General features: G+C 72.3%; 203 protein-coding genes, 8 tRNA genes and 1 pseudogene (1 of these 212 running past the window's edge). 71 read left to right on the top strand and 141 right to left on the bottom strand.

The genetic code is table 11. The features are described from left to right. The 4 genes in view from ruvX to ACZ68P_RS19670 are tightly spaced (at most 6 nt apart) and all read right to left on the bottom strand, a layout consistent with a single transcriptional unit that may run on beyond the window. Window positions 1–350, bottom strand: partial view of a Holliday junction resolvase RuvX gene (gene ruvX, locus ACZ68P_RS19685; RefSeq protein ID WP_365721206.1) — the 5' portion only. Its footprint begins 115 nt before the window's first position; 350 of the gene's 465 nt are visible here — the first part of the coding sequence; its start codon is at window positions 348–350; its stop codon lies beyond the left edge, outside the window. Continuing rightward, complete coding sequence (gene alaS, locus ACZ68P_RS19680; RefSeq protein ID WP_471007711.1) at window positions 350–3019, bottom strand: alanine--tRNA ligase; 2670 nt, start codon at window positions 3017–3019, stop codon at window positions 350–352. The genes ruvX and alaS overlap by 1 nt, the downstream gene beginning before the upstream one ends. After that, window positions 3019–3372 (bottom strand): DUF6167 family protein, encoded by a 354-nt coding sequence (locus ACZ68P_RS19675; protein ID WP_471007709.1) that lies wholly within the window; start codon window positions 3370–3372, stop codon window positions 3019–3021. Before ACZ68P_RS19675 ends, alaS begins: the two co-directional genes overlap by 1 nt. A 6-nt stretch (window positions 3373–3378) precedes the next feature. After that, a complete protein-coding gene (locus tag ACZ68P_RS19670) occupies window positions 3379–3819 on the bottom strand; it encodes a DUF948 domain-containing protein (RefSeq protein ID WP_365721212.1) in 441 nt (146 codons plus the stop codon). A gap of 159 nt (window positions 3820–3978) precedes the next feature. Between ACZ68P_RS19670 and ACZ68P_RS19665 the strand changes: the two genes are divergently transcribed. Next, window positions 3979–6150: an ATP-binding protein gene (locus ACZ68P_RS19665; protein ID WP_471007707.1), complete on the top strand. Its 2172-nt coding sequence runs from the start codon at window positions 3979–3981 to the stop codon at window positions 6148–6150. A 34-nt stretch (window positions 6151–6184) separates the two neighbouring features. On the opposite strand, the gene rpsD is transcribed toward ACZ68P_RS19665, so the two are convergent. The 5 genes from rpsD to ACZ68P_RS19640 all read right to left on the bottom strand — a co-directional run bounded on the left by rpsD (window position 6185) and on the right by ACZ68P_RS19640 (window position 11327). After that, window positions 6185–6799 (bottom strand): 30S ribosomal protein S4, encoded by a 615-nt coding sequence (gene rpsD / locus ACZ68P_RS19660; protein WP_365721216.1) that lies wholly within the window; start codon window positions 6797–6799, stop codon window positions 6185–6187. A gap of 353 nt (window positions 6800–7152) precedes the next feature. Then, window positions 7153–8505, bottom strand: a complete 1353-nt coding sequence (locus ACZ68P_RS19655; protein ID WP_471007706.1) for a replication-associated recombination protein A — start codon at window positions 8503–8505, stop codon at window positions 7153–7155. 60 nt (window positions 8506–8565) lie between these two features. Beyond that, the gene (locus ACZ68P_RS19650; protein ID WP_365721220.1) at window positions 8566–9174 is read right to left on the bottom strand and encodes a vitamin K epoxide reductase family protein; all 609 of its coding nucleotides are present in this window, start codon (window positions 9172–9174) and stop codon (window positions 8566–8568) included. 163 nt (window positions 9175–9337) lie between these two features. Next, a complete protein-coding gene (gene hisS, locus ACZ68P_RS19645; protein ID WP_471007704.1) occupies window positions 9338–10600 on the bottom strand; it encodes a histidine--tRNA ligase in 1263 nt (420 codons plus the stop codon). A 10-nt stretch (window positions 10601–10610) separates the two neighbouring features. Beyond that, a complete protein-coding gene (locus ACZ68P_RS19640) occupies window positions 10611–11327 on the bottom strand; it encodes an MBL fold metallo-hydrolase (RefSeq protein ID WP_471007703.1) in 717 nt (238 codons plus the stop codon). A 152-nt stretch (window positions 11328–11479) separates the two neighbouring features. On the opposite strand from ACZ68P_RS19640, the gene ACZ68P_RS19635 reads away from it, so the two are divergent. Beyond that, window positions 11480–12268, top strand: a complete 789-nt coding sequence (locus ACZ68P_RS19635; protein ID WP_471007701.1) for a peptidylprolyl isomerase — start codon at window positions 11480–11482, stop codon at window positions 12266–12268. A gap of 186 nt (window positions 12269–12454) precedes the next feature. Beyond that, a complete protein-coding gene (locus tag ACZ68P_RS19630) occupies window positions 12455–13684 on the top strand; it encodes a DUF349 domain-containing protein (RefSeq protein WP_471007698.1) in 1230 nt (409 codons plus the stop codon). A gap of 88 nt (window positions 13685–13772) precedes the next feature. Here ACZ68P_RS19630 and ACZ68P_RS19625 read toward each other — a convergent pair whose 3' ends face one another. The 15 genes from ACZ68P_RS19625 to pgsA all read right to left on the bottom strand — a co-directional run bounded on the left by ACZ68P_RS19625 (window position 13773) and on the right by pgsA (window position 29236). Next, a complete protein-coding gene (locus ACZ68P_RS19625; RefSeq protein ID WP_471007696.1) occupies window positions 13773–16244 on the bottom strand; it encodes a RelA/SpoT family protein in 2472 nt (823 codons plus the stop codon). 203 nt (window positions 16245–16447) lie between these two features. Next, the gene (locus ACZ68P_RS19620; protein WP_471007694.1) at window positions 16448–16999 is read right to left on the bottom strand and encodes an adenine phosphoribosyltransferase; all 552 of its coding nucleotides are present in this window, start codon (window positions 16997–16999) and stop codon (window positions 16448–16450) included. Next, window positions 16996–18099, bottom strand: coding sequence for a protein translocase subunit SecF (gene secF, locus ACZ68P_RS19615; RefSeq protein WP_471007692.1), 1104 nt, complete (start codon window positions 18097–18099; stop codon window positions 16996–16998). Before secF ends, ACZ68P_RS19620 begins: the two co-directional genes overlap by 4 nt. 1 nt (window position 18100) lies before the next feature. Next, on the bottom strand, window positions 18101–19873 hold the full coding sequence (gene secD, locus ACZ68P_RS19610) for a protein translocase subunit SecD (RefSeq protein WP_471007691.1): 1773 nt from the start codon (window positions 19871–19873) through the stop codon (window positions 18101–18103). 144 nt (window positions 19874–20017) lie between these two features. After that, entirely contained in the window at window positions 20018–20494 is a 477-nt protein-coding gene (gene yajC / locus ACZ68P_RS19605) for a preprotein translocase subunit YajC (RefSeq protein WP_471007689.1), read from the bottom strand. Window positions 20495–20659: 165 nt separating this feature from the next. Next, entirely contained in the window at window positions 20660–21739 is a 1080-nt protein-coding gene (gene ruvB / locus ACZ68P_RS19600; RefSeq protein ID WP_471007686.1) for a Holliday junction branch migration DNA helicase RuvB, read from the bottom strand. 74 nt (window positions 21740–21813) lie between these two features. Beyond that, window positions 21814–22446, bottom strand: a complete 633-nt coding sequence (ruvA, locus tag ACZ68P_RS19595) for a Holliday junction branch migration protein RuvA (RefSeq protein ID WP_471007683.1) — start codon at window positions 22444–22446, stop codon at window positions 21814–21816. Then, window positions 22443–23012 (bottom strand): crossover junction endodeoxyribonuclease RuvC, encoded by a 570-nt coding sequence (ruvC, locus tag ACZ68P_RS19590; protein ID WP_365721244.1) that lies wholly within the window; start codon window positions 23010–23012, stop codon window positions 22443–22445. Before ruvC ends, ruvA begins: the two co-directional genes overlap by 4 nt. A gap of 152 nt (window positions 23013–23164) precedes the next feature. Next, a complete protein-coding gene (locus ACZ68P_RS19585; protein WP_365721246.1) occupies window positions 23165–23917 on the bottom strand; it encodes a YebC/PmpR family DNA-binding transcriptional regulator in 753 nt (250 codons plus the stop codon). Between the two features lie 62 nt (window positions 23918–23979). Further along, entirely contained in the window at window positions 23980–24570 is a 591-nt protein-coding gene (pdxT, locus tag ACZ68P_RS19580) for a pyridoxal 5'-phosphate synthase glutaminase subunit PdxT (RefSeq protein WP_471007679.1), read from the bottom strand. Window positions 24571–24576: 6 nt separating this feature from the next. Then, complete coding sequence (gene pdxS, locus ACZ68P_RS19575) at window positions 24577–25500, bottom strand: pyridoxal 5'-phosphate synthase lyase subunit PdxS (RefSeq protein WP_365721250.1); 924 nt, start codon at window positions 25498–25500, stop codon at window positions 24577–24579. Window positions 25501–25621: 121 nt separating this feature from the next. Then, window positions 25622–26164 (bottom strand): hypothetical protein, encoded by a 543-nt coding sequence (locus ACZ68P_RS19570; RefSeq protein WP_471007677.1) that lies wholly within the window; start codon window positions 26162–26164, stop codon window positions 25622–25624. Between the two features lie 233 nt (window positions 26165–26397). Beyond that, complete coding sequence (locus tag ACZ68P_RS19565) at window positions 26398–27561, bottom strand: glycosyltransferase family 4 protein (RefSeq protein WP_471007675.1); 1164 nt, start codon at window positions 27559–27561, stop codon at window positions 26398–26400. Then, entirely contained in the window at window positions 27558–28565 is a 1008-nt protein-coding gene (locus tag ACZ68P_RS19560; RefSeq protein ID WP_471007674.1) for a phosphatidylinositol mannoside acyltransferase, read from the bottom strand. Before ACZ68P_RS19560 ends, ACZ68P_RS19565 begins: the two co-directional genes overlap by 4 nt. Then, on the bottom strand, window positions 28562–29236 hold the full coding sequence (gene pgsA, locus ACZ68P_RS19555; protein ID WP_471007673.1) for a phosphatidylinositol phosphate synthase: 675 nt from the start codon (window positions 29234–29236) through the stop codon (window positions 28562–28564). The genes ACZ68P_RS19560 and pgsA overlap by 4 nt, the downstream gene beginning before the upstream one ends. Window positions 29237–29489: 253 nt before the next feature. Here pgsA and ACZ68P_RS19550 point away from each other — a divergent pair, with 253 nt between their 5' ends. Next, the gene (locus tag ACZ68P_RS19550; RefSeq protein WP_471007670.1) at window positions 29490–31697 is read left to right on the top strand and encodes an elongation factor G-like protein EF-G2; all 2208 of its coding nucleotides are present in this window, start codon (window positions 29490–29492) and stop codon (window positions 31695–31697) included. Window positions 31698–31923: 226 nt separating this feature from the next. Next, window positions 31924–33582 carry a hypothetical protein gene (locus ACZ68P_RS19545; protein WP_471007668.1) on the top strand — a complete coding sequence of 553 codons (1659 nt, stop codon included), beginning with the start codon at window positions 31924–31926 and terminating at the stop codon, window positions 33580–33582. A 21-nt stretch (window positions 33583–33603) separates the two neighbouring features. On the opposite strand, the gene ACZ68P_RS19540 is transcribed toward ACZ68P_RS19545, so the two are convergent. The 4 genes from ACZ68P_RS19540 to ACZ68P_RS19525 all read right to left on the bottom strand — a co-directional run bounded on the left by ACZ68P_RS19540 (window position 33604) and on the right by ACZ68P_RS19525 (window position 38325). Continuing rightward, window positions 33604–34173, bottom strand: a complete 570-nt coding sequence (locus ACZ68P_RS19540) for an HIT family protein (protein ID WP_471007666.1) — start codon at window positions 34171–34173, stop codon at window positions 33604–33606. Between the two features lie 164 nt (window positions 34174–34337). Next, window positions 34338–36314, bottom strand: a complete 1977-nt coding sequence (gene thrS / locus ACZ68P_RS19535; RefSeq protein WP_471007664.1) for a threonine--tRNA ligase — start codon at window positions 36312–36314, stop codon at window positions 34338–34340. Window positions 36315–36466: 152 nt separating this feature from the next. Then, entirely contained in the window at window positions 36467–37738 is a 1272-nt protein-coding gene (locus tag ACZ68P_RS19530; protein WP_471007662.1) for a hypothetical protein, read from the bottom strand. Next, entirely contained in the window at window positions 37738–38325 is a 588-nt protein-coding gene (locus tag ACZ68P_RS19525) for a DUF4365 domain-containing protein (protein ID WP_471007660.1), read from the bottom strand. Before ACZ68P_RS19525 ends, ACZ68P_RS19530 begins: the two co-directional genes overlap by 1 nt. A 99-nt stretch (window positions 38326–38424) precedes the next feature. Here ACZ68P_RS19525 and ACZ68P_RS19520 point away from each other — a divergent pair, with 99 nt between their 5' ends. Further along, window positions 38425–39150 carry an exonuclease domain-containing protein gene (locus tag ACZ68P_RS19520; RefSeq protein WP_471007659.1) on the top strand — a complete coding sequence of 242 codons (726 nt, stop codon included), beginning with the start codon at window positions 38425–38427 and terminating at the stop codon, window positions 39148–39150. A 59-nt stretch (window positions 39151–39209) separates the two neighbouring features. On the opposite strand, the gene ACZ68P_RS19515 is transcribed toward ACZ68P_RS19520, so the two are convergent. Next, window positions 39210–39281: transfer RNA gene (locus ACZ68P_RS19515), tRNA-Val, on the bottom strand. A gap of 39 nt (window positions 39282–39320) precedes the next feature. Continuing rightward, window positions 39321–39767, bottom strand: a complete 447-nt coding sequence (locus ACZ68P_RS19510; protein ID WP_471007657.1) for an SRPBCC family protein — start codon at window positions 39765–39767, stop codon at window positions 39321–39323. 83 nt (window positions 39768–39850) lie between these two features. Here ACZ68P_RS19510 and ACZ68P_RS19505 point away from each other — a divergent pair, with 83 nt between their 5' ends. Next, a complete protein-coding gene (locus tag ACZ68P_RS19505) occupies window positions 39851–42418 on the top strand; it encodes an SCO7613 C-terminal domain-containing membrane protein (RefSeq protein WP_471007656.1) in 2568 nt (855 codons plus the stop codon). 58 nt (window positions 42419–42476) lie between these two features. On the opposite strand, the gene ACZ68P_RS19500 is transcribed toward ACZ68P_RS19505, so the two are convergent. Both ACZ68P_RS19500 and ACZ68P_RS19495 read right to left on the bottom strand, forming a co-directional pair. Beyond that, window positions 42477–42551, bottom strand: a tRNA-Val gene (locus ACZ68P_RS19500). 66 nt (window positions 42552–42617) lie between these two features. Continuing rightward, entirely contained in the window at window positions 42618–43040 is a 423-nt protein-coding gene (locus ACZ68P_RS19495) for a TIGR02611 family protein (RefSeq protein ID WP_471007655.1), read from the bottom strand. Between the two features lie 190 nt (window positions 43041–43230). On the opposite strand from ACZ68P_RS19495, the gene ACZ68P_RS19490 reads away from it, so the two are divergent. Continuing rightward, complete coding sequence (locus tag ACZ68P_RS19490; protein ID WP_015032345.1) at window positions 43231–43644, top strand: SsgA family sporulation/cell division regulator; 414 nt, start codon at window positions 43231–43233, stop codon at window positions 43642–43644. 378 nt (window positions 43645–44022) lie between these two features. After that, complete coding sequence (locus ACZ68P_RS19485; protein WP_471007652.1) at window positions 44023–44580, top strand: CGNR zinc finger domain-containing protein; 558 nt, start codon at window positions 44023–44025, stop codon at window positions 44578–44580. A 46-nt stretch (window positions 44581–44626) separates the two neighbouring features. On the opposite strand, the gene ACZ68P_RS19480 is transcribed toward ACZ68P_RS19485, so the two are convergent. Both ACZ68P_RS19480 and ACZ68P_RS19475 read right to left on the bottom strand, forming a co-directional pair. Beyond that, window positions 44627–44794, bottom strand: coding sequence for a hypothetical protein (locus ACZ68P_RS19480; protein ID WP_471007753.1), 168 nt, complete (start codon window positions 44792–44794; stop codon window positions 44627–44629). An 81-nt stretch (window positions 44795–44875) separates the two neighbouring features. Next, window positions 44876–45304 (bottom strand): hypothetical protein, encoded by a 429-nt coding sequence (locus tag ACZ68P_RS19475; protein ID WP_471007649.1) that lies wholly within the window; start codon window positions 45302–45304, stop codon window positions 44876–44878. Window positions 45305–45471: 167 nt separating this feature from the next. Here ACZ68P_RS19475 and ACZ68P_RS19470 point away from each other — a divergent pair, with 167 nt between their 5' ends. Continuing rightward, on the top strand, window positions 45472–45996 hold the full coding sequence (locus ACZ68P_RS19470; protein WP_471007646.1) for a DsbA family protein: 525 nt from the start codon (window positions 45472–45474) through the stop codon (window positions 45994–45996). Between the two features lie 21 nt (window positions 45997–46017). Here ACZ68P_RS19470 and ACZ68P_RS19465 read toward each other — a convergent pair whose 3' ends face one another. The 3 genes from ACZ68P_RS19465 to ACZ68P_RS19455 are packed head-to-tail and all read right to left on the bottom strand — an operon-like array spanning window position 46018 to window position 48793. Next, window positions 46018–46857 (bottom strand): GNAT family N-acetyltransferase, encoded by an 840-nt coding sequence (locus ACZ68P_RS19465; RefSeq protein ID WP_471007644.1) that lies wholly within the window; start codon window positions 46855–46857, stop codon window positions 46018–46020. A gap of 56 nt (window positions 46858–46913) precedes the next feature. Further along, a complete protein-coding gene (locus ACZ68P_RS19460; RefSeq protein ID WP_471007642.1) occupies window positions 46914–47744 on the bottom strand; it encodes an aminotransferase class IV in 831 nt (276 codons plus the stop codon). After that, the gene (locus tag ACZ68P_RS19455; RefSeq protein WP_471007641.1) at window positions 47741–48793 is read right to left on the bottom strand and encodes a chorismate-binding protein; all 1053 of its coding nucleotides are present in this window, start codon (window positions 48791–48793) and stop codon (window positions 47741–47743) included. Before ACZ68P_RS19455 ends, ACZ68P_RS19460 begins: the two co-directional genes overlap by 4 nt. A 255-nt stretch (window positions 48794–49048) precedes the next feature. Here ACZ68P_RS19455 and ACZ68P_RS19450 point away from each other — a divergent pair. The 5 genes from ACZ68P_RS19450 to ACZ68P_RS19430 all read left to right on the top strand — a co-directional run bounded on the left by ACZ68P_RS19450 (window position 49049) and on the right by ACZ68P_RS19430 (window position 49530). Further along, a tRNA-Gly gene (locus ACZ68P_RS19450) sits at window positions 49049–49121 on the top strand. A gap of 39 nt (window positions 49122–49160) precedes the next feature. Continuing rightward, window positions 49161–49234, top strand: a tRNA-Cys gene (locus ACZ68P_RS19445). 1 nt (window position 49235) lies between these two features. Further along, window positions 49236–49307, top strand: a tRNA-Val gene (locus ACZ68P_RS19440). A 35-nt stretch (window positions 49308–49342) separates the two neighbouring features. Beyond that, window positions 49343–49414: transfer RNA gene (locus ACZ68P_RS19435), tRNA-Val, on the top strand. A gap of 41 nt (window positions 49415–49455) precedes the next feature. Continuing rightward, a tRNA-Val gene (locus ACZ68P_RS19430) sits at window positions 49456–49530 on the top strand. A 58-nt stretch (window positions 49531–49588) separates the two neighbouring features. On the opposite strand, the gene ACZ68P_RS19425 is transcribed toward ACZ68P_RS19430, so the two are convergent. From ACZ68P_RS19425 to ACZ68P_RS19410, 4 genes are all read right to left on the bottom strand, one after another. Beyond that, window positions 49589–49876, bottom strand: coding sequence for a TFIIB-type zinc ribbon-containing protein (locus ACZ68P_RS19425; protein ID WP_356895117.1), 288 nt, complete (start codon window positions 49874–49876; stop codon window positions 49589–49591). Between the two features lie 40 nt (window positions 49877–49916). Then, the gene (locus tag ACZ68P_RS19420; protein ID WP_471007638.1) at window positions 49917–50870 is read right to left on the bottom strand and encodes a phosphotransferase family protein; all 954 of its coding nucleotides are present in this window, start codon (window positions 50868–50870) and stop codon (window positions 49917–49919) included. A gap of 206 nt (window positions 50871–51076) precedes the next feature. Next, entirely contained in the window at window positions 51077–51244 is a 168-nt protein-coding gene (locus tag ACZ68P_RS19415; RefSeq protein WP_365719474.1) for a hypothetical protein, read from the bottom strand. A gap of 188 nt (window positions 51245–51432) precedes the next feature. Continuing rightward, a complete protein-coding gene (locus ACZ68P_RS19410; protein WP_137990476.1) occupies window positions 51433–51666 on the bottom strand; it encodes a hypothetical protein in 234 nt (77 codons plus the stop codon). A 195-nt stretch (window positions 51667–51861) separates the two neighbouring features. Between ACZ68P_RS19410 and ACZ68P_RS19405 the strand changes: the two genes are divergently transcribed. Further along, a complete protein-coding gene (locus ACZ68P_RS19405) occupies window positions 51862–53022 on the top strand; it encodes a serine/threonine-protein kinase (protein WP_365719476.1) in 1161 nt (386 codons plus the stop codon). Window positions 53023–53113: 91 nt separating this feature from the next. On the opposite strand, the gene ACZ68P_RS19400 is transcribed toward ACZ68P_RS19405, so the two are convergent. From ACZ68P_RS19400 to ACZ68P_RS19365, 8 genes are all read right to left on the bottom strand, one after another. Continuing rightward, on the bottom strand, window positions 53114–53932 hold the full coding sequence (locus ACZ68P_RS19400; RefSeq protein ID WP_471007634.1) for a TrmH family RNA methyltransferase: 819 nt from the start codon (window positions 53930–53932) through the stop codon (window positions 53114–53116). An 87-nt stretch (window positions 53933–54019) separates the two neighbouring features. Next, window positions 54020–55252, bottom strand: a complete 1233-nt coding sequence (cobA, locus tag ACZ68P_RS19395; protein ID WP_471007631.1) for a uroporphyrinogen-III C-methyltransferase — start codon at window positions 55250–55252, stop codon at window positions 54020–54022. A 256-nt stretch (window positions 55253–55508) separates the two neighbouring features. Continuing rightward, complete coding sequence (gene cobT / locus ACZ68P_RS19390) at window positions 55509–59186, bottom strand: nicotinate-nucleotide--dimethylbenzimidazole phosphoribosyltransferase (RefSeq protein ID WP_471007628.1); 3678 nt, start codon at window positions 59184–59186, stop codon at window positions 55509–55511. 304 nt (window positions 59187–59490) lie between these two features. Further along, window positions 59491–60780 carry a precorrin-6y C5,15-methyltransferase (decarboxylating) subunit CbiE gene (cbiE, locus tag ACZ68P_RS19385; protein WP_471007626.1) on the bottom strand — a complete coding sequence of 430 codons (1290 nt, stop codon included), beginning with the start codon at window positions 60778–60780 and terminating at the stop codon, window positions 59491–59493. An 85-nt stretch (window positions 60781–60865) separates the two neighbouring features. Beyond that, window positions 60866–61501: a GNAT family N-acetyltransferase gene (locus tag ACZ68P_RS19380; protein WP_471007625.1), complete on the bottom strand. Its 636-nt coding sequence runs from the start codon at window positions 61499–61501 to the stop codon at window positions 60866–60868. Between the two features lie 165 nt (window positions 61502–61666). Beyond that, on the bottom strand, window positions 61667–62527 hold the full coding sequence (locus ACZ68P_RS19375; protein ID WP_471007623.1) for a MetQ/NlpA family ABC transporter substrate-binding protein: 861 nt from the start codon (window positions 62525–62527) through the stop codon (window positions 61667–61669). An 82-nt stretch (window positions 62528–62609) separates the two neighbouring features. Next, the gene (locus ACZ68P_RS19370) at window positions 62610–63278 is read right to left on the bottom strand and encodes a methionine ABC transporter permease (protein ID WP_471007621.1); all 669 of its coding nucleotides are present in this window, start codon (window positions 63276–63278) and stop codon (window positions 62610–62612) included. Then, the gene (locus ACZ68P_RS19365) at window positions 63275–64327 is read right to left on the bottom strand and encodes a methionine ABC transporter ATP-binding protein (protein WP_471007620.1); all 1053 of its coding nucleotides are present in this window, start codon (window positions 64325–64327) and stop codon (window positions 63275–63277) included. Before ACZ68P_RS19365 ends, ACZ68P_RS19370 begins: the two co-directional genes overlap by 4 nt. Window positions 64328–65018: 691 nt before the next feature. Between ACZ68P_RS19365 and ACZ68P_RS19360 the strand changes: the two genes are divergently transcribed. Further along, the gene (locus tag ACZ68P_RS19360; protein ID WP_365719494.1) at window positions 65019–65381 is read left to right on the top strand and encodes a hypothetical protein; all 363 of its coding nucleotides are present in this window, start codon (window positions 65019–65021) and stop codon (window positions 65379–65381) included. Between the two features lie 2 nt (window positions 65382–65383). Next, the gene (locus ACZ68P_RS19355) at window positions 65384–65806 is read left to right on the top strand and encodes a hypothetical protein (protein ID WP_471007619.1); all 423 of its coding nucleotides are present in this window, start codon (window positions 65384–65386) and stop codon (window positions 65804–65806) included. A gap of 39 nt (window positions 65807–65845) precedes the next feature. Here the strand turns inward: ACZ68P_RS19355 and ACZ68P_RS19350 are convergent, their stop codons facing one another. The 3 genes from ACZ68P_RS19350 to ACZ68P_RS19340 form a co-directional block, all read right to left on the bottom strand. Continuing rightward, complete coding sequence (locus tag ACZ68P_RS19350) at window positions 65846–66328, bottom strand: GNAT family N-acetyltransferase (RefSeq protein ID WP_365719498.1); 483 nt, start codon at window positions 66326–66328, stop codon at window positions 65846–65848. A gap of 17 nt (window positions 66329–66345) precedes the next feature. Continuing rightward, window positions 66346–66951, bottom strand: a complete 606-nt coding sequence (locus tag ACZ68P_RS19345; RefSeq protein WP_471007618.1) for a sigma-70 family RNA polymerase sigma factor — start codon at window positions 66949–66951, stop codon at window positions 66346–66348. A 255-nt stretch (window positions 66952–67206) separates the two neighbouring features. Then, window positions 67207–68388: a glycerophosphodiester phosphodiesterase gene (locus tag ACZ68P_RS19340; protein WP_471007616.1), complete on the bottom strand. Its 1182-nt coding sequence runs from the start codon at window positions 68386–68388 to the stop codon at window positions 67207–67209. Window positions 68389–68599: 211 nt separating this feature from the next. Between ACZ68P_RS19340 and ACZ68P_RS19335 the strand changes: the two genes are divergently transcribed. Beyond that, window positions 68600–69271 carry a lysophospholipid acyltransferase family protein gene (locus ACZ68P_RS19335; RefSeq protein WP_365719504.1) on the top strand — a complete coding sequence of 224 codons (672 nt, stop codon included), beginning with the start codon at window positions 68600–68602 and terminating at the stop codon, window positions 69269–69271. 158 nt (window positions 69272–69429) lie between these two features. On the opposite strand, the gene ACZ68P_RS19330 is transcribed toward ACZ68P_RS19335, so the two are convergent. Next, entirely contained in the window at window positions 69430–70974 is a 1545-nt protein-coding gene (locus ACZ68P_RS19330) for an MFS transporter (RefSeq protein ID WP_471007614.1), read from the bottom strand. After that, on the bottom strand, window positions 70971–71522 hold the full coding sequence (locus tag ACZ68P_RS19325) for a TetR/AcrR family transcriptional regulator (RefSeq protein ID WP_471007612.1): 552 nt from the start codon (window positions 71520–71522) through the stop codon (window positions 70971–70973). The genes ACZ68P_RS19330 and ACZ68P_RS19325 overlap by 4 nt, the downstream gene beginning before the upstream one ends. Before the next feature lie 85 nt (window positions 71523–71607). On the opposite strand from ACZ68P_RS19325, the gene ACZ68P_RS19320 reads away from it, so the two are divergent. After that, a complete protein-coding gene (locus tag ACZ68P_RS19320) occupies window positions 71608–72117 on the top strand; it encodes an HAD domain-containing protein (protein ID WP_471007610.1) in 510 nt (169 codons plus the stop codon). 15 nt (window positions 72118–72132) lie between these two features. Here the strand turns inward: ACZ68P_RS19320 and argH are convergent, their stop codons facing one another. Further along, window positions 72133–73560: an argininosuccinate lyase gene (gene argH / locus ACZ68P_RS19315; RefSeq protein ID WP_471007609.1), complete on the bottom strand. Its 1428-nt coding sequence runs from the start codon at window positions 73558–73560 to the stop codon at window positions 72133–72135. Between the two features lie 237 nt (window positions 73561–73797). Between argH and ACZ68P_RS19310 the strand changes: the two genes are divergently transcribed. From ACZ68P_RS19310 to ACZ68P_RS19300, 3 genes are read left to right on the top strand one after another with little or no spacing between them, the layout of a single operon-like run. After that, window positions 73798–75162, top strand: a complete 1365-nt coding sequence (locus ACZ68P_RS19310) for a hypothetical protein (protein ID WP_471007607.1) — start codon at window positions 73798–73800, stop codon at window positions 75160–75162. A 43-nt stretch (window positions 75163–75205) separates the two neighbouring features. Further along, entirely contained in the window at window positions 75206–75802 is a 597-nt protein-coding gene (locus tag ACZ68P_RS19305; RefSeq protein WP_471007605.1) for a pyridoxamine 5'-phosphate oxidase family protein, read from the top strand. A 37-nt stretch (window positions 75803–75839) separates the two neighbouring features. After that, the gene (locus ACZ68P_RS19300; protein WP_471007602.1) at window positions 75840–76589 is read left to right on the top strand and encodes a L,D-transpeptidase family protein; all 750 of its coding nucleotides are present in this window, start codon (window positions 75840–75842) and stop codon (window positions 76587–76589) included. 7 nt (window positions 76590–76596) lie between these two features. Here ACZ68P_RS19300 and ACZ68P_RS19295 read toward each other — a convergent pair whose 3' ends face one another. The 6 genes from ACZ68P_RS19295 to ACZ68P_RS19270 all read right to left on the bottom strand — a co-directional run bounded on the left by ACZ68P_RS19295 (window position 76597) and on the right by ACZ68P_RS19270 (window position 82780). After that, the gene (locus tag ACZ68P_RS19295) at window positions 76597–77133 is read right to left on the bottom strand and encodes an arginine repressor (RefSeq protein WP_365719520.1); all 537 of its coding nucleotides are present in this window, start codon (window positions 77131–77133) and stop codon (window positions 76597–76599) included. Between the two features lie 7 nt (window positions 77134–77140). Continuing rightward, complete coding sequence (locus ACZ68P_RS19290) at window positions 77141–78340, bottom strand: acetylornithine transaminase (protein WP_471007601.1); 1200 nt, start codon at window positions 78338–78340, stop codon at window positions 77141–77143. Continuing rightward, a complete protein-coding gene (gene argB, locus ACZ68P_RS19285; RefSeq protein ID WP_471007599.1) occupies window positions 78337–79239 on the bottom strand; it encodes an acetylglutamate kinase in 903 nt (300 codons plus the stop codon). The genes ACZ68P_RS19290 and argB overlap by 4 nt, the downstream gene beginning before the upstream one ends. Next, entirely contained in the window at window positions 79236–80402 is a 1167-nt protein-coding gene (argJ, locus tag ACZ68P_RS19280; RefSeq protein WP_471007597.1) for a bifunctional glutamate N-acetyltransferase/amino-acid acetyltransferase ArgJ, read from the bottom strand. The genes argB and argJ overlap by 4 nt, the downstream gene beginning before the upstream one ends. Window positions 80403–80490: 88 nt before the next feature. After that, on the bottom strand, window positions 80491–81519 hold the full coding sequence (gene argC, locus ACZ68P_RS19275) for an N-acetyl-gamma-glutamyl-phosphate reductase (RefSeq protein WP_471007596.1): 1029 nt from the start codon (window positions 81517–81519) through the stop codon (window positions 80491–80493). Window positions 81520–81595: 76 nt separating this feature from the next. Continuing rightward, on the bottom strand, window positions 81596–82780 hold the full coding sequence (locus ACZ68P_RS19270; protein WP_471007595.1) for an MFS transporter: 1185 nt from the start codon (window positions 82778–82780) through the stop codon (window positions 81596–81598). A 150-nt stretch (window positions 82781–82930) separates the two neighbouring features. Here ACZ68P_RS19270 and ACZ68P_RS19265 point away from each other — a divergent pair, with 150 nt between their 5' ends. Both ACZ68P_RS19265 and ACZ68P_RS19260 read left to right on the top strand, forming a co-directional pair. Further along, window positions 82931–83290 carry a metalloregulator ArsR/SmtB family transcription factor gene (locus ACZ68P_RS19265; RefSeq protein WP_471007750.1) on the top strand — a complete coding sequence of 120 codons (360 nt, stop codon included), beginning with the start codon at window positions 82931–82933 and terminating at the stop codon, window positions 83288–83290. Next, window positions 83287–84039, top strand: coding sequence for a DUF2071 domain-containing protein (locus ACZ68P_RS19260; protein ID WP_471007593.1), 753 nt, complete (start codon window positions 83287–83289; stop codon window positions 84037–84039). The genes ACZ68P_RS19265 and ACZ68P_RS19260 overlap by 4 nt, the downstream gene beginning before the upstream one ends. 26 nt (window positions 84040–84065) lie before the next feature. Here ACZ68P_RS19260 and ACZ68P_RS19255 read toward each other — a convergent pair whose 3' ends face one another. From ACZ68P_RS19255 to ACZ68P_RS19240, 4 genes are all read right to left on the bottom strand, one after another. After that, window positions 84066–85241: a methyltransferase gene (locus ACZ68P_RS19255; RefSeq protein WP_471007592.1), complete on the bottom strand. Its 1176-nt coding sequence runs from the start codon at window positions 85239–85241 to the stop codon at window positions 84066–84068. A 149-nt stretch (window positions 85242–85390) separates the two neighbouring features. After that, a complete protein-coding gene (locus tag ACZ68P_RS19250; RefSeq protein ID WP_471007590.1) occupies window positions 85391–85966 on the bottom strand; it encodes a histidine phosphatase family protein in 576 nt (191 codons plus the stop codon). 83 nt (window positions 85967–86049) lie between these two features. Continuing rightward, a complete protein-coding gene (locus tag ACZ68P_RS19245) occupies window positions 86050–86499 on the bottom strand; it encodes a GNAT family N-acetyltransferase (protein ID WP_471007587.1) in 450 nt (149 codons plus the stop codon). A gap of 250 nt (window positions 86500–86749) precedes the next feature. Beyond that, complete coding sequence (locus tag ACZ68P_RS19240; protein ID WP_471007584.1) at window positions 86750–88186, bottom strand: aminotransferase-like domain-containing protein; 1437 nt, start codon at window positions 88184–88186, stop codon at window positions 86750–86752. On the opposite strand from ACZ68P_RS19240, the gene ACZ68P_RS19235 reads away from it, so the two are divergent. Both ACZ68P_RS19235 and ACZ68P_RS19230 read left to right on the top strand, forming a co-directional pair. Beyond that, a complete protein-coding gene (locus tag ACZ68P_RS19235) occupies window positions 88185–89180 on the top strand; it encodes a DMT family transporter (RefSeq protein WP_471007582.1) in 996 nt (331 codons plus the stop codon). The genes ACZ68P_RS19240 and ACZ68P_RS19235 overlap by 2 nt on opposite strands. 139 nt (window positions 89181–89319) lie before the next feature. After that, window positions 89320–89514 (top strand): DUF1918 domain-containing protein, encoded by a 195-nt coding sequence (locus ACZ68P_RS19230; RefSeq protein WP_365719545.1) that lies wholly within the window; start codon window positions 89320–89322, stop codon window positions 89512–89514. A 44-nt stretch (window positions 89515–89558) separates the two neighbouring features. On the opposite strand, the gene ACZ68P_RS19225 is transcribed toward ACZ68P_RS19230, so the two are convergent. Then, complete coding sequence (locus tag ACZ68P_RS19225; protein WP_471007580.1) at window positions 89559–90716, bottom strand: glycoside hydrolase family 10-like protein; 1158 nt, start codon at window positions 90714–90716, stop codon at window positions 89559–89561. Window positions 90717–90888: 172 nt separating this feature from the next. On the opposite strand from ACZ68P_RS19225, the gene ACZ68P_RS19220 reads away from it, so the two are divergent. Then, window positions 90889–91749, top strand: coding sequence for a 3-hydroxybutyryl-CoA dehydrogenase (locus ACZ68P_RS19220; RefSeq protein WP_365719547.1), 861 nt, complete (start codon window positions 90889–90891; stop codon window positions 91747–91749). A gap of 105 nt (window positions 91750–91854) precedes the next feature. On the opposite strand, the gene ACZ68P_RS19215 is transcribed toward ACZ68P_RS19220, so the two are convergent. The 10 genes from ACZ68P_RS19215 to infC all read right to left on the bottom strand — a co-directional run bounded on the left by ACZ68P_RS19215 (window position 91855) and on the right by infC (window position 102963). Continuing rightward, entirely contained in the window at window positions 91855–92385 is a 531-nt protein-coding gene (locus tag ACZ68P_RS19215) for an NUDIX hydrolase (protein WP_471007578.1), read from the bottom strand. A gap of 51 nt (window positions 92386–92436) precedes the next feature. After that, complete coding sequence (locus ACZ68P_RS19210) at window positions 92437–93777, bottom strand: transcriptional regulator (protein WP_471007575.1); 1341 nt, start codon at window positions 93775–93777, stop codon at window positions 92437–92439. A 269-nt stretch (window positions 93778–94046) separates the two neighbouring features. Continuing rightward, a complete protein-coding gene (locus tag ACZ68P_RS19205) occupies window positions 94047–95123 on the bottom strand; it encodes a PP2C family protein-serine/threonine phosphatase (RefSeq protein ID WP_471007572.1) in 1077 nt (358 codons plus the stop codon). A gap of 305 nt (window positions 95124–95428) precedes the next feature. Beyond that, entirely contained in the window at window positions 95429–97942 is a 2514-nt protein-coding gene (gene pheT / locus ACZ68P_RS19200) for a phenylalanine--tRNA ligase subunit beta (protein ID WP_471007569.1), read from the bottom strand. Beyond that, the gene (gene pheS, locus ACZ68P_RS19195) at window positions 97942–99069 is read right to left on the bottom strand and encodes a phenylalanine--tRNA ligase subunit alpha (RefSeq protein WP_471007566.1); all 1128 of its coding nucleotides are present in this window, start codon (window positions 99067–99069) and stop codon (window positions 97942–97944) included. The genes pheT and pheS overlap by 1 nt, the downstream gene beginning before the upstream one ends. Before the next feature lie 135 nt (window positions 99070–99204). Further along, entirely contained in the window at window positions 99205–100329 is a 1125-nt protein-coding gene (locus tag ACZ68P_RS19190) for a sensor histidine kinase (RefSeq protein WP_471007564.1), read from the bottom strand. A gap of 82 nt (window positions 100330–100411) precedes the next feature. After that, complete coding sequence (locus ACZ68P_RS19185) at window positions 100412–101251, bottom strand: TrmH family RNA methyltransferase (RefSeq protein ID WP_471007561.1); 840 nt, start codon at window positions 101249–101251, stop codon at window positions 100412–100414. A 179-nt stretch (window positions 101252–101430) separates the two neighbouring features. Further along, window positions 101431–101817: a 50S ribosomal protein L20 gene (rplT, locus tag ACZ68P_RS19180; protein WP_125652405.1), complete on the bottom strand. Its 387-nt coding sequence runs from the start codon at window positions 101815–101817 to the stop codon at window positions 101431–101433. Window positions 101818–101922: 105 nt separating this feature from the next. After that, window positions 101923–102117, bottom strand: coding sequence for a 50S ribosomal protein L35 (gene rpmI, locus ACZ68P_RS19175; protein ID WP_019884943.1), 195 nt, complete (start codon window positions 102115–102117; stop codon window positions 101923–101925). A gap of 123 nt (window positions 102118–102240) precedes the next feature. Beyond that, window positions 102241–102963 (bottom strand): translation initiation factor IF-3, encoded by a 723-nt coding sequence (gene infC / locus ACZ68P_RS19170; RefSeq protein ID WP_471007747.1) that lies wholly within the window; start codon window positions 102961–102963, stop codon window positions 102241–102243. A 319-nt stretch (window positions 102964–103282) separates the two neighbouring features. On the opposite strand from infC, the gene ACZ68P_RS19165 reads away from it, so the two are divergent. Next, on the top strand, window positions 103283–103651 hold the full coding sequence (locus tag ACZ68P_RS19165; RefSeq protein WP_365719564.1) for a DUF1844 domain-containing protein: 369 nt from the start codon (window positions 103283–103285) through the stop codon (window positions 103649–103651). 168 nt (window positions 103652–103819) lie between these two features. On the opposite strand, the gene ACZ68P_RS19160 is transcribed toward ACZ68P_RS19165, so the two are convergent. From ACZ68P_RS19160 to ACZ68P_RS19150, 3 genes are all read right to left on the bottom strand, one after another. Beyond that, window positions 103820–104560 (bottom strand): SseB family protein, encoded by a 741-nt coding sequence (locus ACZ68P_RS19160; protein WP_471007558.1) that lies wholly within the window; start codon window positions 104558–104560, stop codon window positions 103820–103822. A gap of 131 nt (window positions 104561–104691) precedes the next feature. Further along, complete coding sequence (gene mycP / locus ACZ68P_RS19155; protein WP_471007556.1) at window positions 104692–105876, bottom strand: type VII secretion-associated serine protease mycosin; 1185 nt, start codon at window positions 105874–105876, stop codon at window positions 104692–104694. After that, window positions 105873–107108: a hypothetical protein gene (locus ACZ68P_RS19150; RefSeq protein ID WP_471007554.1), complete on the bottom strand. Its 1236-nt coding sequence runs from the start codon at window positions 107106–107108 to the stop codon at window positions 105873–105875. Before ACZ68P_RS19150 ends, mycP begins: the two co-directional genes overlap by 4 nt. Window positions 107109–107508: 400 nt before the next feature. Between ACZ68P_RS19150 and ACZ68P_RS19145 the strand changes: the two genes are divergently transcribed. Next, on the top strand, window positions 107509–108711 hold the full coding sequence (locus ACZ68P_RS19145; RefSeq protein ID WP_471007551.1) for an amino acid deaminase/aldolase: 1203 nt from the start codon (window positions 107509–107511) through the stop codon (window positions 108709–108711). Between the two features lie 21 nt (window positions 108712–108732). On the opposite strand, the gene ACZ68P_RS19140 is transcribed toward ACZ68P_RS19145, so the two are convergent. From ACZ68P_RS19140 to ACZ68P_RS19125, 4 genes are all read right to left on the bottom strand, one after another. Beyond that, entirely contained in the window at window positions 108733–109653 is a 921-nt protein-coding gene (locus ACZ68P_RS19140) for a DUF2510 domain-containing protein (protein WP_471007549.1), read from the bottom strand. A 142-nt stretch (window positions 109654–109795) separates the two neighbouring features. Then, the gene (locus ACZ68P_RS19135) at window positions 109796–110578 is read right to left on the bottom strand and encodes a 3-oxoacyl-ACP reductase (protein ID WP_471007546.1); all 783 of its coding nucleotides are present in this window, start codon (window positions 110576–110578) and stop codon (window positions 109796–109798) included. Between the two features lie 5 nt (window positions 110579–110583). Next, window positions 110584–111957: an aldehyde dehydrogenase family protein gene (locus ACZ68P_RS19130; protein WP_471007543.1), complete on the bottom strand. Its 1374-nt coding sequence runs from the start codon at window positions 111955–111957 to the stop codon at window positions 110584–110586. An 8-nt stretch (window positions 111958–111965) separates the two neighbouring features. Continuing rightward, on the bottom strand, window positions 111966–113330 hold the full coding sequence (locus ACZ68P_RS19125; protein WP_471007539.1) for a glutamine synthetase family protein: 1365 nt from the start codon (window positions 113328–113330) through the stop codon (window positions 111966–111968). 246 nt (window positions 113331–113576) lie between these two features. Between ACZ68P_RS19125 and ACZ68P_RS19120 the strand changes: the two genes are divergently transcribed. From ACZ68P_RS19120 to ACZ68P_RS19110, 3 genes are all read left to right on the top strand, one after another. Beyond that, a complete protein-coding gene (locus ACZ68P_RS19120) occupies window positions 113577–114266 on the top strand; it encodes a FadR/GntR family transcriptional regulator (protein ID WP_471007746.1) in 690 nt (229 codons plus the stop codon). 142 nt (window positions 114267–114408) lie between these two features. Then, window positions 114409–115863: an ethanolamine permease gene (eat, locus tag ACZ68P_RS19115; RefSeq protein WP_471007537.1), complete on the top strand. Its 1455-nt coding sequence runs from the start codon at window positions 114409–114411 to the stop codon at window positions 115861–115863. A 32-nt stretch (window positions 115864–115895) separates the two neighbouring features. Beyond that, the gene (locus ACZ68P_RS19110) at window positions 115896–116630 is read left to right on the top strand and encodes a gamma-glutamyl-gamma-aminobutyrate hydrolase family protein (RefSeq protein ID WP_471007536.1); all 735 of its coding nucleotides are present in this window, start codon (window positions 115896–115898) and stop codon (window positions 116628–116630) included. Window positions 116631–116930: 300 nt separating this feature from the next. Here the strand turns inward: ACZ68P_RS19110 and ACZ68P_RS19105 are convergent, their stop codons facing one another. Continuing rightward, complete coding sequence (locus tag ACZ68P_RS19105) at window positions 116931–117881, bottom strand: LysR family transcriptional regulator (protein ID WP_471007534.1); 951 nt, start codon at window positions 117879–117881, stop codon at window positions 116931–116933. Window positions 117882–117951: 70 nt separating this feature from the next. Between ACZ68P_RS19105 and ACZ68P_RS19100 the strand changes: the two genes are divergently transcribed. After that, window positions 117952–119109 carry a TDT family transporter gene (locus tag ACZ68P_RS19100; RefSeq protein ID WP_471007533.1) on the top strand — a complete coding sequence of 386 codons (1158 nt, stop codon included), beginning with the start codon at window positions 117952–117954 and terminating at the stop codon, window positions 119107–119109. On the opposite strand, the gene ACZ68P_RS19095 is transcribed toward ACZ68P_RS19100, so the two are convergent. The 4 genes from ACZ68P_RS19095 to ACZ68P_RS19080 form a co-directional block, all read right to left on the bottom strand. Then, entirely contained in the window at window positions 119036–119920 is an 885-nt protein-coding gene (locus tag ACZ68P_RS19095; RefSeq protein WP_471007531.1) for a helical backbone metal receptor, read from the bottom strand. The genes ACZ68P_RS19100 and ACZ68P_RS19095 overlap by 74 nt on opposite strands. Then, entirely contained in the window at window positions 119917–120468 is a 552-nt protein-coding gene (locus tag ACZ68P_RS19090; protein ID WP_471007529.1) for a helix-turn-helix domain-containing protein, read from the bottom strand. The genes ACZ68P_RS19095 and ACZ68P_RS19090 overlap by 4 nt, the downstream gene beginning before the upstream one ends. Before the next feature lie 170 nt (window positions 120469–120638). Beyond that, complete coding sequence (locus tag ACZ68P_RS19085; protein ID WP_471007527.1) at window positions 120639–122450, bottom strand: ABC transporter permease/substrate binding protein; 1812 nt, start codon at window positions 122448–122450, stop codon at window positions 120639–120641. Beyond that, window positions 122443–123555 carry a quaternary amine ABC transporter ATP-binding protein gene (locus tag ACZ68P_RS19080; protein ID WP_471007525.1) on the bottom strand — a complete coding sequence of 371 codons (1113 nt, stop codon included), beginning with the start codon at window positions 123553–123555 and terminating at the stop codon, window positions 122443–122445. The genes ACZ68P_RS19085 and ACZ68P_RS19080 overlap by 8 nt, the downstream gene beginning before the upstream one ends. Window positions 123556–124024: 469 nt before the next feature. On the opposite strand from ACZ68P_RS19080, the gene ACZ68P_RS19075 reads away from it, so the two are divergent. Both ACZ68P_RS19075 and ACZ68P_RS19070 read left to right on the top strand, forming a co-directional pair. Next, window positions 124025–124930 carry a 5'-3' exonuclease gene (locus ACZ68P_RS19075; RefSeq protein WP_471007744.1) on the top strand — a complete coding sequence of 302 codons (906 nt, stop codon included), beginning with the start codon at window positions 124025–124027 and terminating at the stop codon, window positions 124928–124930. 85 nt (window positions 124931–125015) lie between these two features. Further along, on the top strand, window positions 125016–125852 hold the full coding sequence (locus ACZ68P_RS19070) for a siderophore-interacting protein (RefSeq protein ID WP_471007523.1): 837 nt from the start codon (window positions 125016–125018) through the stop codon (window positions 125850–125852). A 376-nt stretch (window positions 125853–126228) separates the two neighbouring features. Here the strand turns inward: ACZ68P_RS19070 and ACZ68P_RS19065 are convergent, their stop codons facing one another. Beyond that, on the bottom strand, window positions 126229–126867 hold the full coding sequence (locus tag ACZ68P_RS19065) for a MerR family transcriptional regulator (protein WP_471007520.1): 639 nt from the start codon (window positions 126865–126867) through the stop codon (window positions 126229–126231). 178 nt (window positions 126868–127045) lie between these two features. Between ACZ68P_RS19065 and ACZ68P_RS19060 the strand changes: the two genes are divergently transcribed. Beyond that, window positions 127046–127954 (top strand): hypothetical protein, encoded by a 909-nt coding sequence (locus ACZ68P_RS19060; protein WP_471007742.1) that lies wholly within the window; start codon window positions 127046–127048, stop codon window positions 127952–127954. A gap of 48 nt (window positions 127955–128002) precedes the next feature. Continuing rightward, window positions 128003–128941 (top strand): ADP-ribosylglycohydrolase family protein, encoded by a 939-nt coding sequence (locus tag ACZ68P_RS19055; RefSeq protein WP_471007519.1) that lies wholly within the window; start codon window positions 128003–128005, stop codon window positions 128939–128941. Window positions 128942–128998: 57 nt separating this feature from the next. Here the strand turns inward: ACZ68P_RS19055 and ACZ68P_RS19050 are convergent, their stop codons facing one another. The 12 genes from ACZ68P_RS19050 to ACZ68P_RS18995 form a co-directional block, all read right to left on the bottom strand. After that, complete coding sequence (locus ACZ68P_RS19050) at window positions 128999–130423, bottom strand: cytochrome P450 (protein WP_471007517.1); 1425 nt, start codon at window positions 130421–130423, stop codon at window positions 128999–129001. A gap of 218 nt (window positions 130424–130641) precedes the next feature. Then, on the bottom strand, window positions 130642–133473 hold the full coding sequence (locus ACZ68P_RS19045) for a DEAD/DEAH box helicase (protein WP_471007515.1): 2832 nt from the start codon (window positions 133471–133473) through the stop codon (window positions 130642–130644). Between the two features lie 192 nt (window positions 133474–133665). Next, window positions 133666–134568 (bottom strand): twin-arginine translocase subunit TatC, encoded by a 903-nt coding sequence (gene tatC, locus ACZ68P_RS19040; protein ID WP_471007740.1) that lies wholly within the window; start codon window positions 134566–134568, stop codon window positions 133666–133668. 101 nt (window positions 134569–134669) lie between these two features. After that, window positions 134670–134954: a Sec-independent protein translocase subunit TatA gene (gene tatA, locus ACZ68P_RS19035; RefSeq protein WP_471007512.1), complete on the bottom strand. Its 285-nt coding sequence runs from the start codon at window positions 134952–134954 to the stop codon at window positions 134670–134672. A gap of 184 nt (window positions 134955–135138) precedes the next feature. Next, window positions 135139–135336, bottom strand: coding sequence for a hypothetical protein (locus ACZ68P_RS19030; RefSeq protein ID WP_471007510.1), 198 nt, complete (start codon window positions 135334–135336; stop codon window positions 135139–135141). A gap of 89 nt (window positions 135337–135425) precedes the next feature. Continuing rightward, the gene (locus tag ACZ68P_RS19025; RefSeq protein ID WP_365719614.1) at window positions 135426–135689 is read right to left on the bottom strand and encodes a hypothetical protein; all 264 of its coding nucleotides are present in this window, start codon (window positions 135687–135689) and stop codon (window positions 135426–135428) included. A gap of 123 nt (window positions 135690–135812) precedes the next feature. Beyond that, window positions 135813–136769 (bottom strand): helix-turn-helix transcriptional regulator, encoded by a 957-nt coding sequence (locus ACZ68P_RS19020; protein WP_471007508.1) that lies wholly within the window; start codon window positions 136767–136769, stop codon window positions 135813–135815. Window positions 136770–136785: 16 nt separating this feature from the next. Next, window positions 136786–137742 carry a helix-turn-helix transcriptional regulator gene (locus ACZ68P_RS19015; RefSeq protein WP_365719618.1) on the bottom strand — a complete coding sequence of 319 codons (957 nt, stop codon included), beginning with the start codon at window positions 137740–137742 and terminating at the stop codon, window positions 136786–136788. A gap of 152 nt (window positions 137743–137894) precedes the next feature. Further along, window positions 137895–138266 (bottom strand): FKBP-type peptidyl-prolyl cis-trans isomerase, encoded by a 372-nt coding sequence (locus tag ACZ68P_RS19010; protein WP_471007505.1) that lies wholly within the window; start codon window positions 138264–138266, stop codon window positions 137895–137897. 61 nt (window positions 138267–138327) lie between these two features. After that, complete coding sequence (locus ACZ68P_RS19005; protein ID WP_471007504.1) at window positions 138328–139260, bottom strand: FKBP-type peptidyl-prolyl cis-trans isomerase; 933 nt, start codon at window positions 139258–139260, stop codon at window positions 138328–138330. A 142-nt stretch (window positions 139261–139402) separates the two neighbouring features. Next, on the bottom strand, window positions 139403–140764 hold the full coding sequence (pafA, locus tag ACZ68P_RS19000; protein WP_365719624.1) for a Pup--protein ligase: 1362 nt from the start codon (window positions 140762–140764) through the stop codon (window positions 139403–139405). 9 nt (window positions 140765–140773) lie between these two features. Continuing rightward, entirely contained in the window at window positions 140774–142096 is a 1323-nt protein-coding gene (locus ACZ68P_RS18995; RefSeq protein WP_471007501.1) for an MFS transporter, read from the bottom strand. Window positions 142097–142218: 122 nt separating this feature from the next. On the opposite strand from ACZ68P_RS18995, the gene ACZ68P_RS18990 reads away from it, so the two are divergent. Then, window positions 142219–143238 carry a LacI family DNA-binding transcriptional regulator gene (locus tag ACZ68P_RS18990; protein WP_471007500.1) on the top strand — a complete coding sequence of 340 codons (1020 nt, stop codon included), beginning with the start codon at window positions 142219–142221 and terminating at the stop codon, window positions 143236–143238. Window positions 143239–143309: 71 nt separating this feature from the next. Here the strand turns inward: ACZ68P_RS18990 and prcA are convergent, their stop codons facing one another. From prcA to arc, 6 genes and pseudogenes are all read right to left on the bottom strand, one after another. Continuing rightward, complete coding sequence (gene prcA / locus ACZ68P_RS18985; protein WP_471007499.1) at window positions 143310–144071, bottom strand: proteasome subunit alpha; 762 nt, start codon at window positions 144069–144071, stop codon at window positions 143310–143312. Between the two features lie 74 nt (window positions 144072–144145). Then, window positions 144146–144985: a proteasome subunit beta gene (prcB, locus tag ACZ68P_RS18980; RefSeq protein ID WP_365719632.1), complete on the bottom strand. Its 840-nt coding sequence runs from the start codon at window positions 144983–144985 to the stop codon at window positions 144146–144148. Then, window positions 144937–145119 (bottom strand): annotated as a pseudogene (locus ACZ68P_RS18975) (endonuclease domain-containing protein); the annotation flags it as partial. The gene prcB and the pseudogene ACZ68P_RS18975, both read right to left, overlap by 49 nt. 377 nt (window positions 145120–145496) lie before the next feature. Beyond that, a complete protein-coding gene (locus ACZ68P_RS18970) occupies window positions 145497–145709 on the bottom strand; it encodes a ubiquitin-like protein Pup (protein WP_365719636.1) in 213 nt (70 codons plus the stop codon). A gap of 148 nt (window positions 145710–145857) precedes the next feature. After that, window positions 145858–147369, bottom strand: coding sequence for a depupylase/deamidase Dop (gene dop, locus ACZ68P_RS18965; protein WP_471007497.1), 1512 nt, complete (start codon window positions 147367–147369; stop codon window positions 145858–145860). Between the two features lie 229 nt (window positions 147370–147598). Next, window positions 147599–149365, bottom strand: a complete 1767-nt coding sequence (gene arc, locus ACZ68P_RS18960; RefSeq protein WP_365719640.1) for a proteasome ATPase — start codon at window positions 149363–149365, stop codon at window positions 147599–147601. 256 nt (window positions 149366–149621) lie between these two features. Here arc and ACZ68P_RS18955 point away from each other — a divergent pair, with 256 nt between their 5' ends. Next, window positions 149622–149933 (top strand): ferredoxin, encoded by a 312-nt coding sequence (locus ACZ68P_RS18955; RefSeq protein WP_471007494.1) that lies wholly within the window; start codon window positions 149622–149624, stop codon window positions 149931–149933. A gap of 21 nt (window positions 149934–149954) precedes the next feature. On the opposite strand, the gene ACZ68P_RS18950 is transcribed toward ACZ68P_RS18955, so the two are convergent. The 3 genes from ACZ68P_RS18950 to ACZ68P_RS18940 all read right to left on the bottom strand — a co-directional run bounded on the left by ACZ68P_RS18950 (window position 149955) and on the right by ACZ68P_RS18940 (window position 152922). Then, window positions 149955–150524: a hypothetical protein gene (locus ACZ68P_RS18950; protein ID WP_471007491.1), complete on the bottom strand. Its 570-nt coding sequence runs from the start codon at window positions 150522–150524 to the stop codon at window positions 149955–149957. 199 nt (window positions 150525–150723) lie between these two features. Next, entirely contained in the window at window positions 150724–151611 is an 888-nt protein-coding gene (locus ACZ68P_RS18945) for a tRNA (adenine-N1)-methyltransferase (protein ID WP_019884997.1), read from the bottom strand. An 18-nt stretch (window positions 151612–151629) separates the two neighbouring features. After that, window positions 151630–152922, bottom strand: coding sequence for a site-2 protease family protein (locus tag ACZ68P_RS18940; RefSeq protein WP_471007488.1), 1293 nt, complete (start codon window positions 152920–152922; stop codon window positions 151630–151632). A gap of 126 nt (window positions 152923–153048) precedes the next feature. Between ACZ68P_RS18940 and ACZ68P_RS18935 the strand changes: the two genes are divergently transcribed. After that, window positions 153049–153951, top strand: a complete 903-nt coding sequence (locus ACZ68P_RS18935; RefSeq protein WP_471007485.1) for a RecB family exonuclease — start codon at window positions 153049–153051, stop codon at window positions 153949–153951. A gap of 10 nt (window positions 153952–153961) precedes the next feature. After that, window positions 153962–154633, top strand: coding sequence for a response regulator (locus tag ACZ68P_RS18930; protein ID WP_471007483.1), 672 nt, complete (start codon window positions 153962–153964; stop codon window positions 154631–154633). A 75-nt stretch (window positions 154634–154708) separates the two neighbouring features. Here the strand turns inward: ACZ68P_RS18930 and ACZ68P_RS18925 are convergent, their stop codons facing one another. From ACZ68P_RS18925 to metH, 4 genes are all read right to left on the bottom strand, one after another. Beyond that, window positions 154709–156289, bottom strand: a complete 1581-nt coding sequence (locus tag ACZ68P_RS18925) for an ABC transporter substrate-binding protein (RefSeq protein WP_471007481.1) — start codon at window positions 156287–156289, stop codon at window positions 154709–154711. Between the two features lie 74 nt (window positions 156290–156363). After that, a complete protein-coding gene (locus ACZ68P_RS18920; protein ID WP_471007479.1) occupies window positions 156364–157956 on the bottom strand; it encodes an ABC transporter substrate-binding protein in 1593 nt (530 codons plus the stop codon). Window positions 157957–158638: 682 nt separating this feature from the next. Beyond that, a complete protein-coding gene (locus ACZ68P_RS18915; RefSeq protein WP_471007476.1) occupies window positions 158639–159337 on the bottom strand; it encodes an HAD family hydrolase in 699 nt (232 codons plus the stop codon). 223 nt (window positions 159338–159560) lie between these two features. After that, window positions 159561–163070, bottom strand: a complete 3510-nt coding sequence (metH, locus tag ACZ68P_RS18910; protein ID WP_471007474.1) for a methionine synthase — start codon at window positions 163068–163070, stop codon at window positions 159561–159563. 291 nt (window positions 163071–163361) lie between these two features. On the opposite strand from metH, the gene ACZ68P_RS18905 reads away from it, so the two are divergent. From ACZ68P_RS18905 to ACZ68P_RS18885, 5 genes are all read left to right on the top strand, one after another. Next, window positions 163362–164126, top strand: coding sequence for an IclR family transcriptional regulator (locus ACZ68P_RS18905; RefSeq protein WP_471007738.1), 765 nt, complete (start codon window positions 163362–163364; stop codon window positions 164124–164126). Window positions 164127–164382: 256 nt separating this feature from the next. Next, window positions 164383–165141, top strand: a complete 759-nt coding sequence (locus ACZ68P_RS18900) for an MIP/aquaporin family protein (RefSeq protein WP_471007470.1) — start codon at window positions 164383–164385, stop codon at window positions 165139–165141. Window positions 165142–165175: 34 nt separating this feature from the next. Then, window positions 165176–166723, top strand: coding sequence for a glycerol kinase GlpK (glpK, locus tag ACZ68P_RS18895; protein WP_471007468.1), 1548 nt, complete (start codon window positions 165176–165178; stop codon window positions 166721–166723). 14 nt (window positions 166724–166737) lie between these two features. After that, on the top strand, window positions 166738–168342 hold the full coding sequence (locus ACZ68P_RS18890; protein ID WP_471007466.1) for a glycerol-3-phosphate dehydrogenase/oxidase: 1605 nt from the start codon (window positions 166738–166740) through the stop codon (window positions 168340–168342). 209 nt (window positions 168343–168551) lie between these two features. Beyond that, window positions 168552–169625, top strand: a complete 1074-nt coding sequence (locus ACZ68P_RS18885; RefSeq protein WP_471007465.1) for a PAC2 family protein — start codon at window positions 168552–168554, stop codon at window positions 169623–169625. A 204-nt stretch (window positions 169626–169829) separates the two neighbouring features. Here ACZ68P_RS18885 and mshC read toward each other — a convergent pair whose 3' ends face one another. The 4 genes from mshC to ACZ68P_RS18865 all read right to left on the bottom strand — a co-directional run bounded on the left by mshC (window position 169830) and on the right by ACZ68P_RS18865 (window position 173396). Beyond that, window positions 169830–171059 carry a cysteine--1-D-myo-inosityl 2-amino-2-deoxy-alpha-D-glucopyranoside ligase gene (gene mshC / locus ACZ68P_RS18880; protein WP_471007463.1) on the bottom strand — a complete coding sequence of 410 codons (1230 nt, stop codon included), beginning with the start codon at window positions 171057–171059 and terminating at the stop codon, window positions 169830–169832. Between the two features lie 144 nt (window positions 171060–171203). Continuing rightward, on the bottom strand, window positions 171204–172058 hold the full coding sequence (locus ACZ68P_RS18875; protein ID WP_471007460.1) for an SCO1664 family protein: 855 nt from the start codon (window positions 172056–172058) through the stop codon (window positions 171204–171206). Continuing rightward, window positions 172022–172612, bottom strand: a complete 591-nt coding sequence (locus tag ACZ68P_RS18870) for a DUF3090 domain-containing protein (RefSeq protein ID WP_365719125.1) — start codon at window positions 172610–172612, stop codon at window positions 172022–172024. Before ACZ68P_RS18870 ends, ACZ68P_RS18875 begins: the two co-directional genes overlap by 37 nt. Before the next feature lie 85 nt (window positions 172613–172697). Then, the gene (locus ACZ68P_RS18865; protein WP_471007459.1) at window positions 172698–173396 is read right to left on the bottom strand and encodes a histidine phosphatase family protein; all 699 of its coding nucleotides are present in this window, start codon (window positions 173394–173396) and stop codon (window positions 172698–172700) included. 246 nt (window positions 173397–173642) lie between these two features. Here ACZ68P_RS18865 and ACZ68P_RS18860 point away from each other — a divergent pair, with 246 nt between their 5' ends. Continuing rightward, entirely contained in the window at window positions 173643–174635 is a 993-nt protein-coding gene (locus ACZ68P_RS18860) for a magnesium and cobalt transport protein CorA (protein ID WP_471007736.1), read from the top strand. A 55-nt stretch (window positions 174636–174690) separates the two neighbouring features. On the opposite strand, the gene ACZ68P_RS18855 is transcribed toward ACZ68P_RS18860, so the two are convergent. Both ACZ68P_RS18855 and ACZ68P_RS18850 read right to left on the bottom strand, forming a co-directional pair. Then, window positions 174691–175476, bottom strand: a complete 786-nt coding sequence (locus tag ACZ68P_RS18855; protein ID WP_471007456.1) for a ferritin-like domain-containing protein — start codon at window positions 175474–175476, stop codon at window positions 174691–174693. A gap of 247 nt (window positions 175477–175723) precedes the next feature. Next, on the bottom strand, window positions 175724–176773 hold the full coding sequence (locus tag ACZ68P_RS18850; protein ID WP_471007453.1) for an LLM class F420-dependent oxidoreductase: 1050 nt from the start codon (window positions 176771–176773) through the stop codon (window positions 175724–175726). A gap of 129 nt (window positions 176774–176902) precedes the next feature. On the opposite strand from ACZ68P_RS18850, the gene ACZ68P_RS18845 reads away from it, so the two are divergent. Together ACZ68P_RS18845 and ACZ68P_RS18840 are read left to right on the top strand one after the other, a co-directional pair. Beyond that, window positions 176903–177889 carry an aldo/keto reductase gene (locus ACZ68P_RS18845; RefSeq protein WP_471007450.1) on the top strand — a complete coding sequence of 329 codons (987 nt, stop codon included), beginning with the start codon at window positions 176903–176905 and terminating at the stop codon, window positions 177887–177889. Beyond that, window positions 177886–180189, top strand: coding sequence for a helix-hairpin-helix domain-containing protein (locus tag ACZ68P_RS18840; protein ID WP_471007447.1), 2304 nt, complete (start codon window positions 177886–177888; stop codon window positions 180187–180189). The genes ACZ68P_RS18845 and ACZ68P_RS18840 overlap by 4 nt, the downstream gene beginning before the upstream one ends. Window positions 180190–180325: 136 nt before the next feature. Here ACZ68P_RS18840 and ACZ68P_RS18835 read toward each other — a convergent pair whose 3' ends face one another. Continuing rightward, a complete protein-coding gene (locus ACZ68P_RS18835; protein ID WP_471007446.1) occupies window positions 180326–180973 on the bottom strand; it encodes a hypothetical protein in 648 nt (215 codons plus the stop codon). A 47-nt stretch (window positions 180974–181020) separates the two neighbouring features. Here ACZ68P_RS18835 and ACZ68P_RS18830 point away from each other — a divergent pair, with 47 nt between their 5' ends. Beyond that, entirely contained in the window at window positions 181021–181209 is a 189-nt protein-coding gene (locus ACZ68P_RS18830) for a DUF5703 family protein (RefSeq protein WP_005319466.1), read from the top strand. A gap of 89 nt (window positions 181210–181298) precedes the next feature. Here ACZ68P_RS18830 and ACZ68P_RS18825 read toward each other — a convergent pair whose 3' ends face one another. The 3 genes from ACZ68P_RS18825 to ACZ68P_RS18815 form a co-directional block, all read right to left on the bottom strand. Beyond that, a complete protein-coding gene (locus tag ACZ68P_RS18825) occupies window positions 181299–182081 on the bottom strand; it encodes a chaplin (protein ID WP_471007444.1) in 783 nt (260 codons plus the stop codon). A gap of 158 nt (window positions 182082–182239) precedes the next feature. Continuing rightward, entirely contained in the window at window positions 182240–182473 is a 234-nt protein-coding gene (gene chpH, locus ACZ68P_RS18820) for a chaplin ChpH (RefSeq protein WP_365719140.1), read from the bottom strand. Window positions 182474–182633: 160 nt separating this feature from the next. Beyond that, entirely contained in the window at window positions 182634–183968 is a 1335-nt protein-coding gene (locus tag ACZ68P_RS18815; RefSeq protein ID WP_471007441.1) for a M20/M25/M40 family metallo-hydrolase, read from the bottom strand. Between the two features lie 219 nt (window positions 183969–184187). Here ACZ68P_RS18815 and ACZ68P_RS18810 point away from each other — a divergent pair. Together ACZ68P_RS18810 and ACZ68P_RS18805 are read left to right on the top strand one after the other, a co-directional pair. Beyond that, window positions 184188–184275, top strand: a tRNA-Leu gene (locus ACZ68P_RS18810). 51 nt (window positions 184276–184326) lie between these two features. Continuing rightward, window positions 184327–185271, top strand: a complete 945-nt coding sequence (locus tag ACZ68P_RS18805; protein ID WP_471007438.1) for a pseudouridine synthase — start codon at window positions 184327–184329, stop codon at window positions 185269–185271. Here the strand turns inward: ACZ68P_RS18805 and ACZ68P_RS18800 are convergent. The 4 genes from ACZ68P_RS18800 to ACZ68P_RS18785 form a co-directional block, all read right to left on the bottom strand. After that, window positions 185255–185884, bottom strand: a complete 630-nt coding sequence (locus tag ACZ68P_RS18800) for an MBL fold metallo-hydrolase (RefSeq protein ID WP_471007435.1) — start codon at window positions 185882–185884, stop codon at window positions 185255–185257. The genes ACZ68P_RS18805 and ACZ68P_RS18800 overlap by 17 nt on opposite strands. Continuing rightward, window positions 185884–186969, bottom strand: a complete 1086-nt coding sequence (locus tag ACZ68P_RS18795; protein WP_471007433.1) for an S-(hydroxymethyl)mycothiol dehydrogenase — start codon at window positions 186967–186969, stop codon at window positions 185884–185886. Before ACZ68P_RS18795 ends, ACZ68P_RS18800 begins: the two co-directional genes overlap by 1 nt. Window positions 186970–187087: 118 nt before the next feature. Further along, the gene (locus tag ACZ68P_RS18790) at window positions 187088–188566 is read right to left on the bottom strand and encodes an amino acid permease (protein WP_471007430.1); all 1479 of its coding nucleotides are present in this window, start codon (window positions 188564–188566) and stop codon (window positions 187088–187090) included. 224 nt (window positions 188567–188790) lie between these two features. Then, complete coding sequence (locus ACZ68P_RS18785) at window positions 188791–189492, bottom strand: FadR/GntR family transcriptional regulator (protein ID WP_471007428.1); 702 nt, start codon at window positions 189490–189492, stop codon at window positions 188791–188793. 137 nt (window positions 189493–189629) lie between these two features. On the opposite strand from ACZ68P_RS18785, the gene ACZ68P_RS18780 reads away from it, so the two are divergent. The 3 genes from ACZ68P_RS18780 to ACZ68P_RS18770 all read left to right on the top strand — a co-directional run bounded on the left by ACZ68P_RS18780 (window position 189630) and on the right by ACZ68P_RS18770 (window position 192172). Next, window positions 189630–190154, top strand: a complete 525-nt coding sequence (locus tag ACZ68P_RS18780; RefSeq protein WP_471007426.1) for a gluconokinase — start codon at window positions 189630–189632, stop codon at window positions 190152–190154. A gap of 126 nt (window positions 190155–190280) precedes the next feature. Continuing rightward, complete coding sequence (locus tag ACZ68P_RS18775; protein WP_471007423.1) at window positions 190281–191678, top strand: GntP family permease; 1398 nt, start codon at window positions 190281–190283, stop codon at window positions 191676–191678. A 62-nt stretch (window positions 191679–191740) separates the two neighbouring features. Then, entirely contained in the window at window positions 191741–192172 is a 432-nt protein-coding gene (locus tag ACZ68P_RS18770) for an ASCH domain-containing protein (RefSeq protein ID WP_471007421.1), read from the top strand. A 139-nt stretch (window positions 192173–192311) separates the two neighbouring features. Here ACZ68P_RS18770 and ACZ68P_RS18765 read toward each other — a convergent pair whose 3' ends face one another. Beyond that, complete coding sequence (locus ACZ68P_RS18765; protein WP_471007419.1) at window positions 192312–193967, bottom strand: FAD-binding dehydrogenase; 1656 nt, start codon at window positions 193965–193967, stop codon at window positions 192312–192314. Between the two features lie 185 nt (window positions 193968–194152). On the opposite strand from ACZ68P_RS18765, the gene ACZ68P_RS18760 reads away from it, so the two are divergent. From ACZ68P_RS18760 to ACZ68P_RS18750, 3 genes are read left to right on the top strand one after another with little or no spacing between them, the layout of a single operon-like run. After that, entirely contained in the window at window positions 194153–194680 is a 528-nt protein-coding gene (locus ACZ68P_RS18760; RefSeq protein ID WP_471007417.1) for an NUDIX domain-containing protein, read from the top strand. A gap of 9 nt (window positions 194681–194689) precedes the next feature. Continuing rightward, window positions 194690–195085 (top strand): YidH family protein, encoded by a 396-nt coding sequence (locus tag ACZ68P_RS18755; RefSeq protein ID WP_365719163.1) that lies wholly within the window; start codon window positions 194690–194692, stop codon window positions 195083–195085. Next, window positions 195070–195408: a DUF202 domain-containing protein gene (locus tag ACZ68P_RS18750; RefSeq protein WP_365719165.1), complete on the top strand. Its 339-nt coding sequence runs from the start codon at window positions 195070–195072 to the stop codon at window positions 195406–195408. Before ACZ68P_RS18755 ends, ACZ68P_RS18750 begins: the two co-directional genes overlap by 16 nt. Before the next feature lie 160 nt (window positions 195409–195568). Here ACZ68P_RS18750 and ACZ68P_RS18745 read toward each other — a convergent pair whose 3' ends face one another. Continuing rightward, a complete protein-coding gene (locus ACZ68P_RS18745; RefSeq protein ID WP_471007415.1) occupies window positions 195569–196507 on the bottom strand; it encodes an NADP-dependent oxidoreductase in 939 nt (312 codons plus the stop codon). Between the two features lie 145 nt (window positions 196508–196652). Between ACZ68P_RS18745 and ACZ68P_RS18740 the strand changes: the two genes are divergently transcribed. Further along, complete coding sequence (locus ACZ68P_RS18740) at window positions 196653–196949, top strand: hypothetical protein (RefSeq protein WP_471007413.1); 297 nt, start codon at window positions 196653–196655, stop codon at window positions 196947–196949. Between the two features lie 281 nt (window positions 196950–197230). Beyond that, window positions 197231–199252 (top strand): calcium-binding protein, encoded by a 2022-nt coding sequence (locus ACZ68P_RS18735; protein ID WP_471007411.1) that lies wholly within the window; start codon window positions 197231–197233, stop codon window positions 199250–199252. Between the two features lie 88 nt (window positions 199253–199340). Here the strand turns inward: ACZ68P_RS18735 and ACZ68P_RS18730 are convergent, their stop codons facing one another. Next, window positions 199341–201056 carry an RICIN domain-containing protein gene (locus ACZ68P_RS18730; RefSeq protein ID WP_471007409.1) on the bottom strand — a complete coding sequence of 572 codons (1716 nt, stop codon included), beginning with the start codon at window positions 201054–201056 and terminating at the stop codon, window positions 199341–199343. A 90-nt stretch (window positions 201057–201146) separates the two neighbouring features. Continuing rightward, the gene (locus tag ACZ68P_RS18725) at window positions 201147–202436 is read right to left on the bottom strand and encodes a glucarate dehydratase family protein (RefSeq protein WP_471007406.1); all 1290 of its coding nucleotides are present in this window, start codon (window positions 202434–202436) and stop codon (window positions 201147–201149) included. 133 nt (window positions 202437–202569) lie between these two features. Here ACZ68P_RS18725 and ACZ68P_RS18720 point away from each other — a divergent pair, with 133 nt between their 5' ends. Further along, the gene (locus ACZ68P_RS18720; RefSeq protein ID WP_471007404.1) at window positions 202570–203619 is read left to right on the top strand and encodes a phosphotransferase family protein; all 1050 of its coding nucleotides are present in this window, start codon (window positions 202570–202572) and stop codon (window positions 203617–203619) included. 6 nt (window positions 203620–203625) lie between these two features. After that, a complete protein-coding gene (locus ACZ68P_RS18715; protein ID WP_471007402.1) occupies window positions 203626–204840 on the top strand; it encodes an acyl-CoA dehydrogenase family protein in 1215 nt (404 codons plus the stop codon). A gap of 12 nt (window positions 204841–204852) precedes the next feature. Here ACZ68P_RS18715 and ACZ68P_RS18710 read toward each other — a convergent pair whose 3' ends face one another. The 5 genes from ACZ68P_RS18710 to ACZ68P_RS18690 form a co-directional block, all read right to left on the bottom strand. Beyond that, window positions 204853–209322: an AAA family ATPase gene (locus ACZ68P_RS18710; RefSeq protein ID WP_471007400.1), complete on the bottom strand. Its 4470-nt coding sequence runs from the start codon at window positions 209320–209322 to the stop codon at window positions 204853–204855. Between the two features lie 66 nt (window positions 209323–209388). Beyond that, window positions 209389–209535 (bottom strand): hypothetical protein, encoded by a 147-nt coding sequence (locus ACZ68P_RS18705; RefSeq protein ID WP_365719183.1) that lies wholly within the window; start codon window positions 209533–209535, stop codon window positions 209389–209391. A 61-nt stretch (window positions 209536–209596) separates the two neighbouring features. Then, window positions 209597–210190, bottom strand: coding sequence for a TetR/AcrR family transcriptional regulator (locus ACZ68P_RS18700; RefSeq protein WP_365719185.1), 594 nt, complete (start codon window positions 210188–210190; stop codon window positions 209597–209599). A gap of 29 nt (window positions 210191–210219) precedes the next feature. Further along, window positions 210220–211845 carry an AMP-binding protein gene (locus ACZ68P_RS18695; RefSeq protein WP_471007735.1) on the bottom strand — a complete coding sequence of 542 codons (1626 nt, stop codon included), beginning with the start codon at window positions 211843–211845 and terminating at the stop codon, window positions 210220–210222. Window positions 211846–211913: 68 nt separating this feature from the next. Then, entirely contained in the window at window positions 211914–212678 is a 765-nt protein-coding gene (locus ACZ68P_RS18690) for an SDR family oxidoreductase (protein WP_471007398.1), read from the bottom strand. 177 nt (window positions 212679–212855) lie between these two features. Between ACZ68P_RS18690 and ACZ68P_RS18685 the strand changes: the two genes are divergently transcribed. The 4 genes from ACZ68P_RS18685 to ACZ68P_RS18670 all read left to right on the top strand — a co-directional run bounded on the left by ACZ68P_RS18685 (window position 212856) and on the right by ACZ68P_RS18670 (window position 217931). Continuing rightward, complete coding sequence (locus ACZ68P_RS18685; RefSeq protein WP_471007395.1) at window positions 212856–214112, top strand: exo-beta-N-acetylmuramidase NamZ family protein; 1257 nt, start codon at window positions 212856–212858, stop codon at window positions 214110–214112. A 160-nt stretch (window positions 214113–214272) separates the two neighbouring features. Then, entirely contained in the window at window positions 214273–215493 is a 1221-nt protein-coding gene (locus tag ACZ68P_RS18680; RefSeq protein WP_471007392.1) for a serine-threonine protein kinase, read from the top strand. Between the two features lie 478 nt (window positions 215494–215971). Then, on the top strand, window positions 215972–216583 hold the full coding sequence (locus ACZ68P_RS18675) for a hypothetical protein (RefSeq protein WP_471007390.1): 612 nt from the start codon (window positions 215972–215974) through the stop codon (window positions 216581–216583). A 277-nt stretch (window positions 216584–216860) separates the two neighbouring features. After that, window positions 216861–217931, top strand: coding sequence for an RNA ligase (ATP) (locus tag ACZ68P_RS18670; RefSeq protein WP_471007388.1), 1071 nt, complete (start codon window positions 216861–216863; stop codon window positions 217929–217931). 142 nt (window positions 217932–218073) lie between these two features. On the opposite strand, the gene soxR is transcribed toward ACZ68P_RS18670, so the two are convergent. Continuing rightward, window positions 218074–218547: a redox-sensitive transcriptional activator SoxR gene (gene soxR, locus ACZ68P_RS18665; RefSeq protein ID WP_471007386.1), complete on the bottom strand. Its 474-nt coding sequence runs from the start codon at window positions 218545–218547 to the stop codon at window positions 218074–218076. Between the two features lie 106 nt (window positions 218548–218653). Here soxR and ACZ68P_RS18660 point away from each other — a divergent pair, with 106 nt between their 5' ends. After that, complete coding sequence (locus ACZ68P_RS18660; protein ID WP_471007382.1) at window positions 218654–219115, top strand: MaoC family dehydratase; 462 nt, start codon at window positions 218654–218656, stop codon at window positions 219113–219115. Here ACZ68P_RS18660 and ACZ68P_RS18655 read toward each other — a convergent pair. From ACZ68P_RS18655 to ACZ68P_RS18645, 3 genes are all read right to left on the bottom strand, one after another. After that, a complete protein-coding gene (locus ACZ68P_RS18655) occupies window positions 219106–219741 on the bottom strand; it encodes a TetR/AcrR family transcriptional regulator (protein ID WP_471007381.1) in 636 nt (211 codons plus the stop codon). The two genes, ACZ68P_RS18660 and ACZ68P_RS18655, sit on opposite strands and share 10 nt — an antisense overlap. A gap of 73 nt (window positions 219742–219814) precedes the next feature. Next, entirely contained in the window at window positions 219815–220102 is a 288-nt protein-coding gene (locus ACZ68P_RS18650; RefSeq protein WP_471007379.1) for a YiaA/YiaB family inner membrane protein, read from the bottom strand. 61 nt (window positions 220103–220163) lie between these two features. Further along, complete coding sequence (locus tag ACZ68P_RS18645; RefSeq protein WP_471007376.1) at window positions 220164–221315, bottom strand: acyl-CoA dehydrogenase family protein; 1152 nt, start codon at window positions 221313–221315, stop codon at window positions 220164–220166. 64 nt (window positions 221316–221379) lie between these two features. On the opposite strand from ACZ68P_RS18645, the gene ACZ68P_RS18640 reads away from it, so the two are divergent. The 3 genes from ACZ68P_RS18640 to ACZ68P_RS18630 all read left to right on the top strand — a co-directional run bounded on the left by ACZ68P_RS18640 (window position 221380) and on the right by ACZ68P_RS18630 (window position 223957). Next, complete coding sequence (locus ACZ68P_RS18640; RefSeq protein WP_471007373.1) at window positions 221380–222057, top strand: TetR/AcrR family transcriptional regulator; 678 nt, start codon at window positions 221380–221382, stop codon at window positions 222055–222057. Between the two features lie 227 nt (window positions 222058–222284). Beyond that, window positions 222285–222980, top strand: coding sequence for an ArsR/SmtB family transcription factor (locus ACZ68P_RS18635; protein WP_471007370.1), 696 nt, complete (start codon window positions 222285–222287; stop codon window positions 222978–222980). A gap of 32 nt (window positions 222981–223012) precedes the next feature. Further along, complete coding sequence (locus ACZ68P_RS18630; protein ID WP_471007366.1) at window positions 223013–223957, top strand: DMT family transporter; 945 nt, start codon at window positions 223013–223015, stop codon at window positions 223955–223957. Window positions 223958–224075: the final 118 nt, after the last annotated feature.

Below are 224075 nucleotides of genomic sequence, written 5' to 3'. Positions count from 1 at the left end.
TTCGCGTTCACGCCGGAGGCCCGCAGTCCCTGCGTCGCGCTCACGGTGGTCATCCGCTCGTCGACCAGGCGCACCGGCACGGGGGCGATCCCCCGCGCGAGCTCCTGGGCGAAGCGGCGGACCTTGGCCGCGGCCGGCCCCTCGCCCCCGGAGAGGGAGCGAGGCAGGCCGACCACGATCTCGATGGGTTCGTACTCCTCGACGATCAGACGCAGCCGGCGGTGGGCGGCCGGGACGTCACGTCCCGGCACGGTCTCCACCGGCGTGGCGAGGACCCCGTCGGGGTCGCACGAGGCGACCCCGATCCGGGCGTCCCCGACATCGATCGCGAGACGACGGCCGCGTCGCATCAGGCGGTTTCCCCGACCATGCGCTCGACGGCGTCGATGGCGTCACCGATGGCCTGCGGGTTCTGGCCGCCGCCCTGGGCGACGTCCGGCTTGCCGCCGCCGCCGCCACCGAGGGTCTTGGCGGCCGTACGGACCAGCTCGCCGGCCTTGAGGCCGCGCTCACGGGCCGCCTCGTTGGTGGCGATGACCGTCAGCGGGCGTCCGTTGGCCGTGGTGAACAGGGCCACGACCGCCGGGCGGTCGCCGGGGATGCGGCCGCGGACGTCGAGCACCAGCCGGCGCAGGTCGTCGGCGGAGGTGCCGTCGGGGACCTGGCCGGTGACCAGGGCGACGCCCCGGACGTCCTTGGCACCGGCGACGAGACCGGCGGCGGCCTGCAGGACCTTCTCCGCGCGGAACTTCTCGATCTCCTTCTCGGCGTCCTTCAGCTTGCCGAGCATGGCGGAGATCTTCTCCGGCAGCTCGTCGGAGCGGCCCTTGACCAGCTCCTGCAGCTGGGCGACGACCGTGTGCTCCTTGGCCAGGAAGTTGTACGCGTCGACGCCGACGAGGGCCTCGACACGACGCACGCCGCTGCCGATCGAGGACTCGCCGAGCAGCTTCACCAGACCCAGCTGGGCGGTGTTGTGGACGTGCGTACCGCCGCAGAGCTCCTTGGAGAAGTCGCCGATGGTCACCACGCGGACCCGCTCGCCGTACTTCTCCCCGAACTCGGCGATGGCGCCCTGCCGCTTGGCCTCGTCGATGGACATGACCTCGGCGTGGACGTCGAGTTCCCGGGCGAGGACCTCGTTGATCTTCTGCTCGACGTCCGTCAGGACGGTCCCGGGCACGGCGTTCGGCGAGCCGAAGTCGAAGCGGAAGCGGCCCGGGGAGTTCTCCGAACCGGCCTGGGCGGCCGTCGGGCCCAGGGCGTCGCGCAGCGCCTGGTGGGTGAGGTGGGTGGCGCTGTGGGCGCGGGCGATGGCCCGGCGGCGCCGGATGTCGATGGTGGCGTAGGCCGTGGATCCGACCGTCACCTCGCCGACCTGCACCGAGCCCTTGTGCACGGAGACACCCGGGACCGGCTGCTGTACGTCGCGGACCTCGATGACGGCACCGCTGTGCAGCCGGATGCGGCCCTGGTCGGCGAGCTGGCCGCCGCCTTCGGCGTAGAACGGCGTGCGGTCGAGGACGACCTCGACGTCGTCGCCCTCGGTGGCGGCGGGCGACGGCACTCCGTTGACCAGCAGACCGACGACCGTGGTCTCGCCCTCGGTGTTGGTGTAGCCGGTGAACTCGGTGGTGCCGTTGGTGTCGGCGATCTCGCGGTAGGCGGTGACGTCGGCGTGGCCGGTCTTCTTGGCCTTGGCGTCGGCCTTGGCGCGCTCGCGCTGCTCCTGCATCAGGCGGCGGAACCCGGCCTCGTCCACGGAGAGGCCCTGTTCGGCGGCCATCTCCAGGGTGAGGTCGATCGGGAAGCCCCAGGTGTCGTGGAGCAGGAACGCCTTGTCGCCGGCGAGGACGGTGCCGCCGACGGCCTTGGTCTCCGTGACGGCGGTGTCGAGGATGTTGGTGCCGCCCTTGAGGGCCTTGAGGAACGCGGCCTCCTCGGCGAGGGCGACGGTCTCGACGCGCTTGCGGTCGGTGACCAGCTCCGGGTACTGCTCGCCCATCGTGTCGATCACGACGTCGACGAGGTCCCGCACGACCGGCCCGGTGGCGCCCAGCAGACGCATGTTGCGGACGGCACGGCGCATGATGCGGCGCAGGACGTAGCCGCGACCCTCGTTGCCCGGGGTGACGCCGTCACCGATCAGCATCACGGACGTCCGCATGTGGTCGGCCACCACGCGCAGCGAGACGTCGCTGTCGTGGCTCTTGCCGTAGGCGACGCCGGTGAGCTGCGTGGCCTTGTCGATGACGACCTTGAGGGTGTCGGTCTCGTACATGTTCTGCACGCCCTGGAGGATCATCGCCAGGCGCTCGAGACCGAGGCCGGTGTCGATGTTCTTCGAGGGGAGGTCACCGAGGATCTCGAAGTCCTCCTTGGAGGTGCCCTCGCCGCGCTCGTACTGCATGAAGACCAGGTTCCAGATCTCCACGTAGCGCTCGTCGTTGACGGCCGGGCCGCCTTCGACGCCGAAGTCCGGACCGCGGTCGTAGTTGATCTCGGAACAGGGGCCGCAGGGGCCGGGGACGCCCATCGACCAGTAGTTGTCCTTCTTGCCGAGGCGCTGGATGCGCTCGGCCGGGACGCCGACGACGTCGCGCCAGATCTGCTCGGCCTCGTCGTCCTCCTGGTAGACGGTGATCCAGAGCTTCTCCGGGTCGAGGCCGTAGCCGCCGTGCTCCACCGAGGTGGTCAGCAGCTCCCAGGCCAGCTTGATGGCGCCTTCCTTGAAGTAGTCGCCGAAGGAGAAGTTGCCGCACATCTGGAAGAACGTGCCGTGGCGGGTGGTCTTGCCGACCTCTTCGATGTCCGGCGTCCGCACGCACTTCTGCACGCTGGAGGCGCGCGCGAACGGCGGCTTCACCTCACCCAGGAAGTAGGGCTTGAAGGGCACCATGCCGGCGGGGACGAGCAGCAGAGTCGGGTCGTCCGCGATGAGCGACGCCGAAGGGACGACGGTGTGACCGCGCTCCTCGAAGAAGCTCAGCCAGCGGCGGCGGATTTCAGCCGACTCCATCAGTGGTCCTCATTCCGGTTGTACGGGATCGTGGGGTGGGGATACGTGTTCGTGCTCGGGCGCGCCGTCGGCGCGGTGGGATCGAGCGCGGCCCTGCGGCGCGGCCCGGGGAGTTCGTGGTCCGCCGGTGCCTCGATGCCGAGCGCCTCGCCCAGTTCGGCCTCCCGCTGGACCATGCCCGCCCTGACGTCGAGGGCGAAGTCCTTGAGGCGGTGCCCGGTCTCGATCGCCTTGTTCGCGGCCTGCGCGGCGAGGCTCTCGGGGGTGAGCTGCTTGAGCTTCCGGTTGACCTTGGTGGTGGCCCACACGCCGGCTGCGGCGCCGGCGGTGAACCAGAACGTACGGCGGAACATCGGGGCTCAGCCTTTCTGCTTCCGGCGCCTCGCGGACGGCACGGTGCGGCCGACGATCACGGTACGGCGCGAGCGGCCCTCCGGCGCCGGGGGCGCGTCGTCACGGCCGCGGCCGAGCGCCCTGCGCACGCCGTAGCCGAAGGCCGCGACCTTGACCAGCGGGCCACCGAAGGTGGAGGCGACGGTCGTGGAGAGTGCCGAGGCGTTGGAGGTGACCTCCTGGACGTCCGAGGCGATCGCGTCGACCCGGTCGAGCTGGGTCTGCGCCGACCGGACGGTCGCCGAGGCGTCGGCGAGCAACGGGACGGCCTGCTCGGTCACGTCCGCCACGAGCTTGGTGGTGGCCTTGAGCGTCTGCGCCAGTCTCACCAGCACCACGGCGAGGAAGGAGACGAGGATCGCCCAGAACACGGCCACCAGAATCCCGGCAACCTCTCCACCGGTCACTCCGCACCGCTCTCTGCTGTCGTTGGGCCCTTGCGAAAAGTCGTTCTCCGACCCTATCGCGCCCGCGGTCTTTCCCCGTACCGGATTCCCTGCCCCCGGGCGCGGACTCGCGCGATCCGATTGTACGGAGTGCGCCCGGATGGGTACGCTCCGTGTCCCATGCGAAGGAGCAATCTCCCGGCGGAGTTGAACCGGTTCGTCGGACGGACCGGCGAGCGGGACGAACTGGCCCGGCTCCTGCAGGAGTTCCGACTGGTCTGCGTCGTCGGGGTGGGGGGCGTCGGCAAGACCCGGCTGGCGCTGCGGACCGCGTCGACCGAGCAGAAACGCTACGCCGACGGGGTGTGGCTCGCCGAGCTGGCGGCGCTGCGCGACCCGGACCTGGTGGCCCACTCCCTCGTCGAGGCGCTGGGCCTGACCGACCACACCCTCCGCGCGCCGCGCGAGGTCCTGATCGAGCATCTGGCGGAGCGCCGGCTGCTGCTGGTCCTCGACGGTTTCGAGCACCTCGTCGAGGAATGCGCCCTGCTGGTACGGGAGTTGCTGCTGCGCTGTCCCGGCCTGAGCGTCCTCGCGGCGGGCCGCCGTCCGCTGCGGCTCGACGGGGAGGCGGTCCTCGCCCTGGCGCCGATGGACGACGCCGACGCGGTGGCGCTCTTCGAGGAGCGGGCCGCGGCCTCGGCCGGCGCGGTGCCGGCCCGGGGCGGGCCGGACGACGCCTCCGCCGTGCGGCGGCTGTGCCGGCGGCTCGACGGGATTCCGCTGGCCCTGGAGCTGGCGGCCGCCAGGATCCCGCTGCTCACGGTGGAGCAGGTGCTGCACCGGCTCGACGACCGTTTCCGGCTGCTCACGGACGGGACGCGCGGCTCGCTGCCGCGCCACCGGACGCTGCGCACGGCGATCGGCTGGAGCCACGAGCTGTGCACCCCCGAGGAGCGGCTGCTCTGGGCACGGCTCTCGGTCTTCGCCGGGCCCTTCGACCTGGAGGCGGTGGAGTACGTCTGCGGCGGCCCCGAACTCGCCCCGGAGCGGGTCATGGACGCCCTGGGCGGTCTGCTCGCCCAGTCGCTGCTCACCCGCGAGGACGGACCGGCGGGCCCGCGCTACCGGATGCTGGACACGGTCGCCGCGTACGGGGCGGAGTGGCTGGCGGCCCTCGACGACACCGAGCGCATGCGGCGGCGGCATCGCGACTGGTACATGGGGCTCGCCACCTGGTGCGAGCTGGAGTGGTTCAGTCCGCGGCAGGCCGAGGTGGCGGCGAGCACGGAGGCGGCGCTGCCCAATCTGCGGGCGGCCCTCGAACTGTGCCTGGAACTGCCGGGCGAGGCGCATCTGGCCCGGCACCTGGCGGGAACGCTCTGGTTCTGCTGGGTGGGGTGCGGGCGCCTGTCGGAGGGCCGGCACTGGCTGGACCGGGCGCTGGCGCTCGGCCCGGAGCGCTCGGAGCCGCCCGGCGCCGGGCTGAAGGCGCTGTGGGTGCTCGGATACGTGGCGGTCCTGCAGGGGGACGGCACGGCGGCGGTGGCGGCGCTGCACGAGTGCGGCGAGCGGGCCCGGCGTACGGGCGACGCGCTGGCGGAGGCGTACGCCACCCACCGGATGGGCTGCCTGGCGCTCCTCTCGGACGACATGGTCCGTGCCGAGGAGCTGATCGGCACGGCTCTGGAGGCGTACCGGAGGCTGGGCGAGCTGAACAGCAGTGTGCTGATGGCGCAGGTCGAGCTGGCGATGGCACGGGTCTTCCAGGGTGATCTGGAGGGCGCGGTCGCGCTGTGCGCCGAGGTCCGGGAGATCTGCGAGGAGCGCGGGGAGCGCTGGACCCGGGCGTACGCGCTCTATGTGCTGGCGTACGCGGCCTGGACCCGGGGCGCCCACGGCGAGGCGCGGAAGCTGCTCGCCGAGTGCGTCACCATCAACCACGCCTTCCACGACCTGGTGGGGCTGGTCCTCGCCCTCGAACTGCTGGCGCTGGTGACGGCGGGCGAGGGCGATCCCGAGGAGGCGGCGGTGCTGCAGGGGGCGACCCTGCCGGTGTGGGACTCGGTGGGGCTGCGGCTGTTCGGGTCGGGGGCGTTCGGCGGGCCGCGGGCGCTGTGCGAGCGGCAGGCCGGCGAACTGCTGGGCCCTGAGCGCTACGGAGCGTCCGTACGGGAGGGCCGGGGGCTGTCGCTCGAGGCGACGGTGGCCCGGGCGCTCGCCGAGCGCCGGCATCCGGGGTCGGGGCCGGCCCCGGCGGAAAAGTCCGCCCGTCCGCAGCGCCGGAGCCTCCCGGGAATGCGGAAGCCCGCCGACTCCCCCACCCGGAAGGGCGGGGAAGCGGCGGGCTGAGAACCGCGGAGTGCGCGGTACGACGACCGCTGGATCAGCGGGCGTAGTACTCGACGACCAGCTGCTCGTCGCAGATGACCGGGATTTCCTTGCGGTTCGGGTCACGGTCGAGGCGGAAGGCCAGGGCCTTCAGGTTGACCTGCAGGTAGCGCGGGGTCTCACCGTCGGCGGCGAAGCCACCCTCGCGGGCCACCTGGAACAGGGGCTTCTCGCGGGAGCGCTCGCGGACCATCACGACGTCGTCGGGACGGACGCGGAACGACGGCTTGTCGACCTTGGTGCCGTTGACCTGGATGTGACCGTGCACGACCATCTGGCGGGCCTGGTAGATGGTGCGGGCGATGCCCGAACGCAGGACCAGGGCGTCGAGGCGACGCTCGAGCTCGACGACCAGCGCCTCGCCCGTCTTGCCCTCGGCCTTCTTGGCACGGTCGTAGGCGCGCGCCATCTGGCGCTCGCTGATGTCGTACTGGGCGCGCAGACGCTGCTTCTCGAGCAGACGGACCTTGTAGTCCGAGTTCTGCTTGCGGCCACGGCCGTGCTCGCCCGGCGGGTAGGGGCGGGCCTCGAAGTACTTGACGGCCTTGGGGGTCAGCGCGATGCCGAGGGCACGCGACTTCTTGACCTTGGGACGGGACTGGTTCGGCATGAACCAACCTCTCTATCTGTACGAATACGGCTTCACCAGGGTTAGAGGAGGTCGCATCCGCAGCCGGGGAAACCCGCGCGGTCCGTGAGGACCGACCGGGCAGCCGCTCCCTGGTCTGGGCACTACGTGCAGCACACGAACGGCCCATCGCCTGGTCCCGGGATTCCGGGGAGGTGATGGGTTGCCCGCGACACCTTCGAAGGTGCGCGACACTCCTGGAGACTCACTCGAGGCGGGCCTCCGGCTGCCTGTCCCGTTCTGGTGGCGCCGACCGAAGCCGGACACGGGACGCAGCACTCCGCACGAGTGTACCGGGTCGGCCGGGGCGCCGTGCACGCGCCCGGGGCCCGCCGTCAGGCGTCGCCGCGCAGCCGCTCCCGCACCTTCTCCACCACGTCCGCGTACCGCGCCTCGGCGCCGTATCTCGTCGGTTCGTAGTAGCGCTTGCCGTGGACCGCGTCCGGGGCGTACTGCTGGGCCGCGATGCCGCCGGGGACGTCGTGCGGGTAGACGTATCCCTGGGCATGGCCCAGTTTGGCCGCGCCCTTGTAGTGGCCGTCGCGCAGATGGGCGGGGACCGCACCCGCCAGGCCGTTACGCACGTCCGCCTGGGCCGCGGAGATCGCCAGGGTCGCGGCGTTCGACTTCGGGGCCAGGGCGAGGGCGATCGTGGCGTGCGACAGGGTCAGCGCGGCCTCGGGGAAACCGATCATGGCGACGGCCTGGGCGGCCGCCACGGCCGTCGGAAGGGCGGTCGGATCGGCGAGCCCGATGTCCTCACTCGCCGAGATCATCAGGCGCCGCGCGATGAACCGGGGGTCCTCCCCCGCCTCGATCATGCGCGCCAGATAGTGCAGGGCCGCGTCCACGTCGGAGCCCCGGATCGACTTGATCAGCGCGCTCGCCACGTCGTAGTGCTGGTCGCCGTCCCGGTCGTACGTCACCGCGGCGCGGTCGACGGTCTCCTCGACCGTCTGGAGGGTGATCTCCGGCTCGCCCTTGGCGAGGGCCGCGCCGGCCGCCGCCTCCAGGGCGGTCAGCGCCCGGCGCGCGTCGCCTCCGGCGATCCGCAGCAGGTGCGCCTCGGCGTCCTCGGGCAGCGTGACCGCGCCGCCGAGTCCCCGGTCCTCGGTCAGGGCCCGCTTCAGCAGAGCGCGAAGGTCGTCGTCGGTGAGCGATTCGAGGGTGAGGAGCAGCGAGCGGGAGAGCAGCGGGGAGATGATCGAGAAGTACGGGTTCTCCGTCGTCGCCGCGATCAGCGTTACCCAGCGGTTCTCCACGGCGGGGAGCAGCGAGTCCTGCTGGGCCTTGGAGAAGCGGTGGATCTCGTCGAGGAAGAGGACGGTCTCCTTGCCGTAGCCCCCGGCCGCGCGGCGGGCCCCCTCGATGACCGCCCGGACCTCCTTGACGCCCGCGGTGATGGCGGACAGCTCCACGAAGCGCTTGTTGGTCGCCTTGGAGACGACGTACGCGAGGGTGGTCTTGCCGATGCCGGGAGGGCCCCAGAGGATGACCGAGGAGGCGCCGGCGGGGCCTCCGCCGCCCTCGCCCACGAGCCGGCGCAGCGGGGACCCCGGCTTCAGCAGATGCTGCTGGCCGAGGACCTCGTCGAGGACGCGCGGGCGCATCCGGACGGCCAGGGGGCTGCTGGACGGGTCCTTCTCCTGGCGTTCTTCGGCGGCTGCGGTAAAGAGGTCGGGCTCCACGTCATGAAGCCTAGGTCACGCCACCGACAACGCCGCCGGGACGGTCGCCGTCCGCCGGTCTCAGCCGGTCCAGAAGTCCCACCAGCGGGTCAGGATCAGCATGCCGATGATCCCGATGTGCAGGACGGGCAGGACCCAGGTGAACTCGTCGAAGAAGGTCCGCAGGGCGCCGGGGGCCGGGATGACGCCGTGGCGGACGTTGTGCGAGGTCACGTACCAGAACATGACGATGGTGGCGACCCAGGCCAGGCAGCACCACAGGCAGAGGCTGTTGATCTCGTACAGCGACTGGTACATCAGCCAGGTGCAGAACCCGACGCCGAACAGGGTGCCGGCGTTCAGGCCGAGCCAGTACCAGCGGCGGTAGCGGGCGCCTGCCAGGAGGGCGAGGCCGATCGCGACGACCATGGCGTAGGTGACCAGGCCCAGCAGGGGGTTGGGGAAGCCGAAGACCGACGCCTGCTCGCTCTTCATGATGTTGCCGCAGGAGACGATCGGGTTGAGGCTGCACCCCGGGGTGAAGTTCGGGTCCTCGAGCAGCTTGAACTTGTCGATCGTGATGACCCAGGCGGCGAGCACCCCGGCCGCGCCCGTGATCACCAGCATCCAGGCGAAGGCGCGGCTCGCGCCGATCGTGCCGCCGTCGCGCTCCACCGCTGCTGTCGTCATATCGCCGTTTCCGTCGTTCGCTGGGCTCTGGGCAAGGTCATTCTGCCGCACGCGGCCCCGCACACGCCGTTCGGTGGACATAAGGACGAACGGACCGTACGCACGCGAGAGGGGCCCGGCCGCTCTCCGGCGGCCCGGGCCCCTCGTCGCGCACGTCGGCGGATCAGGCCAGCTTCGCCTGGAGGTGCGCGATCACCTTGTCGAGGGCGACCGGATCCTGCTCGCCGGACTCCATGTCCTTGAGCTGCACGACGCCCTCCGCCAGGTCCCGCTCGCCGGCCACGAGGGCGTACCGGGCACCGGACCGGTTGGCGTTCTTCATGTGGCTCTTCAGGCCCTTCGCGCCGTAGCCGAAGTCGGTGGCGACGCCCGCCTTGCGCAGCTCGGTGACGAGACCGAACAGGACGCGGCGCGCCTCCTCGCCCAGCGGGACGGCGAAGACGCTGGTGGCCGGCGGGATGTCCAGCTCGATGCCCTCGGCCTCCAGGGCCAGGACGGTGCGGTCCACGCCGAGGGCCCAGCCCACGGACGGGAGCGCGGGGCCGCCGATCATCTCGGAGAGGCCGTCGTAGCGACCGCCGCCGCCCACCGCGGACTGCGAGCCGAGGCCGTCGTGGACGAACTCGAAGGTCGTCCGGGTGTAGTAGTCGAGGCCGCGGACGAGCTTCTCGTCGTCCTCGAAGACCACGCCGGCGGCCGTGAGCAGCTCCCGCACCTCGGAGTGGTACGCCTTGCAGGCGTCACAGAGGTGGTCGGCGAGCGAGGGCGCGCCGACCAGCTGCTTCTGGACGTCGGCCCGCTTGTCGTCGAGCACGCGCAGCGGGTTGATCTCGATGCGGCGGCGGGTCTCCTCGTCGAGGTCGAGGCCGCGCAGGAAGCCCTGGAGCGCCTCGCGGTAGACGGGGCGGCACTCCTTGTCGCCGAGCGAGTTCAGCAGGATGCGGAAGTTCCGCAGTCCGAGCGAGCGGTACGCCTGGTCGGCGAGGATGATCAGCTCGGCGTCGAGCGCGGGGTCCTCGGCTCCGATGGCCTCGGCGCCGACCTGCGAGAAGTGGCGGTAGCGGCCCTTCTGCGGGCGCTCGTAGCGGTAGTACGAGCCGGAGTACCAGAGCTTGACCGGCAGGCCGCCGGCCTTGTGCATGTTGGCCTCGAGGGCCGCGCGCAGCACGGAGGCGGTGCCCTCGGGGCGCAGCGCGAGGTTGGCTCCGCCCTTCGTGGTGAGGGTGTACATCTCCTTGGTCACGATGTCGGTGGACTCGCCGACACCGCGGGCGAAGAGGTCGACGTCCTCGAATCCGGGGGTCTCCACATAGCCGTAGCCGGACTTCCGCAGCGGGCCGGAGATGGCGTCGCGGACGGCCAGGTACGTGGCGGAGTACGGCGGGATGAGGTCGAAGGTGCCCTTGGGGGCCTTGAAAGTGCTCACGTGGATCTCGTCACATTCCTCGTCGGGGAGCCTGCGCGCTGCCGCGTTCCGCGCGGCCGATGGCCATGTCCCGCAGGTACGGGTTGGTGGCGCGCTCCTGGCCGATGGTCGTCTGGGGACCGTGTCCCGACAGCACCACGGTCGAGTTGTCGAGCGGCAGGCACACGCGGGCCAGCGATTCGAGCATCTCGTCCATGTCACCGCCGGGCAGGTCGGTGCGTCCGATGGAGCCGGCGAAGAGCAGATCCCCGGAGAAGAACACGGACGGGATGTCCGCGGCCGGGGGCATCCGGAAGGTCACCGACCCCTTGGTATGACCGGGCGCGTGCGCGACGGAGAACTCGAGTCCGGCGAGGTCCAGCTTCGCGCCGTCGGCGAGTTCGTGCACGTCGTCCGGCTCGCCCACGGTCAGCTCGCCCATGAGGGGCATCCCGACGGAGCGGCCGAGGGCCTTCTCCGGGTCGCTCATCATGTACCGGTCGGCGGGGTGGATCCACGCGGGTACGTCATGGGCGCCGCAGACGGGGACGACGGAGGCGACGTGGTCGATGTGGCCATGGGTGAGGACCACCGCGACGGGCTTGAGCCGATGCTTCTTGAGCGTCTCCTCGACTCCCTGGGCGGCCTGGTGGCCGGGGTCGATGATCACGCACTCCTCGCCTGCGGCGGGGGCGACCAGGTAGCAGTTGGTCCCCCAGGCCCCGGCGGGGAACCCGGCAATCAGCACGATCGTCCTTAATTGTCGTCCGGCACAGGGATGCGACGGGTGGAAGTGGCAGATCAGAGCCTACCGGCGCTGCGTATTCCACAGCCAACCCGTATACGGTACGGGCACATCCGGCCAGGACTGGAACAGACGACCTACAAGGAGCAGACCCGGTGGTCAGCAGCGATCAGCGGCGGCGGCAGCTCGCCCGGGAGAAGTACGTGCGCCAGCAGCAGCGGCGCCTGGCGCAGCAGAAGGCGCGGCGCCGCAACACCGTCATCGCGGCCGCCCTCGCCGTGGTGCTGGCCGCCGGCGGCGCGGTGTACGCCTCGGTCGCGCTGAGCGACGGGGAGAAGAAGGGCAGCGACGCCGCGGCTCCGGGCGACACCACCCCGACGCCCTCGCAGAGCGAGTCGAAGGCGCCGGAGCCGGCCATGGCCATCGAGAAGAAGGGCACGTACACGATGGCCCTGAACACGAACCAGGGCAACGTCCGCATCACGATGGACGCGGCGAAGACCCCGCGGACGGTGAACTCCTTCAAGCACCTCGCGGACAAGAAGTACTTCGACGGTACGAAGTGCCACCGCCTCACCACCGAGGGCATCTTCGTCCTCCAGTGCGGCGACCCGAAGGGCGACGGCACGGGCGGCCCGGGCTACAACATCCCGGACGAGAACCTGACCGCGCTGGGCAAGGCGGGCGCGGACGGCTCGGTGACGTTCCCGGCCGGAACCGTCGCCATGGCCAACACCGGCCAGCCGGGCTCCGGCGGCAGCCAGTTCTTCCTGGTCTACAAGGACACCAAGCTGCCCCCGACCTACACCCCCTTCGGCACGATGGACGCGGCCGGCCTGAAGGCCGTCGAGGAGGTCGCGAAGAGCGGCGTCGAGGGCGGTGCCAAGGACGGTGCTCCCAAGAAGGCCGTCACCATCGCGAAGGCCACCGTCACCAAGGAGTGACGCGGGAAGAGCAGGAGGCGCGAGCCGAGGCGTGACCGTTCAATTTCGGTCGCGCTGAGTGCGGACAGCCGGGCGACCGGTCGCCTAGATTGGCGTTGTGCAGGGCGGGCGCTGCCCGCCCCCGGAAACTGTGGACGATGCCCAGGGGGCACAACCCCCTCGTCGGCATCATGTGGAGGAGGCGCTGTGAGCAGCGACCCGTGGGGCCGCGTCGACGAGACGGGCACCGTGTACGTGCGTACTGCCGAGGGCGAGAAGGTCGTCGGATCGTGGCAGGCCGGTACTCCCGAGGAGGCACTGGCCTACTTCGAGCGCAAGTACGAGGGCTTGGTTGTCGAGATCGGCCTCCTCGAGAAGCGGGTGAGGACGACCGACCTCTCGGCCAAGGACGCGACGGCGGCGATCGATCACATCCGCAAGCAGGTGGACGAGCATCACGTCGTGGGCGACCTCGCCGCACTGAGCACGCGGCTCGACAAGCTGGTCGAGACGGTGGAGTCGCGCCGCGAGGAGCGCAAGGTCCAGAAGGCCAAGCAGACCGACGAGGCGCGCGGCGCCAAGGAGGCTCTGGTCAAGGAGGCCGAGGAGCTGGCGCAGAGCGAGCAGTGGCGCTCGGCCGGTGAGCGGCTGCGGGCGCTCGTGGACACCTGGAAGGGCCTGCCGAGGCTCGACCGGAAGTCCGACGACGAGCTGTGGCACCGCTTCTCGCACGCCCGCTCGGCGTTCTCCAAGCGCCGCAAGGCGCACTTCGCCTCGCTGGACGCGCAGCGCGAGGAGGCCCGCAAGGCCAAGGAGAAGCTGGTCGCGGAGGCCGAGTCGCTGTCGAACTCCACCGACTGGGGTGGGACGGCCGCGCGGTACCGCGAGCTGATGACGGAGTGGAAGGCGGCGGGCCGCGCCCAGCGCGAGCACGAGGACGACCTGTGGAACCGCTTCCGCGGCGCCCAGGACGTGTTCTTCGCGGCGCGCGGCGAGGTCTTCGCCGAGCGGGACGCGGAGCAGACCGAGAACCTCAAGCTGAAGGAGGAGCTCGCCGCCGAGGCCGAGAAGCTGGTGCCGGTGACGGACCTGAAGGCGGCCCGCGCCGCCTTCCGCTCCCTCAACGAGCGCTGGGAGGCCATCGGCCACGTGCCGCGCGACGCCCGCCCGAAGGTCGAGGGCCGGATGCACGCGGTGGAGCGGGCGATCGGCGAGGCCGAGGAGTCGGAGTGGCGCCGGACGAACCCGGAGGCACGCGCACGTGCCGCGGGTCTGACCGGTCAGCTGCAGGACGCGGTCGACAAGCTGCAGAAGCAGATCGACGCGGCCCGCGCGTCGGGCAACGACGCCAGGGCCGACAAGCTGGCGCGTGAGCTGGAGGGCCGCCAGGCCCTGCTCGACCAGGCTCTGAAGGGCCTGCACGAGTTCGGCGGCTGAGCCGGCTCCTGCCGCGTACGGACACGCGAAAGGGCCCCGGCACCCTCACGGGTGGCGGGGCCCTTTCCCGTATGCCGGAGGGTCCCCGTCAGGGCCTGCGGGCCGAGGTGACCCGGTAGACGTCGTAGACGCCCTCCACGCCCCGTACGGCCTTCAGGACGTGTCCGAGGTGCTTGGGGTCGCCCATCTCGAAGGTGAAGCGCGAGGTGGCCACCCGGTCCCGGGAGGTCTGGACGGCCGCCGAGAGGATGTTGACGTGCTGGTCCGACAGGACCCGCGTCACGTCCGACAGGAGCCGGGAGCGGTCCAGGGCCTCGACCTGGATGGCGACCAGGAACACCGAGGACTGGGTGGGCGCCCACTCGACCTCGAGGATGCGCTCCGGCTCACGGGAGAGCGAGTCGACGTTGAGGCAGTCGCTGCGGTGCACCGACACCCCGCTGCCCCGGGTGACGAAGCCGATGATCGGGTCGCCGGGGACGGGCGTGCAGCAGCGGGCCAGCTTGACCCAGACGTCGTCGACGCCCTTGACCACCACACCGGGGTCGGCGCTGGAGCGGCGCTTGGCCCGGCCGCGCGAGGGCGGGGCGGTCTCGACGAGGTCCTCGTTGGCGGCCTCCTCGCCGCCGAGGGCCTGGACGAGCTTCTGCACGATGGACTGCGCGGTGACATGGCCTTCGCCGATCGCCGCGTACAGCGAGGAGATGTCGCTGTAGCGCATCTCGTGGGCGAGGGTGACGAGCGAGTCGCCGGTCAGGATGCGCTGGATCGGCAGGTTCTGCTTGCGCATGGCCCGCGCGATGGCGTCCTTGCCCTGCTCGATCGCCTCGTCCCGGCGCTCCTTGGAGAACCAGGCGCGGATCTTGTTGCGGGCCCGCGGCGACTTGACGAAGCCGAGCCAGTCGCGGGACGGTCCCGCGCCCGCCGCCTTGGAGGTGAAGACCTCGACCAGGTCGCCGTTGTCCAGCGTCGATTCGAGCGGTACGAGCCGCCCGTTGACCCGCGCGCCTATGGTGCGGTGGCCGACCTCGGTGTGGACGGCGTAGGAGAAGTCGACGGGGGTCGCCCCGGCGGGCAGTGCTATGACGTCGCCCTTGGGGGTGAAGACGAAGACCTCGTTGCGGGAGAGGTCGAAGCGCAGGGACTCCAGGAACTCGCTGGGGTCCTCGGTCTCCTTCTGCCAGTCCAGCAGCTGGCGCAGCCACGCCATGTCGTTGAGGTGGTCGTCCTTGCCGGTCTTCTTCGGCATGTCGGCGCGCACCTTGGAGGCACCGGCGACGGCCTCCTGCTTGTACTTCCAGTGCGCGGCGATGCCGTACTCGGCCCGGCGGTGCATGTCGAACGTACGGATCTGCAGCTCGACGGGCTTGCCGTTGGGCCCGATGACCGTCGTGTGGAGCGACTGGTACATGTTGAACTTCGGCATCGCGATGTAGTCCTTGAACCGGCCGGGGACCGGGTTCCATCGCGCGTGGACGGTGCCGAGTGCGGCGTAGCAGTCGCGGACGGTGTCGACGAGGACACGGATGCCGACCAGGTCGTAGATCTCCGCGAAGTCACGGCCGCGGACGATCATCTTCTGGTAGACGCTGTAGTAGTGCTTGGGCCGGCCGGTGACGGTGGCCTTGATGCGGGCGGCGCGCAGGTCCGACTGCACCTCGTCGGTCACTATCGCGAGGTACTCGTCGCGCTTGGGGGCGCGCTCGGCGACGAGGCGGACGATCTCGTCGTACATCTTGGGGTAGAGGATCGCGAAGGCGAGGTCCTCGAGCTCCCACTTGATGGTGTTCATGCCCAGGCGGTGGGCCAGGGGCGCGTAGATCTCGAGGGTCTCGCGGGCCTTCTTCTCCTGCTTCTCCCGCTTGAGATAGCGCATGGTGCGCATGTTGTGCAGCCGGTCGGCGAGCTTGATGACCAGGACGCGGGGGTCCTTGGCCATGGCGACGACCATCTTGCGGACGGTCTCGGCCTGCGCGGCCTCGCCGAACTTGACCTTGTCCAGCTTGGTGACGCCGTCGACGAGCAGGGCGACCTGGTCGCCGAAGTCCCGGCGCAGCGTGTCCAGGCCGTACTCGGTGTCCTCGACGGTGTCGTGCAGCAGACCGGCCATCAGCGTCGCCGGGTCCATGCCCAGCTCGGCGAGGATGGTGGTGACGGCGAGCGGGTGCGTGATGTACGGGTCGCCGCTCTTGCGCTTCTGGCCGCGGTGCCAGCGCTCGGCGACCTGGTAGGCCCGCTCGACCTGGCGGAGCGTCGCCGTCTCGATCTTGGGGTCGTTGGAGCGGACGATCCGCAGCAGCGGCTCCAGGACCGGGTTGTACGGGGAGGAGCGCTGGACGCCCAGGCGGGCGAGGCGGGCGCGCACGCGGTTGGACGAGCCGCCGGAGCGGGCCGGAGCGGGGGGCACGGGCCGGGACGCGGACGGCGGGGCCGGTGCCGGGGCCACGGGCGAGGGGCTGCTCTCCGCGGGCTCGGGCTGGGGCGTGGCGGGGCCCGCCGCGGCCTTGTCGGCCTGCTGGTCGGGCTGCGCTGCGGAGAGTGGCTGGGCCTCGTCTGGCAAGAGCGCTCCTCGTGCGGTACCGGGTCCCCCGGACAGGCCCGGAAAGCCCATGGTATCGAGCCGGGAGCCGCGGTGCTCACGCGTGGGGCGGGTGCGGGCACCGCCACCCCCGGCGGGGGTCCCTTTCCGGGACATACCGGGAAAACAGGCGGGGCGCTCCGGGGATTCCCCCGGAGCGCCCCGCTCCGTACACGTCCACGGCGTCAGACCGTGATCAGCGCCTCCAGAGGAGCGCCGCGCAGGGCGGGCTCCAGCCGGGCACGCCCGGCGAGGAAGCCGAGCTCCATGAGGACCGCGACACCCGCGACCTCGGCCCCGGCCCGCCGGATGAGCTCCAGCGCGGCCTCGGCGGTGCCACCGGTGGCGAGCACGTCGTCGATGACCATGACCCGGTCACCGGGCAGGAGGTCCTCGGCGTGCACCTCGATCTCGGCGGTGCCGTACTCCAGCTCGTACGCCTGCTTCAGCGTGGCGCCGGGCAGCTTGCCGGCCTTGCGGACCGGGATGAAGCCCAGGCCCGCGCGGACCGCGACCGGCGCGGCGAGGATGAAGCCGCGTGCCTCCAGACCGACGACCTTCGTCGCGCCGTGCGTGGTGCACAGCGTAGCGAGGGTGTCGGTGAGCGCGGTGAACGCCTCCGGGTCCGCGAGCAGCGGGGTGATGTCCTTGAACAGCACGCCCGGCTTCGGGTAGTCGGGGACGTCCCTGATCCGGCTGAGGAGCAGACCGGTGGTGTCCGGGGCCTGCGCGGTCATCCGCGGCGCTCCGTGGGGCGGCCGCGGCGCGAACGCTGTCCGACGACGGCGGTCTCCGCCACGTCCTCGAAGCCGTCGTGGCCGTGGCCCTCCTCGGTGGCGTCGTCCGCCTCCAGGGACTCGCCCTTGGCTGCCGCGGCGGCCCGCTTGGCGATGATCCGCTTCTTCAGCGCCTTGATCGACGGCTCGCGCTCCTTGAGGTCGGCGACGAGCGGCGTGGCGATGAAGATCGAGGAGTACGCACCGGCGGCGAGGCCGACGAAGAGCGACAGCGAGATGTCGTTCAGCATGCCGGCGCCGAGGACGCCGCCACCGATGAAGAGCAGACCGGCGACCGGCAGCAGCGCGACGACGGTGGTGTTGATCGAACGGACCAGGGTGCCGTTGATCGAGCGGTTGGCGATCTCGCTGTAGGTCCACCGCGTCTGCTTGGTGATCCCCTTCGTGCCCTCCTTGAGGGAGTCGAAGACCACCACGGTGTCGTAGAGCGAGTAACCGAGGATGGTCAGCAGACCGATCACCGTACCGACCGTGACCTCGAAGCCCACGAGTGAGTAGATGCCGACGGTGATCGTGATGTCGTGGATCAGCGCGATCAGCGCGGCGACGGCCATGCGCCACTCGAAGGCGATGGCCAGATAGATCACCACCAGGATCATGAAGACCGCGAGTCCGGTCCACGCCTTGGTGGCGATCTGTTCGCCCCAGCTGGGTCCGACCAGCTCGGCGGCGATCTTCTCCTCGGCGACGCCCATGTCCTGGGCCAGCTCCGTGCGGACCTTGTCGGACTGCGCGGTGTCGAGGCCGCCGACCTGGATACGCATGGAGCCGTTGCCGAGCTCCTGGACGATCGCGTCGTGGCCGGAGGCCTCTTCCGCGTACTCCTGCACCTGCGAGACCGAGGCGGACGCCTTCGGGGTGGTGAAGACGGCACCGCCCTGGAACTCGATGCCCATGTTCAGGCCCCGCACCGCCAGGCCGACGATGGCCGTGATGGTGATGAGGATGGACAGGCCGTACCAGATCTTGCGGTTGCCGATGAAGTCGTAACCGACCTCACCTCGGTGGAGCCGGGCGCCGAGAGTGCCGAGCTTCGACATCTCACGCCTCCTTCGGGTCGGTGGGGGCGGAGACACGGCGGGAACGTCGCAGCGGAGGCTTGGCGCCGAGCCGCTTCGGGTCCAAGCCGGACCATGCGTGGCCCTCGCCGAAGAACTTGGTGCGCGCGAGGAGCGTCATGACCGGCTTGGTGAAGAGGAACACCACGACCACGTCGAGCAGGGTGGTCAGGCCGAGCGTGAACGCGAAGCCCTGGACCTTGCCGACGGTCACGAGGAACAGCACGGCGGCGGCGAGGAACGACACGAAGTCGGAGACCAGGATCGTGCGACGGGCACGGGGCCAGGCACGCTCCACGGCCGGGCGCAGCGAGCGGCCCTCGCGGATCTCGTCACGGATGCGTTCGAAGTAGACGATGAACGAGTCCGCGGTGATACCGATGGCCACGATCGCGCCACAGACGGCCGGCAGGTTCAGCGCGAAGCCGATGGCCGGGCCGAGCAGGGCCATGATCACGTACGTCAGGATCGCCGAGGCCAGAAGGCTGAGCAGGGCGATGAGCGACAGGCCGCGGTAGTAGACCACGAGGTAGATGACGACCAGGGCCAGGCCGATCGCACCGGCGATCAGACCGGCCTCCAGCTGGTCACCACCGAGCGCGGCGGTCACGGTCGTGACGCTCTGGGTGTCGAAGGAGAGCGGGAGCGCGCCGTACGACAGGATGTTGCCCAGGTCCTGCGCGGACTTCTGGGTGAAGCTGCCGGAGATCTCGGCGTTGGCGCTCAGCGCGGTGCGCACCGACGGGGCCGAGACGACCTCGCCGTCCAGGACGATCGCGAACTGGTTCTGCGGCTCCTGCTGCGTCGACAGCTTGCTGGTGATCTTCTGGAACTTCTTGGAGCCACTGTCCGTGAACTCCATGTTGACGATCCACATGCCGCGCTGCTGGTCGAAGACGCCCTGGGCCTCGTCGACGTCCTTGCCGTCCACCTCGGCGGGGCCGAGGATGTACTTCTCCCACTGCCCGATGGAGTTCTTGCCGCAGGCGACGATGGTGTCGGCCGGCTTGGTGTTCTTGTTGGCGGCGCTGCGCTGCTTGGCGTCGAGGCAGTTCAGTGCGGTGAACTTCTTCTCGAGCGCGGAGGTCGCGGCGTCCGGCGTCTGCGACGGCTGCGGCGTCGCGGCCGGGTCGGGCTTGCCGGAGGCGGAGCCGCTCGGCGTCGGGGTCGGGCTCGGGGCCTTGAGGGCCTCGGAGACCGCGCGGCCCTGGGTGGAGGCACTCGACGACGGGGTGGCCGTCTTCTCGTCCTTCTTGCCCTCGTCCTTGCCCTTGTCCGCCGTCGACCCGGAGGCCGTGGGCTTGGGAGCGGTGGTCGACGGGCTGGGGTTCGGCGCCGGCTGCTCGGAGGGCGCGTAGGTCAGGACCGGCCGGAAGTAGAGCTGGGCGGTGGTACCGACCTGCTCACGCGCGTCCTTCTCGTCGACACCCTTGGGGATGTTGACGATGATGTTCTCGCGGCCCTGCGTCTGGACCTCGGCCTCGGAGACACCCAGACCGTTGACACGACGCTCGATGATGCCGACCGCGGTGTTCATGTTGGTCTCGTTGACGGCGTCTTCCTTGCCGGGCTCGGCCTCGGCCTTCAGCGTGATCGAGGTTCCGCCCGCCAGGTCGATGCCCAGACGCGGCGTGGTGTGACCCGACCAGAACATACCGCCCGTGAGCGCGACCATGGCGATCAGGATCAGTGCCAGGGCACGCCCCGGCCTCCCCTGTCCCCCCGCCGGCCTTCGGCCCTTCTTCGGTGCTGCCACCTTGTCGTTTCTCCCTGTCCAACCGTTCCGCGCCGGGTGTGCGCGTACGGCCACGAAGTGTGTGTGGGGACCTGCCCCCGCAGACGTGCAACCGTGCCGGGGACCGCGGACGCCGGTGGGCGTCCTGGCGGTCCCCGGTCGCGACTACTTCCCGTCCGCCTCGCCGTCGGCCTTGGCGTCCTTCTTGACCTCGGTGTCGGCCTCGGCCTCGTCCGCCTTCTTGGTCAGGTCGGTCTTGGCCTCCCCCGAGACCTCCACGGCGTCGTGCTCGGCGTCCTCGGCAGACTCGGTCAGCGAGGAGGCGTCATCGGGCACGACAGTGGCGTCGGCCTCCGGCTCGTCACCGTGGACGATCCGGTTGTACTCCTCGTCGGCGAGGACGGCACCGATCGCGTTCTTGGCGTAGACGGCGTGCACGCCGGGCGCGACCTCGAGGAGGACGGTCTCGTCACCGACCTCCTTGACGGTGGCGTACATCCCCCCGATCGTCCGTACGCCGGTGCCGGGCTGCATCTGGTTACGCATCTCCGCCGCCGCCTGCTGCTTCTTCTTGGCAGAGCGGGTCATCAGGAACATGGCCCCGATGAGGACGATGAAGGGGAGGAGGGTCACGATACTCACGGGACGGGTTTCCTTCGCACGGACGCGGAGAAACCGCGGCCTGATCTTCGGGGGTGGGCGTGCCGACCAGAAAGGTCGGCATCGGCGGAGTCTAGGCGAGTCCGCATCGATGGAACAACGTCCAGCATCGCACCGCGGTTCCTCGACCGGCGAGTCTCCGCGCCGTCACGCCCCGAAGAGCCCCTGTTGTCCGCTTCCGGCCGCTCCCGGGGCCACTGCCTGCGGCGGGACCAGTCCGAGATGCGCCCATGCCGCGGGGGTGGCGACCCGGCCACGGGGCGTGCGGGCCAGCAACCCTTCGCGTACGAGGAAGGGCTCGGCGACCTCCTCGACGGTCTCGCGCTCCTCGCCGACCGCGACCGCGAGGGTGGACAGGCCGACCGGTCCGCCGCCGAAGAGCTTCAGCAGGGCCTGCAGGACGGCCCGGTCGAGCCGGTCGAGGCCGCGGCTGTCCACCTCGTACACACCGAGGGCGGCCGCCGCGATGTCGCGGGTGATCACGCCGTCCGCCCTGACCTGGGCGTAGTCGCGGACGCGGCGCAGGAGGCGGTTGGCGATGCGGGGCGTGCCCCGGGAGCGGCCGGCGATCTCGGCGGCGCCCGCGGTGTCGATCTCGACGTCGAGGAGGCCGGCGGAGCGGTGGATCACGCGCTCCAGTTCGGCCGGTTCGTAGAACTCCATGTGTCCGGTGAAGCCGAAGCGGTCCCGCAGCGGCGGCGGGAGGAGTCCGGCCCGGGTGGTGGCGCCGACCAGGGTGAAGGGGGGCAGTTCGAGCGGGATGGCGGTGGCGCCGGGCCCCTTGCCGACGATCACGTCGACGCGGAAGTCCTCCATCGCCATGTAGAGCATCTCCTCGGCGGGCCGGGACATGCGGTGGATCTCGTCGAGGAAGAGGATCTCCCCCTCCTGGAGGGAGGAGAGGATCGCGGCGAGGTCGCCGGCGTGCTGGATGGCGGGGCCGGAGGTGATGCGGATCGGCGCGTTCATCTCCGCGGCGATGATCATCGAGAGGGTGGTCTTCCCGAGGCCGGGGGCGCCGGAGAGCAGGACGTGGTCGGCGGTCGCGCCGCGCTGGCGGGCCGCCTTCAGCACCAGGTCGAGCTGCTGGCGGACCTTCTCCTGGCCGACGAACTCGGCGAGGTCCTTGGGGCGCAGGGCCGCCTCGACGGCCTGGTCGTCGCCCTCGGCGGCGGCGTCGACGATCCGCTCCTCGGCGGCCGGTGCCGTGTCGTCGTCCCAGTTCACGTGTCTGCCTTCTCGGTCTTCTCGGTGCGGTGCGGGTGCGGTGCCGTACGGGGCGGTGCCGTGGTCCGGCGGTGCTAGCGGGCGCGGTTGAGCGTCTGGAGGGCGGCGCGCAGCAGCTGCGGGACGGGGGCGGAGCCGGACTCGGCGAGGGCGGCCTCGGCCTGCGGGGTGACCGCGGCGACGGCATCCTCCGCCTCGCGGCTGGCGTAGCCCAGGCCGATGAGCGCGGCCGACAGCTGCTCCGTCCACGGGGCCGGCCCGGAGGCGGCGGCGCGCTGGGCGCCGACGAGGCCGCCGGTGCCGAGCGGCCGGCCCAGCTTGTCCTTCAGTTCGAGGAGGAGCTTCTGGGCGCCCTTCTTGCCGATGCCGGGGACGGCGGTGAGCGCCTTCTCGTCTCCGGTGGAGACGGCCAGCCGCAGGGCGTCGGGGCTGTGCACGCCGAGCATGGCCTGGGCCAGGCGCGGGCCGACTCCGCTGGCGGTCTGGAGGACCTCGAAGACCTGCCGCTCGTCGTCGTCGGCGAAGCCGTACAGCGTGAGCGAGTCCTCCCGCACCACCAACGACGTGGCCAGACGGGCTTCCTGACCGACCCTCAGCTCGGCGAGGGTGCTCGGGGTGCACTGGACGGCCATGCCCACACCGCCGACCTCGACGACCGCGGTGGTGGGGGCGAGCGCGGCGACGGGGCCGCTGACGAAGGCGATCATCGGGTACGGCCTTTCGCGGTGCGCGGAGCGGAGGGCGATGCGGTGGAGTGAGCGGCGGCGTGCAGGGCGACGGCCTGCTGGAGGCGGTTCTGCGCGGGGGCCCGCCAGATGTGGCAGATGGCCAGGGCGAGCGCGTCGGCGGCATCGGCCGGCTTGGGCGGGGCCGCGAGCCGCAGCAGGCGGGTCACCATGGCTCCGACCTGGGCCTTGTCGGCCCGTCCGCTGCCGGTGACGGCGGCCTTGACCTCGCTGGGGGTGTGCAGGGCGACGGGGATACCGCGGCGGGAGGCGCAGAGCATGGCGACGGCGCTGGCCTGGGCGGTGCCCATGACCGTGCGGACGTTGTGCTGGCTGAACACCCGCTCCACGGCGACCAGTTCGGGGGAGAAGCGGTCGAGCCACTCTTCTATGCCACGCTCGATGCCCACCAGCCGTACGCCGATGTCCGCGTCGGCGGCCGTCCGCACCACGCCCACGCCGAGCATGGTCAGGGGCCGGCCGGCGACACCCTCGACCACGCCGACGCCGCACCGGGTCAGGCCCGGGTCCACCCCGAGAACGCGCACCTCAGTCCCTCCCCGCACTGTCGTTCCGCCTCAGACTACGTCCGGGGGTTCCCCGGTTCGCGCAGGCTATCGGCTCGCACTGACAACGCCCCGCGAACAGCGGCGGGCCGACGGGAGTGTGTCCCCGTCGGCCCGCCGAAGACGGCCCGCCGTCAGGCGTCGACCTTCTCCATGACCTCGTCGCTGACGTCGAAGTTGGCGAAGACGTTCTGCACGTCGTCGCTGTCCTCGAGCGCGTCGATCAGCTTGAAGATCTTGCGCGCGCCCTCTTCGTCGAGTTCGACCTGCATGGTCGGGACGAAGTTGGAGTCGGCGGAGTCGTAGTCGATGCCGGCCTCCTGCAGGGCGGTGCGTACCGCGACCATGTCGGTGGCCTCGCTGATCACCTCGAAGCTGTCACCGAGGTCGTTGACCTCCTCGGCGCCCGCGTCGAGCACCGCGCCGAGGACGTCGTCCTCGCTCAGCTCACCCTTGGGGAGGACGATGACGCCCTTGCGGTTGAACAGGTACGAGACCGAGCCCGGGTCCGCCATGGAGCCGCCGTTGCGGGTCATGGCGACGCGGACGTCGGAGGCGGCGCGGTTGCGGTTGTCGGTGAGGCACTCGATGAGCACCGCGACACCGTTCGGGCCGTAGCCCTCGTACATGATCGTCTCGTAGTCCACGCCGCCGGCCTCGAGGCCGCCGCCGCGCTTGACCGCGGAGTCGATGTTCTTGTTGGGGACGGAGCTCTTCTTCGCCTTCTGGATGGCGTCGAAGAGGGTCGGGTTGCCGTCGATGTCGGCACCGCCGGTACGCGCGGCGACCTCGATGTTCTTGATCAGCTTCGCGAAGAGCTTGCCGCGCTTGGCGTCGATCACGGCCTTCTTGTGCTTCGTCGTAGCCCATTTAGAGTGGCCGGACATCTGCCTGTCTCCTTCGCGTAACCCATTACTGAACGAACCCCAGAGATCCTACCGGGATCGTGTCACCGCGCCGCGCGCACCATGTCGACGAACAGGGCGTGGATGCGGTGGTCACCGGTGAGCTCCGGGTGGAACGAGGTCGCGAGGGCCCGCCCTTGGCGTACGGCGACGATGTGGCCGTCGTGCTCGGCGAGGACCTCCGCCTGCGCGCCGACGGACTCGACCCAGGGGGCGCGGATGAAGACCCCCTCGACGGGACCGTCCTCGATGCCGCGGACCTCGACGCCCGCCTCGAAGGACTCGTTCTGCCGTCCGAACGCGTTGCGGCGGACGATCATGTCGATGCCGCCGAAGGTCTCCTGGCCCGAGCGCGGGTCGAGGATCTTGTCGGCGAGCATGATGAGTCCGGCGCAGGTGCCGTAGACCGGCAGGCCGCCGGCGATGCGCTCGCGCAGGGGGGCTGCCAGGCCGAACAGCCCGGCCAGCTTCGAGATGGTGGTGGACTCGCCGCCGGGGATGACCAGGCCGTCGACCTCGGCGAGCTCCTCGGGGCGCCGGACCGGCCTGGCCACGGCGTCAGCCGCGGCCAGGGCGATCAGGTGCTCCCGTACGTCGCCCTGGAGAGCCAGGACACCGATCACAGGAGTGTTCATGGGGTCTTACCAGCCGCGGTTGGCGTAGCGCTCGGACTCGGGGAGGGTGTCGCAGTTGATGCCGACCATGGCCTCGCCCAGGTTGCGGGAGGCGTCCGCGATGATCTTCGGGTCGTCGTAGAAGGTGGTGGCCTTCACGATGGCGGCGGCGCGCTTGGCCGGGTCGCCGGACTTGAAGATGCCGGAGCCGACGAAGACGCCCTCGGCGCCGAGCTGGCGCATCAGCGCGGCGTCGGCGGGGGTGGCGACACCACCGGCGGAGAACAGCACGACCGGCAGCTTGCCGAGCTCGGCGACCTCCTTGACCAGCTCGTACGGGGCGCGCAGGTCCTTGGCGGCGGCGAACAGCTCGTTGTTGTCGTAGCCGCGCAGGCGGGCGATCTCGTTCTTGATCTGGCGGAGGTGGCGGACCGCCTCCACGACGTTGCCGGTGCCGGCCTCGCCCTTGGAGCGGATCATGGCCGCGCCCTCGGCGATGCGGCGCAGGGCCTCGCCCAGGTTGGTGGCGCCACAGACGAACGGCGTGGTGAAGGCCCACTTGTCGGAGTGGTTGACCTCGTCGGCCGGGGTGAGGACCTCGGACTCGTCGATGTAGTCGACACCGAGGGACTGCAGGACCTGCGCCTCGACGAAGTGGCCGATGCGGGACTTGGCCATGACCGGGATGGACACGGCGCCGATGATCTCTTCGATCATGTTCGGGTCGGACATGCGGGCCACGCCGCCGTCCTTGCGGATGTCCGCGGGGACCCGCTCCAGGGCCATGACGGCCACGGCACCGGCGTCCTCGGCGATCTTCGCCTGCTCGGCGTTGACCACGTCCATGATCACACCGCCCTTGAGCTGCTCGGCCATGCCGCGCTTGACGCGGGAGGTGCCAATCGCCGACGACTCAGCGGACGGGTTGCTGTTGGGAAGCGTGGTGGACACAGGGACCTCACTCGAGAAAGCGGTGTGGAGACAAGACGAGGAAACAGGCCACCCGCGGTCCACAGCAAGGGCCAATGTGGAGCCCGTGGATCGTTTTCGTTGCATTCCCAGGCGAGGGGGGTCAGGTCGGGCGATCGGCAAGGGCCACGGGCGGCTCGTCGTCCATTTCGAAGGCCAACGGGAACGGGGCGTGGCCTGCGAGGCGGAACCAGCGGACCGTACGGTGGCGGCGCAGCGCGCGGGCGGCGCGCACGGAGTCGTTGTGGAACCTGCGGGCCATCGGGACTCTGCGCACGGCCGCCGCGAGTTCGTCGGCGGCCTCCTCGCCGCCCGGGGCCTCCCGTACGACCTCGACCTGCTCGGGCTCGCCGAAGACGGCCCGCAGCGCCTGGCTCAGCTCGCTCTCGGCGACCTCGCGGTGGTCCTCCTCGGCCTGGCGGGCGGCGTGGGCCGCTTCGTAGAGCACGATCGAGGCGGCCGGGTCGAGCACGCCGGAGGTGGCCAGTTCCTGGGTGACCGAGGCGCGCCGCAGCAGCTGGGCGTCGAGGGCGGCGCGGGCGGCGTCGAGCCGGGAGTGCAGCCGGTCGAGCCGCCCGGCGGTCCAGCTGAGGTACAGGCCGATCGCGATGAGCGCGACGACGGTCCAGATCAGGGTTACGGTCACGGGCGCACAGGCTACCGGGGCGGCGGGCCACCACTCCGAAGGGCGTGGTCATGGACGACCGGGCCCCCGCTGGGTCCCCCGGGCACGAGGGCGTGTTTCGCAAGTCCCGTCCGGCTGGGGTCGTCCGGCACGGAAAGGCCGCCTCAGGCCCGGCACGGAGGGACCGGCCCAGGCCGGGCACGAAGGAACCGCCCCTGGCACGGACGGGCCGTGCCGGGGCGGCACCCGGCGGGTCAGTCCCTGGCCGCCAGGCCGAAGCGGGCGCGCAGGCCGGTGCGTTCGTCCGCGGCCACCGACGCCGCGCCGTCCGTCACCGTCTCGTACACGGCCAGGATGTCCGCGCCCACCGTCGACCAGTCGAAGCGCCGCACGTGCGCGCTCCCCCGGGCCCTGAGCTCCTTGCGCCGCTCCTCGTCCCCGAGCAGCCGGATCGCCGCGTCCGCCAGCGCGTCCGCGTCCTCGTTGGCGAACAGCTCGCCGGCCCCGCCCTGGTCCAGGACCTGCGCGAACGCGTCGAGGTCGGAGGCGAGGACCGGCGCGCCCGCCGACATCGCCTCGACCAGGATGATCCCGAAGCTCTCGCCGCCGGTGTTGGGCGCGACGTACAGGTCGACGCTGCGCAGCAGGCGGGCCTTGTCCTCGTCGCTGACCATGCCGAGGAACTCGACCCTTGCGCGCATCTCCGCCGGGAGGCCGGCCACGGCCTCCTCCTCGTCACCGCGCCCCGCCACGACGAGCCGCGCTCCGGGCCGCTCGGTGAGGATCCTCGGCAGGGCCCGCATCAGCACGGGCAGCCCCTTGCGGGGCTCGTCGATCCGCCCGATGAAGCCGAGCGTCTCGCCCTGCCACTCCTTCTTCGGCTCGGCCCGCGCGAAGAAGTCGACGTCGACGCCGTTGGGGATGACGACCGCGTCGCCGCCCAGGTGCTCGACGAGGGTCCGCCGCGCGTACTCGCTGACCGCGATCCGCGCGCTGATCTTCTCCAGCGCCGGCTGGAGGATCGGGTACGCGGCGATCATCGCCCGCGAGCGCGGGTTGGAGGTGTGGAAGGTGGCCACGATCGGCCCCTGCGCCGCCCAGCAGGTCAGCAGCCCCAGCGACGGGGAGGCCGGCTCGTGGATGTGGATGACGTCGAAGGTGCCCTCGTGCAGCCAGCGCCGCACGCGCGCGGCCGACAGGAAGCCGAAGTTGAGCCGCGCCACGGAGCCGTTGTACGGCACGGGCACGGCCCGGCCGGCCGAGACGACGTACGGCGGGAGCGGTGTCTCGTCGTCGGCGGGGGCGAGCACCGACACCTCGTTCCCGAGGCGGATCAGATGCTCGGCCAGATCGCGGATGTGGAACTGGACGCCGCCCGGCACGTCCCACGAGTACGGGCAGACGATGCCGATCCTCACGCGCTCCGCTCCCCGCGCGGGCCGTCGCCCCGGTGGTCGCCGGGGCCCCGCTCGTCGGAGCCCCGGCCGTCGGCACGGCCGCCGCCGGGCTCGTCGGCACGCTCGTCGAGATCCGCGAGCCACAGTCGTTGCAGCATGTGCCAGTCCTCCGGGTGGTCGGCGATGCCGGTGGCGAAGGCGTCGGCCAGCGCCTGTGTCATCACGGACGTCTTCTCGGCCCGCGTGCCTGTCCCGGGCACGTCGACGGGCGCGTGCACCCGCCCCTTCATGACCGGCGAGTCGTCGTACCAGAGCGTCACGGGCATCAGCAGGGCGCCCGTATGCTGCGCCAGCATCGCCGGACCGCCCGGCATCCGTGCCGTCTCGCCGAAGAACGAGACCTCGGTACCGGACGCCGACAGATCGCGGTCGGCGACCAGGCAGATCAGGCCGCCGGCCCGCAGGCGGCGCGCCAGTGTGCCGAAGGCCGCGCCACCGGTGTGCGGCAGGACCTCCATGCCCAGGGACTCGCGGTAGGCCACGAACCGGTCGTACAGCGTCTCCGGCTTGAGCCGTTCCGCGACCGTCGTGAACGGCACCCCGAGGTGCCGGGTCACCCACACGCCCGCCAGGTCCCAGTTGGCCAGGTGCGGCAGGGCGAGGATGACACCGCGCCCGGACGCGAGCCCGTCCTTCAGACGATCGATGTCCTCGATGTGGACGCCGCCCCCGACCCGCTCCTTGCTCCAGGCCGGCAGCCGGAAGGACTCCATCCAGTACCGCATGTAGGAACGCATGCCGGCCTTCGACAGCGCGGCGAGCCGCTCCGGCGTGGCGTCGGGCACCACGCGGGCGAGGTTGGATTCCAGCCGCAGCACGCTCGGGCCCCGCCGCTTCCAGGCGATGTCGGCGATCCGCCGGCCCAGCCCGGCCGCGACCGGCTCGGGCAGCTTCCTGACCGTGGCCCAGCCGAGCCCGTACAGCCCGTCGGTCAGCCGGTCCCGCATGTCCGTGGCACCGCTCATGACGTCGCCTCGCTCCCCCGGCCGGCGCCCGCGTCCCCGCGGGCGTCCGCCTCCGCGGACTCCCGCCGCACGGTCACGACCCGCTGGCCCAGCGTCACCGCCGAGCCGACGGCCACGATCCACAGCGCGATCGGCAGCAGGACGTCGACGCCGGGCACGCCGAACGCGTGCAGTCCGGCCAGGCCGGCGGCGACGAGAGAGATCACCAGGCGCTCGGCCCGCTCGATGAGGCCGTTGACCGCGACCGGCAGGCCGATCGATTCTCCTCGGGCCTTGGTGTACGACACGACCTGGCCGCTGGCCAGGCAGAAGATGGCGACCGCGCACAGCACGTTGTCGTCGCCGGTGCCCGCGTACCAGAGCGCGAAGCCGCCGAAGACGGCGCCGTCGGCGACCCGGTCGAGCGTGGAGTCGAGGAACGCCCCCCAGCGGCTGGAGATACCGGCCTGCCGGGCCATGTTGCCGTCGACGAGGTCGGAGAAGACGAAGAGGGTGATGACGATCGTGCCCCAGAAGAACTCTCCCCGGGGGAAGAAGACCAGTGCACCCGCCATCACTCCGGCCGTGCCGATGAGTGTGACCGCGTCGGGGCTGACGCCCCGGCGGAGGAGAAACGCGGCGAACGGTGTGAGGACACGCGTGAAAAATGCACGCGCGTACTTGTTCAGCATGGCCTTCCCGACGTTCGGTGGGCCGCGCGGCCCCTACGACCACCGGCTCGCCCATCGTAGCCAGGACCGTGGCGCCGTACCGTCGGGCACCCGGTCCGCGGCGTCACGTACGACGTATGGACGCATCGTGACGTCGGTGCAAAGCTCGAAGGACAACCGCGGGCGTCGCCGGAGCTGCACGCGAAGCACCGTCCGCCGCGCCCCCTCCCACGCCCGCGCCCGCCTCACCGTGCAAGCGATCGGGAGGAACACCATGGGCGACAAGGCGAACGCACACTCCGGGGCCGCCGGCAGGGCGCCGACGGCCGACCGGCCCTCGGCCGTACGGAACGTGGTGCTGGTCGGCCACAGCGGATCGGGAAAGACCACCCTCGTCGAGGCCCTCGCGCTGACCGCGGGAGCGGTCAACCGGGCCGGACGCGTCGAGGACGGCGGGACGCTCTCCGACCACGACGAGATCGAGCACCGCCAGCAACGCTCCGTACAGCTCTCCCTCGTCCCGGTGGAATGGGCCGGGTGCAAGATCAACCTACTCGACACCCCCGGATACGCCGACTTCGTCGGAGAGCTGAGGGCCGGTCTGCGCGCGGCGGACGCGGCCCTCTTCGTCGTCTCGGCGGCCCAGGAGGCCGACGCCGTCGCGAGCTCGACCCGCATGGTGTGGGAGGAGTGCGCGGCCGTCGGCATGCCCCGCGCCATCGTCGTCACGCACCTGGACACGGCCCGCACCGGCTTCGCCGAGCTGACCGAGGTCTGCGGCCGGATCTTCGGCGGCGACGACCCCGACGCGGTGCTCCCGCTCTACCTGCCGGTCCACGGTGCCGAGGCTCCCGACGGCCACGCCCCGGCCACCGGCCTGATCGGGCTGCTCTCGGAAAAGATCTTCGACTACGCCGGCGGCGAGCGGCGCGAGATCCCGCCCGACGAGGAACGGCGGCCGCTCATCGCCGAGGCACGGGCCCGCCTCATCGAGGGGATCATCGCCGAGAGCGAGGACGAGTCCCTGATGGACCGCTACCTCGGCGGGGAGGAGATCGACATCACGACCCTCACCGACGACCTGGAGAAGGCCGTCGCCCGGGGCACCTTCCACCCGGTGCTCGCCGCCGCGCCCGCCGCCGCCGGCGGGAAGCAGGGGCTGGGCACCGTCGAGCTCCTGGAGCTGATCACCAGCGGCTTCCCCACCCCTCTGGAGCGTGAGGTCCCCGCCGTCACCACGCCCGACGGCGAGCCCCGCCCGCGCTTGACCTGCGACCCGGACGGCCCGCTCCTCGCCGAGGTGGTCAAGACCGCCTCCGACCCCTACGTCGGCCGGATCTCACTGGTGCGGGTCTTCTCCGGCACCCTGCGCCCCGACCGGACCGTCCACGTCTCGGGACACGGCCTGACCGACCGGGGACACGAGGACCACGACGTCGACGAGCGGGTCGGCGCGCTGACCTCCCCCTTCGGCAAGCAGCAGCGGCCGGTCGACGCCTGTGTGGCCGGCGACCTGGCCTGTGTCGCCAAGCTCGGCCGGGCGGAGACCGGGGACACCCTCTCGGCCAAGGAGGACCCGCTCCTGATGGAGCCGTGGACCATGCCCGACCCGCTCCTCCCACTCGCGATCGAGGCGCACAGCAAGGCCGACGAGGACAAGCTCTCCCAGGGCCTCGCACGGCTCGTGGCCGAGGACCCGACCATGCGGCTGGAACAGAACCAGGACACCCACCAGGTGGTGCTGTGGTGCCTCGGCGAGGCCCACCGCGACGTCGCGCTCGAACGGCTGCGCAACCGCTACGGAGTCCAGGTCGACGCCGTCCCGCACAAGGTCTCGCTCCGGGAGACCTTCGGCGGCCCGTCGGCCGGGCGTGGCCGCCACGTCAAGCAGTCCGGCGGGCACGGCCAGTACGCCATCTGCGAGATCGACGTCGAGCCCCTGCCCCCGGGGAGCGGCATCGAGTTCGTCGACAAGGTGGTGGGCGGCGCCGTGCCGCGCCAGTTCATCCCGTCCGTGGAGAAGGGCGTACGGGCCCAGGCGGCGCGGGGCGTGGCGGCCGGGTACCCGCTGGTCGACGTGCGGGTCACCCTGCGCGACGGCAAGGCCCACTCGGTCGACTCCTCGGACGCGGCCTTCCAGACGGCGGGCGCGCTGGCGCTGCGGGAGGCGGCCGCCGAGGCGAGCATCCAGCTCCTGGAGCCGGTCGCGGAGGTCCAGGTCCTCGTCCCCGACGAGTACGTGGGTCCGGTGATGAGCGATCTGTCGGGGCGGCGCGGCCGGGTCGTCGGTACGGAGCAGGCGGGGCAGGGGCGCACGGTGGTGCGCGCCGAGGTCCCGGAGATCGAGATGGGCCGGTACGCCGTCGACCTGCGGTCCGTCTCGCACGGCACCGGCCGCTTCGACCGGTCGTACGCCCGTCATGAGGCGATGCCGCCGCCGGTGGCGCACAAGCTCCGCGAACAGGCGGGCGCCGAGGCGTAGTCGACCACGGCCGACCGGGTCCGGCGGCCGGTCGGCACGCCCGTTCGCCGGCGGCGCCCGCGGAACTCCCCTCCGGTGGGCGGCATCCGGCCGTCCCTGCCCGGTTCCGTGACGCATCCGCCGGTACCCGGTTACGCTGTGGTGCCCAGCTCAGAAGGTGTGCGGGGCGCGGTAGTTGGGAACAGGCCGCAGAGGAACACGCGGTGAACCACGCGGGCACGCGGCGATGGGGGCGGCAGTGACGATCGGCAGTTTCGGACCCGGGGCGCAGATCCCCCTTCAGGGCTCGGACGGACAGACGGCGGCGACGCATGCCCTCGCCTCCGCCGCGTATCGCGACGGCCCGGTCGAGGAGATCCTCAAGGCCAACAACGAGTGGCACCAGTCCAAGGTGACCGAAGGCAAGTGGAACAAGCTCTTCCGGCCGGACCTCGGCGAGGCGTTCTCGCGCGCGGTGCAGGTGCGGATGCTCGGCGGCGCCCGCAAGGCGCTCGTCCAGTCCTTCGGCACCGAGCCCCAGCCGGTGGTCGAGCACTGTCTGGCCGCCACCCGCATCCGTAAGCAGCGTGACACCAGGCTGACCCTGGTCACCTTCGTCTTCGGCATCCTCTTCCTGCCCGGCCTGCTGCTCTGGCTCGGGGTGATCCAGCTGCGCCGCATGGTCTCCGGCACGGAGAACCGGCGGACCGGCGCCGTGGGGACGGCCCTGCTGCTGGGCGCCGGCCTGCTGGCCGCGCTGGTCCTGTTCAAGCTGCCGTTCGGCGGCGTCCTGTCGATCTACCTCCGGGCCATGATCGTGGCCCCGGTCATCGGCTGGTTCCTCGCCAAGCGCATCTGCGAGTCGACCGCCCAGGACCTGCGGGCCCGCTGGGACGGCCTGCTCAGCGGCGGTGGCATCGGGGCCAGGATCCCGGAGGCGGTCCCCGGCGACCCGAGCGAGAAGGCGGCCGAGGACCTCCGCCAGAACCTGGAGAAGCTGACCGCCGAGCAGCACTCCAACGTCGTCTTCTACGCCGGCCCCAAGGGAATACTGGGCATGGGGACCCGCTGGGGCAGCTGGACCCTCGCCGAGGAGCTGGTGCCCAAGGACGGCCGGGAGATCCACGACTTCCGCGCCTGGGACGTCGTACGCAAGATCCATGACGAGCTGTCGCTGATGGAGCGGGGCTCCCTCAAGACGGGTTTCCCCAAGCCGACCGTCAAGCACTGGATCGTGTCGCCCGTCGGCGAGGGCGCCGACGAGGTCGCCCGTCCTGAGGGCGACAACATCGTGCACTTCCAGGTCAAGCCGCACGAGATACAGCGCATCTGCAACGACCAGCAGTTCGGCAGCGGGAACCGGCACTACCTCGGCGTGCAGTTCACTCTCTGGGACGGTCAGCTCGTCCTGACGATGATGATCACGGTCACGTCGTTGCTGCACACGCTGCGGGTCGAGGTCACCGGCCATGCGCTGGGACCCGTCCACTCGCTCTTCACCACCAAGCCCAAGGCGAAGACGAAGGAGGTCTCCAAGACCGTCAGGTTCTGGGAGACCCGGGAGATCCAGCTGCCGCTCATCGAGACCGACGAGGTGGTCCGCCTCGCGGTCCGGGCACCGCTGACGTGGTTCCCGCCGGTCCTGGACTTCCTCGGGGGCAAGCTCGTCCTGCCGGAGCCGTTCGGTCTGCGGCACGCCTGGGCGGCGCAGCCCTGGCGCCACCGTTTCATGGCCGACGACGCCATCCGCGCCGCGACCCCGGTGATGCGCGCGGTCCACGCCGCGACCATCCGCGTGCTGGACGACCACGGGGTGGACACGGAGCGCTTCACCAACCGCTCGCTGATCCTGAGCGGGACCGTCCAGGAGCCGGGCCCGAAGAAGGCGGACGTCTACGACGCGTGAGGACCGCGAGCCGTGGCCGGCCTACTGCGAGGAGGAGGCCGGCCAGGCGTCGGCGAGCATCTTGCGGGTGTCGGCGAGGAGCTGCGGAAGCACCTTCGTGTGCCCGACGACCGGCATGAAGTTGGTGTCGCCTCCCCAGCGGGGCACCACGTGCTGGTGCAGATGGGCGGCGATCCCGGCGCCCGCGACCGAGCCCTGGTTCATGCCGATGTTGAAGCCGTGCGCACCGGACGCGGACCGCAGCGCGATCATCGCGCGCTTGGTGAACTCGCCGAGTTCGGCGGTCTCCGCGGCGTCCAGCTCCGTGTAGTCGGCGACGTGCCGGTAGGGCACGACCATCAGGTGGCCGCCGTTGTACGGATAGAGGTTGAGCACGGCGTACACCTGCTCGCCCCGCGCGATCACGAGCCCGTCCTCGTCCGACATGGCCGGAATCGAGCAGAAGGGACAGCCGTCCCCGGCCCCCGGCCCGGTCGGCTTGTTCTCTCCCTGGATGTACGCCATCCGGTGAGGCGTCCACAGGCGCTGGAACGCGTCCTGCGTCCCCACTCCGATCTGCTGCTCCGGCTCAATCGTCATGCTGTGCAGCATATTGCTTCGCCCGTTCGGAAGATGTCGGCGGGGCGAGGATCCGGTGGACACGGCAAGGCCCCCGGGGAACTCCCCGGGGGCCTCCTGACCCTGTCGGACGCGGCCGACGGCCGGATGCCGGTCGGACGCCAGGGCTGGTGTCGGCCCTGACGCCCGGCCGGGCGTCAGACCTGGACCCGCTCCTCGACGACCTTGGCGATCTTGGCGATGGCCTCGTCGCGCGGGATGCCGTTCTCCTGCGAGCCGTCGCGGTAGCGGAAGGAGACGGTGCCGGCCGCCATGTCCTCGTCACCGACGATGATCATGAACGGAACCTTCTGCTTCTGCTGGTTCCTGATCTTCTTCTGCATGCGGTCCGAGGAGGCGTCCACCTCGACCCGCAGGCCCTTCCTCTTCGCCTCGGCGGCGAACTCCTGCAGGTAGCCGACGTGCGCGTCGCCGATCGGGATGCCGACCGCCTGCACCGGCGCCAGCCACGGGGGCATCGCGCCCGCGTAGTGCTCGAGGAGCACCGCGAAGAAGCGCTCGATCGATCCGAAGAGCGCACGGTGGATCATGACCGGGCGCTGCTTGGTGCCGTCCGGGCCGGTGTACTCCAGGTCGAAGCGCTCCGGCAGGTTGAAGTCGAGCTGCACGGTGGACATCTGCCAGGTGCGGCCGATGGCGTCGCGCGCCTGCACGGAGATCTTCGGGCCGTAGAAGGCGGCGCCGCCCGGGTCGGGGGTCAGCGGGAGGCCCTGCTTCTCGGCCACCTGCTGGAGGACCGCGGTGGCCTCCTCCCAGACCTCGTCCGAGCCGACGAACTTCTCCGGGTCCTTGGTGGACAGCTCCAGGTAGAAGTCGGTCAGGCCGTAGTCGCGCAGCAGGTTGAGCACGAAGGTGAGGGTGCGGTCGAGCTCCTCGGCCATCTGCTCACGGGTGCAGTAGATGTGCGCGTCGTCCTGGGTGAAGCCGCGGGCACGGGTCAGACCGTGCACGACGCCCGACTTCTCGTACCGGTACACGGTGCCGAACTCGAAGAGGCGCAGCGGAAGTTCACGGTAGGAACGGCCGCGCGCGTCGAAGATCAGGTTGTGCATCGGGCAGTTCATGGGCTTGAGGTAGTAGTCGGTACCACCGTCGAGCTGCATGGGGGGATACATGCCCTCCGCGTACCAGTCGAGGTGGCCGCTCTTCTCGAAGAGGGCGCCCTTGGTGGCGTGCGGCGAGTAGACGAACTCGTACCCCTCCTCCTCGTGCCGGCGGCGCGAGTAGTCCTCCATGGTCCGGCGGATGATGCCGCCCTTGGGATGGAAGACGGCGAGGCCGGAGCCGATCTCGTCCGGGATGGAGAAGAGGTCGAGCTCGTTGCCGAGCTTGCGGTGGTCGCGCTTCTCGGCCTCGGCGAGGAAGTCGAGGTGCGCCTTCAGCTCCTCCTTCGAGGGCCACGCGGTGCCGTAGATCCGCTGGAGCATCGGGTTCTTCTCGCTGCCGCGCCAGTAGGCGGCGGCGTTGCGCATGAGCTTGAACGCCGGGATGTTCCGGGTGGTGGGCAGGTGGGGACCGCGGCAGAGGTCCTTCCAGCACAGCTCGCCGGTCTTGGCGTCGAGGTTGTCGTAGATGGTCAGCTCGCCGCCGCCCACCTCGACGTTCGCGCCGTCGTCGGACGAGGCGGACCCCTTGATGCCGATGAGCTCCAGCTTGTACGGCTCGTGCGCGAGCTCCTCGCGGGCGGCCTCGTCGGTCACCACGCGGCGGGAGAAGCGCTGGCCCCGCTTCTGGATCTCCTGCATCTTCTTCTCGACGGCCTTGAGGTCCTCGGGGGTGAAGGGCCGCTCGACGTCGAAGTCGTAGTAGAAGCCGTCACGGACCGGCGGGCCGATGCCCAGCTTGGCCTCGGGGAAGAGTTCCTGCACGGCCTGCGCCATCACGTGCGCGGTGGAGTGGCGCAGGATGTCGAGACCGTCCTCGGAGGAGATCTCGACGGGCTCGACGACATCGCCGTCACTGACCTCGTAGGAGAGGTCCTTCAGCTCGCCGGCGACCCGGGCGGCGATCACCGACCGGTCCTCGGCGAACAGGGCGCCGGCGGTGGTGCCCGCGCTCACCGCCCGATCCTCGGCTCCTGAGGCGGACTGGACGGTCACACGGACATCAGACATGGTGCTCCATACATCGGGGCGCGGGCAGATACGAAGTGCCGGCGCCGACGGTGCGCGGCAGAGACGAGGTGCCGCGTCGCCGTCGATCGTACCGAGCCGTGGTGCCTGCCCGCGAAACGATTACCCCCGGGCCCGGGGCTGCGCCCCGGTGGTCACTCCCCGCCCCACGCCTCCTCGAAGAAGTCGAGGTTCTCGTGCAGCGACTTCATCAGCCGGTCCCGTTCCGCCTCGTCCACCTGCACCGGTACGACCCCGGAGGCGTCCGTCATCCTGCGGAAGCCGCCCCTGCGCTCCAGGCGTCCCACGACCCGGATCGGCAGTCCCACCAGGTGGGCGTGGCCGGCCGTGCGGTACGACTCCTCGTCCAGGGTCACCCGCACGTGCGGCACCTCCGCGCCGGCCAGGACCCGCAGGCGTACGGTCCCCTCGCCTCGAGGGCCCGAGCGGCGCATGCGGACGACGGCTCCGGTGATGCGGACCGGTACGGACGGCTCGTCGGTGAGATAGCGGACGCCGGCCTCGCGCAGGGCGGGCAGGTCGCCCGGTGAGAACTCGACCGGCTCGGGCCGGGTGGCGCAGCCCGCCGGCGCCCCGGCGGCCGGGGCCCATTCCAGGGCGATCCGCGCGCCCTCGGAGCCGCGGACGAGGGTGACGAGGGCCTCGGTCAGCTCGCGGCTCACGCCGGCCTCGACGGCGGTGTCGAAGGCCTCCATGCCGCCGGTGGCGCGCTGGTAGTCGACGGCCTCCCGGGCGGCGTGAAGCGCGTGGTAGAGGCGTACGGCGACGGCCCGGCCCGGGTCGACGGGGACGAACGCGGTCAGGCCCCGGCCGCCCTGCGCGGCCCCGACCACCACGGCCTGCAGGGAGGACTGGGCCTGGCGGCGGTGGCGGGCGCCGTAGTAGCCGGCCCGCGCCCGGACGGCGAGGGCCCCGGCCAGCAGCAGCTGGCGGGCGGCCGAGCCGAGCTGCTCCTGGACGCTCCACGGCACCGTGCCGGCGGGCCCCGGCGGCACGTCGCGCCACCAGCGGATCTCGTCACTGGGGACGGTGAGCCCGACCAGGACCTCACGGGCCGACGGCGCGGCGCTGCGGGCGAGCGCGGTCAGGGCGTCCTCGAGGAGGTCCTCGCAGTCGGGGAAGGCGCGGCTCTCCGGGACCAGGAGGCTCGTGGCACCGATGCCCGCGCCGCTCCCGGGCGGGGTCCAGCGGCTGTAGCGGCCCGTGGCCCCGCCGCGGCGGCGCCAGCCGTGGCGGGCCAGGAGCGCGCCGAGGACCCGCGGGTCCACCTGCCCGGCGTCCGGCGGCCCGTCCGCGTCGGCCCACGGGCCGCCGGGAAGCTCGCCGGGCGTGGGGTGGGGGCGGAAGGGCGGGGGGACGGGGCCGTGGCCGGCCCCTCCCTCCGGTTCGTCGATCGGCCGGTGCATCAAGGTCTCCCTCCCACGCCGACGCGGGTCATGATCTCGCACAGGGCCCGGTCGTCGAAGATCCGCGCCGTCGGTATGCGCACGGTGGTGCGGCGCTGTCCCGTGACCGGGTGGCCGGCCAGGTTGATCCAGTAGCAGCAGTGCCGTAGGTCGAGCCGGTCGTGCCCGGCCCGCAGCCAGTCCTCCTGGGAGCGCGGTACGAGCATCACGACCAGGATCTTGTGCACCGACACGGGCGTCCGCGCGAGCTTCACCAGGTGGGCGTTGTCGAGCGTGAACGAGAACGTGCCTCCGGGCGGGCTCGGCGGTATCTGGTAGGTGCACTTGAGCTGCACCTTGATGGTGACTTCGTCGTCGACCGTGTGGCCGGGAGCGCTGTGACTCACGTGCCAGTCGATGCCGTTGTCCGGAAACGGCTGCGACAGCGAGCAGCCCGCAGCCGCCGCGACCGCGTGCAGATAGCCCACCTGAAGTGTCTCCATGCAGGCGGTGGTGGCGAGTGAGCCGCGCGGTGGTGCTGCCCGCTGGGGCGGCAGCCCACCCGATTCGGGCTGGGCGAGCGCCATGTCGATTCCCTTCCCCGTCATCTGTGTTGTCACCGGCCCGCGTACGGCGCAAACAGCCCGGGTATCACCGATTCGGGCAGGGGGATCGCCATCTGCCGCACACGTGCGAGGAGTTCGGGGATGACGCACTGGTTCGAGGGGCCCCTGGCCGCATTCGACACGGAAACCACGGGAGTCGACGTCGAGGAGGACCGGATAGTCTCGGCCGCCCTCGTCGTCCAGGACATGACGGGCGGCCGCCCCCGGGTGACGCGCTGGCTGGTCAATCCCGGGGTGCCGGTGCCCGAAGCGGCCACGGCGGTCCATGGTCTGACGGATGATCACCTCCAGCGGAACGGGCGGTGGCCCGCGCCGGTGATGGAGGAGCTGGGACGGGCGCTGGCCGAGCAGTGTGCGGCGGGCCGTCCGCTGGTGGTGATGAACGCTCCCTTCGATCTGACGATCCTGGACCGCGAGCTGCGCCGCCACCGCGCCTCCTCGCTGGGCCGCTATCTGCAGAACACTCCTCTGTGCGTGCTGGATCCGCGGGTCCTCGACCGTCATCTGGACCGCTACCGCAAGGGCCGCAGGACGCTGACGGACCTCTGCGCGCAGTACGACGTGGAGCTGGAGGGCGCGCACGACGCGGCCGCCGACGCGACGGCGGCGATGGACGTCGTACGGGCCGTGGCGCGGCGCTTCGCGTCCCGGCTGGAACGGCTGTCGCCGGCGGAGCTGCACACGCTGCAGGCGGTCTGGCACGCCGCGCAGGCGCGCGGGCTGCAGGCGTGGTTCGCGCGCAACGGGACGCCGGAGGTGGTGGATCCGACGTGGCCGCTGCGTCCGGAGATGCGGACGGCGGCGTGAGCCGGGCGCCCCGAGATGCGGAAGGCCGGTCCGTCGTGTGACGGACCGGCCTGACCCGGTGGGCGATACTGGGATCGAACCAGTGACCCCTTCGGTGTGAACGAAGTGCTCTCCCGCTGAGCTAATCGCCCGGGAACGGGTTGAACCATACAGGTCCCGGCGGGTTTCCTTCAAACCGGCCGCAGGCGGGCGGCGAGCCCGCGCCGGCCACCGCGCATCATCAGGGCGTGGTTGGCGCGGAAGAGGGGCCGCGCGGGGACGGCGAAGCGGCGCATCAGCGGGTTGCGCACCTCTACCTCCTGTTCGTAGAGCGCGCGGGTTCCGGCCGGGTCGGCGGTGAGGGTCCAGCGGAACCAGCCCTCCAGATCGCCGCTGAGCCCGGCCTCCAGGACGCCGGCGACCGGGTCGTTGCGCCGGGCCCGGACGGTGACGACGAGGTCGTACGGCAGGACGGAGCGGAAGCGGGCGGTGCCGGTGGCGTCGTCGAGGGGGACGACCTCGCGGACCTGGGGCCACCAGCGGGGGTACTCCTCGCCGCGTTCGAGGACGTCGTAGACCGCGTCGGGCGGGGCCGCCAGGCGCCAGACGCTGCGGAAGCGATAGTGGTACCGGTCCATGCCCCCAGTGTGGACGTACTCAGGCCCGGATCTGAGTACGCGCGCGCATGGCCCGGAAGTGTGCCCCGCGCCACACTCCCGGTATGAACACTCCCCTGCCGCCCGCGGAAGAGCTGCGGCTCGTCGACCGTGAGCTGGCCGAAATCGACGCCCGGAGGGCCCAGTTGCTGGCCCGCCGGGCGTGGCTGCTGCAGATCCTGCACGCGCCCGCGGCCCGGCCCGCGGCGACGGCCCCCTGGCCCGCTCCCCCGCGTCCGGACTCCACACCCCGCAGCGCGCAGAACGTCCTCCTGACCCTCGGCGGGGCCCTGCTGACGATCGCCGCCGTCGCCTTCACCCTGGTGAGCTGGGGGTCGATGGGGATCGGCGGCCGCGCGGCGGTGCTGTTCGTGGCGACGTCCGCCGCGCTCGGCGCGCCGGTGGCGCTGCTGCGCCGCGGTCTGGGCTCCACGGCCGAGGCGGTGGCGGCGCTCGCGCTGGCCCTGACGGTGCTCGACGCGTACGCGCTGCACCGGGTGGCGCTGGCGGACACGGACGGCGCGGGGTACGCGGCGGTGGCGTCGGCCGTGCTCGCGGGGGCGTGGACGGCGTACGGATCGGCGCTCGGCCGGCTGCGGATTCCGCTGCCGGCGGCCGTGGTGGCCGCTCAACTCCCGTTGCTCCTCGGTGTCCAGGCGGCGGGCGGGGGTCTCCTCCCGACGGCCTGGGCGGCGCTCGTGACGGCGGCCGCGGATCTGGCGCTGGTGCTGTGGGCGAAGCCCGCGGCGGTACGGGTCACGGCAGGTGTCGGCGGCGGCATGCTGGGCGGCTGGGCAGTGCTGTCCGGTGGCTGGCTGTCGCTCACCTCGGCCCTTCCGGCGGGCGTCCTGCTGCTGGCCGGCGCCGCGCCGGCGCTGATCCTCGCGTGGCGGATGCCGCGGGTGGCGACGGCCGCCTCGGTGGTGGCGGGCCTCGCGATGATCACGGCGGCCGGCGGTGTGCTGCGCGCCGCGCTGCCGGGCGACTGGCAGGTGCCGGGGTACGTGCTGTGCGCGGTGGCGCTCGCGGCGGCGCTGCGTTCGACGGCGCCGCGCGCGGTGCGGCTCGGTCTGGCGGGCGCCGGGGGCGGAGTCCTCGCGCTGGGTGTGGCGTGGGCGGTGCCTCCGGTGGTGGCGGCGCTCCTGGCGCCGGCGGCGCGCACGACGGCGGTGTGGTCGGGCGCGCACGCCGAGCCGGCGCTCGCGTCCTACCCGGCCACGGCCCCGCTGGTGCTGCTGATCGCGGCGTCGGCCCTGGCGGCGGTGCCGCGCCTGTGGGCCCGCTGTGGCGCCCTGTTCCTGGCATGGGCGGTGCTGACGGCCCTGACGCTGTCGCTGGAGCCGCCGTACGGCGTGGGGCTGACGCTCCGGCTGGTGACGGTGGCGGCGGCGCTGTTCCTCGCGGTGCGCCCGCAGCTGGTGGCCCGGGGGCTGCGGGTGCCCTCGGCCCGGCGGTCGCCCGAGTCTCCGGCGCCGGCCGGGCAGGCCCCCGCCGGGACGGGCGGCGGCGAGGCGGCTGCGGGTGCCGGGCCGGCCACGGCCGCGCAGGCCGGTGGCACCGTTCCTCCGCCCTCCGGGGCGGCCGTCGGCGGCGCGCAGGCCCCCGCCTGGGGCCCGTGGGCGTCCTGGGGGCCGACGGCCGCGGTGCCCCCGGCCCCTCTCCCGCCGCGCGAGGTGCTCGGCTGGAGCGCGCTCGCCTGTGGTCTGGCGTCGGCGGTGAGCGGCGTCGCCGCGGCCCTGGACACACGGGGTGCGACGTTCGCGGCGCTGGGCGTGTTCCTCGGCCTCTTCACGGCCGTGGCGTTCCTCGGCCAGGGCGCGCGGCGGGCCGTCGCCGCGTGTGCCGCGGTGGTGTCGCTGACCGGGCTCGTCCTGGCCGTGGCGGCGGCCGCGGAGTTCCCCGGCCACCGCACGGCCCTGCTCCTGCTGCTGGTCCCGGCGGCCACGGCGGCCCTCGGCGCCCGGCTCGGCCGGCGGCCGGTCGCCGTGCCCCTGGAGATCACGGGTGCCGTGGCGGGACTGCTCGCGGTCGGGCTCGCCGTCTCCCGGCCGGCCGTCCTGGCACTCGTCCTCGCCCTGGGCGGGGTGATCGCGGCCGCGACGGCGGTGCGCCCGGAGCGGCGCCGGGTGGCCGCGTGGGCGGCGGCCGGCCTGTTCCTGCTGGCGACCTGGGTGCGGCTCGCCGCCTCGGACGTGGCGACGCCCGAGGCGTACACGCTCCCGGTCACCGTGCCCGCGCTGGCGGTCGGGGCGCTGCGCCGCCGCCGCGATCCGGGGGCGTCGTCCTGGACGGCGTACGGTCCGGGCCTCGCGGCGACCCTGGTGCCGAGCCTCTTCGTGGCCTGGACGGATCCCGACTGGGTGCGGCCGCTGCTCCTCGGGGTGGCCGCGCTGGCGGTGACGCTCCTGGGGGCCCGGTTCCGGCTTCAGGCGCTGCTGGTCCTCGGCGGCTGCGCGCTGGCCCTGGACGGGCTGCACGAGCTGGCTCCGTACGTGGTGCAGGCCGTGGGCGCGCTGCCCCGCTGGCTGCCGCCGGCCCTGGCCGGTCTGCTGCTCCTGGCGGTGGGCGCGACCTACGAGCAGCGCCTGCGGGACGCCCGGCGCCTGCGTGAGCGGCTGGGCAGGATGCGGTAGCCCCGGCCGGGACGCCGAAGGCCCGGAGACCTGTCGGTCTCCGGGCCTTCGGTCCGGGTGGTGGGCGATACTGGGTTCGAACCAGTGACCTCTTCGGTGTGAACGAAGCGCTCTCCCACTGAGCTAATCGCCCGGGCGCACCGCAAACATTACCGCATGTCAGCGGGTCCCCTCGACCGCCTCGGGCATGCCCCGGAGCTCACTGGTCGATCTTCCACGGCATGACGAAGCCGAACTTCCAGAGGTAGATTCCGACGAGTACGGCGATGATCACCAGACCGACGGTCGTGAGGATGATGTTGCGCCTGCGGACCTTGGGATCGAGGGCCCGCTGGGCGGCCTCGGTCACCTTCCGCTTCGTCCAGCGGAGCACGAGCTGGGCCCAGACGAACTCGGTCGCCCAGATCGCCATGCCGCCGAAGATCACCAGCCAGCCGGGCCCCGGCAGGGGCAGCATCACGACGCCGGCGCCGACGACGGCGAGACCCACGATGAAGACGCCGACCTGCCAGCTCAGGTGGAGGGTCCGGCGGGCCTTGATGAACTCGGGCGCCCGGGATCCCAGCTCGGAGTCGCCGTCGGCCGCGGACTCCCCGGTGCGCTCGTCACTCTCCGCATTCATGGGTCCCAACCTACCGGATTCGGCGCCGTCACCGGTATGGCGGTATTACCCGAAGTCACACCCCCCCATACGAGCTACCTGAACGTTCACAAAACAGACAGAGGGGTTTACAACGGCACCGTAGGTGGCATGTCGATTTCGCCGACGTGCGAATCCCCGAGCGCACACTGAGCGAAAGGCCCTGGCGCTTATGAACACCACGGTCAGCTGCGAGCTGCACCTGCGCCTCGTTGTGTCGAGCGAGTCCTCACTGCCTGTACCCGCGGGCCTGCGGTATGACACGGCCGATCCGTATGCCGTGCACGCCACCTTCCACACCGGAGCCGAGGAGACGGTCGAGTGGGTCTTCGCCCGCGACCTTCTCGCCGAGGGGCTGCACCGGCCCACCGGCACCGGCGACGTCAGAGTCTGGCCGTCCCGCAGTCACGGTCAGGGCGTCGTCTGCATCGCACTGAGTTCCCCAGAGGGCGAAGCCCTGCTCGAGGCCCCGGCGAGGGCCCTGGAGTCGTTCCTGAAGAGGACCGACGCCGCCGTGCCCCCGGGCACCGAGCACCGTCACTTCGATCTCGACACCGAGCTCTCCCACATCCTGGCCGACAGCTGAGCCAGGCCGAGAGCCGCACGGCGCCGTCCGACTCGGGGAGACGGCGCCGGGCGGAAAGCCCCTACGGCGAACATCGGCGTCCTCACCGCGCAGCCGGCGCGGTGAGGGCGCCGATGCCCGTTTTCCGGCCGCGCCGTCCGGCGGGCCGTCAGGCACCTTCCGGACGGCGCGGGCACCCTCGTGACCGGGCGGGCCGGACGGCCTGAAGCGTCCCCCGGTCGGACGGTGTGGCCGCTTTCCGGTCCCATGAGCCGGTCGGCGCCTGCTTTCGGCCCCGTTCCGGCCCGCTTTCGGACCGCTCCCGGCCCGTCGCGGCCGAGCCGCTAGAGTCAGCGCAATTCCGCGGGCGCCCGCCCGCAGCAGGCCAGGGAGCGAATCGTGCTGATCCCCCACGACACCCGGATTGCCCTCGACACCGTCGTCGACCTGATGAACACCGCTCCACAGGGCGACCGCGTCGACGAGCTCGAGGACCTCCAGGCGCTGCACGCCTTCGTGCGGGCCCACGACATCAGCGACGTGGGCGAGCTGGGCGCACAGGACCTCAAGGCGGTCCGGGAGCTGCGCGGCAGGTTCGCGGCCGTCTTCGCCGCACCGGACGCCCGGATCGCGGCCACGCTCATCAACCAGCTCGTCGCGGCCGCGGGCACGACTCCGCAGCTCACCGACCACGACGGCTACGACTGGCACGTCCACTACTTCGCCCCCGGAGCCTCGGTCTCCGACCACCTCGGCGCCGACTGCGGCATGGCACTGGCGTTCATCGTCGTCGCGGGCGAGCAGGAGCGGCTGCGGCGCTGCGAGGCACCGGACTGCGGGCGGGCCTTCGTCGACCTCTCCCGCAACCGCTCCCGCCGCTACTGCGACAGCCGCACCTGCGGCAACCGGCTCCACGTGGCGGCGTACCGGGCGCGCCGCAAGGAAGCCGCCGGCTGATCCACCGGACGGCACCTCCTCACAGCGGGAACCGGACGGCACCTGCTCACAGCAGGAAGAGGTCGTGCACGGCGGCCATCAGCAGCAGACAGCCGATCACCGCGAGAAAGATCATCAGTGGCGGCTGGGAGAGCGCGAACAGACAACCGCGCGGCTCTTCGGTGGCGGCGGGGGTGTGATCCCGCGAGGTATCGAGCATCTCGGATGCGATCATGTCGCAGCCACCCGCCCCGACCGCTCGCAACACGCCTCACGCGGAGGGCAGTTCACCCCATCCCGTGGACGCCGCCTCCCGTCAGATCCCGTGCTTCTTCAGGATCGCCTCGATATCGCTGAAGTCGTCCCCGGCCTGGGTGGCCCGCGGCTCGGGCGTCGCGCCGCGCTGACCGCGGCCGAGCGAGGGCGCGGACGCGGCGGGCGCCGCGGTCTGGGCCCGCTCGCCGCCGGTCGCCTCCTGGCGACCGCCGCCCCTGCGCCGCTCGACGGCGCGCGTGGTCATGAACAGCAGCCAGGCCACCCCGAGGACCCCGAAGCCGGCCCAGGCCATGGGGCTGAAGGCGGTCGCGGCGAGCCACTCCACCGCCCCCGTCATCACCAGGCCCACCGGCACCAGGGCGTAGGCGGCGATCCTGGCCGCGGTGAGGAAGCGCCTGCGGTACGCCGTGATCGCGGCGATGCCCAGGCCCGCCACGGACACCGCGGAGCAGATGGTCTCGGCAAGCATGCGGTCCTCCTGGCGCCGGGCGATACGTCCCTTCCATCCTGCACCGCCGGGGCCGGTCCCGGCCACGTACCGGGGCCGACCTCAGGGAGATCTCCGGGTCGCACCCCGACGATCTCCTCCCCAGGTCCCGGTTGGGTCGCGCCGCCGAGGGCTGGAAGACTGCTCCCATGAGCGACTCCACCACCGCGCCCGCCTCCGCCCCCGTCGTCCTGGAGGCCTGGTTCGACCTCCAGTGCCCCGACTGCTTCCAGGCCCTCGACGACGTGCGCGCGCTGCGCGAGAAGTACGGCGACCGCGTGGACGTACGACTGCGGCACTTCCCGCTGGAGAAGCACAAGCACGCGTACGCCGCCGCCCAGGCCGCGGAGGAGGCGGCCGAGCAGGGCAAGGGCTGGCCGTACGCGGAGGCGCTCCTCGCCAGGACCGAGGAGCTCGGCCGGCAGGGGGAGTCCGTGCTGATCGAGGTGGCCCGGGAACTCGGCCTGGACGCCGAGGAGTTCGACACCGCCCTGATCGACGGCCGGCATCTGCTCGCCGTCGACGCCGACGAGGCGGAGGGCAAGGCCATCAAGGTCACCGGCACCCCCACCTACGTCATCGACGGGAAGCGTCTCGACGGCGGCAAGAGCCAGGACGGCCTGCGCGAGCGCGTCGAGGAGATCGCCGACCGTCTCCTGGCCCACGCCGGCTGAGTCGGCCGGCTCCGCGGGGCTCTACAGGACCGCCTTGTAGCTGTTGACGTGGGTGGTCCGGTAACCGAGCGACGCGTAGAGGCGAAGGGCCGGGGTGTTGCCGGAGAAGACGTGGAGGCCGACCAGGCTCTGGCCCGCGTCGAGCGCGACCCGTTCGGCGAGCAGCATGAGCGCCCGGCCGTAGCCGCGGCCGCGCGCACCGTCGGCCACCTCGATGTCGTAGACGTACGCCCCGTTCCGGCCGGGGCTCAGCTCGCGCCGTCCGGTCCAGATCTGTCCGACGGTCTCCCCGTCGCGCACCGCCACGTGGATCTCGGTGCCGGGGCTGGCCAGGCCACGGGGCAGGAGCTCACGGTGGCTGGCCTCGGCCTTGGCCCGCGCCTGGTCCTCCGGCACGCCCCGGTCCATCCAGCTCCGCGCGAACTCCTCCTTGGCCTTCACGGCCCAGGAGACGTACTCCGCCTCCGTCATGCGGCGGATCCCGACGTCCGGCGGGAGGACGGGCGGCTCCCGGGGCAGCTCCTTGTCCATGTTGCGGCTGCGTTCGACGTAGCCCAGGGCCGTGGCCATCCGCAGCGCCGCCTCGGCGGCGGCGGGGACGGAGATCTGGACCTCGCGGCAGCCCCAGCCGCGCAGCACCTCCTCCGCGGCGAGCGCGGCGACCGTGCCCCGGCCGCGGCGGCGGTCCCGCTCGTCGATCCGCAGGTCCTCGATCACCCCGCACGCGGCGCCGAAGCCGGGCGCGGTGGAGAGATGGAGCGAGCCGACGCGACGGCTGTTCACGCACACGTCGAAGGGGCGCGAACGGCCGCCGCCGGAGGTCTGCTGAAGCGGCCCGGCCGGCCGCAGGGTGGTGGTCATCAGAGGTGTTCTACCCACCCACCGGGCCGCCGTCATCCGGATTTACCCGGCGGGTGTCACGCCAGGCGGGGATCCCGGTCGGCGGACGCCCGCTCGTCGAAGATCCGCATCGCCTTGGCCGTCACCGGTCCGGGCGCTCCGGGACACGTGCGGCCGTCGACCCGGTGGACCGCCTGGATGTCACGCAGGGTCGACGTCAGGAAGATCTCCTCGGCACTGTCCAGGACGTCGAACGGCAGGTCCGTCTCCCTGGCGCCGGTCCACTCCACCGCGAGGGCCCGGGTGATGCCGGCCAGGCAGCCGGAGGAGACGGGCGGGGTGTGGATGTGGCCGTCGAGCACCACGAAGACGTTGGAGCCGGTGCCCTCGCAGAGCTGTCCGACGGTGTTGGCGAACAGCGCCTCGGACGCGCCCTGTTCGTGCGCCCGGGCGAGGGCGACGACGTTCTCGGCGTAGGAGGTGGTCTTCAGGCCGGTGAGCGCGCCGCGTTCGTTCCGCGTCCAGGGGACGGTGACCACGGCGGTGGAGTCGGCGCGGCGCTTCGTCTCGCCGAGCGCCACCACGAGCCCGGCGCCCGCGTCACCGCGCTCGGAGCCGAGCGGCGAGATCCCGCCGGTGTACGTGATGCGAAGCCGGCCGAGCTCCATCGGGTTGGCCTCCAGGACGGCGGCGCAGGCGCGGCGGACCTCGTCGAGGTCGGGGTCGGGCAGGCCGAGGCCGCGTGCCGAGCGGGTGAGGCGTTCGAGGTGTTCGGTGAGGGCGAAGGTCCCGCCGCGCTCGGCCTTGACCGTTTCGAAGACGCCGTCGCCGACGGTCAGCCCGTGGTCCAGGACGGACACCCGGGCTTGGTCCGCGTCGTACAGCCCGCCGTTGACCCACAGTTTCATCGAGAGATGGCCTTTCCGCTCGCCTCGTACGTACCCGACGCTACCGCCAGCAGGCGGGACGCCTTCAATTCCGTCTCCGCCCATTCGCGCTCGGGGTCGGAGCCCCAGGTGATGCCCGCCCCCGTGCCGAAGCGGAGCAGGCCCTCGGCGCGGTCGATCCAGAAGGTCCGTATCCCCACGGCGAGCTCGGCGGTGCGGCGGTCGGCGTCGACCCAGCCGATACCGCCGCAGTAGGGGCCCCGGGGGGAGGTCTCCAGGGCCTCGATGATCCGCAGCGCGCTGGACTTGGGGGCCCCGGTGACGGAGCCGGGCGGGAACGTGGCGTCGAGCAGCTCGCGCCAGCCGGCCTTCACGTCGAGTTCGCCGCGGACCGTGGAGACGAGGTGGACCAGGCCGGGATGGGGCTCGACCACGCAGAGTTCGGGGACGGTGACGGATCCGGTGGCGCAGACGCGGCCGAGGTCGTTCCGCACGAGGTCCACGATCATCACGTTCTCGGCGTGGTCCTTCTCCAGGAGGTCCTCCGCGGTCCGGCCGGTGCCCTTGATGGGACCCGACTCGACGGTGCCGCCGTCACGGCGCAGGTAGAGCTCGGGGGACGCGGTGGCGATCTCGACGCCGTGGGCGGGCAGGCGAATCGTTCCGGCGTACGGAGCCGGGTTACCGCGCGCGAGGAGCGCCGTGAGGGCGTCGACGTCGGCGGCGTCCGGCTCGGGCAGGGGCGCGGACAGAACCCGGCAGAGGTTCGCCTGGTAGACCTCGCCACGTGCGATGTGCGCCCGGACCCGGCGCACACCCTCGGTATACGCGGCGCGGTCGAGCGAGGACGTCCAGTCACCGGCGGCGGGGCCGCGCCAGGCTCCCGGCACCGGGGCGGGGACGGGCTCCGTCCGTACGTCGCCGAAGCGGGCGCAGGTCAGACGGCCCTCGAAGTCCGCGGAGACGGCCCAGAAGCCGGCGGAGTCCAGGGCCTCGGGGTCACTGGTGACATCCCGCAGGTCGGTCGCGACGAGGCCGCCGAAGCGGGCCAGAGGAACAAGGTCGTGCACGGGTGCGAGTCTAGGCGGGCGGCGGAGCGATGACGGGGCCCACCGAGGGGGTAGGGGCGGAGGTGGCACGCGGGGGCTGCGAGCCACCCGGGGAACACGCGGAGTGAACGTCGGGCGAACGCTCCTGGGCGCCCGGGCCGGGCCGCGGACAAGCGGGCAGCTCAGCACGCTGCGGAAACGCGTTTTTGTGCTGGCCCGGGAATCCGCTAGAGTTCAACACGTCGCCGGGACGCGCAAGCGCACCGGAAACGACAAGCGGACGTGGCTCAGTTGGTAGAGCATCACCTTGCCAAGGTGAGGGTCGCGAGTTCGAATCTCGTCGTCCGCTCGATGTGGGGGATCTTCCCGACCCCCCGTATTCACTCCTGGTGGAGTGGCCGAGAGGCGAGGCAACGGCCTGCAAAGCCGTCTACACGGGTTCAAATCCCGTCTCCACCTCCAAGGACGATTAGCTCAGCGGGAGAGCGCTTCCCTGACACGGAAGAGGTCACTGGTTCAATCCCAGTATCGTCCACTGATCCGCAAGGATCACGGTCCGCAAGGATCCCCGCGCGATTAGCTCAGCGGGAGAGCGCTTCCCTGACACGGAAGAGGTCACTGGTTCAATCCCAGTATCGCGCACGCAGCACAACACCTGGTTCCGGATGGTTCGGGACCGTCCCGCGCGATTAGCTCAGCGGGAGAGCGCTTCCCTGACACGGAAGAGGTCACTGGTTCAATCCCAGTATCGCGCACCACACGAAGCCCCCGGCCGCCTCTCGGCGCCGGGGGCTTCCGCGTTCCGCTCCTCCGCCGTCAGGAGGAGAAGAGCATGCGACCGAAACCGCGCTGGCGGTAGTGGCCACCGTGGTGCCCGCCGTGGTGCGGGGCGCCCCAGGCCGGGGCGGCGGGCGCGGGCTGCGCCGGGTAGGCGGGCGGGGCGGGGGCGGGCGGAGCCTGCTGGACCCACTGGGACTCGAGGCGGGTCAGGGACTCCAGCTCGCCGTAGTCCAGGAATATCCCGCGGCAGCCGCTGCACTGCTCGATCTGGACGCCATTGCGGTTGTACGTGTGCATCGCTGCGTGGCACTTGGGACACTGCATGCTCGGCTCAACTCCCTGCCGGTCGAATGGTGGCTTCACTCTAGGGGGACGCAGGCGGGGGCAACTCGGTTCGGAGTGAGCCGATTCGGACACAGGTGTCGATCATCACTTCCTCGACCTCGTCGAGGGGCCGCTCCTCGGCGGTGGACTTGGCGACGGCGAGCGCCGCGGTCTGGACGGTCAGGGCGCGGGCGGGAACGTCCAGTTGGGGCCACGGGTCCTCGGGGGCGACGGCCGGGCCACCGGCGGCGCCGTACGCGCCGAGGAAACGGGACCAGACGTCCGGGGGAAGGATGCCGGCGGCGAACCAGGCGGCGGGGCGGGCCAGGTCCCAGGCCGGATCGCCCACGCCGACGTCGTCGATGTCGATCAGCCGCCAGGGACTCCGGGGGACGCCCGGGGCGCGGACCAGCTGGCCGAGGTGGAAATCGCCGTGACAGAGGTGTCCGGCCGCGGGTCCGGGCCGCGCGGGCAGGGAGTTCCAGGCACGCAGCACCGCCTGGGTCGCCGGGTGCCGCCCCGCGGCGCGCATGCGCTCGACGGCCAGGGCCACCTTGGCGGGAGCGCGCATGGGCGGGAGGCCCGCGGGGGCGGGTGTCCGGTGCAGGAGGGCGAGGAGCCGGGCCGCGTCCTCCCAGGGGGCCGCGTCGGGGTCGGCCGGGTCGACAGGGAGGCCGTACGGCCAGGCGGTGACGAGGCGGCCGTCGACAGCGGTGCCGTCGGCGGGCGCGGGGGTCGCGAGGGGAGGGAGCAGGACCTCGCGGAGCCGGGCGTCCGCCGCGACGGCCATCCGCGCGTCATGCGGCGGCCCACCCGTGCCGGGCGCGTGCGCCTTCACGACGACCCCGCCGTGCCGGACGACGGTGCCGTCCTCCCGGTCGGCGAGAACGCCCTCGTGACAGGCGCAGACGGCCGGGGTGGCGGAGGCCGGGGGGCCGGGGTGGGCGGTGGCGCGTGCGAGGGTGCGCAGCAGGGCGAGGTCGTGGGCGTGCACCCCGGGAGCGTACGCCGCGGCCGACCGGCCCGGCGGGGTGAGCCCCGTCCGCCTCCCGCCCGCGAAGACCGGGCCGGGAAAGCGCGAGGGCCGGTCAGCTCCCCAGCTGACCGGCCACACGCTGCCGTCCGCCGCACCCCCGTCCCCACGGGGTTGTTGGCCGGATGTCCCCGACCCGGGCCGCTCTCCCGGGTCCGAGGCGCTGTTCAGCGCCCCAGCATCACGCCCACGGACGACGCCTGTGTGACCACCGCGTCCCAGCCGCCGAAGACGACCACGAGCAGGGTCGCGAGAGGGAGGACCATGGCGGTCGCCACCAGGGGGTGGCGACGGCCCGAAGGGCGGGTGTTCATCCGCGGTGCCGTGTACGCCATGGGTCCTCTCCTGTCGTGTCTGACAGCGGCGGGTGTCTGACCTCGGGGGACGAGTGCTGCACCCGCCGCTTGACCACAACATTAGGGACCGGGCACCGCCGGAACGTCATGCCCGCGTACCGACTTCCGGGCCTCCCGGAGGATGACCCACCCCCTCACCGCGTACTCCCCTGGGTGGAGACGCCTCCTCAGGACTGAGGGTCTTCCCTGAGGGGCACCGGCTGCTCGACCAGGGCGAGGACCCGGCTCGCCATGAAGCGGGCCGTCCGGACGACCACGCCGGTGCGGGTGACTTCGCTCACTTCCACCACCCCTCGGCGGACCGCCGTCTCCACCCTCCGGCCCGCCCGGCTTGCCACCACTTCGTACGTCCGTGTCGTGTCCCCCGCATCCACGACTATCTCCACGCGATCACCCTTCATCGAGCCAATCCCCCTTCTGTGACCGGACATTGGGAAATCCCATGGCTTCGTCCGCGGCCGTGGGCCGCGTCCTGACCACCCCTCAAGTGTCCCCCTCAGCACTGACAATCGATCCGTCCGGGAGGGCGCGGCCTATGAGCACACCGGGGCGCCAATACGTAAGCTGTGCCACGTCGAACGGACGAGGGGACGGACATGGCGATGATGCGGCTCCGGCGCGAGGATCCGCGGATCGTCGGGTCGTTCCGGCTCCACCGCAGGCTGGGCGCCGGCGGTATGGGGGTCGTCTATCTCGGCTCCGACCGGCGGGGACAGCGCGTCGCGCTCAAGGTGATCCGGCCGGACCTCGCCGAGGACCAGGAGTTCCGCTCGCGCTTCGCGCGCGAGGTGTCCGCCGCACGGCGGATCCGCGGGGGCTGTACGGCCCGCCTCGTCGCCGCCGACCTGGAGGCCGACCGCCCCTGGTTCGCCACCCAGTACGTCCCGGGCCCCTCCCTGCACGACCGTGTCGCCGAGGAAGGCCCCCTGCCGGCCGCCGACGTGGCCGCGATCGGGGCCGCGCTCTCGGAGGGCCTCGTCGCCGTCCACGAGGCCGGGGTCGTCCACCGGGACCTCAAGCCGTCGAACATCCTGCTGTCTCCCAAGGGCCCCCGGATCATCGACTTCGGCATCGCCTGGGCCACCGGCGCCAGCACCCTCACCCACGTGGGCACGGCCGTCGGCTCCCCCGGATTCCTCGCGCCCGAGCAGGTGCGGGGCGCGGCCGTCACCCCGGCCACGGACGTGTTCTCGCTCGGCGCCACCCTCGCGTACGCGGCGATGGCGGACTCCCCCTTCGGGCACGGCAGTTCGGAGGTCATGCTCTACCGCGTGGTGCACGAGGAGCCGCAGCTCCACGGCGTACCGGACGCCCTCGCCCCGCTCGTACGGGCGTGTCTGGCGAAGGATCCGGAGGAGCGTCCCAGCACCCTCCAGCTGTCCATGCGGCTGAAGGAGATCGCCGCGCGCGAGGCGCAGGGTCTGCCCGCCTCGCGCCCGCCGGCGCAGCGGGAGCGCACGGAGCAGTCCACGGGCACGGGCAGCCGGCCCACGGAGCGGTACACCGAGCGCGGGACCCAGGGCGGGCAGGCTCAGGGCCCGGCGTCGCGGCCGTCCGGTCCGCGCACGGGCGGCAGGCAGGCACCGCCGTCGCGGCCGAACAGCCGCTCGACGGCGTCCCGGCCCGGTGCGCGGTCCACGTCCACGGGCCGCAGGCCCGCCAACCCCCGGCTGCTGCGGCAGCGGCTCTTCGTCTTCGTGGTGGTGACGCTGGTGGTCGCCCTGGGTATCGCCGCCGCGCAGGCCCTGCAGGGCTGAGACTCCCGGCGGGGGCCAGGGGCGTCCTGTCGAGCCGGCCGCAGCGACCCCGGCGGAATCGGCAAGCCACCCCTGGCTGGTGCGACCCGGGTCAGTCCTGGGGGCGGCCGCTCGCGACCGCGTAGAAGGCGACCGCGGCGGCCGCGCCCACGTTGAGCGAGTCGACCCCGAGGGCCATCGGGATGCGCACCCATTCGTCGGCGGCGCGCAGAGCCTGCGCGGACAGGCCGTCGCCTTCGGCGCCGAGCATCAGCGCCGCCCGCTCCAGCTTGTGCGGGGCGGCCGCGTCGATCGGGGACGCCTTCTCGTCGGGGGTGAGCGCGAGCAGCTTGAAGCCCGCCTCGCGGACGGCCTCCAGGCCCCGGGGCCACGTCTCCAGGCGGGCGTACGGGACGGAGAAGACCGCGCCCATGGAGACCTTCACCGAGCGGCGGTACAGCGGGTCCGCGCAGTCCGGGGAGAGCAGCACCGCGTCCATGCCGAGCGCTGCGGCGCTGCGGAAGATGGCGCCGATGTTGGTGTGGTCGTTGACCGACTCCATGACGGCGACCCGGCGGGCCGTGCGCAGGAGTTCCTCGGCCGTCGGCAGCGGCTTGCGCTGCATGGAGGCGAGGGCGCCGCGGTGCACGTGGTAGCCCGTGACCCGCTCGGCGAGGTCCGGCTGTACGGCGTACACGGGCGCCGGGACCTCGTCGATGACGTCGCGCATGGCGTCGACCCACTTGGCGGAGAGCAGCATCGACCGCATCTCGTAACCGGCCTGCCTGGCCCGGCGGATGACCTTCTCGCCCTCGGCGATGAAGAGCCCCTCGGCCGGCTCGCGTCTGCGCCGCAGCTCGACGTCGGTCAGGCCGGTGTAGTCGCGCAGGCGCGGGTCGTCGGGGTCGTCGATGGTGATGAGTTCGGCCACGAGGTGATACTGCCTTGTCCGGGGTGCGGTGCCAACGTGTGCGGCGGGGGCGTGCGGAGGGGCGCGGCGGCGGCCCGCCGCGCCCGGTCACCGCACGAGCTTGTCCGGGCCCTCGCCGACGACCTCGCCGATGACGATGACCGCGGGCGGCCGGACCTCCTGGGCCCTGACCGTCTCCGCGACCGTGGCGAGCGTCGCGTCGACCCGGCGCTGGGCGGCCGTCGTGCCCTCCTGGACCAGGGCGAGCGGGGTCCCGGGGTCCTTGCCGTGGGCGACGAGCGCCTCGGCGATCTTCCCGATCTTGTCCACGCCCATGAGGATCACCAGCGTGCCGGTGAGCTTGGCCAGTGAGGCCCAGTCGACCAGGGAGCGCGGGTCGTCGGGGGCGACGTGCCCGCTGACGACGGTGAACTCGTGCGCGACACCGCGGTGGGTGACCGGGATGCCGGCCGCGCCGGGGACGGAGATCGAGCTGGAGATGCCGGGGACGACCGTGCACGCGATGCCCTCGGCGGCGAGCGCCTGGGCCTCCTCCATGCCGCGGCCGAAGACGAACGGGTCGCCGCCCTTGAGGCGCACGACCGACTTCCCGGCCTTGGCGTGCTCGATGAGGGCGTTGTTGATCGCCTCCTGGGCCATGAAGCGCCCGTAGGGGATCTTCGCCGCGTCGATCACCTCGACGTGCGGCGGCAGTTCGTCGAGCAGGTCGCGGGGGCCGAGGCGGTCGGCGATCACCACGTCGGCCTCGGCGAGCAGCCGCCGGCCGCGGACCGTGATCAGGTCCGGATCGCCGGGGCCGCCGCCGACGAGGGCGACGAAGGGGGTACGGGAGCGGTGCTGCGGGGCGGCCAGGGAGCCGTCCCGCAGGCCCTCGACGATCGCGTCGCGCACGGCGGCGGAGCGCCGGGGGTCGTGGCCCGTGAGCACGGCGACGGTCACGCCCTCGCTGCGGCCGGTGGCCGGGGTCCAGGCGGTGGCGGCCTCGGCGTCGTCGGAGCGCACGCACCAGGTCTTGGTCCGCTCGGCCTCGGCGGACGCGGCGGCGTTGGCGGCCGGGTCGCTGGTGGCGACGAGCGCGTACCAGGCGTCGGCGATGTCGCCGTCCTCGTAACGGCGCCGGACCCAGGTGATCTCGCCGGCCTCGGCCATGGCCTCGACGGACGGGGTCGCGGACGGGGAGACCAGGGTGACGTGGGCGCCGGCGGCGATCAGGGCGGGGAGCCTGCGCTGGGCTACCTGTCCGCCGCCGAAGACGACGACGCGGCGGCCGGAGAGGCGCAGTCCGACGGGGTAGGCGGGGTGCTCGGCGTGCTCGGCCATGGGCGTGCGGCTCCTCGGGAGGGGCGGGGCGTGTGCGGGGCCGCTGCGGCGGTGAAGCGGCGGGGGGAGCGGGCGGGTGCGCCGGCTGCGACGGGGAAGCGGCTGGTGGCGCGGGGTGTGTTCGACCTGGGCACACGATATCGGTCACCGGGGATGCGCGGCCTGTGACCCTTGTCCCTCCCCGGTGCGGGGCCCTCGTTCCGCCGGGGGGGAACGAGGGCCCGCACGCGCGGCCGGCGCGACCGGCCGGCGGTGGTTACTTCTCCGTCACGCCCGCCGAGTCGAAGGTCGCGACCTCGTGCATCGCCCGGGCGGCGCTCTGGACGATCGGGAGGGCCAGGAGCGCGCCCGTGCCCTCGCCGAGGCGGAGGTCGAGGTCGACCAGGGGGCGCAGACCCAGCTTGTTCAGGGCCGCCACGTGGCCCGGCTCGGCGCTGCGGTGACCGGCGATGCAGGCAGCCAGGGACTCGGGGGCGATCGCCCGGGCCACCAGCGCGGCCGCGCCCGTCGAGACGCCGTCGAGGACGACGGGCGTGCGCAGCGACGCCGCGCCCAGGATGAGGCCGACCAGCGCCGCGTGCTCCAGGCCGCCGATCGCCGACAGGACGCCGATCGGGTCCGCCGGGTCCGGCTGGTGGAGGTCGAGGGCGCGGCGGACCACGTCCACCTTCCGGGCGTGCATCTCGTCGTTGATGCCGGTGCCACGGCCGGTGACCTCGACCGGGTCGACGCCGGTGTACACGGAGATCAGCGCCGCCGACGCCGTCGTGTTGGCGATGCCCATCTCACCGGTCAGCAGCGCCTTGTTGCCGGCGGCGACCAGGTCCCGCGCGGTCTCGATGCCCACCTCGATCGCGGCGAGCACCTCCTCCCGCGTCATCGCGAGACCGGTGGTGAAGTCGCCCGTGCCCGGGCGGACCTTGCGGGGCAGCAGCCCCGGCGTGGCCGGGAGCTCGGAGGCGACGCCGACGTCGATGACGCAGACCTCGGCGCCGACCTGGTTGGCGAAGGCGTTGCAGACGGCGCCGCCGCCGAGGAAGTTCGCGACCATCTGGCCGGTCACCTCCTGGGGCCACGCCGTGACGCCCTGGGCGTGGACGCCGTGGTCGCCGGCGAAGATGGCGACGGCCGCGGGCTCGGGGATCGGCGGCGGGCACATCCGGGACAGGCCGGAGAGCTGGGCGGAGATGATCTCCAGCATGCCGAGCGCCCCGGCCGGCTTGGTCATCCGCTTCTGCCGCTCCCACGCCTCGCCGAGCGCCTTCGCGTCCAGGGGGCGGATGGTGGAGATGGTCTCCTGGAGCAGGTCGTGCGGCTCCTCGCCGGGCAGCGCGCGGCGTCCGTACGTCTCCTCGTGGACGACCCAGGACAGCGGGCGGCGCTTGGACCAGCCCGCCTGCATCAGCTCGGGCTCCTCGGGGAACTCGTCGACGTAGCCCACGCACAGGTACGCGACGACTTCGAGGTGCTCGGGCAGGCCGAGGGCGCGGACCATCTCGCGCTCGTCGAAGAAGCTGACCCAGCCGACGCCGAGGCCCTCGGCGCGGGCGGCGAGCCAGAGGTTCTCGACGGCGAGGGCGGAGGAGTACGGCGCCATCTGCGGCTGGGTGTAGCGGCCGAGGGTGTGCCGCCCGCCCCGGGTGGGGTCGGCGGTGACGACGATGTTGACCGGGGTGTCGAGGATGGCCTCGATCTTCAGTTCCTTGAACTGCTTCGCCCGGGCCTTCGGCAGCGACTGGGCGTACGCCTCGCGCTGGCGCTGGGCCAGTTCGTGCATGCTCCGGCGGGTCTCGGCGGAGCGGATGACGACGAAGTCCCAAGGCTGGGAGTGGCCGACGCTCGGGGCGGTGTGGGCGGCCTCCAGGACGCGCAGCAGCACCTCGTGCGGGATCGGGTCGGAGCGGAAGCCGTTGCGGATGTCGCGGCGCTCGCGCATGACGCGCAGGACGGCCTCGCGTTCGGCGTCGTCGTAGCCGGGGGCCGGGGTGCCGGCGGAGACGGGAGCCTCCTCGTGGCCGGCCTCGGCCTGGGGCTCCGCCTCGGACGCGGCCTCGACGTCGACGTCGGCCTCCGGCGTGGGCTGGACCTCGGGCGCGGGCGCGGCCTCGAGCGCGTCCGTCGTCTCGGCCACCGGCGCGGCCTCGGCGTCCGCTGGGGCTTCGGTCACGGGCAGGCCCTCCGGCGCGATCACGGCCTCGGCGTCGGCGCCGGGCTCCTGCTCGCCCGCGGTCACGAGGGCGGCCTCGGCGTCGGCCAGGGGTGCGTCCTCGGTTTCCACAGCGGCCTCTGCCACCGGCGCGGCCTGCGGCTGAGGATCGGCCGGCAGCTCGGGCTCGGCCGCGGGGGCGGCCGGGGCGTCGGTCTCCGCCTGCGGCTCGGCCTCGGCCGGGAGCTCCTCCGGCGCGGGCTCGGGCGCCTCCGGGGCGCTCTCCGCGACGACGGGCTCGGGCGTCGGCTCCGGGGCGGCGACGGCCTCGGCGACCTGCTCGGGCTCGGGCGCGGGCTCGACGGTCGGCTCGGGCGCGGGCTCGACGATCGGCTCGGGCTGCGCCTCGGCGGCCGCCACCGGCTCGGCCGGGAGGACGGGAACGGCCGCGGGGGCGCTTCCGTCGCGCGGCGCGGGAACGGTCGCCAGGGGCTCCTCCGCCGGCGCCTCGGCGACGTCCACGGGCTCGGACGTCCCGGCGGCCGGCTCGGCCTCCGCGACGGCGGCCGGTTCCGCCACCTCGGCGGGCTCCTCGACGGCCTCGGGGACGTGCGCGGTCTCGGGCGTCATCGCCGTCCCCGCCGGCGGCGTCGGCGCGAGGTGGGGCGTCGTCGGCACCGTGCCCTCGACCGGGACGAACTGGCCGACCGTTTCTGCGGCCGCGACGGGAGGCGTCTGCGGCCCGACGGACTGCGGGGGCTGCGGGTCCCACGGCACGGCGCCCTGCGGCGGGATGTCGCCGATCTGGGGGCCGACCTGCGCGGCGGGCCGCTCCTGCGCGTCCTGGGGGATGTCGAGGTACTCGAGACCGGTGGTCTGCGGGCCGTCCGCGCGGACCGGCATCGGGCCGGGCGCCGTCGCGGCCACCGCGGCCGGGGCGGGCTCGGGTGCCGGGGCGGGCGCGGCGGCCGGGGAGCCGGCGGGACCGCGGTCGGCCAGCGAGCGCACGACTCCCCCGGTGTTGTCCGGGACCGGCGGGCCCATGTGCAGCGGGCGGCGGGCGGGCGGCGGGGTCGGAGCGGCGGCCGGCTGCGGCATGCGGACGCCGCCGAGGTCGACGGAGCCGGAATCGCGCCCGGCGGCCTCGTGGGCGCCGGTGTCCAGGATTCCGGGCTCGTAGCCGTGTTCCGTGGTGCCCTGCGCGACCGGCACGCCGTGGGCCGGGGTCCCGAACCCTTCGGCGGAGACGGTGAGGCCGTGCGCGGGGGTGGTGGGGCCCTGGGTGGCGTACGGAGCGCCGTGGGCGTCGGCCGCCTGGCCTTCCGCGAGGGGGACGCCGTGCGCGGGGGTGGCGATCCCGTGCGCCGGTGCGCCCTGGCCGGCGAAGTGCCCGGACGTCTCGTCGGTCGGGACGCCGTGCGCCGGGGTGGACGGGTGGTTCTGCCCCTGCTGTGCGGGCGGGACCTGACCCATGGGCGACTGGGCCGCGAGCGCGTCGGCGAGCGGCCCGGCCAGCGGGTCGGTGAGCGGGTCCACCATCGGCGGCTGCCCCGACGTCTGGGCCGGGGCGGGCGGCGGCACGGCGACCGGCGGCGCCGCCACGGCGCCCGGCGGGTGCTCGCTCCAGGCGCCCTGCGCGCCGGGCATCAGCAGGAGGTCGTCTTCTTCGGCTGCGCTCTCGGAGGGGTCCAGGAAGGTGTACGCGGCCGGGGCGGGGATGCCCGGCTGCTCGACCGTGCCTGCGTTCTCCGGCAGCCCCTCGCCCGGGACCTGGCCGGTGTCCGTCATGCGTACCCCTCGCCCATCGCTTGTGCTCCTTCAACCTGCGCCCGTCGACAACAACGAGCGTGCGCGTCGCGCGGCACGAATGACGCGCGGACACCCAAGCATTGTCGCGGCCTTCGGCCATCGTGGCAGGCAGATCCGCCACGGTGCGCTGTGGACTGCGCCACGTCGCGCGTCCCCCTGTTGCGTCGCCCCACGTGAGCGGCTCAAAGCCGCCGCTCTTTCCGGACATGGGCGAACAAAGCACCGAACGTCCTGGGGCGGTACAACGATCGGCCAGCCTACCTGGCCCTGCGCGGGCACTCGATCACGGGGCGCGATCGATCCTGCGGCCGGAGAGCAGGAACACGACCGAGCGTTCGCGTTCCGTCCAGTCGCCCGGGTCCAGGTCGACGCTCTGGAGCAGGGCGCACTCGAGGGTGTACCCGCCGTCGGAGAGGGCCGCGCCGAGGGCCTCGGCCTCGTCGCGGGTGGAGGCGTGGGTGACGATCCGTTCCGGCCTGCGGTCGGTGCAGGCCGTCACGACGGCCACCCCACCGCCGCCGATGCGTACGACATCGGGTTCGGGAAGTCGTTCCAGTACGTGCGGGGCGCGGCCCGCGACGACGTGGAGCTGGACGCCGGAGCGCCGGGCGGCGGCGTCGGCGCGGGCACAGGCTGCCGGGTCGGCGTCCACCGCGATGACGGCGGCCCCGAAGCGGGCGGCCTCGACGGAGAGCGCCCCGTCGCCGCAGCCGATGTCCCAGACGAGGTCGCCGACGCGGGGGCCGAGGCGGGCGAGCTGGGCGGCGCGCAGGGGCGGGGTCGCTCCGTTGCCGGCCCGGCGCGCGATCCCGGCGTCGCTTCCGCTTCCCTTGCCGGTACCGGTTCCGCTTCGGGTTCCGTTCGCGCCGCCGGGGCCGTACTCCTCGCCGTCGTCCTCGGCGGGCAGGGCCCAGCCGCGGACGGCCGGGGTCTCGTGGCCCATGAGCCAGCCGCTTCCCTGACCGGTGGTGGATCCGCCGATGACGATGACGACGTTGGGGTCCCGCCAGGCGTGGTCGGCGGCCTTGTCGGAGGTCAGGACGGTGACCTGTTCCCGGTCGGTGCCGAGCGCCTCGCAGATGACGAAGGTGCGGTGGACGCCGTCGAGGAGGAGGGCGAGTTCGGCGGGGCCGGCTCCGGGCGAGGTGAGGACGGCGACCTTGGGGTGGGACCGGCAGACGTTGACCGCGCGGCGCAGGGTGCGCTGGTGGGCGACGACGATCCGGGCGTCGTCCCAGGGCATGCCGGCCCGGGCGAAGGCGGCGGCGACCGAGGAGACCGCCGGGACGACCTCGACCTCCAGGCCGTGCTCGGGGGCGCGCAGGGTACGGACGACGCCGAAGAAGCCGGGGTCTCCGTCGGCGAGGACGACGGCGCTGCCGCGGTGGCCGGCGATGCGGCGGGCGGCGAGGTCGACGCTGCCGAGTCGGATGCGTTCGGCGCCCATGGGGACCTCGGGCAGGGCGAGGTGGTGGGCCGCGCCGGCCACGAGGGTGGCGGCCGAGAGCGCGGACCGGGCCGCTGCGGTGAGGGGCGAGCCGTCCCAGCCGATCACCGTGACCCGGTCGGCCATCGTCGTGTCTCTCCTGAGGTGTGTCGTCGCCGGTCGGCGGAGGTGTCGGGGAAGGTGTCGAGCGTACCCGGCGTCGTCCGCCGGCTCAGCTCCAGTCGGCGTACGAGGAGTATCCGGCCTCGGCCATCTGGTCGGCGACGCCTTCGAGGTCCTCGGGCAGGAGGCCCCACACGATGAAGTCGGTGCGCAGGTCGGTCCAGCCGCCGTCCTCGGTGCGGGTGCGGGCTATGCACGCGTTGCGCAGGACGCCCTCGCTGATGCAGCCGATCTTCTGCGCGACCTGCTGGGAGGCGGTGTTGTCCGCCGCCGTGCGCAGTTCGAGGCGCTCGAACCGCTGGTCGCCGAAGAGCCACTGGGCGGTGGCGAGCGCGGCTTCGGAGGCGTAGCCCTCGCCGCGGGCCCAGGGCGCGATGATGTAGGAGAGCTCGGTGGAGCGGACGTGCCAGTTGGTCCTGCCCAGTTGGATCACGCCGACCAGGCGCTGGGTGAGGAACTCGGTGACGGCCAGGTCGATGCCCCGGCCGGCGGCGCGCTCGGTGGGCGCGTACTCGTTGATCCAGGTGAGGGCGGCCGCTTCGGTGAACGGCTGGGGCACCGCGGTCCAGGCGGCCACCAGTTCGTCGTTCATCATCTCGGCCAGGGCGGGGGCGTCGGCCTCCTCGAGTGCGCGCAGCACCAACCGGTCCGTGCTGATGGAGATGTCCGGAAAGGTGGTAGTCATGCGCAGCTCCATGCCGAGGACCGTCCGAATCGACCGTGAACGCACAGCATGCAGCATGCAGCCGTCGGTGCGCATGGCCGGGTCCGCTGTGGGCGAGGGGCGACGAAGGCCCCGCGCATCGGACGGGATGCGGGGGCCTTCGTCACAAGGATCGTACGGCGGGCCTTACTTGGCGACGGCTCCGAAGGCCGGGACGACCGCACCGTTCTTGTAGGTGTCCTCGATGTACTTCTTCACCTCGGGCGAGTTGAGGAGCTTGACGAGCTTCTGCACGCGGGCGTCCTTCTCGTTGCCCTCCTTGACGGCGAGGAAGTTGGCGTAGGGGTTGCCCTCCGCCTTCTCCAGGGCCAGGGAGTCGGTGGCCGGGTTGAGCTTGGCCTCGATGGCGTAGTTGCCGTTGACCACCGCGGCGTCCACGTCGTTCAGGGCGCGGGGCACGGTGGCGGCCTCCAGCTCCTTGAACTCCAGGCCCTTCTTGTCGGTGATGTCGGAGAGCTTGGCGTTGGACCCGACGCCGTCCTTGAGGGTGATCAGACCGTTGTCGGCGAGGAGCTTGAGCGCCCGGCCGCCGTTGGTGGTGTCGTTGGGGACGGCGATGGTCTGGCCGGCCTTGATGTCCTTGAGGTTCTCGACCTTCTTGGAGTAGAGGCCGAGGGGCTCCAGGTGGACGTTGACCACCGGGACGATGTGGGTCTTGTTCTTCAGGTTGAAGTCGTCGAGGTACGGCTTGTGCTGGAAGAAGTTGGCGTCGACCTGGCCGGACTCGGTGGCGGTGTTCGGCAGCACGTAGTCCGTGAACTCCTTCACCTCCAGCTTCAGGCCCTCCTTCGCGGCGAGGTTGTCCTTGACGAACTCGAGGATGTCGGCGTGCGGCGTCGGGGACGCGGCGACGACGAGCGGCTTGTCGGCGGACGCGGCCGGGTCCTTGGAGGAGGACGGGTCGGAGGCCGTGCCGCAGGCGGTGAGGCCCAGGGCGAGCGCGGCGGTGGCGGCGATACCGGCGGTGAGCTTGATGTTCTTACGCACGAAGAGTGCCTCTTTCAGGTGGTGCGGTGGACGCCTGGACAACAAGTCCGGGCTTTTCTTCGAAAGGACGAAGTCTGGGTGTCTACGCGGTGCGTCCCCGGCGGGCGAGGAGCCGGACGGCGAGGTCGCCGATGACCTGGACGACGGTGACGATCGCGATCAGGACGACGACGGTGACCAGCATGAACTGGGTGTCGAAGCGCTGGTATCCGTAGGTGATGGCCTTGGAGCCGAGCCCTTCGCCGCCGACCGCGCCGGCCATCGCGGAGTAGCCGACGAGCACGATGACGGTGGTGGTGACACCGGAGACGAGCGAGGGCAGGGACTGCGGCAGCAGCACCTTGCGGATGATCGTCGGGACCGAGCCGCCCATGGACTGGACGGCTTCCACGAGGCCGTGGTCCACCTCGCGCAGGGCGGTCTCGACGAGGCGCGCGAAGAAGGGGATGGCGCCGATGGCGAGCGGCACGATCATCGCGGTGGGCCCGATGAAGGTGCCGACGACGAACGTGGTGAAGGGGATCAGGGCGATCAGCAGGATGATGAACGGCAGCGAGCGGCCGATGTTCACGATCACGCCGACGACCTTGTTGACCACCGTGTTCTGCAGCAGCCCTCCCTGGTCCGTGAGGACGAGGAGGATGCCGAGCGGCAGTCCGCCGAGGACGGTGACGACGGTGGCCCACAAAACCATGTAGAGCGTGTCGACGGTGCCCTGCTCCAGCAGGGGCTGCATCTCCGACCAGGTCACTTGGCACCTTCCTTGACCAGTACGGGCGCCGCCTCGGGCGCCGTGTCCTCGTCGACGACGTCGACCTGGAGGCCCTGCTCGCGCAGGAAGCCGACCGGGACGACGTTCTCCTCGTACCGTCCGGGCAGTTCGATCCGCATCCGGCCGATCTGCTTGCCGCCCACGGTGTCCATCGCCGCCCCGAGGATCGAGATGTCGACGTTGTACGTGCGGGAGAGCTGGGAGATCACCGGCTGGGTGGCGGCCTCGCCGTGGAAGGTGACGTCGACGACCGTGCGGTCGGGGCCGGTGGCGGCGCCGCCGACCGGGAAGAGCTCGGCCGCCAGCTGGGAGCCGGGGGTGGCGAGCAGTTCGCCCACGGTGCCGGACTCGACGATCCGGCCCTTCTGCATCAGCGCGGCGGAGTCGCAGATCGTCTTGACGACGTCCATCTCGTGCGTGATCAACAGGACGGTGAGGCCGAGCTGCCGGTTGAGGTCGCGCAGCAGCTGGAGGATAGAGCGGGTGGTCTCCGGGTCGAGGGCGCTGGTGGCCTCGTCGGAGAGCAGGACCTTGGGTTCGCCGGCCAGGGCGCGGGCGATGCCGACGCGCTGCTTCTGGCCGCCGGAGAGCTGCCCGGGGTAGGCCTTGGCCTTGTCGGCGAGGCCGACCAGGTCGAGGAGTTCCAGGGCGCGGCGCGAGCGCTCGGCGCCGGAGACTCCGAGGATCTCGAGCGGCAGCTCGATGTTCTCCTTGACCGTGCGGGAGGACAGCAGGTTGAAGTGCTGGAAGACCATGCCGATGCTGCTGCGCGCCCGGCGCAGGTCTTTGCCGGCGCGGCGGCCGCGGGCGGCCAGCGCGGTGAGGTCGACGCCGTCGACCGTCACGGTGCCGGAGGTGGGGCGCTCCAGGAGGTTGACGCAGCGGATGAGCGAGGACTTGCCGGCGCCGCTCTGGCCGATCACGCCGTACACCTCGCCCTCGCGGACGTGGAGGTCGACGCCGTCCAGAGCGGTGACCTCGCGGCCTCGCGACTCATAGACCTTGGTCAGGCCCGAAGTGGTGATCACAGGGGTTTCCGTCACTGTCGAGTGCGCGGCGCGGGGTCCGCCGGGCACGGGGCATTCGTCGTTCGGACAGTCAGGCGCAGATCGGCTGGTTTCGGCGGGTGGCCGGGAGGCAGCTCGTGCGCGGGGCAGGGCACGGTCCGGCGCCGGATGGCGGGCGGATCGGCTCGACCGTCGGGTCTCGCTTCGGGGCGCGAGACTCAGGCGGGGGCCCTCAGAAGGCGCACATTCGACACATACAACGAGCACCGGGCGTGCTGATCGCCTCGGTCGCAAGGGTGCGGCTGCTCGTCGTGGTCATGGCTGCAAGTAAAGCACGCAGGCGTTCGACACCCGCCGGGGTGTCCGAATAGCGGACGTAAGCGTCGCAGCATGCGGACAGGAGAAGGCTCTCCGTCCGCCGTGGGCGGTACCGTGCCGCGCCGCCCGTGGCCTGCGGGAACACCTCCGCCGGGGCGAGCACGACGCCCTCGGCCCACGGCCGCGGGCGGGGCCCGCTGTGGTCAAGACCACGGTCTTCACCGGGCGGCCAGGAGTGGCGCCCGGGGGCGGGTCCGTGATGCCCGGGGGCGGCTGCCGTGGGGCGCGCGGAGGCCGGCGACCAGGTGCACGGGGGCGGGCGCGCCGGGGGTGTGCGGGGCGGCGCCGGGGGGTGCGCGCGGCGGGTCTTTTGGACCGTAATACCCTCGGGCCCATGCTTGACGCCCTGACGGTCGCGGTTTCGGTGGCCGCGCTCGCCCTCGCCGCCTGGTGCGGCTTCGCCGCCTTCCGGGACCAGCCGACCAAGGACTGGCACTTCATCGGCATGGCCGTGGTGACCGTCCTGGCGCTGGCCCAGCTGGTGGTCGGCATCGCCCGGCTGGCGGGCGGCGAGAAGGCCGACGAGGGCGCGACGATCTTCGTCGCGTATCTGCTGGGGGCGCTGTGCGCGGTGCCCGCGGCCGGTTTCATGTCGCTCGCGGAGCGGAGCCGATGGGGTTCGGCGACGGTGGCGGCCGGCGCGGTCGTGCTCGCGGTCCTGGAAGTGCGTCTCTTCGACATCTGGACGGTGGACTGACCATGACCGTGATGCGTGAGAACCGGACGCGGACGCGGCTCGTCCAGGGTCCCGGGATGCTGCTGGTCTGGCTGTACGGCGTGATGTCGGTGGGCGCGGTCTCGCGCTCGATCTACCAGATCGCGACCGAGTTCGACCGGGCGCCGCTCGCGTACGCGCTCTCGGCGGTGGCGGCGGCGGTGTACGCGTTCATCACCTACACCCTCGTGCGCGGCGGGGACACCGCCCGCAAGGCGGCGCTGGTGTGCTGCGCCGCCGAGCTGGTGGGCGTGCTGACGGTGGGGACCTGGACACTGCTCGATCCGTCCGCCTTCCCGGACGCCACGGTCTGGTCGGACTACGGCTACGGCTACGTCTTCATTCCCGTCCTGCTGCCGGTGACCGGGATCTGGTGGCTCCGCCGCTCCCGCGCCGAGACCGTCTGAGCCCGGCGGCCGCCCGGCCGGAACGACCGACCGGTCGGGTCAGGCGGCCTTCTCCAGGGTCACGAGCGTGAGGCGCGGCCCGATCTCGCGGGTGCCGACCGCTTCGTACCCCTTGCGGCGGTAGAGACGGAGGTTCCCGTCGCTGCGGTGACCGGTGAAGAGCTGGAAGCGCTTGGCGGCGGGGACCGGGTCGCCGGCGAAGTGGCTCTCGATGGCGTCGAGCAGACGCCCGCCGAGTCCGTGGCGCCGCAGGCGCGGATGGACGATCAGCTTGGCGATCAGGACGGTGCCGGCCTCGTCGGCCCGGCCGCGTACGGAGGCGACGATCTCGTCCCCGAGGCGCGCCACGAGCGCGTGTCCTTCGGCGAGTTCGGCCCGCAGCGCGTCGAGCGTCTGGGTCAGCGGCTCGATGGACCAGTCGCCGTACAGCTCCGCCTCGCTCTGGTAACAGAGGTACTGCAGCTTGAGTATGTGCTCCGCGTCCTGCGCGTCTGCCGCTGAGATGGTCACGCTCATGCCCATGTGCGCATGCCTCCCGCTCACCTGGTCCGCCGGTCGGTTTCCCGCACCCTTCCCCTCGGGCGAGGCGCGGGAACCTCTGCCGCCAGCATTCTGCGCAAACATCCCAGGCACCGGGAACGCATCGGCCCCAGACTGCCCTGTGAGATACCCAACTCTCCTGCGATTTCCCGGTAGGTGGGGTCGGCGGGGTCGAGCATCGCGGTGAGCAGGCGGGGGCAGTGGCCGGGGGTACGGCGGACGGCGGCGCGCAGGACGCGGCGCCGTTCCGCCACGAGCGCCGAGCCCTCGGGCGAGTCGTGGAGGTCGACGGCGTACGGCTCGGCGGTCCGCGGGGCGGTGGTGTGCGGCTCGGCGGTCTCCTCGCCCCGCGGGGAGGGCTCGTCGTAGGGGCGCTCGCGCAGCGCGGCCCGGCGGGCGCGGCGGGCCTCGGCGCGGACCGCCCGGCGCAGCCAGTCGGCGGGACGCTCGGGGGCCGCGTCGTCCTGGAGCCGCTCCAGGAGCTTGAGCCAGACGGCCTGTTCCAGGTCGCCCGGCTCGACACCGGCGGCGGGGGCCTCGGCGCGCGACTCGGCGGCGAGGAGGGGGGCGAGGGTGCGCAGGAGGTGCGGCTCGGGGAGGGTCATGCCCGCGACGATGCCGTGCGGGTGGGGGACGGTTGCGGAGCCGGGCGCAAACCACCCGGTCGGGGGTTCCGGCCGGGCGGCGCGCCTACCGCCGGGGCGGAGGCGGGCCTGCGCCGACCTCCGGGGGCGCACGCGGCGCCTGGCTCGGCTCCGAGCCGTGGTGGCATCACCGGCACGGGCTCGGAGCCTGACCGGGGTGGCCACCTCGGTGAAGGGCTGAGAGCGGCTGACCTGGTGGCGCCATCGGCGGCGGGCTCAGCTCGCGGTGAAGTCCGCCGCGGCGAGGAGGGCCGTGTCCGGGTTGTCGGAGAAGACACCGTCGATGCCCGTCGCCAGATACGCCTTCAGGGCGCCGAAGACGTCTCCGTAGGCGTTCGGGTCCGTGCCCCGGCGGAAGTCCGCGGGCAGGAAGCCGTTCTCGTTGCGCTGGGTGTACGGGTGGAGGATGAGCCCGCGCGCGTGGGCGTCGCGCACCAGGGTGGTCGGGGTGCCCAGCCGGCCGCCGGCGTCCCGCGGGATGACCAGGTCCAGGGTGGGGCCGATGCCCTGGGCGTACGAGGAGATCCAGCGCAGGCCCGCCGGCGTGACGAGGTCGGCGACCGTGCGGGGGTCGCCCGCCTCGACGAAGTCCCAGGGGCGGCTGCCCGCACCCGACAGCAGGACCACGCGCGGGGAGTCGACCAGCTTCGCGAGCCGCTGGACGCTGCTGGGCTCGAAGGACTGGAGGAAGACCGGCGAGTCGGCACGGTGCCGTCCGTACCGGCGCAGCAGCTTGGCGAGCCGCTCCTCCAGGCCGAGGCCGAGGGAGCGGAAGTAGGTGGGGTGCTTGGTCTCGACGTGCAGCCAGACCTCCCGGCCCCGGCGGCGTCCCTCCCGCTCGGCCCAGCGCAGCACCTCCTCGAAGGTGGGGATCTCCCAGCGGCCGTCGTAGAGGGTGTTCTCCTGACGGGTGCCCGGGATCCGCTCCTTGGCGCGCAGGGTCTTCAGCTCGGCGAGCGTGAAGTCCTCGGTGAACCAGCCCGTGAAGGAGGTGCCGTCGACGGACTTGGTGGTCCTGCGGGAGGCGAACTCCGGGTGGTCGGCGACGTCGGTCGTCCCGGTGATGTCGTTCTCGTGACGGCATACGAGATGACCGTCCTTGGTGGGGACGAGGTCCTGCTCGATCACGTGGGCACCGAGGTCGAGGGCGAACTGGTAGGAGCCGAGGGTGTGCTCGGGGCGGTAGCCGCTGGCGCCGCGGTGGGCGATGACGGTGGGCACGGGCAGGGAGCGGTAGCCGTGGCCCCTGCCCCTGGCCCCGGCGGCGTCCGCGGTTCCGGCTGCGTGCGCGGTCCCGGCGGGCAGGACCGTCGAGGCGCCCAGCACGGCCGCTCCCGCCACTCCGGCCGCTCCGAGGACCGTCCGCCGTGCCGGGGTCCGGTCTGCTCCCTGTGTCATGAAGGCTCCTCCAGTGTGATGTCCCGCACCTGTCAATCGTGGTCCCGACCGTAGGCAGTCGTCCCTTACCTGCGGCAGATGCTGGTCGAACATGGCGGAAACACACGTCAACACTGCGTATCCGGTCCGTGAACCCGATGTGCGCACCGCGGTGACCCGCGAGTATCGTCGCGACCTGCACAGACCACCCGCCCCGACACCGGAGGAACCGTTGTCCCGTCTCGCACTCATCAAGGCAGTGCTCGGACCGATCCTGCGCCTGATGTTCCGTCCTCGTGTGGAGGGCGTCGAGAACATCCCCGGGACGGGTCCGGTGATCCTGGCGGGCAACCACCTCACGTTCATCGACTCGATGATCATGCCGATCTGCACGGACCGCCCGGTCTTCTTCATCGGCAAGGACGAGTACGTCACGGGCAAGGGCTTCAAGGGCCGGCTGATGGCCTGGTTCTTCACCAGTGTCGGCATGATCCCGGTGGACCGCGACGGGGGCCGCGGCGGTGTCGCGGCTCTGATGACGGGGCGTCGGGTGCTGGAGGAGGGCAAGATCTTCTCGATCTACCCGGAGGGCACCCGCTCCCCCGACGGCCGGCTGTACCGGGGCCGTACGGGCATCGCGCGCCTGACCCTGATGACGGGCGCGCCGGTGGTGCCGTTCGCCATGATCGGTACGGACAAGATCCAGCCGGGCGGCTCGGGGCTGCCGCGTCCCGGACGGGTGACGGTCCGGTTCGGCGAGCCGATGGAGTTCTCGCGGTACGAGGGCATGGACCGCGACCGCTATGTGCTGCGGGCCGTGACGGACTCGGTGATGGCCGAGGTCATGCGCCTGTCGGGCCAGGAGTACGTGGACATGTACGCCACCAAGGCGAAGGCGGCGTGACGCCGGTCCGCATGGTGTGAGACGAGCGGCGCCCCCGCACGGCGAAGGCCGTACGGGGGCGCCGCCGCGTTGCGGAGGTCCGGCGTCGGCCGCCCCGTAGGGGAAGAGGCACCCGGGCGCGGCATGGCGTCCGTGGCGCCCGCGCGCCCTTCGTGGCGTCAGTGCTCCACGCCGTCCTCGAGCTTCTGGCCCCGCAGGAGGAACCAGGCCGCGACCGCGGTCGCGAGGAGGACCGTCGCTCCCACGCCCGCCGCGATGCGCAGGCCGTCGACGAAGGCGACCTGGGCCGCGGAGACCAGGGCGGTCGCCGTGTCGGGGGCGAGGCCCGCGGAGGCCTCCACCGCGCCGCCCAGCGACTCGTGCGCGGCGGCGGCCGTGGCCGCCGGCACACCGGCCGGGGTGGCGAAGCCCTGGTACACACCGGTCACGATCGATCCGAGGAGCGCGATGCCGAGCGCCGCGCCCAGTTCGTACGCGGTCTCGGAGACGGCGGAGGCGGAACCGGCCTGCTCCTTCGGGACGCTGGAGAGGATCACGTCGGCGGTGACGGTGAAGGAGAAGCCGGCGCCGAGGCCGACGACCAGCAGCGCCCCGCCGAGCAGCGGATATCCGGTCTCCTTGTGGACCAGCGTGATGACCGCGAGCGCCAGTCCGATGGCGCCGAGGCCGCCGGCGACGACGCCGCGCACCGAGTACCGCCGGGCGTACCGGCCCGCGACCAGACCGGTGACCACGGCGCCGACGGCGGCGGGCAGTTCGGCCAGGCCCGCCTCCAGCGGATCGCGTCCCTGGACGAGTTGCAGGAACTGGGAGAGGAAGAAGACCAGTCCGGACAGTCCGAAGACGGTGAGCAGGTCGGCGAGGACCGCACCGGAGAAGCCCCGGTGCCTGAACAGCCGCATGTCGAGCAGCGGCGCGGTCAGCGCGTACTGGCGCCGGACGAAGGCGTGGAGGGCGGCGGCTCCGATGACGACGGCCGCGCCGACCTCCCACGTCGGAGCGTGCGAGGCGACTTCCTTGACGGCGTAGACGACACCGATGACGCCGACCAGGGAGAGGCCGACGCTGACCAGGTCCCAGGGGCCGGCCACCGGGTTCCTGGACTCGGGCAGCAGCTTGATGCCGACGAGGACCAGGGCGGCCATCACCGGCAGGTTGATGAGGAAGACCGAGCCCCACCAGAAGTGCTGGAGCAGCGCTCCGCCGACCACCGGGCCGACGGCCGCGCCGGCCGAGGCGGTGGCGCCCCAGATGCCGATGGCGAGGCTGCGCTCCTTGGGGTCGTGGAAGATGTTGCGGATGAGCGCCAGGGTCGACGGCATCAGCGTCGCGCCGGCCACGCCGAGGAGGGCGCGGGCGACGATCATCATCTCGGGGCTGGTGGCGTACGCGTTGAGCACGGAGACGGCGCCGAAGGCGGTCGCCCCGATCAGGAGCAGCTTCTTGCGGCCGATCCGGTCACCGAGGGAGCCCATGGAGACCAGGAGTCCGGCGATGACGAAGGAGTAGATGTCGCCGATCCACAGCAGCTGCGTGCCGGTCGGCTCCAGGTCCTCGCTGAGCGCGGGCGTCGCCAGGCCGAGGACGGTGGCGTCCACGGCGACCAGGAGGACGGCCAGGACGAGAACCGAGAGCGCGAGCCAGCGGCCGGGGCTCTTCACCTCCGTCCCCGTCGTCGGGCTCAGCTGCTGGGTCCTGCTCACTTCTCCACGCTCCGTCGTGCGCCACCGAGCAGCAGCTCGGTGATCATGTACTGAAAGTCGTTGGTCGCGACCCGTCCGTCCATCACGGACCAGGCACAGGCCGAGACGAGCCCGTAGAGGGCCTCGGTGAGCCAGGCGGGGCTCAGGTCGATCCGGAAGGTGCCTTCCTCCTGGCCGCGCCGGAAGAGGGCGCTGACCCTCGCGTCGAGCCGGGCCCAGCCCTCGTCGACGTCGTCGCCCTCGAAGAGCTGGTTCTCGGTGACGAGGAAGGCCAGCAGCTGCGCGTTGGGCTCGGTCGCGGCGACGAGCCGCCGCAGCGCCTCGTCGGCCGGGCCCTCGTCGAGACGTGCGGCGTCGCACGCGGCCTCGAACTCCTGAAGGCCCATCGCCTCGAGGGCTCTGACCAGCGCGTCCCGCCCGGCGAAGTGCCGGTGCAGGGTGGCGCGGCCGATACCGGCGGCCCGGGCGACCTCGTCCATGGTGGCGGTCGATTTCCGGGCGAGCAGGGCGGCGGCGGCGCGGAGCACCTGGGTGCGGTCGACTGACATGAGACGACCATACACCGAATGAGACGTTGATGTCTCATTCGATAAATCGCCGCCTCACCACGGTGTGGAAAGGAATGCTGTGACCATGACGAAGCCGTTGCTGCTGCTCGACGTGGACGGTCCGCTGAATCCCTACGCGGCCCAGCGCGAGCGCCGCCCGGAGGGATACACCACACACCGGATGCGGCCGGGCGGCTGGTTCGACACGAAGCCGCTGCGGGTGTGGCTCAATCCCGCCCACGGTGGCGAGCTGCGCGCGCTCGCGGAGGCGTACGAGCTGGTGTGGGCGACGACGTGGAAGGGCGAGGCGAACGACTGGATAGGGCCGCATCTCGGGCTGCCGGAGCTGCCGTTCATCGACTGGCCCTCGATGCACGGAAAGGCCCCTCACGGGACCTTCTGGAAGACGCAGTACATCCTGGAGTACGCGGCCGGGCGACCGTTCGCATGGGTCGACGACGACATCACGTCGTACGACCGCGAGTACGTGGAGCACCAGCACCTCGCCGCCGCCCTGTTGCTGCACGTCGACCCCCGACTCGGACTGCTCCGGCCGGACTTCGACGCGCTCACGGAGTGGGCGGCGGCGCTGTGACGCGAGGGGGGAGGGCTACTTCCTCACGGCGGCCCAGGCGTGCTGGATCACCAGGTCCGCCTTGACCTCCACCAGCTGGGCGGCCACCGCGGACGGGGCCGTGCCGCCGCGGCCGTCGCGGGAGGCGAGGGCGCCGGGGACGTTGAGGACGCCGCGCACCTCGGGGGTGAGGTGCGGGGAGATCTTCGCGAACTGCTCGTCCGTGAGCTCGTCCAGCTCCTTGCCGTCCGCCTCGGCGACCTTGACGCACTCGCCGGCGACCTCGTGCGCCACCCGGAACGGCACGCCCTGCTTGACCAGCCACTCGGCGATGTCGGTGGCGAGCGAGAAGCCGGCCGGGGCCAGCTCCTCCATGCGCTCCCGGTTGACCGTGAGCGTCGCCATCATGCCGGTGAAGGCCGGGAGCAGGACCTCCAGCTGGTCGCAGGAGTCGAAGACCGGCTCCTTGTCCTCCTGGAGGTCACGGTTGTAGGCGAGCGGCAGCGCCTTGAGCGTGGCCATGAGTCCGGTGAGGTTGCCGATGAGGCGACCGGACTTGCCCCGGGCCAGCTCGGCGATGTCCGGGTTCTTCTTCTGCGGCATGATCGACGAGCCGGTGGAGAAGGCGTCGTGCAGGGTCACGAAGGAGAACTCCTTCGTGTTCCAGATGATGATCTCCTCCGCGATCCGGGAGAGGTTCACGCCGATCATGGCCGTGATGAAGGCGAACTCGGCGACGAAGTCACGGGACGCCGTGCCGTCGATGGAGTTGCCGGCCGAACCGCGCTCGAAACCGAGGTCCTTGGCGACCGCCTCCGGGTCGAGCCCGAGGGAGGAGCCGGCCAGGGCCCCGGAGCCGTACGGCGAGACGGCCGTACGGGTGTCCCACTGGCGCAGCCGCTCGGCGTCCCGGGAGAGGGACTGCACGTGGGCGAGGACGTGGTGGGCGAAGAGCACCGGCTGGGCGTGCTGGAGGTGAGTCCGGCCCGGCATGGCCACGTCAGCGTGGGCCTCCGCGAGACCGACGAGCGCGTCCTGGAGGTCGGCGATCAGGCCGCCGATGATCCGGGCGTGGTCGCGCAGGTACATCCGGAAGAGGGTGGCGACCTGGTCGTTGCGGGACCGTCCGGCGCGCAGCTTGCCGCCGAGGTCGGCGCCGAGCCGCTCCAGGAGCCCGCGCTCCAGAGCCGTGTGGACGTCCTCGTCGGCGATCGTGCCGACGAACGAGCCGTCGGCGACGTCCGCCTCCAGCCGGTCGAGGCCGGCGAGCATGCGCGTCAGTTCGTCCTCGGTGAGGAGACCCGCCTTGTGGAGCACGCGCGCGTGGGCACGCGATCCGGCGATGTCGTACGGCGCGAGCCGCCAGTCGAAGTGGACCGACGCGGACAGCTTCGCGAGGGCCTCGGCGGGGCCGTCGGCGAAGCGGCCGCCCCAGAGCCGGACGTCACCGTTCTTGCTGCTCACAGCTACTGCTCCTCAGGACAAGGGTGGAGATGTGCGACCGCCTTCCCGCGGCGGGTGGACGACCGGGGAGGCAGCTGTGGAACGACCAGGGGTCGCGCGAGGTCACGCCGGCGGCGGTCTTCGCGGAGGGCTCGACGATGCGATAGGCATAACTATGCGGTCCTCCGTATGTTCTGTCAATTTTCCGGGGCTGAATAATCGGGAGCGCGCACCGGAGGCGACGCCTACGCTCCCCCCATGCTGAGCAGGGACATCGAACACGCCGTCGCACTGGCGCAGGGAACACCGATCGCCGAGGCGATCGATGTCTACGACGCGGCGGAGTGGACCGGGCTGGACCGCGCGGTGCGGGAGGTGGCCGGGCACCAGCCGTCGGGGCTCCCCTCCTTCGCGTGGGCGAGCGATCGCCCCGTACGCCGGGTGACCTGGGAGTGGGACGCGCCCCTGCCGTCGGTGAACCTGTCACGGCGCCGTGCGCACCCCGCGCCCACCGAGACCGAGGTCGCCCTCGCCCTGTGCCACCCCGACGGCCGGATACGGCAGGCCGCACTGCGGCGGACGAAGGGGCTGCCCGCCCTGCTGCCCCTGATCGCGATCCGTTGCGCGGACTGGGTGGAGCCGGTCCGCGTGGAGGCCCGGGACCTGCTGCGGGCCGTGCTGCCCGGCGTCGGCCCCGAGGGGATCGGCGTCCTGGCCGCCGTCGTCCTGAGGGTCTCGGGCCGACAGCGCGGAGACGTCGCCCTCGACCTCGTGGAGACCGCCCTGAAAGCGGGCCCCGCACCCACGCTCGACGCCGTCCTCGCGAGCGGGGAACGGGCCGTGCGAAGGCTCGGGCACCGGCTCGCGGTCGAACGCGGGCTCTTCTCGGCCGCCCGGCTGGCCTTGATCGCCGCCACGGACGAGGACGTGGTCGTCCAGGACCTCTGCGCGAGCGGCGTGCTCGCGGCTGTCGACGTCACCACCGGCGACGACGTGCTGCACCCGCTGTTGCGGTCCCCGTACCCGCGGGTGCGGTCGGCCGGCGTGACGGCGTTGCGCCGGGCGGAGCGGCACGACGAGGCCGGGCCCTTCCTCACGGACCGGTCCGCGCTGGTGCGGGCCTGCGCCCGCTATGTGCTGCGGAAGGCCGGGACCGACACCGCCCCTGTCTACCGAGCGCTGTGCGCGGGCCCGGACGTGCCGCCCGGCGCGCCGATCGGGCTCGCCGAGTGCGGTTCGCGGGCCGACGCGGATCTGCTGTGGCCGCTGACCCTCCACCCGCGCGACGGTGTGCGCGCCGGTGCCGTGGCCGGCCTGCGGCTCCTGGAGACCGTGGACCCGGCACGGATGACGGTGCTGCTCGACGACCCCGCGCCCGGCGTCGTACGGGAGGCGGCGGGCGCACTCGCACCGTGGGCGCACCGGCTGTGCCCGGCGGAGCTGACGGAGCGCCTGACCTCGGACCGGCCCCGGCACGTGCGCACCGGAGCCTTCCGGCTGCTGGCCGCGCGGGGTGGGGAGGCGTACGCGGAGGCGGCGCGGCGGCTGAGCGGCGACCCGGACGCGAAACTGCGGGCCGACGCGCTCGCGGTGCTGGGCAGCCGCAGGGTCACCACCAGGTGAGACGGTGCCGCCGCGCCTCTCCTGGCGCGGGAGAATCGGCGGCATGGGAAAAACGCATGAGCGAATAGACGGACGACTCCGCGCCTTCATCGAGGCCCAGCCCCTCTTCTTCACGGCGACCGCGCCGCTCGACGGCGACGGCACCGTCAACCTCTCCCCCAAGGGGCTGACCGGCTCCTTCGCCGTGATCGACGAACTGACCGTCGCGTACCTCGACTTCGCCGGCAGCACCGCCGAGACCGTCGCGCACCTGCGGGAGAACGGTCGTATTACCCTCATGTGGTGCGCCTTCCAGGGGCCGCCGAACATCGTGCGCGTCCATGGGCGCGGCGAGCCCGTGTTCCGTGACGACCCGCGCTGGGAGGGGCTGATGGCGCACTTCCCGGGTATCGACGTCACCCTGCACGGCGTGCGTGCGATCGTCGTGGTCACCGCCGAGCTGATCCGGGACAGCTGTGGGTACGGGGTGCCGTTCATGGCGTACGACGAAGACCGCGACCTGCACGGGAAGCGGTTCGCGCGCGAGGACGACGCCTCGCTGAGCGCGTACTTCGCGAAGAAGGACCACATCGAGTCGAGCATCGACGGGCTGCCCGGGCTGCCCCTCCCGCTGCCGCCGCTCCCCCAGCCGGCCCAGTAGCGTGGCGGTGGGCGGGCGGCGCGCCTAGCGTCGCGCCATGCGCACCCTTCTCGCCGTCGGCGCGGTCGTACTCTCCCTGGCCGCCGCCCCCGCCCCCGCTCCCGTCCCCGCAGCCGGCTCCCTCTCCGGCGCCGTGACGTCCGGTCAGGCCGCGCCGTCCGCGCCGCTGCCCGAGCGGATGGCGGACACCGGCGGCGGGTCGCAGCTGATCACGGCCGAGGCACCCGGCGCAACGTCCACCACCGGAACCGTCACCTGGTGGGACCGGCACGGCGGCCGGTGGGTGCGGACGGGCTCCGCGAGCGCCAGGTTCGGCGCCAACGGGCTCGTGGAGGCGGAACGGCGCCGGCAGGGGACGAACACGACACCGACCGGTCTGTTCGGTCTTCCGTACGCCTTCGGCATCGAGGCCCCGCCGTCCGGGACGTCCTACCGCTTCGCCCGCGTCACGGACCGGTCCTGGTGGTGCCAGGACAACGACTCCCGCGCGTACAACCGTTGGGTCGAGGGGCTGCCCCGCGACTGCCGGGCCGAAGAGGCCGAGCACCTCGTCTCGTACGGCGAGCGGTACGCGCACGCCCTGGTCGTCGGCTTCAACTACCGCCACCCCGTGCGCGGGAGGGGCGCCGGGATCTTCCTCCACGTCAACGGCCGGGGCGCGACCGCCGGTTGCGTGTCCGTGCCGGCGGACGCGATGCGCCGGATCCTGGCCTGGGCCGATCCGGCGCGCCGCCCCCACATCGCGATCGGCACACGAGGCGGCCGTACGGCGATCACCCGCTACTGACCCGCCGTCAGCTCTCCTTCTGCGCCAGGCGCAGCAGGTGGTCGGCGAGACCCTGGCCCCCCGCCGGGTCGCGGGAGATCAGGAGCAGCGTGTCGTCACCCGCGATCGTGCCGAGGATGGCGTGGAGTTCGGCCTGGTCGATGGCCGACGCGAGGAACTGGGCCGCCCCCGGCGGGGTCCGCAGCACCACGAGGTTGGCGGAGGCCTCGGCGGAGATCAGCAGTTCGCCGGAGAGACGCCGCATGCGCTCCTCCTTGGCGGACTCCCCGAGCGGCGCCTGCGGGGTACGGAAACCGCCCTCGCTGGGCACCGCGTAGATCAGCTCGCCGCCCGTGTTGCGGATCTTCACGGCGCCGAGTTCGTCGAGGTCGCGGGAGAGCGTCGCCTGGGTGACGCTCAGCCCGTCGTCCGCGAGGAGCTTGGCCAGCTGGCTCTGGGAGCGCACCGGTTGCCGGTTGAGGATGTCGACGATCCTGCGGTGGCGTGCGGTACGGGTCTGCGGAACGGACGGCCCGCCGTGCTCGGTTTCCTGCGCGTCGGTCATCGTCGTCTCATTCTCCGGTTCGTCCTTGCCCGTGCACCGCTTCGTCGAGGACGCCGGGAAGCGCCTCCAGGAAGGCGTCCACCTCCGCGTCCGTGATGATCAGCGCCGGCATGAGCCGGACGACATCGGGAGCGGGCGCGTTCACCAGGAGACCGGCGTCCTGAGCCGCCTGCTGCACCTGGGGCGCGAGGGACTCGGTGAGCACGATACCCAGCAGGAGGCCCGCGCCGCGGACGTGGGAGACCAGCGGGTGGCCCAGACCCTCGATTCCGTCGCGGAGCTTCTCCCCGAGGCGCTTGACCTCGTCGAGGATCCCGTCACCGGCCAGGGTGTCAAGGACCGCCAGCCCCGCGGCGCAGGCGACCGGGTTGCCACCGAACGTCGTGCCGTGGTGGCCGGGCTTGAACAGCTCCGCCGCCTCTCCGAACGCGACCGTCGCGCCGAGCGGCAAGCCGCCGCCGAGGCCCTTGGCGAGGGTCACCACGTCCGGGTCGACCCCCTCGTGCGCCTGGTACTCGAACCAGGTGCCACACCGGCCGACGCCCGTCTGGACCTCGTCCAGGACCAGCAGGGTGCCGGTGGCGCGGGTGATCTCGCGGGCGGCCCGGAGGTAGCCCACCGGCGGGACCGCGACCCCGATCTCGCCCTGGATCGGCTCGATGATCACGAACGCCGTCTCCTCGGTCACCGCCGCCCGCAGCGCCTCCACGTCCCCGTACGGAACGTGCGTGACATCGCCGGGCAGCGGCAGGAACGGGGTCTGCTTGCCGGGCTGGCCGGTCAGGGCGAGCGAGCCCATCGTCCGGCCGTGGAAGCCGCCCGTGGTGGCGACCATGTGGCTCCGGCCGGTCAGCCGGCCCAGCTTGAACGCGGCCTCGTTGGCCTCGGCCCCGGAGTTGCAGAAGAACACCCGTCCCGGGCGGCCGAACAGCTGGAGCAGCCGCTCGGCGAGCGCCACGGGCGGCTCGGCGACGAAGAGGTTCGAGACGTGGCCGAGGGACGCGATCTGGCGCGACACGGCCTCCACGACCGCAGGGTGGGCGTGCCCGAGCGCGTTGACGGCGATGCCGCCCACGAGGTCCAGGTACTCCCTGCCGTCGGCGTCCCAGACCTTGGCGCCCTCGCCGCGGACCAGGGACAGCCTCGGCGTGCCGTAGTTGTCCATCAGCGAACCCCGCCACCGCCGGGTCAGCTCCGTGTCGGTCATGATTCCCCCTGTCCGTCCGGCACGACCATGGTGCCGATCCCCTCGTCCGTGAAGATCTCCAGCAGGATCGAGTGCTGGACCCGGCCGTCGATCACCCGCGCCGTGGTGACCCCGTTGCGCACCGCGTGCAGACAGCCCTCCATCTTCGGGACCATCCCGCTGGACAGCTCCGGCAGCAGCTTCTCCAACTGGCTCGCGGTGAGCCGGCTGATGACCTCGTCGCTGTTCGGCCAGTCCTCGTAGAGCCCCTCGACGTCCGTCAGGACCATCAGGGTCTCGGCGCCCAGCGACGCAGCGAGAGCCGCAGCCGCCGTATCAGCATTGACGTTGTAGACATGTCCGTCGTCCTGGGAACGGGCGATGGAGGAGATGACCGGGATCCGGCCGTCCTCCAGGAGCGCCTCGATGGCGCCGGTCTCGATGGCGGTGATCTCACCGACCCGGCCGATGTCGACCTGCTCGCCCTCGATGACCGGCATGTGGCGGGTGGCCGTGATGGTGTGCGCGTCCTCGCCGGTCATCCCGACGGCGAACGGGCCGTGCTGGTTGAGCAGCCCGACCAGCTCGCGCTGCACCTGGCCGGCGAGGACCATCCGTACGACGTCCATCGCCTCCGGGGTCGTCACCCGCAGCCCGGCCTTGAACTCGCTGACCAGACCCGCCTGGTCGAGCGCGGCGCTGATCTGCGGGCCGCCGCCGTGCACGACGACCGGCTTGAGGCCGGCATGGCGCAGGAACACCACGTCCTGGGCGAAAGCCGCCTTCAGGTCCTCGTCGATCATGGCGTTGCCGCCGAACTTGATGACCACGGTCTTGCCGTGGTGCCGCGTCAGCCAGGGCAGCGCCTCGATGAGGATCTGCGCCTTGGGCAGGGCGGTGTGCTTCCGGGTACCGGTCATGAGGAGTACGCGCTGTTCTCGTGGACGTAGTCGGCGGTCAGGTCGTTGGCCCAGATGACGGCCGACTCCGACCCCGAGGCCAGATCCGCCGTGATGGTGACCTCGCGGTAGCGCATGTCGACGAGATCGCGGTCCTCGCCGACCGAGCCGTTCCTGCACACCCACACACCGTTGATCGCCACGTTGAGCCGATCCGGGTCGAAAACCGCCCGGGTCGTGCCGATGGCGGACAGCACCCGGCCCCAGTTGGGGTCCTCACCGTGGATCGCGCACTTGAGGAGGTTGTTACGGGCGATGGACCGGCCCACCTCCACGGCGTCATCCTCCGTCGCCGCGTTGACCACCTCGATACGGATGTCCTTGCTGGCACCCTCGGCGTCCCCGATGAGCTGGCGGGCCAGGTCGTCGCAGACCGACCGCACCGCCTCGGCGAACTCCTCCCCCGCCGGGGCGACACCCGAGGCGCCCGAGGCGAGGAGCAGCACCGTGTCGTTGGTCGACATGCAGCCGTCCGAGTCCACCCGGTCGAAGGTGACCTTCGTGGCCTGGCGCAGCGCCGCGTCCAGACCCTCCGCCGGCACGTCGGCGTCCGTGGTCAGCACCACGAGCATCGTGGCCAGGCCCGGAGCGAGCATGCCCGCGCCCTTCGCCATGCCGCCGACCGTCCAGCCGTCCCTCGTCACCACGGACGTCTTGTGGACCGTGTCCGTGGTCTTGATCGCGATGGCGGCCTTCTCGCCCCCGTGCTCCGACAGCTCCTTCGCGGCCTTCTCCACGCCCGCGAGGACCTTGTCCATCGGAAGCAGCAGCCCGATGAGACCCGTCGAGGCCACGGCGACCTCGCCGGCTCCGGTCTCCCTGCCACCCGCGCTCAGGACCTCCGCGACCTTCTCGGCCGTCGCGTGCGTGTCCTGGAAACCCTGCGGGCCCGTACAGGCGTTGGCGCCACCCGAGTTGAGGACCACCGCCGTCAGCTCCCCGGTCCCCAGCACCTGCTGGGACCACAGCACCGGCGCGGCCTTGACACGGTTCGAGGTGAACACGCCGGCGGCGGCGCGACGCGGCCCCTCGTTGACCACCAGCGCCAGGTCCGGATTGCCGTTCTCCTTGATCCCGGCGGCGATACCCGCCGCCGTGAACCCCTTCGCTGCGGTGACGCTCACAGTCCAGCTCCGTTCGCTTCTCCGCCCGCGCGGCGCACCGCCGCGGGCATCGTCCTCATCCGCGGCCCGGCGGCCGCGCGCGCGTCGCTCACGGGGCGACTCCCGTCGTGGAAAGGCCGGTGTCCTCAGGGAGACCGAGAGCGACGTTCATGCTCTGCACCGCGCCGCCGGCGGTGCCCTTGGTGAGATTGTCGATGGCGCTGATCACGATGATCCGGTGCGCGGCCTCGTCGAACGCGACCTGGACCTGAACGGCGTTGGAACCGTTGACGGACGCCGTGGCCGGCCACTGACCCTCTGGCAGCAGGTGGACGAACGGCTCGTCCGCGAACGCCTTCACATACGCGGCCCGGACCGCGTCGGCCGTCACGCCCGGCCTCGCCTTCGCGGAGCACGTGGCGAGGATCCCGCGGGACATCGGCGCCAGGGTCGGGGTGAACGAGACGCCGACCCGCTCACCGGCCACCGCACTCAGGTTCTGGATCATCTCCGGCGTGTGCCGGTGGCCGCCGCCGACGCCGTACGGCGACATCGAGCCCATCACCTCACTGCCGAGCAGATGCGGCTTCAGGGCCTTCCCCGCGCCCGAGGTGCCGGTCGCGGCCACGATCACGGCGTCCGGCTCGGCGAGCCCGTCCCCGTACGCCGGGAAGAGCGCGAGCGAGACGGCCGTGGGATAGCAGCCGGGCACCGCGATGCGCTTGGACCCCTCCAGCGCGGCACGGGCACCCGGCAGTTCGGGAAGGCCGTACGGCCACGTCCCGGCATGCGGGGACCCGTAGAACTTCTCCCAGTCGGCGGCGTCCCCGAGCCGGAAGTCGGCGCCCATGTCGACGACGAGGACGTCCGGGCCGAGCTGCTCGGCCACCGCGGCGGACTGCCCGTGCGGCAGGGCGAGGAAGACGACGTCGTGCCCGGCCAGCTCCTCGGCCGTCGTCGGCGCGAGGACCCGGTCGGCGAGCGGAAGGAGGTGGGGCTGCAGACCGCCGAGCCGCTGGCCGGCGTTGGAATGACCGGTCAGCGTGCCGATCTCCACCTCCGGATGGGCGAGAAGAAGACGCAGAAGCTCTCCGCCCGCGTACCCGCTCGCTCCCGCGACTGCTGCTCGTACCGTCATCGAAACCCTCCTCCTGGATGGCATGACTATACGCAGAGCCGCAGTTTTATGCAAAGCTCGCCGAGCCCGGCCCCGCTCATCCGCTCCGTACCGGCCGCCGCAGGAGGTAGACGGCCGCGCCGGAGACCAGGGCCGCCATGCAGGCGATGAAGACGAGGCCGGCACCCTCCAGGCCGATCGGGTCCGACAGGAGGCCGACGCCGATCACCGGCACCGAGATGCCCGTGTACGCGACCACGAACAGGGCGGAGATCACCGCCGCGCGCCGGTCGGGCGGCGAGGCCCCGGCCACCGCCGAGAGTGCTCCGCGGAAGGCCAGCCCCTGGCCCGTCCCGCCGACGAGCGCGCTCAGGACCACCAGGGCGAACACGTCCCAGCGCAGCGCTCCCGCGAGGAGGGCGAGACCGCCGAGGAGCCCGGCGCACCCCAGGGGCAGCGCCCGTGTCCCCGCCCGGCCGACCATCAGCTGCCCGGCGGTCGAGGCGAAGAACGCCAGGGCGACGACCAGACCGCTCACCGCGTGGTCGTGCACGTCCAGGGACTGGGCGAGGAACGCCGGACTCACCGAGGTGAAGACGCCGAAGAGGGCGAACCCGACGAACGCGGCGGTCGCGGCCGGGGCGAAGACCGCCCGGACCTCCGGGGGGAGGCCGAGCCGCTGCGGCCGCACGGTGCTCACCGGCCGACGCTCCCGTACGGTCTCGGGGAGCCGGAGCAGGACGGCGGCCGACACCGCCACCAGGGCGAGGTGCACGACGAAGGGCAGATGGAGCGGCCAGGGCGCGTGCTGCGCGAGCACGCCCGCGAGGAGGGGCCCGCAGCCGAGGCCGCCCATGTTCGCGGCGGTGGCCACGAAGGTGGCGCGGGAGACGTCGGCCTTCGGGGCCAGTTCCATGACGTACGCCGTGGCCGCGCCGGTGAACAGGCCGGCGGAGAGCCCTGACAGCAGCCGGCCCGCATAGAGCCAGCCGAGGCCGGTGGCGCACAGGAAGCAGACGGCGCTCACCGCCGAGAACCCCAGCCCCCAGAGCAGCACGGGCCGCCTGCCGACCGCGTCCGAGGCGTTGCCCGCCAGGAGGAGAACCCCGATGACCCCGAAGGCGTACACGGCGTACACGACGGTCACGATCAGCTCGGAGAAGCCGAACTTCTCCTGGTAGAGGCTGTAGAGAGGGGTCGGCAGCGTCGTGCCGGCCATGCACACGGCGAACACGGCACCGGCGAGGTAGCACCGACGCCGGCCTCGACGATCACGGTCCATGCCGCCGACGTTAACGCCGGGCGGTGCGGGCCGCCGCGCACCGGCGTCCATCGGGCGCACGGCGCGTCGACGGAGGACCGGTTGCACCTTCCCTTGTTAGCTAATTAGCTCATATGCTAAACAGGTGGGGTGAGCGAGCACAGCGACGACATCGGGCATCACCCTCACGGTCCCCGGCCCGAGCCGGCGGCGGACGCCGACGAGGCGGGCGTCTTCCGCGCGCTGGCCGACCCCACCCGCCGCCAGATCCTCACCGACCTGCGGGACGGCGAGCTGGCCGCCGGGGAGATCGCCCGCCGGTTCTCGATCAGCGCCCCCTCGATCTCCCGCCATCTGGGAGTGCTCAAGGGCGCGGGCCTGGTCGCCGAACGCCGGGACGGCAACCGGATCCTGTACTCCCTCGTGGAGGACCGGCTCGCCACGAGCGTGGGCCGCTTCCTGAGCGCCGTCTGCCCGGAACAGATCGTTCTGCGCCGCACCACGTGGCGCGACAAGGGAGCCCCGTCATGAGACCGCCTCGACTGTCGAGCGTCATCGAGCGCCGGCTCCTCGTCAACTACCGGGTCGAGCCGGACGTGGCCGCCCGCCTCCTCCCGGCCGGACTCCGCCCGCAGCTGGTCCGGGGGCACGCCGTCGCCGGGATCTGTCTGCTGCGCCTCGGCTCCGTGCGGCCCACCTGGGCGCCCGCAGGGGTCGGACTGCGCAGCGAGAACGCGGCCCACCGGATCGCGGTGGAGTGGGACGGCCCCGGGGGAACGGAGACCGGCGTCTACATCCCGCGCCGTGACACCGCCTCCCGCGTCAACCGCTGGGCCGGCGGCCGGATCTTCCCCGGCGAGCACGGGCACGCGGACTTCGAGGTACGGGAGAGCGAGGACACCGTGCGTGTGGCCTTCGCGACCCGGGACGGCTCCACGCGGGTGGACGTCACCGCCGAGGTCACGCGCGATCTCGCGGACAGCGAGCTGTTCGCCGACCTCGACGAGGCCTCCGCCTTCTTCCGCGAGGGCGGCACGGGCTATTCGGCGACGAGCGCGGGGCCGCACCTCGACGGGCTGCGGCTGCACACCGACGCCTGGCGCGTCGAGGCGGGCCGGATCACCTCGGCCCGCTCCAGCTTCTTCGACGATCCGGACCGCTTCCCGCCGGGGAGCGCCGCGCTGGACTCCGTCCTGCTGATGCGGAACGTGCCGGTGCGGTGGCAGCCGCTGCCGGCCCTGTCCCCCGCCGTGCCTCCGGCCGTATCCCCGGCCTGCTGAGGCGGGGGTGGGTAAGGAGGCGGCGTTCAGCCGCGCGCTGCCCGCCCCGCGCCCTTCACGGCCCGCAGCACCACGAACTTCGGGTCGCCGGCGACCACCTCGCAGGAGCCGAAGATGCGGCGCAGCGTCACGTGGTAGCCGAGGTGCCGGTTGCCCACCACCCACAGCTCGCCTCCCGGGCGCAGCACGCGCCGCGCGTCGGTGAACATCCGGCGTGCGGTGCGGTCGGTGGTGGCCTGGTGGCTGTGGAAGGGCGGGTTGTTGAGGACGAGGTCCACCGACTCGGCCGCGAGGTCCGTCGTCCCGTCCCCGACCAGGAACTCGGCCGCGCGGCCGGCCCCGGTGTGGGCGCGGACGTTCTCCTCGGCCGAGGCCACGGCCTGGTACGACTCGTCGACGAAGACCAGCTCCGCGTCGGGCTCGGCGAGCGCGACGGCCAGGCCGACGACGCCGTTTCCGCAGCCGAGGTCCACGACCCGGGCGTGGCCGAGGTTCCCCGGCAGGTGGCGGAGGAAGAAGCGGGTGCCGATGTCGAGGCGGTCGGCGCAGAAGACGCCGGCCTGGTTGACGACGGTCCGGCCCGCGACGACGGGGACGTCGGCGGGCAGCTCGTACCGGTAAGGCCAGGGGTTGCCGCCCCGGTCCAGGGAGGCGTCCGGGGTGCAGTGGATCAGCCGGGCCTTCTTGACGGCGAGCGAGGTGCGCGTGGGGCCGAGGATCCGCTCGAACAGCCGGAGCGTGGAGGTGTGGATGTCCTTCACCATGCCGGTGCCGACGACCACGGTCCCCTCGTGCACGGCGGGCGCCAGGCGGTGCAGCTGGTCCTCCAGGAGCCCGAGGCTCTTGGGCACCCGGACCAGCAGGACGTCGACGCGGGCGGGCGGGGGGTCCTGCGTGGTCAGCAGCCGGACCGCGTCCGGGCCGGCGTCCGAGCGGGCCAGGTTGGCCTCGGTCGCCTGCCGGCCGAGGTAGGAGTCGCCGATCTGCACGAGCTCGGCGGGGTGCCGGGCGGCGAGCGCGGTGACGAGAGCGCCCCAGCGGTCGCCGACGACGGCGACCGTGCCGGACAGATCGGTCTCCGTCTCGGCCAGGTGCCGCAGCAGGTACTCGTCGGAGGCGTCCCAGGCGCGGAGGGGGTCGCGCGGGTCCTCGGGGAAGCGGGTGAGCGGGAACGTGCCCCATGACGTGGTCAAACGGTTCATCGTGGTCTCAGGCTAGCCGGTCGCCGGCGGGCTCCCGGACGGCGACCGCGCCGCGCCCTGTCCGCCGGGCCCCGGGAGGCGCGTACGGGGGCGCCGCGGCCGGACGGCGTCGCGGCGGGGCACGGGCCGAGGAGCGGGCCGCGTACGCCCTAGCCGACGGCCGCCTGAAGGTGCAGGTGCCACAGTCCGGGCCGGCCGGTCAGGGTGACCGTGGACAGGGGGCGGACGTCGACGTTCCAGTACGTGGCGGGCGGCGCCTTCAGGGCGTACACCAGGGCGGCCCGGACGACGGCGGGTTCGGCGACCGCGACGATGGCGCCGTCGTCGGCGGGGCGGGTGTCGAGCCAGCCGCCGACGCGGGAGATGAAGGACAGGAGGGTCTCGCCGCCGTGCGGCGCGGTCCGCGGGTCGGCGAGCCAGGCGTCGACGGCGGCCGGGTCGAGGGCGGCCACCTCGGCGAGGGTGCGGCCGCGCCAGCGGCCCATGTCGCAGTCGCGCAGGGCGGGCTGGGCGAGGGGCGCGTAGCCGAGGGCCGCGCCGGTGGCGCGGCTGCGGGGTGTCGGGGAGCAGTAGCGCAGCTCCGCGGCGCCGAGGGGGATCAGCGCGTGCGCCGCGAGCTGCACCTCGTACCAGCCGGCCTCGTCGAGCGACCGGTCGTCGTCGAACCGTTCGGCGAGCAGGGAGGAGCTGCGCGCCGCTGCGACGAGCGTGACCCGAAGACCCATGGCCGCGATCGTGAGGCCGGAAGCCTGGCAGGTCAAGGGGGCATATGCGCCGCGTCGATCGGACCCGAAGGGCGGCCTGGGGGTCAGTTCAGACCGAGAGCCATCCACATGTCCGGTTCCTCCAGCGGCTCGAAACCGACCTTCCGGTACACACCGTGCGCGTCCGCGGTGGCGAGCATGATGCGCCGCAGGCCGAGCGGGGCCAGGTGGTCGCGCACGGCGGTGACGAGGGCGGTGCCGAGGCCGGTGCCTCGGGCCGGCCGGTCGACGTAGACGTCGCAGAGCCAGGCGAAGGTCGTGTGGTCGGTGACGACGCGGGCGTACGCGGCGATCTCGCCGGTCCCGCGGTGGTAGGCGGCGAAGTTGAGCGAGCCGGCGATGGCCCGGTCCTGGGTCTCGCGGGGGCGGCCGGTCGCCCAGTAGGTGTCGGTGGAGAGCCAGTGGTGGATCCGGCCGGCGTCGAGCCGGGCGGGGTCCGTCGAGATCTCGTAGGCGCCGTGCGTGAGCGGGTACGAGGGGGCCGGGTCGGTCATGGGCGAAGGCTTCCAGACCCCTCGGACGGTTGTCATTCCCTTTCCGCGCCGGCTCACGGGCGGGGCCCCTCCTCCTCCGACGGCTCACGGGCGAGGCCCTTCTGCCCGGCTAGCGGCTCTCCGTCGGCTCGCGGCGGGGCTCGGGGCCCCTCCTCCTCCGACGGCTCACGGACGGGCCCCTCTCCGTCGGCTCGCGGGGGGGCGGGGCTCCTCGCCGCGCCTCACGGCCTGAGTCCCCTCCCCTGCCGCCTCACGGGGTGAGCTCGTCGACGGCGGCCCGCAGCCGCCGGACCCCCTCCGCGATCTCCGTCGGCCCCGCGACCCCGGCGAAGCTGAGCCGGATGTGCCCCGCGGGTGGTTCGGCGCAGAAGTAGGGGCGGCCGGGTGCGACGGCGACGCCGGTGCGCAGGGCGGTGGCGTGCAGGGCGGGTTCGGAGAGGCCGTCGGGGAGGCGGAGCCAGAGGTGGTAGCCGCCGGACGGGATGTGGGGCAGGGCCAGTTCGGGGAGGTGGTGCGCGAGGGCGCCGGTCATCACGTCGCGGCGGCTCTTCAGCTCCTGGGACACGGCACGGAGATGACGGTTCCAGGCGGGCGATCCGACGAGTTCCAGGGCGGTCTCCTGGAGGGGGCGCGGAACGAAGAAGCTGTCGACGACCTGGATGGCGCGGAGCCGTTCCAGGACGGGTCCGCGCGCGGCCAGGGCGCCCACGCGCAGGCTCGGGGAGGTCGGCTTGGTGAGCGAGCAGACGTGGACGACGACGCCGTCGGGGTCCTCGGCGGCCAGGGGGGCGGGCAGCGCCCCGGCGTCCTCGTGAACGAGCCGGCGGGCGAAGTCGTCCTCGATGACGAAGGCGCCGGCCGCGCGCGCGATCCGGACGACGTCGCCGCGCCGCGGGCCGCCCAGGACGGCGCCGGTGGGGTTCTGGAAGAGCGGCTGGCAGACGAGGACGCGGGCCCCGGTGGCCCGGAAGGCGGCTTCCAGGAGCTCCGGGCGCACCCCGTCGGCGTCGGCGGGGACGGGGACGGGCCGCAGACCGGAGGCGCGGGCGACCGCGAGCATGCCGGGGTAGGTGGGCGACTCGACGAGGACGGGGCTGCCGGGCGGGGCGAGGGCGCGCAGGGCGGTGGTGATCGCGGACTGGCCGCCGGCGGTGATGAGGATCTCGGCCGCCGTGACGGTGCCGCCGATCTCGCGGGCGAACCACTGGCGCAGTTCCGGGAGGCCGTCGGTGGGCGGCCGCCCCCAGGCGCCCGGCCGACGGCCCGCGCGGGCCAGAGCGGCGGCCATGGCCCGTTCGGGCTGGAGCGAGGGATGCAGATAGCCGCCGTTGAACTCGATCACTCCGGGCGGAGGCGGGGACAGCGTGACCAGGACCCCGGAGGCGTCGACGGCCCGGGGCACGAGTTCCGTGGCGGTGTCCGCGCTGAGGGTGACCTCCTGCCAGGAGGTGTCGCCCGTGACCGGGGTGGGAGTCCTGGATTCGGCCCGGAAGGCGCCGGCTCCCGGGCGGGTGACGACGAGGCCCTCGGCGGCGAGCTGGGCGAGGGCGCGGGTGACGGTCACCGGCGAGACGCGGTAGCGCTCGACGAGCGCACGGCTCGACGGCAGCTTTCCTCCTGGTGAGTAGCGGTCGAGCTCGCTTCTCAGGGATTTCGCCAGTTCGCCCACACTGCTACGCTCATGCATGACAGCACAGAATAGCGCTACTCCCCCTGGCCGGATAGCGGTTCGCACCTCCACGAGGGCCGCGTCGGCCGCCGTCCCGCCGCGGGACGGCGCGGCCGCCTTGTCGGCCGGCGGCTCCACCGGCCCGGCCGCCTCCCCGCCGGCCCGCGGCACACTCCTCGCGGCTCTGGGTGTGGTCGCGTTCTCGCTCACCTTCCCCTCCACTGTCTGGGGCCTGGAGAGCTTCGGGCCCTGGTCGCTGGTGGCCCTGCGCTCCACGCTCGCCGCGCTCATCGCGGGCGCCTTCCTGCTCGCGCGGCGGGTGCCCCTGCCCGAGCGGCGCCACTGGGCGGGGCTCGCGGTCGTCGCCGGCGGTGTGGTCGTCGGCTTCCCGCTGCTGACCTCGCTCGCGCTGCGGACGTCGACCACCTCGCACGCCGCGGTGGTCGTCGGCCTCTTGCCGCTCACCACGGCCGTGTTCGCCGCCGTCCGCACGGGCCGCAGGCCCTCCCGGACGTTCTGGACCGCGGCCCTCGCCGGAGCGGCGGTCGTCATCGCCTTCACGCTCCAGCAGAGCGGCGGCGCCCTGTCCACCGGGGACCTGTACCTCTTCGGCGCCCTGCTCGTCTGCGCCGCCGGCTACACGGAGGGCGGCCGGCTCGCGCGGGTCATGCCCGGCTGGCAGGTCATCGGCTGGGCCCTGATCCTCTGCCTGCCGCTGATGGCGGTCGGTTCGGTCGTCGCCCTCTCCCTGGAGCCGGTCCGGCTGACCGCCCACGGCGTCATCGGCCTGGTGTGGGTGGCCGCCGGTTCGACCTTCTTCGGTCTGTACGTCTGGTACCGGGGCATGGCCGCCATCGGCATCCCCAAGGCCAGCCAGTTGCAGCTCGCCCAGCCCCTGCTCACCCTGGTCTGGTCGGTGTCCCTGCTCGGCGAGCGGCTCGCCCCCGCCGCGCCCGTCGCCGCCGGCGCGGTCCTGGTCTGCATCGCGGTGACCCAGCGGACCAAGGGATGACCGGCCGGCCGGGGGCCGCACCGACAGGACAGCGGCGGGTGACGCAGGTCACAATGGCGTGGAAGGGCTCCGTCACGAAGCCCCGAGGGGCGCGAGGTGCCCGAGAACCCGAGAAGCCCGGCCGCGAGGAGGCCCCCGGATGCAGGCGAGCGTGGGCGACAAACTGCTGATGCACGGCCGGACCGTCGGTCAGCACGACCGTACGGCCGAGATCACGGAGGTACTGGGGGACAACGGCACTCCCCCGTACCGCGTGCGATTCGACGACGACGGCCACGAGGCCCTGATGTCACCGGGCCCCGACTCCGTCGTGCGTCACCACGAGAAGACCTGAGAGGTCTCTCGAACCCCCTGAGAAGCCCTCCGAGACGCCGAGAGTCAGGACGCGGGCGCGGCGGAGGCGCCCCGGTCGGGGTAGTGGTCGCGCACCACGGCGGTCATGGCCCCACGGGGGTCCGCCGCGACCTCCTTCGCCGAGAAGAAGCAGTGGCCGCCGACCGACGCGTACCGCTCGGCGAGCGTCAGGTGGCGGGACAGCTCATCGGCGTCCCGCCACGCGGCGGCCTTGTAGAGCGCTTCTCCGATGTAGAGCCCGACGCCGGTGTCCCGCACCACCGCGTCCCACCACGGCAGCAGCTTGGCGTAGTCGACGGCTTCGTGGCCGATGTTCCAGTACAGCTGCGGGATCACGTGGTCGATCCAGCCCTCCCGGATCCACCTGCGCGTGTCCGCGTGCAGGTCGTCGTAGGTCTGCACCCCTCCGCGGGTGTCCGAGCCCTCCGGGTCGGTGGCGGCGTTGCGCCAGACCCCGAAGGGACTGACACCGAAGGCGACGCCCTTCCTGAGCTCCTTGATCCGCGCGGCCGTCTCGGAGACGAGCAGGTCGATGTTGTTCCGCCGCCAGGAGGCCTTGTCCGGGAAGTCCCCGCCGTACCTCTCGTACGCCGGGTCGTCGGCGAAGTCCTCGCCGGCCACCGGGTACGGGTAGAAGTAGTCGTCCCAGTGCACGGCGTCGACGGCGTAGCGCCGCACCGCGTCCAGCATCGCGTCCTGGACGAAGCGGCGGACCTCGGGGAGGCCGGGGTCGTAGAACAGCTTTCCGCCGTAGGGCAGGACCCAGTCGGGGTGCCGCCGGGCGGGGTGGCCGGCCGCCAGTCGCGAGGGGTCCGTGTGATGCGCCACACGGTAGGGGTTGAACCAGGCGTGCAGCTCCAGGCCCCGCCGGTGGGCCTCCTCGACGGCCGTGCCGAGGGGATCCCAGCCCGGGTCGCGGCCCTGGACCCCCGTCAGGCATGCGGCCCACGGCTCGTACGGCGAGGGCCACAACGCGTCGGCGCTGGGGCGGACCTGGAGGACGACGGTGTTCAGCCGGCGCTCGACGGCCGTGTCGAGATGGGCGAGGAGCTCCGTGCGCTGCGCCTCGGCGGACAGACCGCCGCGAGAGGGCCAGTCGCGGTTGGCGACCGTGGCGATCCACATGCCGCGAAAAGCCTTCGCACCGCCCGCCGCAGCCCCTCTCGTGCCCTTACGTCCCATAAGTCACCCCTCCGGTGTCGGACACGTCACACGTGCGCGGACAGAGCATGCCCGCCCCGGACGATCGATCATCCGCTCAACCGGAGTAACGTCGTGGGGTCGAGGCGGACGCACCGGAATCACACGGGGCCCGCCGCCAGAGAAGAGCGAAAGGCACGAGGTGACGGACTCCATGGCCGACATTGAGCGCGTCGGAGTGGTGGGCTGCGGCCAGATGGGCGCGGGCATCGCGGAGGTGTGTGCCCGCAGCGGCCTTGAGGTGATGGTCGCCGAGACCACCGGCGAGGCGCTGGAGATCGGCCGCACGCGGCTCTACAACTCGCTGGGGAAGGCCGCCGAACGCGGCAAGATCAGCGAGGAGGAGCGCGACGCCACGCTGGCGCGGCTCAGCTTCACCACCGACCTGGGCGAGTTCGCCGACCGGGACCTCGTCATCGAGGCCGTCGTCGAGAACGAGCAGGTCAAGACCGAGATCTTCCAGGTGCTCGACCAGGTGGTGACCCGGCAGGACGCCATCCTGGCGTCCAACACCTCCTCGATCCCCCTGGTGAAGCTGGCCGTGGCGACCTCGCGGCCCGACGCGGTCATCGGCATCCACTTCTTCAACCCGGCTCCGGTGCAGAAGCTCGTCGAGCTGATCCCGGCCCTCACCACGTCCGAGGGCACGATCAGCCGCGCCCAGGCCATGGTGGAGAAGGTGCTGGGCAAGCATGCCATCCGCGCCCAGGACCGCTCGGGCTTCGTGGTGAACGCGCTGCTCATCCCGTACCTCCTCTCGGCGATCCGGATGTTCGAGTCCGGCATCGCGAGCCGTGAGGACATCGACAACGGCATGGAGCTGGGCTGCGCCCACCCGATGGGACCGCTGAAGCTGGCCGACCTCATCGGTCTGGACACCGTCGCCTCCGTCGCGGACTCGATGTACGCGGAGTTCAAGGAGCCGCTGTACGCCGCTCCCCCGCTGCTCCAGCGGATGGTGGACGCGGGCCGACTCGGCCGCAAGACCGGTTCGGGCTTCTACCCGTACGCCTGAGCACGTCCCCGCACCCGACCGAACGGCCCGTACACCCGCACAGGTACGGGCCGTTCGGCTTCGCGTGCCCCCGCTCCCCCGGCCCCGCTCTCCCTTCCCCTGCGGTCAGCCGATCCGCAGGTGGTGGAGCATCAGCAGTCCGGCGGCCATGTTGGCGGCCGGTACCTCGCCCCGGGCGATCATGTCGGGGACGAGCTTGAGGGGTATCCAGGCGCGGCGCGAGGACTCGAAGTCGTCCTCGGGCGGGCCGATGTACGTGGCGTGCTCGGCCCAGTAGAGGTGGTGCCGAGCGTCGGTGAGGCCGTTGGACGGCTCCACGGTGAGGAGATGGCGCAGGGGCCCGGGGCGCCAGCCCGTCTCCTCCTCCATCTCGCGGGCGGCGGCGGCCTCGGGGTCCTCGCCGTCCTCGACGACACCGGCGGCCAGCTCCCAGCCCCAGCTGTCGGTGATGAAGCGGTGGCGCCACAGCATCAGCACCTCGTCGGCCTCGTTGACGGCGGTCGCGACCGCGACCGGGCGGAGCCGGATCAGATAGTGGTCGAGGCGACGGCCGTCCGGGAGTTCGACGTCCGCGAGATTCACCCGGAACCAGCGGTTCTCATACACCGGTTGTTCGCTTAGTTTCGTCCACTGCACGTTTCTGCCACCTTCCGATTGGGCGGTGGCAATATGGCAGCAGTCGGGGGCTCACAGGGGAACGCGCAGGGCCCCATCGATGAGTTCCGCCGCCTCCCGCGCGTCCGCGCAGTCACTCGCGAGGAGATGTTCCCGCACCAGCCGCAGCCGGTCCCGCAGGCGCTGCGACTCCATCCCCCGGGCGCCCTCGGTCATCTCCCTCGCCGTCCGCGCCGCCTCGTCGGCCTCCCCCTGCCGCAGCTCGATCTGGCAGAGCATCGCCAGCCGGTGGACCCTCCCCCGGTCGTGGGCGGGGGTCCCCACCGCCGCCTGCGCGTGCTCCCGCGCCGCCGGGAGGTCACCCAGACTGAGCAGCGCCTCGGCCACCTGCACATTGACCAGCCCAGGCTGGACGTAGCCGGTCTCGGCCGGCTCGTGGACGGGACAGATCCGCTCCGCCTCCGCCTCCGCCCGCCGTATGCACGCCAACGCCGCCGTCCCGTCCCCGAGATGGGCGTACGCCTTCGCCTGCATCGCGGAGAGGTCGGCGGCCAGCGCCGGAGTGATCTGCCGTCCGGCCGACCGCAGCGCCGCCTCGGCGAAGGCCACCGCCTGCCGGTACTCCCCCATGAACAGCGACTGGTTGACGAGCAGCGCCACCACGTACGCGCCGAGCCCCCGGTCCCCGCTCGCCTTCGCGAGCCGCAGCGCCTGGTGGAAGTAGCGCTGGGCGAGCCCCAGCGCGTCGGAGTCGTACGCGCAGATCCCGGCCACCGCCACCAGGCCGCCCGTGGCCCGGTGCAGTTCCCGCCCGAGGCCGTCGCTGTACGACCCCCGCAGCAGCGGCGCCGTCGCGGAGTTGAGGAAGCCGACGATCCGCACCCGGGTCGCCACCCCGCCCGCCTTGCGGTACATCTGCTCGTAGTGCGCCCGGGCCGCGCGCAGCATGGCGACGTCGGCCATCGACACCCGGGTCAGCCCGTCGCGGGACACGTCGGCGTCCTCCGGCGGGTTCTCCCACTCCCAGACCGGCATCACCGCGGGCGTACCGGTGACGGCCGGGGCGCCGAGCAGGTGCGGCCGCTGCTGTTCGTCGGAGCGCCACAGGGCGGCGGCCCGCTCGACGAAGCCCGAGAGCGGCGAGCCGAGGGCCGGGGCGGCGGCGCCGGGCACACCGAGGCCGATGTCGTCCAGGGTGACCGCGCGCCGCAGCCGTACGGCGAGTACCTCGCAGATCAGGTCGGGCACCTGCCCGCGCGGTCGCTGGCCCTTCAACCACCGTCCGACGGCGGTGTGTTCGTACCGCAGGGCGAGGCCTCGCGCGCGGCCCGCCTGGTTCACCTGGGCGGCCAGGCCGGCGTTCGACATGCCCGCTTCGTCCAGCAGGGCGTCGAGGAGGCTGTTGGGCAGCATGGCCCCTCCGGTGGCTCGGTGGCGCTCAGACTAGTGGAGGGCGGTTTCGCACGGGGTGTGAACGAAGTGCCCGTTTCTCCCGTCCGCGTGCTCTGCCGCCGTACGTCCCGGACCGGTTGACTGAACGTCTCGCCGCAAGGCGACCGGGCCGCCGGCTCCCCCTCTTACAGTGCGGTGGCCCGTCACGCGCCGCCCGTCCTGCTGATCTGCCCGACACTCCGTGGCAGGGCGGGCGGCGCCGCCGGCCGAACCCGCCGCCCGACGGTCGCTCACCGGTGGGGGGAGGGTGCGGACCGGGTACGGCGCAGCCCGGGTTCGGCGGGCTGCGCCGGCACCCGGGCCCGGTCGTTGCGGACGACCAACAGGGCCACGTCGTCGGCGAGTCGGCCGCGGGTGTGCCGCAGCAGCGCGGTGTGCACGCGCTGGACCAGGGCGGCGGGCGGCACGGGCGCGTCCCGGACCGCCTGGGCGAGGACGGCCTCCAGGCCGAAGAACCGGCCGGTTCGGTCACGGGCGTCCTCCGCCCCGTCGGTGTGCAGGAAGAGCGCCTCGCCCGGCAGGAGACGGGTGCAGGCGTACGGGGTGAGGTCGGCCGGCAGGGGGAAGGCGCCGAGCGGGGGCAGCGGGTCGCCGACGGGGACGGCCTCGACTCGGCGGCCGAGCCGGTAGGGGCCGGGATGCCCGCAGTCGAGGGCGTACACCTCGCCGTCCGGGCGGATCTCCAGAAGCAGGACGGTGACGAACTCCTCGGCCGCGGGATGCTCCGGCTCGCACCCGGCGCGGGCGGGGTGCTCGTCGCGTGCCCGCTCGCGCAGGTGCCGCGCCAGCGCCCGGTCGAGGCGGCGCAGCACCCCGCCGAGCTCCGGCTCGTCGTGGGCGGCCTCGCGGAAGCTGCCGAGGACGGCGACGACCGCGCCGAGGGCGGCGAGGCCGTGGCCCCGCACGTCGCCGATGACGATCCGCACGCCGTAGGGGGTGGCCACCGCCTCGTACAGGTCCCCGCCGACGGACGCGCCGCGGGAGGCCGAGAGCTGGCCGGCGGCGACGGCGAGACCGTCGAGCCGGGGTGGCGGCGGCCGCAGCAGCACCCGCTGGGTGACATGCGCGATGGCGCGGACCCGCTCCAGCTCGCGGGAGAGACCGCGCCGGATGCCGAGGATCAGGCCCGTGCCGACGGTGAAGAAGACGACGCTGGTCGCGATCCGCATGGGCAGCCCCGGCTGCCGGGCCAGCGGACACGCGAGTTTCCAGGTGACGGCGACGACACCCCAGAGAGTGGGAAGGGCGAGCGGCCTCAGCCGGCGAAGCCGTGAGCCCTCGGAGAGCAACGCACTGGTACGGATCACGCACGGCCTTTCCGGAGGCCCTGCAGCGCCCGAAGGCCCTGCGGCGCACAGGTCCGCCCCTGTGGCCGCGTCGATTCTCCCGACGGGACGGGGTGCGGCGGAACACCCTCCGCCCATCTCACCCGAAGGAGTGAGCACCCCCACCGCGCCGCCCCTCGCCACCCCGGCCGCCACCCGCACGCGTGGGCGCCCCCCGGACTCCCGTACGCCCCGGGGCGTACGGTGCGCGCCGGGCGGGGAACACCGGAAGGGGCCGGTCCGGTGTGTGGTGCACCGGGCCGGCCCCCTCCGGGAGCAGTTCGCCGTCAGGCGCCGCGCAGGGTGGCTCCCGTGCGTTCGGCGGCGAGGGAGACGGCCGCGTCGCGTGCGGCGGTGGCCTCCTCGACGGTGAGCGTGCGGTCCGTGGCGCGGAACTTCAGCGCGTACGCCAGGGACTTCTTGCCCTCGCCGAGCTGGTCGCCGGTGTACACGTCGAACAGCCGGATGGCCTCGAGCAGTTCACCGGCGCCGTCGCGCAGCGCGGTCTCGACCGTGTCGGTCGGGACCGCCGTGTCGACGACCAGGGCGACGTCCTGGGTGGCCACCGGGAAGGAGGAGATCCGCGGGGCCTTGAGGGGGCCCTCGTTCGCCTGCTCCACCAGGTCCAGGTCCATCTCCATCGCGCAGGTGCGGTCCGGCAGTCCGAGCGCCTTGACGACGCGCGGGTGCAGCTCGCCGCCGTGGCCGACGAGGACCTTCTCGCCGTTGACGACCACGTGGAACGCGGCGCAGCGCCCCGGGTGCCACGGGGCGTGCTGGTCGGCGCTGATGATCAGCTCGACACCGCTCTCGGCGGCCACCGTGCGGGCGGCCTGGATCGCGTCGGCCCAGTCGGCCGGGCGGCCCTTGCCCCACCAGCCGGCCTGCTCACGGGCCCCGGCGAGGACGACGGCGGCCCGGCGCGGCTGCGCGGGCAGCGCGGCGTTGACGGTGGCGATCTCCTCGTCGGTGGGCCGGCGGTCGACGGGCAGCCGCACGGCGACGCCGGGCCGCTCGCCCGGCCGGAAGACCAGTCCGGTCTCGAAGAGCGCCAGGTCGTGGCTGCCCCGCCCGTCGTTGCGGCGCAGCGCGCCGAGCAGGCCCGGCAGCAGCGTCGTACGGAGCGCGGGCTCCTCGTCGGAGAGCGGGTTGACCAGGGTGACCACCCGGCGACGGGCGTCGTCCTCGTCCAGGCCGAGCTGGTCGAAGACCTGCGCGCCGATGAACGGGTAGCTCAGCGCCTCGACGTAACCGGCGGCGGCCAGCGCGCGGCCGACCCGGCGGTAGGTGCGCTGGCGCTCGGTGAGCCCGCGGCCGGCCGGCGGCTTGGGCAGCGTCGAGGGGAGGTTCTCGTACCCCTCGAGCCGGATGACCTCTTCGGCGAGGTCGTTCGGCTCGTTCAGGTCGGGGCGCCACGTCGGGACGGTGACGACCAGCTCGTCCTGGCCGTAGACGTCGCAGCCGATCTCCTGGAGGCGGCGGACGACGGTCTCGCGGCCGTAGCCGACGCCCGCCACGCGGTCCGGGTGGTCCGCCGGCATGGCGACCGTGCGGGGCGCGGACGGCGCGAGGATCTCGGTGACGCCGGCCTCGGCGGTGCCGCCCGCGAGGAGCACGAGCAGGTCGACGGTCCGCTGCGCGGCGGCGGCCGCCGCCTGCGGGTCGACCCCGCGCTCGAAGCGCTTGGACGCCTCGGAGGCCAGCTTGTGGCGGCGGGCCGTGCGGGCGATGGAGATCGGGTCGAAGTGGGCGGCCTCGATGACGACCTCGGTCGTCGCACCCGCGACGTCGGTGTGGTCGGCGATCTCGGTGTCGGCGCCGCCCATGACGCCCGCGAGGCCGATCGGCCCGCGGCTGTCGGTGATGACCAGGTCGGCGGCGTCGAGGACGCGCACGGCGCCGTCGAGGGTGGTGATCTTCTCGCCGTGCTCGGCGCGGCGGACACCGATGGGGCCGTCGAGCCGGGTGCGGTCGTAGGCGTGCAGCGGCTGGCCGAGCTCCAGCATCACGTAGTTGGTGATGTCGACGGCGAGCGAGATCGGGCGCATGCCGGCCTTCTGCAGGCGGCGGCGCAGCCAGATCGGGGAGCGCGCCTCGGGGTCGAGACCCACGACCGTACGGGCGGTGAAGCGGTCGCAGCCGATGGGGTCGGCGATCTGGACCGGGTAGCCGTACGAGTTCGGCGCGGGCACGTCGAGGAGCGCCGGGTCGCGCAGCGGCAGGCCGTAGGCGATGGCGGTCTCGCGGGCGACTCCGCGCATCGAGAGGCAGTAGCCGCGGTCGGGCGTGACGGCGATGTCGAGGACCTCGTCGTACAGCTCCAGGAGCACGGTGGCGTCGATGCCGACCTCGTGCTCCGGCGGGAGCACGATGATGCCGTGGGTGCCGTCGTCGCCCATGCCCAGCTCGTCGCCGGAGCAGATCATGCCGCGGGAGACCCGGCCGTACGTCTTGCGCTCGGCGATCCGGAAATCACCGGGGAGCACGGCGCCGGGGAGCGCCACGACGACCTTGTCGCCCTCGGCGAAGTTCCGGGCGCCGCAGATGATCTCCTGGGGCTCGCCGGTGCCGTTGGCCTGGCCGACGTCGACGGTGCAGAAGCGGATGGGCTTCTTGAACTCCGTCAGCTCCTCGATGGTGAGGACCTTGCCGACCACCAGCGGGCCGGTCAGTCCGGCGCCGAGCCGCTCGACGGTCTCGACCTCGAGTCCTGCCGAGATGAGCTTGGCCTGGACGTCGCGTCCGGTCTCCGTCGCCGGCAGGTCGACGTACTCCCGCAGCCAAGAAAGCGGGACCCGCATCAGATCTCCATCCCGAACGGCCGGGTGAACCGGACGTCACCCTCGACCATGTCTCGCATGTCATCGACGTTGTGGCGGAACATCAACATCCGCTCGATTCCGAACCCGAAGGCGAATCCGCTGTACTTCTCCGGGTCGACACCGCAGGCGACGAGCACCTTGGGGTTGACCATGCCGCAGCCGCCGAGCTCGATCCAGCCCTCGCTGCCGCAGGTGCGGCAGGGCCGGTCGGCGTTGCCGACGGACTCGCCGCGGCAGACGTAGCAGAGCATGTCCATCTCGGCGGACGGCTCGGTGAAGGGGAAGAAGTTCGGGCGGAGCCGGGTCTTCATGTCGGGCCCGAAGAGCGCCTGGACCATGTGGTCGAGGGTGCCCTTGAGGTCGGCCATGGTCAGGCCCTCGTCTACGGCGAGCAGCTCGATCTGGTGGAAGACCGGGGTGTGCGTGGCGTCCAGCTCGTCGGTGCGGTAGACGCGGCCGGGGCACACGACGTAGACCGGGGGCTCCCGGTCGATGAGCGTGCGGGCCTGCACCGGGGAGGTGTGGGTGCGCAGCACGACACCGGACTCGTCGCCGGTGGTGCCCTCGGGGCCCTGGACGAAGAAGGTGTCCTGCATCTGGCGCGCCGGGTGGTCCGGCACGAAGTTGAGGGCGTCGAAGTTGAACCACTCCGCCTCGACCTCGGGGCCTTCGGCGACCTCGTACCCCATGGAGACGAAGACGTCGGCGACCCGCTCCATGAGCGTGGTCAGGGGGTGGCGGGCGCCGGCCGGGGTGCGGTCGTACGGCAGCGTGACGTCCACCGCCTCCTCGACGAGCACGCGGGCGTCGCGGTCGGCCTCGAGCTCCGCCTGGCGGGCGGCGAGGGCCTTGGAGACGACGCCGCGGGCCTGGCCCACGAGCTTGCCGGCCGCGGCCTTGGCCTGCGGCGGCAGCGCGCCGATCTCTCGGTTGGCCAGCGCGAGCGGGGAGGTGCCCCCGGTGTGCGCGGTCTTCGCGTGTGCGAGCGCGTCGAGGTCACCCGCGGCGGCGAAGGCGGCGAGCGCCTCGTCCCGCATGCGCTCGATCTCTTCCGGTTTCAAGGCCTCGACCTCGACCGGGTCGTACGACTTATTGGGTGCGGACATTTCTTCCCGTGCTTCCGTTTGGCTGGCTGGGCGGCCCCGCTCGACGACAAGGGCGCAAACGTGCCAAAGGTCGAGTCTAACGGGGTGCGAGGACGCGAATGAGCCCGTGGGCGGGCCGGGCGGCCGATGATCTCGTCAGGCGAGATAGGCCGGGGCAGCCACGGGCAGGATAAATCGGAACTCGGCGCCACCGCGGGGGCCGCGGCCGACGGTGATGGTGCCGCCGTGGGCCTCGACGATGCCCTTGACGATGTAGAGGCCGAGTCCGGTGCCACCGCGCTTGCTTCCCCGCCAGAAACGGGTGAAGACGCGCCCCATCGACTCCTCGGGGATGCCGGGTCCTTCGTCGCTCACGGTGACCGCCGTCCCCTTCTCTCCGTCGGTGGTGGCGCAGGTGGGCGCCACCTCGATGGTGACGGTTCCCTCGCCGTGGCGCACCGCGTTTTCCAGGAGGTTGCCGAGGATCTGGTCGATCTTGTCGGGATCGGCCCAGAGATCGGGCAGCCCCGGCCGTACGCGGACGAAGAAGCGGTCGGGGGACTGACCGCCCGCGGTGTGGGCCTGGATGTGGCGGCCGACGGCGGCGGCGATGTCGACGGGCTGGCGGCGCACCTCGAGCCGGCCGGAGTCGATCCGGGAGATGTCGAGGAGCTCGGCGATGAGCCGGGTGACGCGGTTGGCGTCGGCGTCGACGGTCTCCAACATGAGGCGCTTCTGGTCGTCGGTGAACCGCTCCCACTTGGCGAGCAGGGTCGCCGTGAAGCCCTTGACGGAGGTCAGGGGCGAGCGCAGCTCGTGGGCGACGGTGGCGATCAGTTCGGCGTGGCTCAGCTCGGTACGGCGGCGGGCCTCGGTGCCGCGCAGGGAGACCACGACCCGGAGGACGGGGCCGGTGGGGTGCTCGCGGACGTAGCGGGCGGAGACGAGGACCTCGCGGCCGCCGGGCAGGAGCAGATTGCGCTCGGGCTGGCCGCGGCGGGTGGCGAGCCCGCCGTAGGGGTCGGTGAGCGTCCACCAGCGGCGGCCCTTGAGGTCCTCCAGGGGCAGGACCTGCTCCAGGGGGGCGCCGAGGGCGTCGTCGCGGGAGACGGAGGTGAGGCGGGCGGCGGCGGCGTTGAAGCAGACGACCCGGCCGGTCGCGTCGGCGACGACGAGTCCGTCGGGCAGGTCGTCGGGGTCGATGCCGGGCCGGTGGCCGTGCTCCGGGGCACGCGGCTCGGAGCCCCGTCCGTGTGTGGGCCTGTCCGTGCCGACCGTCATCCCCGCTCCCCACCCCTCCGTGTAGCGCAGTGGGCCCCCGAGCCCGTCACCCTACTAGGTGGAGGTGACGGAGTGGACCCCCTCAGACGGTGGTTCGGGGGCGCTGGGCACGCGCGGAGGCGTACAGGCACACGGCGGCGGCCGTCGCGAGGTTGAGGCTCTCGGCCTTGCCGTGGATCGGGACGCGTACGACGGCGTCGGCGAGCGCGCGGGTCTCCTCGGGGAGGCCCCACGCCTCGTTGCCGAAGACCCAGGCGGTGGGTCCCCCCATGGTGCCGGCGTCCAGCTCGTCGTCGAGGTCGTCCTCGCCGGCTCCGTCGGCGGCCAGGATCCGTACGCCCGCGCTCTTCAGACCGGCGACGGCCTGCTCGACCGGGACGCCGACGGCGACCGGGAGGTGGAAGAGGGAGCCGACGGAGGCGCGGACGGACTTGGGGTTGTAGAGGTCGACGGAGGCGTCGGTGAGGACGACGGCGTCGGCTCCGGCGGCGTCGGCGCAGCGCAGGACGGTGCCGGCGTTCCCCGGGTCGCGGACGTGGGCGAGGACGGCGACCAGCTTGGGCCTGGCGGCGAGGATCTCCTCGAACGGCGAGTCGAGGAAGCGGCAGACGCCGACCAGGCCCTGGGGGGTGACGGTCTGGGAGACCTCGGCGAGGACGGCGTCGGAGGCGTGGTGGACCCGGGCCCCGGCCGCGTGGGCGGCGTCGACGATCCCGGCGTACCGCTCGGCGGCCTCGACGGTGGTGAAGAGCTCGACGAGCGTGGGCTCGCCCCCGCTGCCGCGGTGCTCGACGGCCTCGCGGACGGCCTGCGGGCCCTCGGCGATGAAGAGGCGGTCCTTGCCCCGGAAGTTGCGCTTGGCGAGCCGCCGGGCGGCGACGACGCGCGGCGAACGCGGGGAGATCAGCTCGGGGGTGCCCATGGGGTCGGCGGCTCTCTTTTCGTGCGTACGAGAGGGGTGCGAGGCGGGGTGCGGGTGTCGCGGGAGGGGGCCGGGTGCCGGGCGGGCGGACCGCCCTGGGGCCCCGGTGTCCCCGGAACGCGCCGGACCCGCAGGCGCGGGGCCTGCGGGTCCGGGCAGAAGCACTGCGGCCTGGGAGATCAGGCGGCGGCCTTCGGGGCGTTGACGTCGGCCGGCAGAGCCTTCTGCGCGACCTCGACCAGCGCGGCGAACGCGTTGGCGTCGTTGACGGCCAGCTCGGCGAGGATCTTGCGGTCCACCTCGATGTTGGCGGCCTTCAGACCCTGGATGAGGCGGTTGTACGTCATGCCGTTCTGGCGGGCAGCGGCGTTGATGCGCTGGATCCACAGCTGACGGAAGTCGCCCTTGCGCTTCTTGCGGTCGTTGTAGTTGTAGACCAGCGAGTGGGTGACCTGCTCCTTGGCCTTGCGGTACAGGCGCGAACGCTGACCGCGGTAGCCGGAGGCCGCCTCGAGGATCGCCCGGCGCTTCTTGTGGGCGTTGACTGCCCGCTTGACGCGTGCCACTTGTTAACTCCTTGTAGCGGGGTCGTGGTTGGACTCACACGACCCGGAAACGAATGGGGCCCGGACTGGGCCGGTGGCTCCCGGTCACCGGGAGCCGGAGATCAGTCAGATGCCCAGCATCTTCTTGATCTTGGCCGCGTCGCCCGGGGCCATCTCGGCGTTGCCGGTGAGGCGGCGCGTCAGCTTGGACGACTTGTGCTCGAGCAGGTGGCGCTTGCCGGCGCGCTCGCGCAGCACCTTGCCGGAGCCGGTGATCTTGAAGCGCTTCTTGGCACCGGAGTGCGTCTTGTTCTTCGGCATCGCGCCGTATCTCCTCGTCAGTGGCGCTCCCCCCGGTGCGGGCACCGGACGACCGGGAGCGTCAATTCTTGATGTGGTGGTTCCGGGCGAGGCCCGGGGCTGCCTGGAGGGCAGCCCCTCGGGTCACGCCTCGGGGTTCTCGGCCGGGGCCTCGGCGGAAGCCTCGGTCGCGGTCTCCGGGGCCGGGGCCTCGGCGGACTCGTCGGGCGAACCGCCCTGACGCTCCGCCTTGCGCGCGGCCTGGGCCTCGCGCGCCTCGGCCATGGCCTCGGTCTTCTTCTTGTGGGGGCCGAGAACCATGATCATGTTCCGGCCGTCCTGCTTCGGGTTGGACTCGATGAAGCCAAGCTCCTCGACGTCCGAAGCCAGTCGCTGCAGCAGACGGAAGCCAAGCTCGGGGCGGGACTGTTCACGACCACGGAACATGATCGTGATCTTGACCTTGTCGCCCTGCTTGAGGAACCGGACGACGTGACCCTTCTTGGTGTCATAGTCGTGCGGGTCGATCTTCGGCCGGAGCTTCATCTCCTTGATGACCGTGTGCGCCTGGTTCTTGCGCGCCTCACGGGCCTTCATGGCCGACTCGTACTTGAACTTCCCGTAGTCCATGAGCTTGCACACGGGCGGACGGGCGTTCGCCGCGACCTCGACCAGATCGAGGTCGTACTCCTGTGCGAGCTCCAGGGCCTTGGCAAGCGGAACAATCCCGACCTGCTCGCCGCTGGGTCCGACAAGTCGCACCTCGGGAACGCGAATCCTGTCGTTGATGCGGGGCTCGGCGCTGATGGATCCTCCTCGGTAGCACCACGCGACCGCCTGGCGGACGGACGCGCATGTCTGTTTCAGTGAGACCAACCGCGCCGGAACAAGAAAAATGCCCCGGACGGGACACAGGCGGGGCTCCACGGAAATACCGGAGCACCGCCGCGGTCAACCGCGGGGCGCACATCGGGCGGCTTCCATCGTCCGTACGGAACGATGGGCGCCACCTGACCGGTGACCCGCCGCCCGTGAGGGCGGTCAGGTGGGAAGTCGGAGCCTCCACTTGTGGGCCGGGCACACATGTGTCCGGCCGGTCGTTACACAAGGTTAGCACCGACCGCGCCGCTTTGCTAACGGAGGACCCCCGGCGCTCCCCCGCCCACCGCGGCTTATCGTGTGGGGCATGAGCGAAACGCCCCACACCGAGTCCGCGGACTCCCCCGACTTCGACGCCATGACCCGCGACATCGCGGAGGTCCCGGCCGTCGAGGTGATCGTGACGGTCGCCGTCAACCTGATGAGCGCCGCCGCGGTGAAGCTCGGGCTCACCGAGGAGGGCGAGGAGCACAAGGACCTCGACGAGGCCCGCAAGCTGATCCACGCCCTGGCGGGCCTGCTGGACGCCGGCGCCACGGAGATCAGCTCCTTCCACGCGGCGCCGCTGCGGGACGGTCTGAAGTCCCTGCAGCTCGCCTTCCGCGAAGCCTCCTTCGTCCCGGACGAGCCGGGCCAGGGGCCGGGCGAGAAGTACACCGGGCCGGTGTACGGCTAGGGCTGTCGTCACAGGAGGGGCGGGACCCGTGTACCGGACGGGTCCCGCCCCTTCGTCATGCGTACGCGGCCCGGGGACGGGCCCCCCGGCGCACGTCGGCCCAGGCGCGTTCCACGTCCCGTGCGATCGCCTCGTCCGTACGCGCGCAGGCTGTGGCCCTGCGCGCGGTCAGGCCCCGTCCCTGACGTAGAAGGGCTCGCCCGGGGGCGTGGCGCCGGCCGGCAGGAGGGCCAGGTCGAGGCCGCGGACCAGGCGGGCCCTCAGCGTCTCGTCGGCGGCCAGCAGCCGGGCGACCCGCTGGGCGGCCTCCGCCGGGGCCGCGTCCGGCGCCAGGACCAGGGCGAGGGTGCCGTCGGCGCTGCCGGGGCCGAGATGGGCGCGCAGCACGGCGGGCTCCGTGGCGACGGCGGCGCGGACCGCCTCCCGGACCGCCGGGTCCTCCAACGGGTCCACGCTGTGGCGGCCCTCCGCGAGGGCCAGCAGGGCCGGACCGGTCACCTGGTACGGCACGGGTCCCGCCAGATCGAGGACCAGCGTGTCCGCCTTCTCGTGCGCGACCGCCTGGAGCGCCTGGTGGAGCGGTACGGCGACGGGGCGGGCGGCCGGATCCCACAGGGCCAGGGAGGCCAGCGAGGTGAAGGCGGGCAGCGCCCGGCGGTCGCCCGCGGTCAGGGTGGGCACGGCCATGTCGCTGGTCTTCTCGCGGCGCAGCCCCGTGTCGGGATCCTCCTCGACCTCGCCGAGCACGGCCACGACGGGCACGAGCAGGCGCGCGTCCCGAAGCGCTCGGAGGACGGGGCCGTGGGCGGTTCTGTCCTCCGCCCACGCCGCGAGGGCCTGGGCGAGCCGCGGGTCGGCGGTGCCGTCGTCGTCGGAGAAACCGGGGTCAGGGATGTTCTTGAGCGCCACGCGACGAGCCTAGCCGCCGCGCATACGGCGCCGGCCCCCGGTCCGGGTCAGGAGCCCGGGGCGGCCGGCGGGGCGCGGGCGGGCGGTGAGGCGAGCCGAGCGGGATCCGGGACGAGGTGGCGGTCGGGGTTTCAGCGGGACGGGCGGGGGCCGGTGTGGGCGGTGCGCCACAGGACCACCGCGGCGGCGAGCAGCAGGGCTCCGAGACCTCCGGCGACGGGGGCGAGCAGGCCGACCGGTTCGCCGTCGTCGGCGTCCGGGCTCGGTCCCGGCCCGAAGTACCGCCCGCCGTAGCCGGCGGCGGCGTTCCTGGGGTCGGCGCCCTTGAGCGCGGCCCCGGCCTCGATCGCGGCGGCCGGGTCGACCGTCCCGTACCCCTTGGCGTCGCTGCGGCCGGCCTTGGGGCGGTTGCGGGCGGTGTCGGTCAGCAGCCTCTTGACCTGGGCGGGGGTCAGGTCGGGGTGGGCGGAGCGGACGAGCGCCACGGCGCCGGAGACGAACGCGGCGGCGGCGCTGGTGCCCCAGCCCTGGTAGTAGCGGCGGTCGGGGTCGGCCATGACGATGTCGACGCCGGGCGCGCTGACGGTGGCGTACCAGCGGCTGGTGGAGAAGGAGGCGTGGGTGCCGTAGCGGTCGACCGCGGTGACGGCGATGACGCCGGGATAGGCCGCGGGGAAGGAGATGTGGTCGCCCTTCTCGCCGCCGTTGCCGGCCGAGGCCACGACCGAGACGCCCTTGGCGAGGGCGTACTGGACGGCTGCGTCCTCGCCGGCGTCGGGGTGGGCGGACTCGGAGTCGTCGCCGAGGGAGAGGTTGATGACGTCGGCGCCGTGGTCGACGGCCCAGCGGATGCCCTGGGCGAGGGCGGTGCCACGGGACTTGCGGGCCTTGTCCCGGGCCTTGTCGGTTCCTTCGAGGATGACCCGGACGGGCAGGATCCTGGCCTGGGGCGCGACGCCGAGGACGCCGTCCTGGCGGTCGGGGCCGTGGCCGTGCCCGGCGATGATGCCGGCCATGGCGGTGCCGTGACGGGCCCAGGCGCGGTCGCCCTTCCGCGCCCCGAAGCCGATCAGGTCGGTGCCGGTGAGGACCGAGCCGGCCAGGTCGGGGTGGTCGGCGTCGACGCCGGTGTCGAGGACGGCGACGGTGACGCGCTCCCCCTCGGTGGTGCGCCACGCCTCCTCGGTGTGCAGGGCTTCCAGGCCCCACTGCTGGGCGCGGATGCTGTCGGCGTGTGCGGGGGTGGTGGTGGCCGGGAGGACGGCGAAGGCGGCGGCGAGGAGGGTCGCGGCGGTACGGGTACGGCGGGCGGTCACCGGTCGTCGTCCTTCGTCGCGGCCGTGGCCACGGTCGTGCGCAGGCCGCGCTCGATGCCGTCGGCGACTCCCTTGGCCTCGTGGCCGAGGCCGGCCTGGGCGGGCGCGGTGGTCCGGTCGGCGGTCATGGCCTGGGCGGCGGGCTCGGGGCTGACGGAGCGGCCGTCGGCGAACCCGGAGACGGAGAAGACGACGACGGGCAGGTCGGGCAGGGCGCGCGTCCACCAGCTGGCGCGCTGGCCGGCGCCGAAGCGCTCGGCGACCGTGCCCGGCGCGGACAGTGGCGGGGGGACGTCGTCGCCGATCAGCGGCCCGCCCAGGGAGCGCATGGTGGCGGGGTCGGCCGGGGTGAAGGCCATGCCGACGGTGATGACGCTGCTGGCGGTGGCGTCGGTGTACGTGGCGCGCAGGACCCGGTCGCAGCCTGCCGGGCGCAGGGCCGTGAGGACGCTCCGGGGCAGGACGGCGGCGGAGCACGGGGCGTCGGGGGCGACGACGACGCGCGTCCAGGTGCGGGCGGCGTCGCCGGGTCCGGCCTCGGGGCCCTTGAGGGTGCGGGGGAAGAGGGTGTCCACGGGGGCGTTGTGCCAGAGGGTCCTGGTCAGGGAGAAGCCGGGGGGCTCCGGGGGCTCGCCCACGTCGCCGGCCGCGAGGACGGCCCCGGCGGCCGCGCCGCCGATGAGCCCGAGCCCCACGACGAGGCACACGCCGGCCGCGACGACGCGCCCGACCCGGCGCTCGCGGACGGGCCGGAGCCGTGTGGTCGTCTCGGTGAGCGTCTCGGGCGGCACGGTGTACGCCCGGTAGGCACCGTAGGTCCCGTACGCCTGCTCCGGCTGTGCGTCCCGCGCCGGCCACTCCGCCTCGGGCCGGGCGGCGGGACGGCCCGAGGCGGCGTACGCGGAGTCGGCGTACGCGGGCCCGGACGGAGCGGCGGGCCGGGGCGGTTCCGGGCGGCGGCGGGGGTCGACGGTCGGGCGGGGCGCGTCCGTGGCGTGCTCGGGGCGGCGGGGGTCGCCAGGCGTGCGAGGCGCGTCGGCCCGCCGGACGACGGGCGTCGTGCCGGTGCGGGGCGCGGTACCGGGAGAGGGGTCGGTGTCGCGGATCGGCCGGAGCCGGGCGGTCGTCTCGACGGCGGGCGCCTCGGCCGGCTGCGGCGGTATGCCGGGGCGGCCGCTGCCTCCGCCGGCGGACGGTGTGCCGCCGGGTCGCGAGGGAGGGCTTCCCGGCATGCGCGGGGCTCCGGCGGGGCGCGGCGGGGCGTTCTCGGGCGCGGAGGGACCTGACGCGGAGGACGGGCCGGACGCGGACGGGCGGGACGTCCGGGGAACGGCGGGCGTCGGGGAGGAGCCGGGCGCGGAGGGACCTGACGCGGAGGACGGGCCGGACGTCCGGGGAGAGGGGGGCGTCGTGGAGGAGCGCGCGTCGTCGGCGGGGCGCGAGGGGGCCGGGGCCGGGGGCGTCGGCGGGAGCAGCGCCTCGGTGATGCGGGACGACGTGGGAGGGTGCGCGTCGGTGGTCATACCCGTCCCCCTGGTCGTTCTGGCAATGCCCGTCACTCTACGGGCTGTTCCCCCCTGCTCGGGAACCGAGGGGCTACCCTGCCGTAACCCCGTCTGGCAAGCTCGGCCCATGACTCCCCGCGCCGCCGACCGGGCCCGGTACGACCGGGCCACCGCCGATCTCGACGCGCCCGTGGCGATCGTCGACCTGGAGGCGTTCGACGCCAATGCCGAGGATCTCGTCCGCCGGGCCGGCGGCAAGCCGATCCGGGTGGCGAGCAAGTCCGTGCGGTGCCGCGCGCTGCTGGAGCGGGTCCTGGCGCGCGAGGGTTTCGCCGGGATCATGTCGTTCACGCTCGACGAGTCCCTGTGGCTGGCCCGCGCGGGCTTCGACGACGTGTTGCTCGCCTACCCCTCCGCCGACCGGGCCGCCTTCGGCGAGCTGGCCGGCGACCCCAAGCTCGCCGCCGCCGTCACCGTCATGGTGGACGACCCGGCGCAGCTCGATCTCATCGACCACGCCCGCGCCGGCGGTGACGAGGAGATCCGGGTCTGTATGGAGCTCGACACCTCCCTCCGGCTGCTCGGCGGGCGGATCCGGGTCGGCGCCCTGCGCTCCCCGCTGCGCGAGCCCGCCCAGCTCGCCGAGCTGGCCCGGTCCGTCGCCCGCCGCCCGGGCTTCCGGCTCGTCGGGATCATGGCGTACGAAGGGCATGTCGCCGGGGTCGGGGACGCGCTCGCCGGGCGGCCGCTGCGCTCCCGGGCGATCCGGCTGATGCAGGCCGCCGCCCGCAAGGAGCTGGCGGAGCGCCGCGCCGCCGTGGTCCGTGCCGTGCGGGCGGTCGCACCGGACCTGGAGTTCGTCAACGGCGGCGGCACGGGCAGCGTGCAGCACACGGCGGCCGAGGACGCGGTGACCGAGATCGCCGCCGGGTCGGGGCTCTTCGTGCCGCGCCTCTTCGACAACTACACGTCCTTCACCGGCCGTCCCGCCGCCCTCTTCGCCCAGCCGGTCGTGCGGCGTCCCGGCGTCGGCGTGGTGACGGTGCTCGGAGGCGGCTATCCGGCGTCCGGCGCGGCAGGGCCGGACCGGCTGCCCGTGCCGTACCTGCCGGAGGGACTGCGGTACGACCCGCAGGAGGGGCCGGGCGAAGTCCAGACGCCCCTGCTCGGCTCCCCCGCCGACGACCTGCTCATCGGAGACAAGGTGTGGTTCCGGCACGCGAAGGCCGGTGAGCTGTGCGAGCGGTTCGACAGCCTTCGGCTGGTCGAGGGCGACCGGATCACGGCGACCGTGCCGACCTACCGGGGCGAGGGCCGCACGTTCCTCTGAGCGGCGCCGGGATCCGGCCGGTCAGGACCCCGGGGTGATCGGGGCGCCCACGCCGCCGTTCGTCGTGCTGCCGATGGGGAGGATCCCCCGGATGATCTCGTCCATCGCGGCGAGCGGCGGGCCGTCGGGCCCCGCGTCGAAGGCGAAGCGGACGACGACCGGGGACTCGCTGCCGAGCGGGGAGGGGAAGGCCAGCGACTGGACGTAGGCACCGGGCCCCTTGCCGGTGGTGACCCGCCAGCGCACCAGATAGCCGGTGCGGCCCGCGACGACGGCGGGGCGGGCCGCGATCTGCCGGTGGGAGACGATCCCGCCGTAGGGGCGGTTGCCGAGGACGTCGTCCTCGTAGAAGGCGTCGGCGGCCAGGGCGATGTCCTCCTTGGCGAGCGCCTCCGGGGTGGCGGCGTCCGTGCCGGACGGCGTGCGGGAGTCGACCGTGCCGCGACGGCAGTCGATGGTGGGCGCGCCCGGGCAGGGGTAGGTGCCGACGGTCGTGACCGTCGGCATGCCGCCCGCGGTGTAGCGCGGCTTCTCCCAGCCGTCGATCACGGGGAGGCTGATGCCGTTGAGCTGGTCGGCCACGCGCGTCGGGTCCTCGCTCGGCGGGCCGGCCGAGGACGACGTGGTGGGGGCCGCCGAGGTGGTGGTCGGGCTCGCCGGGGGCGGTCCTGCGGTCCCCGGGTCCTCCTCCTCGTCGCCGAGGACGAGGACGCCCACGACCACGGTCGCCGCGACGGCGGCGGCCGCCATCGCGCCCAGGGCGACGGCTTTGCCCGGGCGGGCGCGCGGAGGAACAACGACCGCTTGCGGAGCGGTGACCGGGAGCGGGGCGACGCCCGGCAGGGGCCGGGTATGGGCGCTCCAGGCCGTGCCGTCCCACCAGCGTTCGAGGGTGGGCGTGGTCGGGTCCGGGTACCAGCCGGGAGGGGTCGTCATGCTCATCCGGCCACCCTAGAGGGCGGGTTCAAGGCCCGTACACGCCAGTCCCGCCGGCCGGCCGCCGGCGCTGTCGTCGTGGAACGGCCGGGCGCCTCGCGACGCCCGGCTGCCGGGTGGGTGGGGAGCGGGAGGGGACGCGGGCGCCCTAGAGGGGGGTCACGTAGGCGCCGGAGATGCCGCCGTCGACGAGGAAGTCGGTGGCGTTGACGAAGGAGGAGTCGTCGCTGGCGAGGAAGGCGACGGCGGCCGCGATCTCCTCTGCCTCGGCGAACCGGCCGACCGGGATGTGCACGAGGCGGCGCGCGGCGCGCTCCGGGTCCTTGGCGAACAGCTCCTGGAGGAGCGGGGTGTTGACCGGCCCGGGGCAGAGCGCGTTGACCCGGATGCCCTCGCGGGCGAACTGGACGCCCAGCTCGCGGGACATGGCGAGGACCCCGCCCTTCGACGCGGTGTACGAGATCTGGCTGGTCGCCGCGCCCATGACGGCGACGAAGGAGGCCGTGTTGATGATCGAGCCGCGGCCCTGCTGCCGCATGTAGGGCAGGGCGGCCTTGCAGCAGAGGTACACGGAGGTGAGGTTGACGTCCTGGACGCGCTTCCACGCTTCCAGGCCGGTGGTGAGGATGGAGTCGTCGTCGGGCGGGGAGATGCCGGCGTTGTTGAAGGCGATGTCGACGGAGCCGTACGTGTCGAAGGCGGTCTTGAAGAGCGCCTCGACCTGCTCGGGGTCGGTGACGTCCACCTGGACGAAGGTGCCGCCGACCTCTTCCGCGGCGGCCTTGCCCGAGGTCGCGTCGATGTCGCCGCAGACGACGTTCGCGCCCTCGGAGGCGAGGCGGCGGGCGGCGGCGAGCCCGATGCCGCTGCCTGCCCCGGTGATGACGGCGGTACGGCCGACGAGGCGCCGGCAGACGATCGAGTCGGTCATGGGGTTCAGGCCTCCGTGCTTTCCGTGCTGATGAAGACGTTCTTGGTCTCGGTGAAGGCGGTGAGCGCGTCGGGACCGAGTTCACGGCCGAGGCCGGACTGCCGGTAGCCGCCGAAGGGGGTCCAGTAGCGGACGCTGGAGTGGGAGTTGACGGACAGGTTCCCGGCTCGGACCGCCCGGGAGACGCGCAGCGCGCGGCCGACGTCCCGGGTCCAGATCGAGCCGGACAGTCCGTACTCGGTGGCGTTGGCGAGCCGGATCGCGTCGGTCTCGTCCTCGAAGGGCAGGAGGACGGCGACGGGGCCGAAGATCTCCTCGACGGCGCAGGGCGCGTCCTCGGCGACGCCGGTGAGGACGGTCGGCGGGAACCAGAAGCCGGGGCCCTCGGGGGCCTTGCCGCGGATGGCGGGCGCGGAGTCGGGGACGTACGCCCGTACGCGCTCCAGCTGGGCGCGGGAGATCAGCGGGCCCATGTGGGTGCTCTCGTCGGCGGGGTCGCCGACGACGATCTCCTCGATCGCGGGGGTGAGCAGTTCGAGGAAGCGGTCGTACACGGATCGCTGGACGAGGATGCGGGTGCGGGCGCAGCAGTCCTGGCCGCTGTTGTCGAGGAAGGACATCGGCGCCGCTGCGGCCGCCGCCTCGATGTCGGCGTCGGCGAAGACGATGTTCGGGCTCTTGCCGCCGAGTTCGAGCGTGACGCGCTTCACCTGGCCGGCGCACTTCGCCATGATGCTCTTGCCGACCCGTGTCGAGCCGGTGAAGACGATCTTGGCGATGCCGGGGTGTTCGACGAGCGCGTTGCCCGCGACGGCGCCCTCGCCCGGCAGGACCTGGAAGAGGCCCTCGGGGAGTCCGGCGTCGAGCGCGAGTTCGGCGAGGCGGAGCGCGGTGAGCGGTGTGGTCTCGGCGGGCTTGAGGATCACCGCGTTGCCGGCGGCGAGGGCCGGGGCGGTGGCCCAGGCGGCGATCGGCATGGGGAAGTTCCACGGCGCGATCACGCCGACGACGCCGAGGGGTTCGAGGAGGGTGATGTCGATCCCGCCGGCGACGGGGATCTGGCGGCCGTTGAGCCGCTCCACTCCCCCGGCGGCGAAGTCGAGCAGGTCGCGGACGTTGCCCGCCTCCCAGCGGGCGTTGCCCAGGGTGTGACCGGCCTCGCGGACTTCGAGGAGGGCCAGCTCCTCGGTGTGGGCGTCGACGACGGCGGCGAAGCGGCGCAGCAGCCGGGCCCGGTCGGCGGGGGCCGCGGCGGCCCAACCGCGCTGGGCCTCGGTCGCGCGGACGACGGCGGCGTCGACGTCCTCGGGTGTGGCGGCCGGGACGGTCGCGACGACCTCTTCGGTCGCCGGGTTCAGGACAAGCAGTTCGTGCGGCAACTCGTTCCTCACATGCGTTCGAAGGAGCGGCGCAGTTCCCAGTCGGTCACCGCGGCGTCGTACGCGTCGAGTTCGACGCGGGCCATGTTGCGGTAGTGGGCGACGACCTCGTCGCCGAAGGCGGCCTTGGCGATGGGGCTGGTCTCCCAGAGCTCGGCGGCCTCGCGCAGGGTGGTGGGGACGTGCGCGTAGTCGGCGCTGTAGGCGTTCCCCTCACAGGCCGGGGGCAGCTCGAGCCGCTGCTCGATGCCGTACAGACCGGCCGCGACGAGTCCGGCGACGGCGAGGTGGGGGTTGACGTCTCCGCCGGGGAGGCGGTTCTCGAAGCGCGTCGAGCGGCCGTGGCCGACGACGCGCAGGGAGCAGGTGCGGTTGTCGACGCCCCAGGCGACGGCGGTGGGGGCGAAGGAGCCGGGCTGGAAGCGTTTGTAGGAGTTGATGTGGGGGGCGTAGAGGAGGGAGAAGTCGCGCAGGGCGGCGAGCTGCCCGGCGAGGAAGTGCCGCATGATCTCCGACATGCCCCCGGGCCCGTCACCGGCCATGACGTTCGTACCGTCGGCGTCCTGCAGGGAGAGGTGGATGTGGCAGGAGTTGCCCTCGCGCTCGTTGTACTTCGCCATGAAGGTGAGCGAGACGCCTTCCTGGGCGGCGATCTCCTTGGCGCCCGTCTTGTAGACGGCGTGCTGGTCGCAGGTGACCAGGGCCTCGTCGTACCGGAAGACGATCTCGTGCTGCCCCGGGTTGCACTCGCCCTTGGCGGACTCGACGGTCAGTCCGGCGCCGGTCATCTCGTTGCGGATGCGGCGCAGCAGGGGTTCGATCCGGCCGGTGCCGAGGACGGAGTAGTCGATGTTGTACTGGTTGACCGGGGTGAGGCCCCGGTAGTTCGCGTCCCAGGCCTGCTCGTAGGTGTCCTTGAAGACGATGAACTCCAGCTCCGTGCCGACGTGCGCGGTGTAGCCGTGCTCGGCGAGCCGTTCCAGCTGGCGGCGGAGGATCTGGCGGGGCGCGGCGGCGACGGGTGAGCCGTCGTTCCAGGCGAGGTCGGCGATGACCATCGCCGTACCCTCGTTCCAGGGGACGCGGCGCAGGGTGGAGAGGTCGGGGAGCATGGCGAAGTCGCCGTACCCCCGGTCCCAGGAGGACATCGCGTATCCGCCGACCGTGTTCATCTCGGTGTCGACGGCCAGGAGATAGTTGCAGCCCTCGGTGCCGCGGTCGAGGACGTCGTCGAGGAAGAACGGTGCGGCGAACCGCTTGCCCTGGAGCCGCCCCTGCATGTCGGGGAAGGCCAGGACGACTGTGTCGATCTCACCGCTCGCGACGAGGGCACGCAGGTCCTCGACGGAGAGCGGGGCTTGGCGGTCTGCCACGGGATGACTCCTCCTTCGGCCAGCCGGGAGCCATAAGGTATTGCCGAAGACCATTGCTTGGGAAGGGGAAACCGCGACGTGGCGAAGATCGGCGGAGGGACGGACCCGGTGACGGGCGTGACGACGGGCGCGGAAGAGGGCGCCGGTGCGACTTCGGGCGCCGGTACGGAAGCGGGCACGGGAGCGGCCTCGGGCACGGGGACGGGGACGGGCTCGGGCGCCGGCGCGCCGGACCGGCTCACGCCCGTGCTGCGGCCGGTGCGGGCCGGCAACGGCTTCGAGGAGGCGCTGGAGCAGATCCTCCAGGTGGTACGCCTCGGACTCGTGCCCGGCGGCGAGCGCCTGCCGGCCGAACGGGAGCTGGCCGACCGGATGGGGATCAGCCGCGTCACCCTGCGCGAGGTCCTGAAGGTCCTCCAGGAGCAGGGTCTGGTGGAGAGCCGCCGCGGACGGTACGGCGGAACGTTTGTGCTGCCCCGGACCCAGACGGCCGACGAGGAGGAGCTGCGGCGCCGGATCGCCTCCGTCGACATGGAGGACACCTTGCGGTTCCGCGAGGTCCTGGAGGTCGGCGCCGCCGGGCTCTGCGCCGCCCACGGCCTCGACGACAGGGGCGCGGCCCGGCTGCGCGCCGCACTGGTGGCGACGCACGACGCCCCGCTGGGCGACTACCGCCGCCAGGACACGCTGCTGCACCTCACCCTGGCCGAGCTGTCGGGATCGCCGACGCTCACCGCGCAGTACGCGGGCGTCCGGGCGACGGTGAACGATCTGCTCGACTGCATCCCGCTCCTTGTCCGCAACCTGGAGCACTCCCAGCACCAGCACACCGCCCTGGTGGAGGCCGTGCTGGACGGGGACGCCGACGCGGCCCGCGAGGTCATGCGCGAGCACTGCGGCGGCACGGCGGCGCTGCTCCGCGGCTTCCTGACGTGAGGAGCCGTGGCGCCCCGGCGGGCCGGGCCGCGGCGGCAGCCCCCGTAACGCGAAAGTAACGCACGGGGGTTGCGTTCCCGCCGACCCGGCGCAAAGGTATGGGGCCAATCCATTGGGCCCGCTGCGGGGAGCTGACGCTGCCATGACGCTCGAAGACACCACCGGGGACACGACCGGGGCCACGACCGCCCCCGACGACTATCTCGAACGCCGCGCCCTGCGGCGCGGCAGCGCCGGCTGGCTGCTGCTCACCGGACTCGGCGTCGCCTATGTCGTCTCCGGTGACTTCTCCGGCTGGAACATCGGCCTCTCCAAGGGCGGTTTCGGCGGACTGGCCGTCGCCACCGTGCTGATGGGCGCGATGTACGCCTGTCTCGTCTTCGCGCTCGCCGAGCTCTCCGCCATCCTGCCCACGGCGGGCGGCGGTTACGGCTTCGCGCGCCGCGCTCTGGGCACCTGGGGCGGCTTCCTCACCGGCACCGCGATCCTGATCGAGTACATCCTCGCCCCCGCCGCCATCTCCATCTTCATCGGCGACTACGTCGAGTCGCTGGGCCTCTTCGGCCTCGAGTCGGGCTGGCCCGTCTACCTCGCGTGCTTCGCGATCTTCATCGGGATCCACCTGTGGGGCGTGGGCGAGGCGCTGCGGTTCAGCCTGATCGTGACGGCGATCGCGGTCGCGGCGCTCGTGGTCTTCGCACTCGGCGCGCTGAGCGACTTCCACGTCGCCGGGCTCGACGACATCCCGGTCGACGGCGAGGCGTTCGGCGCCAACTCCTGGCTGCCCTTCGGACTCCTCGGGATCTGGGCGGCGTTCCCCTTCGGCATGTGGTTCTTCCTGGGCGTGGAAGGCGTACCGCTCGCCGCCGAGGAGGCCAAGGACCCGGTCCGTTCGATGCCGAGGGCGCTGGCGATCTCGATGGGCGTCCTGGTGCTCCTCGCCGTGGTGACCTTCTTCGCCGCGACGGGGGCCCGCGGCTCGGCCGCCATCCAGGAGGCGGGCAACCCGCTCGTGGTGGCGCTCCAGGGCGACGGGGAGCCGACGGCGCTCAGCCGGTTCGTGAACTACGCCGGGCTCGCGGGGCTCGTGGCCTCCTTCTTCTCCCTCATCTACGCCGGTTCCCGGCAGCTCTTCGCTCTCTCCAGGGCCGGCTACCTGCCCCGCTTCCTCTCGCTGACCAGCCGCCGCAAGTCGCCCTACCTGGGGCTGCTCATCCCGGGCGCGATCGGCTTCGCGCTCGCGGCGGGCACCGGGAACGGAGCGCGGATGCTGAACATCGCGGTGTTCGGCGCCACCATCTCGTACGCCCTCATGGCACTGTCGCACATCGTGCTGCGCCGCCGGGAGCCCGACCTGCACCGGCCGTACCGGACCCCTGGCGGTGTCGTGACCTCGTCGGTGGCGCTGGTGCTCGCCCTGTCGGCGCTGGTGGCGACGTTCCTGGTCGACAAGGACGCTGCCTTTATCGCCCTCGGGGTGTATGTGATCGCCCTCGCCTATTTCGCCTTCTACAGTCGGCACCATCTGGTGGCCAAGGCGCCGGAGGAGGAGTTCGCGGCGCTGGCGGCGGCCGAGGCCGAGCTCGAACGCGACTGACTCCCCCCGTACTTCCTCCTGGAGGCTCCCCCATGACCAAGCCGCTCATCGGTGTGACGACCTATCTGGACCAGGCCCGCTGGGGGGTGTGGGACATGCCCGCCGCGCTGCTTCCCGCGCGGTACCCACGCCTGGTCCAGGCGAGCGGCGGCCTCGCGGTGATGCTCCCGCCGGACGATCCGTCCGCCGCGGCGGGAGTGGTGGCGCGGCTCGACGGCCTGGTGGTGGCGGGCGGCGCCGACGTGGAGCCCGTACGGTACGGGGCCGCGCCCGATCCGCGCACCGGACCGCCGGCCCGGGCGAGGGACGCGTGGGAGCTGGCCCTGGTGGAGGCGGCGCTCGCCTCGGGGACACCGCTGCTGGGCATCTGCCGGGGCATGCAGCTGCTGAACGTGGCCCTCGGCGGCACGCTGGTGCAGCACCTCGACGGGCATGTGGAGTCGGTCGGCGTGATCGGCCTCCACACGGTCGAGCCGGTCCCGGGGACGCTGTACGCCTCCCTGGTGCCGGAGCCGGCGTCCGTACCGACCTACCACCACCAGGCGGTGGACCGCCTCGGCCGGGGCCTGACCGCCTCGGCGTACGCGGAGGACGGCACGGTCGAGGCGGTGGAGCTGACCGAGCCGGTCTGGGCGCTGGGCGTGCAGTGGCATCCAGAGATGGGCGAGGACCTGCGGGTCATGGAGGGCCTGATCCGGGCGGCGTCGTCCGACATCGCGGCGGAGAGGACCGACGCACCGGCCCTGGCCCACGCGGCGGGCGCCTGAGGCGGCGCGGCCGGGAGGCGGCGCCTCGGTCGCGCTCCGAGGGGCGGCGGCCCCGGCCACCGGACCTGATCCCAGCGGCGCGGGGCCCGAGCCACCGGCCCTGCGACGAGCGCAGGGAGCCCCGGCCACCGGCCCGGTCCAGCGGGCCCCGGGGCCCACGCCGCCGGCCCCGCGACGAGCGGAAGCAGCCCTGACCACCGGATCCCATCTCAGCGGCCGCGGGGCCCGAGCCACCGGCCCTGGCCCCACGCCACGGGCGTCCCGAGGCCGACCATGACCTCTCGCCTCGCAGCCTCCCCGCTATCCCTGCGTCAGGGAGAGCAGGTCCCGCGCCGGGCCCGTGGGGCGGTGGCCCGTGGGCCAGACCGCGCGGAGGTCGCGACGGAGGAGGACCCCGGCGACCGGGATCGCGACCAGGCGGCGGGAGGCCAGCTCCTCGGCGACCGCGAGTTCGCTGAGGACCGCGGGGCCCGCGCCGCTGACCGCCGCCGCCTTCACGGCGGTGGTGGAGGCCAGCTCCATGAGCGGCTGGGCGAGGCCGCCGTGGGCGGAGAGCGCCGAGTCGAGGACCTGGCGGGTCCCCGAGCCGCGTTCGCGCAGGATCAGCGGGGTGGCGGCCAGCTCGGCGGGATCGAGCGGCCTGCGGCGGCGGGCCCACGGGTGGGAGGGGGCGGCGACCACGGCGAGCCGGTCGTGGGCGACGACCGCCCCGTCCAGACCGTCGGGCACGGCGAGCCCTTCCACGAACCCGAGGTCCGCCTCGTCGGCGAGGAGCTTCTCGGCGACCACCGCCGAGTTCCCCGCCATCAGGGACACGGCCGTGTCCGGGCGTCCGGCGCGCAGCGCGATCAGCCAGCCCGGCAGCAGGTACTCGGCGATCGTCATCGACGCGGCGACCCGCAGCCGCGAGTCACGCCGCCCGCGCAGCGCCTGGGCGCCCGCGTCGAAGGCCTCGGCGGCCTCCACGATCCGCCGGGCCCAGTCCGTCACCAGGGCGCCGGCGTCCGTGAGCCGTGAGCCGCGCGGCGAACGGTCCACCAAGGCCACGCCGAGCTGGCGCTCCATCGACCGGATCCGGCTGCTCGCCGCGGGCTGGGTGATCCCGACCTCGCGGGCCGCCCGCCCGAGGCTCCCGTGCCGCGCGACGGCCAGCAGGAGTTCGAGCGCGCCGAGGTCCGGAACCCGGTGGGACAGGGGGGCACCGCCCCCGTGCGGGTGATCGCCGCTCGCGCTGCTCATCTGACCGGTCATAAAGCCAGCTTATGGCGTCATAGGCCCATGATCCCTGGTGGGGCCGGTCCGGCCGGACGACGGTGGGGGCATGGCAACACTCGCACCCTCCCGTCCGGCCCCCCTCGCCACCACCCCCGGCGTGCGGGCGGCCTCGGTCCGTCACCTCGGCCCCAACTGGTACGCCTCGGTGATGGGCACCGCCGCCGTCGCCACGGCGGGAGCGAGCCTCCCGGTGCGCGTCCCCGGACTCCGCACCGTCTGCACGGCCGTCTGGGCGCTCTCCTTCGTCCTTCTCCTGACCCTGCTCACGGCCCGCGCCCTGCACTGGATCCACCATCGCGACCGGGCCAAGGGGCATCTGCTGGATCCGGCCGTGGCCCCCTTCTACGGCTGTCTGTCGATGGCCCTGCTGGCGGTCGGCGGCGGCACGATGCTCCTCGGCCGGGACTGGATCGGGCTCCGCGCGGCCCTCGCGATCGACACCGTCCTGTTCACCGCGGGCAGCGCGATCGGGCTGGCCGCCGCCGTGGCGATCCCGTACCTGATGGTGGTGCACCACCGGATCGAGGCCGCCTCCCCGGTGTGGCTGCTGCCGGTCGTCGCGCCGATGGTCTCCGCGGCGCTCGGCCCGCTGCTGCTGCCGCACCTGCCGGAGGGACAGCCCCGTCAGACACTGCTGATCGCCTGCTACGCGATGTTCGGCATCAGCCTGCTCGCCACCCTCGTCATGCTGCCGCTGGTCTTCGGCCGGCTGGTCACCGCCGGTCCGCCGCCCCTGGCGCTCACCCCCACCCTCTTCCTGGTCCTCGGCCCGCTGGGCCAGTCCACGACCGCCGCGAACACGTTCGCCGACACGGCCCCGGGCGTGCTGCCCCCCGCCTACGCCCACGGCTTCGGCGCTTTCGCCGTCCTCTACGGCGTGCCCGTCATGGGCTTCGCTCTGCTGTGGCTGGCCCTCGCCGGGGCGCTGGTGCTGCGGGCGCGGCGGCAGGGCATGGGGTTCGCCCTGACCTGGTGGGCGTTCACCTTCCCCGTCGGTACGTGCGTGACGGGAGCGGAGGGCCTGGCGTTGCACACCGGACTCGACGTCTTCCGCTGGCTCGCGGTCGGGCTGTACGCCTGTCTCGTCGCGGCCTGGCTGGTGGCGGCCCGGCACACCCTGCGCGGGCTGGTCAGCGGCGCGCTGCTCGCAGGGCCCGGCCCAGCACGGCCGGCGCCTCGGCGAGCGAGGGTCCGTACCACGTGAGGTGACGTCCGCTGACGAGCGCGGCGGGGATCCCCGGAAAGGCCTCGGGCCCGTCGTCGGGCGTGAAGCGGTACGGCTCGTCGGGCAGGACGACCAGGTCGGCCCCCGCGGCACACAGCTCGTCGAGGGGGACGCGGGGATAGCGCTCGGCGTGATCGGCGTACAGCTGGCGGATCCCGAGCCGGGCGAGCAGGTCTCCGGCGAACGTGTCCCGGCCGAGGACCATCCAGGGGCGTCGCCAGATCGGCACGACGGCGGCCGGGCCGTGCCCGACCGTCGCTCCCCGGCCCCCGACCGCCGCCGCGGCAGCCGCCGGGGCGGGCTCGGCGGGGCCGACGGCCGGTACGTCGAGCCCCGCGGGGTCCCCGGTCGGTAGGTCGATGGGGTCCGCGGCCGGCACATCTGCCCCGGCGGGTTCCACGGCGGCCCACGCCGCCTGGGCCTCGTCCAGCCAGCGGGGGCGCGTGGCCACACCGCAGGCCCGCAGCACCCGGTCCAGTTCGACGAACGCCTGGTCGAGGTTGCGGATCTCGGTCACCAGGACGTCGAGCCCGGCGGCGCGCAGGGCCGCCAGGTCGGGGGTCCGGTTCTCCTCCTCGTTGGCGATCACGAGGTCGGGGCGGAGGGCGGCGATGGCCGGGACGTCCGGGTTCTTGGTCCCGCCGACGCGTACGACGTCGAGGCCGGCCGGGTGCGTGCACCAGTCGGTGGCGCCGACCAGGAGGCCGGGGGCGGTGACGGCGACGGCCTCGGTCAGCGAGGGCACCAGGGAGACGACTCTCCGCACCTCCCGCGGCACGGCCGCGCTCATGCGTCGCTGGCCTCGATGTGCTCGGCGACGGCGACGACGAGCAGGCGGGTGCCGGGCTCGGTGGCGCGCCACCGGTGCCGGACGCCACCGGAGAGGTAGAGGGTGTCGCCGCGCTCGAGGCGGTACGCGCGGCCTTCGGCCTCGACCTCGGCGGCGCCGTCGGCGACGTACAGCAACTCGTCGTTGCGGTGCAGGAATTCACGCCCCGCGTCCTGCTCGCCGGTGAACTCCAGGGCGTGCAGCTGGTGCCGGCCCCGCACCACGGTGCGTACGCCGGGGGGCAGGTCGCCGGGCGCCTCGTGGGAGCGGACGATGTCGACGGTACGGGCGGCCTCGGCGGCGGCGAGCAGTTCGCCGGCCGTGGTGTCCAGGGCCTCCGCGACGAGCTGGAGGGAGCGCGTGCTGGGGCGGGCCCGCTCGTTCTCGACCTGGCTGAGGAAGGGCACGGACAGGCCGCTGCGGGAGGCGACGACGGCGAGGGTGAGCTGCAGTGCTCTGCGGCGCCTCTTGACGGCCGCGCCCACGCGAAGTGATTCCTTGTCGTCCATGCCGGCTCCCTCCCTCGTGGCTCGGGCTCGTACCGCGTACTGGTCGGTTACCTGCACCTTACGCAGCTTTGGCGCGGGGTTTCGCGTCGTGGCGAAAAGGGGTGGCCGCCGAATACGCTCGGCGACCACCCCTTTTCGGACAGCAGTCGGACATCGTGCCCCGGTGACCCTTACTGCGGGGTCAGCTTCTCCGCGAGGCCGGGGTTCTTCTCCAGCCAGCCCCGGACGGCGTCCTGCTCCTTGCCCTTGCCGGTCTTCTGGATGACGGCTTCGAGATCCGTGAGCTGCTTCTCGGTCAGCTTGAAGTTCTTCAGCCAGGCCCCGACCTCGGGATTGTCGGAGGCGAAGCCCTTGCGGGCGAGGGTGTGGACACCGTCACCCTTGCCCCAGCTGCCCTTGGGGTCCTTCAGCTTCTTGAGGTCGTAGGTCGAGTACGCCCAGTGCGGCGACCAGAGCGTGACGGCGACGGGTTCCTTCTTGTCGTACGCCCGCTTCAGCTCGGACAGCATGCCGGGGGTCGAGCCGTCGAGGACCTTGTACTCCCCCGCGAGGCCGTAGTCGTTCAGCACCTTGTCCTTGAGGATGCCCATCATTCCGGCGCTCGGCTCGATGCCCACGATCCGGCCCTTGAACTGCCCCGCCTTGCCCTTCAGGTCGTCCAGGGTGTTGACGTCCTTCATGTAGGACGGCACGGAGAGCTCAAGGGAGGTGGGTCCGTACCAGGAGCCGAGGTCCTCCAGCTTGTCGCGGTACTTCTCCCAGTACTGGGCGTGGGTGACGGGGAGCCAGGCGTCGGTCTGGAAGTCGATCTGACCGCCGGCGAGGCCGGTGTAGAGCGCGCCGGCCTCCAGCTGCTTGGTCTCGACCTCGAAGCCGCGCCGTTCGAGCAGTTCCTTCCAGAGGAAGGTGGAGGCGATGCCCTCGTCCCAGGGGATGTAGCCGAGGCTGATCTTCTCGCCCTGGCCGACGTTCTTGCCGCCGTCGGCGGTGGGGGCCGTCGAGCCGCCGGCGCCGAGGAATCCCATGCCGCCGGCGACGAGCGCGAGGACGACCACGCCGACGAGCGCGGTCACGGGCTGCGGGCGGTGGCTCCAGATCTTCGCGCCGGCCCGGGAGGCGACCGCGGCACGGGCCTTGGCCAGCGCCCGGCGGCCGAGCGGCGAGACCTGACGGCCGAGCGCGCCGGTGATCCGGTCCAGGTACATGGCGAGGATGACGATGGAGATGCCCGCCTCGAAGCCGAGGCCGATGTCGACGTTGCCGATGGCGCGGTAGACGGCGCCGCCGAGCCCGCCGCCGCCGACCATGCCCGCGATGACGACCATCGACAGGCCCAGCATGATCACCTGGTTGACGCCGGCCATGATCGTGGGCAGGGCGAGCGGCAGCTGCACCCGCAGCAGGGTGGCGCGCGGGCTGGTGCCGAAGGCCTCGGCGGCCTCGACGAGTTCGCCGTCGACCTGGCGGATGCCGAGTTCGGTCATCCGTACGCCCGGCGGGAGGGCGAAGACGATGGTGGCGATGATGCCGGGGACCACGCCGACGCCGAAGAAGATGATGCCGGGGATGAGGTAGACCATCGCCGGCATGGTCTGCATGAAGTCCAGGACCGGGCGGAGCACGGCGCTGACGGTCTGGGAGCGGGCCGCCCAGATGCCGAGCGGGACGGCGATCACGAGGGTGACGAGGGTGGCGACGAGGACCAGGGAGAGGGTCGACATGGCGTCGTCCCACAGCTCGATGGAGTCCACGAGCGCGAAGCCGGCGAAGGCGAGCACACCGGCGGTGAGGCCGCGCAGCCACCAGGCGACGACGGCGAGGATGCCGGCGAAGAGCAGCGGTTCGGGCGCGGAGAGGACCGCGTCGATCCCGTCGTAGAGGCCGGTGACGGCGGTGCTGATGGCGTCGAAGAGCCAGGAGAGCTGGACCTGGAGCCAGTCGACGGCGCTGTCGACCCACTGGCCGAGGGGGAGCCTAGGCATGCGCGGGCACCTCCTTGGTGCCGGTTCCCGGGGCGTCGCAGGCGGTGGGGGGCCTCTGCTCGTCGCCGATGAAACCAATGAGACGGGACTGCGGTACGACGCCGAGGACGGTGCCGTCGGCGTCCTTGACCGCCACCGGGTGGGGGACGCGGGCGCTGACGGCGCACAGGTCGGCGACGAGGGTGTCGGGACCGACGGTCTCGCAGCCGCAGGCGTCGGCCGCGGCGCGGCCGGATCCGGAGGCGCCGGTTCCCGCCGGCTCGGGCTCGGTCATCACGGCGGCGGCCGTGAGTACGCGGGAGCGGTCGACGTCCTGGATGAAGGAGGCGACGTAGTCGTTGGACGGGCGGATCAGGATGTCCTCGGCGGTGCCGAGCTGGACGATCCGGCCGTCCCGCATCACCGCGATCCGGTCGCCGAGGCGCATGGCCTCGTTGAGGTCGTGGGTGATGAAGACGATGGTCTTCTTCAGCCGCTTCTGCAGTTCGAGGAGCTGGTCCTGCATGTCGCGGCGGATCAGCGGGTCGAGGGCGCTGAAGGACTCGTCCATGAGGAGCAGGTCGGCGTCGGTGGCGAGCGCGCGGGCGAGGCCGACGCGCTGCTGCATACCGCCGGAGAGCTCGTCGGGCCAGGAGTCCTCCCAGCCGGCGAGCCCGCACAGCTCGAGCGCCTCGCCGGCGCGGGCCAGGCGCTCGGCGCGCGGGACGCCCTGCACCTCCAGGCCGTAGGCGGCGTTCTCCAGGACACTGCGGTGCGGGAAGAGCGCGAAGTGCTGGAAGACCATGCTGATCTTGGTGGACCGCACGGCGCGCAGGTCGCGGGGGCTCAGCGCGGTGAGGTCCTTGCCGTCGAACAGGACGCGGCCGGCCGTGGGCTCCAGCAGACCGTTGAGCATGCGCAGCAAGGTCGACTTGCCGGATCCGGACAGACCCATCACGACGAAGATCTGGCCCGGCTCGACGACGAAGGAGGCGTCGATCACGGCAGCCGTCGTGCCGTCCGCGCGCAGTTCGTCGCGGTCGGCGCCGTCGGCGAGCTTCCGGACGGATTCATCGGGTCGTCTGCCGAACACCTTGTACAGGTGGTCGGCCTGGAGCCTGGACACATATACCTCACGTGTAGCAACGAAAACGGCCCTCCCCTAGGACTCCGTCCTGGGAACCGGAACCCCCACCCCGCAGCCGGGCCGTGGAGCGAGGCGGTTTCGGCCCGCGTCTCCCTGCGCACGGGATTCGATCGTTGAATCCCGTACCGGGTCCGCTCCGGGCCCGCACCTGCCCGGGGGCCAAAGGGCCAAACACGAAGGTGACAGGCGTCACGGCGAGGGGCCGACGGGGAGGGTCCACGCAGGTCGGCGCCATGAGGAGCGGACGGCGTGGCGGCGCGGGGGCTGCCGGTGGGGGGTGGGCGGGGGGCGGTCGGTGGGAAGCAGTCGACGGGGGGTGCGTCGTGGCGGACGGGGCTGGGGCGAGGGCTCGGTCCCTTCGTGAGGGGGACGGCGGCAGGACGAGGCGCTCGCCAGGCGGGTCGATGTCGGTGGGGTGCGGCATGATCGGGGTGTGACGCCACGCCTGATGCTCCTGGACACCGCCTCCCTCTACTTCCGCGCCTACTTCGGCGTGCCGGACTCCGTCCGGGCCCCCGACGGCACCCCGGTCAACGCCGTGCGCGGCCTGCTCGACTTCATCGGCCGCCTCGTCCAGGACCACCGTCCCGACGAGCTCGTGGCGTGCTGGGACGCCGACTGGCGGCCGCAGTGGCGGGTGGACCTCATTCCCTCCTACAAGGCGCACCGGGTGGCCGTGGAGACGGAGACGGGCCCGGACGAGGAGGAGATCCCCGACACGCTCTCGCCGCAGGTGCCGGTGATCGAGGCGGTGCTCGACGCGCTGGGCATCGCCCGCGTCGGGTCGGCGGGTTACGAGGCGGACGACGTCATCGGCACGCTGGCCGGGCGGGCGAAGGGCCCGGTGGACATCGTGACCGGCGACCGCGACCTCTTCCAGCTCGTCGACGACGAGCGTGGGGTGCGGGTGCTGTACCCGCGCAAGGGTGTCGGCGACTGCGATCTGGTCGACGACGAGATGATCCGCACGAAGTACGGGGTGCGCCCCGGTCAGTATGCCGACTTCGCGGCACTGCGCGGAGACGCCAGCGACGGCCTGCCCGGCGTGAAGGGGATCGGCGAGAAGACGGCCGCCCAGCTGATCACGGAGTACGGCGATCTGGCGGGCGTCCGCGCGGCCGCCGTCGACCGCACGTCGAAGCTGACTCCGGCCAAGCGGCGGGGGATCGTGGAGGCGGCGGCGTATCTGGACGTGGCTCCGACGGTCGTCCGGGTCGCCGGTGACGTACCGCTGCCCGACTTCGTCCCTGCCCTGCCGAAGGCGCCTCGGGACGCGGCCGCCCTGGAGGCGCTCGTGGCCCGATGGGGACTGGGCGGCGCGGTGGGCCGACTGCTCACGGTGCTGGAGCGGTGACGGCGGATTCTGGGCGGAGTCCCCGAGGGGTGCTAGCTTAGGTAAACCTAAGTTCACCTCAGTTCACCGAAGCCAGGGAGACGTCGTGGCAGAGCAGCCGGCGCGCAAGGGACCGAAGGCCCACGAGGCGCGGGTCGTGCGCACGGAGCGGATCACTCCGCACATGGTGCGGGTGGTGCTGGGCGGGGCGGGCCTCGACGCCTTCGAGATCGGGGAGTACACCGATCACTATGTGAAGCTGCTGTTCGCCCCCGAGGGCATGAGCTATCCCGAGCCGTTCGACATGGACCGCGTCCGCGCGGAGTTCCCGCGCGAGCAGTGGCCCACCACCCGGACGTACACGGTCCGGAGTTGGGACCCGGCCCAGCGCGAGCTGACCGTCGACTTCGTGGTCCACGGCGACGAGGGTCTGGCCGGACCGTGGGCCGCGCGGGCGCAGGCCGGGGACCTCATGCGCTTCCTCGGGCCGGGCGGCGGGTACGCCCCGGATACCGCCGCCGACTGGCACCTCCTCGTGGGTGACGAGAGCGCGCTGCCGGCGGTCGCCGTGGCGCTCGAGCGTCTCCCGGAGGGGGCGACGGTGCACGCGTTCCTCGAGGTCGCGGACGCGGCGGAGGAGCAGAAGTTCGCCACGGCGGCGGGGGTGGAGGTGACCTGGATCCACCGCGGCGACCGGCCGACGGGCGAGGCCCTCCTGGACGCCGTGCGCGGCCTGGACTTCCCGGCCGGCGACGTCCACGCCTTCGTGCACGGCGAGGCGGGCTTCGTGAAGGAACTCCGTCGCCATCTGCGTCTGGACCGCGGCATCCCGCGCGAGCGGCTCTCGATCTCGGGCTACTGGCGCCTGGGCAAGACGGACGAGGCCTGGCGCGCGATCAAGCGCGACTGGAACGATCAGGTGGAGCGCGAACAGGAATCCTGACCGCCACACCCCCGCCCACGCCCGGTCCTCGGCCGGCCCACCTCCCCGCCACCCGCCGCGCCCATGGGCACCGCTGGGGGCGCGGCGGGTGCGACAGGGGGGCACCAGCCCCCGGGTGAGGGGGCGACCTGGGGACATCGCCACCCTGGGCGGGGGCAGCTCTGGGGCATTGCCCCCCGGGCGGAGGGCAGCGCCACCGCGGAACGGCCCCGCAGCGAGGACACCGCCGCAGCCTTGCACTCTCGTGCGAGGCTGCGGAGCCGGGGCGCCAGGGGCGCGCTCACGACCGAGGCGGAACCAGCAGCTGAGACCCCCTGGGGGCGCTTCCTTCCCAGGGTGGGGGCCGCTCCTCACGCCCCCCGCTCAACACCCCCTCTTACCGTCCCTCGCCGAACGCGCGTCCTGAGGCGTCCACATGGGCCATCCGCCGTAGCGCCGCGAACATCGCGTCCCCGAGCACGGTCCCCACCACCACGCCCTCCACCAGCTCTTCCCGCGCCACACCGCCGCGCGTGACGTATCCCAGATCCGCCCGCGCGACCTCTTCCGCCGCCTCGGCGTAGGTGTCGAGCAGCTCGACGAACGCCCCGTGGCCCACCTCGTCCAGCGCCGCGAGCGCCACCGCCAGCGCCTCGCCCGCCGGGCCCCCGCCCGCCTCCGGGCGCCAACCGCGCCGCTCGACCAGCTCGGCCACCACCTTCCGCGCCTCGATGACGCCGGCACCCGGCTCCTGGTCGTAGCGGGGCACCAGACGGTCCGCCGCGGCGCCCAGCACGCTGTGGACCGGTCGCTCCCGGTCGTCGATGGCGGTCATCACCTCGCGGATCGCCGCGACCGAGAGCCCCCCGACCTCCAGAAGCGCCCGGATCAGGCGGATCCGCCCTTCGTGCGCCTCGTCGTACGACGCCTGGTTCGGGCTCGTCAACTGCCCTGCCGGCAGCAGCCCTTCCCGTACGTAGTACTTGATCGTCGGCACCGACACTCCGGTCCTGCGACTCAACTCGCCGATCCGCACAGCGCGTTCACCTTTCCCATGTCACCACGGCCTTGCAGGCCACACTTCCATCATAGATAGTGGCACTATCAGATAGTGGCGAGTGCCACTATCTATACTCTGACGGGGGTCAGCCATGTCCTTACCGATGCCACGCCTGCGCGACCTGCACCGCCCGCTCGTCTGGTTCTCCGCCTCCATGGTGGCGCTGGCGTTCGTCTCCGCCGGCGGTCTGCTCCTCGATGACCGCGTCCTCGTCGGGGCGCCCATCTGGTACAAGCCGTTCAAATTCGCGGTCTCCTTCGTCGCGTACTGCATGACCCTCGCCTGGATGCTCACCTTGCTCCCCCGCGCCCGCCGGGCCGGCTGGTGGGCAGGCACGGTCGTGGCAGCGGCGAGCGCCGTCGAGATGGTCCTCATCACCCTCCAGGTGGTCCGCGGCAGGCAGAGCCACTTCAACAACGAGACGGCTTTCGACGCCGCCGTCTTCCAGGCGATGGGCCTCACCGTCGTCGTCCTCTGGCTCGCCGCACTGGTGATCGCCGCCCTCCTCCTGCGGGCCCGGATCCTCGACCGCGCGACCGCCTGGTCCGTACGCCTCGGCTCGCTCCTCGCCCTCGCGGGCGCGGCCGTCGGTTTCCTGATGGTCCGTCCCACCCCTGAACAGCTCGCGGCCGATGACGACGCCGGGATCATCGGCGCCCACAGCGTCGGCGTCCCTGACGGCGGTCCGTCGATGGCGGTGACCGGCTGGTCGACGACCGGCGGTGATCTGCGCATCGCCCACTTCTTCGGCATGCACGCCCTCCAGGTCCTTCCCCTGCTCCTCCTCGTCCTCGTGGCGCTCGCCCCGCGCTTCGCCCGGCTCCGCGACGACCGGGTGCGAATCCGGCTGACGCTCGTGGCCTCGGGTTCCTACGCGGCGGTGTTCGCCCTCGTCACCTGGCAGGCCCTGAGCGGCCGCCCCCTGCTCACTGCCGACGCCCCGACGCTCGTCGCCGCGGCCACGATCGCCCTCCTCACGGCGGGCGCGACCGCCCTGGCCCTGCGCACCCCTTTTCGCCCCGCATCGCCCCTCCCCGACCAGGAGTTCGCGACACGGGTATGAGGCCTCGGCTCCCGGGGTGTCCACGAGGCGGTCGCCTAGGCTGACCCCATGCGCACCATCGACCGGGCCGTGGGGGCCGTCCTGGGCTCCGCCGTCGGGGACGGGCTGGGCGCTCCCTTCGAGTTCGGGCTGCCGGGAGTCTTCCGCGAACGCTTCCCCGACGGAGTCGGCACGATGTGCGGAGGCGGTGGCTGGGACCCGGGCGAGGCCACCGACGACACGCAGATGGCCGTCCTCGTCGGAGAGTCGCTCCTCGACCGGGGCGGCCTCGACCTTCCCGATGTGTTCGGCCGCTTCCGCAGATGGGCGGCGGCCGAACCCAAGGACATCGGGCTCCAGACCGAGGACGTCCTCACGAGCGGACGTCCCTGGGACACGGCCGCCGCGCTCCACTTCCAGGTCAACGGCCGCGCGGCGGGCAACGGATCCCTGATGCGGGCCTCGACCTCCGCGGTCTACTTCGCCGCCGCGGGACGCGCGGCCACCATGGACGCGGCCCGGCACCTCGCCGCCCTCACCCATGGCGACGGTGCGGCGTGGGAGGGCACGGCCGTTCTCCACGAACTCGTCCGCGTCGCCCTCCTCGGCGAGGACCCGCTCACCGCCCTGCCCGCCACCCTCGCTTCGGTCGCCCCCGCCCACCGGGAGCGCTGGTCGCGTGTCCTCGCCCCCCACTGGCACCCGGACGACGCCACGGAGTTCAACGGCGCCGTGTGGCCCTGCCTCGCGTCGGCGGTCTGGGCCCTGCGCACGACCACGTCGTTCGAGGCGGCGCTCGCCCGCGCGATCGACCTCGGCGGCGACACCGACACGGTGGCGGCGGTCACCGGCCTCCTCGCCGGCGCGGTCCACGGCCCCACCGCGATCCCGACCCGCTGGACCACCCCGCTCCACGTACCGCTGCCCGGCTTCGGCGAGCGCGTGCTGACCGCCGACGACCTGTGCGAGCTGGCCGAGTCCCTCACCCGCGCGGGAGCGGCGCGCTGACGCTCCCCCACCCGTGCGATCCCGTCGCAGGAGGTGCGACCGGCCCTCGCCCTGAACCTAGCCCTGGGGTGCGACCTCGCCCTCGTCCCCGCCGGCCCTCGCCGCACGGGCATGGACCGTGGCGAGGACCTCGCGGTCCGGCTGGAGGGTGAGGCTGGGGACGGGCCGCACCTCGGCCGCGTCGACGGCGAGGGTGAACCTGCGGGCCAGTACGGCGAGGACGAGGACGGCCTCGACCATGGCGAACCGGGTGCCGAGGCAGACGCGCGGTCCGCCACCGAAGGGGAACCAGGCGTACTCCGGTATCTCCTCGGCGGGTTCGCCGCCGTTCGCCTCCCAGCGCTCGGGGCGGAACTCCTCCGGGTCGGTGAACCAGCGGCCGTCGCGGTGGGTGGCCCACTGGCTGCTCCACACCCGCGTGCCGACGGGTATCGGCATGCCTCCGAGGGTCGCTCCCTCCTTGGCGATGCCGGTGAGGAGCCAGATGGTCGGGTAGAGCCGCAGGGTCTCCTTGACGACGGCCTGGGTGTAGGTCAGCCGGGCGTAGTCGTCGAAGCCGGGCTCCCGGTCTCCGAGGACCCGGTCCAGCTCCTCGGTGAGGGCCTGGCGGACGCGGGGGTTCTGGGAGAGGAGCTGCCAGGCCCAGACGAGGGTGGAGCTGGTGGTCTCGTGTCCGCCGATGTAGAGGGTGACGGTCTCGTCGCGGATCTCCTCGTCGGAGAGGTGGGCGCCGGTCTCGTCCCGGGCGGTGAGGAGCCGGCTGAGGAGGTCGGGACGCTCGCCGTCGCCCTCGCGGTGGCGGGCGACGACCCGGCCGACTTCGGCGTCGATGACGGCCGTGGCGCGTTTGATGCGGGCCCGCCCCGGAGTGGGCACCCAGTCGGGGAGCAGGGCTCCCAGGCCGCTGAACTCGGCTCCGATCTCCTTCTGGGCGATGTCCATGGCGTTGCCGATCGCCTCGGCGTCGGCCGCGGTGTCGACGCCGAAGATGGTCCGGACCGCGATGAGCTGGGTGAGGGCCGCCATCTCCCTCTTGATGTCGACCCGCTGACCGTCGCTCCACCGGTCGGCGAGGTCGATCGCGCATCCGGCCATCGTCTCGGCGTAGGACCGCACCTGCCTGGGCCGCACGGAGGGCTGGACGAGAGAGCGCTTGCGGCGCCAGTCGGCGCCCTTGGCGACCACCACGCCGTGACCGAGGAGGGTGCGGAAGGCGATGCCGAGGTCGGGCTGGTCGAAGGTCCGCTCGACCTCCGTGAGGAGCTCTCCGATCGTGTCGGGATGGGCGATGAAGAGGGCGCGCCCCCGGCCGAACCGCCAGCTGACGAAGTCTCCGCGCTCGCGCAGCCGCTCGAAGAAGGCGAGAGGATCCTTGCCGAATTCCGGCAGGTTTCCGAGCAGCGGGACGCCCCGCGGCCCCGGCACGATCTTCTGTCCGTCGGTCGCCTTGTCGGCGGTGGCCGGACCGGCTTGCGTGGTCACGAGCGTCCCCTCCCCCTGGTGTTGCCCGGTGTGTGAGTCCATGGAATCGGAGAGCACCGACACTCCGCCACCCCTGTGGACAACTGCCTGTGGACAAAGGCCTGGACCGGGTACGGAAGAAGGCCCGTGGTGTCGACCACGGGCCTTCTCAGGCGACTTGGGGTAACCCTCGGACCGTCGGGCTCGTCACCTCACGAGCACGACGGTTCGGCGCTTCGTCAGGTCACGGAGCTGTAGGCGACGACGCCCCTCAGAAGCGCGTCGACGGCCTTGCGTGCGTTCTTGGCGACGGTGCTGTCACCGTCCCTCGGCGCGGCGGCGGCGATCTGCCCGAGGACGTCGATCACCTGCTTGCACCAGCGGACGAAGTCGCCGGCGGGCATCTCCGCCTCGCGCAGCACCTCGTCGAGTCCCCGGTCGGAGGCCCACTGGTGAGCGGCCCAGGCGAAGCCGAGGTCGGGTTCACGCTGTCCGACCCCCTCCGCCTGGTTGATCTTGAACTCCTCTTCGAGAGCGTCGAGTCGCCCCCAGATCCGCACCATCTCGCCGAGTGCGGCCTTGGCGTTGCCGGTGGGCAGCTTCGGCGGGACCGCGTCGTCGGCCTGCCGCGCCTCGTAGACCAAGGCGGAGACGCAGGCGGCGAGTTCGGCCGGATTGAGTCCTTCCCAGACGCCTTCGCGCAGGCACTCGCTGGCGAGCAGGTCCAGCTCACCGTAGAGCCGGGCGAGCCGCTTGCCGTTGTCGGTGACGTCGCTGCCGCGGAGATAGTCGAGTTCCGTGAGGAGGGCGACGATCCGGTCGAAGGTGCGGGCGATGGTGTTGGTGCGGCCTTCGATGCGCCGTTCCAGCTGGCGGGTGTCGCGCTGGAGACGGTGGTAGCGCTCGGCCCAGCGGGCGTGGTCCTCGCGCTCGTCGCAGCCGTGGCAGGGGTGGGCGCGCAGCTCGGTACGCAGCCGGGCGATCTCGCGGTCGTCGGCGGCGGGCGAGCGGTCCCGGCGGTGCCGCTCGGGGTTGATGTGCCCGGCCTTGGTGCGCAGGGCAGAGGCGAGGTCGCGGCGGGACTGCGGAGAGCGCGGGTTGAAGGACTTGGGAATCCTCATCCGCTCCATGGCTTCGACCGGGATCGGGAAGTCGATCGAGGCGAGCCGCTTGACCTGCCGCTCGGCGGTGAGCACGAGCGGGCGGGGCCCGTCGTGGTGCTCGAAGCCGCGGTGGCCGTTGGTGCGTCCGGCGGGGATGCCCGGATCGAGGACGAGGGCGAGCCCGGCGAACTTGCCGGTGGGGACGTGGATGACGTCGCCCGGCTTGAGGCGCTCCAGCGAGGCCGCGGCCTGGGCCCGACGCTGCGCGGCACCCTGCTTGGCCAGTTCGGTCTCGCGGTCCTTGAGGTCACGGCGCAGCCGTGCGTACTCCTCGAAGTCCCCGAGGTGGCAGGTCATGCCCTCCCGGTAGCCTTCGAGACCCTCTTCGTTCTTCTGCACCTGGCGGGAGATGCCGACGACGGACCGGTCGGCCTGGAACTGCGCGAAGGACGTCTCGAGCAGCTCGCGGGAGCGGTGCCGGCCGAACTGGTCCACGAGGTTGACGGCCATGTTGTACGACGGCTTGAAGCTGGAGCGCAGCGGGTACGTGCGGGTGCCGGCGAGGCCGGCGAGGTGGCCGGGGTCGAGCCCGCGCTGCCAGAGCACGACGGCGTGGCCCTCGATGTCGATGCCCCGGCGGCCGGCGCGGCCGGTGAGCTGGGTGTACTCACCGGGAGTGATGTCGGCGTGCTGTTCGCCGTTCCACTTGACCAGCTTCTCCAGGACCACGGAGCGGGCGGGCATGTTGATGCCGAGGGCGAGGGTCTCGGTGGCGAAGACCGCCTTGACCAGGCCGCGGACGAAGAGCTCCTCGACGACCTCCTTGAACGTGGGCAGCATGCCGGCGTGGTGGGCGGCGATGCCCCGCTCCAGGGCCTCCAGCCATTCGTAGTACCCGAGGACGTGCAGGTCCTCGGAGGGAATGGAGCTGGTGCGCTCCTCGACGATCTCGCGGACGCGTCGGCGGGCGTCGTCGTCGTTGAGCCGCAGGCCGGCGTAGAGGCACTGCTGGACGGCGGCTTCGCAGCCGGCGCGGCTGAAGATGAAGGTGATGGCGGGCAGGAGCCCCTCGGCGTCGAGGCGTTCGATGACCTCGGGCCGTCCCGGCGTCCAGATGCGGGAGCGCTGACGGCGCTCGCGTTCGCGGTCGGCTTCGCGGATCATCTTGCCGCGGCGCCGGTCGCGCGGGTTGTACGTGCGGGAGTTCTCGGTGTGGGCGAGGCGCAGCAGGTCGGGATTGACCTCGCGGCGGGACGCTCCGCGGCCGCCGTGGTCGGTCTCCTCCTCGAAGAGGTCGTACATCCGGCGGCCGGCCAGCACGTGCTGCCAGAGCGGCACGGGGCGGCTCTCGGAGACGATGACCTCGGTGTCGCCGCGCACGGTGTCGAGCCAGTCGCCGAACTCCTCGGCGTTGGAGACGGTCGCGGAGAGTGAGACGAGCGTCACGGACTCGGGGAGGTGGATGATCACTTCCTCCCAGACGGCGCCACGGAAGCGGTCCGAGAGGTAGTGGACCTCGTCCATGACGACGTAACCGAGCCCGGACAGCGCCTGGGAACCCGCGTAGAGCATGTTGCGGAGGACTTCGGTGGTCATCACGATGATCGGCGCATCGCCGTTGACGCTGTTGTCGCCGGTCAGCAGGCCGACCTTGGCGTTGCCGTACCGCTTGACGAGGTCGGCGTACTTCTGGTTCGACAGCGCCTTGATGGGCGTCGTGTAGAAGCACTTGCGCCCTTGCAGCAGGGCGAGGTGGACGGCGAACTCGCCGACGATGGTCTTGCCCGAGCCCGTGGGTGCCGCGACGAGCACGCCTTTGCCCGCTTCGAGGGCCTGGCAGGCCTCGATCTGGAAGGGATCCAGACCGAACTCGTACATCTCGCGGAAGGGGGCCAGCGCGGTGGCCTGCTCGGCGTTGCGGGCCCGGGCAGCTGCGTACGCTTCGGCTGGTGTGAGGTCCTCTGTCATCTTGTTGTCGAGCCTACCCGCCACCTCTGACAGTGACGCGATCTTTAACGACCTGTGCCAGGAAGGTGGGAGCGGGGGCGCACGGACACGGAGCGCCGCCGAGGCGCGACGCGCGGTGAGGGCCGCCGCTCGGCGGTCTCCCCAGGGCGCGGGCGTCCCCCCGGGGACGGGGTCCGGGGGGTGTGTCCGCGGTCAGGTGATGTCGTCGTAACCGATCTGCCGGTGGGCCCGGGCGCCGTCCGGCTCGCCCGTAGCCTGCTCGGGCAGGGCGCGCGAGGCGCCGACGGGCTCGACCGCTCCGACGGCCTCGGGGGTGAGGTCGAGGCTTGACGCCTCGTCGTCGTCGAGTTCGGCGTCGGGGTTGTTCCGCTTGCGGCGCCGGTCGTTGAGGAGCGAGAAGCCGACGGCGGCGAAGTACAGGACGGTGATCGGGCCCGCGAGGGCCAGCATGCCGATCGGGTCCGTGGTGGGGGTGATGATGGCGCCGAAGACGAAGACGCCCATGATCACGCCGCGCCACCAGCCGGCCATCCGCCGGCCCGTGAGGACGCCGGTGAGGTTGAGCATCACCAGGACGAGCGGCAGCTCGAAGGCGAGGCCGAACACGAGCACCATGCGCAGGGTGAAGTCGAGGACGTCACCGAGCGAGAGGATGTTGGCGGACCCTCCGGGCGTGAGGCTGATGAGCACCTTCACGCTGATGGGGAGGATGAGGTACGCGAGGTAGGCGCCGGCGGCGAACAGCGGGACCGCCGCCCCGACGAAGGCGTACGTGTACTTCTTCTCGCTCTTGTGCAGGCCGGGCGCGATGAAGGCCCACAGCTGGTACAGCCAGACCGGGCTCGCGACGACGAGACCCGTGACGAGGCTGACCTGGATCGTGGTGCTGAACGGGGCGATCAGCGTGTTGAAGGAGACGACCGCGCAGTTACCGCCGTCGCCCATCGTGCCCTGCGCGCACTTGGGCACGGACTTCGTCAGGAACTGCATCAGGTCCTCGCTGTACACGAGGGCCACGACGGTGACCGCGGCGACGGCCAGCAGGCCTTTCGCCATACGGTTGCGAAGTTCACGCAGGTGTTCCACGAGGGGCATGCGGCCCTCGGGATCCTTCTCCTGCTTGCGGGCAGACTTGGGCAACCCACGTCCTCATCTCGTGCGGCAGCCGCCGCTCGGTGCGGCGGCGGCGGACCGGGTCAGCGCTTGGTGGTGTCCGTGGGCTCGGTCACCGGTCGCGCGCTGGTCACGTCGCCGGGCGCGGCCTGGATGGTCCGCGGGGCGGCCTGCTCCGGGGCGCCGGGGTGGGGCGGGTCCGCGGGGGCGCTCTGCTGGTCGTCGGACTTCATCGCCTTGGCCTCGCTCTTGAGGATGCGAGCCGACTTGCCCAGCGAACGGGCCATGTCGGGAAGCTTCTTGGCGCCGAAGAGCAGGATGATGACGACGAGAATGAGGATGATCTCGGTGGGGCCGAGCCTACCCATAGCTGTTTACCTTCTTCACCGAGGCGACATGGAGTGCGTGTCCGGCGAGTCGGACATGCGTCCGGCCACCGCGCTGTCAGCGATCGTAACCCGCGGGAGTAAACGAGGGGCAATGCCTGTGCATACTCGCGATTGCGGCCCGCACCCCCTCACGAGGGCGCTTTGTGCAGCGTACGGCACGGCCTCAACGCAGCGCCTCGCCGGTACGGGCCAGGTCCGAGGCCGCCTTTTCGAGGTCTTCCGCCGCGCGGTTGATGCGCGCCGCGGTGCCGGCGACCTGGCGGCCGAGCCGCTGGACCTCCAGGAAGACCTTGATGCCGAGGACGCCGAGAACGGCGATCCCGAGGAATCCGAGTGCGATGGCGAGCATGGGCCAGAACATGTGCCGAGCCTAGAGGTAGTACGGGTGCCGGTGCGCCGGCCGGGACGGGCGCCGGGGCGCCGGGTCCGTGGGCGGAGCGGGCGGGGGCGTCAGACGGTGGAGTGCAGGCGCAGCGTTCGTACGCCGCCTCCGGTGAGGAGTTCGATGATCCGTTCCCCCGCGGGCTTGCGGACCGCGCTGCCGCACTCGGGGCAGGTGAAGGAGTAGAAGGTGGTGCGGCGGCTGCCGCCGATCGCGAGCCGCAGCGCGCTCGCGGAGAGTTCGCAGCGGGAGCGGCAGTCGGGGCAGGCGGCCTTGAAGAGGACCGGTGCGATCGACGCCGTCATTCCGTGCATCACGGACATTTCCCTCATCCCTCTCGACTCCCGCGCTCTCGTGCGTCCATCGGCTCCGCAAGGAACAGCGCCGACTTCGCGGGGAATGTCACATCCCCCTCACTTCCCGGCCCCCGCCCACCGCCCCAGGAGGCGGGCGCCTCACTCCACGCCGTCGTAGGCGGCCAGGGCTGCCGCCGCGGCCGACCGCGCGCTGTCGGCCAGCTCGGGCGGGGAGACGATCCGTCCGTCGCTCCCCAGCCGCAGCGCGAGGCGCCGCAGCGAGGCGGGGGCGGGGGTGCGGAGCGTGATCCGCAGCCCCCCGTCGGCCAGCTCCTCGGCCCGGTCGTGCGGGTAGTACTCCGCCACCCAGCGGCCGCCGGGCCCGACCTCCACCACGACCTCCGGGTCGTCGGCGGACGGCTGGACCAGCCCCTCGGAGAGATCGCGCAGCTCCAGCTCCGGCGGCGCCGCGTGCTCGTCCAGGATCCGGATCTCGGCGACCCGGTCGAGCCGGAAGGTGCGGCGCGCCTCGGAGAGCCGGCACCACGCCTCCATGTACGTGTGGCCCACGGCGAACAGCCGGATCGGGTCGACCTCCCGCTCGGTCAGCTCGTCCCGCGCGGGTGAGTAGTAGCGCACCCACAGCCGCCGCCGCTCCGAGATGGCCCGGTCGACCTCCGCGAAGACACCGCCTTCGGATTCGAACGTCACCGAGAGGCGCGAGCTCGCGCCCGCTGCCTCCCCGGCCGCCGCCTCCAGCTTCGCGGTGGCTCGCAGCAGCGCCTCACGGTCGCTCTCGCGCAGTCCGGGCAGGGTGGACACGGCCCGCGCGGCGACAAGGAGCGCGGTGGCCTCGTCGGCCGCCAGGCGCAGCGGCGCCGCCACGTCGTCCGGGTTGTGCCACCAGATCCGGTCGCCGTCGGTGTCGATGTCCAGCAGGTCGCCGCCCCGGAAGCTGGTCCCGCACATGGGCAGCACGTCGAGGTCGGAGATCAGCTCGTCTTCGCTGATACCGAAGGCACGGGCGACGTCGGCGACGTGCGCACCGGGGCGTTCCCGCAGGTAGGTGACGAGGGAGAGCATCCGCCTCGTCTGGTCGATCGCGTTCGCGGCCATGCCGTACGTCTCCCCTTCAGCCCTTGGCCACGGCGCGCAGCCGGTCCACCACATCGGCCCGCAGGTCCGCGGGTTCCAGTACGACGACATCGGGGCCGAACTCGACGAGCCAGGCGTCGAGGCCGTGCCCGTACGGGATCTCCAGCTCGTCCCAGCCGTCCGCGCCTTCCCGTACGGACTGGGCCCGGGCCCGCAGCGGATAGCCGCAGCCGGTGCGCAGCCGGATCCGGGCGGAGCGGGTGGCGGTCTCGCCCGCCCAGCTCTCGACCGTCTCGCGGACGGTGACGACGTCGGGCACGGGCGCGGTGAAGGCGCCGGCCCGGGAGCGGACCTTGCCGGTGATCCGGGAGAGGCGGAAGACCCGCTCGGCGCCCCGGTCGCGGTCCCATCCGGCCAGGTACCAGTGGCCCCGCCAGCACTCCAGCGTCCAGGGTTCGACCTGGCGCGTCTCGGGGCGGGCCGCCGTGGCCTTGCGGTAGTCGAAGACCACGGGCCGCCGGTCACGGCAGGCCAGCATCAGGGGCTCGAAGGCGGTCTCGTGGACGGGGATGCGGGGTTCCAGGGCGCTGTGCTGGATGTCGTACGAATCCTCCGCCTCGGGCATCCCGGCGGCGCGGAGCTTCTGCAGGGCGCCGCTGGCGGCGCCGGCGAGACGGGCCTGCTGCCAGACCTTGGCGGCGAGGCCGAGCGCGGCGGCCTCCTCGGCGTCGAGGGTGATGGGCGGGAGCCGGTTGGAGTCTCGGCGGGCGAGATAGCCCGTCTCGCCCTCCAGGTTCTCGACGGTCTCGATGACCAGGCCGAGCTCGCGCAGATCGTCCTTGTCGCGCTCGAACATCCGGTTGAAGGCGTCGTCCCCGCCCGCTTCGAGATAGGCCTCGATGGAGCCGCGCAGCTCACGCTTGCTCAGCGGGCGGCGGGTTCCGAGCAGGCACAGGGCCAAATTCATCAGCCGCTCGGCCTTGGCAATCGCCATCGACGCCCTGCACCTCTTCTGCCGGATTGACTTCTCAGACGTCCGACCGTACCGCCCCGGGGTGTCGGGGCAAAAGCCGAGGGCCCATGCCGGTCGGCATGGGCCCTCGTGGTGATCGGTTCCGGGTCAGGATCCGGTCACACCGGGTCCGATCAGACCGCGACCAGGTCACAGACGAAGATCAGGGTCTCGCCCGGGGCGATCTTGCCGCCGGCGCCGCGGTCGCCGTAGGCGAGGTGGGCGGGAATGATCAGCTGGCGGCGGCCGCCGACCTTCATGCCCTGCACGCCCTGGTCCCAGCCGGGGATGACCTGGCCGACACCGAGCTGGAACTGCAGCGGGGTGCCGCGGTTCCACGAGGAGTCGAACTCCTCGCCGGTGGAGAAGGAGACGCCGACGTAGTGGACGGAGACGGTGGCTCCGGCCTTCGCCTCGGGGCCGTCGCCCTCCCAGATCTCCTTGATCTCAAGGTCCTTCGGCGGCTCGCCACCCGGGAAGTCGACCTCGGGCTTCTCGATGCTCACTGAACTGCTCCTCATACTGATGAACTGCGCGAACGGGACAGTCTTACATCCCCGGGTGCCTCTACTTGGCCAGGATGTCCACGGTGAAGACGAGCGTGGACTTGGCGGGGATGGTGTCGTTGGCCTTGTCGCCGTACGCCATGTCCGGCGGGACGACGAGCAGCACGCGGCTGCCGACCTTCTTGCCCTCCAGGCCCTTCTGCCAGCCGGGGATGACCTGTGCGAGGGGGAAGCTCACCGGCGCGCCCCGGGAGTAGCTGCTGTCGAACTGCTTGCCGTCCTTCCAGAGCACGCCCTGGTACTGCACGGTCAGGGTGTCCGCGGCGGTGACGGCCGGTCCGGTGCCCTCGATGATGTAGTTCGACACCAGCTTGGTGGGGGCCGGCTTCTTCGGGACGGTGAGCGAGGGGGCCTTGCCGTCGGTGTTGGTCCCCACCTTCGGCAGGTCGGCGTTGTCCTGCGCGACTTCGGTGCCCTTGGCCGAGACGGGCACGGTCTTGCTCTTCACGATGTCCATGACGAAGACCAGCGTGGCGTTGGCCGGAATCTGCCCCTGGCCCTGCGCGCCGTAGCCGAGCTCCGGCGGAATCGACACCTCCAGGCGGCTGCCGACCTTCTGGCCGTCGAGGGCCTTCTGCCAGCCCTCGATGACACCGCCGCCCCCGATGTTCACGGCGAAGGGCTGCCCGCGGTCGAAGCTGTTGTCGAACGGCTTGTCGCCGTCCCACAGTTGCCCGAGGTAGTTGACGTCGGCCTGGTCGCCCTTCTTCAGGACCGCACCCTTGCCCTCGCTGATGACGTTGACCTTGAGGTCCTTGGGCGGTTCGCCCTCCCCCTTGGCGAGGGTCGGCTTCTCTCCGAACTTCTCGCCCGCGGTGATGGCGGGCAGTCCGTTCGTCATCGAGGCGGAATCGGAGCCCTTGTCGTCGCTGCCGCAGGCCGCTGTCGAGAGCAGCAGCAGCGGTACGACCAGTAGGCCGGCAAGTCGGCGCACGTGTTCCTCAGATCTCAGACGGCACATTAGTTGCCCGACACTCTAGGGGGTGCCCGCCGGATCCCGCCTGGCTCACGGTCCAGGCGTGCCGGGGCCCCGCACGCTCCTCGTGCGGGGCCCTGACGCCGTGTGCGCCGCCGGGTCACATGCCGGCGATCAGCTTCTCCACCCGGTCGTCGACCGACCGGAAGGGGTCCTTGCACAACACCGTGCGCTGCGCCTGGTCGTTGAGCTTGAGGTGGACCCAGTCGACGGTGAAGTCACGTCGCTGCTCCTGGGCGCGGCGGATGAAATCGCCGCGCAACCGCGCCCTGGTGGTCTGCGGGGGCACGGACTTGCCCTCGAAGATCTTCAGGTCGTTGCAGATCCGCGCCGCCTGGCCCTTCTTCTCCAGAAGGTAGTAGAGCCCGCGGCGGCGGTGGATGTCGTGGTACGCGAGGTCTATCTGCGCGACCCGGGGGTTCGACATGGTCATGTTGTTCTTGGCGCGGTACCGCTCGATGAGCTTGTACTTCATGACCCAGTCGATCTCGGTGCCGATACGGTCGAGGTCCTCGGCCTCGATCGCGTCGAGCGTGCGGCCCCACAGCTCCAGGACCTGGGCGACCGTGCCCGTGCGGATGCCCCGGCGGTCGACGAAGTCCGCCGCCTTCTCGTAGTACTCCCGCTGGACCTCCAGGGCGGAGGCCTCGCGGCCACTGGCGAGGCGGACCTTGCGCTGGCCGGTGATGTCGTGGCTGACCTCGCGGATGGCCCGGATGGGGTTCTCCAGCGTCAGGTCGCGCATGACCGTGCCGGCCTCGATCATGCGCAGCACGAGGTCTGTGGCGCCCACCTTGAGGAGCATGGTCGTCTCGGACATGTTCGAGTCGCCGACGATGACGTGGAGCCGGCGGTAGCGCTCGGCGTCCGCGTGCGGCTCGTCGCGGGTGTTGATGATCGGCCGGGAGCGGGTGGTGGCCGAGCTGACGCCCTCCCAGATGTGCTCGGCCCGCTGCGAGACGCAGTAGACCGCGCCCCGCGGGGTCTGCAGCACCTTTCCGGCCCCGCAGATGAGTTGCCGGGTGACCAGGAAGGGAATGAGGATGTCCGCGAGCCGGGAGAACTCTCCGTGGCGGGCGACGAGATAGTTCTCGTGGCAGCCGTAGGAGTTTCCCGCCGAGTCGGTGTTGTTCTTGAAGAGATAGACGTCGCCGGCGATTCCCTCCTCGTGCAGGCGGCGTTCGGCGTCGACGAGAAGGCCTTCGAGAATGCGCTCGCCGGCCTTGTCGTGCGTGACCAGTTCGGTCACGTTGTCGCATTCGGGTGTTGCGTATTCCGGATGCGAACCCACGTCGAGGTAGAGGCGGGCGCCGTTCCGCAGGAAGACATTGCTGCTGCGGCCCCATGACACGACACGGCGGAAGAGGTAGCGCGCCACTTCGTCAGGTGACAGTCGGCGCTGTCCCCTGAACGTGCACGTGACGCCGTACTCGTTCTCCAGCCCGAAAATGCGGCGGTCCATGTCTGAACATTACGCCTGATGGCCTGAGCTGAAACCGGGTTGGGCGGCCCCGTTTCGATCATTTTCCGATGAGTGCGTGTTCTTTTCGGCGTGTCCGGTGTGACCGCCGCCCCCGCTGACGGCGTGTCGCACGCTCCGGCCGGGGACCGTGAGGACCCGTGCGGTGGCGAGCAGCACCAGGAGGGCCGCGAGACCCCCGGCCGCGGCCACGGAGAAGCCCGCGGTGGTCCCGGCGAGTTCGACGACGGGGCCCGCGACGGCGGAGCCGAGGGCGGCCCCGACACCGAACGTGGTGACGAGCCAGGAGAATGCCTCCGTGACCGTCCCGCCGGGAGCGTGCCGGTCGACCACGATGAAGCCGCAGGCGAGCGCGGGGGCCAGGAAGACGCCGGAGAGCGCGGCCAGGCCCGTCATCGCGACGACACCGGGCGTGAGCATCAGCGGCAGATAGCCCAGCGCGAGCAGGCCGACGATGACCGTCAGCCGATTCTCGGGGGAGCCCGTCCACCGGCGGGCGCCGTAGAGGACGCCGCCGAGGAGGGCGCCGAGCCCCAGCGCGGCCATGATCCAGCCGTAGGCGGACTCGTTGCCCCGCTCGTCGGCGTAGGCGAGACCGGCGACGGTGATGGAGCCGAGCGCCAGGCCGACGAAGAAGAACGAGCCGAGCAGGGCGAGCAGGCCGGGTGAGCGCAGCGCGCCGAGCCAGTGCGCCTCACGGGGGTCCGAGCGCCAGGCGCGCGAGGGCGGGGACAGGACGACGGAGAGGGCACCGAGGACGCCCAGGACGTTGATGACGAGGAGGGCGGCCGCCGGCGACCGGAGGGCGACGAGCAGGGTCACCAGGAGCGGACCGACGGTGAACATCACCTCCTGGGCCACGGCGTCCAGGGCGTAGGCCCGGTGCACCCGGTCCTCCCGGCCCAGGACGCTCGGCCACAGGGCCCGCAGTCCGCCTTCGAGGGGCGGGGTGAAGAGCCCCGCCACGACGATCGCCGCATAGGCGACGGCGATGTGGCCGATGCCCGTGAGCGCGAGGACCGCCATGCCGAGGGCGGAGAGGATCGCGGCGGGCAGCTGGACCCGCGGCTGCCCCTTCAGGTCCACCGCCCGGCCGAGGAGCGGCTGTCCGACGGCGGTCGCGACGCCGTACGCGGCGACGAGCCCTCCGGCGAGGCTGTAGCTGCCCCCTTCGGCGCGGGTGAAGACCACCACCGCGATCGGTCCCGTGCCGTTGGGGAGCCGGCCGACCAGGGTCCCGGTGAGCAGGCGGAGGGCGTGCGGCGCCCTGAGTATGTCGCGGTAACCGCCGCCCGCCGTGGCCTCGGAGGCCATGTCCGTCTCCTCTCCCCCGGCGTCCCCCCGGGGTTTTACGTATAACGTCCGGCGTCATACGTACCATGGCCCCATCCCCAGGGTCCACCTCGCGGGTACGGACCGCATCCACGGAGGCACGCGTGCACACCCCGGAACCGCCCGCCGCGGCCAGGCCCACCAGCCGCGACGTCGCCCGCGCCGCCGGAGTGTCCCAGGCCACCGTCTCCCTGGTCCTCGGCGACAAATGGCGGGGCCGGGTCTCCGAGCGCACCGCCCGGTCGGTACGGGAGGCCGCTCAGGACCTCGGCTACCGCCCCAACCTCGCCGCCCGCAACCTCCGGCTCGGCCGCACCAGGACCGCGCTCCTCGTCGTCCCGGCCCTCACCAACGAGTTCTTCGCCCGCGTCTACACCGGTGCGGCCGCCGTCGCCGCCCGGCACGGCTTCGGCGTGGTGCTTTACCCCTCCCCCGACGGCGTCGGGCCCGCGAAGGACCCCTTCGCCTCGGCCCGCGCCGCCCTGGACGGCGTCATCGCCTCCTCCATGGCGGCCGACGCCCTCGCCGCCTTCCGCGGCACCGACCTGCCCCTGGTCATGCTCGACAGCGACCCGGCGGACACCGGCGCCGCCGCGCACGTCAACCTCGACATCGCCGACGGCATGCGCCAGGTGACACGGCACCTGCTGGGCCTCGGCCACCGCCGCTTCGTCCACCTGGCGTCGGCCGTGCCCTCCTGGACCTTCGACGTCCGGGCCGCCGCGCTCGCCGAGGCCCTGAGCGAGGTCTCCGTACGCACCGTCCGGGCGTCCCTCGACGTCGACGGCGCCCGGGCCGCCGCGGAGAGCGCCCTGACGGGGCCCGGGCCCCGGCCGACCGCCCTCGTGTGCGACGACGACATCCTGGCCGCCGGAGCGTGCAAGGCCGCCCGCCGGCTGGGCCTGCGGATCCCCGAGGACGTCTCCGTCACGGGCTTCGACGACCTCGCGCTGGCCACCGCCGTCGAGCCGGAACTGACCACCGTCCGTCTGCCCGCCGAGCACGTCGGCGAGCGCGGGATGGCGGCCCTCCTCGCCGTCCTCGACGGCCGCGCCCCGGAGCCCGGCGGTCTCCCGGTCACCCTGGTGATCCGTGGCTCGTCCGGCCCGCCGCCCGCCGTCTGAACGGCCCGGTACGCGTGACGGCCCCGGTCCGCCGATGCGGGCCGGGGCCGTCGTCCACGTCGGCGGAGGACCTACTCCTCCGTCTCCTCCGGGATCTCGTCCGAGGGGTCGTCGGTCTTGGCGATGGCGGCGTTGTCCGCCTCCAGCAGACGGACCAGCTGCCGGCCGACGATCCGCTTGAACTTGCGCTGCTGCGGCCGCGTGCGGTCCAGGACAGCCACTTCGAGCCGCTCCGCGGGGATCTCCCGCTCGCTGCCGTTCGTGTCGCGGGACAGCGCCTGCACGGCCAGCTTCAGCGCCTCGGCCAGGGACATGCCGTCACGGTGCCGCTGGTCGAGGAAGGTGCCGATCTGCTCGGCGTTGCCGCCCACCGCGACCGAACCGTGCTCGTCCACGATGGAACCGTCGTGCGGCAGCCGGTAGATCTGGTCGCCCTCCGGCTCCGTGCCCACCTCGGCGACGACCAGCTCCACCTCGTAGGGCTTCTCGCCCGCGCTGGAGAAGATCGTGCCGAGCGTCTGGGCGTACACGTTGGCGAGGCCCCGGGCCGTCACGTCGTCCCGGTCGTAGGTGTAGCCCCGCAGATCGGCGTAGCGCACGCCGCCGATCCGGAGGTTCTCGTACTCGTTGTACTTGCCGGCGGCGGCGAAGCCGATCCGGTCGTAGATCTCGCTGAACTTGTGCAGGGCGCGGGACGGGTTCTCGCCCACGAAGACGATGCCGTCGGTGTACTGCAGGACGACGAGGCTGCGGCCACGGGCGATGCCCTTGCGGGCGTACTCCGCCCGGTCGGCCATGGCCTGCTGGGGTGAGACGTAGAACGGGGTCGACACCGGCTATCCGTCCCTTTCTTCTGGGCGGCTGGGGTCCCCCGGACGGAGTCGGGGGCGGGAGGACGAGGGAAGGGTCAGAGCAGCGCGGCGCGCGGTCCGTCGGGCTGCTCCAGGCGCCGATCGGTGACCGAGCGGGCGAGCGCCGAGGACTCCTCCTCGCTCAGCCTGCGGAAGCCCTCGTCGGTGATGACGGTGACGATCGGATAGATGTTGCGGTAGAGGTCCGGCCCGCCCGTCGCCGAGTCGTCGTCGGCGGCGTCGTACAGCGCCTGGACGACCAGCGTGGTGGCCTGCTCCTCCGTCAGGTCGGGACGGTAGAGCTTCTTCATCGAGCCCCGGGCGAAGATCGACCCGGAGCCCGTGGCCGCGAAGCCGTGCTCCTCGGAGCGGCCGCCCGTCACGTCGTAGGAGAAGATCCGGCCCTTCTCCTTGCCCTCGTCCCAGCCGGCGAAGAGGGGGACGACGGCCAGGCCCTGCATCGCCATGCCGAGGTTGCCGCGGATCATGGTGGACAGGCGGTTGGCCTTGCCCTCCAGGGAGAGGGTCGTGCCCTCGACCTTCTCGAAGTGCTCCAGCTCCAGCTGGAACAGCTTGACCATCTCCACGGCCAGGCCGGCCGTACCGGCGATGCCGACGGCCGAGAACTCGTCGGCCGGGAAGACCTTCTCGATGTCGCGCTGGGCGATCATGTTGCCCATCGTCGCCCGCCGGTCGCCCGCGAGCACGACGCCGTCGGCGAAGGTGGCGGCCACGATGGTGGTGCCGTGCGGCGCCTCGATGACTCCGTCCGGCAGCTTGCGGTTGCGCGGGAGGAGCTCCGGCGAGTGGTCGGACAGGAAGTCCAGGAACGAGGACGACCCCGGCGTCAGGAAGGCAGCTGGTAGACGCCCGGTGCTACGAGTGTTGGCTTCCACGCGTGTCCCTCCAAATGTGAGATGGCCCGACGCAGAGTGTCGGGATCGTCTCCCAACGTGCCGACGGCCGAATTGCAGTTGAAGCACAGTACGCCACGGACCCTACCCGCATCGTGACGGTGATCAACATGGGTTGCCGGGGGCTTGCGGGCAGACCACGCGGATCCTCGTCCGGGCGGAGATCATCTCGTCGCGCTGTGCTCCCGTGGTGCCGTGCGCATGTCCGGAACGGCCCGCGCGGCTCGCGCCGCCCGGCGCCGTGAACGGTGGGTGGAGGCTCGGGACGGCGGGGCCGGGGCCGCTCCGCACGCGAAGCGACTCCCGGCACCACCGGCAGCGCTCAGGCCCTGCCGGCTCCGCCGCCTGGTCCCGTACGGCCTAAGTATCGGGCGGCCGGATTCGTCGGGGCGTCGCGACGCCCCGATTCAGCGAAAGGACCGTCCGCCCACGGAGGGGGCGTGACATTCCTCGGACGTTTTCCCGCCCCTCGGCGTCACCTTCGAAGCGAAGGTCACTGACCGCCCTTCTGAACGAACGACCTCACGAAATCCTCGGCGTTCTCTTCCAGGACGTCGTCGATCTCGTCCAGGACGGAGTCCACGTCGTCGCTCAGCTTCTCCTGGCGTTCCTTGAGGTCGGAGCTTTCCTCCGCGGTCGTCTCCTCGACCTCCTCCGTGGAACGCGTCGCCTTCTGCTGTCCGCCGCCGGTGTCCTTGGTCGCCATATCCCTCACCCCGCTCGAATCGGCCCGCTCGGTTGGGTCTCTCTCAAGATCAGACCCTACAAGGCAGGTCTGACATCGGCCCTGTGGTTGCTGCAACGTCCGGGCACTAGTTCCATGATTCCCAGCGCCCGGGCATTTCAGCCGCGAATCAGTGGCCGGACAGCACGCGGACCAGTTCCTCCGCCGTCCTGCACCGGTCCAGAAGGTCCTTCACGTGCTCCCGGGTGCCCCTCAGGGGCTCCAGGGTGGGGACGCGCTGGAGCGAGTCCCGCCCCGGCAGATCGAAGATCACCGAGTCCCAGGACGCCGCCGCCACGTCGTCCGCGTACTGCTCCAGACAGCGGCCCCGGAAGTAGGCCCTGGTGTCCTCCGGGGGCTTCGTCTCGGCCCGCCGGACTTCGTCCTCGCCCAGCAGTCGCTTCATGCGCCCACGGTCCACCAGACGGTTGTAGAGCCCCTTCTCGGGCCGCACGTCGGCGTACTGCAGGTCCACGAGGTGCAGGCGGGCGGCGTCCCAGTCCAGGCTGTCGCGCCGGCGGTAGCCCTCCATGAGCTCCCGCTTGGCGATCCAGTCCAGCTCCCCGGCCAGGCTCATGGGGTCGTGCTCGAGCCGGTTGAGGGTGTCCTCCCAGCGGATCAGGACGTCCTTCGTCTGCTCGTCGGCGTCGGCGCCGAAACGCTCCTCCACGTACTTCCTGGCCAGCTCGAAGTACTCCATCTGGAGCTGCACCGCGGTGAGTGTCCGGCCGCTGCGGAGCGTGACGAGGTAGGCCAGGCTCGGGTCGTGCGAGACCTCGTGCAGGGTGCGGACCGGCTGGTCCACGGCCAGGTCGACGTTGATGAACCCGTCCTCGATCATGGACAGGACCAGCGCGGTGGTGCCCAGCTTGAGGTAGGTGGAGATCTCCGAGAGGTTGGCGTCCCCGATGATCACATGGAGGCGGCGGTACTTCTCCGCGTCCGCGTGGGGCTCGTCGCGGGTGTTGATGATGGGCCGCTTGAGGGTGGTCTCGAGGCCCACCTCGACCTCGAAGTAGTCCGCGCGCTGGCTGATCTGGAAGCCGTGCTCGCGGCCGTCCTGGCCGATGCCGACGCGGCCGGCGCCGGTGACGACCTGGCGGGAGACGAAGAACGGCGTCAGGTGGCGCACGATGTCCGAGAAGGGGGTCTCCCGCTTCATCAGGTAGTTCTCGTGCGTGCCGTAGGAGGCGCCCTTGTTGTCGGTGTTGTTCTTGTAGAGGTGGATCGGCTGGGCGCCGGGGAGCTGGGCGGCTCTCTCGGCGGCCTCGGCCATGATCCGTTCGCCGGCTTTGTCCCAGAGGACGGCGTCGCGGGGGTTGGTGACCTCGGGGGCGCTGTACTCGGGGTGGGCGTGGTCGACGTAGAGCCGGGCGCCGTTGGTGAGGATCACATTGGCCAGGCCGATGTCCTCGTCCGTGAGCTGGCTGGAGTCGGCGGCTTCGCGGGCGAGGTCGAAGCCTCGGGCGTCCCGCAGGGGGTTCTCCTCCTCGAAGTCCCAGCGGGCGCGGCGCGCCCGGTGCATCGCCGCCGCGTAGGCGTTGACGATCTGGGACGAGGTGAGCATGGCATTGGCGTTGGGATGCCCCGGAACGGAGATCCCGTACTCCGTTTCGATGCCCATTACTCGCCGTACGGTCATGCGGCCCTCCTTGCCCGGCGGCGCGCCCGTTCGGGTGCGGCGCTCAAGTACCGCGCTTTCTCGTGCGTGTGCGGTGCCCGTCCCCGCACTGCGCGATTCGGCGGTACCGATGAGCCTAGAGCGACTCCGCGCCGGTGGGGAGATCGATTACGTCATTGTGCGTCGTTGCTGGCGGAAAGCGGCGGCTGCGGATGCCCGTCTTCCGGACATCCGCAGCCGGTGTGCGTTCCTACAGGTACTGACCGGTGTTCGCCACGGTGTCGATGGAGCGACCCGTGTCGGCGCCCTGCTTTCCGGTGACGAGGGTGCGGATGAAGACGATCCGCTCGCCCTTCTTTCCGGAGATCCGGGCCCAGTCGTCGGGGTTGGTGGTGTTGGGCAGGTCCTCGTTCTCCTTGAACTCGTCCACGCACGCCTGGAGGAGGTGGGAGACCCGAAGGCCCTTCTGGTTGTGGTCGAGGAAAGCCTTGATGGCCATCTTCTTGGCCCGGTCGACGATGTTCTGGATCATCGCTCCGGAGTTGAAGTCCTTGAAGTAGAGGACTTCCTTGTCGCCGTTGGCGTACGTGACCTCGAGGAAGCGGTTCTCCTCGGATTCGGCGTACATCTGTTCCACGACCGACTGGATCATGGCGTGGGCGGCGGCAGGCTTCGATCCGCTGTGTTCGGACAGGTCGTCCGCGTGCAGCGGGAGCGAAGGTGTGAGGTACTTGGCGAAGATGTCCTTGGCCGCTTCCGCGTCCGGACGCTCGATCTTGATCTTGACGTCGAGCCGGCCGGGCCGCAGGATCGCGGGGTCGATCATGTCCTCGCGGTTGGAGGCGCCGATGACGATGACGTTCTCCAGCCCCTCCACGCCGTCGATCTCGGCGAGCAGCTGCGGGACGATGGTGTTCTCCACGTCCGAGCTGACACCGGATCCACGGGTGCGGAAGAGGGATTCCATCTCGTCGAAGAAGACGATGACGGGGGTACCCTCGCTCGCCTTCTCCCGGGCACGCTGGAAGACGAGGCGGATGTGCCGCTCGGTCTCGCCGACGTACTTGTTGAGGAGCTCGGGGCCCTTGATGTTCAGGAAGTACGACTTCCCGGCGGGCTGACCGGTCACCTCGGCGACCTTCTTGGCAAGGGAGTTGGCCACCGCCTTGGCGATGAGCGTCTTGCCGCATCCGGGCGGGCCGTAGAGCAGGATGCCCTTCGGCGGACGCAGTTCGTGCTCCTTGAAGAGATCCGGGTAGAGGTACGGAAGCTCGACCGCGTCGCGGATCATCTCGATCTGGCCGCCCAGACCGCCGATCTTGTCGTAGTCGACGTCCGGGACCTCTTCGAGGACGAGCTCTTCGACCTCGCTCTTGGGGATCACTTCGTAGACGTAGCCGGACCTGGGCTCGAGCAGCAGGGCGTCGCCGGGGCGGATGGTGATGTCCAGCAGCGGCTCGGCGAGCCTCACCACCCTCTCCTCGTCGGTGTGCCCGACCACCAGGGCGCGCTCGCCGTCCTCGAGGATCTCCTTGAGGGTGACGATGTCCCCGGCCCGCTCGAACGTCATGGCCTCGACCACGTTGAGCGCTTCGTTGAGCATGACTTCCTGGCCGCGCCTGAGCTCGTCGAGCTCGACGCTGGGACTGACATTCACCCGGAGCTTGCGGCCCCCGGTGAAGATGTCGCAGGTGCCGTCTTCATTGGTCTGAAGAAAGACACCGAAGCCTGCCGGCGGCTGTGCGAGCCGGTCGACTTCCTCCTTGAGGGCCACGATCTGGTCGCGGGCCTCACGGAGGGTATTGGCGAGCCGCTCGTTCTGCGCGGACACGCCGGCCAGGTTGGTCTGCAGCTCGACGATCCGCTCTTCGAGAATCCTCGTATGACGCGGAGAGTCGGCGAGCTTGCGGCGCAGGACGGCGATTTCCTGCTCGAGATAGGCAACCTGACCGGCGGGGTCTTCAGACCCCCGCCCCGGCCGGATGCCGCGGTTGATGTCGTCGTCGTGGGCTGCCACGGTCCTCACCTCCTCCAAGGGGAGCTGGACGCTTCCTGACCCTACCTGCGTGGGTGGTGATTGAAACCCCTAGATCACAAAGACGTCGGGGTGTGTCCGATCTTCACCCTTGCGCTTCCCCTCACGCCAAGGGAATACCCACCCATCAACATCGGAAAGCCGACGGTTGTATCGTCGTCAGTGGTCAACACCCGTCAGGGGTGGCCGGACTTAGCAGGAACGCTCTCTTTCACACGCTTCAGGATCGGCAGGAGACATGACCGTGCGGCACGAGGTCCCGACGGCGGGCGCCGGTGAGGCGCTGGAGGTCTGGATCGACCAGGACCTCTGTACCGGGGACGGCATCTGCGTGCAGTACGCGCCCGAGGTCTTCGAGCTGGACATCGACGGGCTTGCGTATGTGAAGAGCGCCGACGACGAGCTGCTGCAGGACGCGGGGGCCACGACGCCGGTGCCGCTGCCGCTGCTGAGCGACGTGGTGGACTCGGCCAAGGAGTGCCCGGGCGACTGCATCCACGTACGTCGGGTTTCGGACAGGGTCGAGGTCTACGGCCCTGACGCGGAGTGACGACCTCTCGCGGAGCGTGAGTCAGAGGGCGACGGGATCGGTGTGGGCGGTGCGGACGAACGCGCTGCCCTTCCAGCGCCATTCGACACGTTCCCGCTGGTCGGGGCAGCAGCTGGGGACGTCGGGCGACGAATAGCCGAGCACGGTGGCGACGACCGCGCCGTCGCGGACGGTGAGGTCGGCGACGTTGTTCCGCCGGGCCGGATCCAGCAAGGTGGCGACCACGCGCGCGGTGGCGTCCTTGCCCCGGGTGAGGACGTAGATCCCGCTGGGAGGCGTCCCGGAACCGGCTTCGCAGTGCACGACCGCCACGGTCTCGGGGCTCCCGTCGCCGTCCAGGTCCCCGCGCGCCTGCCGGGCGACGGTGCTGGGCGCCCGTCCGCAGTCCATGGGGTAGTCGGCAGCGACGGCGTCCGGGGCGGGCGCGGCGGCCGGGGCGGCCTGGGGTCCGGCGGCGGTGGTGGCGGTCGCGGGGCCGGGCTGCAGCAGTCCGGCGGCGGCGACGACGGCGGCCATGGCGGTCGCGGTGGCCAGCCAGTGCACCGGCCGGGCGTGGGTGTGCGCGAGGTCCGGTACGGCGGAGGGCTGCACGCGAGAAGTCTCCTGTGAGGGCGGCGCGGAAGGAGTTGCGGGCATCGTGCCACACGTCACAGGAGCGGGGAACAGCCGGGGTGGAAACCGGTCTCGGTGCGGAAGCGAACGTTCGAACACGCGAATGCCGCCGTCGAGTTCCCCGCCGTGGGGCGGGAACTCGACGGCGGCACGCCTGCGTTGTCGGGGTGTCAGGCCGTCAGCCCTTGTTGGGGCCTTCGTAATCCTCGCCGTAGGCGCCCTTGGCGGGGCGGCGGCGGCGCATCGGCGGCTCGACGCCGTCGGCGAGGCGACGGGCGGTGACGAGGAAGCCGGTGTGGCCGATCATCCGGTGGTCCGGGCGGACGGCGAGACCTTCGACGTGCCAGTTGCGGATCATGGATTCCCAGGGCTGCGGCTCGGCGTAGCAGCCGAACTCGCGGATGGACTCCACGGTGCGCGCCAGCTGGGTGGTGGTGGCCACGTAGCAGCAGAGGATGCCGCCGGGGACGAGCGCCTTGGAGACGGCCTCCAGGCACTCCCACGGGGCGAGCATGTCGAGGATGACACGGTCGACGTCGGTGTCGGACAGATTGTCCTGGAGGTCGCCGACCGTGAGCTGCCACGCGGGGTGCGGGCCGCCGAAGTAGCGCTCGACGTTGCCCTTGGCGATCTCGGCGAAGTCCTCGCGGCGCTCGTAGGAGTGCAGCATGCCGCTGTCGCCGATGGCGCGGAGCAGGAAGCTGCTGAGCGATCCGGAGCCCACGCCGGCTTCGACGACGCGTGCGCCGGGGAAGATGTCGGCGAAGGCGAGGATCTGCCCCGCGTCCTTCGGGTAGACCACGGCGGCGCCGCGGGGCATGGACAGGACGTAGTCGGGGAGCAGGGGGCGCAGCGCGAGGTAGGCGACGTTTCCCGTGGTACGGACAACACTGCCCTCGGGAGCACCGATCAGCTCGTCGTGGGGGAAGGAACCCTTGTGGGTGTGGAAGTTCTTCCCGGCCTCGAGCGTGAACGTGTAGTGGCGTCCCTTGGGGTCGGTGAGCTGGACCTGGTCCCCGACCTTGAAGGGCCCGCGACGGCGGGCGGCACCGGTCGGTTCGGACATGTGACCAGAGTACCGGGGTTACGAGGAGGGTCTTGCCATGGCCCGGACGAAGGCGCGCTCCACGTCGGCGGTGGACAGCACGCCGTAGATCTCGCCGGTGCCCTCCACGACGAGGTACTCCGTGGCGGGGCTGGCCCTCAGGTGGTCGAGCAGGGGCTGGCCGGCGAGCTCGGCGGGGACCCTCATGCCGTCGGTGAGGTCCTGGGCGAGGGTGCTGACGGCGACCCAGGGGCGGCGGTGCTGGGGGACGCCGGCGATCGCGGTCTCGCGTACGAGGCCGGTGGGGACGCCCTGCGCGTCGACGACGACGAGGGCGCGTGCGCCCGCCTCGTTGGCCCGGCGCAGCGCCTCGGAGAGGGGGGTGACGGGCTCGACGGGGATGGCGCGGCGGGTGAGGCTGCGGGCGCGCAGGTCGGGCAGGTGTTCGCGCAGCCGGGCCATGCGCAGGCTGTTGCCCGCGCCCGTCCAGATGATGGCGGCGAGGATGGCGGCGAGGAGTGCGTCGGTGACGGTGTCCATGCCGCTGATGTCGTCGGTGGAGTTGCCCAGGAGGCCCGTGCGGGTGAGCAGGGGCAGGCCGATGAGGACGGCGACGGCGAGCGCACGGCCGACCCAGGCGGCGGCGACCGTGCCGCTCATGGGCTTGCCGGTGATCTTCCAGACGACGGCGCGGAGCATGCGGCCGCCGTCGAGGGGCAGGCCGGGCAGCAGGTTGAAGACCGCCACGATGAGGTTGGAGATCATCAGGCCGGCGAGCAGGACTCCGGGGACGGTGCCGGGCTCGACGGCGTACAGCGAGACGTAGAAGAGTCCGGCGAGGACGAGGGAGAGCAGCGGGCCGACGAAGGCGAGCACGAACTCGCGGCCGGGGGTCTCGGTCTCCTTCTCGATCTCGGAGACGCCGCCGAAGAACTGGAGCTGGATGCGGCGGACCGGGAGCTTGAAGCGGAGGGCCGCGAGGGTGTGGGCCAGCTCGTGGACCAGGACGGAGGCGTAGAAGGCGATGGCGAAGAAGAGGGAGACCAGATAGCGCGCGCCGCCGAGGTCGGGGAGGACGCGTTCGATCTGGTCGCCGAAGACCCAGGTGATCAGGGCCGCGACCAGGAACCAGCTGGGGGCGACGTAGACGGGTACGCCGAAGGGGCGGCCCATGAGGAGCCCGCCGCCGGGATCCTCGGCCCGTCGGCGCTTGCCCGGGCGACCCGCGCCGGAGGGGCCTCCGGCGGGGTTCGGTGCCGCGGGCTTCGATTCCGATTCCGCTTCGCCGGACTGCGGCCGGGGGTCCTGGCCGCGCTCGTCGTCCTGGTTCACGGGTTCCTTTCGTCGCCGAACTGCATGACCTTCGTCACTGCGTCACGGTTCGATCATGCAGTGCGACGGGGTCTGCCGTCGATGGTATTCCGCTCGCTGTCGGTGGCGGGTCGTAGGGTCTGAGTCATGAGTACGAGCGAGCAGCCGCCGGCGGGGTCCCGGACGCCCACGTCGTTGTCTCCGTCGCGGGCGAGCGACTTCATGCAGTGTCCCCTGCTGTACCGGTTCCGGGTGATCGACAGGCTGCCGCAGAAGCCGAGCGAGGCGGCGACGCGGGGGACGCTGGTGCACGCCGTCCTGGAGCGGCTGTTCGACGACCCGGCGGTGCAGCGGACGGCTCCGCGGGCGAAGGCGATGATCCCGGGGCAGTGGGACAGGCTGCTGGAGTCGAAGCCGGAGCTCGGCAAGCTGTTCGCCGAGGACGCGGAGGGCGAGCGGCTCGCGCGCTGGCTGGGTGAGGCGGAGCGGCTGGTCGAGCGGTGGTTCACGCTGGAGGACCCGACGCGTCTGGAGCCGGCCGAGCGTGAGCTGTTCGTGGAGACGGAGCTGGACTCGGGGCTGCGGCTGCGCGGGGTCATCGACCGGATCGACGTGGCGCCGACGGGCGAGGTGCGCATCGTCGACTACAAGACCGGCAAGGCGCCCCGGCCGGAGTACAGCGAGGGCGCGCTGTTCCAGATGAAGTTCTACGCGCTGGTGATCTGGCGCTGGAAGCGGGTGGTGCCGCGCCGGCTCCAGCTGGTGTACCTGGGCAGCGGGGACGTGCTGACGTACGACCCGGTGGAGGCGGATCTGCTCCGGGTGGAGCGGAAGCTGCTGGCGCTGTGGGAGGCGATCCGGGAGGCGACCGAGTCGGGCGACTGGCGGCCGCGGCCGACGAAGCTGTGCGGCTGGTGCGATCACCAGGAGCTGTGCCCCGAGTTCGGGGGGACTCCCCCGGTCTATCCGCTGGAGATCGTTTCCGCGCGCCCGCCGGAGTCGGGCGAATCCGGGCAGGGCAGAATGGAGCCGGTCAAGCCCGCCCCGTGAAGGAGTTCCTGTGGCTATCCGCGTCCTACTGGTCGACGACCAGCCGCTGCTGCGCACCGGCTTCCGGATGATTCTGGAGGCGGAGCAGGACATCGCGGTCGTCGGTGAGGCCGGGGACGGGCTCCAGGCCCTGGACCAGGTCCGGGCGTTGCAGCCGGACGTGGTGCTGATGGACATCCGGATGCCCCGGATGGACGGTGTGGAGGCGACGCGGCAGGTCACCGGCCCGGGCCGCGACGGTCCGGCCAAGGTGCTGGTGCTGACCACGTTCGACCTGGACGAGTACGTGGTGGAGGCGCTGCGGGCGGGTGCGAGCGGCTTCCTGCTGAAGGACGCCCCGGCCAACGAGCTGGTGCAGGCGATCCGGGTGGTGGCGGCGGGCGAGGCGATGCTGGCCCCGTCGATCACGCGTCGGCTGCTCGACAAGTACTCGGCGCACCTTCCGTCGGGCGACGAGCAGGTGAACGACACGCTGAGCACGCTGACCGACCGTGAGGTCGAGGTGCTGAAGCTGGTGGCGCGCGGCCTGTCGAACGCCGAGATCGCGGCGGATCTGTTCGTCAGCGAGACGACGGTGAAGACGCATGTCGGTCACGTGCTGACGAAGCTCGGTCTGCGGGACCGTGTCCAGGCGGCGGTGTACGCGTACGAGAGCGGCCTGGTCCGCCCCGGCGCGCAGTAGATCCGCGCGGTAGATCCGTACGACGAAGGGCCCGGCGCGTCCACCCGCGCGCCGGGCCCTTCGTCGTCCGCGGGGTCAGCTCTTCTTGATCTCCCAGAAGCGGAAGACCGTGGAGGCGTCGAGGGTCCATTCCAGGCCGGTGACGTTGTCGCGGGCGACGGCGTACTGCTTGCCCTGCCAGAGCGGCAGCAGGGGCAGCTCCTCGGCGACGATGTCCTGGAGCTTGCCGAAGTCCTGGGCCGTGGCGGCGCGGTCGGCGGCGGCCGCCGTCTTGGGGATGAGGCTGCCGGTGATGGTGGAGTTCTCGTACCGGTTGCCCAGGACGTTGCCCTTGCCGAAGAACGGGGTGGTGAAGTTGTCGGCGTCGGGGTAGTCGGGGACCCAGCCCTTGACGTACACGCCGTACTTGCCGGCCTCGATGTCCTTCTCGTACTGCTCGAACGCGACCGATTTCACGTCGGCGTCGAACAGTCCGCTGGTGTTGAGCTGGCCGGCTATCGCCTTGAGCTCCTGGTCGGTGGCGGGGCCGTAGCGGCTGGGCGTGGACCAGAGGGTGAGCTTCACCTTGTCGGTGATCCCGGCCTTGCGGAGCGCCTTCTTCGCCTTGGCCGCGTCCGGGCTGCCGTAGGTGTCGAAGAAGGCGGTGTTGTGTCCGGCGATGCCGGCCGGGACGATCGAGTAGAGCGGCGTGGCCGTGGACTTGTAGACGTCCTGGACGAGGGACTCACGGTCGACGAGGTGGGCGATGGCCTGGCGGACGCCCAGCTTGCCGACGACGGGGTCCTTGACGTTGAAGACCAGGTGCTGGACCTCGGCGCTGGTGCCCTGGACGATCTCGATGCCCTTGTCGGCCGTGCTTCCGGAGGCTTCGAGGGCGGCGATGTCGTCGGCGGAGAGCCCACGGTAGGCGACGTCGACCTCTCCCGCGGAGAAGGCGTCGGAGAGGGCCTCGCGGTCGCCGGCGTAGAGCTTGAGGGTGACGCCGCTGTTCTTCGGCTCGACGCCGCCCTTGTACCCGGCGTTGACGGAGAAGACGGCCTCGGTGTCGCTGAGCGAGTCCAGCGTGTACGGGCCGGAGCCGACGACCTTGGCGTCGGTGCGCAGCTGGTCCGCGGCGTACTCGCGGTGGTCGACGATGGACCCGGCTCCCGAGGCGATCTTGCTCGGGAAGGTGGCGTCGGGGACCTTGAGGCGGAAGACGACGGTCAGGTCGTCGGGGGTCTCGATGGAGTCGATGGTCGACAGCAGCGGGGCGGGCCCGGACGGGTCGTCGATCTTCAGCGCGCGCTCGAAGGAGTACTTGACGTCCTTCGAGGTGAGCGGGTTGCCGTTGGAGAACGTGAGGCCCTCGCGCAGGGTGCAGCGGTAGACCTTGCTCCCGGTCCCGAACGCGCACTCCTCGGCGGCTTCCGGCTCGGGGACGGAGGCGCCCTTGGGGAAACTGAGGAGGGACTGGAAGACGTTGTTGAACAGGAGCCAGGAGCCGGGGTCGTAGCCGGCGGCGGGGTCAGTGGCCAGGATCTCGTCGGACATGCCGACGCGGACGCTGCCGCCGGAGCCGCCGGAGTTCCCGCCCTGCTCCGCGCCGCAGCCGCTGAGCAGGGCGGCGGACAGACCCGCGGCGAGCGGAGCCGTCAGCCACTTGTTGTGCTTCACAGAACGTGCCTCTTGATCTCTTGCCAGGCCGGCCGCGCGCCCTGCGCGGCCGGTGTAACCGAGCGGGGTGAGGGTCAGGCGGTACCGCGGCCCAGCTCCCACAGGAGCAGGTCCGAAGAGGTGTTCAGCGCCCATTCGACACCGGTGACGTCGTCGCGCGCGGCGACGTACTGCTTGCCCTGCCACAGGGGCAGGACGGGGACGTCCTTGGCGACGATCTCCTGGATCTGCCCGAAGACGGGGGCCGCGGCGTTGCGGTCGGCCGAGCGGCGCGATCGCGGGATCAACTGGTCGCGGACGGCCTTGTTGACGTACGGGGTGTTGAGGAAGTTGTCCGAGTCCAGGAACGGGGCGACGTAGTTGTCCGGGTCCGGGAAGTCGGGGAACCAGCCGAGGCCGTAGACGGGGTAGTCCCCACGCTTCTGCGCGGCGCGGAACGTGGACCACTCCGCGCCCTCGACGGTGACGTCGAAGAGGTCCGTGGCGTTGAGCTGGTCGCGCAGCGCCTCGAACTCCTTCTTGGTGGCGGAGCCGTAGTGGTCGCTGGTGTAGTGCAGCGTCAGCTCGACGGGCTTCTTGATGCCGGCGCCACGCAGGATGCCGGCCGCCTTGGTGGTGCTGGGCTCGCCGTAGGTGTCGAAGAAGGCGGTGGAGTGCCCGGTGACGCTGGAGGGGATCAGCGAGTAGAGCGGCTTGGCGGTGGGGCCGTAGACGTCGTCGACCAGTTCGCCGCGGTCGACGACGGCGGCGATGGCCTGGCGGACGGCCTTGTTCTTGACGGAGGGGTCCTCGGTGTCGAAGGCGAGGTAGCGGATCTCCAGCCCCGGGACCTCGGTGAGCTCGACGCCCTCCTGCGGCCGGTCGGTCAGTTCCTTGATCTGCTCCTGCGACATCGAACGGGCCATCATGTCGATCTGGCTGTCCCGCAGGGCCTTGCCCATGGTGTCCGCGTCCGCGAAGGAGCGCAGTTCGACCTCGTCGTTGCGGAGGGTGATGTCGCCCTTGTACCTCGGGTTGCGGGTGAAGACCACCTTGGTGACCGTGTCGCCGTCGTGCTCGGCCTTCATGGTGTACGGGCCGGAGCCGTCGACCTCGAAGCCGTCGCGGAGCTTCTTGGCGCTGTACGTGTTCTTGCTGAGGATGCCGGCGACCGGGGTGGAGAGCTTGTACGGGAAGGTCGCGTCGGGCGTCCTGAGATGGAAGACGATCTCGCGCTCGCCCTTGGTCTCGACGGTGTCGATGTTGGCGAGGAGGGCGGCCGTTCCGTTGTCCGACTTGATGGCGAGCACGCGCTCGACGGAGAACTTGACGTCCTCGGCGGTCACGGGGGTGCCGTCGGCGAAGGTGAGCCCCTCGCGCAGCTTGCAGCGGTAGCTCTCACTGGCCCGGTCGCTGAATCCGCAGCTCTCGGCGGCCTCGGGGACGGGCTCGCCGCCGCCGCGGGGCACGTGCATGAGGGTCTGGACGGTCTGCCGGAGGATGTTCCAGGCGCCGGTGTCGTAGGCGAAGGCCGGGTCGAGGGGGGCCGGGGCGTCGTCGGTGGCGACGAACCGGTCCGTGGTGCCGACGACGATGGCTCCGGCCTCGTCCGAGCCGCCGCAGGCGACGAGCAGCGGGGCGAGCATGCCTGCCGCCAGGGCGGGCAGCACCAGAGTCTTGCGGTTCATCGTGGTCGTTCTCCTCATCCGGCACTGGGATACAGCGGTTGCGGACACTCCGCCGCTGCCGCCCGTTCGGGGCGGGCGATCGGGCCGGGATGGTGAGCGATCGGTCCTGTGTTCGCGGCGACTTGGGTATGCGCCGGGGCACGCGGATAAACGCGGCGAAGTACTCCCGAAAGATTAGTCGGCGACCGCGGTGGGGCCGGACCGCGGACGGCTCGGTTCCTCACCACACAGTGATCATGAATGCGGCGGGCCCCATAGTCATGCGGGGGAACGTATCCCGACGGAGGCCGCGAATCAGGACACACGGGTGGGCCGCAATCGCCGCGATCCGGACACGGCTCCCAAGAAGGCCACCCGCCGGTCGGCACGCTGCGTGACCAAGGTCACGCGGTGGCCCGGTCGGCGGGTGGCCGGAAGGGATCGGTGGAGTGCCGCGAGGGTGACGGTGGGGCGGGGCGCCCGGGGCGGCCGAGAGCCGGGGACGGGTCCGGCGGCGAACGGCCGGGGGATCGGACGCCGGGCCGGTCGGGACCGCGCGCGGCCGGAGACCGGGCGGCTCGGGCCTCGGACCGGCCTCGCCCGGGCGGACGGCCCGCCTCGCCCGGGCGGGCTCAGGCCTCGGGCGGCCTCGCCCGGGCGGCCGACCGGGTCGAGGGCCGGTCTCGCCCGGGCCGACGCCGGGTCAGGGGCCGGGGATGAGGGTCCGCAGGAAGGGGACGTCGACGTCCTCCAGGGAGCGGACGACGACCCGGCCCTCGGAGGGCGCGATGGGCGCCACCGAAGGGACGGCCACGACCCGGCAGCCGGCCGCCTCCGCGGCCGCCACGCCCGTGGCCGTGTCCTCGATGACCGCGCACAGCGTCGGGTCGGCGCCGACACCCCGTGCGGCCGTGAGGTAGGGCTCCGGGTGGGGCTTGGTCTGGACGACCTCGTCGCCCGCGACACTGAGGGCGAAGCGGTCACGGCCGAGAGAGGCGAGCACGCGGTCGATGATGCGGCGGTGCGAGGCGGAGACCAGGGCGGTCGGGATGTCGTGGTGCGCCAGTTCCGCGAGCAGCCGCTCCGCGCCCGGCATGAGGGGCACACCGCGGTCGATGCGCTGCTCGAACTTCTCGTTGAGCAGGACCGTCAGCTCGGCGAGGGTGATGTCGGCGCCGGTGGCCTCGATCAGATAGCCGGCGCTGCGGGTCATGGGCCCGCCCACCACGATGTCGCGCCAGGTCTCGTCCAGCCGGTGCCCGAGGGACGCGAAGGCCTCCACCTCCGCGTCCCACCAGAATCCCTCCGTGTCGACGAGGGTGCCGTCCATGTCGAGGAAGACCGCTTGCAGGGCGGAGCTGCCGTTGGCGTGGAACAAGGACGCGGGGACCGTACTGGTCATCCGGCACACCTCCATGGAGGGACGAGAAGGCCGGTCTCCCTCCCCAGTACGGGGAGGGAGACCGGCCTGCGCTGGACCGACAAGTGTACGTCCCGATCATGCCGGACGCCGGGAATTGCCCCGTGAGGTGCGTCGCGGTGTCGCTCGGCGTGCCCGTCGCGGCGGCGGGCGCGCCGAGGCGTCCTCGGCGTGCCCGGCCGGGTCGATCAGCGTGCGTTGTCGCTCAGCGTGCGTTGAAGTACTTCGCTTCGGGGTGGTGGATGACGATCGCGTCCGTGGACTGCTCGGGGTGGAGCTGGAACTCCTCGGACAGCTGGACGCCGATCCGCTCGGGGCGGAGGAGTTCGGCGATCTTGGCGCGGTCCTCCAGGTCGGGGCAGGCTCCGTAGCCGAGGGAGAAGCGCGCGCCGCGGTACTTGAGCGCGAACATGTCCTCGACGTCGGCCGGGTCCTCGCCGGCGAAGCCCAGCTCGGAGCGGACGCGGGCGTGCCAGTACTCGGCGAGGGCCTCGGCCAGCTGGACGGACAGGCCGTGCAGCTCCAGGTAGTCGCGGTAGGAGTCGGACGCGAAGAGCTTGGCGGTCGCCTCGCCGATCCGGGAGCCGACGGTGACGACCTGGAGGCCGACGACGTCGGTCTCGCCGGACTCCTCCGGGCGGAAGAAGTCGGCCAGGCACAGACGCCGGCCGCGGCGCTGGCGGGGGAAGGTGAAGCGGGTCCGCTCGTTGCCCTGCTCGTCCAGGATGATCAGGTCGTCGCCCTTGGACACACAGGGGAAGTAGCCGTGCACGACGGCCGCCTCGAGGAGGTTCTCGGTGTGCAGCCGCTCCAGCCAGCCGCGCAGGCGCGGCCGTCCCTCGCTCTCCACGAGCTCTTCGTAGGACGGGCCGTCGCCGGCCCGGTTCTGCTTGAGGCCCCACTGGCCCTTGAACAGGGCGCCATCGTCGAGCCAGCTCGCGTACTCCTTGAGCTGGATGCCCTTGACGACCCGGGTGCCCCAGAAGGGCGGGGTGGGGATCGGGTTGTCGGTGGCGACGTCGGAGCGGCCGCCCGGCTCCGTCTCCTCGACCTCCAGGGCCGGCGTCCGGGCCGCGACCCTGCGCTGCTTCAGCTCGGGCAGCGACGCTCCCGGGACTCCACGCTTGACCGCGATCAGGGCGTCCATCAGGCGCAGGCCTTCGAAGGCGTCGCGGGCGTAGCGGACTTCTCCCTGGTAGATCTCGTGGAGATCCTGTTCGACGTAGGCGCGGGTCAGGGCGGCGCCGCCGAGGATGACGGGGAAGTCGGCGGCGAGTCCGCGCTGGTTGAGCTCCTGCAGGTTCTCCTTCATGATCACCGTGGACTTGACCAGGAGGCCGGACATGCCGATGACGTCGGCGCGGTGCTCCTCGGCCGCCTCCAGGATCGCCGAGACCGGCTGCTTGATCCCGAGGTTGACCACGTTGTAGCCGTTGTTCGACAGGATGATGTCGACCAGGTTCTTGCCGATGTCATGGACGTCGCCACGGACGGTGGCCAGCACGATCGTGCCCTTGCCGTCGTCGTCGGTCTTCTCCATGTGCGGCTCCAGATGGGCCACCGCGGTCTTCATCACCTCGGCCGACTGCAGCACGAACGGCAGCTGCATCTGCCCCGAACCGAACAGCTCACCGACGACCTTCATACCGTCCAGGAGCGTCTCGTTGACGATGTCCAGAGCCGGCGTGCTCTGCAAGGCCTCATCAAGGTCGGCCTCCAGGCCGTTCTTCTCACCGTCGATGATGCGACGCTTCAGCCGCTCCTCCAACGGCAGCGCCAAAAGCTCCTCCGCCTTGCCCGCCTTCAACGACTTCGTGGTGGCACCCTCGAACAGCGCCATCAGCTTCTGCAGCGGGTCATAACCCTCCACACGCCGGTCGTAGATCAGATCCAGCGCCGTGGCGACCTGCTCCTCGTCGAACCGCGCGATCGGCAGGATCTTCGACGCGTGCACGATCGCCGAGTCCAGACCCGCCTTCACACACTCGTCCAGGAAGACCGAGTTCAACAGGATCCGCGCCGCCGGATTCAGACCGAAGGAGATGTTCGACAACCCCAGCGTCGTCTGCACCTGCGGATGACGCCGCTTCAGCTCCCGGATCGCCTCGATCGTCGCGATCCCGTCCTTGCGCGACTCCTCCTGACCCGTGCAGATCGTGAACGTCAACGTGTCGATCAGGATGTCCGACTCGTGGATCCCCCAGTTCCCCGTCAGATCCGCGATGAGCCGCTCCGCGATCGCCACCTTGTGCTCGACCGTCCGGGCCTGGCCCTCCTCGTCGATCGTCAACGCGATCAGAGCGGCTCCGTGCTCCTGAGCCAGCCGCGTCACCTTCGCGAACCGCGACTCCGCCCCGTCACCGTCCTCGTAGTTCACCGAGTTGATCACCGCACGGCCGCCGAGCTTCTCCAGGCCCGCCCGCAACACCTCCACCTCGGTGGAGTCCAGCACGATCGGCAGCGTCGACGCCGTCGCGAAACGACCCGCCAGCTCCTCCATGTCCGCCACACCATCCCGGCCGACATAGTCCACACACAGATCCAGCATGTGCGCGCCCTCACGGATCTGATCCCGGGCCATCTCCACACAGTCGTCCCACCGGCCCTCCAGCATGGCCTCACGGAACTTCCTCGACCCGTTCGCGTTCGTCCGCTCACCGATCGCCATGTACGCCGTGTCCTGACGGAACGGGACGGTCTGGTAGAGCGACGCGGCACCGGGCTCGGGGTGCGGGTCGCGGACCGCGGGTGCCAGACCGCGCACCCGCTCGACGACCTGCCGCAGGTGCTCCGGGGTCGTGCCGCAGCAGCCGCCGATCAGGGACAGCCCGTACTCCCGGACGAAGTTCTCCTGCGCGTCCGCGAGCTCCGCCGGGGAGAGGGGATAGTGCGCGCCGTCCTTGCCGAGGACCGGCAGACCGGCGTTCGGCATGCAGGACAGCGGGATACGGGAGTGCCGCGCCAGATAGCGCAGGTGCTCGCTCATCTCCGCGGGGCCGGTCGCGCAGTTCAGACCGATCATGTCGATCCCCAGCGGCTCCAGCGCCGTCAGAGCCGCGCCGATCTCCGAACCCAGCAGCATCGTCCCGGTCGTCTCCACCGTGACGGAGCAGATCAGCGGGACGTCCGCGCCCAGGGCGTCCAGCGCGCGGCGGGCGCCGATCACCGACGCCTTGGTCTGGAGCAGGTCCTGGGTGGTCTCTACCAGCAGCGCGTCCGCGCCGCCCGCCAGCATCCCCTCGGCGTTCCGCTGGTAGGCGTCCCGCAGCGCGGTGTAGGGGGCGTGGCCCAGCGTCGGGAGCTTCGTGCCGGGGCCCATGGAGCCCAGGACCCAGCGCTGCCGGCCGGTGGAGGCGGTGAACTCGTCCGCGACCTCCCGGGCGATCCGCGCGCCGGCTTCCGACAGTTCGTACACCCGCTCGGGGATGTCGTACTCCCCCAGGGCCGCGAGGTTCGCGCCGAAGGTGTTCGTCTCCACGCAGTCCACGCCGGCCGCGAAGTACTCCTCGTGCACCGAACGCACGATGTCCGGCCGGGTGACGTTCAGGATCTCGTTGCAGCCCTCGAGGTTCTCGAAGTCGTCCAACGTGGGGTCCTGGGCCTGGAGCATGGTGCCCATCGCACCGTCCGCGACGACGACTCGACTGGCGAGTGCCTCACGGAGGGCTGCGGCGCGGGTCCGGCTGTCAGCGGAAGGGGTCGGCGACGAGGCCATGGATGAGCTCCCTGGGATGCGACGGCTGTCGGCTTTGCACGCTCGGTGGAGGGTGCACGGGGCCAGACTAACCGTGCGGGTGCCGGGGTGGACATGGTGTCCCACGAGCCGGACGGCATCCTGTGTGCGGGGACTCCCGGCCGCACGCCTTCTTGACCGACACTGTCCGAGTAACACACGGTCGACATCGACCGATAGTGTTCAGCATTGTCGAACGGCATGATCCACGGGATCCTGTCCGTAGGATCCCCGCGACCGTGCGGGATCGAGGAGAGGGAGAAGGGCCGGGCGATGGCGAAGAACATCCAGTCGCTTGAACGGGCGGCGGCGATGCTGCGACTGCTCGCAGGCGGCGAGCGCCGACTCGGCCTCTCCGACATCGCCTCCTCACTGGGGCTGGCCAAGGGGACGGCGCACGGCATCCTGCGCACGCTCCAGGCCGAGGGCTTCGTGGAGCAGGACGCCGCCTCGGGCCGCTACCAGCTGGGCGCGGAGCTGCTGCGGCTCGGCAACAGCTATCTGGACGTGCACGAGCTGCGGGCCAGGGCGCTGGTGTGGACGGACGACCTGGCGCGCTCCAGCGGCGAGAGCGTGCACCTGGGCGTGCTGCACCAGCAGGGCGTGCTGATCGTGCACCACGTGTTCCGGCCGGACGACAGCCGCCAGGTGCTGGAGGTGGGGGCCATGCAGCCGCTGCACTCCACGGCACTGGGCAAGGTCATCTCGGCGTACGACCCGGTGGCCCACAGCGAGGTCCTGGAGGTGCCGCGGGAAGCCTTCACCCCGCGCACGATCACCGACCTGGAGGACTTCGAGACGCTGCTCGACCAGACCCGGGCGCGGGGCTGGGCCGCGGACGTGGAGGAGACCTGGGAGGGCGTGGCCTCCGTGGCGGCGCCGATCCACGACCGGCGGCGGATGCCGGTGGGCGCGGTGGCCATCACGGGTGCGGTGGAGCGCGTCTGCGGCGACGGCGGGCTGCGCTCCGAGCTGGTCGCGGCGGTACGGGACTGTGCCCGCGCGGTCTCGCGTGACCTGGGGGCCGGCCGCTTCTGAGAGGTTCGTACGACATCGGGGAACCCGTCGGTAACGATCGCGTTATCGGCGGGTTTTTCGTTTCCCGGACCCTTGACGCGCTGTTAACCGGAGGGCAAAACTTCCGTTCATCGGTCGGCATTGTCGAACACCTACCGGCAATACGCGTTAGAGTGTCGCAGTGCCAAGGGCCGGCAACCGCCCTCACGTGAGGGCACGGACCACCGGTGGGACCCGGGGTTCGCCTTCCCCTGGACGAAGGACAAAGGAGTCGCGGGTGTCCAGCTCCGACATCTTCATCGGCGAGACCATCGGGACCGCCGTTCTCATTCTGCTCGGCGGAGGCGTCTGCGCCGCCGTCACACTCAAGAGCTCCAAGGCCCGCAACGCGGGCTGGCTCGCGATCACCTTCGGGTGGGGCTTCGCTGTCATGACTGCCGTGTACATGACCGCTTCCCTCTCCGGTGCCCATCTGAACCCCGCCGTCACGGTCGGTATAGCGGTCAAGGACGGGGACTGGGGCAACGTACCGGTCTACGTCGCAGGCCAGATGCTCGGCGCCATGATCGGCGCGGCGCTGGTCTGGGTGGCCTACTACGGCCAGTTCCGGGCGCACCTCACGGACCCGGAGACGCTGGGCGAGAAGCCGATCGAGGGCCCCGGCCCCGTGCTCGGCGTCTTCTCCACCGGGCCGGAGATCCGGAACGTGTGGCAGAACCTGGCCACCGAGATCATCGGCACGGTCGTGCTGGTCCTCGCGGTGCTGACGCAGGGCCTCACCGACAGCGGCAAGGGCCTCGGCGTCCTCGGCGCCCTGATCACGGCCTTCGTCGTCGTCTCCATCGGCCTCTCGCTCGGCGGCCCGACCGGCTACGCCATCAACCCGGCCCGCGACCTCGGTCCGCGCATCGTGCACGCCCTGCTGCCGCTGCCGAACAAGGGCGGCTCCGACTGGAGCTACGCCTGGATCCCGGTCGCCGGTCCGCTGATCGGTGGCGCCCTCGCAGCGGGTATCTACAACATCGCGTTCGCCTGAGCCGTCCTTCTTCCAGACCTCCCTTGGAGCAACCGTGACCGACGCACACACCGCCGGGTCTTCCTCCCACGGCAGCGGCCCGTTCATCGCCGCCATCGACCAGGGCACCACCTCGTCCCGCTGCATCGTCTTCGACAAGGACGGCCGGATCGTCTCGGTCGACCAGAAGGAGCACGAGCAGATCTTCCCCAAGCCCGGCTGGGTCGAGCACGACGCCGCCGAGATCTGGACCAACGTCCAGGAAGTGGTCGCCGGAGCCATCCACAAGGCCGGCATCACCGCCGCCGACGTGAAGGCCATCGGCATCACCAACCAGCGCGAGACCACGCTGCTGTGGGACAGGAACACCGGCGAGCCGGTCCACAACGCCCTCGTCTGGCAGGACACCCGCACCGACGCCCTGTGCAAGGAACTCGGGCGCAACGTCGGCCAGGACCGCTTCCGCCGCGAGACCGGCCTGCCGCTGGCCTCCTACTTCTCCGGCCCGAAGGTCCGCTGGCTGCTCGACAACGTCGAGGGCCTGCGTGAGCGCGCCGAGCGCGGCGACATCCTCTTCGGCACCATGGACTCCTGGGTCATCTGGAACCTCACCGGCGGAGTCGACGGCGGCCACCACGTCACCGACGTCACCAACGCCTCGCGCACCATGCTGATGAACCTGCACACCATGGGCTGGGACGACAAGATCCTCCAGTCCATGCAGATCCCGGCCGCCGTGCTGCCGGAGATCCGGTCCTCCGCCGAGGTGTACGGCACCGTCAAGGGCGGCGTCCTGGACGGCATCCCGGTCGCCTCCGCGCTCGGCGACCAGCAGGCGGCCCTGTTCGGCCAGACGTGTTTCGCCGAGGGCGAGGCCAAGAGCACGTACGGCACCGGCACCTTCATGCTGATGAACACCAGCGACAAGATCATCAACTCCTACAGCGGCCTGCTGACCACCGTCGGCTACCAGATCGGCGACCAGAAGCCGGTCTACGCCCTGGAGGGCTCGATCGCCGTCACGGGCTCGCTGGTGCAGTGGATGCGCGACCAGATGGGCCTGATCAACTCGGCCGCCGAGATCGAGACGCTCGCGTCCTCGGTCGAGGACAACGGCGGGGCCTACTTCGTACCGGCCTTCTCCGGCCTGTTCGCCCCGTACTGGCGCTCCGACGCCCGCGGTGTGATCGCCGGCCTCACCCGGTACGTCACCAAGGCGCACATCGCCCGTGCCGTCCTGGAGGCCACCGCCTGGCAGACCCGCGAGATCACCGACGCCATGACCAAGGACTCCGGCGTCGAACTGACCGCGCTCAAGGTCGACGGCGGCATGACCTCCAACAACCTGCTGATGCAGACCCTCTCCGACTTCCTGGACGCGCCGGTCGTGCGCCCCATGGTCGCCGAGACCACCTGCCTCGGTGCCGCCTACGCCGCCGGCCTGGCCGTCGGCTTCTGGCCGGACACCGACGCCCTGCGCGCCAACTGGCGCCGGGCGGCGGAATGGACCCCTCGCATGGACGCCGACAAGCGCGACAGCGAGTACAAGAGCTGGCTGAAGGCCGTCGAGCGCTCCATGGGCTGGCTCGAAGAAGAGAACTGACGAGGAGTAGATCGATGACCACCCTGCAGAGCGTCCCCGCCCTGGGGACGCACCCGGCTGCCGGTTCCCTCCCGAGCCGCGCCGAGACCCGGGAACAGCTTTCCAAGGCGACGTACGACCTCCTGGTGATCGGCGGCGGCATCCTGGGCATCTCCACCGCCTGGCACGCCGCGCAGTCGGGCCTGCGGGTGGCCCTGGTGGACGCCGGCGACTTCGCCGGCGCCACCTCCTCCGCCTCCTCCAAGCTGCTCCACGGCGGTCTGCGCTACCTGCAGACCGGCGCGGTGAAGCTGGTGGCGGAGAACCACTTCGAACGGCGCGCGGTCTCCCGCCAGGTGGCACCGCACCTCGCCAACCCCCTCACCTTCTACCTGCCCGTCTACAAGGGCGGGCCGCACGGCGCGGCCAAGCTCGGCGCGGGCGTGTTCGCGTACAGCGCGCTGTCGGCCTTCGGCGACGGCGTCGGGCACCTGCTGAGCCCCTCGAAGGCGGCGCAGGACGTTCCCGAGCTGCGCACGGACAACCTGAAGGCCGTCGCCGTCTACGGCGACGACCAGATGAACGACGCCCGTATGGCGCTGATGACGGTCCGTGCCGCGGTGGCCGCCGGTGCCACCGTCCTCAACCACGCCGAGGTCACCGGCCTGCGCTTCACGCGGGGCCGGGTCACGGGCGCGGAACTGAAGGACCGCACCAGCGGGGACGAGTTCGGCGTCAGCGCCCGGCTCGTGCTCAACGCGACCGGCCCCTGGGTCGACCACCTGCGGAAGATGGAGGACCCCGCCGCGGCCCCGTCGATCCGGCTCTCCAAGGGCGCGCACCTCGTGCTCAAGCGCACCTCCCCGTGGAAGGCCGCGCTCGCGACGCCGATCGACAAGTACCGCATCACCTTCGCCCTCCCCTGGGAGGACATGCTGCTGCTCGGCACTACCGACGAGGAGTACGAGGGCGACCCCGGCCAGGTCGAGGTCACCGAGAAGGACACGGCGCAGATCCTCGACGAGGCGGCCTTCTCCATCCGCGACCAGCAGCTGTCGCGCGATCTGATCACCTACGCCTTCGCCGGACTGCGGGTGCTGCCCGGCGGCCCGGGCGACACGTCCAAGGCCAAGCGGGAGACGGTGGTCACCGAGGGCCGGGGCGGCATGCTGTCGGTGGCCGGCGGCAAGTGGACGACCTTCCGCCACATCGGCCGTACGGTGATGAGGAAGCTGGAGTCCCTGCCCGGCGGCCCGCTCGGCGAGGACTACGAGCCGGTCTCCACCCTGCCGAAGCGGCTGCCGCTGCCCGGCATAGCCAACCCGGCCGCGGTGGCGCACCGGCTGCTCGTCGACGGTCCGGCGCCCGGCCCGCGGATGTCCGCGGACACCGCCAGGCACCTGGCGACGCACTACGGTTCGCTCTCCTTCGACATCGCCCGGATGGCGAACGAGAACCCGGAGCTCGGGCAGCGCATTCACCCGGACGCGCCGGAGATCTGGGCGCAGGTCGCCTACGCGCGTGATCACGAGTGGGCCGAGACCGCGGACGACGTGCTGCGCCGGCGTACGACGCTGACGATCCGCGGTCTGGCGACGGACGAGATCCGCGGCAAGGTCGAGGACATGCTCGGCAAGTGACGGTGTGTGAGGCGAGGGGCGGACTCCCGGACGGGAGGCCGCCCCTCACTCGTGCGCGGTGGAGTCGCGAGTCCCGTGTGCCGACCGGTTTTCCTGGGTAGTCGATCATGGCGGCGAGGTCGCCGGGTCGTGTACGAGGGCTGCGGGCGGGTCGCCGGGAAGCCTTAAGGTTGGTCCGTACGACAGGAACTTCGTAAAGGAGGCGCTGGGTGATCGAGCTCGAGGGGGTTCCCGAGCTGATCGACCCGGTCATGGTGGCCGCGTTCGAGGGCTGGAACGACGCCGGCGACGCCGCCTCCACCGCGGTCGCCCATCTCGACCGGGAATGGAAGGGCGAGGTGTTCGCGGCGCTGGACGCCGAGGACTACTACGACTTCCAGGTCAACAGGCCCACGGTATGGCTGGACAACGGCGTCCGGAAGATCACCTGGCCGACGACCCGGCTCTCCGTGGTCCGGATCGGCGGCGACAAGCCGCGTGACCTGGTCCTGGTGCGCGGGATCGAGCCGTCCATGCGCTGGCGTTCGTTCTGCAACGAGATCCTCGGCTTCGCCCACGAGTTGGGTGTGGAGATGGTGGTGATCCTGGGCGCGCTGCTCGGTGACACCCCGCACACGCGGCCGGTCCCGGTCAGCGGGGTCACCTCCGACCCGGACCTGGCGCGGACGATGGACCTGGAGGAGACGCGCTACGAAGGCCCCACGGGCATCGTCGGCATCCTCCAGGAGGCGTGCACGCACGCCGGTGTGCCGGCGGTCAGCCTGTGGGCGGCCGTCCCGCACTACGTCTCCCAGCCGCCCAACCCCAAGGCGACGCTGGCGCTCCTGAACCGCCTGGAGGACCTGATCGGGCTGCGCATCCCGCTGGGCGAGCTGCCCGAGGACGCGCGCGCCTGGCAGCTGGGCGTGGACCAGCTGGCCTCCGAGGACAGCGAGGTGGCGGAGTACGTCCAGACGCTGGAGGAGGCGCGGGACACGGCCGAGCTGCCGGAGGCCTCGGGCGAGGCGATCGCCCGGGAGTTCGAGCGGTATCTGCGGCGGCGTGAGCCCGGGCAGGGGCCCGGCCTGGCGACGGAGGGCGGGGACAGCTCCTATCTGCGGGATCCTTCCCCGGGCGGCCGGGCGCGGCCGCCGAAGCCGGATGAGCCGGGGCCGGAGTCGGCGCCGGAGCTTCCCGGGACGCCCGAGGCGTCGCCCGGCGACGGCCCCACGGACGGGCCCGCGGAAGGCCCGGCGGAGGGTCCCGCGGACGGGGACGGCACCGGCGGCGACGCCGAGAAGTGAGACGTACGGCAGGGGGCCGCACCGAGGTCGGTGCGGCCCTCTGGCCTGTGGGGACGCCGCCCCGGTGGGTCAGGAGCAGCTGAAGCGGGCCGCGGCCCGGTCGCCGTGGTCGCCGCTCTCCGCCCCTGCTCCGAAGAAACCGCCCTCGGACTTCGTCCGGAAGTCCGAGGGCGGCTGCCCGAAGGGCGGTGGCGCCAGGTCCCCTTAGAGCGCGACTCCGAGGAGGGCGTCGACCGCGCGGGAGACGAGGCCGGGCGCGGACTCGTCCGTGCCGCCGTCCTCGTTCTGCCGGGCGGCCCAGCGGTCGACCGCGGCGAGCGCGGCCGGGGCGTCGAGGTCGTCGGCGAGCGCCTCGCGCATCTCCTCGACGAGCCCGTCGGCGGAGAGACCGTCCGGGCGCGCGACGGCGGCGCGCCAGCGTTCGAGGCGCTCCACCGCGTCCTGGAGGACCTGGTCGGTCCACTCCCAGTCGGCCCGGTAGTGGTGCGAGAGCAGGGCGAGACGGATGGCCGCCGGGTCGACGCCCGCGCGGCGGAGCGCGGAGACGAACACGAGGTTGCCCTTGGACTTGGACATCTTCTCGCCGTCCAGGGCGACCATGCCGGCGTGGACGTACGCCTTCGCCATGGGGAATTCGCCGGTCAGCGCCTGGGCGTGCGAGGCGCCCATCTCGTGGTGCGGGAAGATCAGGTCGGAGCCGCCGCCCTGCACGTCGAAGCCCATGCCGAGGTGGTCCAGGGCGATGGCGACGCACTCGATGTGCCAGCCGGGCCGGCCGGGGCCGAGGCTGCCGCCGTCCCAGCTGGGCTCGCCCTCACGGGCGGCCATCCACAGCATGGGGTCGAGGGGGTTCTTCTTCCCGGCGCGGTCCGGGTCGCCGCCGCGCTCGGCGGAGAGGTGCCGCATCAGCTCGGTGTCGTAGTGCGACACCTGGCCGAAGTGCGGGTCCGCCTCGACGGAGAAGTAGACGTCGCCGTCCAGCTCGTAGGCGGCGCCGGTGTCCCGCAGCCGCTCGACGAGCGGCACGATGCCGGGTATGGCCTCGACGGCTCCGATGTACTGCTGCGGCGGGAGCATCCGCAGGGCGGTCATGTCCTCGCGGAACAAGGCGGTCTCGCGCTCGGCGAGGCCCACCCAGTCGATGCCGTCGCGGATCGCCCGCTCCAGGAGCGGATCGTCCACGTCGGTCACGTTCTGGACGTAATGAACCTGCCGCTTGGTGTCGAGCCACACGCGCTGAACGAGGTCGAACGCGTTGTAGGTCGCCGCGTGACCCAGATGGGTCGCGTCGTACGGCGTGATGCCGCAGACATAGATACGGGCGACGGGACCGGGGGCGAGGGTCACTCGCCCGCCGGTCGCGGTGTCGTGGATCCGGAGGTCGCGGCCCTTGCCGGGAAGGGCGGGGACCTCAGAAGCGGGCCAGGCATGCATGACCTGAGCGTAACCGGACAGCTGTTCCGGATACGAACCGGATGCGGGATCTTGACCGAATAGGCGGTCTTGCGGGTCAGGGGCGTCCGTGCATACCCCAGGGGGGTCCGAGGGGCTCCCGAGGCGGTGGCCGGATCCGATCGGTCAGACCGGCGGCCAGGGGATGGCGGGCCACCGCCCCGACGGCTCGGGATGCCGGCCGCTCGCCCGCAGGGCGGTGACACGCATGCGCAGGGCGTCCACCTCGGCCTCGGTGAGCAGCTGGGCCAGGCGGGTGGTGAGGGGGGTGCCCGGGGCGAGGGAGCGGTCGAGCCGGTCCAGCACCTCGGTGGCCTCGGCGGGCAGCTCCTCCCCCGCCCAGCCCCACAGCAGGGTGCGGAGCTTGTCCTCCGCGTTGAAGGTGACGCCGTGGTCGATGGCGTACAGACGCCCGTCCGGGGCGGGCAGCAGATGGCCGCCCTTGCGGTCGCCGTTGTTGATGACGGCGTCCAGGACGGCGAGGCGGCGCAGGTCGGGGCTGTCGGCGTGCACGAGGAGGGCGGTGCGGTCCTCCCCGACCTGGGCGGGGCCGACGGCCTTCCAGCCCTCGCCGGCCTCCTCGTCCTCGGTGAGCGCGAGAAGGCTCGCCGAGGGGTCCGCCTCGATCCAGAGCTGGACCATGCCCTGGCCGTACGGTCCGTCGCGCAGCACTGTGGGCGGTACGAGCCCCCAGCCGGTGGCCTCGGAGAGCTCGTAGGCGGCCACCTCCCGCTGGGCGAGGGTGCCGTCGGGGAAGTCCCACAGCGGCCGCTCGCCTGCGACCGGCTTGTAGACGCAGGCGGCCTCCTCACCGTCGTGGGCGACGGAGCAGAGGAGCACGGCGTTGGACGCCTCGCGGACCTGGCCGCGGACGGTGAGTTCCCCCTGGGTGAGCAGCTCGATGACCGGCAGGGTCGGCGCGGTCGGCAGGCTCGGCACGTCCGTCATGCTCCGCGCCGGTAACCGTTCTGGCGCGGGCACACGTGCCCTTCGGGGTCGAGCGGAAGGCTGCACAGGGGGCAGGGCGGCCGGCCGGCGTTGACCACGTCGAGGGCGCGCTTGGCGAAGGCTCTGGCCTGGGCTCCGGTGAGTCTGACCCGCAGCATCGGCGGGCCGTTCTCCTCGTCCTGGAGCAGGCGTTCCTCGGCCTCGGCGAGGTCCTCGTCGGTCTCGGCCTCGAGTTCGACGAGCGCCTGGGCCTCGACGATCATGCGCTGTTCCTCGCCGTCCCATGCCAGCGCCATGGTGCCGACGCGGAACTCCTCCTCGACGGGGGCGTCCAGAGGAGCGGTGTCGGCGATGTCGGCGGGGGCGACGGCCGGGACCGGGGCGTTGCCCCCGGTGCGGCGCACCACCTCGTCGAGCAGTTCGTCGATGCGTTCGGCGAGAGCCGCCACCTGGGTCTTCTCCAGGGCCACGCTGGTGACCCGGCCGGCCCCGGACGCCTGCAGGAAGAACGTACGGCGGCCAGGCAGCCCGACCGTGCCGGCCACGAAACGCTCCGGTGGGTCGTAGAGGAACACCTGACGGGACACGTCCCTGTCTCCCTTGCGTCTCGACGGTTGGAGGCCCGCCGTTCGGAGGCCTACAGCGGCCTGTCCACCCTACTGCGCGGATGGATCACGGTGCGCCCGCACCGCCACCGACCTCAGCGGCCCCGCCGGAGTCCCGGCCGTCGCCGCTGTCGCGGGGGGTGAGGGCGGCGAAGTCGCCGGTGTCGCCGAGGCGTACGAGGAAGGGGCGGAGGCGCGTGTAGCGGATCACGGTGAGGGAACACGGGTCGACATGGATCCGCTGGAAGAGGTCGAGGTGCATGCCGAGGGCGTCGGCGACGACCGACTTGATGATGTCGCCGTGCGAGCACATGGCGTAGACCGCGTCCTCCCCGTGCTCGGCCTCCACGCGCGCGTTCCAGTCGCGTACGGCTTCCACGGCCCGCGTCTGCATGGCCCGCATCGACTCGCCGCCCGGGAAGGCGGCGGCGGAGGCGTGCGCCTGGACGACCTCCATCAGGGGGTCGTCGGTGAGTTCGGCGAGCTTGCGGCCGGACCAGTCCCCGTAGTCGCATTCGTTGATCCGCTCCTCGGTGTGCAGCGGAAGCCCGGGCCGGGCGTCGAGGAGCGGCCGTACGGTCTCGCGGCAGCGCTGCAACGGGCTGCTGACGACGGCCGCGAGCGGCACTCCGGCCAGCCGGCCGGGCAGCGCGGCGGCCTGGGCGGCTCCCCGCTCGTCGAGCGCTACCCCGGGCGTCCGCCCGGCGAGGACTCCGGAGGTGTTGGCGGTGGAGCGTCCGTGGCGGACGAGGATCAGCGTGGCCATGGCGGCAAGCGTAGGCGGTGTGGCGCACGTGGGTGAGCGCCGGGACGAAGGGGCGGGTCACGTGCGCGTGGAAGGACCCCGCGAGGACGGGGCGAGGCACGCGCGCGTGGGTGAGCGCCGGAATCACGAGGCCCGGTACGCGCGCGTGGAGGCGCGCCGGAACCACGGGCCCCGGTGCGCGCGCGTGGAGGGGCGCCGGGGGGCGATGGCGTCGGACGCGTGCGGGCGGGACGTCGACGGGGGAGAATACTCCGCGTGATCGTCGACTCTGCCCTCTACAAGTGCGGTGCTCGTGCCGACGGGCCGGCCGATCTGTCGGACGCCCTGGAGGAAGCGCGCGCGACCGGGGACGCCTTCCTGTGGGTGGGCCTCCACGAGCCGACCGCCCGTGAGTTCGATCACGTCACGGCCGAGTTCGCGCTGCACCCGCTCGCGGTCGAGGATGCCCTGAAGGCCCATCAGCGGCCCAAGCTGGAGGTGTACGACGACTCGCTGTTCGTCGTCCTCAAGCCCGTGCTGTACGAGCCCGAGAGCGACCGGGTCAGCACGGGTGAGCTGATGGTCTTCATCGGCGACTCGTTCGTGGTGACCGTCCGGCACGGCGAGGGCGCGCCGCTCGCTGCCGTACGGCGCCGCCTGGAGGCCGAGCCGGACGTGCTCCGGCAGGGTCCGACGGCCGTGCTGTACGCGATCAGCGACGCGGTCGTGGACCACTACATCGAGGTAGCGGGGGAGCTCCAGGTCGACCTGGAGGAGCTGGAGGCGGACGTGTTCGCGCCGACCGGCGGCACCGGGGCGAACACCGCGGAGCGGATCTACACCGCCAAGCGCCAGGTGCTGGAGTTCCGCCGGGCGGGCGGTCCCCTGGCGGGACCGATGGAGCGGCTGGCGGCGGGGACCGTGCCGTTCGTGAGCGAGGACGCGCAGCCGTTCTTCCGGGACGTGAGCGACCACCTCATCCGGGCCAACGACCAGGTGGAAGCCCTCGACCGGCTGCTCTCGGACGTGCTGTCGGCGCATCTGGCGCAGATGGGCGTGCGCCAGAACGACGACATGCGGAAGATCTCGGCCTGGGCGGCCATGGCCGCGGTCCCCACCATGGTGGCGGGGATCTACGGCATGAACTTCGACCACATGCCCGAACTGCGCTGGGTGGGGTCGTATCCCCTGGTGATCCTTTTGATGGCGGGCGCCGTGTTCGGCCTGTACCGGCAGTTCAAGCGCCGGGGCTGGCTGTAGAACCGACCTCGGGGCACGGCCGCCCGGGCCACCGGGCGGCCGGAAGGCCGGGCGGTCAGAAGGCCGGGGCGGGTACCGGCGGACCGCCCAGCGCGTCGCGCCGTTCGGGCATCGCGAGGTTCACCATCTTGTGCCAGCCGCCGACGCGTTCGTACGCGTACATGCCGTGGATGCCGGCGACGAGAGCCGCGGACTTGACCGTCGGCCACTTCAGGATGCGGCCCATGTGCCCCATCACGGCGAGGCTGACGTCCCGGTAGATCTTGATCTCGGCCAGGGCGGACTCGCGCAGGGTCCGGTGGATGAGGCGGCCGTGCCCGGCGTACGCGAGGCGGAGCAGCTCCTCGTGGCAGTACGCGAGGTGGTTCTCCTCGTCGTCGCAGATCATGTGGATGGCCTTGCCCAGCTCGGGGTGGGTCCCGAAGTACGTGACCAGCATGTCCATCTGGTCGGCGGCCCGCTGCTCGGTGACCCGGCTGTGGGAGAGGTAGACGATGATGTCCCGCTCGCTCAGGGGCTCCTCGCGACGCAGCTTGTCGTGGGGAAGGCCGATGCCGTTCCGTTCGAGCAGCATCGTGTAGTCGGTCTCCGGCGGCACCTGCACGGGGTCCAGGCCGCGTTTGCGCAGCAAGGCGTGGAAGATCCGGCCGTGCTTGTCCTCGTCGGCACCGTGTCGGGTGATCTTGGGGGCCAGCTCGCGCATGCCCGGCGGGACGAGCGCCGCGATCCGGGCGTTCTCCCAGCCTCCCTGCGCCTCGCCGCTGGCGGCGATGGAGCAGAAGAGCCGGAAGGCCTCGTCGTTGTCGATGATCTCCTGGAACAGGCCCTTGGCCGTGAGCATTGCTGCCACCTCCATGCGGGCGGCCGCACGCCGCACGTCCGCAGACCACGAGTCAAGTGCGCGGGGGCGGCTCGGGCAACACGAGGGCCCGCGGGACTCGGCCGAAAGACGGAGTCCCGCGTCCGTAACCCGCCGCGCGGTGGAGCGTTGTGCTACCTGACGGCCGTGGCGGGGAAGACCCCCCGAGCCCCCACCACGGCCGCAGACTTCCGGGACCCGGCCGGCGCGAGACGCGCCGGTCCGGGGACTACGCCAGGCCCGCCAGTTCCAGGGCCTCGGTGCCCGCCCGCAGGGCCGCCACCCGCTCCTCCAGGGTGAAGCCGGCCGGGGCGAGGGTCAGGGTGGTGACTCCGGCGGCGGCGTAGGCCTTCATCCGGTCCGCGATGCGCTCGACCGAGCCGAGGAGGGTGGTCTGGTCGATCAGCTGCCGCGGCACGGCGGCCGCGGCACCCGTCTTGTCGCCCGACAGGTACTTGTCCTGGATCTCGGCGGCCTGCTTCTCGTAGCCCATGCGCTGGGCGAGCTGGTTGTAGAAGTTCTGCTTGCGGCTGCCCATGCCGCCGACGTACAGCGCGGTGTACGGGCGGAAGAGGTCGGCCAGCGCGTCGATGTCGTCCCCGAGGGCCAGCGGCAGGGTGGGGTGGACGTCGAAGCCCTCCATCGTCAGCCCGGCCTTCTCGCGCCCCGCGCGCAGATGGCGCAGCGCGGTGTCCTCCAGGTGCTCGGCGGAGGGGAAGATCAGCAGCGCGCCGTCGGCGATCTCGCCCGTCTGCTCCAGGTTCTTGGGGCCGATCGCGGCGATGTAGAGGGGGATGTGCTCCCGCTGCGGGTGGACGGTGAGCTTGATGGGCTTGCCCGGGCCGTCCGGGAGCGGGAGTGTCCAGTGCTCGCCCTCGTAGCTGAGCCGCTCGCGGGTCATCGCCTTGCGGACGATCTCGACGTACTCGCGGGTGCGGGCCAGCGGCTTGTCGAACTTGACGCCGTACCAGCCCTCGGAGACCTGCGGGCCCGACACGCCGAGGCCGAGCCGGAAGCGGCCGCCGGAGAGCGAGTCGAGGGTGGCGGCGGTCATCGCCGTCATGGCCGGCTGCCGCGCCGGGATCTGCATGATGGCGGAGCCGACGTCGATCCGTTCGGTCTTGGCCGCCACCCAGGAGAGCACGGTGGGGGCGTCGGAGCCGTACGCCTCGGCGGCCCAGCAGACGTCGTAGCCGAGGCGGTCCGCCTCCTGGGCCACCGCGAGATTGTCGCCGTCCATACCGGCGCCCCAGTAGCCGAGGTTGATGCCGAGCCTCATGACCGCTCCCTCTTTACTGATCAGTAACGTCCCTTGTGGCGGACTCTAGCGCGCGGGCACGGGATCCGTCAGGAGGAGGTTGTCCACAGGCTCTCTCCGCGTGGGGCCATGGCCAGTAATCTCGCGCCCATGGAGCAGAGGCATCTCGGACGTACCGGCCTGCGCGTGTCCCGGATCGGGCTCGGCACCCTCACGTGGGGCCGCGACACCGACGAGCACGACGCCGCCGACCAGTTGAAGGCGTTCTGGGACGCGGGCGGCACGCTGGTCGACACCGCGGACGTGTACGGCGGCGGCGAGGCGGAGTACCTGCTCGGGCAGCTCATAGAGCGACTGGTGCCGCGCCGGGATCTGGTCATCTCCACGAAGGCCGGCAGCGTGCCGGACCCCGACCGGCGGATGGACGGCTCGCGCGGTCATCTCCTGGCGGCGCTCGACGCCTCCCTGGAGCGGCTGGGCACCGACCACGTCGATCTGTGGCAGCTGCACGCCTTCGACCCCCACACCCCTCTGGAGGAGTCCCTCCAGGCCCTCGACATCGCGGTGAGCAGCGGCCGGGCCCGCTATGTCGGGGTGTCGAACTTCTGCGGCTGGCAGCTGGCGAAGGCGGGCACCTGGCAGCTCGGCGCCTCGGGCGCGGCCAGGACCCGGCTCGCGGCGACCCAGATGGAGTACTCGCTGCTGCAGCGGGGCGTCGAGCGGGAGGTGCTGCCTGCGGCCCTCGATCTGGGGATAGGCCTGCTGCCGTCCTCGCCTCTGGGGCGCGGTGTCCTGACGGGGAAGTACCGCCACGGCACGCCCACGGACTCCCGGGGCGGCTCGGAGACGATGGCCCCGTTCGTGGAGCCGTATCTGGACGATCCGGCGCGCAGGATCGTGGACGCGGTCGCGACGGCCGCGGACGGGCTCGCGGCGACGCCGTTGCAGGTGGCCCTCGCGTGGGTGCGGGACCGGCCGGGGGTGACCGCCCCGATCGTCGGCGCGCGCAACGCGCAGCAGCTCGCGGCCGCGTTGTCGGTGGAGACCCTTAGTCTTCCTGACGAGATCTGCCGGGCTCTCGACGATGTGTCGGCGCCCGTGCACCGCTATCCGGACCAGGACTGGAGCACCCTGTGACCGAGCCTTCCCGGGAGACCCCTCCCGAGGCCGCCGAGCCCGTGCCGGGCGAGAACGACGACGCCCTCGCGGGGACGTCCGCCGCGGAGGTCGTGGCGGACGGGGCGGGGGACGGCACGACGGACGGTGCGACGGACATGACCGCGACGGCGGACCGGGACACGAACCCCGCCGACGCAGGCGACGAGGCCGAGCCCGGCACCGATCCGGGCGACGCGGCCGAGCCCGCTCACGAGGCCGAGCCCGCCGAGGGGGGCGAGGCCGGGGCTGTCGGGGCTTCCGCCGAGGCGGAGGCCGAGGCCGCGGCGAAGGCGGCCGAGGTCTCCGAGGCGCAGGCCGAGCTGGCCGCGCAGCGGGAGCTGCGGGCCCGGATCGAGCAGCGCAAGGCGGAGAAGGACGCGCCGATCGCCGCGGGCACCAAGCTCAGCGGCAAGGCCGCCGACCTGCTCGCCGCCGTACGCGCCGTGGAGAGCGGGACGACCTCGGGCCCCGCCTTCTTCGAGGAGCCGGAGCCCGCGCCCCGGCGCCCCTCCCCCGCCGCCACGGCCACGCCGGCCCCGGTGGCCGCGCCCGTGCGCCCGGCGCCCCGGGAGTCGGCGGCGGCCCCCGAGACCGTCGCGGCCGTACGGGAGGTCCTGACCCGGGGCGGAGCCCCCGAGACTCTCGCCGGTCAGGTCGCCGGCGTGCTCGGCGAGAGCGCCCCGCAGGCGTTGCTGGACGACCCCTGGCGACTGCTCTCGGTGCCCGGCGTGCGCCCCGAGCACGCCGACGGCTTCGCGCGGGCCCTGCTCGGCGCGGAGTGCGGTCCTGGCGACTCCCGGCGGGCCGTCGCCCTCGTCGTCTGGCTGCTCGAACGTGCCGCGACCCAGGGACACACGGCTCTGGAGGCCGCGCACGTCAAGGCCGAACTCGCGAAGCTCTCCCTGCCCGACCCGGACGGGGCGGTCCAGGAGGCGATCTTCGAGGGCGCGGTCCTCGTCTTCCAGGAGGAGGAGGCGGAGCCGGCGCACCCCGACGACGAGCAGCCGGACGAGGAGGAGCCGGCGACGCCCGAGGAGGCGCCGGGCGCTCCCGCGCCCGTGCTGCTGGGACTCGACCGGTACGCCCTCGCCGAGGAGAGCCTCGCCGACGGCCTGGCCCGGCTGGTCCGGACCGTCTCCGGAGAGGTCTGGGAGGGACCCGATCTGGTCCGCGCCGCCGGGGCGCACGGTCTGGTCCTGCACACCGGCGGCGAGGCGTCCCGCGCCGAGGCCGTCGCACTCGCCGGCGCCGCCCGCGAGCGAGGGCTGCGCGTCGCGGTCGCCACGCACAGCGAGAACGGCCGCCATCGCCTCGACGGTGACGCGGTCACGGTCGCCGCTCTGCTCTCGGGCGAGGCGGGGCCCGGGCGCGACGAGGAGGGCGCGCTCGCCCTGGACCTGCTCGTCGTCCTGGACGCTCCGCAGCTGGACGTCGAGAGCGGCGCGATGCTGGTGGAGTCCCTGAGGGACGGCTGCCGGCTGGTTCTCAGCGGCGACCCGGGCGTCCTCGGTGGCGCGGGCGCCGGCAGGGTGTTCCCCGATGTCCTGGCGTCCCGCGTGTGCCCGCAGGTCGCCTCCCGGGTTCCCGACCCGGGCCCCCTCGGCGAGCTGGTCTCGGGCATCGGCATCGGCGAGCTCCTGCAGGTCGAGGCCCCGGGCAAGGAAGTGGTGATCGTCCCCGTCCGGGACGCGGGCGAGGCGGTCCACCGCACGGTGCAGCTGGTCGCCGACTCCGTTCCGCGGGCGATCGGGGTGCCGCCCGAGCAGACGCAGGTCATTTCGGTGGGCCACGGCGGATCGGCGGGGACCCGTGCGCTGAACGCGGCCCTGAAGCAGCGGCTCAACCCGGGCCCCGGGCGCTTCGGCGGATTCGACCCGGGCGATCGGGTGGCCTATGTGCCGGCTCCGGGCCGGACGGTCGCGGGCACGGTCGTCTCGGCGGACGCGGAGGGGCTGCGTCTGACGTCGGAGAGCGGCGAGAGCCTCGTCGTACCGAAGGAGCGGGTCGAGTCGGAGCTGCGGCACGGCTGGGCGCTCACCGCCCACCAGGCGGCCGGCTCGCGCTGGCCCGCCGCGGTCGTGGTCCTGCCGGGCGACGCGGCCCAGGGTCTGAGCCGGGCCTGGGTCTATACCGCCTTCGGTCGCGCCGAGCGGCATCTGTCGGTCGTCCACGGCGTGGACCAGGCCCTGCCGAAGGCGGTCGCCGAGGGCGTACCGCCGGACCGGACGACCCGCCTCCGGCCGCTCCTCGAGGCCCTGCTGGCGGACGTCGAGGAGTAGGCGGCGCCCGACGGGTCCCGTCCCCGTGCCGGCCTCCGACGGGTGACGCCCGGACGGCCCCGGAACGACGAAGGGCGGACCACCCCGCGCCGGGTGGTCCGCCCTCTCGCGGTGCGTCAGGCCCCTCGCGGGTGCGTCAGGCCTTCTGGTGCCTCAGGTCGTCGTCCGGTTCGTCGTCGAAGACCGCGCTGACGTCGAAGCGGCAGACGATCCGCTCGGGATCGGCGTGCTCGAAGGGGGCGCTCAGCCAGTCCCCCGGCTCCGGCAGGTCCTCGGCGGCCGACACCCAGAGGGTGGAGTCGCCCTCCTCCAGGCCGAACTCCTTGTGCCGTGAGGCGATTTCGTCCGGTTCGAACTCGCCGAAGAGCAGCCCGAGCGCCGCGTGGGTGCCCGCGGCGACCACGGGGGGCATCGCCGAGCCCTCCTCCTCGCTCTCCAGATCGGCGATGCGCTGGGCCTGGGCGATCAGCCGCTGCGGCTCCACCACGGCGTAGTCGCGCCGGATCAGCACGCTCAGGGCGTGCGGCTCCTCGGGTCCGGCGTACGGCGGCAGGGAGTCGTCGGCGCCTGGGATCTCGAAGGGGGTGACCTCGTCGTACCGGTCGTAGAGCCGCTCGTCGTAGGCCTCGGCCGCCGCGGCGAGGGCGTTGAAGGCTTCGTAGACGGCCGGGTCGTCGTCCCCCGTGCGGCGTTCGACCGCCGCGAGGTGACGGTCCAGTGCGGCTTTGACCGCCTCGGCGGCGGCACGTACCTCGGCAGCGGTGGGCTGCGCAGCATCAGACATGAGACGCACGCTATCCGTAGCGGGCCCGTGCCCGCACAATAGATGCGATGCCGGAATACGAATTTGTCGACGTGTACGTGCCGCGTGGCGTCTCCCGCAAGGAGGCGACGCGGCTGTTGACCGACCATGCCGAGTACGGACACTGGGAGTTGGACCGTCTGAGCCTGCACCGCGACGGCAGTCGCAGGGTACGGCTGCGGCGGCGCATCATCCGTCAGGTCCGCGCCACCTGGTGACATGACAAGGGGCCCCGCCGTGCGGGGCCCCCTCGTTCCGTACGGCCACCTCGGCCGGTTCCGGCCTATCTCGCCCTGGCTGCGATTCCCTAGGCGGACTGGCGGGCGCGGCGGTAGATCACGGAGCCGGCGAGGAGCAGGGCGGCGCCGGCCGGGACGATCAGCCCAAGCGGGCCGGACCCGGTCTCGGCGAGCTCTTCCGTGGCGCCCGGCTGCGTGACGGTCTGTGTACCGGGCGTGTTCGGCCACTGCGGAGCGCCGGGACCGGCGGGCCCGCCGTCGTCACCCGGGTTTCCCGGCGTCCCGGGGTTGTCCGGGTTCCCGGGGTTTCCCGGATTGTCCGGGTTCCCGGGGTTGCCGGGGTTGTCCGGACCAGGGTTTCCGGGGTTGCCCGGTTCCCCCGGGTTGCCCGGCTCCCCGGGGTGGCCCGGGTGCGTCGGCTCGATGCCGTTGCCGCACTCGTTGCCGAACGACGGGTTGATGGCGCCGATGCCCGTGATGCTGTTCCCGCAGACGTTCACGGGGACGTGGATCGGAGCCTGCACGACGTTGCCGGAGGCGATTCCGGGTGAGTTGGCGGCGCCGCCCTCGGCCGAGGCACCGCGATGCCGGCCCGTCGGGCCCGGCTTGGAGACGTTGGCGCATGAATTGCCGAACGTCGGATTGATCAGCCCGACGACACTGACGGTGTTCCCGCAGATGTTCACCGGAGCGTGCACCGGCACCTGGACGGAATTGCCGGACGCGATGCCCGGGGAATTGGAGGCCGTACCGCTCGCACCGGAATCCGCGTGCGCGTAACCGCCGCCGAGGGCGATGACCCCGCCCGCGGCCGCAACGGTGATCAGGCCTTTGCGCGTGACCTGTCGCATAGGTGTGTTCCCTGCCTTTTCGGCTTCTGCCTGCTCGGCTGACAAGAGGCCCGCGGGCGCGGCGCCCGGGGCCGGAAATGCCCACCGGCCCCGGAGTGCATGGCACGCACTCCGGGGCCGGCCTGGGGCTCAGACCCTGTGGGGGTCGAGGCTCAACGTCAGGCGTTGACGCAGGTGTTGCCGAAGGCGGGGTTCAGCAGCCCGATCACGGAGACCGTGTTGCCGCACACGTTCACGGGGACGTGAACCGGCACCTGGACGACGTTGCCCGAGAGCAGACCGGGGGAACCGATGGCGGCACCCTGGGCACCCGAGTCGGCAACGGCCATGCCCGCACCCGCGAGAACGAGACCGCCCGTGGCAGCCGCAGCAGCGACGACCTTCTTGATCATTATTCCTCCTTGTTGGCAATGCGGTCCCAACCGCGGACCGCACCACCTGTAACGAGGAGGACCCATTGGGGCTACGAGCCTATGAGCGCATTCACCCTTTCCGGTCACTTAGCACGTGCGGCCGAATGACGTTCGAGCCATGTCGATCCGGCCACCTCGGTCACGAGGCGTCGATGAACCGGTCGAGGACCCGGGCGCCGAAAGTGAGGCCGTCGACCGGGACGCGCTCGTCGACGCCGTGGAACATGCCGGCGAAGTCGAGCTCCGGGGGCAGCTTGAGCGGTGCGAAGCCGAAGCAGCGGATGCCGAGGTCGTCGAAGGACTTGGCGTCGGTGCCGCCGGAGAGCATGTACGGCACGGCCCGGGCGATCGGGTCCTCCGCCTTGAGGGCCAGCTGCATGGCGTCGACGAGGTCGCCGTCGAAGCTGGTCTCCAGGGCCTTGTCGCCGTGGACGTCCTCGCGCCGCACGCGCGGGCCGAGGATCCGGTCCAGGTCGGCCAGGAACTCCTCCTCGTAACCGGGCAGGAACCGCCCGTCGACGTGCGCGGTGGCCTGCCCCGGGATGACGTTGACCTTGTACCCGGCGCCGAGCATGGTCGGGGCGGCGGAGTTGCGCAGGGTGGCGCCGATCATCTTGGCGATGCCGCCCAGCTTGGCGAGCGTGGCCTCCATGTCCTCGGGGTCGAGCGGGGTGCCGAGCGCGTCCGACAGCTCGTCCAGGAAGGACCGTACGGTCTTCGTCATCCTCACCGGCCACTGGTGGCGGCCCAGGCGGCCGACGGCCTCGCACAGCTCGGTGATGGCGTTGTCGTTGTTGGTCATCGAGCCGTGCCCGGCCGTGCCCTCGACGGTCAGCCGCATCCAGTGCATGCCCTTCTGGGCCGTCTCGACGAGGTAGAGCCGCAGGTTCTCGTTGACGGTGAAGGAGAAGCCGCCGACCTCGCCGACGGCCTCGGTCACCCCGTCGAAGAGGTCCCGGTGGTGGTCGACCAGGTGGCGGGCGCCGTAGGTGCCGCCGGCCTCCTCGTCGGCCAGGAACGCGAGGACGATGTCGCGCGGCGGCTTGCGGCCGCTGCGCATCCGGTCCCGCACGACCGCGAGGGTCATCGCGTCCATGTCCTTCATGTCGACGGCGCCCCGGCCCCAGACGCAGCCGTCGGCGATCTCGCCGGAGAAGGGGTGGTGCGTCCAGTCGTCCGCGTTGGCCGGCACCACGTCCGTGTGGCCGTGGATGAGGAGGGCCGGCCGGGACGGGTCCTCACCCTCGATCCGGGCGACGGTGGAGGCCCGCCCCTTGTGCGACTCGATGATCTTCGGCTCGAGACCGACCTCGGCGAGCTTCTCGGCGATGTACTCCGCCGCCGCCCGTTCGCCCGGGCCGGAGTGGTCGCCGTAGTTGCTGGTGTCGATGCGGATGAGGTCGCGACAGAGGTCGACGACCTCGTTCTCGGCGGTCACGCCGTTCCCACTCCGGGCCGTGTTCGACTCGCTCACGCTGCTTCCTCCCACTACGTGCCCCACATGGTTGCTGGTGGTCCCCCTCATCCTCCCGCGCCCGGCCCCGGGCACCCAAGGGCGGCCCCCGACGGACACGCGCCCGTCACACGCCCCGTACGCGTTTCGCGCCGGGAAGGGGTGGTGATCGGCCACTCCGAATGTTTGCTATGGTTTTCCACGTCGGAACGGCCCAGCGGCCGGAAAGACAGACACCTTGTCCGGGTGGCGGAATGGCAGACGCGCTAGCTTGAGGTGCTAGTGCCCTTTATCGGGCGTGGGGGTTCAAGTCCCCCCTCGGACACCAGCGAAAGACCCCACATCATGTGGGGTCTTTCTCGTTACGGCGGTGGGACCGGTGAGACGCAGAACGAGGATCCCCACGGCGCCGTTGCCGCAGCGGGAGGGGATCGATCCGGCGCGGGTGCGGCTGCCGGTGGATCCGGACGGCCGCTGGGCCACCGTCGGCGATCATCTGCGGGACCGCTTCGGGGGCGCGATCGGCGCCGGCCGCGTCGAGGAGATGCTCCGGGACGGCCGTTTCGTGGCGTCGGACGGCCCGGTGACCGGGCGGGAGCCGTACGCCGCGGGCCGGTGCGTCTGGTTCCACCGGGACTTCCCGGCGGAGGAGCCGGTGCCGTTCAGGGTCGGGGTGGTGTACCGGGACGAGCGGATCGTGGTCGCCGACAAGCCGCACTTCCTGGCGACGATGCCCCGCGGACGGCATGTGACCGAGACGGCGCTGGCTCGGCTGCGCCGCGATCTGGGGCTCCCGGAGCTCCAGCCCGCCCACCGGCTCGACCGGCTGACGGCCGGCCTGGTCCTCTTCGTCGTACGCCCCGGTGACCGGGGCGCGTACCAGACGCTGTTCCGGGACCGGCGGGTGCGCAAGGAGTACGAGGCGGTGGCACCGTACGATCCGGCGGTCGCCCTACCGGTGACGGTACGGAGCCGGATCGTGAAGAAGCGCGGGGTGATGGCCGCCCGGGAGGAGCCGGGCGAGCCGAACAGCGAGAGCCGGATCGAGCTGGTGGAGCGGAGGGGCGGGTCCGGGCGCTACCGGCTGCTGCCGGCCACCGGGCGCACCCATCAGCTGCGGGTGCACATGAACGCCCTGGGGCTGCCGATCCTGCACGATCCGGTCTATCCGGTGGTGCGTGCGGACGGGCCGGAGGACTACACGCGGCCACTGCAACTGCTCGCGCGGACGCTGGAGTTCACCGACCCGGTCTCGGGCGTCGAGCTGCGGTTCGAGAGCCGGCTGGCCCTCGCCGGGCTCGGCGGCCTCAGTGGCCCCGGCTGATCCACTCCTCCAGGTGCGGGGCTTCGGCGCCGATGGTCGTGGTGTCGCCGTGCCCGGTCCGTACGACCGTCTCCGGGGGAAGGGTGAGGAGACGGTCGCGGATCGAGTCGACGATGGTGGGGAAGTCGGAGAAGGACCGTCCCGTCGCGCCCGGGCCCCCCTGGAAGAGGGTGTCGCCGGTGAAGACGGTGTGCAGGTCGGGGGCGTACAGACAGACCGCTCCGGGGGCGTGCCCGGGGGTGTGCAGGACCTTCAGGTCGGTGCCCGCGATGGTCAGGGTCTGACCGTCGGCGAGCTCGCCGTCGGGGGTGTGGTCGGGGTGGGTCTGCTTCCACAGCGGCTGGTCGTCCGGGTGGAGCAGGATCCGGGCGCCGGTGGCGGCGGCGAGGGCCGGGGCGGCGTCGATGTGATCGTTGTGCGCGTGGGTGCAGACGATCGCGCGGAGGGTGCGGCCGTCGAGGGCGGCGAGGATGGCGGGGGCGTCGTGGGCGGCGTCGATGACGATCGCCTCCGTGTCGTCCCCGACGATCCAGACGTTGTTGTCGACGTCCCAGGTGCCGCCGTCGAGCGAGAAGGTGCCGGAGGTGACCAGGTGGTCGATGCGGGTGGCCATCAGAGGACCACCACCGAGCGCAGGACGTCGCCCTCGTGCATGCGGGCGAAGGCCTTCTCGACGTCGCCGAGGCCGATCGTCTCGGTGACGAACGCGCCGAGGTCGACGCGGCCCTGCTGGTGCAGGTCGACGAGCATCGGGAAGTCGCGGGAGGGCAGGCAGTCGCCGTACCAGGACGACTTGAGGGCGCCGCCACGGCCGAAGACGTCCAGGAGCGGCAGGTCGAGCCGCATCTCGGGGGTGGGGACGCCGACGAGGACGACGGTGCCCGCGAGGTCGCGGGCGTAGAACGCCTGCTTGTACGTCTCGGGGCGGCCGACGGCCTCGATGACGACATCGACGCCGAAGCCGCCGGTGAGCTCGCGGACGGCCTCGACGGGGTCGGTGGAGCGGGAGTTGACCGTGTGGGTGGCGCCCATCGAGCGGGCGGTCTCCAGCTTCCGGTCGTCGATGTCGACGGCGATGATCCTCGCCGCTCCGGCGAGGCGGGAGCCCACGATCGCCGCGTCGCCGACGCCGCCGCAGCCGATGACGGCGACGGTGTCGCCGCGGCCGACGTTCCCGGTGTTGATGGCGGCGCCGATGCCGGCCATGACGCCGCAGCCGAGGAGTCCGGCGACCTCGGGGGCGACGGACGGGTCGACCTTGGTGCACTGTCCGGCGGCGACGAGGGTCTTCTCGGCGAAGGCGCCGATGCCGAGGGCCGGTGAGAGCTCCGTGCCGTCGGTCAGCGTCATCCTCTGCCGGGCGTTGTGGGTGTCGAAGCAGTACTGCGGGCGACCGCGCAGACAGGCCCGGCAGGCGCCGCACACCGCCCGCCAGTTGAGGATCACGAAGTCGCCGGGGGCCACGTCGGTGACGCCGGCTCCGACCGATTCGACGACGCCCGCGGCCTCGTGGCCGAGGAGGAAGGGGAAGTCGTCGTTGATGCCGCCCTGCTTGTAGTGGAGGTCGGTGTGGCAGACCCCGCAGGCCTGGATCCGCACCACGGCCTCGCCGGGGCCGGGATCGGGGATGACGATCGTCTCCACCCGTACGGGCTCGTTCCGGCCGGGGGCGACGACCCCCTGGACCTGCTGCGCCATCGTGCACTTCCCTTCCTCGGTAAGCCTCTTGGCTACCACTATCTCCTGACAAACGGCGAGACCCCCGCAGATCGTGCCCGCGGGGGCCTCGCCGTTTCTCCGTGTGTCCGTACGGAGGTCAGCCCTTGTGGGACGCCTCGGTCGCGCGGACGCGTCCCCGGACCAGGAACCAGCCGCCGACGAGCAGGAGCCCGATCAGCGGGAGGCAGTTCACGGTGGTGCGGCTGATGCCGCCGTCCATCCACATCAGGACCAGGACGGAGCCGAGGAAGACCAGCGTGACGAGCTGGGTGTACGGCGCCCAGGGCAGCTGGTAGCCGGGGCGGGTGACCCGGCCGTCCTTGGAGCGGTGCCAGAAGAGCAGCGAGCAGACCATGATCATGGCCCAGGTGCCGATGATGCCGATGGAGGCGAAGTTCAGCACCAGTTCGAAGGCGTCGCCGGGCATCACGAAGTTGAGCACGACGCCGAGGACGCCGAAGCCGGCGGTGAGCAGGATGCCGCCGTAGGGCACGCCGCCCTTGTTCATGACGCCGGTGAACTTGGGCGCGGAGCCCGACAGCGACATGGAGCGCAGGATCCGGCCGGTCGAGTAGAGGCCGGAGTTCAGGCTGGAGAGCGCGGCGGTGAGGACGACCAGGTTCATCACACCGGCGGCGCCGGGGATGCCCAGCTTGTCGAAGACCGTGACGAAGGGGCTCTGGTCGCCGGAGTAGGCGGTGTACGGCAGGAGCAGCGCGAGGAGGACGACGGAACCGACGTAGAACAGGCCGACGCGCCACATGATCGAGTTGATCGCTCGCGGCATGATCTTCTCGGGGTTCTCGGTCTCGCCGGCGGCGACGCCGCACAGCTCGACGGAGGCGTACGCGAAGACGACACCCTGGATCAGCAGCAGCATCGGCATGACGCCGCTCGGGAAGATGCCGCCGTTGTCCGTGATGGTGGACAGGCCGGGGGTGTGGCCGCCGACCTCGTGCGAGGTCGCCACCAGGAAGATGCCGATCAGCATGAAGGCGACGAGGGCGCCGACCTTGATGATCGCGAACCAGAACTCCATCTCGCCGAAGTACTTCACCGAGATGAGGTTCGCCGCGAGGACGACCGCGAGGGCGATCAGCGCCAGGATCCACTGCGGGACGTCGCTGAACATGGCCCAGAAGTGGGCGTAGGTGGCGGCCGCGGTGATGTCCGCGATGGCGGTGGTCGACCAGTTCAGGAAGTACAGCCAGCCGGCGGTGTAGGCGCCCTTCTCGCCCATGAACTCACGGGCGTAGGAGACGAAGGCTCCGGAGGAGGGGCGGTAGAGGACCAGCTCGCCGAGGGCCCGCACCACGAAGAAGGCGAAGACGCCGCAGACGGCGTAGGCGATGAAGAGGGACGGCCCGGCGTTGGCCATGCGGCCGCCGGCGCCGAGGAAGAGGCCGGTGCCGATGGCGCCGCCGATGGCGATCATGTTGATGTGCCGGGACTTCAGGTCCTTGCGGTACCCGGCGTCACCGGCGTCGACGTGGGGGGATGCCCCGGCCCCGGAGGGCCGGGCCGCCGGGGGTGTGGCGGACAGCGTGTCGGCCGCAGGGGAGATGCGGTCACTCATGGAGTTGTTCGCCTTCGTGAGGGGGAGGGTCTGTGCGGTACCCGGCCACGCGCGCGTGGAGGTCGTCCACGGCGCGGCCAGCGCACATCGTCACGGCAAGACGGGGCTCCTGACAGTGGCCAATGTCACTGAACGCCCATTTTTGAGCTACTTCTGAGCTTGCGCGGGGGTGTACGGGGTGGGAACGGGTGGTTGCTCCCCTTCAGGGCGCGAGGACGCCGGAGTCACGGCGCGAGGACGTCCAGCTCCTTGAGTGCGCCGACGGCGATCTGGCGGGTCAGCTCCTCGGCGCGGGCCGCGTCCCGCTCCCGTACCGCCTCGGCGACCTGGACGTGGAGGGTGACGGCGGCCGGGTCCGGGTCCTCGAACATCACCTGGTGGTGGGTGCGGCCGGTGAGCACCTCGGCGACCACGTCGCCAAGCCGGGCGAACATCTCGTTGCCGGAGGCCTCGAGGACGACCCGGTGGAAGGCGACGTCGTGGACGAGGTAGGCCTCCAGCTGCCGGCCGCGCGAGGTGGCGACCATGCCGAGCGCCTGCTCGGTCAGCTCGCGGCACTGCGCGGGAGTGGCGTGGAGAGCCGCGAGGCCGGCCGCGACCGGCTCCACGGCGGAGCGCAGGACGGTGAGCGAGCGCAGCTGGCGGGGGCGGTCGGCACCGGCCAGGCGCCAGCGGATGACCTGGGGGTCGTAGACGTTCCACTGGGCGGTCGGCAGGACGGTCACGCCGACGCGCCGCCGGGACTCGACCAGGTGCATGGACTCCAGGACGCGCACGACCTCGCGGACCACGGTCCGGGAGACGTCGAAGCGCTGCGCCAGTTCGTCGGTGCGCAGCACGCTGCCGGGCGGGTACTCCCCCGCGGTGATCGCGAGGCCCAGCGTGGCCAGCACGTGCGAGTGGAGCCCCGCGGCCGGTGTCGTCATGGGGTCAGCCTATGCGGCGGGGCGATCATCGATCGAAAAGTATGACTTTTATGTCACAGACTCTTGAATACGTCGTACCCAATGGGTTTCATAAGCGCGACGGAATCGATGTCGAAGAAGACAGCGAGGCACCACGCATGAGCAGCACCCCCCTGACGGCACCTCCGGTCGTCGTCGTGATGGGCGTCGCGGGCACCGGCAAGACCACCATCGGTCCGCTGGTCGCCGAGGCGCTCGGCGTCCCCTACGCCGAGGGCGACGACTTCCACCCGGCGGCGAACGTCGCCAAGATGTCGGCCGGCGTCCCGCTCGACGACGAGGACCGCGGTCCCTGGCTCGACGCGATCGGACGCTGGGCGCACGGCAGAGCCGGACGGGGCGGCGTGGTGAGCAGCTCCGCGCTGAAGCGGATCTACCGCGACCGGCTACGGGCGGCCGCACCGGGCGTGGTCTTCCTCCATCTGACCGGCGACCGCGAGCTGATCGAGAGGCGGATGGCCGAGCGCAAGGGTCACTTCATGCCGACCGCGCTGCTCGACTCGCAGTTCGCCACCCTGCAGCCGCTGGGGGACGACGAGGCCGGTGTCGCCGTCGACGTCTCCGGCTCCCCCCAGGAGATCGCCGCGCGCGCCGTGACCGCGCTGCGCCGCATCACCCCCTGACGCCGGGCCGGCACCGTCCCGCTCGAGCAGTTCCCTCCCCGTACGCCGGGCACCGCGCGTCCCCGGAACACTCCCCCGTGCCGCGCGCGCACGCCCCCCCCGCCCCCCGTCCCCTAAGGAACCACCGTGACCAGTCTCAGCGTCGAGACGCTGGCAGCGGACGCCGTCGAGCCGATCACCTCGGCCGGCAACGCCCAGCTCGGCATCGCCGTGCTCGCGGGCATCGCCGTCATCGTCCTGCTCATCACCAAATTCAAGCTCCACGCCTTCCTGGCGCTGACCATCGGCTCGCTGGCCCTGGGCGCGTTCGCCGGGGCGCCGCTCGCGGCGACCATGGACTCCTTCACCTCGGGCCTCGGCAAGACCGTGGCCGGCGTGGGGGTGCTGATCGCGCTCGGCGCGATCCTCGGCAAGCTGCTCGCCGACTCCGGCGGCGCGGACCAGATCGTCGACACGATCCTCGCCAAGGCGAGCGGCCGGGCCATGCCGTGGGCGATGGTGCTCATCGCCTCCGTCATCGGCCTGCCGCTCTTCTTCGAGGTCGGCATCGTGCTGCTGATCCCGGTGGTCCTGCTGGTCGCCAAGCGCGGCAACTACTCGCTCATGCGGATCGGCATCCCGGCGCTGGCCGGCCTGTCGGTGATGCACGGGCTGATCCCGCCGCACCCCGGCCCGCTGGTCGCCATCGACGCGCTCGGCGCCGACCTCGGCGTCACGCTCGCCCTGGGCGTGCTGGTCGCCATACCCACCGTGATCATCGCCGGTCCGCTCTTCTCGCGGTACGCCGCCCGCTGGGTGGACATCCCGGCCCCCGAGAACATGATCCCCAGCCGTCCCTCGGAGGACCTGGAGAAGCGTCCCGGCTTCGTCGCCACGGTCTCGACCGTGCTGCTGCCCGTCGCCCTGATGCTGGTCAAGGCGCTGGTCGACATCGTCGTGGACGACCCGGACCACCCGGTGCAGAAGGTCACCGACGTCATCGGATCGCCGCTGATCGCCCTGCTCGCGGCCGTTCTGGTCGGGATGTTCACGCTGGGGCGGGCGGCCGGCTTCACCCGGCAGCGGCTCTCCACGACCGTCGAGAAGTCCCTCGCCCCGATCGCGGGCGTGCTGCTGATCGTCGGCGCCGGCGGCGGCTTCAAGCAGACCCTGATCGACGTCGGCGTGGGCCAGATGATCCTGGACTTCTCCGAGAACTGGTCGATCCCCGCCCTGCTGCTCGGCTGGCTGATCGCGGTGGCGATCCGTCTCGCCACCGGCTCGGCGACGGTGGCGACGATCTCCGCCGCCGGCCTGGTGGCCCCGCTCGCCGAGGGCATGGGCACGAGCGAGACGGCCCTTCTGGTGCTGGCGATCGGCGCCGGTTCGCTCTTCTTCAGCCATGTGAACGACGCCGGGTTCTGGCTGGTGAAGGAGTACTTCGGGATGACCGTCGGTCAGACGATCAAGACCTGGTCGGTGATGGAGACCATCATCTCGGTGGTCGGCATCGTCTTCGTCCTGCTGCTGTCCCTGGTGTTGTAGGCGGTCCGGCGGGCCTGCGGAACTCGCGGCGAGGGCCGGTCATGGCTGACAGACTGTCGGCCATGACCGGCCCTCACGCGCTCAAGCCGTTCCTGCTCGCCTACCCCGGGCCGCTGCGCGACCGACTCGTCGCCGCGGTGCTCACCGGGGAGAAGGTCTCCACCACCGGCCTGCTCGCCGAGTGGGAAGCCGAGAACGAGGAGCTGCCCGAGGTCGGCGAGCGCTCGGCGCTCATCGACTCGGACGGGCGCGCGGTCGCGGTGGTGGAGGTGACCGGGGTACGGGTGCTGCCGCTCGGCGAGGTCGGCCTCCGGCACGCGCGCGACGAGGGCGAGGGTCACACGTCGGTGGCCGCGTGGCGGGCCGACCACGAGCGGTTCTGGCACTCGGAGGAGATGCGGGAGGCGCTGGGCGACCCGGACTTCACGGTGGACGACACGACGCTCGTGGTGGCGGAGCGGTTCCGGGTCGTGGAGGCGCTCCCGCCGTCTTGAGACCGGCCGGTCCGGCGTCCCCGCCCGACGACCGCCCCGCCCGACGACGGCCCGGTCCGGCCGCCGCGTCCGGTTCCGGAGGCCCTCGCGGGCCGGCTGCCCTGGTCGGTCCGGTGCCGGCGGACCGGCCGGACGCCCGTCAGATGACCGCCTGCGCCGCCGCCCGGCCCGCCGCGCGGCCCGAGAAGACGCAGCCGCCGAGGAAGGTGCCCTCCAGGGAGCGGTAGCCGTGCACGCCTCCGCCGCCGAAGCCGGCCGCCTCGCCCGCCGCGTACAGGCCGGGGAGGGGTTCGCCGCCCTCCGTCAGGACCCGTGAGGAGAGGTCGGTCTCCAGGCCGCCGAGCGACTTGCGGGTGAGGATGTTCAGTCGTACGGCGATCAGCGGGCCGGCCTTGGGGTCGAGGATGCGGTGCGGGGCGGCGGTGCGGATCAGCTTGTCGCCCAGGTACGTCCGGGCGCCCCGGATCGCCGTGATCTGGAGGTCCTTGGTGAAGGGGTTGGCGACCTCGCGGTCGCGGGCGGTGATCTCGCGGCGCAGTTCCGCCTCGTCGACGAGCGGTTCGCCGGTGAGCGCGTTCATGCCCCGGACGAGCGCGGACAGGTCGTTCTCGACGACGAAGTCCACCCCCTTGTCCATGAACGCCTTCACCGGGCCGGGGACGTCCGCCCGAGCGCGGCCGATGACGTCGCGGATCGACTTGCCGGTCAGGTCGGGGTTCTGCTCGGAGCCGGAGAGAGCGAACTCCTTGCCGATGATCCGCTGGTCGAGGACGAACCAGGTGTGGTCGTACCCGGTGCGCGTGATGTGTTCGAGCGTGCCGAGGGTGTCGAAGCCGGGGAAGAGGGGGACGGGCAGCCGGCGGCCGCGCGCGTCCAGCCAGAGCGAGGAGGGCCCCGGCAGGATGCGGATGCCGTGGCGGGCCCAGATCGGGTTCCAGTTCTCGATGCCCTCGGTGTAGTGCCACATCCGGTCCCGGTTGATGTGGTGGGCCCCCGCGTCTTCCGCGATGCCGAGCATCAGCCCGTCGACATGGGCCGGGACTCCGGAGAGCAGCTTCGCGGGAGGGGTGCCGAGCCGCTCGGGCCACTGCGCGCGGACGAGGTCGTGGTTGCCGCCGATGCCGCCCGAGGTGACGATCACCGCCTGGGCGCGGTAGGAGAAGGCGCCGGTGGCCTCCCGGCTGCTGGCCGTGCCGCGTACGGCGTCCGAGGGTTCCAGGATCTCGCCGCTGACCGTGTCCACGGCGCCGGCCGTGCGGCCGAGACCGGTCACGCGGTGGCGGAAGCGGAACCGGACGCGGCCGGTGGCGACGCCCTCGCGGACCCGGCGTTCGAAGGGCGCGACGAGTCCGGGACCGGTGCCCCAGGTGATGTGGAAGCGGGGCACCGAGTTGCCGTGGCCGATCGCGCCGTACCCGCCGCGCTCGGCCCAGCCGACGACGGGGAAGAAGCGCACCCCGCGCGCGTGGAGCCAGGACCGCTTCTCGCCGGCCGCGAAGTCGACGTACGCCTCCGCCCACTTCCTCGGCCAGTGGTCCTCCTCGCGGTCGAAGCCCGCGGTGCCCAGCCAGTCCTGGAGGGCCAGGTCGTGGCTGTCCTTGATGCGCATCCGGCGCTGCTCGGGGGAGTCGACGAGGAAGAGCCCGCCGAAGGACCAGTGGGCCTGTCCGCCGAGGGACTGTTCGGGTTCCTGGTCGAGCAGGATCACGCTCCGCCCGGCCTCGACCAGTTCGGCGGTGGCCACGAGCCCGGCGAGGCCGGCTCCGATCACGATCACATCAGCGTCGTACGACATGGACCGAATCTTGGATACACCGATGTATCCAGTCAACCGTCCGGGACGGTTCGGCCTCTTCCGATGTCCCGAGGCGGGGTGTTCGACGCGGTGATGACGGGCCCCGGGCGGCGTGCACGGGCCTGCCCTGCCGCTCCGGCGAGGTCGCGTACGTCCCGTGCCGACGGGGCTGGTTGGATGGCGTCATGAGCCCCGAGGACGAGGTACTCGACGTCGTCGACGAGCACGACCGGGTGGTCGGGCGGGCCCCGCGCGGCGAGGTGTACGCCCGGGGCCTGATCCACCGCTGCGCCTTCATCCGGGTCCGGGACGCCGAAGGCCGGACCTTCGTCCACCGCAGGACCCCGACCAAGCTGGTCTTCCCCTCGCTGTACGACATGTTCGTCGGCGGGGTGGTCGGCGCGGGCGAGTCCTACGACGCGGCCGCACTGCGCGAGGCCGAGGAGGAGCTGGGGGTGCGCGGGCTCCCCCGGCCCGAGCCCGTGCTGCGCTTCCTGTACGACTCCGGGGGCGTGGCCGGGAAGTGGTGGTCGGCGGTCTACGAGGTCCGGTGCACGCTGCCGGTGAAGCCCCAGGTGGAGGAGGTGGCCTGGTACGGCTTCCTCACCGACGCAGAACTGGAGCGGCGCCTGTCGGAGTGGGAGTGGGTGCCCGACGGGCTCGCCGCGTACCACCGGCTGCGCGCGCCGGGCGGGCCGCGTGGCGGCGGATAGGGTGCGCGGGTGAGCGACTTCGTACAGAGCCTGCGCCTGTGGTTCGCGCCCCAGCGGATCAGGGAGGAAGGGGACACCCCCGACTACCGCTTCTCGCTGGCCAACGAGCGGACCTTCCTGGCGTGGATCCGGACCTCGCTCGCGCTCGTCGGCGGCGGGTTCGCCGTCGATCAGTTCCTGCCAGACCTGCGCTGGGGGGTGCGGGTCGGGCTGGCGCTCGCCCTGCTCGCCGCGGGGGTGCTGTGCGCCCTGCGGGCGGTGAACCACTGGGTGCGGTGCGAGCGGGCGATGCGACGCGGTGAGGATCTGCCGGTGTCGAGGTTCCCGACGGTGCTCGGTCTCGCGGTGGCCCTCGTGGCGCTCGCCATGGTGGTGCTCATCGTCTTCGGGTGGGCCGGGCGGTGAACCGGGCGGCCCGGGTGACCGAGGCCAGGGATCCGGGGCTGCAGCCCGAGCGGACCCGGCTGGCGTGGCGCCGTACGACACTGGCCTGCACGGTCGTCGCGGTGCTCGCCGTGAGGGCGGGGATCGACGACGAGATCACGGCGGAGGGGCTGGTGGGCATGGCGCTGTCGGCCCTGGTCTGGCTCGGCTTCCTGGCCGTCGCCCACCGCCGTATCCGGTCCCTGGACGCGCCCCGGCCCGGAGCACTCTCCCGCCGGGGCGCCCTGCTGGCGGCGGGGTGCGCGGTCGCGCTGGCGGGGTTCGCCGTCGCGGTGGTGCTCTAGGGCGTGTCACGGCGGAACGGGAGCGGGCCGGCCGAGCCCCGTGGGCCGGGGGCGGTCGAGGCGGGCGGACCGAGGCGCTAAGGCGAGCGCACGGCGGAGTGGGAGCCGGCGTACGGCGGAACGGGGACGACGCCCGGGCGCCCGACGGGCCGTGCGGCCGTCAGTCGGGCCACTCCACCGTGACCACCACCTTGCCGTTCAGGCCGCCCTCCGCGTTGGCGCGCTGGGCGTCGGCCGCCTGCTCCAGCGGGAACGACTTCGCGACCTGTACCGACAGGGCCCCCTCGTCGACCAGTCCGGCGAGCGCGGCGAGGTCGTCGGCGTCGGGGCGGACCCAGAAGTAGCGGCCGCCGAGGCCGATGACCTCGCCGTCGGCGATGGAGGCCAGGCGCCCCTCGGGGGCCAGGACGTGCGGGGTGATCTTGAGGAAGGCGCCGCCGATGGTGTCGACGGCCGCGTCCACGCCGTCGGGGGCGAGGGCGCGGACCTGGGCGGCGAAGGTGCCCTCGTCGTAGAGCACCGGCTCGGCGCCCAGTTCCCTGATGCGGTCCTGGCCCGACTCGCGCGCCGCGCCGATGACCCGGCAGCCGAGGTGCCGGGCGATCTGGACGGCCATGGAGCCGACCCCGCCGGCGGCCGCGTGCACGAGGACCGTCTCGCCGGAGCGGACGGCGAGCGCCCGGTGGAGTACCTGGTAGGCGGTGAGTCCGACCAGGGGCAGGGCGGCGGATTCCTCGTACCCCACGGTGCGGGGTTTGCGGGCGAGGGTGCGGACCGGGGCGGCGACGTACTCGGCGAACGTGCCGTGGGCGAGGAAGTCCTCGCGGACGTAGCCCATGACCTCGTCGCCGACGGCGAACTCGACGACGGAGACACCGGGCTGGACGACGACCCCGGACACGTCCCAGCCCGGGATGACGGGGAAGACGGTGTCCAGCATGCCGTCCAGGTACCCGGCCTGGGCCTTCCAGTCCACCGGGTTCACGGCGGCGGCCCGCACCTTGACGAGGACGTCGTCGGGACCGACCTTCGGGTCGGGCCGCTCGCCGTACTCGAGCACCTCGGGTCCGCCGTACCGGCTGTAGCTGATCGCCTTCATACCCCGAACCTTCGAGGCGGCCCAGGCCCCCCGCAAGCCGGACGCCCCCGGCGGAGCGACCCGACACCCCCGCACGGAACCGGGATGACCCGGGCATACGGGACTAGCCTGGTGCCGTCCGCCGCACCCTCACAGAGGCGATGTCATGACCGTTCTCCATCACGAGCACCCGACGCACGAGCACACCCACGGGCCCGCCTGCGGCCATCCCGCCGTCGACCACGAGGACCACGTGGACTACGCGCACGACGGGCATCTGCACCGCGAGCACTCCGGCCACTGGGACGAGTGCGAGCGGACGGAGCACCTCGCGCACGACGGGCACACCCACGAGCACGGCCCGGAGTGCGGGCACACGTCGGTGATCCACGGTGATCACCTGGACTACCTCCACGACGGGCACCGGCACGCCTCGCACGACGGGCACTGGGACGACCACTGAACCCTTCCGGGCCGGGTCCGGCCGGCCCGGACCCGTAGGGGGCGTCCTGTCGATCGCGCCGCGACCCACTCGGCCGAACTCGGTCCGGTGACGCGCCGGATGACGGTTTGTCAGGTGATCGGCACGTTGTCACTCACGGGGGTGGACCCCGGGGACCAGTGAGCGCAGCAACGGGCCGGTCGCGGAGGGCGCCGCGCCGGACCGGCGGGAGAGTGTCGCTCGCTCGCTGCCCGCTCCGCGTGGGATCGAGGGCAGGCCCGATGAGAGACGGAGAGGTCGACATGCCCCTGTTCACATCTCGGCCGCGGACGGCGTACCGCCGGTTCGCGGCCCGGCGCCGGCGGTCACGGGCGGGCCGGGCCGGTGCCGTGGCGATCGCCTGTCTGGCGCTCCTCCTGACCCTGCCCGGCACGGCGATGGCGGCCCCGGGCGACCTGGACCCGGCCTTCAGCGGCGACGGCAGGGTGCTGACCGGCTTCGGCGGTGCCGACAGCGGCAACGAGATGGCGTCGGCCCCCGACGGCCGGCTCGTCGTCGCCGGCTCGACCGCCGACGACACCGCCGGTGACTTCGCGGTGGCCCGCTACCTCCCCGACGGCAGCCCGGACACCACCTTCGGCGGCGACGGGCGGGTGACCACCGACATCTCCGGTACCGGCATGTGGGACGACGCCTACGGGGTCGCGGTGCAGCCCGACCGGAAGGTCGTGGTCGTGGGAAGCAGCTGGATCGAGTACGAGAACTGCTGCTGGTTCACGGTGGTCCGGTACAACGAGGACGGCACCCTGGACGCCACGTTCGGCGGCGACGGCATCGTCACCACCGACTTCGGCAGCGGTCCGAACGAGGCCTACGAGGTGGTCGTGCGGCCCGACGGCAGGATCCTCGCCCTGGGCGTCTCGGGCGGCACCTTCGCGCTGGCCCAGTTCAACGCCGACGGCAGCCCGGACACCTCCTTCGGCGGCGACGGCGAGGTGACCACCGACCCCGCCCCGGGCTCGGGCGAGGAGGGGGGCTCGGGCCGGACCCTGGCGTTGCAGCCCGACGGCAAGGTCGTCGCCGGTGGCGAGGTCGGCACGACCCGCTTCGACTTCGCCCTGATCCGCTACCTCCCCGACGGCAGCCTGGACACGACCTTCGACGGCGACGGCATCGTGCGGACCGATTTCGGCGACTACGAGACCGTGGAGGCGCTGGCCGTCCAGCCCGACGGCAGGATCGTCGCCGCCGGCGGCGACTCGATGGCCCGGTACCTGGCCAACGGCGCTCTCGACACGGGCTTCGACGGCGACGGCAGGGTGAACCTCCCGGCTCCCGTCGCCGACATGGTGCTGCCGTCCGACGGCAGGATCGTCCTCGTCGGAAGCAACGGTCCCGGCGGCGACTTCGCCGTCCTCCGTCACCAGCCGAACGGCGGCCCGGACACCTCCTTCGGCGGCGACGGCATGGTGACCACCGACTTCGGCGGCTCCGACCGGGCGCGCGGGGTGGTCCTGCAGTCCGACGGCAGGATCGTCGCCGCCGGTGCGGGCGGGCCGGACGCCGACTTCGCGCTGGCCCGCTACGAAGGCGGCGGCACCGCCCCGCCGCCCGCACAGGCCGACCTCTCGGTGACGACGTCCGGGACGGCCCAGCTCACCCTCGGCGACCGGATCACCTACACCGTGCGGGTGACCAACTCCTCCGGATCCGGCGCGTCGGCGACCGGCGTCACCCTGTCCGACACCGTCTCCGGAGCCGGTGCGACGGTGGTGTCGGCCACGACCTCCAGCGGTAGCTGCACCCGCACCTTCACCAGCGCGCACTGCACGCTCGGCTCGCTGCTCCCGGGCGGGACCGCGATGGTCGCCGTGACCGTGGAACCCCGGTCCACCGGCACCCTCACCCAGCGGGCCACGGTCGACGCGACGGAGGACGACCCGGTCCCGGCGAACGACACCGCCACCACGACGACGACCGTGAACAACAACCGGGGCTGCACGATCATCGGCACCAGCGCGGGCGAGACGCTCGTCGGCTCGGGCGCCAACGACGTGATCTGCGGCCTCGGGGGCAACGACACCATCCGCGGGGGGAACGGCAACGACACCCTCTACGGCGATGTCGGCAACGATAGCGTCGACGGCGGCAACGGCAACGACACCCTGTACGGCGGCAGTGGGAACGACGGCCTGACCGGCTCCTACGGCACCGACCGGCTCAACACCGTGGACAGCGTGTCCGGCAACGACACGGCCAACGGCGGCCCGAACACCGACACCTGCACGACGGACGCGGGCGACACCCGCATCAGCTGCCCCTGAGGGTGCCTGCCGCTCGTCGCCGTGTCACGGAGGGGCCGGCCCGCACCCGGGCCGGCCCCTCCGGCGTCGAAAGAGGCGTGGGGGGGAGCTAGAAGCCCTTCACCACCCAGTCCTGGACGTCGGGCGTGGGGCTGCCCTGGGTCCACAGGGTCAGCCAGACGCCGTTGCCCAGGGAGTTGCCCTTCGGCGTGATGGCCTTGCCGTAGGCGTTGACGGCGCTGCCGTCCGCCGACGGGGAGAACCGCTGGACGTCGCTGGCGGGGTTGCACGTCCACAGGGTCAGCAGGGCGCCGTTGGTGTCGGCCCCGTTGGCCTCGGGGGTGATGCACTTGCCGCTCGCCTTGTGGACGATCAGACCGTTCTCGTACTTCCACCGCTGGACCTCCGACCCCGTGCAGGCCCACACGGTGATCGGGGTGCCGTTGGCGGTGCCGTTGCCCTGCGGCGTGGCGCAGACGGAGCCCGCCTGATGGAAGTTGGTGAGCCAGCTCCAGCCGTCGACGGGCTTGCCGGCGTCGGGCTCGACGTTGAACACCACCCGGCGCGGTCCGCTCGCGTCCACCAGTGCCTCGTTGGCGCCCCAGAGCCGCTTGGCGGACGGGTCCCAGGAAAGGCCCTGGGTGAGGTGCGGCGACTGGGTGAGGACGTGGGGCGCCTCGCCGGGCTTGGCCACGTGGACGCAGGAGTAGAGCGAGGTGCCGCCCGGCCAGTAGGAGGGGCAGGTACCGCTCATGTAGTAGCTGGTGCCGTCGGTGGCCGTGCCCTGGATGCCCCAGACGGGAGAGGTGTAGCCCGTGGTCTCCGAGGCCACCGTGGTGGGGGTGCCGGCGCCGAGGGCCGAGAGCGGCCAGCGGACGATCCGGGCGCCCGCGCCGCTCCTGTTCTCCACCGAGACCAGGGCCGGGGTCGCGCCGGAACGGTCGACGCTCAGGCTGCTCAGGCACAGCTCGGCGTTGACGGACGGGCCGCAGGCGCGGGGGTTGCCGTTGACGTACGCCGTGGCGGGGTTGTCGACCGCGGCGGTGCTGATGGTGCTGTAGCGGGCGACGAGCGGCATGGCCCAGAGGTGGAAGCGGGCGGACGTCCTGCCGTCGGCCAGACGGGTGAGAGCGCTGGTGGTGTCGTTCATGCGCCACATGCGCGTCAGGTCGAACACCTGCAGTTCCGCGCCGTTGGCGACGAACAGCCTGTTGCCGTACCAGGCGACGCCGTCCGCGTGCGAGATGTACTCGAGCGGCTTGAAGTTGCCCGCGACCGGCTCGACGAGCGCGATGTGCCCGTACCTGACCTGGCCGCCGGTCGACTCCGCGATCGAGACCCTCGCGTAGTCCTCGATCGTGGTCGGGTCGCGGTCCTTGACGTACGTGCCGTGGTACCAGGAGGTGACCGTCAGGGAGCGGCCCGCGTACAGCCCGTCGGCGGTGGCAGCATGCGAGCCGGCGAAGCCCTGCGGCATCCAGCCACCGCCGGCGTCGGCGTAGTTGGACCGGTCGTCGGCGTCGTCCCAGCAGAACCCGTCGGGCTTGAGGGCGCCGTTGAGTCCGGTGGCGTGACAGAGGCCCGGGCGTCCCGTGCGGGTGCCCAGGACGTCGGTGACGGACGCCTTGGCGACTCCGGCGGCCTCGGCGGAGGTGATGAGGTCGGTCTTGTCCCCGTCCACGCGCTTGAGCGTGAAGTTCGCGGCGAACGGTTCCAGACCGGAGGCGGCTTGGGCGGGCTGGGCGGGGAGCAGCACGGAGGCGGCCACGGCCGCCCCGAGCGAGAGCCGAACAAGGCGACTTCTTCGTCCGAACGTGAGTTTCATTCGATCAACCTAGCCGCCGCCGACTTGTCATGATCATCTTATTCACAGGGTCTCCACGCAGGTCACAGCGGTGGACCGCTCGACGCGGGGTCACCAGCGGGGGACCCGCGGTGTGGTCCACCCCGGATGCGCCACCCGCATCGCGGCCGCGTCGTCGCGCTCGCGCATCGCGCCGTCGTCCTCCCGCCAGCGGCGGTGGAGGGCCGCGAGGCTCTCCCGGTCCAGTTCGACACCGAGGCCGGGTGCGTCGGAGACCGCGAGCCGGCCCTCACGGAAGACAGGGCGGGTGGTGACGACGTCCTCGGTCTGCCACGGATAGTGGGTGTCACAGGCGTGGTGGAGGTCGGGGAGGGTGGCGGCGACCTGCGTCATGGCGGCGAGGCTGATGCCGAGGTGCGTGTTGGAGTGCATCGACAGGCTGACGCCGTACGTACGGCAGAGCGCGGCGAGTTCGCGGGTGCGGTGCAGGCCGCCCCAGTAGTGGTGGTCGCAGAGGACGATCCGCACCGCGTCGCGGGCGAGGGCCTCGGGCATCTCCTCGAAGGTCGTGACGCACATGTTGGTGGCGAGCGGCACGTCCGTGCGGGCCGCGACCTCGGCCATCGGCCCCGTACCGCTCGCGGGGTCCTCCAGGTACTCGAGGACGTCCTTCAACTCCCGCGCGACGGCCAGCGAGGTCTCCACGGACCAGGCGCCGTTGGGGTCGAGGCGCAGCGGGCGGCCGGGGAACTCCTCGGCCAGGGCCCGGATCGCGGCGATCTCCTCCTCGGGCGGGAAGACGCCGCCCTTGAGCTTGAAGGACCGGAAGCCGTACGCGCGGTCGAAGCGACGCGCCTGCTCGACGACGCCGGCCGGGTCGAGCGCCGCGCCCCACTCGTCGGTTCCGCCGTCGCCGGGGTGGGCGCCCCAGCGGTAGAAGAGATAGGCGCTGTACTCGACGGAGTCGCGGACCTTGCCGCCGAGCAGGGCGTGGACGGGGAGGCCGAGGGTCTTCCCGAGGGCGTCCAGGCAGGCCACCTCGAAGGCCGAGACGACGGAGAGCCGGAGCTTGTCGGCGGTCTGGACCCCGCGCAGACCACCGGCGTCGACCCGGTCGTCGGCGGCGCGTGAGTCACCGCACACCAGCGCGGCGAGCGAGAAGAGTCCGTTCACGTCCGTGACCGATCGGCCGGGAAGTGCTTCGGCGAGCGGTCGCGCCAGGTCGAGATAGGCGCTGTCTCCGTACGTCTCCCCCAGACCGGTGACCCCTCCTCGCGTGACCACTTCCACGATGAGCCGGGGCGTGAAGGGCTGATGGACCCCCTGCGTGTTGAGCAGGGGAGGGTCGGAGATGAGGATCGGGGTCAGCCGGACTTCGTCGACGAGCATCCCAGAATTCATATGTGAACTCTATTCATGAATCGGACCGCCGGGCCAGACCCGCGCCCGCATTTCCGATCTCACCCTGGACGACATACCGACTGGTCGGTCATCATGGGCGCCGACCCCTCGACCGCCTCCGGAGGTACGTACGATGAGCTCAGCCCCTCCCCCGCAGTCTCCGACGCGGGAGGTACCACCAGGTCTCGACCCCGGGCGGCTGCGCGGGTTCCTCGACCGCGAGCGCCCCGGACTGGTGGCCGGCCCGCTCACCGCCCGGCTGATCGAGGGCGGCCGGTCCAACCTCACGTACGTCGTCACCGACGGCACCGGCCGATGGGTGGTGCGCAGGCCCCCGCTCGGCCACGTCCTGGCCACCGCGCACGACATGAAGCGCGAGCACCGCGTGATCACCGCGCTGCACCCGACGGCGGTACCGGTCCCGGAGACGGTCCTGCTCTGCGAGGACGACAGCGTGCTCGGCGCGCCGTTCTACGTCATGGAGTTCGTCACCGGAACGCCGTACCGCTCGGCCGACCAGCTCGCGCCGCTCGGGGCCGAGCGGACCCGGGCCGCCGTCCTCGGTCTGGTCGACACCCTGGTCGACCTGCACGCCGTCGACCCCGACGAGGTGGGTCTCGGCGACTTCGGGCGTCCCGAGGGCTTCCTCGACCGCCAGCTGCGCCGCTGGGGCAAGCAGCTCGACGCCTCCCGCAACCGCGATCTCCCCGGCATCGACGAGCTGCACGCCGCCCTCGGCCGGGACCTGCCCCGCTCCTCCGCCGCCACCGTCGTGCACGGCGACTACCGCCTCGACAACGTCCTGATCGGCGAGGACGACCGGATCAAGGCGGTCCTCGACTGGGAGATGTCCACGCTGGGCGATCCGCTGACCGACCTCGGTCTGCTCGTGATGTACAGCGCGAGGCTCGACCTCCCCCACTCCCCCGTCAGCACCACCGCGGCCGCGGCCGGGCACCCCTCGCCCGGCGAACTGATCGAGCGCTACGCCGCCCGCTCGGGCCGCGACACCTCCGCCATCTCCTGGTACACGGCCTTCGCCTGGTTCAAGCTCGCCGTGATCCTGGAGGGCATCCACTACCGCTACACCCTCGGCCAGACCGTCGGCGCCGGCTTCGACCGCATCGGCGACCTCGTCCCCGTCTTCATCGAGCACGGCCTCACCACCCTCCAGGAAGGCTGACCCGCCATGGACTTCGCATTCGACGCGCGCACCGAGGAGCTGCGGGCGAAGCTGCTCGCCTTCATGGACGAGCACGTCTACCCGGCCGAGCCGGTCGCCGAGGAGCAGCGCGCGCTGCTCGCCTCGCCGTGGGACACCCCCCAGGTCGTCGAGGACCTGAAGGCCGAGGCGAAGCGACAGGGCCTGTGGAACCTCTTCCTGCCCGACGCGGAGTACGGGGCGGGTCTGACCAACCTCCAGTACGCGCCGCTTGCCGAGATCACCGGCCGCAGCCCCCACCTGGCTCCCACGGCCCTGAACTGCGCGGCCCCGGACACCGGCAACATGGAGGTGCTCGCCCAGTTCGGCGACGAGGCGCAGCGCAAGCAGTGGCTGGAGCCGCTGCTCTCGGGGGAGATCCGCTCGGCGTTCGCCATGACCGAGCCCGAGGTGGCGTCCTCGGACGCGACGAACATCGAGACCCGGATCGAGCACGACGGCGACGACTACGTCGTCAACGGCCGCAAGTGGTACATCTCCGGGGCGATGAACCCCGACTGCAGGATCTTCATCGTGATGGGCAAGACGGACCCGGAGGGCGCGGACGTCCGCCGCCAGCAGTCGATGATCCTGGTGCCGCGCGACACCCCCGGGGTGGAGGTGCGCCGGGCGATGCAGGTCTACGGCTACGAGGACCACTCCCACGGCGGCCACGCCGAAGTGCTCTTCCACGACGTGCGCGTGCCGGCCTCGAACCTCATCGGCGAGGAGGGCGGCGGCTTCGCCATCGCGCAGGCCCGCCTCGGTCCGGGCCGCATCCACCACTGCATGCGCCTGATCGGCATGGCGGAGCGCGCCATCGAGCTGATGTGCCGCCGCGCCGTGTCCCGTACGGCCTTCGGCAAGCCGATCGCCCAGCAGGGCGTCGTGCAGAACTGGATCGCGGACGCCCGCGTGACCGTCGAACAGCTGCGGCTCCTCGTCCTCAAGACGGCCTGGCTGATGGACACCGTCGGCAACCGCGGCGCCCACACGGAGATCCAGGCCATCAAGATCGCGACCCCCCGTGCGGTGGTCGACATCCTGGACAAGGCGGTCCAGGTCCATGGGGCGGGCGGGGTCTCGCAGGACTACCCGCTGGCCGAACTCTGGGCCGCGGCACGGACGCTGAAGCTGGCGGACGGGCCGGACGAGGTGCACCAGCGGTCCCTGGCGCGCCGGGAACTGAAGAAGTACCTGTAGTCGCGATCCCGTTCAGGGAAGCCGCAGGCAGAGGACGCCGGTGACGGTGTGGACGGCGAGCCGCTCGTCGTCCACCCACTCCAGGTCGCGCACCGCGCAGCCCAGGGGGATGCGGTGCAGGACCTCGGGCGGTTCGCCGCCCGGCCCCGGGACGAAGTGGGTGAGGAACCCGTCGGCGGTGGCCGTCAGGACGGTGGGCCGCCCCCGTCGGGTCCGGAGCCTCAGGACGGCGACCCGGGCGGAGTCGGGCCGCCGCACCGGCTCGGGCGGGCGACGGTGCTTGCGCTTCGTCCCCGGCGGTTCGAAACGGGTGCGGACGACCAGCTCCTGGCGCGCGGTGAGGTAGCCGACGACCGGGCCCTCGGGCCACAGCCCCACGTCGTGGACGAGGTCGGGTGTGTGCACCTCCTCCCAGTGGTCGACCCTGACGTGGTCGACGGTCCGGCCGGCGAGCGACTCGACCATCAGCATGTACGTGAGCGGACCGGGTGCGATGCCGCCCTGGTCCCCGCCGTCGCTGTCCGTGGGAAGCCGGCCGGCCACGGCCACCAGGACGTGGTTCCCGGCGGGGACGACGCGCGGCGGCCGGAGGTACAGGAGCGGCAGCGACGTCCCTCCCACGAGGGCGCCGGCCGGATCGCACAGGACCACGGACTTGTCCGGGTACTTCCCCGCCACCACCACCAGGTGCAGGGCGTCGCCCAGCAGGACGGGCCAGTGTGCCTTCACGACGGCGAGGCGGCGGGACGGCGACGCCATCGTGGCCCCGGCGTCCCACAGGGCCGCCTCGGCCCGCCTTCCGGGGCGCAGACGCACCAGGGGCGCTCCGGGCGTGGCGCTGACCCGTTCGGTGTCCATGGCCTCGGCGCGCAGTTCCGCTCCGCTTCCCGCGTCGAGCACGCGCACCAGGAGGCCGCGGCGGGCGGCCACCACGGGCCGTCCGCCGCTCGTGCCGACCACCATGGAGGCGTCCGCCGCCGCGTCGTCCACGTCACCGGGGGTGAGGCTCCAGGACTTGGCGGACGCGGCCTCGGTCCCGAGGGAGATCAGCTCCAGGCCGTCCGGCCCGCGTCCGGCCGGCATGAGATGGCGGACGGGAGCGTCCACCCGCACCGCGGCGGCCGTCGCGCCCCGCTCGTCGCGCGCGAGGACGGTGTCCCCCGTGCCGTAGAGGCACCACAGTCCCTCGCCGTCCGGCGCGTCGGGGCAGATGCGCAGGGCCGGTGCGCGATCCTCTCCGTCCGCCCATTCCAGGACCCGCGGCCCGCCCGTCTCCCGCACCACCGGACGTCCGTCACGGGGCGCGAACCGGGCGTTCCGCGTCGCGGCGGCCAGCGTGCCGCCGTGGAGGGCGAGGGCGGAGAGCCGGCGTCCCTTCAGGACGTGCGTCCAGGTCCGCACCGTCCGCCACCCGTCCGGCTCGACCTCCCACACCGTCAGCCGGACTCCTCTGAGGGAGGACACCTCACCGTGACGCCCGGCTCCGGCCGCGACGAGCACGCCGCCGTGCGCGTCGAGGCCGACGGCCAGCCGGGCCGCCCGCCACGGCTTGCGGCGGCGGCCCTCGGTCAGCCGGGCGAGCACCCGGTCCCCGGTCGTGTCGTGCAGGGTGACCGCGCCCGTCGCGTCGAGGGTGACGGTCACGCACCGGCCGTCCACGGCGAGCAGCGCGCAGTCGACGGGCGCCGCCCGGCCGTCGGCCTCTCCCTCGCCGTCGAGTGCGACCGCACCGATGAGATCCCGCTTCTCCACGTCCCACACCCAGATGTGGGTCCGGGTCCGCAGGGCCGTCCAGGGGCGCCCTGCGCAGTCGTGGACGCCGGTCACCTCCCCGATGTCCCCGGGCAGCAGGCCGAGTCTGCGGCCGTCGGCACAGTCCCAGACCGTGACCGGGCCGCCCGTCTCGGCCGTCACGAGGAAGCGCCGGCCGTCCGCGGTGGCGACGACGGCGGCGCCGGCGACCGGACCGTCGAGGGTGCCCAGCGTGGTGTAGGGCACGGGTGCGACATCGGCCCAGAGGGCGTCCCAGGGGAGCGCGGGGTGCCGGTCGCGGACGGCGCGCGCGAGGGGCCCGGCACCGGACTGGAGGGCGGAAAGGCGCAGCCGGGCGGCGCGGGTGCCGGGGTCGGCGGGGGTACGGAGGAGGGCGGCACCGTGGTTGAGCGTGCGCGCCGCGTCGGCGGCCGGTCCGGACCCGGCGCGGTTCAGGACGCGTAGCAGGGCGGTGGGCTCGGCGGTGAGCAGATAGCCGGGGTCGAGGGCGAGCGTGTCGAGGAGGTCCGTCCCCTCGGCGTGCGCGGCGAGGTGGTGCCGTACGTAGGGGGGTGCGGCGGCCCAGTCACGGATGGCGCCGCCGGTGGCGGTGGGGAGATCGGCGACGCGCTCGGGCGCTCCGGCGGCGGGGAGGCCGGAGCCCTGGGGCGCATCGGCGGCGGGGAAGGCGGCGGATGCCGCCGGCCCGGCGGTGGTGGGGAGGCCGGAGGCCTCGGCCGGCCCGGTGCGGGGGACGAGGGCGTGGAGGGCGCGGGCCGCGCGGGGGCGGGCGTCCGGGTCCAAGGTGGCGGCGAGCGCGTCGGCGTACGACTGGTGGTAGAGCCGGTAGACGGAGCGGCCGGCGTCGTCGAGGTCCTCCACGAGGTGTTCCCCGGCGGCGCCGATGATCCACTCCAGGTCCTGCCAGGTACAGGACGCCGCGCCGAGCGCCCCGGCGACCGCCCGCCACACCTCGTCAGGCGGCAGCCCGCGCCCCTCGGCGAGGGCGAGCGCGCCGAGGAGGGCGAGGCCGCGTTCCCGCCGGTCGCCGAGCCGGCGCCGCACCACCCGCAGGAACGTCTCGCCGGGCGTCTCCCCCATGACCGGCACCGCGTCCCGCCACTCGGGGTCGGTCACGTCGATCCGCCGGGGCAAGCGGCCCAGGTAGCGGGCCGCGATCCGGGCGGAGAGGAAGCCGCCGCGGGCCCGGTCGGCGATCTCCCCGGCCACGGCGGCGGCGGTCGGGTCGTCGTACGGCCCCGTGCTGCCGGGCCCGTCGGGCGCGAGGAGCAGCTGCCGGGCGTACTGGACGACGTCCTCGCGCGTCGCGTCGAGGGTGTCGTCGAGGTCGAGGACGGAGAGGTCGTCGCCGAACGCGTCGAGGACGTGGCGCCGGGCGCCGACCAGCAGCCGGACGCAGGGCAGACGTACGAGGGGGACCAGGAGCGTCTCGGCGATCCGGCGCGCCTCGGCGTCGTCGCCCTGCGCCTCCCCCGCCTCGTCGAGCGCGTCGACCAGAACGTGCAGCGGCTCCCGGCGCCCGGCGAGTGCCGCCAGGAGGTCCGGCGGGGTGGTCACGGTCAGCCCGGCCGCGTCGGCGATTCCGGCGACGACGTCCTCAAGGAAGCGGTGCCGGGCGTGGATCGCCGTGTGGACGGGCGCCGTCGACGTGGCGGCGGCCGAGCGCAGCAGCAGTCGGCCGAGGAGCGCGGACTTGCCGACGCCGGGGCTGCCGGTGACGACGACACCGCGCGTCGGGAAGCCGTCGCCGCGCTCCAGCCAGCCGGTCAGGCGGTCGAGTTCGACGGTCCGGCCCACGAAGTACGAGCCCGCGCGGGCGCCCTCGCCCCGCTCGAAGCCCCGGCCGCGCGGGGCGAAGTGGTGCTCCAGGTCGGCGCGTCGGCGCTGTCCCTCCGGGCCGAGCCTGACCTCCAGTTCGGCCAGGTCGGACTCGTCGTACCGGGCCTCGGGGCGGTAGCCGGTGTTCTCGAAGGAGAAGAAGGCGTATCCCTCGGTCTCGACGTGGGCTCGGGCGGTCTGGCGGACCCTCGCGCTCCGGTAGATGTCGTTGACGGTGTCGACGACCTGCTCGACCGAGAGGTACCGCTGCTTGTGGGAGAGGGAGAGACGGGCCAGAGCGGTCTCGAGCGCCGAGGCGAAGACCATCGAGGCGGCGGACTCGTCCGCGCGGGCCACGGCGATCACCGCGAAGTCGGTGAGGCGGCGGCCCCCGGCCGCGCCGTGGCGCAGGCCCGCCCGCAGCGACTCCGCCACGGCGGCCGCGTCCCTGCCGCCCCGTCCGGCGTCGCAGGTGTCGATCACCAGCAGGAGCCGTTCGGTGCCGGATTCGAGGATCCAGCGGGTGAGGTCCTCGGCGGCCAGCGCGGTGCCGGCCGGGCGCTCGGCATGGCTGTCGCGGCAGAGGAGGTAGTGGCGGTCCCCGCCGTCGATGCCGTGGCCGGTCCAGTAGAGGACGACGGCGTCGTCGGCGCGGTCGGTTCGGTAGGCCCAGTCGAGCAGCCGGTCCTTCAGCTCGCCCGTGGTCGGGTCGACCATCCGCTCGTCGAGCCGGTAGCCCAGGCCGCCGAAGAGCCGGATGGCGGCGCTGGTCTCGTGCGGCGCGAGGAGGAGCGGGGGGGCGTGGTCGTAGGCGCCGTTGCCGACGACGAGCAGCCTGCGGGCGACATCCGCGCGCGTCCGTGCCGCGCCGCCCCCGCCCGCCCCGTCCATCCGGCTTTTATACCCCGCAGGCGGGCGCACGGTCAGGGGATCGGCCGGGCTCGGCCGGAGGGTCGGTCAGGGGCTGACGAACGGCTGGTGTTCGGCGAGGGCCAGGGAGCGGACGAAGCCGGTCAGGCGCAGGCCGGCCCGGGCGAGCAGGCGGGTGAGCGGTGCCCGGGAGGGTCCGTACGCGGCGCTCCAGAGCCGGGGTACACGGTCCATACCTCCACCGTGAACCCGTTGCCCCGGCCGGTCCACCGCAGGGCGGCGGACCGGCCCGGCGTCACGGCCGCAGGGCCCGCAGCAGCAGGTCGGCGAGCTGGTCGGCGACCTGCTGGGGGGTGAGCGGGCCGTCGGGGCGGTACCAGGTCGACAGGTGGTGGACGGAGCCGAAGTGGTAGTCCACGACCAGGTCGGCGGGGGTCGCGGTGGAGAACACCCCGGCCTGCTGGCCTTCCTCGATCAGCGCGCGGAAACGCTCGTGGTAGCGGCGCCGCTCGGCCCTGACCTGCTTGTTCTTCTCGGGGCTCAGGTGGTGCATGGAGCGGAAGAAGATCGACGCGTCGTCGAGGTTGTCGATGGTGGTGACGACGACGTCCGCGGCGGCGTCGCGCAGCCGCCGCTCGATGGGGGCGTCGGCGTCCGCGAAGGCGTCGAGCCGCTCCTGCTGGAGGCGCAGCACCCGGGAGTAGACCTCCTGGAGGAGGTCCTCCTTGGAGCCGAAGTAGTGGTACAGCGCGCCCTTGGTGACGCCGGCCGCCTCCACGATCTCCTGGACGGAGGTGCGGTCGTAGCCCCGCTCCGCGAAGAGCCGGGTGGCGGCGGCCAGCAGCCTCTGGGGGACGGGGGTGCCGCTCCCGTCCGTCGTCCTGGCCATGCGCCGCCGCCTTTCGCTCGTGCTCGTCGTCATTTCGGGGAACGCAGTTCCCGCCTGAGGATCTTCCCACTTGTCGTCTTGGGCAGCTCCGTCAGGATCTCGACCTCGCGCGGGTACTTGTACGCGGCGAGCCGCTGCTCGCAGTAGGCGGACAGTTCGGCGGGGTCGGCGCTCGCGCCCGGGCGCAGGCTGACGTACGCCTTGACCGTCTCCCCGCGGTAGGGGTCGGGCAGCCCCACGACCGCGGCCTCGCGGACGGCGGGGTGGGTGTAGAGGACGTCCTCGACCTCGCGAGGCCAGACCTTGAAGCCGGAGGCGTTGATCATGTCCTTCTTGCGGTCGACGACGTACAGCCAGCCGTCCGCGTCCATGAAGCCGATGTCACCGGTGCGCAGTTCGCCGTCGGGGAAGGTGGCGGCGGTCGCCTCGGGCATCCCCCAGTAGCCGGGGACGACCTGGGGGCCGCTGACGGCGATCTCGCCCTGCTCGCCCAGGGGCACCTCGGCGCCGGTCTCGTCGAGGACGCGCACGAGCGTGTCGGGTCCCGGGACGCCGACCGAGAGGGTCCCCGAGGCGGGGTCGACGGGCGCCTCCTTCTCCGGTGGTACGGCGGCGCAGGGCGCCGTGCACTCGGTGAGGCCGTAGCCGTTGCGGATGTACGGGCCGAATCCCGCGCGGAACTTCTCCACGAGGGCGGGCGGCAGGGGTGCTCCTCCCGAGGAGATGACCAGGAAGGAGGAGAAGTGGTCGCGGGTGGCGCCGGGGTGGGCGGCGAGCGCCATGAAGGCGGTGGAGGGGCCCACGGTGTAGGCGGGGCGGTGCTCAAGGAAGGCGTCGAGGACGGCCCCGGCTTCGAAGCGGTAGGCGAGGACGAGGGTGCCGCCGTTGGCGAAGCAGGCGGCGAGTTCGCAGACGAGCCCGGTGATGTGGAACAGCGGGGCGAGCGCGAAGTAGCCGGCTCCCGGGGGGACGGGGTGGCCGGTGCGCTGGCGCTCGGCGTTGTACATCACGCCCCGGTGCAGGTTGAGCGCGCCCTTGGGGGTGCCGCTCGTACCGGAGGTGTAGCTGATCAGGGCGACGTCGTCGCCGTCGAGGTCGCGGTCACGGGGAGCGGCGTGCCCGGCGCGGGCCACGGCGAGCAGGTCGTCCGTCTCGGTGGGTACCCGGTCGAAACCGAGGACGCGCGGGTCGTCGCGGGTCTGGAGGTCGCGCTCGCAGGCGGTGAGCGTGATCCGTACCGGGGAGTCGGCGGCGGTGTCCCGCAGATGGCCCACCCAGGCGCGGTCGGAGCAGACGAGGGCGAGGGCGCCGGAGTCCCGCAGCGCGTGCGCGACCTCCCCCGCCTTGTACATCGGGTTGATCGGGACGACGGTCGCGCCGGCCTTCCAGGCTCCGAGCAGGGCGAGCACGAAGTGGGGGCTGTTCTGGAGCATGATCGCGACCCGGTCGCCCCGCTCCACGCCGTGGGCGGCGAGATGGCCCGCGACGGAGTCGGACAGGGTGTCGGTCTCGCGGTACGTCAGGCGCCCGTCGAAGTAGGCCAGGGCCGGGTGGTCGGGGGTGCGGACGGCGGTGGCCCGGAAGGCGTGCAGCACCGTGGGCGGCGGGGACATCGGCGCCCGCTGGGCCTCGCTGAGCTGGGACAGCCACGGCATGGCGGCGTACGGCGAGGGGGTGCCGGAGCCGGCGGGGGCCGGCCGCCCCTCGATGAGGTCGTCGCCGGTCACGCGCGCTCCCCTTCCCACTTGCGCTGGAGGTGGTTCATGTTGCCCAGCCAGCGCTCGGGGTCGGTGGCACGGGCCCGGTAGTAGTCGGCGACCTCGGGGTGCGGCAGGACGAGGAAGCGGTCGGCCTCCATGGCGTCGAAGAGGGCGTCGGCGACGTCCTCGGGCTCGATCGCGGTGGGGGCGAGCACGAGTTCCCCGGCCGATCCGGCGGCCGTGAGCATGTCCGTACGCACGCCCTGCGGGCAGATGGCGTGGACCTGGAGGCCGCGGTGGCGGTAGGTGAGGGAGAGCCACTCGGCGAAGGCGTACGCGCCGTGCTTGGAGACGCTGTAGGGAGCGGCGCCGACCATGGTCAGCAGGCCGGCGGCGGAGACGGTCGAGACGAACCGGCCACTGCCGCGCTCCAGCCAGTCGGGGAGCAGGGCCCGGGCCGCGCGGACGTGGGCCATGACGTTGACGTCCCAGGCGGCGGCCCATACGGCCTCGTCGGCGAAGGCGTCGCCGGGCGAGGCAAGCCCCGCGTTGGCGCACCACACGTCGACGGTGCCGCCGAGCACGTCGCGGGCCTCCTCGACGATCGCGGAGGCGTCCCCGGCGACGGCCGTGGCACCGATCTCCTCGGCGACGGCCTTGGTCCGGCCGGGGTCCAGGTCGTTGACGACGACCCGCGCGCCCTCGGCGGCGAACCGGCGGGCGAGGGCGGCCCCGATGCCGCCTCCCGCACCCGTGACGACCACTCCAGCGCCCTGCACCGTACTCATCGGGACCCGCCTCTCCGTGACGACAATGCCAGCAGACTAACCAGTCGGTATGTTGCGGGGGAAGCCCCTTTCGGCGGGCGGTCGCGGCGCTCTCCTCCGCACGCCTCGTTCCCCGGGACCGGTGTGCGCGCTAGCGTGCGTGGCCATGTCAGGAAAGCCGATCAAGGAGGTTTCCGCATGAGCCTGTCCAGACGGGGTCTGCTGGCCGCCGGGGGTGCGCTGGGGGCGGGCGCGGTCGCCGCGCCCGCCGCGTCCGCCACGCCCGCGCACGGAGACGTCGGCCGCCGACGGGTCCGCACCGGCTTCGAGCGGCTGGCCGCCGACGGGTACGGGATCCTCGACGGCCGCCGGGTCGGGGTCGTCACCAATCCGACCGGGATCACCTCCGACGTCCGGCACATCGTCGACGTGATGCACGCCGACGACCGGGTGGACCTGCGGGCCGTCTTCGGCCCCGAGCACGGCTTCCGGGGGACGGCGCAGGCGGGCGGCTCCGAGGGCCGGCACGACGACCCGGCGACCGGGCTGCCCGTCTACGACACGTACCTGAAGAGCGGGCAGCCGCTCGCCGACGTCTTCACCGCCTCCGGCGTGGACACGGTCGTCTTCGACATCCAGGACGTGGGCGCGCGCTTCTACACCTACATCTGGACGCTCTACGACTGCATGGTGGCGGCGGCGCTGGCCCGCAAGCGGTTCGTGGTCCTGGACCGGCCGAACCCGGTCACCGGGCGGGCGGCGCTCGGCCCCGTGCTCGACCGGGCCTTCGCCACCTTCGTGGGCCGTGAGCCCATCGCGCAGGCGCACGGCATGACGGTGGCCGAGCTTGCCCGGCTGTTCAACGGCGAGTTCCTGGCGACGCCGGTGGAGCTGGAGACCGTCGGGATGTCCGGCTGGCGGCGCACGGAGTTCTTCGGGGCGACCGGGCTGCCGTGGGTGCCGCCCAGCCCCAACATGCCGACGCCCGACACCGCGCTCGTCTACTCCGGCACGTGCCTCTTCGAGGGCACCAACCTCTCCGAGGGGCGGGGCACCACCCGCCCGTTCGAACTGCTGGGCGCGGAGGGGATCGACCGCCGGTGGGCGGAGGCGGCCAACGCGCTGGAGCTTCCGGGCGTGCGGTTCCGCGAGGCGTACTTCGCCCCCACCTTCTCCAAGTTCCAGGGCAGGACGGTCGGCGGGGTGCAGCTCCAGGTGCACGACCCGGCCGCGTTCGACCCCGTGCGCGCCGGGATCGGACTGCTCGTCAGCGCCAAGCGGTCGTGGAGCGGATTCGCCTGGCGACCCGACCACTGGATCGACAAGCTGACGGGGTCGACCCGGGTGCGGACCCTGATCGACGCCGGCGCGGACACGGACGAGGTCGTGGGGGCGTGGGCCGCGGACCTGGCCGCCTTCCGTGCCGTACGGAAGGAGTACCTGCTCTACCGCTGACGGGGCCCCTGGAGGTGCACGGCACCCGGGCCCCCGTACGGCCCGCTCCTCACCTGCCGTGAAGTCCCGGCCGCGCCCGCGCCGGACGTCTGGCCGTCCCTCCGCGTGGGCACAATGCCCCTGGAGCAGCGCACCTCGACGCGGAGGGACGGGCCTGGCCATGGCCGGAGCGACGGTGGAGCCGTACCGGAAGATCACCTTCGACAAGGACGGCGACGGCGCGGCCGGGCAGCGCGAGGCCCTCGCGGGCCTGGCCTCCCGGGGGGTCACGGATCTGGTGGTGTTCGCCCACGGGTGGAACAACTCCCCCTCCGTGGCCGCCCGGCTGTTCGAGGCCTTCTTCGCTCCCTTCCCCGGCGTGCTGCGGCCCGGGGCGCGGGTCGCGTACGTGGGTGTGGTCTGGCCCTCCGTCATGTTCACGGACGAGCCGGTCCCCGACTTCGAGGCCGTGGCGGCGGCGCACCCCGGCAAGGAGGCGGCGGTGGAGCGGCTCGGCGTGCTGCTGCGGGAACAGCCGGAGGACGAGGCCGCCTTCACCGAGTTCGGCGAGTTGTTGCGGGAGTTGACCGGGACCGGGTCGGCGGCGCGGCACCTCTCGGCGGCGCCGGACGGGTCGGACGTGCCGGACTTCCTGCTGGGCGACCCGGTCGCCGTCTGCGCGATGTTCGCCGACGCCCTGGAGGAGGCGGCCGGGCCGGGAGGCGTGCCCTCACCGCGCGAGGGGGCGTCCCGGGGCGGCCTCGGGCGGTACTGGAAGGGGGCGCGTGAGGCGCTGCGCCAGGCCACGTACTACACGATGAAGCGCCGGGCCGGCACGGTCGGCGAGCGCGGGCTCGGCCCCCTGATCGGCGCACTCGCGCGCTCCTCCCCCGGTCTGAGGCTCCATCTCGTCGGGCACAGCATGGGCGCTCGGCTCGTCGCGTTCGCCCTGCGCGGGCTGCCGGCCGGGGCGGACAACGTGAAGTCGGTGACGCTCCTCCAGGGCTCCTTCTCGCATTACGCGTTCGCCGCGAGCCTTCCGCACGATCCGGGCCGCGGCGGGGCGCTGCGCGACCTCCAGCGGCGCGTCGACGGGCCGGTGGTCGCCTGCTACTCCCGCCACGACACCGCCCTCGGGGTGTTCTATCCGCTGGCCTCCCGGCTGGCCCGGGACGCCGCGTCGCTCCTGGGCGGCGACAAGCGCTGGGGGGCGGTCGGCCACGACGGCATCCAGGCGGTGCGGGGAACGGTCGCCCTGACCCTGGCGTCGGCGCTGGCCGGCTCGATGCCGGCGTCGGGGTGCGTCAGCGTGGACGCGGCGCAGGTGGTCGGGGAGCACAGCGACATCTGCCACCCGGAACTGGCCCGGCTGGTGGCGCTGGGGGCCGGCATCGGGCGGTAGCCCCGGGCCGTCCGCCGACCGGCGGTGGCGCCCGGAGACGCCGGCCGGACGGCGGGGCGGGCGGGGGCCGACCGCTCCGGGCGGGCCGGGCCCGCGGGTTCGGGCCCGGCGGCGGCGCCGAAAGGGCTTTCCCGGGCGGTCATGCGCGTCTGACGGGGCGAAATCACGCCATTCGTACGGGGGACGGGCCCCGTCGGACACGGCGGGATCGCCCCTGCCCCCGCCCGCCCCCGTTGGCCGCGATACGGGGGGCGACCTGCGCACCTGGGCCGCGTACCCGGTGACCGCGCACGGCACCCGGCCCCGGTGCGGCCGCTCCGGACCCTGGTCGACCAGGGTGCCGTGGGCGGCCCTCGGGAAGGCCGCCGGGTGTCTCGTATGGGCCCCGTCGAATTTTGGATGGAACAGGACGGGGCACTCGTTCGTCCATCCCATAACGTCCTTGACGCCGAAGTACGAGCGACGGAGGTGCGGAGCGATGGCCGGTTTCCGAAGTCTTGCGAGACAGGTACGCGATCCCCGGTGCGACACGGCCCTGCGGAGGTACTCCCTGCGCAAGTGCCTGGAGCGGTTCGCCCCTTACGGGCACCGCGCGACCTGGGACCACCTGTGCCGTCGGCACAGGTTCGGCCCCGAGGACCGGGAGCTCGATCCGGGGCGGCTGGTGGCCGCGCTCGAGGAGTTGGAGGAGGCGCGGGCGGTATGGCTCGCGTACGAGCGGGAGTTCGCCGATCGTCGGCGGCGGGAGAAGCACGACGGACTGCGTCGGCCCGGCGCGCTCGACGACTGGCACCGGCGGACCTGGGGCGGCAACGGCGTGGCGCGCTGCGACGACCCGGCGGTCCACCCGTCGGAGCCGCTGGCCGAGGTGCTGCGGCGGCTGATCACGGCGCTGGAGTCGGATCCGGGCGAGCGGTGCCCGGTGTGCGCCGGGCAGCGGATCGAGTGGCGGCCCGACCTGGACGACGAGCCGTGGTTCGGACCGGTGTGCGGGGAGTGCGGTGTGGTCGTCCCGCGGGCGGTCCTCACCTCCCGGGCACTGGCACGGGCACGCGGTGAGTCCTTGCCCCAGCTGGCCTCGGTGGCCTAGGTCGCCTTCGCGCGTGCTGCCGGACGGGGTCGCCGGCCCGAGGGGGACGCGGAGTACGCGCGAGGCCGCCGGGCTCCGGCGGGGCGGCGCGAGCGGTCGCGGCAGGGACGCACCGCGCCTGCCGGACGGCGGCGCGGGGGGACGCGCCGGGCCACCGAGGACCGCATCATGACGGAACGGGCACGCTAGCAGAGCCGAAAACGGTTCGCCCAGGGGAATTCGGCACCGGCACAGTGGCCGGTGATGACCACTCCACCTGAGCGACCGGAGAACTGACATGTCGACGCTGCGCGTCACCGCCGAACTGCTGACCGCCCACGCCCATCCCAACGCCGACGCCCTCGAACTGGCCCAGGTGGGCCTCTACCGGGCCGTCGTCGCCAAGGGCGCGTACCTCAGTGGCGATGCAGCGATCTACATCCCGGAGCAGGCCGTGCTCCCCGCCGCGCTCGTCGAGGAGCTGGGGCTGACCGGACGGCTCGGGGGGAAGGCGTCGGACCGGGTCAAGGCGGTACGGCTGCGCGGCGAGTTGTCCCAGGGGCTCGTGTGCCGCCCCACGGCGCTCGCGCATGTGGACCTGGAACGGGCGGCCGCCGAAGGGACCGACTTCGCCGAGGTGCTCGGGATCACGAAGTGGGTGCCGCCGATCCCGCCGACGATGAGCGGGGACGTGGAGTCCGCGCCCGAGCTGCTGCCCTGGGTCGACATCGAGAACCTCCAGCGCTATCCGGGGATCTTCGAGCCCGGCGAGCCGGTGGTGCTGACCGAGAAGCTGCACGGCACGGCCTGTCTGATGACCTACACCGCCGAGGACGGCCGGGTCCAGGTCTCGTCCAAGGGGTTCGGCGCCAAGGGCCTGGCCCTCACGGAGGACCCGCGCAACCTGTACTGGCGGGCGGTCCTCGGCCACGACGTCCCCGCCGTCGCCGCACGCCTGGCCAAGCGCCTGGGCGCGCGCCGGGTGGGACTGTTCGGCGAGGTGTACGGCTCCGGGGTACAGGACCTCGGCTACGGCGCCGACGCCCGTACCCCGGGCGTCGGTTACGCGGTCTTCGACGTCTCCGCCGAGATCGACGGCCAGGTGCAGTGGCTGGACCCGGCCGCCGTCCTGGAGCCGGGCGAACTGCCCGTCGTACCCCGGCTGTTCGAAGGACCGTACGACCTCGACACGGTGCTCGGCCTGGCCAGCGGCCGGGAGACGGTCTCGGGGCGCGGGCTGCACCTGCGCGAGGGCGTCGTGATCCGCCCGGCGACCGAGCGGTACAGCCCCGTCACGGGCGGCCGCGCCATCGCCAAGGCGGTGAGCCCGGCGTATCTGACGCGCAAGGGCGGCACCGAGTTCGAGTAGGGGGAACGCCCTGGACACGGGCGTGAGACCAGGGGCCCGCCCACGGGGGTGGCGGGCCCCTTTCCCGTCCCTCGGCCCGCCGTCCGCCCCTTCCCCGTCCGCCCCTTCTCCGTCCGCGCCTTCCCCGTCCGCGCCTTCTCGGCTACTCGTCCGCCGCCGGCCGGCGCTCGGCCATCAGGCGCGAGCCCGTCATGCGGCGGCCGAAGACGTCGTCGGGGTTGGACAGCACGCAGGTCTCCAGCGACAGGCACCCGCAGCCGATGCAGTCGCTCAGATGGTCCCGCAGCCGCCCGAGCTGGGTGATCCGCTCGTCGAGTTCCGTGCGCCAGGCCGCCGACAGGCGCGCCCAGTCCTCGTGGGTGGGCGTGCGCTCCTCGGGTAGGGCGGCGAGCGCGGTCCTGACCGTCGCCAGCGGGATGCCGACGCGCTGCGCCGCCCGGATGAAGGCGACCCGGCGCAGGGTGTCGCGGCCGTACCGGCGTTGGTTCCCGCTGGTACGACGGCTGGTGATCAGCCCCTTGGACTCGTAGAAGTGCAGGGCGGAAACGGCGGCCCCGCTGCGCGCGGACAGCTGACCGACGGTGAGCTCGTGGATCTTCTCCGGAATCTGTGGCACCCCTCGCACCCTACTTGTGGGTCCCGTTCGTCCGTTGACAGGAGCCCACCCACCCCCACATGCTGAGCAAGCGCTTAGACATGGGTACGAGAAGGGACGAGGAAACATGGCAGAGCCGAGGATCTTCACCTCCGCGGAGGAGCTCCGCGCCGCCGTCGGCGAGCAGCTGGGCCACAGCGAGTGGCTGGAGATCGAGCAGAAGCGGATCGACCTGTTCGCCGACGCGACCGGTGACCACCAGTGGATCCACGTGGACCCGGAGCGGGCCGCGGCCGGTCCGTTCGGCACGACCATCGCGCATGGCTATCTGACGCTCTCGCTGCTGCCGGCGCTCGTCCCGCAGATCATGCGCGTCGAGGGCATGAAGATGGGCATCAACTACGGCACGGAGAAGGTCCGTTTCCCCTCCCCCGTCCCGGTCGGCTCGCGACTGCGCGCCGGCGCGGTGCTGACGAAGGTCGAGGAGGCCGGGGGCGGCGTACAGGTGACCGCGACGGTGACGATCGAGCGCGAGGGCGGCGACAAGCCGGTCTGCGTCGCCGAGTCGGTCTCCCGCTACTACTTCTGAGCGCCGACCATCCGCAGCACGAGGTCGGCGTAGAGCGCGCCGACCTCGTCCGGCGTCCTGCGGCCCTGGACGTTGAACCAGCGCGAGACGTCGATGCAGAGCGAGAGCACCGCGACGGTGGTGCCCGCGACGTCGGGGACGTCGAACTCCCCGGCCGCCACGCCCTCGTTGATGATCCGGCGCACGGCCGCGTCGGACTCGCGGCGCAGGGCGACGATCTCGGTGCGGTGTTCGGGGCCGAGCGCGTCGAGTTCGTACTGGACGACGCGCGCGGTGGTGTGCCGCTCGGCGTGCCAGCGCACGAAGGACCGTACGGCGTCGGCGAGCCGCTCCCCGGCCGTGCCGTCGCCGTCGGCGGCGACCCGGAGGATCTCCAGGGCCCTGTCGTGGCCGATGCGGCTGATCCGGTGGAGCAGCTCTTCCTTGGTCTTGTAGTGGATGTAGAGCGCGGCTGGGCTCATCCCGGCCCGGCCGGCGATGTCACGGGTCGTGGTGGCGTGGTAGCCGCGCTCGGCGAACGCCTCGACGGCCGCCACCAGCAGCCGCCTGGCCGCTTCGGGCGTGACCTCGCCCCACGGCACGTCCTCGCCACCGGGCGTCTCCTCCGTCGCGTCCGCCGCGCTCATCGTTCGCCCCTTCTCCAGCCGTCAGGACGAACACCATACAACGAAGCTGAGCAAGCGCTTAGAGCCGCGGTCCTCAGAGCTTCTGGAAGGGGTCGTGCTCGGCGAGGAGCTTCTCGAGCCGCGCCTGGTCGACCCGGCTGACGATCTGGCCGGCCTCCTGGCGGTCGCGGACGACCTTGGCGAGCGTGAAGGCGGACGTGGTGAGGTAGAGGACCGCGATGGCGAGGAAGGACCGCACCCAGGCGTCGGCGTCCAGATGGAAGATGCCGATGCCGACGGCCGCGAGGGCGAGCCCGAAGGAGAGGACGGCCTGCAGGTAGTAGGCCGCCGTGTTCTGCTGCTTGACCGGTGTGTCGCTCATGGGGACAGCATCGGGCGGATGTGGCGGGCACCACATCCGCCCGGATACTCAGTCGAGGTACTCAGAACGCCGAGACACCGGTGAGCGCTCGCCCGATGATCAGCTTCTGGATCTGGCTCGTGCCCTCGTACAGGGTCATGACGCGGGCGTCGCGCAGGAGCTTCCCGACCGGGTACTCGTCGATGTAGCCGTAGCCGCCGAAGACCTGCAGGGCGTTGTTCGCCGCCCGGACGGCGGCCTCGGAGGCGTACAGCTTGGCCTTCGACGCGGCGGTGGCGAAGTCCTGGCCCCGGTCGACCAGATCCGCGACGCGCCAGGTCAGCAGCCGGGCAGCGTCCACGTCGACGGCGATGTCGCTGATCAGCTCCTGCACCAGCTGGTAGGAGGCGATGGACTTGCCGAACTGCTCGCGCTCCCCCGCGTAGCGCACGGCGGCGTCGAGCGCGGCCTGCGCGATGCCGACGCAGCCGGCGGCGACCGACATGCGCCCCTTGGCGAGGGCGGACATGGCGATGGCGAAGCCCTTGCCCTCCGGCCCCATCATCGCGTCGGCGGGAACCCGGACGCCCTCCAGGACCAGTTCGGCCGTCGCCTGGCCGCGCAGGCCGAGCTTGCCGTGAATGGTGCGGCGGGTGAGGCCGGGGGTGTCCGTGGGGACGAGAAAGGCGGAGACGCCCTTGTGGCCGGGGGTGTCGTTGGTCCGGGCGAAGAGGAGCACGACGTCGGCCCAGGTGCCGTTGGTGATGAACATCTTGGAGCCGTCGAGGACGTACGAGTCCCCGTCACGGACGGCCCTGGTGGCGAGGGAGCCGGCGTCGGAGCCCGTGCCGGGCTCGGTCAGACCGAAGCAGCCGACGGCGTCGCCGGCGGTGAGCCGGGGCAGCCACCGCCTCTTCTGCTCCTCGCTGCCCCAGGCGGCGATGGTCTTCGCCACGAGGCCGAGCGAGACGGAGACGATCCCGCGCACGGACGAGTCGCCGCGCCCGAGCTCCTCGGTGACCAGGCAGTACGCGAGGTGGTCACCGCCCGAGCCGCCGTACTCCTCGGGGACGGTGAGACCGAGGAAGCCGAGCGCCCCGAGCTTCTTCACGATCGACTTGTCGACGTTCTCCGCGCGGTCCCACTCCACGGCGTGCGGGGTGACCTCGCGCGCGACGAAGTCCTCGGCGAGCTGCCGTACGGCTTCCTGCTCCTCGCTCAGCTCCAGATTCACGGTGCCACCCCACTCGGTTTAATTACCACTGCTAGTTTTTATCGGCACGCCTACTATGTGCGCCATGGCCCGACCGCGCAAGCCCCTCCTGAGCAGAGACCGGATCGTCGAGACGGCGAGCGCTCTCGTGGACGCGGAAGGGCTCGCCGCCCTCTCCACACGGCGGCTCGCGGCCCAGCTGGGCGTGAGCGGACCGTCGCTCTACAACCACTTCCGCACGAAGGACGAGATCCTCGACGCCGTCGCGGACGCGGTCAGCGCGAAAGTCGACCTGTCGATGTTCGACGAGGACGACGACCGCGACTGGCGTACGGCGCTGCAGGCGTGGGCCGCCTCCTACCGCGCCGCGCTCGCCGACCACCCGAACATCGTCCCCGTCCTGGCCCAGGGCCCCGGCCGCCGTCCGGCGGGCCTGCGCGTGGCGGACGCCGTCTTCGGCGCGATGGTCCGGGCCGGCTGGCCCCCGGCCCAGGCGACCTACATCGGCGCCCTGATGCGCTACTTCGTCACCGGCTCGGCGCTGGGCTCCTTCGCCCGCGGCTTCGTCGACGACGAGACGGCCTACGACCCGGCGGACTACCCCCACCTCGGCCAGGCCCACCTGCTCGCGGAACACCGGCAGAAGGTCGACGAGGGCGCGTTCGACACGGGACTCCGGGCGCTGCTCGACGGACTGTCGCTGCAGTACGCGGCGGGCGTACGGGGAGCATGGGCCAAGCAGGAGACGACGAGCGGCTCGTAGCGGCGGCCCGGGCGGGGACGCGGAAGCGGTCCGCACCCCGCCGGAAGCGGCGGCCCGGGCAGGGCGCGGAAGCGGTCCGCACCCCGCCGGAAGCGGGGACCCGGGCAGCACCGCCGCCCGGGCCGGTGCTCGGACGCGGTCGCCAGCGCACCGTGCCGCTCCGCCACCATGGCGGACCGGGAGAGCGTTCGGCCCGCACCGAAACGTGGGTACGGCACCCTGGTGCCATGCCCGCCAAAGACCTCGCCGCCCTCGCGGCTCTCCTCGCCGACGAGACCCGCGCCGCCTTCCTCCTCGCGCTGCTGGACGGGCGGGCCTGGACGGCCGGGGAGCTCGCGCGGCACGCCCGCGTGGCGGCGTCCACCACCAGTGAGCACCTCGGGAAGCTCGTCGCGGGCGGCGTCCTCGCCGAGGAGCGGCAGGGCAGGCACCGCTACGTCCGCCTGGCCGACTCCGGCATCGCCCACCTGGTGGAGGACCTGGCCGCCCGCGCCGAACCCGTGCGGCGGGACCCGCCCCGCACCCTTCGGGCCGCGAGCGCCGGGCACGCGATGGCACGGGGGCGGACCTGCTACGACCACCTCGCCGGGCGGCTGGGCATCACGATCACGGACGCCATGACCGATCGCGGCCTGCTCCGCCAGGACACGGGGTTCGCGCTCACCGACCCGGGCCTGCGGTGGTTCGGCGAGCTGGGCATCGCGCTGGAACCGACGGGGCGGCGGCCCGTCGCACGGGCCTGTCTCGACTGGACCGAACGGAGACCGCATCTGGCGGGGGTCGCCGGCGCGGCGCTCTGCCGTCACGCGCTCGACACGGGCTGGTGCGTACGGATCGGGTCGGAGCGCGCCGTGAAGGTCACCGCCACGGGGGAAGAGGCGCTCCGGGACGCCCTCGGCATCGAGCCGGAGAGAATTCGGTGAGCGCCGAAGCGTCCAGGCCCTACGGTCAGCCCATGACCAACTCCCCCGCCCCCACCTCCCGCCTCGCACTCGCCGCCGCCGGCGTCACGGTCGTCCTGTGGGCCTCGGCCTTCGTCTCCATCCGCAGCGCCGGCGCCGCCTACTCCCCCGGCGCGCTCGCGCTGGGGCGGCTGCTCGCCGGGGCCGTCGTCCTCGGATGCGTGCTGCTGATACGGCGCGAGGGGCTGCCGTCCCGGCAGGCCTGGCCGGGGATCCTGATCTCCGGACTGCTCTGGTTCGGCGTCTACATGGTGGTGCTGAACTGGGGCGAGCAGGAGGTCGACGCCGGCACGGCCGCGATGGTCGTCAACATCGGCCCGATCCTGATCGCCCTGCTCGGAGCCCGCTTCCTGCACGAGAAGCTGCCGCCCCGGCTGCTCGCGGGCATGGCCGTGTCGTTCGCGGGCGCGGTGGCCGTGGGCCTCTCCATGTCGGGCGAGGGGCACGCCTCGGTCCTCGGCGTGCTGCTGTGCCTGCTCGCGGCGATCGCGTACGCGGGCGGGGTCGTCGCCCAGAAGCCCGCGCTGGCGCACGGCAGCGCCCTCCAGGTCACCACCTTCGGCTGCCTGGTGGGCGCGGTGGGGTGCCTGCCCTTCGCCCCGCAGCTGCTCGACGAGGTGGGACGCGCCCCGCTTCCGGCGACCCTGAACATGGTCTACCTCGGTGTCTTCCCGACCGCGCTCGCCTTCACGACCTGGGCGTACGCCCTGGCCCGGACGACCGCGGGGCGCATGGGCGCGACGACGTACGCCGTACCGGCGCTGGTCGTGGTGATGGCGTGGGTGTTCCTCGGCGAGCTGCCGGGGCTGCTGACGCTCGCGGGCGGCGTGCTGTGCCTGGCGGGCGTGGCGGTGGCCCGGTCCCGGCCGAAGGTGCCGAGGACGGTGCCTGCGGCCGGGAGCGCCGACACGGCCCCGGAGGCCCCGGAGAAGGTCTGACGCCCGAGAGCCCCCGGCCGCGCGCGCCCACAGGACCGGTGGTGGAAGGGCCTAGGGGGGGGGTGGGATTGATTCGGTCGGGGAGGAAAGTGCGCAGGGCAAAGCAGCCATCATCCAC

It is taken from the genome of Streptomyces sp. NPDC036822 (genome assembly GCF_055609145.1).
Note: the sequence above shows the minus strand (reverse complement) of the source record. Positions and strands in the feature narration are given on the sequence as shown.

Bases quoted from the DNA above. Each gene is read 5' to 3' on its own strand.
- alaS (WP_471007711.1), bottom strand. From the start codon at position 3,019: ATGGAGTCGGCTGAAATCCGCCGCCGCTGGCTGAGCTTCTTCGAGGAG.
- ACZ68P_RS19675 (WP_471007709.1), bottom strand. From the start codon at position 3,372: ATGTTCCGCCGTACGTTCTGGTTCACCGCCGGCGCCGCAGCCGGCGTG.
- ACZ68P_RS19665 (WP_471007707.1), top strand. From the start codon at position 3,979: ATGCGAAGGAGCAATCTCCCGGCGGAGTTGAACCGGTTCGTCGGACGG.
- rpsD (WP_365721216.1), bottom strand. From the start codon at position 6,799: ATGCCGAACCAGTCCCGTCCCAAGGTCAAGAAGTCGCGTGCCCTCGGC.
- ACZ68P_RS19650 (WP_365721220.1), bottom strand. From the start codon at position 9,174: ATGACGACAGCAGCGGTGGAGCGCGACGGCGGCACGATCGGCGCGAGC.
- ACZ68P_RS19620 (WP_471007694.1), bottom strand. From the start codon at position 16,999: ATGACCGCGCAGGCCCCGGACACCACCGGTCTGCTCCTCAGCCGGATC.
- secF (WP_471007692.1), bottom strand. From the start codon at position 18,099: ATGTCGAAGCTCGGCACTCTCGGCGCCCGGCTCCACCGAGGTGAGGTC.
- ruvA (WP_471007683.1), bottom strand. From the start codon at position 22,446: ATGATCGCCTTCGTCAGCGGCCCCGTCGCCGCGCTCGCCCCCACCACC.
- ACZ68P_RS19585 (WP_365721246.1), bottom strand. From the start codon at position 23,917: ATGTCCGGCCACTCTAAATGGGCTACGACGAAGCACAAGAAGGCCGTG.
- pdxT (WP_471007679.1), bottom strand. From the start codon at position 24,570: ATGAACACTCCTGTGATCGGTGTCCTGGCTCTCCAGGGCGACGTACGG.
- ACZ68P_RS19560 (WP_471007674.1), bottom strand. From the start codon at position 28,565: ATGAGCGGTGCCACGGACATGCGGGACCGGCTGACCGACGGGCTGTAC.
- pgsA (WP_471007673.1), bottom strand. From the start codon at position 29,236: ATGCTGAACAAGTACGCGCGTGCATTTTTCACGCGTGTCCTCACACCG.
- ACZ68P_RS19550 (WP_471007670.1), top strand. From the start codon at position 29,490: ATGGGCGACAAGGCGAACGCACACTCCGGGGCCGCCGGCAGGGCGCCG.
- ACZ68P_RS19545 (WP_471007668.1), top strand. From the start codon at position 31,924: ATGGGGGCGGCAGTGACGATCGGCAGTTTCGGACCCGGGGCGCAGATC.
- ACZ68P_RS19540 (WP_471007666.1), bottom strand. From the start codon at position 34,173: ATGCTGCACAGCATGACGATTGAGCCGGAGCAGCAGATCGGAGTGGGG.
- thrS (WP_471007664.1), bottom strand. From the start codon at position 36,314: ATGTCTGATGTCCGTGTGACCGTCCAGTCCGCCTCAGGAGCCGAGGAT.
- ACZ68P_RS19530 (WP_471007662.1), bottom strand. From the start codon at position 37,738: ATGCACCGGCCGATCGACGAACCGGAGGGAGGGGCCGGCCACGGCCCC.
- ACZ68P_RS19525 (WP_471007660.1), bottom strand. From the start codon at position 38,325: ATGACGGGGAAGGGAATCGACATGGCGCTCGCCCAGCCCGAATCGGGT.
- ACZ68P_RS19520 (WP_471007659.1), top strand. From the start codon at position 38,425: ATGACGCACTGGTTCGAGGGGCCCCTGGCCGCATTCGACACGGAAACC.
- ACZ68P_RS19510 (WP_471007657.1), bottom strand. From the start codon at position 39,767: ATGGACCGGTACCACTATCGCTTCCGCAGCGTCTGGCGCCTGGCGGCC.
- ACZ68P_RS19505 (WP_471007656.1), top strand. From the start codon at position 39,851: ATGAACACTCCCCTGCCGCCCGCGGAAGAGCTGCGGCTCGTCGACCGT.
- ACZ68P_RS19495 (WP_471007655.1), bottom strand. From the start codon at position 43,040: ATGAATGCGGAGAGTGACGAGCGCACCGGGGAGTCCGCGGCCGACGGC.
- ACZ68P_RS19490 (WP_015032345.1), top strand. From the start codon at position 43,231: ATGAACACCACGGTCAGCTGCGAGCTGCACCTGCGCCTCGTTGTGTCG.
- ACZ68P_RS19480 (WP_471007753.1), bottom strand. From the start codon at position 44,794: ATGATCGCATCCGAGATGCTCGATACCTCGCGGGATCACACCCCCGCC.
- ACZ68P_RS19475 (WP_471007649.1), bottom strand. From the start codon at position 45,304: ATGCTTGCCGAGACCATCTGCTCCGCGGTGTCCGTGGCGGGCCTGGGC.
- ACZ68P_RS19470 (WP_471007646.1), top strand. From the start codon at position 45,472: ATGAGCGACTCCACCACCGCGCCCGCCTCCGCCCCCGTCGTCCTGGAG.
- ACZ68P_RS19465 (WP_471007644.1), bottom strand. From the start codon at position 46,857: ATGACCACCACCCTGCGGCCGGCCGGGCCGCTTCAGCAGACCTCCGGC.
- ACZ68P_RS19460 (WP_471007642.1), bottom strand. From the start codon at position 47,744: ATGAAACTGTGGGTCAACGGCGGGCTGTACGACGCGGACCAAGCCCGG.
- ACZ68P_RS19425 (WP_356895117.1), bottom strand. From the start codon at position 49,876: ATGCAGTGTCCCAAGTGCCACGCAGCGATGCACACGTACAACCGCAAT.
- ACZ68P_RS19415 (WP_365719474.1), bottom strand. From the start codon at position 51,244: ATGGCGTACACGGCACCGCGGATGAACACCCGCCCTTCGGGCCGTCGC.
- ACZ68P_RS19410 (WP_137990476.1), bottom strand. From the start codon at position 51,666: ATGAAGGGTGATCGCGTGGAGATAGTCGTGGATGCGGGGGACACGACA.
- ACZ68P_RS19405 (WP_365719476.1), top strand. From the start codon at position 51,862: ATGGCGATGATGCGGCTCCGGCGCGAGGATCCGCGGATCGTCGGGTCG.
- cobA (WP_471007631.1), bottom strand. From the start codon at position 55,252: ATGGCCGAGCACGCCGAGCACCCCGCCTACCCCGTCGGACTGCGCCTC.
- cobT (WP_471007628.1), bottom strand. From the start codon at position 59,186: ATGACGGACACCGGCCAGGTCCCGGGCGAGGGGCTGCCGGAGAACGCA.
- cbiE (WP_471007626.1), bottom strand. From the start codon at position 60,780: ATGGCCGACCGGGTCACGGTGATCGGCTGGGACGGCTCGCCCCTCACC.
- ACZ68P_RS19380 (WP_471007625.1), bottom strand. From the start codon at position 61,501: ATGACTACCACCTTTCCGGACATCTCCATCAGCACGGACCGGTTGGTG.
- ACZ68P_RS19360 (WP_365719494.1), top strand. From the start codon at position 65,019: ATGCTTGACGCCCTGACGGTCGCGGTTTCGGTGGCCGCGCTCGCCCTC.
- ACZ68P_RS19355 (WP_471007619.1), top strand. From the start codon at position 65,384: ATGACCGTGATGCGTGAGAACCGGACGCGGACGCGGCTCGTCCAGGGT.
- ACZ68P_RS19350 (WP_365719498.1), bottom strand. From the start codon at position 66,328: ATGGGCATGAGCGTGACCATCTCAGCGGCAGACGCGCAGGACGCGGAG.
- ACZ68P_RS19345 (WP_471007618.1), bottom strand. From the start codon at position 66,951: ATGACCCTCCCCGAGCCGCACCTCCTGCGCACCCTCGCCCCCCTCCTC.
- ACZ68P_RS19340 (WP_471007616.1), bottom strand. From the start codon at position 68,388: ATGACACAGGGAGCAGACCGGACCCCGGCACGGCGGACGGTCCTCGGA.
- ACZ68P_RS19325 (WP_471007612.1), bottom strand. From the start codon at position 71,522: ATGTCAGTCGACCGCACCCAGGTGCTCCGCGCCGCCGCCGCCCTGCTC.
- ACZ68P_RS19320 (WP_471007610.1), top strand. From the start codon at position 71,608: ATGACGAAGCCGTTGCTGCTGCTCGACGTGGACGGTCCGCTGAATCCC.
- ACZ68P_RS19310 (WP_471007607.1), top strand. From the start codon at position 73,798: ATGCTGAGCAGGGACATCGAACACGCCGTCGCACTGGCGCAGGGAACA.
- ACZ68P_RS19305 (WP_471007605.1), top strand. From the start codon at position 75,206: ATGGGAAAAACGCATGAGCGAATAGACGGACGACTCCGCGCCTTCATC.
- ACZ68P_RS19300 (WP_471007602.1), top strand. From the start codon at position 75,840: ATGCGCACCCTTCTCGCCGTCGGCGCGGTCGTACTCTCCCTGGCCGCC.
- ACZ68P_RS19295 (WP_365719520.1), bottom strand. From the start codon at position 77,133: ATGACCGACGCGCAGGAAACCGAGCACGGCGGGCCGTCCGTTCCGCAG.
- ACZ68P_RS19290 (WP_471007601.1), bottom strand. From the start codon at position 78,340: ATGACCGACACGGAGCTGACCCGGCGGTGGCGGGGTTCGCTGATGGAC.
- argB (WP_471007599.1), bottom strand. From the start codon at position 79,239: ATGACCGGTACCCGGAAGCACACCGCCCTGCCCAAGGCGCAGATCCTC.
- argC (WP_471007596.1), bottom strand. From the start codon at position 81,519: ATGACGGTACGAGCAGCAGTCGCGGGAGCGAGCGGGTACGCGGGCGGA.
- ACZ68P_RS19270 (WP_471007595.1), bottom strand. From the start codon at position 82,780: ATGGACCGTGATCGTCGAGGCCGGCGTCGGTGCTACCTCGCCGGTGCC.
- ACZ68P_RS19260 (WP_471007593.1), top strand. From the start codon at position 83,287: ATGAGACCGCCTCGACTGTCGAGCGTCATCGAGCGCCGGCTCCTCGTC.
- ACZ68P_RS19255 (WP_471007592.1), bottom strand. From the start codon at position 85,241: ATGAACCGTTTGACCACGTCATGGGGCACGTTCCCGCTCACCCGCTTC.
- ACZ68P_RS19250 (WP_471007590.1), bottom strand. From the start codon at position 85,966: ATGGGTCTTCGGGTCACGCTCGTCGCAGCGGCGCGCAGCTCCTCCCTG.
- ACZ68P_RS19245 (WP_471007587.1), bottom strand. From the start codon at position 86,499: ATGACCGACCCGGCCCCCTCGTACCCGCTCACGCACGGCGCCTACGAG.
- ACZ68P_RS19235 (WP_471007582.1), top strand. From the start codon at position 88,185: ATGACAGCACAGAATAGCGCTACTCCCCCTGGCCGGATAGCGGTTCGC.
- ACZ68P_RS19240 (WP_471007584.1), bottom strand. From the start codon at position 88,186: ATGCATGAGCGTAGCAGTGTGGGCGAACTGGCGAAATCCCTGAGAAGC.
- ACZ68P_RS19230 (WP_365719545.1), top strand. From the start codon at position 89,320: ATGCAGGCGAGCGTGGGCGACAAACTGCTGATGCACGGCCGGACCGTC.
- ACZ68P_RS19225 (WP_471007580.1), bottom strand. From the start codon at position 90,716: ATGGGACGTAAGGGCACGAGAGGGGCTGCGGCGGGCGGTGCGAAGGCT.
- ACZ68P_RS19220 (WP_365719547.1), top strand. From the start codon at position 90,889: ATGGCCGACATTGAGCGCGTCGGAGTGGTGGGCTGCGGCCAGATGGGC.
- ACZ68P_RS19210 (WP_471007575.1), bottom strand. From the start codon at position 93,777: ATGCTGCCCAACAGCCTCCTCGACGCCCTGCTGGACGAAGCGGGCATG.
- pheT (WP_471007569.1), bottom strand. From the start codon at position 97,942: ATGCGGGTCCCGCTTTCTTGGCTGCGGGAGTACGTCGACCTGCCGGCG.
- pheS (WP_471007566.1), bottom strand. From the start codon at position 99,069: ATGTCCGCACCCAATAAGTCGTACGACCCGGTCGAGGTCGAGGCCTTG.
- ACZ68P_RS19190 (WP_471007564.1), bottom strand. From the start codon at position 100,329: ATGACGGTCGGCACGGACAGGCCCACACACGGACGGGGCTCCGAGCCG.
- ACZ68P_RS19185 (WP_471007561.1), bottom strand. From the start codon at position 101,251: ATGGGCACCCCCGAGCTGATCTCCCCGCGTTCGCCGCGCGTCGTCGCC.
- rpmI (WP_019884943.1), bottom strand. From the start codon at position 102,117: ATGCCGAAGAACAAGACGCACTCCGGTGCCAAGAAGCGCTTCAAGATC.
- ACZ68P_RS19165 (WP_365719564.1), top strand. From the start codon at position 103,283: ATGAGCGAAACGCCCCACACCGAGTCCGCGGACTCCCCCGACTTCGAC.
- ACZ68P_RS19150 (WP_471007554.1), bottom strand. From the start codon at position 107,108: ATGCCGGGAAGCCCTCCCTCGCGACCCGGCGGCACACCGTCCGCCGGC.
- ACZ68P_RS19145 (WP_471007551.1), top strand. From the start codon at position 107,509: ATGACTCCCCGCGCCGCCGACCGGGCCCGGTACGACCGGGCCACCGCC.
- ACZ68P_RS19140 (WP_471007549.1), bottom strand. From the start codon at position 109,653: ATGAGCATGACGACCCCTCCCGGCTGGTACCCGGACCCGACCACGCCC.
- ACZ68P_RS19135 (WP_471007546.1), bottom strand. From the start codon at position 110,578: ATGACCGACTCGATCGTCTGCCGGCGCCTCGTCGGCCGTACCGCCGTC.
- eat (WP_471007537.1), top strand. From the start codon at position 114,409: ATGACGCTCGAAGACACCACCGGGGACACGACCGGGGCCACGACCGCC.
- ACZ68P_RS19110 (WP_471007536.1), top strand. From the start codon at position 115,896: ATGACCAAGCCGCTCATCGGTGTGACGACCTATCTGGACCAGGCCCGC.
- ACZ68P_RS19105 (WP_471007534.1), bottom strand. From the start codon at position 117,881: ATGACCGGTCAGATGAGCAGCGCGAGCGGCGATCACCCGCACGGGGGC.
- ACZ68P_RS19100 (WP_471007533.1), top strand. From the start codon at position 117,952: ATGGCAACACTCGCACCCTCCCGTCCGGCCCCCCTCGCCACCACCCCC.
- ACZ68P_RS19095 (WP_471007531.1), bottom strand. From the start codon at position 119,920: ATGAGCGCGGCCGTGCCGCGGGAGGTGCGGAGAGTCGTCTCCCTGGTG.
- ACZ68P_RS19090 (WP_471007529.1), bottom strand. From the start codon at position 120,468: ATGGACGACAAGGAATCACTTCGCGTGGGCGCGGCCGTCAAGAGGCGC.
- ACZ68P_RS19085 (WP_471007527.1), bottom strand. From the start codon at position 122,450: ATGCCTAGGCTCCCCCTCGGCCAGTGGGTCGACAGCGCCGTCGACTGG.
- ACZ68P_RS19075 (WP_471007744.1), top strand. From the start codon at position 124,025: ATGCTCCTGGACACCGCCTCCCTCTACTTCCGCGCCTACTTCGGCGTG.
- ACZ68P_RS19060 (WP_471007742.1), top strand. From the start codon at position 127,046: ATGGTGGCGCTGGCGTTCGTCTCCGCCGGCGGTCTGCTCCTCGATGAC.
- ACZ68P_RS19055 (WP_471007519.1), top strand. From the start codon at position 128,003: ATGCGCACCATCGACCGGGCCGTGGGGGCCGTCCTGGGCTCCGCCGTC.
- ACZ68P_RS19045 (WP_471007515.1), bottom strand. From the start codon at position 133,473: ATGACAGAGGACCTCACACCAGCCGAAGCGTACGCAGCTGCCCGGGCC.
- tatC (WP_471007740.1), bottom strand. From the start codon at position 134,568: ATGCCCCTCGTGGAACACCTGCGTGAACTTCGCAACCGTATGGCGAAA.
- tatA (WP_471007512.1), bottom strand. From the start codon at position 134,954: ATGGGTAGGCTCGGCCCCACCGAGATCATCCTCATTCTCGTCGTCATC.
- ACZ68P_RS19030 (WP_471007510.1), bottom strand. From the start codon at position 135,336: ATGTTCTGGCCCATGCTCGCCATCGCACTCGGATTCCTCGGGATCGCC.
- ACZ68P_RS19025 (WP_365719614.1), bottom strand. From the start codon at position 135,689: ATGAGGGAAATGTCCGTGATGCACGGAATGACGGCGTCGATCGCACCG.
- ACZ68P_RS19020 (WP_471007508.1), bottom strand. From the start codon at position 136,769: ATGGCCGCGAACGCGATCGACCAGACGAGGCGGATGCTCTCCCTCGTC.
- ACZ68P_RS19015 (WP_365719618.1), bottom strand. From the start codon at position 137,742: ATGGCGATTGCCAAGGCCGAGCGGCTGATGAATTTGGCCCTGTGCCTG.
- pafA (WP_365719624.1), bottom strand. From the start codon at position 140,764: ATGGACCGCCGCATTTTCGGGCTGGAGAACGAGTACGGCGTCACGTGC.
- ACZ68P_RS18995 (WP_471007501.1), bottom strand. From the start codon at position 142,096: ATGGCCTCCGAGGCCACGGCGGGCGGCGGTTACCGCGACATACTCAGG.
- ACZ68P_RS18970 (WP_365719636.1), bottom strand. From the start codon at position 145,709: ATGGCGACCAAGGACACCGGCGGCGGACAGCAGAAGGCGACGCGTTCC.
- dop (WP_471007497.1), bottom strand. From the start codon at position 147,369: ATGACCGTACGGCGAGTAATGGGCATCGAAACGGAGTACGGGATCTCC.
- ACZ68P_RS18955 (WP_471007494.1), top strand. From the start codon at position 149,622: ATGACCGTGCGGCACGAGGTCCCGACGGCGGGCGCCGGTGAGGCGCTG.
- ACZ68P_RS18945 (WP_019884997.1), bottom strand. From the start codon at position 151,611: ATGTCCGAACCGACCGGTGCCGCCCGCCGTCGCGGGCCCTTCAAGGTC.
- ACZ68P_RS18935 (WP_471007485.1), top strand. From the start codon at position 153,049: ATGAGTACGAGCGAGCAGCCGCCGGCGGGGTCCCGGACGCCCACGTCG.
- ACZ68P_RS18920 (WP_471007479.1), bottom strand. From the start codon at position 157,956: ATGAACCGCAAGACTCTGGTGCTGCCCGCCCTGGCGGCAGGCATGCTC.
- ACZ68P_RS18915 (WP_471007476.1), bottom strand. From the start codon at position 159,337: ATGACCAGTACGGTCCCCGCGTCCTTGTTCCACGCCAACGGCAGCTCC.
- metH (WP_471007474.1), bottom strand. From the start codon at position 163,070: ATGGCCTCGTCGCCGACCCCTTCCGCTGACAGCCGGACCCGCGCCGCA.
- ACZ68P_RS18905 (WP_471007738.1), top strand. From the start codon at position 163,362: ATGGCGAAGAACATCCAGTCGCTTGAACGGGCGGCGGCGATGCTGCGA.
- ACZ68P_RS18890 (WP_471007466.1), top strand. From the start codon at position 166,738: ATGACCACCCTGCAGAGCGTCCCCGCCCTGGGGACGCACCCGGCTGCC.
- mshC (WP_471007463.1), bottom strand. From the start codon at position 171,059: ATGCATGCCTGGCCCGCTTCTGAGGTCCCCGCCCTTCCCGGCAAGGGC.
- ACZ68P_RS18865 (WP_471007459.1), bottom strand. From the start codon at position 173,396: ATGGCCACGCTGATCCTCGTCCGCCACGGACGCTCCACCGCCAACACC.
- ACZ68P_RS18855 (WP_471007456.1), bottom strand. From the start codon at position 175,476: ATGCTCACGGCCAAGGGCCTGTTCCAGGAGATCATCGACAACGACGAG.
- ACZ68P_RS18850 (WP_471007453.1), bottom strand. From the start codon at position 176,773: ATGAGGCTCGGCATCAACCTCGGCTACTGGGGCGCCGGTATGGACGGC.
- ACZ68P_RS18845 (WP_471007450.1), top strand. From the start codon at position 176,903: ATGGAGCAGAGGCATCTCGGACGTACCGGCCTGCGCGTGTCCCGGATC.
- ACZ68P_RS18835 (WP_471007446.1), bottom strand. From the start codon at position 180,973: ATGTCTGATGCTGCGCAGCCCACCGCTGCCGAGGTACGTGCCGCCGCC.
- ACZ68P_RS18830 (WP_005319466.1), top strand. From the start codon at position 181,021: ATGCCGGAATACGAATTTGTCGACGTGTACGTGCCGCGTGGCGTCTCC.
- ACZ68P_RS18825 (WP_471007444.1), bottom strand. From the start codon at position 182,081: ATGCGACAGGTCACGCGCAAAGGCCTGATCACCGTTGCGGCCGCGGGC.
- chpH (WP_365719140.1), bottom strand. From the start codon at position 182,473: ATGATCAAGAAGGTCGTCGCTGCTGCGGCTGCCACGGGCGGTCTCGTT.
- ACZ68P_RS18800 (WP_471007435.1), bottom strand. From the start codon at position 185,884: ATGGCCACCCGCATCGACCACCTGGTCACCTCCGGCACCTTCTCGCTC.
- ACZ68P_RS18795 (WP_471007433.1), bottom strand. From the start codon at position 186,969: ATGGCGCAGCAGGTCCAGGGGGTCGTCGCCCCCGGCCGGAACGAGCCC.
- ACZ68P_RS18790 (WP_471007430.1), bottom strand. From the start codon at position 188,566: ATGAGTGACCGCATCTCCCCTGCGGCCGACACGCTGTCCGCCACACCC.
- ACZ68P_RS18785 (WP_471007428.1), bottom strand. From the start codon at position 189,492: ATGACGACACCGGCCGCGGGGCTCCACTCGCACGTGCTGGCCACGCTG.
- ACZ68P_RS18780 (WP_471007426.1), top strand. From the start codon at position 189,630: ATGAGCAGCACCCCCCTGACGGCACCTCCGGTCGTCGTCGTGATGGGC.
- ACZ68P_RS18770 (WP_471007421.1), top strand. From the start codon at position 191,741: ATGACCGGCCCTCACGCGCTCAAGCCGTTCCTGCTCGCCTACCCCGGG.
- ACZ68P_RS18765 (WP_471007419.1), bottom strand. From the start codon at position 193,967: ATGTCGTACGACGCTGATGTGATCGTGATCGGAGCCGGCCTCGCCGGG.
- ACZ68P_RS18760 (WP_471007417.1), top strand. From the start codon at position 194,153: ATGAGCCCCGAGGACGAGGTACTCGACGTCGTCGACGAGCACGACCGG.
- ACZ68P_RS18745 (WP_471007415.1), bottom strand. From the start codon at position 196,507: ATGAAGGCGATCAGCTACAGCCGGTACGGCGGACCCGAGGTGCTCGAG.
- ACZ68P_RS18740 (WP_471007413.1), top strand. From the start codon at position 196,653: ATGACCGTTCTCCATCACGAGCACCCGACGCACGAGCACACCCACGGG.
- ACZ68P_RS18735 (WP_471007411.1), top strand. From the start codon at position 197,231: ATGCCCCTGTTCACATCTCGGCCGCGGACGGCGTACCGCCGGTTCGCG.
- ACZ68P_RS18730 (WP_471007409.1), bottom strand. From the start codon at position 201,056: ATGAAACTCACGTTCGGACGAAGAAGTCGCCTTGTTCGGCTCTCGCTC.
- ACZ68P_RS18725 (WP_471007406.1), bottom strand. From the start codon at position 202,436: ATGAATTCTGGGATGCTCGTCGACGAAGTCCGGCTGACCCCGATCCTC.
- ACZ68P_RS18720 (WP_471007404.1), top strand. From the start codon at position 202,570: ATGAGCTCAGCCCCTCCCCCGCAGTCTCCGACGCGGGAGGTACCACCA.
- ACZ68P_RS18715 (WP_471007402.1), top strand. From the start codon at position 203,626: ATGGACTTCGCATTCGACGCGCGCACCGAGGAGCTGCGGGCGAAGCTG.
- ACZ68P_RS18710 (WP_471007400.1), bottom strand. From the start codon at position 209,322: ATGGACGGGGCGGGCGGGGGCGGCGCGGCACGGACGCGCGCGGATGTC.
- ACZ68P_RS18705 (WP_365719183.1), bottom strand. From the start codon at position 209,535: ATGGACCGTGTACCCCGGCTCTGGAGCGCCGCGTACGGACCCTCCCGG.
- ACZ68P_RS18700 (WP_365719185.1), bottom strand. From the start codon at position 210,190: ATGGCCAGGACGACGGACGGGAGCGGCACCCCCGTCCCCCAGAGGCTG.
- ACZ68P_RS18695 (WP_471007735.1), bottom strand. From the start codon at position 211,845: ATGCCGTGGCTGTCCCAGCTCAGCGAGGCCCAGCGGGCGCCGATGTCC.
- ACZ68P_RS18690 (WP_471007398.1), bottom strand. From the start codon at position 212,678: ATGAGTACGGTGCAGGGCGCTGGAGTGGTCGTCACGGGTGCGGGAGGC.
- ACZ68P_RS18685 (WP_471007395.1), top strand. From the start codon at position 212,856: ATGAGCCTGTCCAGACGGGGTCTGCTGGCCGCCGGGGGTGCGCTGGGG.
- ACZ68P_RS18680 (WP_471007392.1), top strand. From the start codon at position 214,273: ATGGCCGGAGCGACGGTGGAGCCGTACCGGAAGATCACCTTCGACAAG.
- ACZ68P_RS18675 (WP_471007390.1), top strand. From the start codon at position 215,972: ATGGCCGGTTTCCGAAGTCTTGCGAGACAGGTACGCGATCCCCGGTGC.
- ACZ68P_RS18670 (WP_471007388.1), top strand. From the start codon at position 216,861: ATGTCGACGCTGCGCGTCACCGCCGAACTGCTGACCGCCCACGCCCAT.
- ACZ68P_RS18660 (WP_471007382.1), top strand. From the start codon at position 218,654: ATGGCAGAGCCGAGGATCTTCACCTCCGCGGAGGAGCTCCGCGCCGCC.
- ACZ68P_RS18655 (WP_471007381.1), bottom strand. From the start codon at position 219,741: ATGAGCGCGGCGGACGCGACGGAGGAGACGCCCGGTGGCGAGGACGTG.
- ACZ68P_RS18650 (WP_471007379.1), bottom strand. From the start codon at position 220,102: ATGAGCGACACACCGGTCAAGCAGCAGAACACGGCGGCCTACTACCTG.
- ACZ68P_RS18640 (WP_471007373.1), top strand. From the start codon at position 221,380: ATGGCCCGACCGCGCAAGCCCCTCCTGAGCAGAGACCGGATCGTCGAG.
- ACZ68P_RS18635 (WP_471007370.1), top strand. From the start codon at position 222,285: ATGCCCGCCAAAGACCTCGCCGCCCTCGCGGCTCTCCTCGCCGACGAG.
- ACZ68P_RS18630 (WP_471007366.1), top strand. From the start codon at position 223,013: ATGACCAACTCCCCCGCCCCCACCTCCCGCCTCGCACTCGCCGCCGCC.